This window comes from Ruminococcus flavefaciens ND2009 (assembly GCF_000621785.1).
Lineage (GTDB): Bacteria > Bacillota > Clostridia > Oscillospirales > Ruminococcaceae > Ruminococcus > Ruminococcus flavefaciens_C.
This window is the reverse complement of record NZ_KK211347.1, coordinates 288,358-461,900: the sequence shown is the minus strand read 5'-3', so window position 1 is coordinate 461,900 and position 173,543 is coordinate 288,358. Positions and strand designations below refer to the sequence as shown.

Annotated in this window: 137 protein-coding genes, 2 pseudogenes, 1 riboswitch and 2 other annotated features (1 of these 142 running past the window's edge); of the genes and pseudogenes, 74 read left to right on the top strand and 65 right to left on the bottom strand. The window is 48.8% G+C overall.

Annotation, left to right across the window (positions count from 1 at the left end):
• The coding region (locus T488_RS19890; RefSeq protein WP_028521070.1) for a dockerin type I domain-containing protein at nucleotides 1–456 on the top strand (456 nt) is incomplete at its 5' end.
• Between the two features lie 424 nt (nucleotides 457–880).
• Nucleotides 881–7,798 carry a lectin-like protein gene (locus T488_RS19885; RefSeq protein ID WP_028521069.1) on the top strand — a complete coding sequence of 2,306 codons (6,918 nt, stop codon included), beginning with the start codon at nucleotides 881–883 and terminating at the stop codon, nucleotides 7,796–7,798.
• A gap of 188 nt (nucleotides 7,799–7,986) precedes the next feature.
• On the opposite strand, the gene T488_RS0112335 is transcribed toward T488_RS19885, so the two are convergent.
• Nucleotides 7,987–13,068, bottom strand: a complete 5,082-nt coding sequence (locus tag T488_RS0112335; protein ID WP_028521068.1) for a leucine-rich repeat protein — start codon at nucleotides 13,066–13,068, stop codon at nucleotides 7,987–7,989.
• A 761-nt stretch (nucleotides 13,069–13,829) separates the two neighbouring features.
• Here T488_RS0112335 and T488_RS0112330 point away from each other — a divergent pair.
• The 4 genes from T488_RS0112330 to T488_RS0112315 all read left to right on the top strand — a co-directional run bounded on the left by T488_RS0112330 (nucleotide 13,830) and on the right by T488_RS0112315 (nucleotide 19,018).
• The gene (locus T488_RS0112330) at nucleotides 13,830–16,187 is read left to right on the top strand and encodes an ABC transporter permease (protein WP_028521067.1); all 2,358 of its coding nucleotides are present in this window, start codon (nucleotides 13,830–13,832) and stop codon (nucleotides 16,185–16,187) included.
• Nucleotides 16,188–16,266: 79 nt separating this feature from the next.
• On the top strand, nucleotides 16,267–17,037 hold the full coding sequence (locus tag T488_RS0112325; RefSeq protein WP_028521066.1) for an ABC transporter ATP-binding protein: 771 nt from the start codon (nucleotides 16,267–16,269) through the stop codon (nucleotides 17,035–17,037).
• A 110-nt stretch (nucleotides 17,038–17,147) separates the two neighbouring features.
• Nucleotides 17,148–17,810 (top strand): response regulator transcription factor, encoded by a 663-nt coding sequence (locus T488_RS0112320; protein WP_028521065.1) that lies wholly within the window; start codon nucleotides 17,148–17,150, stop codon nucleotides 17,808–17,810.
• A complete protein-coding gene (locus T488_RS0112315) occupies nucleotides 17,807–19,018 on the top strand; it encodes a sensor histidine kinase (protein ID WP_028521064.1) in 1,212 nt (403 codons plus the stop codon). The genes T488_RS0112320 and T488_RS0112315 overlap by 4 nt, the downstream gene beginning before the upstream one ends.
• A gap of 77 nt (nucleotides 19,019–19,095) precedes the next feature.
• Here T488_RS0112315 and T488_RS0112310 read toward each other — a convergent pair whose 3' ends face one another.
• A complete protein-coding gene (locus tag T488_RS0112310; RefSeq protein WP_028521063.1) occupies nucleotides 19,096–20,586 on the bottom strand; it encodes a nucleotide sugar dehydrogenase in 1,491 nt (496 codons plus the stop codon).
• Nucleotides 20,587–20,976: 390 nt separating this feature from the next.
• Between T488_RS0112310 and T488_RS18935 the strand changes: the two genes are divergently transcribed.
• The 7 genes and pseudogenes from T488_RS18935 to T488_RS20355 form a co-directional block, all read left to right on the top strand.
• On the top strand, nucleotides 20,977–21,978 hold the full coding sequence (locus tag T488_RS18935; RefSeq protein WP_051536458.1) for a glycosyltransferase family 2 protein: 1,002 nt from the start codon (nucleotides 20,977–20,979) through the stop codon (nucleotides 21,976–21,978).
• A 99-nt stretch (nucleotides 21,979–22,077) separates the two neighbouring features.
• Nucleotides 22,078–23,640: a lipopolysaccharide biosynthesis protein gene (locus T488_RS0112300; RefSeq protein ID WP_051536457.1), complete on the top strand. Its 1,563-nt coding sequence runs from the start codon at nucleotides 22,078–22,080 to the stop codon at nucleotides 23,638–23,640.
• 54 nt (nucleotides 23,641–23,694) lie between these two features.
• Nucleotides 23,695–24,900, top strand: coding sequence for a CDP-glycerol glycerophosphotransferase family protein (locus tag T488_RS0112295; protein ID WP_028521061.1), 1,206 nt, complete (start codon nucleotides 23,695–23,697; stop codon nucleotides 24,898–24,900).
• Nucleotides 24,901–24,915: 15 nt separating this feature from the next.
• Entirely contained in the window at nucleotides 24,916–25,398 is a 483-nt protein-coding gene (locus T488_RS0112290; protein WP_028521060.1) for an adenylyltransferase/cytidyltransferase family protein, read from the top strand.
• Nucleotides 25,391–26,437, top strand: a complete 1,047-nt coding sequence (locus T488_RS0112285; protein WP_028521059.1) for an asparagine synthase-related protein — start codon at nucleotides 25,391–25,393, stop codon at nucleotides 26,435–26,437. The genes T488_RS0112290 and T488_RS0112285 overlap by 8 nt, the downstream gene beginning before the upstream one ends.
• A gap of 109 nt (nucleotides 26,438–26,546) precedes the next feature.
• A pseudogene (locus T488_RS20360) lies at nucleotides 26,547–27,700 on the top strand (glycosyltransferase WbsX family protein).
• A 279-nt stretch (nucleotides 27,701–27,979) separates the two neighbouring features.
• Nucleotides 27,980–28,261, top strand: a pseudogene (locus T488_RS20355) (transposase); the annotation flags it as partial.
• Nucleotides 28,262–28,433: 172 nt separating this feature from the next.
• Here T488_RS20355 and T488_RS17880 read toward each other — a convergent pair.
• The 3 genes from T488_RS17880 to T488_RS0112260 all read right to left on the bottom strand — a co-directional run bounded on the left by T488_RS17880 (nucleotide 28,434) and on the right by T488_RS0112260 (nucleotide 31,393).
• Complete coding sequence (locus T488_RS17880; RefSeq protein ID WP_051536454.1) at nucleotides 28,434–28,925, bottom strand: PglB; 492 nt, start codon at nucleotides 28,923–28,925, stop codon at nucleotides 28,434–28,436.
• A gap of 270 nt (nucleotides 28,926–29,195) precedes the next feature.
• The gene (locus tag T488_RS0112265) at nucleotides 29,196–29,873 is read right to left on the bottom strand and encodes a CpsB/CapC family capsule biosynthesis tyrosine phosphatase (RefSeq protein WP_028521057.1); all 678 of its coding nucleotides are present in this window, start codon (nucleotides 29,871–29,873) and stop codon (nucleotides 29,196–29,198) included.
• A complete protein-coding gene (locus T488_RS0112260) occupies nucleotides 29,873–31,393 on the bottom strand; it encodes a polysaccharide biosynthesis tyrosine autokinase (protein WP_242838340.1) in 1,521 nt (506 codons plus the stop codon). The genes T488_RS0112265 and T488_RS0112260 overlap by 1 nt, the downstream gene beginning before the upstream one ends.
• An 847-nt stretch (nucleotides 31,394–32,240) precedes the next feature.
• Here T488_RS0112260 and T488_RS0112255 point away from each other — a divergent pair.
• Together T488_RS0112255 and T488_RS0112250 are read left to right on the top strand one after the other, a co-directional pair.
• A complete protein-coding gene (locus T488_RS0112255) occupies nucleotides 32,241–32,429 on the top strand; it encodes a hypothetical protein (RefSeq protein ID WP_028521055.1) in 189 nt (62 codons plus the stop codon).
• 148 nt (nucleotides 32,430–32,577) lie between these two features.
• Nucleotides 32,578–34,767, top strand: a complete 2,190-nt coding sequence (locus T488_RS0112250; RefSeq protein WP_028521054.1) for a stage V sporulation T C-terminal domain-containing protein — start codon at nucleotides 32,578–32,580, stop codon at nucleotides 34,765–34,767.
• Nucleotides 34,768–34,822: 55 nt separating this feature from the next.
• On the opposite strand, the gene T488_RS0112245 is transcribed toward T488_RS0112250, so the two are convergent.
• Together T488_RS0112245 and uvrA are read right to left on the bottom strand one after the other, a co-directional pair.
• A complete protein-coding gene (locus T488_RS0112245) occupies nucleotides 34,823–35,803 on the bottom strand; it encodes a hypothetical protein (protein WP_155267214.1) in 981 nt (326 codons plus the stop codon).
• 47 nt (nucleotides 35,804–35,850) lie between these two features.
• Complete coding sequence (uvrA, locus tag T488_RS0112240; protein WP_028521052.1) at nucleotides 35,851–38,676, bottom strand: excinuclease ABC subunit UvrA; 2,826 nt, start codon at nucleotides 38,674–38,676, stop codon at nucleotides 35,851–35,853.
• Between the two features lie 291 nt (nucleotides 38,677–38,967).
• Here uvrA and T488_RS0112235 point away from each other — a divergent pair, with 291 nt between their 5' ends.
• On the top strand, nucleotides 38,968–39,123 hold the full coding sequence (locus T488_RS0112235; RefSeq protein ID WP_028521051.1) for a rubredoxin: 156 nt from the start codon (nucleotides 38,968–38,970) through the stop codon (nucleotides 39,121–39,123).
• Between the two features lie 218 nt (nucleotides 39,124–39,341).
• Here the strand turns inward: T488_RS0112235 and T488_RS0112225 are convergent, their stop codons facing one another.
• Complete coding sequence (locus T488_RS0112225; RefSeq protein WP_028521050.1) at nucleotides 39,342–40,007, bottom strand: CPBP family intramembrane glutamic endopeptidase; 666 nt, start codon at nucleotides 40,005–40,007, stop codon at nucleotides 39,342–39,344.
• 106 nt (nucleotides 40,008–40,113) lie between these two features.
• The gene (locus T488_RS0112220; protein WP_028521049.1) at nucleotides 40,114–41,583 is read right to left on the bottom strand and encodes a DUF1846 domain-containing protein; all 1,470 of its coding nucleotides are present in this window, start codon (nucleotides 41,581–41,583) and stop codon (nucleotides 40,114–40,116) included.
• Between the two features lie 227 nt (nucleotides 41,584–41,810).
• Here T488_RS0112220 and T488_RS0112215 point away from each other — a divergent pair, with 227 nt between their 5' ends.
• From T488_RS0112215 to T488_RS18920, 5 genes are all read left to right on the top strand, one after another.
• A complete protein-coding gene (locus T488_RS0112215) occupies nucleotides 41,811–42,938 on the top strand; it encodes a GGDEF domain-containing protein (protein WP_028521048.1) in 1,128 nt (375 codons plus the stop codon).
• Between the two features lie 51 nt (nucleotides 42,939–42,989).
• Nucleotides 42,990–43,199, top strand: a binding site (T-box leader).
• 45 nt (nucleotides 43,200–43,244) lie between these two features.
• Complete coding sequence (locus tag T488_RS0112210) at nucleotides 43,245–43,706, top strand: hypothetical protein (RefSeq protein ID WP_028521047.1); 462 nt, start codon at nucleotides 43,245–43,247, stop codon at nucleotides 43,704–43,706.
• A 26-nt stretch (nucleotides 43,707–43,732) separates the two neighbouring features.
• Nucleotides 43,733–44,635 carry a hypothetical protein gene (locus T488_RS0112205; protein ID WP_028521046.1) on the top strand — a complete coding sequence of 301 codons (903 nt, stop codon included), beginning with the start codon at nucleotides 43,733–43,735 and terminating at the stop codon, nucleotides 44,633–44,635.
• 121 nt (nucleotides 44,636–44,756) lie between these two features.
• The gene (gene tyrS / locus T488_RS0112200) at nucleotides 44,757–45,974 is read left to right on the top strand and encodes a tyrosine--tRNA ligase (protein ID WP_028521045.1); all 1,218 of its coding nucleotides are present in this window, start codon (nucleotides 44,757–44,759) and stop codon (nucleotides 45,972–45,974) included.
• Between the two features lie 144 nt (nucleotides 45,975–46,118).
• Nucleotides 46,119–46,679, top strand: coding sequence for a type II secretion system protein (locus T488_RS18920; protein ID WP_051536453.1), 561 nt, complete (start codon nucleotides 46,119–46,121; stop codon nucleotides 46,677–46,679).
• 93 nt (nucleotides 46,680–46,772) lie between these two features.
• On the opposite strand, the gene T488_RS0112190 is transcribed toward T488_RS18920, so the two are convergent.
• From T488_RS0112190 to T488_RS0112180, 3 genes are all read right to left on the bottom strand, one after another.
• Entirely contained in the window at nucleotides 46,773–47,309 is a 537-nt protein-coding gene (locus T488_RS0112190; RefSeq protein WP_028521044.1) for a hypothetical protein, read from the bottom strand.
• A gap of 60 nt (nucleotides 47,310–47,369) precedes the next feature.
• On the bottom strand, nucleotides 47,370–48,761 hold the full coding sequence (locus tag T488_RS0112185; RefSeq protein ID WP_028521043.1) for a GDSL-type esterase/lipase family protein: 1,392 nt from the start codon (nucleotides 48,759–48,761) through the stop codon (nucleotides 47,370–47,372).
• A 139-nt stretch (nucleotides 48,762–48,900) separates the two neighbouring features.
• Nucleotides 48,901–49,884, bottom strand: a complete 984-nt coding sequence (locus T488_RS0112180) for an RING finger protein (RefSeq protein ID WP_028521042.1) — start codon at nucleotides 49,882–49,884, stop codon at nucleotides 48,901–48,903.
• A 197-nt stretch (nucleotides 49,885–50,081) separates the two neighbouring features.
• On the opposite strand from T488_RS0112180, the gene yfmF reads away from it, so the two are divergent.
• The 8 genes from yfmF to T488_RS0112140 all read left to right on the top strand — a co-directional run bounded on the left by yfmF (nucleotide 50,082) and on the right by T488_RS0112140 (nucleotide 60,613).
• A complete protein-coding gene (gene yfmF / locus T488_RS0112175; RefSeq protein ID WP_028521041.1) occupies nucleotides 50,082–51,350 on the top strand; it encodes an EF-P 5-aminopentanol modification-associated protein YfmF in 1,269 nt (422 codons plus the stop codon).
• Entirely contained in the window at nucleotides 51,347–52,624 is a 1,278-nt protein-coding gene (gene yfmH / locus T488_RS0112170) for an EF-P 5-aminopentanol modification-associated protein YfmH (RefSeq protein WP_028521040.1), read from the top strand. Before yfmF ends, yfmH begins: the two co-directional genes overlap by 4 nt.
• Before the next feature lie 4 nt (nucleotides 52,625–52,628).
• The gene (gene lgt / locus T488_RS0112165; RefSeq protein ID WP_028521039.1) at nucleotides 52,629–53,846 is read left to right on the top strand and encodes a prolipoprotein diacylglyceryl transferase; all 1,218 of its coding nucleotides are present in this window, start codon (nucleotides 52,629–52,631) and stop codon (nucleotides 53,844–53,846) included.
• Nucleotides 53,847–54,704 (top strand): bifunctional methylenetetrahydrofolate dehydrogenase/methenyltetrahydrofolate cyclohydrolase FolD, encoded by an 858-nt coding sequence (folD, locus tag T488_RS0112160; protein WP_028521038.1) that lies wholly within the window; start codon nucleotides 53,847–53,849, stop codon nucleotides 54,702–54,704. It abuts the gene before it with no gap.
• A gap of 201 nt (nucleotides 54,705–54,905) precedes the next feature.
• Entirely contained in the window at nucleotides 54,906–56,309 is a 1,404-nt protein-coding gene (locus T488_RS0112155) for a sodium-dependent transporter (protein WP_028521037.1), read from the top strand.
• A 298-nt stretch (nucleotides 56,310–56,607) separates the two neighbouring features.
• Nucleotides 56,608–58,263, top strand: coding sequence for an MBOAT family O-acyltransferase (locus tag T488_RS0112150; RefSeq protein ID WP_242838339.1), 1,656 nt, complete (start codon nucleotides 56,608–56,610; stop codon nucleotides 58,261–58,263).
• Nucleotides 58,264–58,275: 12 nt separating this feature from the next.
• The gene (locus T488_RS18915; protein ID WP_051536452.1) at nucleotides 58,276–59,238 is read left to right on the top strand and encodes a GDSL-type esterase/lipase family protein; all 963 of its coding nucleotides are present in this window, start codon (nucleotides 58,276–58,278) and stop codon (nucleotides 59,236–59,238) included.
• 58 nt (nucleotides 59,239–59,296) lie between these two features.
• A complete protein-coding gene (locus T488_RS0112140; protein ID WP_028521035.1) occupies nucleotides 59,297–60,613 on the top strand; it encodes a protein kinase domain-containing protein in 1,317 nt (438 codons plus the stop codon).
• A 212-nt stretch (nucleotides 60,614–60,825) separates the two neighbouring features.
• On the opposite strand, the gene T488_RS0112135 is transcribed toward T488_RS0112140, so the two are convergent.
• On the bottom strand, nucleotides 60,826–62,100 hold the full coding sequence (locus T488_RS0112135) for a hemolysin family protein (RefSeq protein WP_028521034.1): 1,275 nt from the start codon (nucleotides 62,098–62,100) through the stop codon (nucleotides 60,826–60,828).
• Between the two features lie 266 nt (nucleotides 62,101–62,366).
• Between T488_RS0112135 and T488_RS0112130 the strand changes: the two genes are divergently transcribed.
• On the top strand, nucleotides 62,367–63,956 hold the full coding sequence (locus T488_RS0112130) for a S1C family serine protease (protein ID WP_028521033.1): 1,590 nt from the start codon (nucleotides 62,367–62,369) through the stop codon (nucleotides 63,954–63,956).
• Between the two features lie 93 nt (nucleotides 63,957–64,049).
• On the opposite strand, the gene T488_RS0112125 is transcribed toward T488_RS0112130, so the two are convergent.
• The gene (locus T488_RS0112125; protein WP_028521032.1) at nucleotides 64,050–66,671 is read right to left on the bottom strand and encodes a valine--tRNA ligase; all 2,622 of its coding nucleotides are present in this window, start codon (nucleotides 66,669–66,671) and stop codon (nucleotides 64,050–64,052) included.
• 186 nt (nucleotides 66,672–66,857) lie between these two features.
• Nucleotides 66,858–67,094 (bottom strand) — a binding site (T-box leader).
• 233 nt (nucleotides 67,095–67,327) lie between these two features.
• On the opposite strand from T488_RS0112125, the gene prfB reads away from it, so the two are divergent.
• Nucleotides 67,328–68,446, top strand: a complete 1,119-nt coding sequence (prfB, locus tag T488_RS0112115; protein WP_028521030.1) for a peptide chain release factor 2 — start codon at nucleotides 67,328–67,330, stop codon at nucleotides 68,444–68,446.
• Nucleotides 68,447–68,549: 103 nt separating this feature from the next.
• Here prfB and T488_RS0112110 read toward each other — a convergent pair whose 3' ends face one another.
• From T488_RS0112110 to gdhA, 4 genes are all read right to left on the bottom strand, one after another.
• A complete protein-coding gene (locus tag T488_RS0112110) occupies nucleotides 68,550–68,927 on the bottom strand; it encodes a DUF4363 family protein (RefSeq protein ID WP_028521029.1) in 378 nt (125 codons plus the stop codon).
• Nucleotides 68,914–69,633 carry a DUF421 domain-containing protein gene (locus T488_RS17865; protein WP_051536451.1) on the bottom strand — a complete coding sequence of 240 codons (720 nt, stop codon included), beginning with the start codon at nucleotides 69,631–69,633 and terminating at the stop codon, nucleotides 68,914–68,916. The genes T488_RS0112110 and T488_RS17865 overlap by 14 nt, the downstream gene beginning before the upstream one ends.
• Before the next feature lie 97 nt (nucleotides 69,634–69,730).
• Nucleotides 69,731–70,354, bottom strand: a complete 624-nt coding sequence (locus T488_RS0112100) for an AAA family ATPase (protein WP_028521028.1) — start codon at nucleotides 70,352–70,354, stop codon at nucleotides 69,731–69,733.
• 258 nt (nucleotides 70,355–70,612) lie between these two features.
• Entirely contained in the window at nucleotides 70,613–71,980 is a 1,368-nt protein-coding gene (gene gdhA, locus T488_RS0112095) for an NADP-specific glutamate dehydrogenase (protein WP_028521027.1), read from the bottom strand.
• A 350-nt stretch (nucleotides 71,981–72,330) separates the two neighbouring features.
• Between gdhA and T488_RS0112085 the strand changes: the two genes are divergently transcribed.
• The 3 genes from T488_RS0112085 to T488_RS0112075 are packed head-to-tail and all read left to right on the top strand — an operon-like array spanning nucleotide 72,331 to nucleotide 74,746.
• The gene (locus tag T488_RS0112085) at nucleotides 72,331–72,837 is read left to right on the top strand and encodes an HD domain-containing protein (RefSeq protein WP_051536450.1); all 507 of its coding nucleotides are present in this window, start codon (nucleotides 72,331–72,333) and stop codon (nucleotides 72,835–72,837) included.
• Between the two features lie 26 nt (nucleotides 72,838–72,863).
• Nucleotides 72,864–74,132 (top strand): O-acetylhomoserine aminocarboxypropyltransferase/cysteine synthase family protein, encoded by a 1,269-nt coding sequence (locus tag T488_RS0112080; RefSeq protein ID WP_028521025.1) that lies wholly within the window; start codon nucleotides 72,864–72,866, stop codon nucleotides 74,130–74,132.
• Between the two features lie 38 nt (nucleotides 74,133–74,170).
• On the top strand, nucleotides 74,171–74,746 hold the full coding sequence (locus T488_RS0112075) for a flavodoxin domain-containing protein (RefSeq protein ID WP_028521024.1): 576 nt from the start codon (nucleotides 74,171–74,173) through the stop codon (nucleotides 74,744–74,746).
• Between the two features lie 98 nt (nucleotides 74,747–74,844).
• Here T488_RS0112075 and T488_RS0112070 read toward each other — a convergent pair whose 3' ends face one another.
• Nucleotides 74,845–75,312: a hypothetical protein gene (locus tag T488_RS0112070; RefSeq protein ID WP_028521023.1), complete on the bottom strand. Its 468-nt coding sequence runs from the start codon at nucleotides 75,310–75,312 to the stop codon at nucleotides 74,845–74,847.
• Nucleotides 75,313–75,547: 235 nt separating this feature from the next.
• Between T488_RS0112070 and T488_RS0112065 the strand changes: the two genes are divergently transcribed.
• From T488_RS0112065 to panD, 13 genes are all read left to right on the top strand, one after another.
• Complete coding sequence (locus T488_RS0112065) at nucleotides 75,548–76,519, top strand: metal ABC transporter substrate-binding protein (RefSeq protein ID WP_037298010.1); 972 nt, start codon at nucleotides 75,548–75,550, stop codon at nucleotides 76,517–76,519.
• A 2-nt stretch (nucleotides 76,520–76,521) separates the two neighbouring features.
• Nucleotides 76,522–77,244 (top strand): metal ABC transporter ATP-binding protein, encoded by a 723-nt coding sequence (locus T488_RS0112060; protein WP_028521021.1) that lies wholly within the window; start codon nucleotides 76,522–76,524, stop codon nucleotides 77,242–77,244.
• Entirely contained in the window at nucleotides 77,237–78,109 is an 873-nt protein-coding gene (locus tag T488_RS0112055) for a metal ABC transporter permease (protein WP_028521020.1), read from the top strand. Before T488_RS0112060 ends, T488_RS0112055 begins: the two co-directional genes overlap by 8 nt.
• Nucleotides 78,106–78,585 (top strand): hypothetical protein, encoded by a 480-nt coding sequence (locus T488_RS17860; protein ID WP_051536449.1) that lies wholly within the window; start codon nucleotides 78,106–78,108, stop codon nucleotides 78,583–78,585. Before T488_RS0112055 ends, T488_RS17860 begins: the two co-directional genes overlap by 4 nt.
• A 597-nt stretch (nucleotides 78,586–79,182) precedes the next feature.
• The gene (locus tag T488_RS0112045) at nucleotides 79,183–79,728 is read left to right on the top strand and encodes a helix-turn-helix domain-containing protein (RefSeq protein WP_028521019.1); all 546 of its coding nucleotides are present in this window, start codon (nucleotides 79,183–79,185) and stop codon (nucleotides 79,726–79,728) included.
• 40 nt (nucleotides 79,729–79,768) lie between these two features.
• Complete coding sequence (locus tag T488_RS0112040) at nucleotides 79,769–81,445, top strand: AMP-binding protein (RefSeq protein ID WP_028521018.1); 1,677 nt, start codon at nucleotides 79,769–79,771, stop codon at nucleotides 81,443–81,445.
• A gap of 56 nt (nucleotides 81,446–81,501) precedes the next feature.
• Nucleotides 81,502–82,290, top strand: a complete 789-nt coding sequence (locus T488_RS0112035; RefSeq protein WP_028521017.1) for a hypothetical protein — start codon at nucleotides 81,502–81,504, stop codon at nucleotides 82,288–82,290.
• A 75-nt stretch (nucleotides 82,291–82,365) separates the two neighbouring features.
• Nucleotides 82,366–83,088, top strand: a complete 723-nt coding sequence (locus tag T488_RS0112030; protein WP_028521016.1) for a sigma-70 family RNA polymerase sigma factor — start codon at nucleotides 82,366–82,368, stop codon at nucleotides 83,086–83,088.
• A complete protein-coding gene (locus T488_RS18910) occupies nucleotides 83,085–84,176 on the top strand; it encodes an anti-sigma-I factor RsgI family protein (protein WP_028521015.1) in 1,092 nt (363 codons plus the stop codon). The genes T488_RS0112030 and T488_RS18910 overlap by 4 nt, the downstream gene beginning before the upstream one ends.
• Nucleotides 84,177–84,394: 218 nt before the next feature.
• Nucleotides 84,395–85,375, top strand: a complete 981-nt coding sequence (locus T488_RS0112020) for a hypothetical protein (protein WP_028521014.1) — start codon at nucleotides 84,395–84,397, stop codon at nucleotides 85,373–85,375.
• A gap of 356 nt (nucleotides 85,376–85,731) precedes the next feature.
• Nucleotides 85,732–86,571 (top strand): 3-methyl-2-oxobutanoate hydroxymethyltransferase, encoded by an 840-nt coding sequence (panB, locus tag T488_RS0112015; RefSeq protein WP_028521013.1) that lies wholly within the window; start codon nucleotides 85,732–85,734, stop codon nucleotides 86,569–86,571.
• 1 nt (nucleotide 86,572) lies between these two features.
• Nucleotides 86,573–87,421 (top strand): pantoate--beta-alanine ligase, encoded by an 849-nt coding sequence (gene panC / locus T488_RS0112010; RefSeq protein ID WP_028521012.1) that lies wholly within the window; start codon nucleotides 86,573–86,575, stop codon nucleotides 87,419–87,421.
• Nucleotides 87,422–87,431: 10 nt separating this feature from the next.
• Entirely contained in the window at nucleotides 87,432–87,815 is a 384-nt protein-coding gene (gene panD / locus T488_RS0112005; protein ID WP_028521011.1) for an aspartate 1-decarboxylase, read from the top strand.
• A gap of 57 nt (nucleotides 87,816–87,872) precedes the next feature.
• On the opposite strand, the gene T488_RS0112000 is transcribed toward panD, so the two are convergent.
• Nucleotides 87,873–88,718, bottom strand: a complete 846-nt coding sequence (locus T488_RS0112000) for a Rossmann-like and DUF2520 domain-containing protein (protein WP_028521010.1) — start codon at nucleotides 88,716–88,718, stop codon at nucleotides 87,873–87,875.
• Nucleotides 88,719–89,014: 296 nt separating this feature from the next.
• On the opposite strand from T488_RS0112000, the gene T488_RS0111995 reads away from it, so the two are divergent.
• Together T488_RS0111995 and T488_RS0111990 are read left to right on the top strand one after the other, a co-directional pair.
• Nucleotides 89,015–89,581: an RNA polymerase sigma factor gene (locus tag T488_RS0111995; protein ID WP_028521009.1), complete on the top strand. Its 567-nt coding sequence runs from the start codon at nucleotides 89,015–89,017 to the stop codon at nucleotides 89,579–89,581.
• A 4-nt stretch (nucleotides 89,582–89,585) separates the two neighbouring features.
• The gene (locus T488_RS0111990; protein ID WP_028521008.1) at nucleotides 89,586–91,799 is read left to right on the top strand and encodes a hypothetical protein; all 2,214 of its coding nucleotides are present in this window, start codon (nucleotides 89,586–89,588) and stop codon (nucleotides 91,797–91,799) included.
• Nucleotides 91,800–91,853: 54 nt separating this feature from the next.
• Here T488_RS0111990 and T488_RS0111985 read toward each other — a convergent pair whose 3' ends face one another.
• The 3 genes from T488_RS0111985 to T488_RS0111975 all read right to left on the bottom strand — a co-directional run bounded on the left by T488_RS0111985 (nucleotide 91,854) and on the right by T488_RS0111975 (nucleotide 93,776).
• Complete coding sequence (locus T488_RS0111985; RefSeq protein ID WP_028521007.1) at nucleotides 91,854–92,060, bottom strand: hypothetical protein; 207 nt, start codon at nucleotides 92,058–92,060, stop codon at nucleotides 91,854–91,856.
• A gap of 131 nt (nucleotides 92,061–92,191) precedes the next feature.
• The gene (locus T488_RS20010; protein ID WP_207640299.1) at nucleotides 92,192–92,797 is read right to left on the bottom strand and encodes a cyclophilin-like fold protein; all 606 of its coding nucleotides are present in this window, start codon (nucleotides 92,795–92,797) and stop codon (nucleotides 92,192–92,194) included.
• An 88-nt stretch (nucleotides 92,798–92,885) separates the two neighbouring features.
• On the bottom strand, nucleotides 92,886–93,776 hold the full coding sequence (locus T488_RS0111975; protein WP_028521005.1) for a LysR family transcriptional regulator: 891 nt from the start codon (nucleotides 93,774–93,776) through the stop codon (nucleotides 92,886–92,888).
• A gap of 136 nt (nucleotides 93,777–93,912) precedes the next feature.
• Between T488_RS0111975 and T488_RS0111970 the strand changes: the two genes are divergently transcribed.
• Nucleotides 93,913–94,155, top strand: coding sequence for a hypothetical protein (locus T488_RS0111970; protein ID WP_028521004.1), 243 nt, complete (start codon nucleotides 93,913–93,915; stop codon nucleotides 94,153–94,155).
• Nucleotides 94,152–95,135, top strand: coding sequence for an alpha/beta hydrolase (locus tag T488_RS0111965; protein ID WP_028521003.1), 984 nt, complete (start codon nucleotides 94,152–94,154; stop codon nucleotides 95,133–95,135). The genes T488_RS0111970 and T488_RS0111965 overlap by 4 nt, the downstream gene beginning before the upstream one ends.
• Before the next feature lie 80 nt (nucleotides 95,136–95,215).
• Here T488_RS0111965 and T488_RS0111960 read toward each other — a convergent pair whose 3' ends face one another.
• The 6 genes from T488_RS0111960 to T488_RS20155 form a co-directional block, all read right to left on the bottom strand.
• The gene (locus T488_RS0111960) at nucleotides 95,216–96,949 is read right to left on the bottom strand and encodes an ABC transporter ATP-binding protein (protein WP_028521002.1); all 1,734 of its coding nucleotides are present in this window, start codon (nucleotides 96,947–96,949) and stop codon (nucleotides 95,216–95,218) included.
• Nucleotides 96,942–98,702 (bottom strand): ABC transporter ATP-binding protein, encoded by a 1,761-nt coding sequence (locus tag T488_RS0111955; RefSeq protein ID WP_028521001.1) that lies wholly within the window; start codon nucleotides 98,700–98,702, stop codon nucleotides 96,942–96,944. The genes T488_RS0111960 and T488_RS0111955 overlap by 8 nt, the downstream gene beginning before the upstream one ends.
• Nucleotides 98,689–99,684: a helix-turn-helix domain-containing protein gene (locus T488_RS0111950; protein WP_051536448.1), complete on the bottom strand. Its 996-nt coding sequence runs from the start codon at nucleotides 99,682–99,684 to the stop codon at nucleotides 98,689–98,691. Before T488_RS0111950 ends, T488_RS0111955 begins: the two co-directional genes overlap by 14 nt.
• 1 nt (nucleotide 99,685) lies before the next feature.
• Complete coding sequence (locus tag T488_RS17850; protein ID WP_051536447.1) at nucleotides 99,686–100,051, bottom strand: hypothetical protein; 366 nt, start codon at nucleotides 100,049–100,051, stop codon at nucleotides 99,686–99,688.
• Nucleotides 100,045–100,614, bottom strand: coding sequence for an MptD family putative ECF transporter S component (locus tag T488_RS0111940; protein WP_028520999.1), 570 nt, complete (start codon nucleotides 100,612–100,614; stop codon nucleotides 100,045–100,047). The genes T488_RS17850 and T488_RS0111940 overlap by 7 nt, the downstream gene beginning before the upstream one ends.
• Nucleotides 100,615–100,805: 191 nt before the next feature.
• The gene (locus T488_RS20155) at nucleotides 100,806–101,924 is read right to left on the bottom strand and encodes a flavodoxin (RefSeq protein WP_051536446.1); all 1,119 of its coding nucleotides are present in this window, start codon (nucleotides 101,922–101,924) and stop codon (nucleotides 100,806–100,808) included.
• Between the two features lie 169 nt (nucleotides 101,925–102,093).
• Here T488_RS20155 and T488_RS0111930 point away from each other — a divergent pair, with 169 nt between their 5' ends.
• Nucleotides 102,094–102,756 carry a nitroreductase family protein gene (locus T488_RS0111930; protein ID WP_028520998.1) on the top strand — a complete coding sequence of 221 codons (663 nt, stop codon included), beginning with the start codon at nucleotides 102,094–102,096 and terminating at the stop codon, nucleotides 102,754–102,756.
• A 71-nt stretch (nucleotides 102,757–102,827) separates the two neighbouring features.
• Here the strand turns inward: T488_RS0111930 and T488_RS0111925 are convergent, their stop codons facing one another.
• Nucleotides 102,828–103,634: a hypothetical protein gene (locus T488_RS0111925; protein ID WP_028520997.1), complete on the bottom strand. Its 807-nt coding sequence runs from the start codon at nucleotides 103,632–103,634 to the stop codon at nucleotides 102,828–102,830.
• 89 nt (nucleotides 103,635–103,723) lie between these two features.
• Nucleotides 103,724–104,290, bottom strand: a complete 567-nt coding sequence (locus T488_RS0111920) for a haloacid dehalogenase-like hydrolase (RefSeq protein WP_028520996.1) — start codon at nucleotides 104,288–104,290, stop codon at nucleotides 103,724–103,726.
• A 214-nt stretch (nucleotides 104,291–104,504) separates the two neighbouring features.
• Between T488_RS0111920 and T488_RS0111915 the strand changes: the two genes are divergently transcribed.
• Entirely contained in the window at nucleotides 104,505–104,963 is a 459-nt protein-coding gene (locus T488_RS0111915; protein ID WP_028520995.1) for a low molecular weight protein-tyrosine-phosphatase, read from the top strand.
• 33 nt (nucleotides 104,964–104,996) lie between these two features.
• Here the strand turns inward: T488_RS0111915 and T488_RS0111910 are convergent, their stop codons facing one another.
• Nucleotides 104,997–107,639: a CotH kinase family protein gene (locus T488_RS0111910; RefSeq protein ID WP_028520994.1), complete on the bottom strand. Its 2,643-nt coding sequence runs from the start codon at nucleotides 107,637–107,639 to the stop codon at nucleotides 104,997–104,999.
• A 305-nt stretch (nucleotides 107,640–107,944) separates the two neighbouring features.
• Nucleotides 107,945–108,247, bottom strand: a complete 303-nt coding sequence (locus tag T488_RS0111905; protein WP_028520993.1) for a rhodanese-like domain-containing protein — start codon at nucleotides 108,245–108,247, stop codon at nucleotides 107,945–107,947.
• Between the two features lie 26 nt (nucleotides 108,248–108,273).
• On the opposite strand from T488_RS0111905, the gene T488_RS0111900 reads away from it, so the two are divergent.
• The 5 genes from T488_RS0111900 (at nucleotide 108,274) to T488_RS0111880 (ending at nucleotide 112,013) form a co-directional block, all read left to right on the top strand.
• Complete coding sequence (locus tag T488_RS0111900) at nucleotides 108,274–109,077, top strand: HesA/MoeB/ThiF family protein (protein WP_028520992.1); 804 nt, start codon at nucleotides 108,274–108,276, stop codon at nucleotides 109,075–109,077.
• A gap of 314 nt (nucleotides 109,078–109,391) precedes the next feature.
• A complete protein-coding gene (locus tag T488_RS0111895) occupies nucleotides 109,392–109,637 on the top strand; it encodes a hypothetical protein (RefSeq protein WP_028520991.1) in 246 nt (81 codons plus the stop codon).
• A gap of 10 nt (nucleotides 109,638–109,647) precedes the next feature.
• Nucleotides 109,648–110,808 carry a glutathione synthase gene (locus T488_RS17840; RefSeq protein ID WP_082320519.1) on the top strand — a complete coding sequence of 387 codons (1,161 nt, stop codon included), beginning with the start codon at nucleotides 109,648–109,650 and terminating at the stop codon, nucleotides 110,806–110,808.
• A 1-nt stretch (nucleotide 110,809) separates the two neighbouring features.
• Nucleotides 110,810–111,568 (top strand): class II glutamine amidotransferase, encoded by a 759-nt coding sequence (locus T488_RS0111885; protein ID WP_028520990.1) that lies wholly within the window; start codon nucleotides 110,810–110,812, stop codon nucleotides 111,566–111,568.
• 10 nt (nucleotides 111,569–111,578) lie between these two features.
• Complete coding sequence (locus T488_RS0111880; protein ID WP_028520989.1) at nucleotides 111,579–112,013, top strand: YunG family protein; 435 nt, start codon at nucleotides 111,579–111,581, stop codon at nucleotides 112,011–112,013.
• Between the two features lie 152 nt (nucleotides 112,014–112,165).
• Here the strand turns inward: T488_RS0111880 and T488_RS0111875 are convergent, their stop codons facing one another.
• From T488_RS0111875 to T488_RS0111860, 4 genes are all read right to left on the bottom strand, one after another.
• The gene (locus T488_RS0111875; RefSeq protein WP_028520988.1) at nucleotides 112,166–112,969 is read right to left on the bottom strand and encodes an ABC transporter permease; all 804 of its coding nucleotides are present in this window, start codon (nucleotides 112,967–112,969) and stop codon (nucleotides 112,166–112,168) included.
• A 4-nt stretch (nucleotides 112,970–112,973) separates the two neighbouring features.
• Nucleotides 112,974–113,777 carry an ABC transporter permease gene (locus T488_RS0111870; RefSeq protein WP_028520987.1) on the bottom strand — a complete coding sequence of 268 codons (804 nt, stop codon included), beginning with the start codon at nucleotides 113,775–113,777 and terminating at the stop codon, nucleotides 112,974–112,976.
• Entirely contained in the window at nucleotides 113,774–114,775 is a 1,002-nt protein-coding gene (locus T488_RS0111865; RefSeq protein ID WP_028520986.1) for an ABC transporter ATP-binding protein, read from the bottom strand. Before T488_RS0111865 ends, T488_RS0111870 begins: the two co-directional genes overlap by 4 nt.
• Nucleotides 114,776–114,942: 167 nt before the next feature.
• Complete coding sequence (locus tag T488_RS0111860) at nucleotides 114,943–115,860, bottom strand: magnesium transporter CorA family protein (protein ID WP_028520985.1); 918 nt, start codon at nucleotides 115,858–115,860, stop codon at nucleotides 114,943–114,945.
• A 202-nt stretch (nucleotides 115,861–116,062) separates the two neighbouring features.
• Here T488_RS0111860 and T488_RS0111855 point away from each other — a divergent pair, with 202 nt between their 5' ends.
• Nucleotides 116,063–116,632, top strand: a complete 570-nt coding sequence (locus tag T488_RS0111855) for a carbonic anhydrase (protein WP_037298002.1) — start codon at nucleotides 116,063–116,065, stop codon at nucleotides 116,630–116,632.
• Between the two features lie 79 nt (nucleotides 116,633–116,711).
• Here the strand turns inward: T488_RS0111855 and T488_RS19635 are convergent, their stop codons facing one another.
• Together T488_RS19635 and feoB are read right to left on the bottom strand one after the other, a co-directional pair.
• Entirely contained in the window at nucleotides 116,712–116,855 is a 144-nt protein-coding gene (locus T488_RS19635) for a FeoB-associated Cys-rich membrane protein (RefSeq protein ID WP_155267212.1), read from the bottom strand.
• Nucleotides 116,855–119,203, bottom strand: a complete 2,349-nt coding sequence (gene feoB, locus T488_RS0111845) for a ferrous iron transport protein B (RefSeq protein ID WP_028520983.1) — start codon at nucleotides 119,201–119,203, stop codon at nucleotides 116,855–116,857. The genes T488_RS19635 and feoB overlap by 1 nt, the downstream gene beginning before the upstream one ends.
• 570 nt (nucleotides 119,204–119,773) lie before the next feature.
• Here feoB and T488_RS0111840 point away from each other — a divergent pair.
• Entirely contained in the window at nucleotides 119,774–121,834 is a 2,061-nt protein-coding gene (locus T488_RS0111840) for a leucine-rich repeat protein (RefSeq protein WP_028520982.1), read from the top strand.
• A 396-nt stretch (nucleotides 121,835–122,230) separates the two neighbouring features.
• On the opposite strand, the gene T488_RS17835 is transcribed toward T488_RS0111840, so the two are convergent.
• From T488_RS17835 to T488_RS0111805, 7 genes are all read right to left on the bottom strand, one after another.
• The gene (locus T488_RS17835) at nucleotides 122,231–122,476 is read right to left on the bottom strand and encodes a CPCC family cysteine-rich protein (protein WP_051536445.1); all 246 of its coding nucleotides are present in this window, start codon (nucleotides 122,474–122,476) and stop codon (nucleotides 122,231–122,233) included.
• A 31-nt stretch (nucleotides 122,477–122,507) separates the two neighbouring features.
• Nucleotides 122,508–123,254, bottom strand: a complete 747-nt coding sequence (locus tag T488_RS0111830) for a hypothetical protein (RefSeq protein WP_028520981.1) — start codon at nucleotides 123,252–123,254, stop codon at nucleotides 122,508–122,510.
• Between the two features lie 210 nt (nucleotides 123,255–123,464).
• Entirely contained in the window at nucleotides 123,465–124,103 is a 639-nt protein-coding gene (locus T488_RS0111825; RefSeq protein WP_028520980.1) for a hypothetical protein, read from the bottom strand.
• On the bottom strand, nucleotides 124,103–124,513 hold the full coding sequence (locus T488_RS17830; protein ID WP_196243319.1) for a hypothetical protein: 411 nt from the start codon (nucleotides 124,511–124,513) through the stop codon (nucleotides 124,103–124,105). Before T488_RS17830 ends, T488_RS0111825 begins: the two co-directional genes overlap by 1 nt.
• A 158-nt stretch (nucleotides 124,514–124,671) precedes the next feature.
• Nucleotides 124,672–125,487 carry a hypothetical protein gene (locus tag T488_RS0111815; protein WP_028520979.1) on the bottom strand — a complete coding sequence of 272 codons (816 nt, stop codon included), beginning with the start codon at nucleotides 125,485–125,487 and terminating at the stop codon, nucleotides 124,672–124,674.
• 29 nt (nucleotides 125,488–125,516) lie between these two features.
• On the bottom strand, nucleotides 125,517–132,761 hold the full coding sequence (locus tag T488_RS0111810; protein WP_028520978.1) for a polymorphic toxin-type HINT domain-containing protein: 7,245 nt from the start codon (nucleotides 132,759–132,761) through the stop codon (nucleotides 125,517–125,519).
• Nucleotides 132,762–133,155: 394 nt separating this feature from the next.
• Nucleotides 133,156–134,802: a MutS-related protein gene (locus tag T488_RS0111805; protein WP_028520977.1), complete on the bottom strand. Its 1,647-nt coding sequence runs from the start codon at nucleotides 134,800–134,802 to the stop codon at nucleotides 133,156–133,158.
• A 344-nt stretch (nucleotides 134,803–135,146) separates the two neighbouring features.
• Between T488_RS0111805 and T488_RS0111800 the strand changes: the two genes are divergently transcribed.
• The 5 genes from T488_RS0111800 to T488_RS0111780 all read left to right on the top strand — a co-directional run bounded on the left by T488_RS0111800 (nucleotide 135,147) and on the right by T488_RS0111780 (nucleotide 141,179).
• Nucleotides 135,147–135,746, top strand: coding sequence for a response regulator transcription factor (locus T488_RS0111800; RefSeq protein WP_028520976.1), 600 nt, complete (start codon nucleotides 135,147–135,149; stop codon nucleotides 135,744–135,746).
• A complete protein-coding gene (locus tag T488_RS0111795) occupies nucleotides 135,731–136,936 on the top strand; it encodes a sensor histidine kinase (protein ID WP_028520975.1) in 1,206 nt (401 codons plus the stop codon). Before T488_RS0111800 ends, T488_RS0111795 begins: the two co-directional genes overlap by 16 nt.
• A gap of 87 nt (nucleotides 136,937–137,023) precedes the next feature.
• Entirely contained in the window at nucleotides 137,024–137,698 is a 675-nt protein-coding gene (locus T488_RS0111790; RefSeq protein ID WP_028520974.1) for an ABC transporter ATP-binding protein, read from the top strand.
• A gap of 12 nt (nucleotides 137,699–137,710) precedes the next feature.
• Nucleotides 137,711–140,449, top strand: a complete 2,739-nt coding sequence (locus T488_RS0111785; RefSeq protein ID WP_028520973.1) for an ABC transporter permease — start codon at nucleotides 137,711–137,713, stop codon at nucleotides 140,447–140,449.
• Nucleotides 140,450–140,609: 160 nt separating this feature from the next.
• Nucleotides 140,610–141,179 carry a flavin reductase family protein gene (locus T488_RS0111780; RefSeq protein ID WP_028520972.1) on the top strand — a complete coding sequence of 190 codons (570 nt, stop codon included), beginning with the start codon at nucleotides 140,610–140,612 and terminating at the stop codon, nucleotides 141,177–141,179.
• 140 nt (nucleotides 141,180–141,319) lie between these two features.
• On the opposite strand, the gene T488_RS0111775 is transcribed toward T488_RS0111780, so the two are convergent.
• From T488_RS0111775 to T488_RS0111740, 8 genes are all read right to left on the bottom strand, one after another.
• Entirely contained in the window at nucleotides 141,320–141,544 is a 225-nt protein-coding gene (locus T488_RS0111775) for a hypothetical protein (protein WP_028520971.1), read from the bottom strand.
• Between the two features lie 401 nt (nucleotides 141,545–141,945).
• On the bottom strand, nucleotides 141,946–143,649 hold the full coding sequence (locus T488_RS0111770) for a dockerin type I repeat-containing protein (protein ID WP_028520970.1): 1,704 nt from the start codon (nucleotides 143,647–143,649) through the stop codon (nucleotides 141,946–141,948).
• A gap of 278 nt (nucleotides 143,650–143,927) precedes the next feature.
• On the bottom strand, nucleotides 143,928–145,193 hold the full coding sequence (locus T488_RS19350; protein ID WP_082320517.1) for a glycoside hydrolase family 11 protein: 1,266 nt from the start codon (nucleotides 145,191–145,193) through the stop codon (nucleotides 143,928–143,930).
• Between the two features lie 130 nt (nucleotides 145,194–145,323).
• Nucleotides 145,324–145,656, bottom strand: coding sequence for a hypothetical protein (locus tag T488_RS0111760; protein WP_037297996.1), 333 nt, complete (start codon nucleotides 145,654–145,656; stop codon nucleotides 145,324–145,326).
• 85 nt (nucleotides 145,657–145,741) lie between these two features.
• Nucleotides 145,742–145,829, bottom strand: a riboswitch (SAM riboswitch).
• Between the two features lie 61 nt (nucleotides 145,830–145,890).
• A complete protein-coding gene (locus tag T488_RS0111755; RefSeq protein ID WP_028520968.1) occupies nucleotides 145,891–147,186 on the bottom strand; it encodes a hypothetical protein in 1,296 nt (431 codons plus the stop codon).
• Complete coding sequence (locus tag T488_RS0111750; protein ID WP_028520967.1) at nucleotides 147,183–147,755, bottom strand: RNA polymerase sigma factor; 573 nt, start codon at nucleotides 147,753–147,755, stop codon at nucleotides 147,183–147,185. Before T488_RS0111750 ends, T488_RS0111755 begins: the two co-directional genes overlap by 4 nt.
• 274 nt (nucleotides 147,756–148,029) lie before the next feature.
• On the bottom strand, nucleotides 148,030–152,706 hold the full coding sequence (locus T488_RS0111745; protein ID WP_028520966.1) for a leucine-rich repeat protein: 4,677 nt from the start codon (nucleotides 152,704–152,706) through the stop codon (nucleotides 148,030–148,032).
• 112 nt (nucleotides 152,707–152,818) lie between these two features.
• Complete coding sequence (locus T488_RS0111740; protein ID WP_028520965.1) at nucleotides 152,819–153,091, bottom strand: PHB depolymerase family esterase; 273 nt, start codon at nucleotides 153,089–153,091, stop codon at nucleotides 152,819–152,821.
• A gap of 471 nt (nucleotides 153,092–153,562) precedes the next feature.
• Between T488_RS0111740 and T488_RS0111735 the strand changes: the two genes are divergently transcribed.
• Entirely contained in the window at nucleotides 153,563–154,507 is a 945-nt protein-coding gene (locus T488_RS0111735) for a flavodoxin family protein (protein ID WP_028520964.1), read from the top strand.
• 44 nt (nucleotides 154,508–154,551) lie between these two features.
• Here the strand turns inward: T488_RS0111735 and T488_RS18900 are convergent, their stop codons facing one another.
• Genes T488_RS18900 through T488_RS0111720 form a run of 3 tightly spaced genes read right to left on the bottom strand, consistent with a single transcriptional unit; the run spans nucleotide 154,552 to nucleotide 157,979 of the window.
• Entirely contained in the window at nucleotides 154,552–156,651 is a 2,100-nt protein-coding gene (locus T488_RS18900; protein WP_051536443.1) for a glycosyl hydrolase family 18 protein, read from the bottom strand.
• Between the two features lie 36 nt (nucleotides 156,652–156,687).
• Nucleotides 156,688–157,422 carry a polyphenol oxidase family protein gene (locus T488_RS18895; RefSeq protein WP_051536442.1) on the bottom strand — a complete coding sequence of 245 codons (735 nt, stop codon included), beginning with the start codon at nucleotides 157,420–157,422 and terminating at the stop codon, nucleotides 156,688–156,690.
• On the bottom strand, nucleotides 157,419–157,979 hold the full coding sequence (locus tag T488_RS0111720; RefSeq protein ID WP_037297992.1) for a sugar O-acetyltransferase: 561 nt from the start codon (nucleotides 157,977–157,979) through the stop codon (nucleotides 157,419–157,421). Before T488_RS0111720 ends, T488_RS18895 begins: the two co-directional genes overlap by 4 nt.
• A gap of 133 nt (nucleotides 157,980–158,112) precedes the next feature.
• Here T488_RS0111720 and T488_RS17810 point away from each other — a divergent pair, with 133 nt between their 5' ends.
• Nucleotides 158,113–158,706, top strand: a complete 594-nt coding sequence (locus T488_RS17810) for a pseudouridine synthase (protein ID WP_051536441.1) — start codon at nucleotides 158,113–158,115, stop codon at nucleotides 158,704–158,706.
• Between the two features lie 215 nt (nucleotides 158,707–158,921).
• Here the strand turns inward: T488_RS17810 and T488_RS0111710 are convergent, their stop codons facing one another.
• Nucleotides 158,922–159,962 (bottom strand): SGNH/GDSL hydrolase family protein, encoded by a 1,041-nt coding sequence (locus T488_RS0111710; RefSeq protein ID WP_082320515.1) that lies wholly within the window; start codon nucleotides 159,960–159,962, stop codon nucleotides 158,922–158,924.
• 125 nt (nucleotides 159,963–160,087) lie between these two features.
• Between T488_RS0111710 and T488_RS18890 the strand changes: the two genes are divergently transcribed.
• A complete protein-coding gene (locus T488_RS18890; RefSeq protein ID WP_051536440.1) occupies nucleotides 160,088–160,627 on the top strand; it encodes a GNAT family N-acetyltransferase in 540 nt (179 codons plus the stop codon).
• A gap of 52 nt (nucleotides 160,628–160,679) precedes the next feature.
• Here the strand turns inward: T488_RS18890 and T488_RS0111700 are convergent, their stop codons facing one another.
• Nucleotides 160,680–161,117, bottom strand: coding sequence for a YaiI/YqxD family protein (locus T488_RS0111700; protein WP_028520961.1), 438 nt, complete (start codon nucleotides 161,115–161,117; stop codon nucleotides 160,680–160,682).
• A 135-nt stretch (nucleotides 161,118–161,252) separates the two neighbouring features.
• Between T488_RS0111700 and T488_RS0111695 the strand changes: the two genes are divergently transcribed.
• From T488_RS0111695 to T488_RS19880, 6 genes are all read left to right on the top strand, one after another.
• Complete coding sequence (locus tag T488_RS0111695) at nucleotides 161,253–161,939, top strand: response regulator transcription factor (protein WP_028520960.1); 687 nt, start codon at nucleotides 161,253–161,255, stop codon at nucleotides 161,937–161,939.
• Nucleotides 161,936–163,069, top strand: a complete 1,134-nt coding sequence (locus T488_RS0111690; RefSeq protein WP_028520959.1) for a sensor histidine kinase — start codon at nucleotides 161,936–161,938, stop codon at nucleotides 163,067–163,069. Before T488_RS0111695 ends, T488_RS0111690 begins: the two co-directional genes overlap by 4 nt.
• A gap of 60 nt (nucleotides 163,070–163,129) precedes the next feature.
• A complete protein-coding gene (locus T488_RS0111685) occupies nucleotides 163,130–163,891 on the top strand; it encodes an ABC transporter ATP-binding protein (RefSeq protein WP_028520958.1) in 762 nt (253 codons plus the stop codon).
• Nucleotides 163,892–163,900: 9 nt separating this feature from the next.
• The gene (locus T488_RS0111680; RefSeq protein ID WP_028520957.1) at nucleotides 163,901–166,252 is read left to right on the top strand and encodes an ABC transporter permease; all 2,352 of its coding nucleotides are present in this window, start codon (nucleotides 163,901–163,903) and stop codon (nucleotides 166,250–166,252) included.
• A 284-nt stretch (nucleotides 166,253–166,536) separates the two neighbouring features.
• Nucleotides 166,537–167,742, top strand: coding sequence for an RNA-splicing ligase RtcB (locus tag T488_RS0111675; RefSeq protein WP_028520956.1), 1,206 nt, complete (start codon nucleotides 166,537–166,539; stop codon nucleotides 167,740–167,742).
• On the top strand, nucleotides 167,742–167,909 hold the full coding sequence (locus T488_RS19880) for a hypothetical protein (protein ID WP_196243318.1): 168 nt from the start codon (nucleotides 167,742–167,744) through the stop codon (nucleotides 167,907–167,909). The genes T488_RS0111675 and T488_RS19880 overlap by 1 nt, the downstream gene beginning before the upstream one ends.
• A gap of 288 nt (nucleotides 167,910–168,197) precedes the next feature.
• Here T488_RS19880 and T488_RS0111665 read toward each other — a convergent pair whose 3' ends face one another.
• The 6 genes from T488_RS0111665 to T488_RS19345 all read right to left on the bottom strand — a co-directional run.
• Nucleotides 168,198–169,049 carry a CPBP family intramembrane glutamic endopeptidase gene (locus tag T488_RS0111665; protein ID WP_028520955.1) on the bottom strand — a complete coding sequence of 284 codons (852 nt, stop codon included), beginning with the start codon at nucleotides 169,047–169,049 and terminating at the stop codon, nucleotides 168,198–168,200.
• Nucleotides 169,039–169,749 (bottom strand): ABC-2 transporter permease, encoded by a 711-nt coding sequence (locus T488_RS0111660; protein WP_028520954.1) that lies wholly within the window; start codon nucleotides 169,747–169,749, stop codon nucleotides 169,039–169,041. Before T488_RS0111660 ends, T488_RS0111665 begins: the two co-directional genes overlap by 11 nt.
• A complete protein-coding gene (locus T488_RS0111655; RefSeq protein ID WP_028520953.1) occupies nucleotides 169,749–170,498 on the bottom strand; it encodes a hypothetical protein in 750 nt (249 codons plus the stop codon). Before T488_RS0111655 ends, T488_RS0111660 begins: the two co-directional genes overlap by 1 nt.
• Nucleotides 170,498–171,376 (bottom strand): ABC transporter ATP-binding protein, encoded by an 879-nt coding sequence (locus tag T488_RS0111650; RefSeq protein WP_028520952.1) that lies wholly within the window; start codon nucleotides 171,374–171,376, stop codon nucleotides 170,498–170,500. Before T488_RS0111650 ends, T488_RS0111655 begins: the two co-directional genes overlap by 1 nt.
• Nucleotide 171,377: 1 nt before the next feature.
• A complete protein-coding gene (locus tag T488_RS0111645; protein ID WP_028520951.1) occupies nucleotides 171,378–171,752 on the bottom strand; it encodes a GntR family transcriptional regulator in 375 nt (124 codons plus the stop codon).
• A 277-nt stretch (nucleotides 171,753–172,029) separates the two neighbouring features.
• Nucleotides 172,030–173,543 carry the 3' portion of a DUF5131 family protein gene (locus T488_RS19345; RefSeq protein WP_082320514.1) on the bottom strand. It continues 103 nt past the right edge of the window, so 1,514 of the gene's 1,617 nt are visible here — the last part of the coding sequence; its start codon lies off the right edge, out of view; the stop codon is at nucleotides 172,030–172,032.

The window sequence follows — 173,543 nt, the reverse complement described above, 5'->3', positions numbered from 1 at the left end:
ACTTCCAAGAAGTCCACGACAACTACCACAAGCACAACTACAACCACTTCAACTGAATCCACCACAACATCAACCGAAACAACTACCACAACTTCTGCGGAAACAACCACTACGACCTCTTCAGAAATAACTACAGTAACTTCTACGGAAGAGAACTCAGGAACTACAACAACCGTGCCCGAGCAGCCTGTCGACGAGCCAGATCTTGGCGATGTCAACGGCGATGGCAAGGTCAATGCAGTAGACGCTTCACAGGTTCTCGCAGAGTACGCATTACACTCCACAAATGCTCCCGAGACCTTCGATGAATCTCAGAAAAAGGCAGCAGATGTCAACGGCGACGGCAAGATCAACGCATTTGACGCATCAATGATCCTGGCTTACTACGCATACAAGGCTACAAATCATGACACTGCCGTCCCCATAAAAGAATTCATCGCAAAAGAACTGAATTAGCACCTTAATTTATCTTCCCTCAGAAACTGCGCTTTTGCGGAGGCTCTGAGGGGAGCTTTTTGTCTCAGACTTTTCAATCAGACTGTGTTATAATTTACATTGTTTGCAGTTCAAAACTAATAAGATGTATTTTTAGCTGCCGCTCCTCAGCTCTTCATCGATAATTACAGCGGAAACAAGCTTGACGGAACTGTTGTATACTAAAAATAAACCGATTTTTCGGCAAGTATATACTTTACAGAATAGTTGTGACATCTTTGGATTTTTATGTAGCTGCTGCACAGAAGAAATGTGCATTTCTCCGAAATAAATATACATATTGTTTAAATCGTTGATTTTTTAAGCGCCAGTAATTATAATTAAGATGGCAGGATGTGTTTTATAGCTCTTTATAAAAAAGAGCAGAAAAGGAGGTTTAATAACAATGCACAAACACAATAGCAAAAGTTTAGGCAAAAAGGCTCTGTCATTGCTTGCGGCTTCTGCTGTTGCATACACTCAGCTCATATCGGTCATACCGATAGAGACAATAGCAGCTGACAACGACACTGCTCCCGATGAGACCTACGCTGAGGCAATACTCGGCGATGTGAACGGTGACGGTAAAATGGACGCCGTTGACTCCAATATCATCAGGGACTACGTATGCACAGGCGATGACAGCGACATGAACAGTCTTGCTGCCGACGTTGACGTCGACGGTAAGGTAACACTTCGTGACGCAGAGATCATTTTACAGAATTACGCACTTCTCTCAGTTGGAAGTGACCCTATGGTGCTTCCCTTCAGCGGAGAACTCACATGGAAATACTATCCCGATCCTGCCAATTATGAGATAGTCAACAAGGGAATGACCTGGAATGAGGCAGAAGAATACTGCGAAAGCAAGGGCGCTCATCTTGCAGTCATCACTTCCGACTATGAACAGGCTCAGATCGAAGCTCTGATAAAAAAGCAGCCAACGATCAAAAACAACTACTGGATTGGTTTGAAGCGCACTGATAAGAACGGCTTTGAATGGGTCACCAATGAAAGCAGGACATTTAATAACTGGAACCCTGGTGCTCCAAATTCATCATCTCAGACAGCTGTTTCCCTCTTTGGCAATCCCTATGAACCATGGGGTGCTCAGGTGGGCAAATGGGACGATATGAGCAATGGCGGCGAAGATAATTCAGAATTCTGCGGTCTCGACAACTTCGGCTTCATTATGGAGAAGGACGGAAAGACTCCTGAGTACAAGATATGGACCGACGAGACAAGCCTTCCCACCGCAGGCTTCTACAGACTGGACTGCGATGTCAACTCAAAAAATATTTCCGTATCAGACAATCTTGACCTTGACCTCAACGGACATACAGTAAATATAGGCACTATAAAAAGTTACGGAACCGTTACTGTCAGAGACAGCCGCGGCGACGGCGTTATCAACTCGACAGGCTCAAACTCCCTGTTCGAGGTTTATGGAAAGCTCAACATCTACGGAGGCACCTTCAACGGTAACGATCATGGCTATGATTCGGGAACCATCGGTATCAACGGATCAGGCTGCTTTGATCTCTATGGCGGAACTGTTACTTCCTACACAAGTAATCCCCTTTCGCTGAGATCAAGCTCCGGTGTCACAAATCTCTACGGAGGTACTCTTAAAAATACCAGCAAGCACTCCACCTCTGACAGATCCGTAAGCAGTACAATATGGATGAACAGCGGCTATTCAGGTACTCTTAATATCACAGGTGCAACTATTACCTCTGATATAGGTCCTGCCATCTACGGCGGCTCAGGCGGTACTGTCAATATCTCAGGAGGCAGGCTCAGCAGCGATAACGACTATGGTATCTGGGTCAAAAAAGGCACTGCCGTCAACCTTCAGGGAAATATCTCCATAAAGGGTGACAAGGGCGGTATCTATATCCCCAAGGGACAGAAGATCAATATCACAGGAAAGGTCACAGGCGCTGATACTACCATCTACTCCGAGGCTACAGGCGTTATCACCAGCGGCCTTTCAGAGTATGTGGATACACGCTACATTTCCTCATACATCGCTAATGCAGGAGTAAACGGTCTGTTATCCGTCAGCGGTGACGGCGAGCTTTACTTCAACATCGATAACGATGTAAACCGCTTCCAGGTGTTCAACACAGGTATGACCTGGTCAGATGCCAGGGATTACTGCGAAAGCTTAGGCGGACACCTTGCAGTTATCACATCTGCCGATGAGCAGACCCTGATGAACAGCGTTATCTCCGCAAGCTCGCCCCAGAAGAGCTACCTCTGGATAGGCGGCTACTGCGAGGACGACCGCGTGTTCAAGTGGATAACCGACGAGCCTATGGATTACTCCAACTGGTCAAGCGGACAGCCCGACAATGACGGCAGCGAAAACCGTATTATGGCGTTCTCTTCAAACGGTACATGGAATGACAACAATAATAACGGCTGGAGAAGCAATATAGACAATATGGGCTTCGTATGCGAGTGGGAGCTTCCTGTCAGCACCACATATCCCGAGCCTGTTATTACAACTACTACGACCACTACAACGTCTAATCCGAAAAAAACAAACTATAACACCGAAGGTATCGATCCTTCAGCTGCAGCAGTCAAGCCCACACTGTCAGTTGACCGCATAGAAATAACTGCGAATGATATTGGAAATAATCTCAGACAGAAAGTAGAGCTCCGCGTTACAGGCGCTGAGGGCAAGTACGCAGCTACAGGTATGATGGTAACCTTTGATTCGAGACTTAAATTAGTTGACGAGAACAAAGGTGTATATGCCGTACCCGGAGATGCACTTTCAAAGCAGTCAACATATACTGCAAGAGATGGCGAATATTCTATTTACCTGGCATCAGCAGGCTCCGGCAACAACGGAAAGGACGGAGTGCTCTGGAGCTTTACTTTTGAGCTTCCCGCCGATTCCAGGGCAGGCGACAGGTTCCCAATAGAAGTGCATTACTGCGAACCCGGAGGCTGCTTCACAAATACGGAGAAAAACGCTGAGGGTAAGCTCATGGAGGCATGGGCATTTACCAAGGGTATCTCACAGGGCTATATATATATCAAGCCTGTCACAACAACTACTACCACAACTACCACCACAACAACTACCACATCTACAACTACAACAACTCTTGGTCCCCTTCCCGATGCTGCAAAGTATGAAGTAATAAAAACTTATATGAACTGGGAAGCTGCAGCTGCTTACTGCGAAAGCGTTAACGGACATCTGGCTACCATTACTTCTCCCGAAGAGCAGGCTCAGATCAACAATCTCATTGCAGCATCAGGTGCAGGCAAGTTATGGATCGGTGGCCGCCGCGATGAAAACGGTGAATTCCAATGGATAACAGGCGAGCCGATAATATACACCAACTGGGACAGAGGCGAGCCCAATAACCTTGGCGGTGAAGACTGTATCCATGTATATAATTCAGGTCTGTGGAACGATGAAGGACACAGCTTAACAAAATGGTTCATCTGTGAATGGGAAAATGTCTCTGACAAACCTGTTTCAACATCTACAACCACAACAACTACCACGACAACCACCACTACAACCACGACAACCACGACAACCACTACTTCAGTAAAGGTCATTGATACCGAATATCCCAGATATAAGGTCATCGAATCTCCTATGACCTGGAATGAAGCCAAGGCATACTGTGAAAGCCTGGGCGGTCACCTTGTGACTGTAAACTCACCTGAGGAGCAGACCCTTATCGTTTCACTTCTAAATTCCGTGGGAGCTTCCAAGAATGCTTACTGGCTGGGCGCTGAGCTTGGCAGCAACGGCTTCGCCTGGATCACAGGAGAGCCTATGAATTACACCAACTGGCGTGCCAATGAGCCTAATAACTACGGCGGAGATGAAAAGGCACTCATGCTCCATTACGTCAGCTATAACGGCTGCCCCATCGGTGTATGGAACGATATTCCCTACTCAGGCAACAGCAGTGCAAACCGTAATTATTACGCAACAGCAAACTACGGATTTATCTGCGAGTTTGAGTCAGAAGATCCTGTCATAACTACGACCACAACATCTACCACCACAACTACAACCACTACAACTTCTACCTCAACCACCACACTTACTTCTACCACAACTTCCACAACAACTACACTTCCGGCTCCTGTCAAGCCCCGTAAGCTGAAGGTAGACGGTAAAGTTACAGTCAAGGAAATGAACCTTGCCGAGATCATTCAGGCAGGCATTGATATTACCGATCCTGCTAATTACCACGTCTACAAGTATGAGGTCAAGCTCACTTTCGGTGCAGAACAGTACTTCATGCTCAACTACGTAGGAAGGGATGAAAACGGCAATGCTCAGGTCGTAAGGAAAAAGGTGATCTATAACGGTGTTGAAGCACCTATCATCGGTTACCAGAATACCGTTGACGAAGAGATGTACATGATAGTCACAGGCGAATGCAAGTGGCTGAAGGAATTCTATGAGATACAGCTCATCGTTGTAAATAATGATATTTTACCGCTTACCGACTGTAAGGCTTCCATCGATCTTCCCGACGGTCTTACTCTTGTAAACAGCGATCTTACACAGCAGATGGGCGATCTTGATCCCGGCGAATATATGAGCGCAATATGGTACGCAAGAGGCGATAAAGCCGGCGACTATGATGTTTCTGCCAAGTTCTCCGGAAATAATGACGGAAGATATGATGAGTATACTTTCAAGACAGAGAATCCCCTCCATGTCTATGCAGGAGACGCTCTGAAAATGACAGTCCACGCACCTATCTATTCATACTACGGAGAGCCGTATAAGCTTACAATTGAGCTTACAAACGTATCTCACAAGCCGATCTACGGACTCCAGCATACAATAAGCCGTATCGAGCAGTCCTATAAGGGTACACTCTATAAACAGGACAAAAACGGCAATATCACAGACACAAGGAATTTCGGCGGAGAACTTCAGAACATGCCAATGAATGACAGCGTAACACTGCCTGTTCTTAATCCCGGAGACACTCTCGTAACTACCATAACGATCATGGACGCATGGAGATCATTGCTTGAGCTTACCACTGAATACAACAAGCTCCTCTGTGATTTTGCGGTACTTATGACCAGTCTCATTCCCAACCCGCTCCTTGCAGGTCCGAATATGCTCGCGTCCATGATGTCAACATTCTATGCTAATCTGAAGACAGAGCATTATCTCAAGGATGTAACAGTAACTACACTTTCCGGCTCTACTACCGAGATCCCCTATGAGATCGTATACGAAGATATATCCGACGAAATGAAAATGAAGTACCAGAGCGGCAATATGCTCATCAGCGTAATGAACTCAGGTATTCAGAGCGCATTGTCTAATCTGCCCGGATACAGTGCAGGTTTTGCAGCCGGTCAGGCTCTTGCTCTGTCACAGGACAGAGATTCCTATACTGAAGATGAATACGAGTATCAGCAGGCACAGTATGTCGGCGATGTCACAAGCGGTATCATAGGTGATGTTTCAGGAGCTTTTGATAAGGATATTCCTCTGCCTATAAGTGAAATGATGGAGATCGGCAAGGATCTTGAATACTTCTACAGTCCTCCGACAAAAGGCGGATTAGTTGAATTCGGCATTATCCTCAACAACAGCACTCCTCAGCCCAAGGGCGCTCCCGGACAGCGAAATGTCAAGGCTGCTCCCGAAAGCGTTTACGACCTCTTTGATATTTCTATCGAGGACGGCGATTACATCGAAAAGGACGGCAAGATTTACCTTGACGGTCCCGCTCTCATAAAGATCACTCCCAAGAAGGCAGACCTATGCGCTACCATCAGTCTCAAGAGTGAAGACGGATCAATCGACATCGAAAGAACATTCGCAACTGTTCCCGAGCATGAATGCACAGGCAGACACGCTGTAATGTCACCTGCACATGACGGAAATACTGCTCTTGAAGCAACTTTCTGCTCAGTATGCGGTGCATTTATGGGCTGCGACTACCTCCCTGAGGGCGCTGTTGCAATGCTCAGCACAGGCGAGAACTTCGACAATTTAAGCGACGCTGTCAAGGCTGCAAATGCTTTCGATGAAGGCGTAAGGCTCTATATATTCGGCGAGGTCGATGTAACAGAGAGCCTCACAACAAATGAAAATGTAGAGGTATGGATAGTACCCGATACAGTATTCAATTACAGTGAAAACTGCGAGTTCGTTGCTAAAGGCGAATTAAATAACTACAGCAGCGACGAAAACAAGACAACAAAAATAATTCTCAACTACTGGGACGGCAGAAGCGAGGTAATGGAAGTCGAGAACGGTACACTTATCGACAGCCTCCCTGCTCTTGCTAACGATCAGTGCGGTTCTGACGGCTGGTTCAGAGACAGCGAACATACACAGCCTTTCGAGCCCTTCGTTGCAGGCGAGAACGGAAATTACTACGCATTCTACGCCGATACACACCACAGCTTCAACAACCGCGGCAGATGTACAAAGTGCGGAGAGCTTCAGAACGGCAAGGACGCATTCATCAGAGCAAGCGCTTCTGTAAGCGACAAGGTGACCGTCAATGTCACAGCTTCACTCAGTCCCGAGGCAGCAGCCGACAAGAACGCAGTGGCAGAGTTCAGATTCTCAGATGATATGATCTACACTAAGAAAATGTCCGAGGCTGTAAAGAACAGCGACTGCACATACACCTTCTCTTGCAGCATCTCACCTGTCTATATCGACGATGAATTCACTCTTCAGATCCGCTACTCAGACGGCACAACAGGTTCAGAGCTCAGCTACAGCGCAAGAAAGTATCTCAACACACTGAGAAGCCTGAATATCCTCGACAGCAATTCAGCACGCTTCATCGACACTCTGATAAACTACGCAGAGCGGCTCAAGGAGTACACCGGAAAAACTGTTGAAGCAGAAAACAACATCACACTCAGCGATAATGTTGCTCTTGGCAGCGAGTACAAGGCAGTTTCAAGAAGATCAGGCGATATTCTCAAGGCTTCATTTGCTTCAATGAGCATAAGCGAAGACCTGAGCCTTACAGTAAAGTTCAATCTGGAGGAAGGCAAGTTCATCAAGGACTACAGCTTCACCGTTGACGGCAAGCCCGTACTTGCAACTCAGGAAGGCAATATCGCTTCCATAACCCTTGACCATATCTCACCTGATATGTACGGAAAAATGCACACATTCAGAGCTGAGTCGGTCAGCGACACTTCTGTATACGCCGAGGTGGACTACAGTCCCTTCACTTATGCAAAGTCAGTTATTGAAAAGAGCAGCGACGAAAAACTGGTCCGCACTATAAAGGCACTGGTCCTCTATGGAATTGCTGCTGACATATTAAAATAAAGGAGAAAAGTGACATGGAAAAATATGTAACTCCTCAGCTTGAGGTAATAACCTTTGAGTCAGAGGACGTGATAACAGCTTCACCGCTGAAATTCCCAGATGTATCAATTGAGGAATAAGATGTAAAAATAACGCCCATTTCCGAAAATATCGGAAATGGGCGTTTCTTATTGTTTGATCATAAAATATCAGCTTCTCTTGCGTGAGATAACGCCTGATCTTCTTACGATGAACAGACCTGCAAACATAAGTGTTATAGCTGCCATTACCAAGAGCAGGTTAGTCATAGAGTTGTTTCCTGTCTTAGGAAGATCAACTGCTTCACCGTTTGAATCGGTACCGATACCTGTCCCGGGATCAAGGGTGTAGACATCAAGGATATTTCCTTCCTCGTCCCTGAGCTCGACGATGCACTTGTTATCGACTACCTTGCACTCAGCTTCTGCGGCAGTAATACCTGTCTTGCGTCTGTAGTCCTTGATAGAGCGCTGCTCCAGCTTTTCGGCTGTTGCTTCGTCAACGACTACCTTTTTCTCTACAGCAACAGTCAGGATAGCCTCCCTGCCTGTGGTGTCAACGACTGTTATCTTTGTTTCACCTGCGGAAACTGCGGTAACAAGTCCCTTCTCGTCAACAGAAGCGACCTCGTTATCCTCAGAGGTACAGGAAGCGATCTCCTTGTTTGCTGTGATCTGATAAGTATCCTCGGTAATGAGGCCGATGCTGTCCTTATCAAGGATAAGATCTGCATAGATATTGTCTATATCAGCTGAGTACTCGGCTACAGCAGCACCTGTGTAGTCGGCAGCCTTGCTGTTTACGGTAAGTTTCAGCTCTGTTGCCTTGCTGAAATCGCCGCTGATGATGAACTTATCGGTAAACCTGTCACCCTCAGCATATAACAGAGGCTCAACAGTGATACCGCCGCTGATACCGTCAACGGCAACGGAGTCCTTGTTTACGGTAGAGATGTCCATTACCTTTGTGAATTCAAGGGTTATCTCGTTCTCACCGAGAGTACTTCCCTTTACAGCAGGAGCGGCTCCATTCAGGAGGTTAAAGTCAAGATCGAACTTGGGAGGCGCTACTTTGAACTCCTCGCTCTTAATGAGGTCATAACCCTCCTTCTCGCAGGTAACGTAGTATCTTCCCTCGGGAACGTCCCAGGCATAGGCGCCTGCCGCATCGGTAATGAGAGGATTCTGCTGGTCGTAGTCCTCAGCGTTCCATATCTCCCAGGCACCTGTGTCCTCATTGAACACATAGCATGTAACAACAGCGCCGCTTACGGTCTTGGACTTAATTCCCTCGTATACGATACCTGAGGGATCAAGAACTGTTCTTACCTGACCGTCCTGTTCATATTCGGTTTCATAGGGATCATATTCTCCGTCTGATTCAATATAAGCATCTAAATCAGCATAACGCTTGTAGTAATTACGTATTCCGTCAAAGAGATCATCTATCATTTCTTTGAGTGCTCCGATCGTATCTCCATAGAAGGCACTTAGAAGGTCATCAGCCCCCAGCACGGTCTCTGTAAATGTAAGAAACATCTTTGCTCCTTTTTCAAGCTCCGCATTATTATCCTTGTAAGCGTTCCATTCTTCAGTTCCCCAGTCTTCTGACTTTACCTCTTCCTCCTCTGCGGTGGCGTCATCATAATCCTGTTTGATTTCGTATGCCTTATTCAGGTAATCTGCCGCCTGGTTTGTATAATTGTATGCTGCAGAAGCGTTGGGATGATCCTCCAGCGCATTATTTATAGTTTCATCTATCTTCTCGTCCAGATAGTTCTGAGCTGCTTCATCGGCTTTTTCAATAACATAGTCCGTAACTGATTGATCATCATTATCTTCGTCATCATCTGCAAATAGCTTTATACCGGGGAGTCTGTGGATAAGAGACTGTGTCAAATCTGATGAATAGAGCTGTTCAAGTTTGTGGTTATAAATAACGCTCATATCATCTTCTTCAAATATCTGAGCGTCTGCGGTAACATACATATATGCAGGCATGCTTCCGTCATCAGCCACCATTACCTGAGAGAACACAGTGTAATCCTCCAAGTCATAGCTGAGCTTGCCGCCCTTCTTATATGCTTCGTCTACCTGATTCAGCACAGCCTTGTCATATGCTGCAATGCTGCCTGAGTTGCCTGTGTTTTTCTTATTGTAATAAGAAGTTTTCAGATACATTGAGAATAACACACCGTCACGAAGCACCTTCTTATCAGCCTTCTTAAATCCATATGTTTCAGCAGCTTCTGCGATAGCAGCAGCTGTGATCTGCTTACCGTTAACATTGACCACTTCTGAGCCATAATAGTAACACTCTGAGCAAATACTGCCTTTTTCATCTTCAAGTCGGCAAATGCAGCTTGAATCGTCAATTATGTCATAACTTCTGATCAGATCTTCAATATTGATTTTCTTGATCAGTGCCTTAGCGTCCTCAGTGTCCACAATATCCTCAGTTTTATCAACAATGATAAAGTTAAGGGAACCTGGAACATAGTTGTGGTCTGATTCGTCAAAATACTGATCCTCGGGTGTTATCCATACCTTTTCTTTTTCATCGTATGATGCTACAAGATACTTTGATTCTGAGCCCTTCTGACTTCTTACCAGTATAAAGGAGATCCTGTCGGAGTTATTTGCCTCTATCCTGAAACGCATATTGCCCAGAGGATAGTACTGTATCACAGGGTGCTCGCCTCTTGTGAAAACTCCCGTGATGTCAAGAGTTTCCATGTAATCGTTAAGGCTTGAAGGAGCGTGAGTGCAGTACATGAGCTCGACCTTCTTTATAGATGGCTTTGCGTCGGAGTATATCACGCTTACCTCGTCTGTACTGTTCACTCCGCATACAGCGTAGATACTGTACTGTACAGAGTCCTTCTTCTCGGGAAGGGATACTGTGGCGGTATACTTTCCTGTGTACTCGTTGGAGGTCACAGTTGCTGCAAGAACGCCGTCTGCATAGATCTTCACTTTTTTGCCCGGCTCGGCTATTCCGTAGACCTCGCAGTCAAGGGAAGAAACAGTGCTCTGTGCAGAGAGTGTTATCTTCGGAACGGTCAGGGACATTCTGGGTATCCTCTGTGTCCAGTTGTAGCTGTGGGAGTTGAAGTGGATCAGCGGGTCTATAGTGTAGGCTTTCTCACTGTAAGCCTCTATCCTTGCGGAGAAGCGGAGTGTTCCCTCAGGCTTGGAAAGTGAGAAAAGATTGCCGTTATTGCCGATAAATACTGCCTTGTTGTCGGCTGAGTCCGTAATTACAGAGCTTGCGATAAGCTCAAGTCCCTGAGGAACAGGCACTTCAAATCTTATATCAGCGCTGCTGTCGGCAAGTCCCTCCTGTATCCATTCATTCAGATCATACCTGATGCTGAAGTTGGCGATACCGCCAATAATGCTTGCTGCCGAGCTCACATTGACAACGGGAGTATCACTTGTGAATACAGTAGCCCTTTCGTCATTGAGGGAGGTACAGCCCTTGAAGGTATCCACCGCAAACTTGAAGAAGCCCGCATTCTTACCCAGGTCGGTAAGGCTTGTGCAGTTTTCAAATGCGTAATTCCTTGCCTCATCGAACTTCACGGGAAGTATAACTGTTTTCAGAGCGGTGCAGCCGCTGAAGGTCTTGTCGGACAGTGTCACAACGCCCTCGGGAAGTGTCACTTCCCTGAGAGATACACAGCTCTCAAAAGCAGAGCCGCCTATGGCAGAAACTGTCTTTGGAAGCTCTGTCTTTTCCAGTGAAAGGCAGTTTTTGAATGTATATGCTCCGATCGTCCTTAGTGAAGCAGGAAGCTTTACTTCCTTGAGTTTTATGTCATTTGTGAAAAGTCCTGCCTCTCCGAAGACTGCAAGCTCTTCAATACCGTCGGGAAGAGCAGCCTTTTCAAGTAAAACACAGCCTGCAAAAGCGGCTCCGCCAAGAGAGGTCACAGACTCGGGAACAGCTATTTCCGAAAGGCTCTCACAGTTAAGGAAGCAGCACTCGCCTATAACTGCTGTGTTTGCAGGGATAGTCACATTGTCAAGAGCGTTGCAGCTCTCAAATGCGTTTTTACCTATGTACTCGATACCGTCATGAAGGTCTATGGAAGGCAGTGCAGTACAGCCTCTGAACATACCGTCCTCGATACGGGTAACAGACTCTGGTATCTGTGCATTTACAAGCATTTCGCAGTCTCTGAAAAGCTCTGTACCGACAGTTGTAACGGTCGCGGGGATCGCAATGCTCTCCAGCGAGGAGCAGCCTGCAAATGCCATATCTCCGATCTCTGTAAGCGCCTGTGGGAAGGTTACATTTTTAAGAGATGAGCAGCCCGAGAACATACCCTTGCCGTTGCCCGATCTCAGCTTTGTTATCTCCTTTGGAAGACTTATCTCCTCAAGAGCAGCGCAGTCTGCGAAAACCGCATAGCCCAGTGAGGTAACTGTATCAGGCACCTCAAGGCTCACAAGTCCGCTGCCCATAAATGCCATATTACCGATAGCTGTCACAGAATGGGGAATACTGAGTGAAGACATCGATGAGCAGCCTGCAAAAGCGCTCTTGCCGATATAATCGGTATTGTCATTGAGCTTTATTTCAGTCAGCGCCTTGCAGCCCGAGAAGGTGTTATCCTCGATACGGGATACTCCCTCGGGGACAGCTATCTCCTTCAGGCTCGCGCAGCCCGCAAAAGCACCGTCCTGTATACTTGTGATACCGTCGGGAAGCTCCACAGCCGCAAGAGCCGCACAGCCGTTGAAGGCGTCGTGGTTTATTCTCGTTATAGTCTCGGGGAGCTTTACGGAAACGATGTTCTTATTGCCCGAAAAAGCAGCATAGCCTATCTCCGTAACAGTTATCCCGCCCAGAGTATCAGGCACCTCCACTTCGGTCTCATCTCCGATATAACTGTCAATGACAGCATTTCCGCCGGTTATATAATATCTGTATCCGTTTTCCTCTGCCATTGAAGCCCTTACGGTCTTTACGGCAGCAGTTGTTGTTGTTGTCAGTGCAATGTCTGCATAAGTAGTCGATAATACGATGCTGTCGGCTGATACAATGTCTTCCGCAATGTAGGTGATACTGCCCTCGGTGGCAAATCCGTCCCCGGCAGTACCTGCGAGCTCAGATGTTATCACAACGTCAGTTTCTTCTTCTGCTGCACCGTGAGCAACTGTGGGCAGTACAGCGTTTGCAGAAGCGATCGCCACAGCAAGTGTTCCGCTGAGAACAGATCTGCATAGCTTATTGAATCTTCTCATTAAATTACTCCTTTGTTGGATTTTTAATGCTGAAACTAAAACTGAAAACGGTAAAAAAGCGTAGAACAAAAGATATTTAAACTCCTTCTGTATATAATGTGTTTTTCCTCATCTCCTTGCATTATCAGTACTTCGTTACCTTCTTCAGAACGAAATATATTTTCGTTAATAATTTAAGCATCACATTATAATTCTACTCAAAACGTTTAATAAAGTCAATGCATTTATTGCGAAAAATATCCCACCGTATGGAAGGATATTCTACTGATCATCGTTCAAAAACCGTCGGATTTAATTTGATAAGATATTTCTGTATGCACAGTGCGTCATTACTGGTAAGTCCAAAACCATGTTCATATACGTCTCCGTTTATCATTCCCTGCTCGGTGATATGATACGGGCTGCTGCCATGAAGAGCATATTTATCAGGTCGGAAAGATGCTGCATGATCAATATAGCATCAATTCAACATAACCACTGTCAGATTTTTGCAGTTTGTTCGTCTGAGAAAAAATGAGCTCTGTGCCCTCATCATTGCAGAAGCCAACAAATAGCGTCCCCCCCTCAACAGCCTGTTCAGGACTGTCGCCTGTTTCTGCACAGAAACTGACTCCCGAGAGGGATAGTGCTGATGCCGAAGTGCAACAAATTGCCATTTTGGAGCTTTTTGCTTTTCCTTCTCAAAAGTTAAAGACTTGTTAAGAATTTCCGTGATATAATCAGAGCATAGAGAAAACAACACACGAAAAGAGGTAACAGTCATGTTCTGGAGGATATTAAAAAAGGACCTTAAACGCAAACGAACCATGAACATCATACTCCTGATGTTCATAATACTGTGCTCCATGTTCGCATCGGCAAGCGTCAACAACATCGCAGCTGTCACAGGGGGCATCGAGCACTATTTCGACATCTCGGATATGCCCGATCTGACGGTGTCAATGGAAACAGACTCAGACGAGGATGAGATCGTGAAAAACATTCCCGGTATACGGGAGATAAAGATGCAGAACCCATTCTACATATACAGTTCAAAGTTTTTCAGGCTTCACGGAAAAAAGCTTGACAACTTCATAAACCCCGCAGTGCTTGTCTCTGATGATGAGATGGTGATAAAGTACTTTGACTCTGACAACAACGTGATCAAGGGCGTGGAGAAGGGCTGCTTCTACTGCACCAATACCTTCACTCAGGACATTGATGTCAATGAGGGGGACGAGTTTGAGATAAACGTTGACGGCTTCGTATACAAGCTGAAGTACAAGGGCCATTTCAAGGGAGCTGACATACAGAACGGCGCTTCCGCACTCCCCTATCTTCTTGTAAACAGTGAGGACTTCGCCGCTATCAAGAAGGACTTCAAAAATCCCGCTCCCAGCTTCAAGATGATGTATATAAACACCGATGATCCACAGGCGATCATTGATTACGCCAACAATACCGAAGGAGTCAATGTGACGGACCGAGAGACCACCAAAAGCATCTATCTCTTCGATATGATGGTGGCTTATATAATGATGGCAGTGAGCGTTATCATCATGCTGACCGCATTTTTTGTTCTTCGCTTCACCATCGGCTTCACCATACAGGAAGAATACCGCGAAATAGGAGTTATGAAGGCGCTGGGAATAGGCAACTCCTCCATACGCTGCCTTTACATCGTCAAGTACCTGGCTATTGCAGTCGTGGGAGCGGCTGTGGGCTTCATCGCTTCGCTCCCTCTGAGCAGCACAATGCTGAAAACAGTTTCCGAGAACATGGTACTGGGCAGCGAGAACGGTATCGTCCTCAGTATCATCAGCACTATCTGTATCATCGGTCTGATAATGCTGTTCTGTTACCTCTGCACGCGCAAGGTAAAGAAGCTCTCACCCATAGACGCAGTCAGGAGCGGTCAGACAGGCGAGCGCTTCCACAGAAGGAGCCTGCTCAGCCTCGGCCGCTCAAAGCTCCAGTCCACGGGCTTCCTGGCACTGAACGACGTGCTCAGCGCTCCCAAGCAGTTCCTCATAATAACACTGGTATTCACACTCTGTATGCTTATGATGACAGTTATGTCATCAGGAGCAGATACCCTCAAGAGCCCGCAGCTCATGCGGTTCTTCCATGCTCCCGACTCTGATATTACTATTATCGACTCTGCTTCCCTTACCGAGCTTATGACCCGTGAGGGCGGCTACAAGATCACCTGCGAGAAGGTCGAAGATCTGATGGACGACCTTGACATCGACGGTAAATACAGCCTTACACTGGGTACACAGAGCAACGTCACTCACGGCGATATTACACGCACCAATATATTCTTTACCTTTGTTATCGGCACAAACAAATATGAGCTGCAATGCGATGAGGGAAGCGCTCCGCAGAAAAAAGACGAGGTAGCAATGACAGGCTATGCTCTGAAGTCCCTCGGCGCTGAGATAGGCGACAGGATAACCGCAGAGATCGCAGGAGAAGAACACGAATTCATCATAACAGGCAAGTGCTCCTCCTTCTTCGGAGGCGGCTATGCAGCAATAACGAGTCCTGACTTTCCTGTGGGAGACGTTATAGCCAACGGTTCAACAGGCGTACAGATAAAGCTCAGCGGTGACCACACCGAAAAAGAGATAGATGACGTAATAAAGCAGATGTGCGACAAACTGGAGACCGACAAGGTATACTCCACATCGGATGCCGTAAAGTTTATCACCCAGGTCTCCGACTCACTGAACGCCATCAAGAAGCTTTCAATGATACTGACTGTGATACTAACTGTCCTTATCGTACTTCTCATGGAGCGCTCATTCATATCCAAGGAAAAGAGCGAGATAGCTCTCATGAAGGCTATGGGGATCAAAAACGGCAGTATTATTATGCAGCACGTTCTGAGATTTGTCATTGCGGCTGTTCTTGCCTGCATCATCGCATCAGCGGCGGTACTCCCCCTCAGTTCATTGCTGCTCAACTGGGTAAGCTCAATGATAGGCGATGTAAGCGGCATTGACGCAGACTTCTCGGCAGCTGAGATATTCGCAGCCGCACCTGCACTGCTCATCGGCGTGACCTTCTTCGGCTCACTGATAGCAGCGCTCCACACAAAGACAATCAAGGCAAGCGATACAGCTTCCATAGAATAAGGACTCCCGGGGCGAGGCAGGATAATAGCCGCACCCCGGCGGTATTCCGACACAGGATCATAGGAGGAAAGATACTGATATGAATACAGTTTTACAGACAAAGGGACTTTGCAAGACCTACATAGTAAACAAGAGGCAGAACAACGTTCTGAAAAACATAGACCTTACCATCAATGAGGGCGAAATGGTCGCCATTATGGGTCCCTCGGGCTCGGGAAAGAGCACTCTGCTCTACTGCGTTTCGGGCATGGACAGAGTAACCGCAGGGGAGGTCATTTTCAACGGCAAAAACACAGCAAAGCTTCCCGAAAAGGAACTTGCAAGGCTGAGACTTGACGAAATGGGCTTCATCTTCCAGCAGATGTACATGATGAAGAACCTGTCCGTACTGGACAACATAATCCTCCCTGCGGTCAAGTCAAAGAAGAACAGCGAGAGCCGCAAACAGACCGCCGAGCGCGGCAGAGCCCTCATGCACAGACTGGGTATCGACGACGTGGGCGGCAATGACATCAACGAGGTCTCGGGCGGACAGCTCCAGCGAGCCTGCATCGCCAGAAGCATGATAAATTCTCCCAAAATGATCTTCGCAGACGAGCCTACGGGAGCCCTCAACCGCTCCAGCTCCGACGAGGTCATGAATGAGCTCATCTCCCTGAACAATGACGGAACTACCATAATGTGCGTCACCCATGACCCCAAGGTAGCTGCCAAGTGCAGCAGGGTGCTGTACATAATGGACGGCGGTATCTGCGGCGAGAAGGAGATGGGACACTTCGGCGGCAGCGAACAGGAGCTCCGCAGCCGCGAAAGAGACCTGAACAACTGGCTCATGGAACAGGGCTGGTGATATAGGGGATATTTTACATAATGAAGCGCGGCGTCGGCTCATCAGAAGCTCACGCCGCGCCCTTGCTATTATTTCTTATTTGTGATAGAATAAATACAGGTGGTGATATTATGACCGATATTCTTATAGTTGAGGACGACAAAGAGCTTGCCGGACTGCTGACGGACTTTCTCCGCGATGAGGGCTACACGGTCACGGCGGTGGAAAGCGGCGAAAGAGCACTGGAGCTCTTTGAAAAGTACGGTGCAAGGCTTGTGGTCCTGGATATAAACCTCCCCGACGTGAACGGCTTTGCAGTGTGTTCAAAGCTCCGCGAAAATGCGGATACTCCCATACTCATAGTCAGCGCAAGAACAGACAAGGAGGACAAGCTCAACGGTCTTGACTTAGGGGCTGACGACTACATTGAAAAGCCCTATGATATAGATATTCTCATTGCCAAGATAAAAGGCATTTTCAAGCGCCGCTATCAGCAGGAGATACTCTCCGCGGACGGCGTTACTCTCAATCTTGCTGACCGTACTGCGACCATTGACGGCAAGGCAGTTGAGCTGCCTGCAAAGGAGTTCGATCTGCTGGCGCTTTTCCTCGAAAATCAGGGCAAGGCACTGAAAAAGGAGTACCTTTTCAGCACTGTCTGGGGCAGCGACAGCGACTCCGAGCTCCAGACCCTTCATGTACATATAAACAGGCTGCGCCAGAAGCTGGGCGACGACCCCAAGAACGCCAAGCGGCTGCTGACGGTCTGGGGTGTGGGGTATAAGTTCATATGAGTACATTCAGAAAGCTCAGCGCCGCAGCAATAGTCCTGTTTCTCATTCTGGCGGCGGCACTGGATATATTCCTGCTCCGCTCCGCCAGCCGCGACAGCGGTGCCTATCGGGTGGAAGCCAAGCGGCTCACTGACCGCATAGAGGAAACGGGCAGCACAGACATCTCGGACTTCCCTCATCTGACAGGAGTTTTCACAGGCGGCGACCTTTATCGCAGTGACGAGCATTACCTTATCATCGAAGCAGGCGGAGAGACCTACCGTGTGGAGTACACCGTGGGCAGCCGCAAAGGCATTCTTATAGCCGCAAATCTTGTCATGGGAGCTCTGTTCCTGCTGCTTATAGGGCTGCTTTACTTCATCAGGAAGCATATCGTAGTCCCCTTCGGCAGACTCAACAAGGTGCCGCAGGAACTGGCAAGGGGCAATCTTGCAGTTCCCATACCAGAGGAAAAGAGCCGTTTTTTCGGCAAATTCACCTGGGGCGTGAACCTGCTCCGTGAGAAGATAGAGGACGACCGCCAGAAGGAGCTGTCCATGCAGAGGGACAAGAAGCTCCTGCTGCTTTCCCTTTCCCATGATATAAAGACTCCCCTTTCCGCCATAAAGCTCAACGCAAAGGCTCTGGCAAAAGGACTTTACAAGGACGAAGAGAAGCGCCGCAGCACTGCCGAGAGCATAGACTCCCGCGCCGACGAGATAGAGCAGTTCGTCAGCGAGATAACCAAAGCTGCCAGCGAGGATTTCATGAACTTCGAGGTAACTGAGGGCGAGGTCTTTCTCAGCAGCGTTATCTCAAAGCTCAGCGAAAGGTATGCACCTCAGCTCTCGGTCTCGGGGACTGAGTTCAGAGTGGGCAGCTACGATGACTGTCTCCTTGCCTGTGACCCTGACCGTCTGGCGGAGTGCCTTCAGAATCTTGTGGAGAATGCCATAAAGTACAGCGACGGCAGAGAGATAGGTCTCAGCTTCGATAAAATGGACGGCTGCCAGCTGATCACCGTGTACAATACGGGGTGCAGCCTGGAGGAGAAGGAGCTTCCTCAGATATTCGAGAGCTTCCACCGCGGCACCAATGCAGATAAGGTCCAGGGAAACGGTCTGGGACTTTTCATCTGCAAAAGGCTAATGTCCCTTATGGGCGGAGAGGTCTTTGCGGAGATAAAGGAAGACAAATTCTGCATAACGCTGGTGGTCAGACTGGCATAAAAACACAATACCCGCTTGTATCTAAGTCAGAGTATCCTGACCGTGACACAAGCGGGTGTTTTCATTATAAATGGAACTCAGTCTCTGCTGAAAAGGTCTCTTGTATACACCTTCTCAGCAACATCGTCAAGGATCTTGTCATAGCGGTTTGCGACGATACAGCCGCACATCTTCTTGAACTTCTTCATGTCGTTTACCACTGTTGAGCCGAAGAAAGTGCTGCCGTTTTCAAGAGTGGGCTCATAGATGACAACAGTAGCGCCCTTGGCCTTGATACGCTTCATTACGCCCTGGATAGAGGACTGACGGAAGTTATCGCTGTTGGACTTCATAGTGAGCCTGTAGATCCCCACGACCACCTTTTTCTCCATATTGCTGTCAAACTGGTTGTTGTCTGCGTAATTGTAGTAGCCTGCCATTTCCAGCACGCGGTCGGCTATGAAGTCCTTACGTGTACGGTTTGACTCAACGATAGCGGACATCATATTCTGGGGAACATTCTGATAGTTAGCAAGGAGCTGCTTTGTGTCCTTGGGCAGGCAGTAGCCGCCGTAGCCGAAGGAGGGATTGTTGTAGTAGTCCCCTACTCTCGGGTCAAGGCATACGCCCTTGATGATGTTTGCGGTATTCAGCTCCTTCACCTCAGCGTAGGTGTCAAGCTCGTTGAAGTAGCTTACACGGAGGGCAAGGTAGGTATTCACAAAGAGCTTCGTAGCCTCTGCCTCTGTGGTAGCCATGAAAAGTACGGGAATGGCAGTCTTTATGGCACCGTTCTGAAGAAGTGCCGCAAAGGTCTCGGCAGCCGCCCTGTTCTTTTCGTCTGAGCCAACGATTATACGGCTGGGATAAAGATTATCGTAAAGCGCCTTGCTCTCGCGGAGAAACTCGGGACTGAAAATAATGTTGTCCATGCCCATTTTCTCGCGTACCTGAACTGTGTAGCCCACGGGAATAGTGGACTTGATGACCACGGTGGGCTTTTTCTTTCTCTTATCAGTTACTTTCTTGATGAGCGCAAGAACGGCTTCAACTGCCGAGCAGTCAAAGAAATTAGTCTTGGGATCATAGTTTGTAGGAGCTGCCACGATTATGAAGTCGGCGTCCTTATATGCAGCTTCACCGTCGGTAGTCGCCCTGAGCGAGAGCCCCCTCTCCTCATGCTCTGCAAGGTATTTCTCAATATAATCGTCCTGTATGGGGCTTGTCCAGTTGTTGAGCTTTTCCACCTTTTCGGGAACTATATCGACTGCGGTAACGTCATTATGCTGAGAGAGCAGCACCGCAAGAGACAGTCCCACATAGCCGGTACCTGCAACTGCTATTTTCTTTCGTGCAACGGCAGCGGCAGCGTTCTCCTCGTCCACAAAGACCTCGGCGGTGTCAAAGCCCAGGACCTCGGACAGCGCAAGAAGCTGATCCACAGAAGGGCTGTAATCCGCAGCCTCCAGACGAGAGAACATAGTACGGCTTATGCCTGTCTTCTCAGACAGCGCAGCCTGCGACATATTAAGAGCTTTTCTCCTGCCTGCAACAGTCTCCGCAAGCAGCTTCAGTGATAAATGCTTCATAACTACCTCCTGTATATCAGCTGTTTCGATGTCATTATCAGTGACATATAATCGTATATTCAATGCTGTACTTATTATAGCATCAGTCATTATAAATGTCAATGGATATGTTGTGAACAAACAATTTAATTCTCCGGTCATAAGCAATCTTTACTGTGATACAGCTATAGCAATGTGAATTATCCATATTAAACATACCATATTCCGGTCGTTAAGCAGCGAGAAGCAGTTATATTAACAAATGATTGCACAAATCGGCCAATGATATTTGTGCAAATTTATCAAAGTTGCGAATTGATTTGATGAGCTGTTATTGGTATAATTAATAGTAAGTATATGATAGAATTATACTTATAGACTAATCATTGAATCCGAAAGAAGGGAAACTATGTGGTATCCATAATCATTCCGGTATATAACGTCGAAAAGTATTTATGTGATTGTGTGGACAGCGTTATCAATCAGACCTATAAGGATCTGGAGATCATATTAGTCGATGATGGTTCCCCTGACAGATGCGGAGAAATATGCGATGAATATGCCAAAAGGGACAGCCGTATTATTGTGATACACAAAAAAAACGGAGGCTTATCTGATGCACGAAACGCTGGATTAATTGCATCACATGGTGAGTTTATTTATTTTTTAGACAGCGATGATTACATCAAATCTGATGCTATAGAAAAGGTGCTCAACGTAATCATACAAGAAAAAGCTGACATTGTGTATTTTGATGCTTTGACAATCTATGATGGATTTGATGATCCTTCATATAAAGAAAGTTTTATCAGAAAACATTGTTATTCCACTTGTAATGGTGCAAAAGTATTATTGACACTGATCAAAAACGGAGAATACTATCCATGTGTGCCTCTTTTGTTTATTAGAAAAACGCTATTATCCCAAAACGCTCTTAAGTTTAAACGTGGAATAATACATGAGGACGAATTATTTACAGCTATAGCTTATATTGATTCTGACAGAGCAGCACAGCTTAAGGAAAGTCTTTATATCAGAAGGCTCAGAGCGGGATCCATTATGTCAGAAAAAAACACAGCTAAGAGCGTTAATGGATTAATTAGCTGTATATGCGGTCTGGCAGATGAGTATGAAAAGTGGCCGTTTGAAAGTTTTAAAAGGAAAGCATTGGAAAGATGCATAAAGGATAAATTGGGTCTCATTTTAGAAAAGTATTATATTCTTGATAGATCAGAACGGTCAAGCCTGAGACCTGATATGCAAAAATTGAATAAAAGAATGAGAAATCTTCATTATTTAAACTCCAGAAAGCTCATGATAAAGCTCGGTTTCATGAGGATTTATTCATTGTATAAGCTTAATATGCGTCCGTTAATTGATTCTTTACAGAACAGAAACAGGGTTAATAAGTAAACTGACATCTGTACCAGCACATTAATATAGTTAACACGATACTTGCAGAACAACTTGTCATAAGCTTTGATTATTGTAATAAACAGAAAGTGTGGTTGAATGAAAGAAAGAGAAATGAGCAGAAATAAACAGCTATTTGTAAATCTGATAGCAAGTTTCATGTCTTATGTGATTACCTTCGGGATTAGTTTCTTTTTATCTCCTTACATTGTAAGAAAAGTCGGAGTAGAAGCTTATGGTTTTGTAAGTCTTGCTAATAATTTCGTCGGCTATGCTTCGCTAATCACAATAGCGCTTGATACTCTTGCCGGAAGGTTTATTACCATTCGGATATATGAAAAGGACTACGAAGGAGCTAATAAATATTTTTCATCTGTATTTATAGCAAATAGCTTTATCTCTGCATTTCTTTTGATCGTATCCGCATCTGTGTGGTTTTTCCTTGAGAGGCTTATTCAGATTCCGGATCAGATATTCTGGGATATCAAAATATTATTTGCTGCGCTATTCTTAAACTGCATTATTAGTACATTTGGTTCTGTATTTGCAGTTGCTACTTTTGCAAAAAATAAACTGTATCTTAATTCTCTTCGCACAGTTGAATCGAGTGTTGTCCGCGGCTTTGTGCTGGTAGTGCTGTTTTCGTTCTTCGCACCAAATGTTTGCTATTTAGGTATCACCAGTTTGCTGACAGGAATATATTGCTTTGCCTATAATGTCTATTATACTAAAAAACTACTTCCTTTTATTCATATTAAGAAGAAGTATTTTGATTTTTCATCAATCATTGAGTTGATTTCCTCAGGTGTATGGAATGTGCTGATTAGATTGGGACAATTGCTTAGCGATGGATTAGACTTACTGATCACAAACATTTTTATTGATGCTACTTCCATGGGTGTTCTATCGTTAGCCAAAACTATCCCAAGCTTAATTACGAGTATTGTCGGAACTTTAGTTGGTGTTTTTTCACCAAGTCTGACTATACTTTATGCTGAGAAGAAGATGGATGAATTGGTGCGGACCCTAAAACAATCAATGCGTATTATGGGAATCATTGTTAACTTACCGATCATTGTTCTCATTGTATGCGGTGAAAACTTCTTTCTTTTATGGCAACCTACGCAAGATGCAAGAGTGCTTCATATCCTGTCAGTTTTAACCTGTGCAGGTTACATAATTAGCGGAGGAATCAACTGTGTATATAATATATTTACAGTAGTAAACAAACTAAAGGTGAACTCGCTTTCTTTAATATCATGTGGATTTATTAATATTCTTATAGTATTTATCCTATTAAAAACAACAAATTTAGGAATCTATGCAGTAGCCGGGATCAGTACGATCATTAATACCCTAAAAAACCTGATCATAATTGTTCCATATTCTGCAAAGTGTCTTAATTTAAAGTGGTACGCTTTTTATCCAGATGTAATACGTCCTTTTATTTTCGTATTTATTAGTTGTTTATTAAACTATACGGTCCTTCATTTCTTTGATTGTAATTCGTGGTTAACCTTAATAGTGCATTCTTTTATCACTTTAAGTGTATCCACCCTGATTGGCTGTTTTATTATTCTGAGAAAACAAGACAGAAAGTATTTATCATATAACATAAAAAAAGGCTTAGACCAAATAGTTAATACTTCCAAGAATATATAGTAAGACTATTTTATTCTCAATTATTATCAATAGCTTTATTTAAGGGGCGAGGTTATGAATATTACCAAGGTAATTAATTCTTTGAGAGACGGTACATTTTTTCATAAAGCTGTCAGACATGTTTTATTATCCAAAACCGGTTATAAAGCATTTGTTCGTATTTTGAAGATGCAGAAAATACAAAAGAACAAAATTGTTTGTTCCAGTTATGGTGGGATGTTTCATGCAGATAATCCTGCTTTAATAGTAGATAAGATGCTTGAATCAAATTCTGAACTTGATATAGTATGGCTTGTAGAGAAAAAAAATACAAACCGTAAATATAAAGGCATCAGATGTGTGGATATAGATTCTGTTCAAGCGTTATATGAATTGTCAACTGCACATATTTGGATAGATAATATGAGAAAATTTATCTTTACTCCTAAAAAAAGAGGACAATTTTATCTGCAAACCTGGCACGGAAGTCTCCCCTTAAAAATGGTTGAAAATGATGCGAAAGATACACTTGAGTCTGAATACTTGAAAAATGCTAAAAAAGACGCTGCTTATACAGATTTAATGATCTCAGGAAGCAAATTTTTTACTGATTTGTGCAGGTCTTCTTTTTGGTATAATGGGAGAATAATGGCATATGGTATTCCAAGAGACGATGCTTTATTTCATGTCAGTGCAGAAAAGTCAGGAAAACTGAAAGCCAGATTAAAAATACCTTCTGATAACTGTGTTTTACTATATGCTCCTACATTTCGGCAGGATAAAACTGCTAATCCGTATTTGTCTGATTTTTCCGATATCATTAAAGCTCTTCAAAAAGCGACATCAAAAAATGTCACAGTACTTTTAAAGTTCCACCCCAATATGAGAAACTATTTCTCAACCCTAAACCTTGAAAACAATATTATCAATTTGACGGATTATCCCGATATTCAGGATCTGTATAACATATCAGACTATCTTATTACAGATTACTCCAGTACAATGTTTGAATTCGCAATGTTAAAAAAACCTGTTTTTTTATATATGAATGACTATGCAGAGTATTTGAAAGAAAGAAAACTGTATTTTTCCCCTGATGAACTACCATTTCCGGTTTCATATTCGATAGAGGAATTAATAAGATCCATTAATGAAAGCGATATAATTAATATCAATAATAAAGCAGAGGACTTTTTTCAAAAGATTGGACTTTGCGAAACAGGACATTCAACTGAAATAATAGCAAAATATCTGTTGAAAATCATTGAAAAAACAAATTGAAAGGAGCTAAATTAAATGATTATTGGCTATACTACAGGTGTATTTGACCTGTTCCATATTGGTCATTTGAACCTTTTGAAAAACGCAAAAGGATTATGCGATAAATTAATTGTCGGTGTTACGGTCGATGAAGTTGTCCCCTACAAAGGAAAACACGCTATGATACCATTTGAGGATCGAATTGAGATAGTGCGTTCTATCAAATACGTAGATGCCGCAGTTCCTCAATATGACATGGATAAGCTAAAAGCCTGTAAGCAATTAGGCGCCAGTATCCTATTTGTTGGTGATGATTGGTATGGTACAGAAAAGTGGCAAAAATACGAAGAGGAATTTAAAAAAGAAGGTATCAAGATTATTTATTTCCCATATACAAGAGGAATATCTTCAACGTTAATCACAAAAGCCCTCAAACAGGTACGTGGCTGGACGAGTGAATTAAGTGAAGAACTGGCAGATATTCATATAATGAATGATATGAGGGAAAAAAATGATTGATACTGCTTATTGCAACAGCTCGTTTCTTGCGCTGCGGTATATAGAAAAGCAAGGTGTGGATTTTTCCGAAAAGCTTACCTATCGTTATCCGGAGATGCCTTCCGATGACAACAGAATATTAGTATATACAGCAGAAGACATTCACGAAGCCTTAAAGGTCAATATCAAAACAGCAACAGCAAATTCTCACAAACCCGGTATTCTTTTGTCAGGCGGTATGGACTCAGGTATACTCGCCTCCTATCTCCAGGGGAGCGATGCATATACATTTCGTTTCATGGGTGGATATTATCAACAAGATGAACTGCATCGCGCTGAGCTATTTGCAAAGCGCAATAATATGATATTGCACTATGTGGATATTGACTGGGATACAGTGGTCGACAATCTAAAGAAATTGATGATTTCCAAAGGAGGACCGGTTCATTCAATAGAACCGCAGATCTGTCAAGGCGCATTGCAAGCCAAGAACGATGGTGTAGATCTGATGATCATCGGCGATGCAAGTGACTATATCTTCGGTGGAATGGACCAGCTCCTTTCAAAAGACTGGATGTTTGATGATTTTGTAAAACGTTATATTTATGTTGATCCGTTTGAAGTCCTGACCAACCCTTTAAACATAAAATATGTATTCGAGCGTTACCGCAAGGGTGACGGGATCGATTTTGTGGAAATACTTGAAAAACTTGCCGCACAGGAAAGCTATGGATCATACGATAACGCTTTTGTAACAGCAGAACTGCCATATTATGATCCGTATGAGAAATTAAAAATGGCAGAACCTATAGATCTAAAACGAGTCAGAAACGGTGAATCAAAGTATCTTATTCGTGAGTTGTTCAGAATAATATACCATGATATTCCGGTTCCGGAAAAACTCCCCATGCCCAGACCAGTTGATTCATATTTTGCTGATTGGAAAGGACCATCAAGAACTGAGTTCAGAAACGATATTGACATCAGCAGGTATACAGGAAATCAGAAATGGCTGTTATGGTGCCTTGAGCAATTTTTGAATATGCTCGATGAATTATAATCGATGAGCAAATAAAGCTACGCTCTCTTCGTTGTCCACTTAGGTGGCTTCATGAAACTTGTGTCTCATATGCACCCGGCAGTTATGTTTTTAGTAAAAAAGAAAGTAAGTGTTGATATGGATATCTGTAAGAACAAATCAAAAAAAAATCATTGCTCTTTACTTACCCCAGTTTCATACTATACCGGAAAATGATAAGTGGTGGGGAAAAGGCTTTACGGAATGGACAAATACCAAAAAAGCTGTTCCATTGTTTGAGGGGCATTTGCAACCAAACATTCCTTTAAATGAAAATTATTACGACCTTTCCGATGTAACGGTAATGGAAAAGCAGGCAGAGCTTGCCAAAAAATACGGGGTTTTCGGTTTTTGCTATTATCATTATTGGTTTAAAGGTGGAAAAAAGCTTCTTGAAAAGCCTGTTGAGCAGATGCTCAATGATAAAAAAGTTGATATACCGTTCTGCCTCTGTTGGGCTAACGAAAATTGGAGCCGCAATTGGGACGGTGGAAACAGAAAGATTATTATGCCTCAGGATTATGGCAACGAGAAAGATTGGGAAAAGCATTTTAAATATCTTTTATTATTTTTCAAAGATGAGCGTTACATAAAATACAATAATGCACCTATTCTACTCATTTATAAACCAGAGGAAATAAAAAATTCAATTCCATGATAAACACTTTTAAAAGATTTGCCATTAAGTCAGGATTTCGTGATCTTATTATTATCTCGCAATATCCAACAGTTATTTTTGATTCGTATTATAAAGATCTGAAGATCGATTATAAAGTTATCTTTCAGCCCATTGCATCGGAATTTGTTGAACATTATCATACTAATAAATCATCCTGTTTAAAAAGGGTAATCGAGTTGTCTACAAAAAAACTGCATATTTATGATGTTATTAAAGGAATAAAAAAGAAGATAATAACTGATGAACATCTTAAGGTGCTCAGAAAACTGGATTATGATAGAGCTTGGAATATAATACTCAATGAAATGCCTGTTTCGCCTAAAACGATCAATGGATGTTTTACCACTTGGGACAATACACCTCGAAGTAAAATAGGAACGGTCTACGTTGGTGCTGAACCGGCGAAATTTGAAAAATACATGCGTGAGATTATCAAAAAACCCAGTGCTTTAAATCTTATTTTTATAAACGCATGGAATGAATGGGCAGAGGGCGCCTATCTTGAGCCGGATGAAAGAAATGGCAACGCTTATCTGGAGGCATTGAAAAGAGCTATGGATCTTTGAACTGTGGAGCACTAAAAAACTGATACTGAGATGTATCTGGCGGATTCACTCTTGCCTTCCGAAGTAACAGTAATAATGCCATGAAAGGATAACATGGAAGAAGTTATGAGAAATGTTATTTTTGCACTGATAACCTAAGGCTTTAATACAGCAAGGCAACTGTTCACATATACTCGAAATATGAGTGTATTAAAATTTCAGAGTTTCAGCTGTACTGGATTTTCCTTTTTTCAGGCAGGATCATATCAATATGAAAATACCTATCATTTAAAGCTTTTCTCAAAGTCCTGGTACGAAAACAGGCCTAATCTCAACACATATTTCAAGTTCCCTCAGGAACTGAGAAAGCTGATCTATATTACCAATACCATAGAAGGCTTCAATCGCCAGCTGAAGAAGGCCACCAAAGCAAAGTCCGTATTTCCGACAGATGACAGCCTTTTCAAGATGCTGTATCAGGCTATGAAGGACATCACGAAAAAATGAACCGGCCGCCGTCAGAACTGGATCCGTATCTACGCGCAGCTGGTTATCTATTACGACGACAGGATTCCGGAATAACACTTTTATCTTGACAATCAAATAATCATGTACTAATATGCAGATAAGACCGACTGCTTTCACAATCGGTCTCATTTAACATTTTTCTATTGCACTATTTTGCGTTTACACTGAATTTTGGATTGACTCCTATTCTCAGCATACTGTTCCGCTTATATCTCCTGCATCTTCTCTACTTTATATCCTGTCCGTAGTCGGATCTGTACCGTTCAGGCACAACTGCGCTTGATTCAACGATAGTACCGCAATTAAGGTGACAGCCGTCGGAAACCACCGCATTATGATTGATTATGGTCCCTGCGGAAATAATACAGCCAACGCCGACCTTTACATCTGTATGGATAACTGCGAGGGGTTCGATAAAGGAACCGCCCTCTATAGCTGCACTGGGCGCTACGTAAGCCTTTTCATGGATAAGGACGGGCAGGTTGAAGCCTGCGCTCTTCAGCTTATCCAGAAAGCTGAGCCTCAGCTCTGCATTGCCTATCGCAACAACTGCGCTGTCATAATCCTCCCTGAACCGCTCAAACTCATTGAGTTTACCGATAGCATCGGGATTATTGTCATCGAGAAAATCGATACTGTCATAGGACTTCATCGTCATTGCGATCTCATTTGCGACCATTCCGTACTGTCCTGCACCAAGGATCAAAAGATTACTCATTGTTTTTCCCCCTGAAAAAAGATAAAGAAGAATGAGAAACTTTTCCGAACGCCTGTACAGACCAAATAATGCGTTCTATCACATTTATCTGTTTCTCATTCATATTGACCGGCTAATATTTCGCCTATGTTACCCGTTTATGAAAACGCTGGCTGAAAATGCACTGATCTCTCATATCGATTCTGCCCATAAAAGAACTTATATCATGCCCCTATCGGCACGATAAAGCCTGAAATGATCATTTTCGGAAATAAAGTGCGTTTTGCTGTATCAGACGAGATATTTCTCTATTGTTCCGTCTGAAGACTCTATATCTTCTTTGCTGCATTTCTTTATGAGGAGGTCCCAGTTAGGTCTCCTTGAGGTCGTATTATGGGCATCACTGCCGTATATGAGGGAATAGCCCTCTTTCATGAGCTTTTTCACAAAGCGTCTGCTGCGGAAGCTCCCGAAAGCCTCGTTGTTTATCTGATAAACCGACTCCCTGCTGAGGACTCCCTCAAGCTGTTCCTTTGTGTAATACTCTGTATATCTGTGTATATGGGCATAAACTATTGTCAGACCGAACTCCGCGGAAATATTGTATATCTCCTCGGACATCCATTCCTTGTACCCTCTGTAGGGGAACTCCATAAGAATGAGCTTAGTCCCCTGTATCGCCAGCTTTTCTATATCCTTCAGCTCGGAGATACCGTGCTCCACAGCCACCTCTGCCCCCAGCAGCATATCCTTTATGGGAGAGCTGTCCTTTATGGCTTCAAAAGCTTCTCTGCGTTTTTCAAGGAAGCTTTCCACCGACTTTTCCCTGTGGGCATAGAAGTGAGGAGTGAACACCACTCTCTCAACTCCCTGCTGCTTCATCATGTCAAGCATAGCAAGTGAAGTCTCAACGCTGTCAGAGCCGTCATCAATTGACGGGAGTACATGGCAATGATGGTCTGTAAGCATTATTTACCGCCTTTTTTCTTTTTGGCAGAGTCCTTGTCAGCGGACTTCTTTTCCACAGGCTTTTCCTCCTCATCATCGGAGTCCACGCTGTGACTGCTGCCGTAGCCGTAGTTCTTGTCGTATTTGTACTTTGAGTAGTACTTGCCGCCGCGTCCCACCTTGATGTCGTTGAGGATAAATCCCAGCATATTCATCTTGGCGAACTCTATCTTGCTCATTGCGTTATCAATGTCATCGGTTGTGGTCTTGCCGTAACGGGTGACCATTATGATACCCGAGACCTTATTTGCAAGCTCCATGGCATCTGTGACCACATTTACGGGAGGAGTATCAATGATAATAACGGAATACTTCTCGCTGAGGTCACTGAGGATAGCCTCCATATTGTCGGAAGCAAGGAGCTCCGATGGATTGGGAGGCGTAGGACCTGCGGGCATTACGTCCAGATTTTCCATAACATTTCTGGAGATGCACTCCTCAACGGAAGCCATCTTTCCGATAGCCGAGGAAAGTCCCTTCTTGTTCTTTATACCGAATATCTTGTGCTGGCAGCTCTTTCTCAGGTCGCCGTCCACAAGGAGGACCTTGTTTCCGCCCTGTGCAAGAGCGATAGCGATATTTGCGGAAGTAGTTGACTTGCCCTCCGCAGGATTTGCAGAAGAAACAGTGAATATCTTCTTTTCCGTAGTGGAAAGGGCGAAGGTGATATTTGTTCTGATAGACTTGTAGCTCTCAACGACCGAGAAGGGAACGTTCTTGTCGGTAAGCTTTGTATGGCTGTCCTCAGCGTTCTTCTTTCTCTTCTTCTCGTCCTCGAACTGCTGTATCTCGCCGATTATGGGCTTCTTGAACTTATCCCCCAGCCATACGGTATCCTTGACTGTGTTGTCGAAAAAGTCCACGGCGATGATAGCCAGAGCGGTCAGCATTGCAGCTGCCAGGAATCCCAGCATGGCGTTCTTCTTCACATTTGGAGCAACAGGCGAATTATAGACCTTTGCGGTATCAATGGTGTTTATCTGTCCCACGCCGACAGCTTCCTGAAGGTATTCGGGAGCCACCTTTGCGATGTCATTGCAGATAGCTGCGGATATCTCCGCATTTTTAGTGACCGCAGACAGTTTAAGTGCGCTGGTATCGGTCACGGAGGTGATAGTGATGCAGTCTCTCAGCGAAGAGGGGGTGATCCTGCCGTCAACTATGGAGAAGTTCTCCGCAAGGGTGGAATTATCGAAAGAGCCTCTCAGCTCCTCAGCCACCGCATTCATAACCGCATCATCCTTGAGGACTTCGATATATGTATTTACAAGCTGCTTGGAGTTGCTGATATTATTGGGATTATTGACATTCTCAGAGATCCCCGTATAGCTCTGCACATACATTGAAATATGAGATGAGTATTTCAGGGGCATAGCGAATTTAGAAAAACAAAACGCGGCAGCTCCCCCCAGGACCGCCATCAGGATTATCAGCCAGAGCTTACTGAGAAGCAGCGAGATAAGGGTGCGTAGATCGATCATATCTTTTCCATCGTTCTTCAATTTTCATATCCTCACTTTACTTATAGTCTATATGATGTATTATATCATTTATAATATACAATTTGTAATATATGCAAAAGTACATTATTATTATAATACATCTTTCCATTATCTGTCAAGGATAAATAAAATATTGTACTATTTTTGTTAATACTTGACAAATAGCAAAATCCTGACAGATACTTTCTGCAAACATCTATCAAAATAAAGATATCAGCAGAAAAAACACCATTTTCCCACGGCAGCAGCACAGTGTTCGGGATCACTGTGCCGACAGCAGCAAACGCCTATTTACCGTTTATTCATCAGTGCTGCCGATCAGCTTCCGGACTGATTTGATTACAAATAATAACTTGATAATATTTGAATTACAAACGCTGTAAAAAATCTATAACTATATACAAAGTGTAATATATTTAGTCAATATATATTCTTAATCCCTGAAGCAGAGATGTGGGTATCGACTGCGGATCACTCCCCGTTTTTTTCTGAATACAGGCAGCTAACTATCACTAATTGCCATCTGTTCTACTTTAAGGATAATGTTACTATGGTCAAACAATAATGCAAAGTCTCCGCGGAAGGCTGAGATATATGATTTTTATATTGCCGGCTGCCCTGCAATTTCCCCTTTGCCAGATGCTTATCCCCTCCTCTGACACCCGTTTCCATACAAAAACAATAAAACGCAGGGTCACGCCTGTCTGCACCGCAGGAAGGTAATAAACAGTCTCCCGGGAAACAACGGAGGTGAAGAAAGTGTATAACACAGACACGCCCTTCCAAAAATGAACGCAGGGAGTGATGCTATATAGAAGTTAAAATCATGGATAAGACAAAGGTCATCGAAATATGGCTGTCCAATACAGACCAGCAGCAGGGCTCAGAGGAGTTTATCAGACGGCTCTGCGCGGACTGGCGGGACAAGAAATACAGGATCGCTCTTTTCAGGTCGGGAAGCGGCGACCTGTTCAGCTCCGCAGAGGGACTGCTCCTCAACAATCTGGCTGTATAAGATGACGGCGTACACCAAGTACGCCGCTTATTGCCAATACTTACCGGTTTTTTATCAGTATCTTCCATTGCTTTCCCGGGCGCGGAATGATAGAATAGTAATGAGGCAACCCCCGGTATATCTTCAAAAACAGGAAGGATGTGGAAATATGAGCTCACATTACAATATCGCAGGCTACTGCCGTATCTCGGTAGACCTGGAGCTCGACCGCGATAACACGTCTATCGAAAACCAGAAGCTCATCATCTCGGACTATGTTCAGAGATACTTTCCCGACAGTGTGCCGGACTTCTACGAGGACCGCGACCGCTCGGGCTACACCTTTGAGCAGCGTGAGGGCTATCAGGAGCTCCGCCGCCGGATGATGGCTCACGAATATGACATACTCATCGTCAAGGACTTCTCACGATTTTCCCGACGCAACAGCAAGGGACTGGTGGAGCTGGAGGACCTCCGCGACGCCGGCATGAGGATAATCTCCATCGGTGACAACATAGACTACTCCGCAGAGAGCGACAACTGGCAGATGATCTCATTCCATTTTCTCATGAACGAGATGCCTGTCACAGACACCTCCCGCAAGGTCAAGGCGGTGGTGAAGCGGCGTCAGGAGCAGGGTCAGTGGCAGTGCGGAGCTCCCTACGGCTACATTTTCCTCCCCGGCAGGAGCATCGGCAACCGCTATGCTCCCGACGAGGAGGCAGCTGAAGTGGTGAAGGAGATCTTCGGACTGTATCTCAGGGGCTGGGGCTATCACCGTATCGCCGAGTACCTGACGAAGAAGTGTATCAGCACTCCCTCAGCCCGCCGTGACCAGCTCATAACCGCCTGCGGCAGGGAGAGCCATATCCGCTCCGCAGAAAAGTGGTCGGCAGGTACAGTGGGACAGATATTGCAGAATGATTTCTACATTGGCACTCTAAGGCAGGGCAAGTTCAGACGCCGCCGCATAAACGGTCCCGAGGAGAAGGTGGAGCTGAAGGAGCAGCTGGTCTTCGAGGACTTCCATGAGCCCCTCATCGACTACAAGGTATTCGCTCAGGTGCAGGAGCAGATAAAGCTCCGCGGCAGGTCGGGCTACAACGGCATAAGAAAGTACGAAAACGTGTACTCGGGCTTTATGTTCTGTGGAGACTGCGGTGCTCCTATGTTCTCACTGAGCCGCCCGAAGCTCAGCGCCTATCACTGCTCAGGCTATCACAAGCACGGGCTCAGGAGCTGTACCTCCCACTACATCAGAGCCGACGTTCTGGACGGCATACTGAAAAGCTACATTCTCCGCGTCCGCGAAAACTCCTCGGAAATGCTGGAACAGCTCCGCGAGAGCATACGGAAACAGAAGCGTGAGACCGGACAGAGCAGGACTCTTGTGGAAAACATCAACTCCGAGATAGAGGAGGCAAAGCTACAGATAAAGCTGCTGACCAGGCAGCAGGCAAGAGACATCGCACGAAATCCCGACCGCGCCGAGCTCACCGAGGAGGTCTACGCCGAGGAGATAGAGTCGCTGACAAAGCGGATAACAGGGCTGAAAAATCAGCTTGCGATGACAGCCGACAAGCACAATACCATGGTAAAGGTCAGCCGCATAGCCAATGACGTTCTTGACATCTTCGACAACATAGTGCAGAAGGAGGTGCTGGACAAGACCGACGTCGCCTTCATCGTGGACAGGATAACAGTCCACACCGACAGCGTTGAGATAAAGCTAAAGGCTGATATAGACAAGCTGCTCCGCTGCGGTACTCTTACAGAGAACGGACGTGATGAGGGAGAAAGCGTCCCCGATGAGCCTACAGTCTCCGAAAACACCGAAGCACAGCCCATAACCGTTCCCCTCACGAAGCAGAGGCGGGCTCCCGGCAGTATCAACACTGTCATAAACGGCGACCCCCTTGAGATATACACAAACAGCGAGGGTGAGGTCATCTTCAAGAAGTATTCCGCAGTCAGCGAAATGAGCGAAAACGCGGGATATGTGGCAGATATTATGCACAAGATAGCGGGCTGCCCCGTGGTAATATTCGACAAGGATCACGTTGTGGCATCGGCTGGCGTGCCGAGGAAGGAATTCGCCGAGCGCCGCGTCACAGGACAGCTTGAAGAGCTCATGGAAAGCCGCGGACAGTTCTTCTGCCCCGACGGCAGCACCAACAGCTTCTTCCCCGCGGAGGGCGTGGAGCGCACCGCCATAGCTGCTCTGCCAATCATCACAGCAGGCGATGTTTCGGGAGCCGTAGCGTTTATGACCAGCGAAAAATGCCGTGAGGTCACCGATCTGCAAAAGAGTCTCATCAACGCCTCTGCACAGTTTCTTGCGCGGCAGATCGAAGGGTAAAAATGAAGATGTACAAAAAAGAAGATGCCTGTTACAAGCATCTTCTCATACATATTCAGCTTTTGTTATTAAGCTTCCGCTCTACCATTTCAAGAAGCTTCACAGGACTGAAATCACCTTTATAGCCAAAATCCACAGGCTCCCGACACTTTACCCATTCCCAGTCAATATCCTCAACACTGTCATAGAACCTGATATATCGGCTGTCATAATATGGCAGTGCAGCAATAGCTCTGTTGTTCGTCAGCAGTTTCCTGTTATAGACTATTGCTTCATAGTAACGATAGGTCACCCCTGTCTGCCCCGACTGAGTCATGTCGAAAATACAGTTTGACTCCTGTGTCAGATCTATGATCTGATCATACCTCAGAACGTGCTTCAGCGATACTTCTTCGGGAAGCTCCGCCATTTCCTCAGGGCTGCAACCTGCCAGTCTCAGCAGAAGCTCTGCGTTATTTGCTTTTGCCGCTTTGAGGAGCTTCCTGATAAAATGAAAACGATCCTTGATATTTCCCATATAGCAGATGTCATACTTTATCACGCAGTCCTTTTTCTCAGCGATAACGGAATAGATCGAATTGCAGTACTCAAAGCCGTATTCGGCGCAGTCAGCGGGGTCAAATGACATTACAAGGTCAAAGCTCACCTTTTTCATCATCTCCCTTGCAGCCGAAGCCGTGTCGTACTCCGCAGCGATAGGGTCTATCAGCACTAACACCAGCTTAATGCCATTATCCTGAAGCTTTCTCAGATGCTCCTCCCTGAGGTAGCATAGCATCTCGTTTGTCATCAGAGCAGCAGTATCGCCGCTGCGGTCGGCTATTATCCTGTCGATCATTTTACCTATGCGTTTTTCCCTGTTTTTCGGGCGTCTGTTGTTGACAAAGAAGTATATCCTCTTAAGCAGCTGTATATCCTGAATAGCACTCAGATCATAGATATACCGCATAGAAACATCTTTTCTGTTCATGACATCCTGAAACAGATAATTGGATATTGAGCCGATAGTCCAGCTATTTAGAATGTTATATTTCATATACACATCACCCATTTTAATTTCAGATCATGAAGCTGAGGACGCTTTTACTGCTCCAAATAACTCCTGAGATACTGTCCCGTATAGGACTTCTCGCAGGCTGCCACCTCCTCGGGAGTGCCCTGTGCGACGATAGTTCCGCCGCCGTCGCCGCCCTCGGGGCCCAGGTCTATGATGTGATCGGCAACCTTGATGACATTGAGGTTGTGCTCGATTACAAGGACAGTATTTCCCTGATCTGTCAGTCTCTGGAGCACGTCTATGAGCTTGTGTACATCGGCGGTGTGAAGTCCCGTAGTAGGCTCGTCAAGGATATAAATGGTATTGCCCGTGGAGCGCTTGGAAAGCTCCGTTGACAGCTTTACACGCTGAGCCTCGCCGCCCGAGAGAGTAGTTGCAGGCTGACCTATCTTGATATAGCCCAGTCCTACCTCCTGTAAAGTTTTCAGCTTTCTTGCTATCTTGGGCAGGTGCTCGAAGAACTCCACGCCCTCGTCCACGGTCATTTCCAGAACATCGTAGATGGACTTGCCCTTATAGTGAACGTCCAGGGTCTCGCGGTTGTATCTCTTTCCCTTGCAGACCTCGCAGGGAACGTATATATCAGGCAGGAAGTGCATCTCTATCTTGATGATACCGTCACCTTCACAAGCCTCACATCGTCCGCCCTTGACGTTGAAGGAGAACCTTCCGCTGCCGTAGCCGTGAGCCTTGGCGTCGGGAGTCTTTGCAAAAAGGTCGCGTATATCGCTGAAAACGCCTGTATATGTGGCAGGGTTTGAACGGGGCGTCCTGCCTATGGGAGACTGGTCTATACAGATGACCTTGTCCAGATTTTCAATGCCCTCCATCTCCGCAAAGGCGCCGCTCCTTATCTTGGCGCGGTTCAGCTTTGCAGCAAGGTGCTTATAGATTATCTCATTGACGAGTGAGGACTTGCCCGAGCCCGAAACTCCCGTAACGCATATGAGCTCGCCAAGAGGTATCTTTACGTCGATATTCTGAAGATTATGCTCAGTGGCGCCCTTTACGGTCAGGAACTTTCCGCTGCCGCTCCTGCGCTTTTTGGGTATCTCTATTTTCTTTTTGCCGCTGAGGTACTGTCCCGTAATGGAGTTTTTACACTTCAGCAGCTTGTCCACTGTACCTGCGAAGACCACTTCTCCGCCGTGAATGCCAGCTCCCGGACCTATGTCCACGATATAGTCCGCCGCCAGCATGGTATCATCGTCATGCTCAACGACTATAAGCGTATTTCCAAGGTCGCGGAGCCTTTTCAGCGTGGCTATTAGCTTGTCGTTGTCACGCTGGTGCAGACCGATACTGGGCTCGTCCAGAATGTAGAGGACTCCCACCAATGAGGAGCCTATCTGCGTGGCAAGACGGATACGCTGGCTCTCGCCGCCCGAGAGTGTGCCCGATGAACGGGAAAGTGTCAGGTACTCCAGACCCACGCTTCCCAGGAAGCCCAGACGCTCCTTTATCTCCTTTATGATACGCTCGCCCACGAAAGCATCATGCTCGGAAAGCTTCAGCTCGTTGAAAAAGCGCAGCCCCTCCTTGACGGAGAAGTCCGTGAGCTCGCTGATGTTCTTATCCCCTACCTTGACAGCAAGGTACTCGTCACGAAGCCTTTTTCCCTTGCACACAGGGCAGTTCACCTCGCTCATGTACTCGTCTATCTCGTTTTTTGAGTACTCGCTGGATGTCTCTCTGTAGCGGCGCTCAAGGTTGTTCACAACGCCCTCAAAGGGGGAACGGTATGTGCCGCCGCCAAGGGAGGCAGGGCGTTTCAGCTCAAGAGTCTCCTCGCCTGTTCCGTAGAGGAAAAGGTCAAGCTGTTCCTTTTTCAGCTTCTTTACGGGAACGTCCAGCGGAACGCCATACTTCTTGGAAATAGCGCGGTAATACATAGTGGCGATAGAGGTCTCGTCAAGACTGTTCCAGCCCGAGGCGTTGATAGCTCCCTCCTCGATGGAGAGCTCCTTGTTGGGGATAATGAGGTCGGGGTCAATATGCCTGAAAACTCCCAGACCCGTACACTTTGGGCAGGCTCCCACGGGGTTGTTGAATGAGAACATAACGGGCTCCAGCTCGCCTATACTGATATTATGCTCGGGACAGGCGTAATTCTGGGAGAAGAGTATCTCCTCGCCGTCGATGACATCGGCTATGGCGAGACCGCCCGACAGGTTGAAAACAGTCTCAAGGCTGTCGGTGATACGGGACTCAATGCCCTCCTTGATAACGATACGGTCAACGATTATCTCGATATTGTGCTTTTTGTTCTTATCAAGCTTTATCTCCTCGGACAGCTCATACATAATGCCGTCCACACGGGCGCGGACAAAGCCCGATTTCCTTGCGCTTTCCAGCTCCTTTGTGTACTGTCCCTTACGGTTCCTTACGATAGGTGCCAGAAGCTGGAGTCTTGTGCCCTGGGGCAGCTCCATAAGGGTGTCCACCATCTGGTCAATGGTCTGCTGTGAGATGACCCTGCCGCAGACAGGACAGTGTGGCACGCCGATACGGGCGTAGAGAAGTCTCAGGTAGTCATATATCTCCGTAACGGTACCCACGGTTGAACGGGGGTTCTTGGAGGTAGTTTTCTGGTCTATGGAAATAGCGGGAGAAAGTCCCTCGATACTGTCAACGTCGGGCTTTTCCATCTGTCCCAGGAACATTCTGGCGTAGGAAGAAAGGCTCTCCACATAGCGGCGCTGACCGTCAGCGTAGATGGTATCGAAGGCAAGGGAGGACTTACCCGAGCCCGACAGTCCCGTCATTACGATGAGGCGGTCGCGTGGAAGCTCCAGGTCTATATTTTTCAGATTATTGGCTCTTGCGCCTTTAATGATTATTTTATCGGTCATGATTATCTCCTGAAGTTAGAAAACTTATAGCGAACAAAGTATATTATACCATAGAAGCGAGGCATTATGATATAATTGCCCGATATGCAGGGAGTTGATCTCCGATCAGCGTATCTGCGAGGGCTTTTAAATATGGTATAATGAATGCTATGCATTCATTATACCATATAATTTTACAAAAATAAATAGCCAGAACATATTTTCTTCTTTTAACATTAAAATTTTCACTTTTCTATTGACAGGCGCAGGCTTTTCATTTATAATAATGAAAAACCACAAGGAGGTGAATATATGAAATACGTTTGCGACGTTTGCGGATGGGAGTACGACGAGGAGCTTGGCGATCCCGAGCACGGCATTGCACCCGGCACAAAGTTTGAGGATCTTCCCGACGACTTTGAATGTCCTCTCTGCGGAGTTGGCAAGGATTCCTTCTCCGAGCAGTAAAACAGCAGCATACAGCCACAGTATCTTCGTGCACGCAGACGGAGATGCTGTGGCGTTTCTTTTTCAGATGTATCCGAAGCACGTCGGTAAAGAAAAACTGCAAGGAGAAGGAGATACTTCTCCGCTGGGTAAACGTAGTGGACTACGAATAAGACTGTAAAACTGTTTTCACCTTGGATATATAGTAAAGCCCTGAGAATTATCTCAGGGCTTTTTTATCAAATGAACATAAATGCCAGCAGATCCCAGTACATATGGAGCAGAACAGGAACAACTATGCTCCTGCTCTTTAAAAATGTTATACTGAAAATAACACTGAGCGCAGCAATAAACAAGAAACCAAATGATGTTATATTTGCGGTTAAAGTGCCCTCGACTATCCATATCGGGAAATGTATCAGCGTAAACAGCACTGCGTTAACAGCTATGGGCAGCCATTGCTTCTCTTTCTTCACCGTAGCGTTGAGGAGCCAGCCGCGGAAAACCATCTCCTCCGTAATGCCGACAAATAATACGATAACAATGCTTGCCGCGCCGAAATCCTTGTTTACTTCAAGCTTTCCCGCGGAAAGGTATTCACTTCCCAGCACATAGGCTGTAAACAGAATGAATACGGGCAGGTATCTCAGCCATTTGACTTTGGTACAGAACATCTCTTTCAGCTTTATGTACACATCGGAAGAAAAATGATGCACCAGCAGCATTGCGGGCAGAGTCCAGACAAGATTTTTTATGATACCCTCTTTTACTATCTGTTCCACCGCTGCATTTTTAATGCTATCGCCAACAGGTCCGTCTGCATAGAACGTATACAAAGTCCATACCGCATAGAAAAGAATTATGTAGATGATAAGTGCTATATTTTTTTTATTTTTATCTGTCATTTGTTGCCTCCGTATAATATTTACCGATTATTATAAACCATATCTTACGATTTTTCAATGATAAGAGTAAAAGCCGTAAAGCTTACAAAGCATTACGGCTTGATGATCACGCCTCGTATTTAGGTTCACAGGTGAGATTGATGCCCAGGCGCTTGAAGATACGCTCGTCAACTGCCGAGAGGATAACTGTTGAGTGTACCTCACAGCCGCGGAGCTTGGATATCTGCTCCATAGCCTTCTTGGCGTTCTCGTCTGTATTTGCACAGATGGACAGTGCAAGAAGTGTCTCATCGGTGTGCATTCTTGGGTTGTTGTTGCCCAGGTGGTTCACCTTCAGCTCCATGATGGGCTCGATAACGTGGGGCGACATAAGAAGTATATCGTCATCTATGTGAGCGAAATGCTTGAGTGCATTGAGGAGGAGTGCGGAAACTGCTCCCAGGAGGTTAGAGGTTCGTCCTGTGAGGATAGTACCGTCGGGAAGCTCCATAGCTGCTGCGGGGCCGCCTGTCTCCTTTTCCTTTTCAAGAGCGGGAGCAACTACCTTTCTGTCCTCGGGAGTAACGTTTGCCTGCTTCATGAGAAGCTCCAGCTTCATTACCTCCTCAAGGGAGATAGCGCCCTTTCTGTTGTCGCACATACCTGTGTAGTATCTGCGGACTATCTCCTGCTTTGCAGCCTCGCATACCACCTCGTCATCAACGATGCAGTTGCCTGCCATATTTACGCCCATATCCGTAGGAGACTTGTATGGAGACTCGCCCAGGATATTCTCGAACATAGCGTTGAGCACGGGGAATATCTCCACATCGCGGTTGTAGTTTACGGTAGTCTCGCCGTAAGCCTCAAGGTGGAAGGGGTCTATCATATTAACGTCGTTGAGGTCGGCGGTAGCTGCCTCATATGCGATATTCACGGGGTGACGGAGAGGAAGGTTCCATATCGGGAAGGTCTCGAACTTGGCGTAGCCTGCGTCAACTCCCCTCTTGTGCTCGTGGTAGAGCTGAGAGAGACAGGTAGCCATTTTGCCGCTTCCGGGACCGGGAGCTGTAATGACAACGAGCTTGCGGGAAGTTTCGATATAATCGTTCCTGCCGTAGCCCTCGTCGCTGATTATGTACTGGAGATTTGACGGATAACCCTTGATGCTGTAATGATGATATACCTTGATGCCGAGAGCCTCAAGACGCTTCTGGAAGGCGTCAGCAGTAGGCTGACCGTCGTATCTTGTGAGTACAACGCTGCTTACATAGAGCCCTATTTTGGTGAATACGTTGAAAAGGCGGATAACGTCGATGTCATAGGTAATGCCAAGGTCGCCTCTGACCTTGTTCTTCTCGATGTCGTCAGAGTTTATAACGATGACTATCTCAGCATCGTCCTTGAGCTGAAGGAGCATCTGGAGCTTACTGTCTGGCTTGAAGCCGGGCAGGACCCTTGAAGCGTGATAATCGTCAAAGAGCTTTCCTCCGAATTCAAGATAGAGCTTATCGCCGAACTGTGCGATACGCTGTCTGATGTGCTCAGACTGCAATTTCAGGTATTTTTCGTTGTCAAATCCGATTTTAGTACTCATTTTACACGTTCCTCCCGTAAAAAATATCATAAACTATTATATATCAAACCTCGTCAAATTTCAAGTACCCGTCAAAAAAAACTTTATTTCCGCTCCGAAAAGACACTAATGTTACAGCAATATAAATAATTGGGCATAATTTGTAAATTTTCGGTTAATCTCTTGAATGTTTATATGTAATATGTTATAATGGTATATGGACTTCTGATAGGGGGAAGGAGGACAACATGAATCTGCAATCCATCATAGTAACCAACTGTATCGGCATAGCTATGCTGGTGGTGCTTCAGATAAGCAGCTATCTTGTCAGACAGAGAAAGCTTCCGAGCGACAGGATATTCACTGCTATGATATTTCTCACCGCCGCAGCCTGTGCAACCGAAACCATATCGTTCATAGTTGACGGCAAAAGCTTCTTCGGAGCCCGCGCCGCCGCATACATCACCAATTCATTGTCATACACCATAAATGTCACAGTTTCCTACCTCTGGTGCATCTACGTTGACCTGAGACTTTACAAGCAGGAAAGCCGCCTGAAAAAGTACTATTCCTGGCTTTCCCTGCCCACTATCCTCCTCGTTCTTGCACTGATACCGAATTTAAAATGGGGATACTTCTTCAGTATCGACTCCGCCAATGTCTACCACCGACAGCCCCTGGGATATATCTATTACCTCTCGGTGTTCCTGTATCTGGGCTTCAGCGTCTGCGTGAGGTACAGATACTACAAGGGCTCCGCAAAGACCAGATTTTTCCCCATCTGGATGTTCCTGCTGCCCATTATAATCGGCACCACCGCCCAGATGATATTCTACGGTATCTCACTGGCATGGTGCTCAGTGGCACTGGGACTTGTGGGAACCCACATGAGCCTTCAGAACGAGCTGTCCTACATCGACCCGCTCACTAAGCTCTGCAACCGCAACTACCTTGACCATGTTCTGGCTGAGGTGAAGCGCAAGGGCACTAAAATAGGCGGCGTCATGATAGACATCGACTTCTTCAAGAGCATAAACGATATGTACGGTCATTCCGTGGGCGATGAGGCTCTTATCTCCGCCGCAGAGATAATCAACGCCGCAAAGCCTTCAAAAAGCCTGTCTGTCAGATTCGCAGGCGATGAATTCATTATCCTCGCCAGAGTTGACAGCGAATTCGACCTTATCAACATGGAGAACAGCCTGAGGAAACAGCTGGAAAAGTTCAACAGCTCCGACAGGACGCCCTATAAGCTTTCATTCTCCATCGGCACCGCACTTTTCAGCAGCAAAAAGACCATCGACAGCTTCCTCAATGAGATGGATGACAATATGTACTCGGAGAAAAAGCGGAAACATTGCCGCTCCACCGCATAAAAAGTGAGCATTCCTCTTGACAAGCCGTTAAAGTTATGATATGATATAAGGGCAAAAACAGTGAACGAATAAAACCTGTGCATAGCCCGATACAGAGAGTTCCCGTGTGGTGTGAGGGAATGACGGCGTACAGAGACCTACATTCGGGAGTTGCCGCGCTGAACCTTACAGTAGGTGCGGTCGGGTATGCCCGTTACAGCTTCTCGAGTTCCGCAAACGCGGAAAAATCGGGGTGGTACCGCGAGTAGCTTCGCCCCCGTGCAGTCATTGCTGCACGGGGGCTTTTGTATTTGAAGGAGGGATACTGTGAAAAGGACTATCGGCTATCTCAGCCTTTCGGCTCTGGCATTCTTTATGCCCCTGCTGTTCCTGTATACCGGCTTCATAAGCCCTGCAAAAACGGGAGCAGAGTCCCCTTTCATACGAATGACGGTGTGTACCGTCCTCGGCTTCACGCTCACTTCCCTGTTCACAAGGTTCATACACCCCTACTCGGGACTTGCGGGACTTGACAGCGCTAAGCTCAATCTCGGCTTCACCGTCGCACTGCTCCTTGCCGTATTTGTGGAGTTCGTCTCCTTCGGCGGCAGTACCCTTGAGCCTTATATGGAGGGACTCTCGCAGAAGAACTCAGGCGGCGCAGGCGAATACTTCTACGTCTATATTAAATATGTGTTCATGGGCTCTCAGCTCCTCATCGCACTGCGGACCTTCTTACATTCCGCTTTCCTCGGTCTGCTGAAAGCTATAATGAAACACGCTGACTGACGCATACCACCGAAAGGAGCTCCAATATGTTCAAGCCCGAGCTTCCGCCGCTGAAAACACGTATCATCAGCTATATCGCAGCAGTCCCCATAGCATTTTTCATCGGGCTGTTCTACGGGCTGTCTCCGTTGGTGAGCGCCGTTGTTGCTGCCGGCTTTGCAGTGTTATTTGCAGCCGCCCTGTTCTTTGAGCTGCGGTCAAAACGCAATGACGAGGAGCTCAGAAAAGCAGTACAGAGCGGCGAATATCAGCAGGACGATAAATGGCAGCAGAAATACAAGGAATATGTCCTGAAAAATGATTTCCGGCAGGTCATGGGCGACTCAATGAAGCGCGACCTCGACCGCAGATATATAAGCAAATTCGGCATTGCTATGCTCATCGCCGCGGCAGCACTCTTCATAGCTGCAATATTCTGGCAGACAGGCTTTGCGGAGATAAACTTCACTCTCGCCATAAGCGGTGTCATTTTCGGCGGCTGGAGCGCATACAAGCTGCTTAAAACTCCTGTAAGAGCCTTCATAAAGCAGTGCGGAGAAAGGCTCCCGCAGATAGAGCGCTCCTACCTCAACGGCAGGATGCTCACCTACCGCAGGAACGGCGAGGGCAGCTGCAACAACGGCATAAATATCGGCGGCAACTACACCGTCATATACTCCGCCGCCAGCATTACCGCCATTGACAATTCTGACATAGAGTCGGTAAAAAAGCACGTTACCAAGACCAAATATTACAATAATCACATATATTCCGGGGCGGTCTTCTCCCACAAGCTGTATATCGCGCTAAAAGCCCGTGAGGGCGAGCTTACCGGCAGACAGTACAGTGTCGAGCTCAACGAGTTTCAGGTACAGATGGCTTATGAAGCTCTTTCTGCATATAATACTCCCGTCACTGCCTCGGTAAAGGAACACACAGAGGTCGGCTGACAGCATACCACCGAAAGGTCGTGATAAACATGAAAACGCCCGACGTTTTCATTTCTTATAGCATTCTCAATGCTTTAATATAAGTTTGATCTTAACAATTAATATAAAGGAGAAATAAACTATGACTACTTTTGAAGAACTCAAGCGCAGAGGTCTCCTCGCGCAGCTCACAGACGAAAAGGAAATAGAGGAGCTTGTCAACGCAGGCAAGGCTACTTTCTACATCGGCTTTGACCCCACTGCCGACTCGCTCCACGTCGGACACTTCATGGCACTCTGCCTTATGAAGCGCCTCCAGATGGCAGGCAACAAGCCCATCGTGCTCATCGGCGGCGGTACAGCCATGATCGGTGACCCCTCGGGCAAGACCGACATGAGAAAGATGATGACTCCCGAGACTATCCAGCACAACGTTGACTGCTTCAAGAAGCAGATGAGCCGCTTCATCGACTTCTCAGAGGACAAGGCTATCATCGTCAACAACGCTGACTGGCTCATGAAGCTTAACTACATAGAGCTTCTCCGCGATGTCGGAGCTCATTTCAGCGTAAACCGTATGCTCTCTCACGAGTGCTACAAGCAGCGTATGGAGCGCGGACTCACTTTCCTGGAATTCAACTACATGATAATGCAGAGCTACGACTTCCTGGAGCTCTTCCAGAAGTACAGCTGCAATATGCAGTTCGGCGGCGATGACCAGTGGGCAAATATGCTGGGCGGCACAGAGCTTATCCGCCGCAAGCTGGGCAAGGACGCATACGCAATGACCATCACGCTCCTCCTCAACTCAGAGGGCAAGAAGATGGGCAAGACCGAGAAGGGCGCAGTATGGCTGGATCCCGAAAAGACAACTCCCTACGAGTTCTTCCAGTACTGGAGAAACGTAGATGACGCTGATGTTATCAAGTGCCTGAAGATGCTGACCTTCGTTCCCGTTGAGCAGATTGAGGAAATGGAGAAGACCATGGAGGGTGCTCAGTTCAACGCTGCCAAGGAGCTTCTCGCATACGAGCTCACAAAGCTGGTACACGGCGAGGAAGAAGCAGAAAAGGCTAAGGCAGCTGCAAAGGCTCTCTTCGGCGGAAGCGGTTCCAACGAGAATATGCCCGTAGCCGAGATAGACTCCGCTGATCTTACCGACGGCGCTATAGGACTTCTCACACTTCTGGTGAAGGCTGAGCTGGCTCCCTCTGTATCAGAGGCAAGAAGACTTGTACAGCAGGGCGGCATCACTGTAAATGACGAAAAGAAGACCGATCCCAGAGAAATGATAAAGCTTGAGGGCGAGATCATTGTCCGCAAGGGTAAGAAGGCATTCAAGAAGGTAGTGGTCAAGTGATTACTCAACGTAATATAGGGCTTTTCTTATACACCTATATGAAATTTTTTTGAATAAGCTATTGACAATGAATGTAAAAAATCGTATAATGAAGTAAACGAATATCCACACTTTTTTGCACTATAAAACTATGGGGGGATTTATATGGCAAAATCAACTAAAAGAGGTTTCACCCTGGTGGAACTCATCGTTGTCATCTCTATTATCGGTGTATTGGCAGCAATTCTCGTACCGTCAATGCTGGGGTATGTTAAACGTTCAAAGCGTACAGCCGATATTTCCAGCGCAAAAAGCATCCATGACAGTGTCATGGCTATCCTTGCTGATGATGACGAAGCAGCCGAAGCATTCAGCGCAAGCAGCATAGGTAAACATCATGCAAGCGGCAAAACTGGCGGAGAAACTGACAATTATGATTTCATCATCGTATGTTCAAAGGACGGAGCTTCCAACAACGGACCCAACCATTCCACATGGAGCGGCAACGCACAGACAAAACCCTTCACAGATCTGCTTAATGATTTCATGGGAAAGGGTAAGTCACCTGTCAAATTCCAGAGGTCAGCTTCCGGAAAAAAGTTGAACCGATGGTACATAGGCTACCGTGATCCCAATCCTATCGATGTTGAGATCTGGGTCGGCGACGGTACTACCGACACTCCGATGTACAGGCTCTGGCCTAACACTGAAGAAGATTACGTCTAAAAAGTCATCCCTGCGTACTTTAATGTATGCAGGGATAATTTATTGCCAAAAAGGCTCCGCAGTTATGCGGAGCCTTTACTGTTTACGAGCCTTTCAGCCCTTATAGTTATAGAAAGCCATGAAGCTGTCGGAGCTGTAGCCGCAGGAAGAAAAGCGCTTCTTCGCCGAATCCTCGGTAACTGCGCCGCGGACTTCCGCCGCCAGCTTTGAGTAGGCTCGCTTGTCCATATCGTTCATTCCGGCGGGCTGAACTCCAAGCTGTATCATGTTGAAATTCATCTTTACGTCAATGACGCCGTCAGCGATGATGTACTCTCCGAACTGGGACTTCATATAGTAATAGTCCACCTTGTCCTTGGTACATATCAGCATCAACTCCGACGGGATATAGGAATCGCAGCCCGTATAGGCTCCGCCGTCATAATCCCCTATCTTGTCCTTCTCCCTGAAGATCTTGACTCGGGTACTGTTCTCGGGATAGCCTGTCTGTTCGCAGTAGTTGATGAGGTATCTCTCCCCCAGCTTGTTGCTGAGCTGATATGTATATGTCGGATAGTCGCGGAGCCCGCAGCCCGTCAGCACAAGGCAAAGGACCGCCGCCGCCATAACGCAGAAGCTTCTGATCTTCATAGTTATCCCCCTTATTTGTACAGGATCCTGCCGCCATGCCCCCGCAGAGCAGGATCTTTTTTATTGCAGCTTATCGGGAAGCTCGTTTATGCGGTGGAGCAGATAGAGCTGAATGGTAAGAGCGTCGTTGGACGTCATACCGTCAAAGCTTCCGTCCACATCAGCATTGATGCGTCCCTGCTTTTCCATTTTGTAGTTATCGGGATTTGCCAGGGACTGCATGATGAAAACAGCGTCCGCAAGCTCAACGACTCCGTCGAGATTAGTGTCACCGGGAAGAGTCATCTTCTCACCTGCCGGCTCCGTAGTATCCTCAGGGACTGTGGTCACCTGTGGAGTTTCGGCGGAATATACCCTTTCGTACATGGTCTGAGCCCAGAGCTCCCTCATCATCTCATAGCCGTCGCCATCAGGGTGAACACCGTCTGCCAGGTGGTCGGTATGTTTGCTGAAGAACTCATAGAAGTCGGGACCCTTTACTATCTTGTCGCCGTACTCCTCATAGAGCTTCTCGATCTGGGCGTTGTACTTTACCAGATCCTTTGCAACGTCCGCATTTGTGGAAAAAGGTATAGTTGGCAGCACAGGCACCTTGCCCTTGGCGAGAACTGCGTCCACCATATACTTTGTATTTGCATAGTAGGTCTCCACGGGAGTATTGCTTCCCCAGGCGTCATTGGTACCATAGGCTATGCTTACGTATTTCGCGGGACATATCTCCAGCCAGCTGTCGATATTGTTCCTGCCGTCCTCGCTCCTGAGACCGCCTATGCCGCCGTTCTCCTGAACGGGGAAAAATCTTTCGTCCAGGCGGTTCACGAAGGTGGCAAATCCTGTTCCGTAGCAGTTATTCATGCCGCCTGCGGTAATTGAGTCGCCGTAGAATATCCAGCTGTCGGATATTCCGTCGGAGACGTTATGTATATCGAAATTCACCTGAGCATTGCTGCCGGTCTTGCCGTCGGCTTTTGTGATATTGAGCCTTATCCAGTTATAGCCCTTCATGTCAACAACGTGCTGGCGTGAGCCGTGGAGATTGTCTGTTACGGTCTCCACCACCTTCCAGCCCTCCTCTGGGTACTTTCCGCCCTCAGCGGCATTGACCTCAAGGGTGTAGTCGGTGGGCTCCATATTCTGGTTTGCATATGGACCTATCTTGTCGTAGGCGCTGGTGTTGTACCAGACTGCGATGACCTTTTCTCTCTGTTTTTCCGGGACTCCCGAAAGGTCATATGCAAGGTAGTCGGGAGCAGTACCCGTCCAGAAGGAGAAATAATGCTCGTCATTGGCGGCAGAAGCCGTCGCAGGATTGGCACCCGAATAGGCAGGGCAGCCCCTGCTTATGACGGGATTGGGAGTTACGTCGGCAAATGCAGCAAGGCTCCCCGAAGCCGAAAGGGCGAGAGCGCATGAAGCAAGAGCCGACACAGTGTTTTTCATCAGCCTTTTCATAATAAAAACTCCTTTTCACAGCAAACGCCGCAGCGTCAGCTGTCTGCCGATACGCACCTATACGCATGGCAGTAAAATTTTAATATCCCGATGATCCCTTGATCATATAAAGCTGAGTTAAGATGTCTGCCCGCGGCAGTTACATATTGTAGACCTCTTTAAAAGAAAAAACAAAAGCAAACAAGAAGTATACCGCCGAAACCAGCGTTAAAGCGACTCCGTATCTTATGAGTATTATCAGTACGGCGTTGAGAGGCTTTATGCCGCCTGAGTTCTTTATCTCCGAAAGAGGTCTGCGGCGTGTCTTTATCTTTTTTATTGAGCGCATGGAGAACCTGTAGTACAGCCAGTTGGCAAAAAGGCAGCACAGAGCCCTTCCCGCAAAGCTGAGCACCATTCCGATGTCTCCCAGCATATCCAGCTTTCCCGTATACTCCGACATGAAGCTGACGAACTCTGCGGGGAGCTGAGAGGCGTTCTCCTGCATATAGAGAGCCAGATCGGAGGGAAAGCTTAGTATGGTGCCTATGACAACGGTTATTATCGCCCACCCCCACATTCTCCTGTTTGCAAAGAGAAGGGACGGGAAGAAAAGTCCGAGGATATTGAAGGAAGGACGTACACCGTCCTCGTGCATACGCTTGAATTTAGGCAGATAGTAAATGTTGTTGGGACCCACGAAGTCGCTTGCCTCGCGCATGGTAGCGCCGCCTATATCCTCATCGGGGTCATAGCCCAGATAGTTGATAGGGTCGATAAGCTCTTCGGAGTCAACGGAACCGAAGGGGTCTCTCCACTGACTGCCGCCCTGCTCCGCATTTCTGCGGCTCTCCTCGGCAGTATCAGCACTTACGTCTCTCAGGTCTGTACCGCACCTCTGGCAGCTGGTGTCATTGCTTCCGTTGGGGAAGCGGCACACGGGACATATCCTGTACCGCGGCTTATCGTCCGCCTTTTTCTCCCATCTCCTGCCGATGAAATGGTACTCCTCATGAGCACATTTACCGTTGGCAGCATAGCAATCCCTGTGATGAGGCGTACCGCACTCGGGACAAACAACTATATCGTCATCAGGTGTGAATATCTTATTACATACGGGGCATTTCTCACCGATATAATCCATTTACCTGCCTCCCTTTCAAATGTTTACAATTATCTAATATACATTATACCACTTTCACGGGATAAAAATCAAGTATTTTGGCGCAATAACCATTGGCAGAAGGTAATTTTTTGAAAAAAATTCAAAATAGTATGGTAATTTATTTTCAAGTGTGTTATAATATGATGTATAGCTTTTTAGATAGGAGTGTTGACCTGATGATATACAAAAGGTCTGAACTGGGCGATAGTATCGGCTTCAATACTATGGTCGACAAGAAATTCAAGACCTGTTCCCTGGCGATATACTTCCTGACAGAGCTGAGCGACAAGACCGCCGCTGCAAACAATCTTGCAGCAAGCATACTCACCGTTTCCAGCAGCACCTACAAGACCTACGCTGCTCTCAGTGAAAAGCTCTCGGAGCTTTACGGTGCAGGGCTGGGCTCCTCCGCACGGAAGAAGGGCGATGCGCAGATACTTGGGCTGCGGGCATCCTGGCTGGACAACCGCTACGCCATCGACGGCGAGGACATAGGCGGCGAGATGCGGCGGCTTATCAGGGACTGCCTTTTCAATCCCAATGCCGAAAATGGCGCCTTCGATGAAAAGTCCTTCGCCATGGTCAAGAAAGACCTCATAGACCGTATCGACGGCGAGCTCAACCAGAAGCGCAGCTATGCCCTTGAACAGGCTGAAAAGCTGGCTTACAGAGGCGAGCCTGCGGAATGTACGGGCTACGGCAGCAGAGAGGCAGCTCTCTCCGCGGACCCCGAGGAGGTCTACCGAGCATACAGTGAGCTTCTGAAAACAGCTCAGATAGAGATATATTACGTCTCCCCCGAGGAGGACGACAGCTTCGCGGAGATGTTCCGCACAAGCTTCAGCAGCATCGACCGTCAGCCAAAGACCGTGTCCATGCGCAATCACAGTCCTCTTAAAGCCGAGGTGGAGACCCTTTCCGAGGAATTCGACGTTAATCAGTGCAAGGCAGTGCTTGCCTTCAAGACCGACTCAGACGACAGATACGCACTGAAAATGCTCAGCATAATCTACGGTGAGCTCCCCTTTTCAAAGCTCTTCCTCAATGTCCGCGAGAAGATGAGCCTCTGCTATTACTGCTCAAGCCGCTCTGTGTCGGTAAAGGGCTCATTCTTCGTTGACCTGGGCGTTGAGCGCAGCAATATCGAAAAGGCAAAGGCGGAGATAATGGCTCAGCTGGAGGAGATAAAGAAGGGCAATATCACCGACGACGAGATACAGGGCGCTCTCATGGCGCTGGACAATGCGGTGCTACAGGTGGGCGATACCCCGAGCTCCTACATCGGCTGGTATCTTGACTGCTTCTGTGACGGCGAGACCATAACTCCCGAGGAGCACTTCCGAAGATTTGAGGAGGTCACAAAGGAGCGAATGATAGAGGCTGCAAAGTCACTTGAATTAGACAGCATTTACCTCATGCTCAACAAGGAGGTGCAGGCTGAATGAAGAAGGAAATACTCACCAGTGCCCGTACAGGCGACAGCTGCATACACGTAAAGCACAGCAGCGGACTTGACATCTATATCAGCGAGATGAACGACTTCAGCAGCATAGAAGCCCTCATCGGCACAAAGTACGGCTCTGTGAACAATATATTCAGGAATGCCGCCGACAGTGACTACACCACTGTCCCCGAGGGCATAGCTCACTTCCTTGAGCACAAGCTCTTCGAGAACGAAGACTGCGGAGTTTTCGAGCTCTACGCAAGAACAGGCGCCTCATGCAACGCCTTTACCTCTTTCGACAAGACCTGCTATCTGTTCAGCTGCTCCAAGAACTATGAGGAGAACCTGGAAATACTCCTTGACTTCGTGCAGAAGCCCTACTTCACCAAGGAAAACGTGGACAAGGAAATGGGCATAATCGGTCAGGAGATAAAAATGACCAACGATAATCCCGAATGGCGGGTGTTCTTCAATATGCTCAGGGGTATGTACCACAACCACCCCATAAAGACAGACATCGCAGGCACCGAGGAAAGCATATCACATATAGACGCAGACCTGCTCTACAAGTGCTATGACACCTTCTATAACCTCAATAACATGGTGCTCTCCATCGCAGGCAACATCAGTGCCGACAAGGTCCTGGAGATATGCGACCGGTGCCTTAGACCCAGCGAGGACAAGGGTCTGGAGACAGTATTCCCCGACGAGCCCGATGAGATAGTCACCTCTGAGATCACCGAAAAGCAGCCTGTGGGAGCTTCCATTTTCCAGTTCGGCTACAAGTGTACTCCGAGCGACGGCGAACAGAGACTCAGGGACGTTGCTGCCGCATCTACTGCCGCGGCTCTCCTCACAGATCCCGCTCTCCCCATGTGTGAGAGACTTCTCAAGGAGGAGACGATCAACTCCACCTTTGACGGTGAGGTCTTCTACGGAAGCGGCTATTTCACCGTGTACTTCTCAGGAGAGTCGGACCGCCCGCGCGAGGTAAGAGATGCACTTTTCGAGGAGATAGACCGGCTCATAAATGAGGGTATCAGGGAGAAGGACTTCCAGAGGATAAAAAAGACCGCCTACGGTATGATGATACGCGGTCTCAATAATGTGGAAGCCGTTGCAAACCTTATGCTCAACGCTCATATGGACAGCGTTGGTCCCTATGATACTATCGAGGTCCTCTCGGACCTTACCTGTGACGATGTCATAGATTATATGCGCAGAGAACTGCGCCCCGACAGGTCTGTACTGTCGGTAATTACAAAGGAGGCATGACCCCATGAACGGAACAACATTCTTAGAACCACACGAAATACAATTTCCCGAGCTGGGCTGGAAATTCCACATCGACCCCACCGCCTTCTCCATATTCGGCTTTGATATACAGTGGTACGGTATCATCATCACTATCGGACTGATACTCGCCCTTATCTATGTACTGCCCAAGATGAAGCGCTTCGGTCTGGACTCTGACAGAGCCATTGATGTTATCATCGGCGGCGTTATCGGCGGAATAATCGGCGCAAGGATATACTATGTACTCATGCGCTGGGACGAATACAAATGGGACTGGAAAGCGATAATAAACACCCGAAACGGCGGACTTGCCATTTTCGGCGGAATAATCGGCGGAATACTGATAGGCTACATCATAGCCCGCATACGCAAGGTAAAAGCCCTGCCCATGCTTGACGTTGTCTCCCTGGGCTTCCTGATAGGTCAGGGCGTAGGACGCTGGGGCAACTTCTTCAATCAGGAGGCTTTCGGCACAAACACCGCCTCCTTCCTGGGTATGACAGGCGGCACTATCCAGCGCACTATTTCCGACGGCATGAGCGTTGGCGGAGATATGTACAAGAACGGTCTGGAAATGCTTTGGGAGAAGCCGGTTCACCCCTGCTTCTTATACGAGTCGATCTGGTGTCTGCTTGGATTTGTCATACTGTCATTCTGGTCAAAGAGAAGAAAGTACGACGGACAAATATTCCTCATGTACCTCACATGGTACGGCGCAGAGCGCTTCCTGGTGGAGGGGCTCCGCACAGACAGCCTTATGCTGGGTAATATCCGCGTATCACAGGCACTTGCAGCCGTAATATTCGTAGTTTCCGTTATACTCCAGATAATATTCTTCATCAGAAGAAAGCGCGATCCCGAGAGCTTTGTGCTCTATGCAAATACAGAGGAATCCCACCGTCTCATCGAGGAGACCCGCAGAAAGCGCATGGGTCTCTCCAAGGAGGACGCCAAGGCAGGCGGCGATGATGACGACGATGATCTTGACATCTTCAACGATGACGACGACGACTTCGACGAGGACGAGCTTGAAAGCTCTATTCTCGGTGACGATGATGACGATGACGAAGATGAAGATGATGATGACGACGAGCCCTTACTCATCAAAGACGATGACGACGATGATGATGAAGACGAGGACGACGAAGAAGACGATGATACAGAGGACCATGAGTCCGATGATGATAAGGAGGATAAATAAATGGCACAGATAATCGACGGAAAGGCAGTCTCAGCAGCAGTAAAGGCTGAGGTCGCAGAGGAAACAGCTAAGCTCAGGGACGAAAAGGGTCTCAAGGTAGGACTTGCAGTAGTTATCGTAGGCAATGATCCCGCTTCAAGAGTTTATGTAAACAACAAGAAGAAGGCTTGTGAGGCAGTAGGCTTCCAGTCCTATGAGTATGCACTGGACGAGTCTACAACTCAGGAGCAGCTCCTTGATCTGGTAAACGTTCTCAACCGCGATGACAGGGTAAACGGCATACTCGTTCAGCTTCCCCTGCCAAAGCACATCGACGAGAAGGCAGTTATCAACGCTATCTCACCCGACAAGGATGTTGATGCATTCCACCCCATCAACGTGGGAAAGATCATGATCGGCGAATACTCCTTCCTCCCCTGCACTCCCGCAGGCGTTATGCGCCTTATCGAGAGCACAGGCACAGACATAACAGGCAAGCAGTGCGTTGTTATCGGAAGAAGCAATATCGTTGGCAAGCCTCAGGCAATGCTCCTGCTCCAGAAGAACGGAACAGTTACAATCTGCCACTCAAAGACCAAGAACCTCAAGGAGATCTGTCTCGGCGCTGATATTCTCGTTGTAGCTATCGGACGCGCTAACTTCGTGACAGGCGACATGATAAAGGAAGGCGCAGTTGTCATCGACGTGGGCATGAACCGCCTTGACAACGGCAAGCTCTGCGGCGATGTTGAGTTTGAGTCCGCTGAGAAGAAGGCTTCCTTCATCACTCCTGTTCCCGGCGGCGTAGGTCCCATGACTATCGCAATGCTCATGAAGAACACCCTCACAGCTGCAAAGCAGCAGGCAGAGATCGAGTGATAAGTACACAGTGAATATTGACCCAAAAGGAACGGCGATCCGCCGTTCCTTTTTTTGCAGGAAACGCAGACCGCTGATCATGAAAAGTATGTATTTAAATGCTTTTTCAGCACAAAAATACATATTGATTATTTCTTCGCGCAGTGATATAATTATTTTGTATTGCATCACGAAAAGACACTTGAAAGGACTGTATTAACAATGGAAAAAGAAAAGACCGCCTCATCAAGAGGAGGCTTCGGCTCAAAAATAGGCTTTGTACTCGCTGCGGCAGGCTCAGCGGTAGGTCTTGGAAACATCTGGCGTTTCCCCTACCTTGCCGCTAAATACGGCGGAGGAGTGTTCCTGCTGGTATACCTTATATTCGCCATAACCTTCGGCTTTGCACTTATGCTCACCGAAATCGCCATCGGCAGAAGAACAGGCAAGAGCGTTATCGGTGCCTATAAAGCTGTGGACAAGCGCTTCTCGCCCCTGGGAATACTGGCGGCGGTGATACCTGCCCTGATACTCCCCTATTACTGCGTTATCGGCGGCTGGGTACTTAAATACATGACCGTCTTTATCACGGGCGGCGGCAAAGAGGCTTCCGTAGCTTCATATGCCACCTCAGCCCCCGACACAAACCTCACCTTCTTCGAGCACTTTATCGGACTTCTGGGTGAGCCAACCGTATTCTTTGTTATATATGTGCTCCTGACCGCTCTGGTAGTTTTCTTCGGAGTTGAAAAGGGCATCGAAAAGGTAAGCAAGTTCCTCATGCCTGTACTGCTGGTTCTCATAATCGGCATTGCAGTCTACACCCTCACCCTTGACGGTGCAGGAGACGGTCTTAAATATTACCTGCTCCCCGACCTGACAGGCTTTACCGTATCCAAGTTCCTGCGCACCATAGCCGCTGCCTGCGGACAGCTGTTCTACTCAATGTCGCTGGCAATGGGCATCATGGTAACCTACGGCTCATATATGCGCAAGGAGGACTCCCTTGAGAGCTCTGTCCGCCAGATAGAGGTTTTCGACACACTCGTTGCATTCCTTGCAGGCATGATAATCGTTCCTGCGGTATTTGCATTCTCCGGCGGAGATGAGTCCGCGCTGAACGCAGGTCCGGGACTCATGTTCATCACCCTTCCCAAGGTTTTCGCAGCTATGCCTGCGGGACAGGTCATCGGTACCGCATTTTTCATTCTGGTAGCCCTTGCTGCTCTGACCTCATCCATCTCTCTTATGGAGACCGTAGTTGCAGTAGTTATGGAAAAGTTCGGGCTCAGCAGGTCAAAGAGCTGTATCGCTGTCATCATCATGACACTTATCCTTGGTATGCTGTCCGTTCTCGGCTTCAGCGTGTGGTCTGAGTTCAAGCTCTTCGGTATGCAGATACTGGACCTCTTCGACTTCACCACCAACAACATCATGATGCCGATACTGGCATTCCTCACCTGCATACTCATCGGCTATGCCGTAAAGACAAAGTATGTAGAGGAAGAAGTAATGCTGGGCGAGAAGAAGTTCCGCTCAAAGCTCCTCTACAATGTTATGATAAAGTTCATCTGCCCTGTGTGCATGATAATGATACTCATAACACCATTTGTTACGGAAATATAAGAAACTGTCCCCCGAGCGTTCTGCACGGGGGACTTTTTTCTTGTGGAGCAAGCTGTTCCCTTTGTTGAAAAATGCAGAAAAGCCTCTTGAATATATGTGCTTTTGCAACAAATTGCTACATTATTCCAAAGCTATTGACAATTAAAAAACAAACGTGTAAAATAATAATGTATGAGTTTGAATAATGCTATTTTCCGCAGATTAGTCTAATTTATCAAATCACATATAAAAGCGCAAATGATATAACTAAAGGGTGATATATTTGGTTTTCAGCAGCTTGAAATTTATTTTCATTTTCTTGCCTGTTTTTCTGATATTCTATACGGCTTCCGAAAAAAAATACCGCAATCCTGTAGTGGTAGTATCCGCCATTATTGTCGGCATAGATATGTTCATGGTGATGCGGCTCTTCAGACCGCTCCCCATACTGATATACTTAGCCTCTGTGCTGTTACTGATATATGAATCAAACAACGCTCCCGAAAAGCGGTTCCGATGCGCGCTGATCATCGTAGGCGCTGCTGCCACAGCTTACTATCTGTTCAGTATGCCTACCTACAGGAACGTAAAGAGCATCTGTATCTTCATAGGCTGTGTGGCGATACTTCTGCTGCTCGCCTACTCCTCCAACCGCCTCCAGTACCAGAATCTTGTCATACTGGCAGGAAGCGTCATATTCTACGGCCTCGGCGTGGGAAAGCTGGTCTATATAGTTCTTTTCCTGCTGACCAACCTGGTCAACTTCATTGTTGGTCAGTTCATCGAAAACAGCAAGCACGCGAAAAAGCTCTGGCTCTTTTTCGGCGTCGCCTTCAACTTCTGGTGGCTCATATTCTTCAAGTACTGGACCTTCGGCACCGAGAACATCAATGCGATATTCCACCAGAGCCTTACAGTAAAGAATATTATCCTCCCCATCGGTATCAGCTTCTATACCTTCCAGAACGTCTCCTACATCGCTGACGTATACAAGGGCAAGGCAAAGGCTGAAAAGAATCTGATAAATTACGGTGCATACATCAGTATGTTCCCACAGCTCATCGCAGGTCCTATCGTTACCTATGACCATGTAGCAAAGGAACTCAAGAGCCGTAAACACACCTTAGCTAAGGTTGAGGACGGTCTCAAGACCTTCACAATCGGTCTGGGCTACAAGGTCCTCATCGCAAATCAGGTGGGCGGACTCTGGAGCGATATTTCCATGGTAGGCTTTGAGAGCATATCCTCTCCCCTGGCATGGATGGGCATTGTTGCTTATTCCTTCCAGCTCTATTTTGACTTCTGCGGCTATTCCCTCATGGCGATAGGTCTCGGAAAGATAATGGGCTTCGAGCTTCCGAGGAACTTCGACCACCCCTATATGTCAGTCACCATGACCGAGTTCTGGAGACGCTGGCACATGACCCTGGGCACATGGTTCAAGGACTATGTCTACATACCGCTGGGCGGCAACCGTAAGGGTCCCGGAAGACTGTTCTTCAATACCCTTGTAGTATGGCTGTTCACAGGTCTCTGGCACGGCGCAAGCTGGAACTTCGTACTCTGGGGACTGGTGCTCTTCGCTATCATAATGACTGAAAAATACTGGACAGGCAAGTTCTTCAACGAGCACAAGATCATCGGCCACGCATATATGATACTCATTATCCCTGTGACCTGGCTCCTCTTTGCAGTTACGGACTTCCACGAGCTGGGGATCTACTTCAAGAGACTTCTCCCGTTCCTGCCCCAGAAGACAGCCTTTATAATGGACAAGGACTACGTTCATTACTGGCACAAGTACTGGAAGTATTTCGCCGCAGGACTGATCTTCTCCACAAGGATACCCGAAGCAGTCTACAAGAAGATGAAGAACTCCATCGTGACTGTATTGGCGCTTCTGGCTGTATTTGGTTTTTCTGTCTACTGTATGTACAGAGGCATGGACGACCCGTTCATGTATTTCAGATTCTAAGGAGATACAAAAGTGAATAATTTAAAAAAAGGCTTATATACGATCATACTGCTGTTCACCTGCGTTGTCGCATCGCCGATCATGTTCAGAAAGATCTGGGAAAACAGCGATATAAAGCAGCAGAAGGCAGCTGCAAAGGCTCCCGTTATCAGCACTCAGCCTGCCGCTGAGGACAGCGAGGGCACTACCGAGGCTCCCAAGGAGACTCAGCCCACTTCCGAGGGCGAGACCGCTACCGCCACCGAGGCAGCTACTGCTGCTCCCGAGCCTGTAAAGGGCACCTTTGTACAGAGCGGTCCGGAATACTTTGATGACGCCCTGTTCATCGGTGACTCCCGTACAGTTGGTCTGAGGGACTACGGAACGCTGAAAAATGCGGATTATTTCTGCGACATCGGTCTTTCGGCTTACAAGATCAATGAGACCACAATTGATGGCAGCACCGTCTGGGGCGCTCTCAATGCAAAGCCCTACGGCAAGATATACGTTATGCTTGGCATAAACGAAGTAGGCAATGACATCGAACGAACAGTTTCCGCCTACAGACAGCTCATCGACGGTATCCGCGAGGTACAGCCCGACGCTATCATATACATCGAGGGCAACCTCCACGTCACACCTGCTGCCGAGACCACTCTCATCTCAAACGAGAGACTGAATATGCTCAACTCACGTATGAGCGAAATGGCAGACGGCGTACATACTTACTACATCGACATCAACAGCGTATTCGACGATGAAACAGGCGCACTTACCGCCGACTACACCAGTGACGGAATACACGTACTCGGTAAATACTATGCAACATGGTGCGAATGGCTCTGTGCAAATACAGTTTCTCAGGGACAGCCTGCGGCGGTTGCACCCGCCGAAAATGCTCAGGCAGAGGAAGCTGCAACATATGTATCGGAACCTGCGGAGACCGAGGCTGCAACTCAGGGACTTCCACAGAACGAAGAATTTTCAAATCAGTGACAGTATCAGGCGGACAACTCCGCCTGTGCTCATATAGGGACTATGAAAGGAGTCGACTATGGCAGAACTTAAAGTAGGCTACAAAGGCAGAACTATCTATAATTCCACCTTCACTATACTGGAGTTTCTCGGCGGAGGCGGACAGGGAAACGTCTACAGAGTCGAGTGCGGCGGAAAGGAAATGGCACTTAAATGGTACCATAAGTCCACCATCGACAAGATGAAGAATCCCCAGGAGTTCTACGAAAATCTCAAGGCAAACATAAAGAAGGGTGCTCCCACCAAGAATTTCCTCTGGCCCGAGGAGCTCTCCGACTGGATAGACGGCAGCTTCGGCTATATCATGCCACTCCGTCCCAAGGGCTTTGAGGAGCTGACACGCTTCCTCCTGTGGGACCCCAAGACACGCCGAATGAAGGCAAGCTTCGCCAATATCACCGCCCGCTGCAACGCCGCTATCAACATCATCGAGGGCTTCCGCGCACTCCACAATGACGGCTACAGCTATCAGGACCTGAATAACGGAAACTTCTTCATCGATCCGCAGAACGGCGATGTGCTCATCTGTGACAACGACAATGTTTCCGAGCGCGGTGTAAACTTCGGTATCGCAGGCAAACAGCGCTACATGGCGCCCGAGGTAGTTCTCGGCGGTGCTCCCGACAAGCGCTCAGACCGCTTCTCACTGGCTGTTATCCTGTTCCGTATGCTCTTTATCGAGCACCCTCTGGAGGGCAAGTACTCAACGCCTCCCTGCATGACTCCCGAGCTGGAGAAGAAGTTCTACGGCAGCGATCCGGTTTTCGTTCTCGACCCCGAGGACGACAGAAACGCCGCAAATAACCAGCTGAACACAAATACTCTCCGCTTCTGGAAGATATACCCAGACTATATCCGCGATCTGTTTATTCAGTCCTTCGGCAAGAGCTCCGTGAAGCCGCCCTATGACCGCGTTATCGAAATGACCTGGCTGGACGCCTTCGTGAAGCTGAGAAGCGAGACCGTTCCATGCCCTCACTGCGGCAAGGAGACATTTATCGCTCCCAAGTATTCCGTGAACTGTATGTACTGCGGCGGTCAGCTTACCTGCACAGAGAGTATAAAGTTCAAGCGCTTTGAGCTCCCTGCATTCGGCGGCGCAAAGCTCTATGACGGCATGGCAAGCGACACCGAGGGAGACTTCCACAAGATCATCGGCGAGGTGGTCCGCAACAAGAAGGATCCCAGCAAGCACGCTCTCCGCAACCTGACACAGAACACCTGGAGCGTTAAGCTTCCCGACAACACTGTGAAGACCGTTGACCCCAACGGCATAATGCCCATCAACAAGGGCTTCGTCCTCACTATCGGCAGAAGCGAGGGCACGGTAGAATAACAAGCTCCCGAAACTAAAAAATTGCCCCTGAGCGCTTTTGTAACGCTCAGGGGCATTATGTTTATTCGGTTAATATGATAAATCAGAATTTATATGTGTAGGGGACGCCGCCCTCGGCGTCCCGTTAGGCGTGTAATGCATTTCGTGGGACGTCGAGGACGCCGTCCCCTACATTTCCAATTTTTCGCGTATGCGCTAAATTTTGATTTATACTATTCATCATCGTCCTCGTCGTCTTCCTCATCTTCATCGGTGGGAAGTACCTCGATTATAACCTTTTCTACGGTCTGCTCGTTGACCTCGGCAGCTGTGATGCGGAAAATACCGCTCTCGGCAGTCTCTCCTGCCTCGGGGATATGCTCCATTACATCGGTGACCCAGCCGCCTACGGAAGTATAGTCAGTGGTTATCATGTCCTCGTCAAGATCCAGCATTTCAAGCATATCACTTATGCTCATGTCTCCTGCCACCTCGTATTTATCGGGAGCTATCATCATAATATTGGTCTCGATCTCATCGTCCTCGTCGTAGATCTCGCCTACAAGCTCCTCAATTATGTCCTCAAGAGTGACAATGCCCTTGGTGCCGCCGTACTGGTCGATGACTACCGCAAGGTGGACCTTTGAGCGCTGCATATCACGCATTGCTTCGCTGATTAGCTTGGTATCGGCTATGTGCGGCACCTCCTGTATGATGGAGGTTATGTCATTTCCGCCCTCCACCAGCATTTTGAAGAATGCCTTGTTGGTGATGATACCGCGGATATTGTCCAGGCTCTTTTCATAAACGGGAAGACGGGAGTACATCTCGGTGCTGAAAAGCTCCTTTATCTCGTCGATAGTTGAGCCCAGCTCCACTCCCACTACCTTTACACGGGGAATGAGTATCTCGTTGACGTTTATCTCGTCGAACTCCAGAGCGCTCTTCACCAGCTCGCTCTCCTGCTCCTCGATAACGCCCTGCTCCTCGATCTCGTCGATCATGTACTTCAGCTCGTCCTCGGTAACGCTGGGAGCCTCATCGCCCTTGGATATTGCCGATGATAGCTTGTTGAGCAGCCACACGAAGGGCTTGAACACAGTTACCAGTACGGAGAGAGGTCCCGCAAAGGCAAGCGCCAGCTTCTCCGCGTTCTTCTTGGCGTAGGACTTAGGCAGCACCTCGCAGAATACCAGCACCAGTACCGTGATAACGATAGTTGATACCGCAGCGCCCTTGCTGCCCATTATACTTATAAATAAGATAGTGCTTACAGATGATGTGGCGATGTTCACGATATTGTTTCCGATAAGCACCGCCGTCAGCACCTCGTCGAAGCGGTTAGCCAGCTTCAGCGCCTTTTTCGCCTTTTTGCTGCCCTGTGCCTCATAGTTCTTGAGGCGGAGCTTGTTGACGCTGGAATAGGCGGTCTCGGTACCCGAAAATACTGCGGAAAACACCATCATCGCTATGACCAGAACTATCTTCCATATGTCTGAACTGTCCATATAATTCCTTTCCTTAATATATAATGTTTTTATTATATCACACATTAAGGAAGAATGCAAGAGGGGGAATATCATTATTTCAAGGCATTTTCGGTGACTGTTTAACAAAGTTTTCACATAAGGGGCTCCAATGTGAAAAAAATTACACAAAAGCTTCCTTAAAACGATACAATTACCGCAAACTTATTTCACATAGCCCCAATATAATATAATCACAGGCTGAGGGAGAACCTCAGAGAGATAATCTGAAAGGAAAAGTGATCATCATGAATGAGTACAATTACACATACAATAACAATACAACCCCCGAGGGAAACGGAAACAACTATCAGGGCTTCAGCACTGACGGAGGCAACTCTCCCAAGAAACCTAAGAAGCATACAGGTCTCAAGGCAGCTGCTCTGGTAATGGCTATGGCAGTTGTATCCGCAGGCTCTATCGGTACATACCGCTACTTCGCAGGCGAGAACTTCAACCGTGCTGCTGTTACAGAAGAAGAGGAGAAGACAGTCCTCAAGAGCACAAAGGACACAGATTCCTCGATCATCGCTCAGAACATCAGCATCATCGAGCCCGTTGAATCAGACGGCAAGGCTCTTACAAATGAGGAGATCGTAAAGAAGGTGCTCCCCTCTGTTGTAGGTATCGAGTCTTCATTTGAGGTAACAATGCAGAGCCAGTCCGCTATCCCCGATGATTTCTTCAATTTTGGTTTCGGCGGTTTCGGAGGCTTCGGCGGATATGACTTCGGCGAATCTGCTCCTCAGACCAACATATACAAGGGCACAGGTACAGGCGTTGTGGTAACAGAAAACGGCTATATCGTTACAAACGCTCACGTTATCTATGACAGCGAATACGGCGCAGGTCTTGCAAAGGAAGTAAATGTTCTCCTTGGTGACGACGAGACCTACGAAGCTGAGGTCATAGGCTATGATGTAGACCTTGATCTGGCAGTCCTGAAAATAGACGAAACAGGTCTTACACCTGCTGAATTCGGCAACAGCGACGAGCTCCAGCTCGGTGAATCGGTCATCGCCATCGGCAACCCTCTCGGCTTTGAGCTCAGGAACACCGTTACAGGCGGTATGATCTCAGGTCTTGACCGTGACATCACTATCAACGACAAGGCTATGAACCTTATCCAGACCGACACCGCTATCAACTCAGGAAACTCCGGCGGTCCCCTTATCAACAAGTACGGTCAGGTAATCGGTATCAACTCCTCAAAGATGTCCTCATCCTACGGTTCATCGGAGGCTTCTATCGAGGGTCTCGGCTTTGCTATCCCCTCCAACGAGGCTGCTGCTATCATTGACGATATAATGAAGTACGGTCACGTTACAGGCAAGCCCCAGCTGGGCATCAGCTGTCAGGCTATATCCGAGGCTGCTGCTGAGATGTACAATCTCCCTGTTGGCGTAATGATCAAGCAGATCAACGAGGACAGTGCCGCTGACAAGGCAGGTCTTGAGGAAGGCGACATCATCGTTGAGGCTGACGGCGAGAAGGTAACTACAACAGCAGAGCTTGTTGCAAAGAAGAACAAGCACTCCGCAGGCGAAGAGTTCGAGCTGACTATCATCAGAAACGGCGATGAAAAGACTGTAAAGGTAACTCTCGACGAGCAGGAGTATGAGGACCCCGAGAACGAGGAAGAGCCCGAGGAAGAAACTACCGGGGCTAAGAAAAATAAGAACGCCAAGTCTGAGGAAGAGAACGAGCCCGAGGAAGCTGAGAAAGCTGACGAGGCTGAGGAGTCTGAAGAGGAGGCCACAGAAAAGTCTTCAAAGAAGAGCAAGTCAGGTAAGATAGATGTCCCCGATTTCCTTGCCCCCGATGAAGACGCAGAATAAGTTTTTCATTTTTCACTTCTTCATTTTAATATAAGATAAGCTCCCCGAAAAACGGGGAGCTTATTGTTTTTATATGCACTTGCGCGAAAGCGATCACTTCCTGAATGCAGCGATAGACTGCTCGATCTTTGCCATCTTCTCCTCTGCCTTTGCAAGCTTTGCCTTTTCAGCCTCAATGAGCTGTGCGGGAGCCTTAGCGATAAAGCCCTGATTATTAAGCTTTCCGCTGAGGAAATCGATGTCCTTCTGTACCTTTGCCTTCTCCTTTTCGAGACGGGCGATCTCCTTCTCCTTGTCAACGAGCTCGTCCATAGGAATGAAGATACGTGCGGTATCGGTTACTGCGTTGGCAGAATCGGGAATATCGAACTTGTCCCCTGTTTCTACTGCGGAAGCAGATGCCAGCTTCTCGAAGAACAGTGAGCATGAATCGAACAGTGCCTTGTCGGCAGTCTCGATGAAGAGCTTTGCCTTTACCGACGGAGGTACGTTCATTTCTGTGCGGACGTTGCGGACTGCCTTGATAGCAGAGATTATCTTCTCAAAGTCCTTCTCCTCTGCTGTGAAGTCTATAGCAGGATCGTAGGTAGGATAGGTCTCCAGGATTATCATGGACTTCTCGTTATTGAGCACCTGCCAGATCTCCTCAGTGATGAAAGGCATGAAGGGGTGAAGGAGCTTCAGCATTCCCTGCATTGCCCATACCAGAACTGCCTGTGCCTTTGCCATAGTCTCGCCGCCTGCCTGGATACGGGGCTTTGTCAGCTCGATATACCAGTCGCAGTAAACGTCCCAGATAAAGTCGTAGATCTTCTGTGAAGCAACGCCCAGCTCGTATCTGTCGAGATTCTCGCCCACTTCCTTAGCCAGCTGATTGAACTTGTTCACCAGCCACTTGTCCTCAAGCTCAAGCTCATCGGGAAGTCCCTTGAACTCGAAGTCCTCGGGAAGGTTCATCATGATGAAACGTGAAGCGTTCCAGAGCTTGTTTGCGAAGTTTCTTGCAGCCTTTACCTTGTCGTCGATATAACGCATATCGTTTCCGGGTGAGTTGCCTGTTGCCAGCATAAATCTCAGTGCGTCTGCACCATACTCGTTGATGACCTCAAGGGGATCGATACCGTTGCCCAGTGACTTGGACATCTTGCGTCCCTGTGAATCGCGGACAAGTCCGTGTATGAGAACTGTGTCAAAGGGAACCTTGCCCATGTTCTCAAGACCGCTGAACATCATTCTGATTACCCAGAAGAAAATGATGTCATAGCCTGTTACGAGAGTATTTGTGGGGTAGAAGTACTTCAGGTCCTCTGTGTTCTCGGGCCAGCCCAGTGTGGAGAAGGGCCAGAGCGCAGAGCTGAACCATGTATCAAGAGTATCGGGATCCTGTCTCATGGGCTTGCCGCACTTGGGACAAACTGCGCTGCTCTCCTTGGTAACAACCATCTCGCCGCACTCGTCGCAGTAGAATGCAGGTATCTGATGTCCCCACCAGATCTGACGGGAGATACACCAGTCCTTGATATTTTCAAGCCAGTGGAAATATATCTTGTCAAAACGCTCGGGAACGAACTTTGTATCGCCGTTCTTTACAGCCTTTATAGCAGGCTCTGCGAGGGGCTTCATCTTTACGAACCACTGTGTGGAGACCTTGGGCTCTACGGTAGTTCCGCAGCGATAGCAGGTTCCGACGTTATGGCTGTATTCCTCTATCTTAACGAGAGCGCCTTCCTTTTCCAGGTCCTCAACTATCTTCTTTCTTGCCTCATAGCGGTCCATACCTGCATATGCGGGATAGTCGTCAACGATGGTGGCGTCGTCGTTCATTACGTTGATAACGGGCAGGTTATGACGGAGACCTACCTCGAAGTCGTTGGGGTCGTGAGCAGGTGTGATCTTAACGACACCTGTACCGAAGTCCATCTCAACATAATCATCGGCAACAATGGGTATCTCACGGTGAACGATAGGCAGGATAACTGTCTTGCCGACCAGGTCTGTATAGCGCTCGTCCTTGGGATTTACAGCAACAGCTGTATCGCCCAGGAGAGTCTCGGGACGAGTGGTAGCAAGCTCCAGATAGCCGTCAGAGTCCTTGATCTTATATCGGAGATGCCAGAAATGGCCTGCCTGATCCTCGTAAGTAACCTCAGCGTCTGAAAGTGAGGTCTTACACTTGGGGCACCAGTTGATTATACGCTCGCCTCTGTAAATGAGCCCTTTTTCGTAGTACTTGATGAAGACTTCCTTAACTGCCTTTGAGCAGCCCTCGTCCATGGTGAAGCGCTCTCTTGACCAGTCGCATGATGAGCCAAGCTTCTTGAGCTGCTCAACGATACGGCCGCCGTACTGCTTCTTCCACTCCCATGCGCGCTTCATGAAGCCCTCGCGTCCCAGGTCCTCCTTGGTAACGCCTTCCTTGCGCATAGCCTCAACGATCTTAGCCTCGGTCGCGATAGCAGCGTGATCTGTACCGGGGAGCCACAGTGCGCTGTAGCCGCTCATTCTCTTCCAGCGGATAAGAATATCCTGGAGAGTCTCATCAAGAGCGTGTCCCATGTGGAGCTGTCCTGTGATGTTCGGAGGGGGGATAACTATTGTATAGGGTGTCTTCTTGGGGTCAGCCTCTGCGCGGAAGCAGCCCTTTTCATTCCATGCGGCATAAATTCGGTCCTCAAAGTCCTTGGGATCGTATGCCTTTGCAAGTTCCTTTGCCATTCTTGATCTTCCTTTCAGTCAATTCATAATGCATAATGCATAATTCATAATTGGCGGTATCGCCTTACGGCGATATATTTTAACAGTACAAAGCAGAATAATTCAGATTTGTCAGCGAAGCTGACACATTCAATTATGCATTAATAATTATGCATTATGAATTAAAAACGCCCTGAACCGTTATAGGTCCAGGGCGAACTAAAGTCCGTGTTACCACCTGAATTCGGGAATTCTCCCGCACTCTGCGAAGCCGCTTAGCTTCTTCCCCTGTAACGTGAGGATCACGCCGCATACTACTGAGCAAAGCCGTTGGCACGCGAAGCTCCGAAGCTACTTCCGCAAGCCCCTCATACTGCCTTTCACCCTGCGGCAGCTCTCTGAAAATCAGGTCTCCTGCGTACTCCTCTTCATCATCGCCTTTGAATACTATCCTATTATACACGATAAATTCCCGTTTGTCAAGGGAAAAGTGAGTAATATGGGCAGATAATATAAGTCTGCCGGTAACAATTCAATTATACCGTCCGTATCGTGGCGATGTTTATATCAGCGGACGCTGCCCTGCAAAAAGCTGCGAAAAATTCTCTTTTTCCCCTTGCACTCCGCGAAAAACTGTGTTATAATATATGTATCTATGTTTGAAAGGATTTGAAACTATGATCATACTTGACGAACTCAGAGTCGAAATGACAGGCTACCGCAAGGAAATGGCGGAGCTTGCTGACGTTCTGAATATAGAAGCTGCAAAAAAGCGCGTTGAGGAGCTTGGCGAGGAGACTGCCAAGGAGGGCTTCTGGGACGACCTCGAAAACTCCCAGAAGGTTCTCAAGGAGCAGAAGTCCCTTGAGAAGAAGATCGAGAAGTACAACCAGCTCAACGAGAACCTCGAAGATATAATCACTCTCATCGAGCTCTCTATCGAGGCTGACGATGAAAGCGACATCGAGGAGATAAAGAAGGAGTCGGAAGCCTTCAAGACCAAGCTTGAGGACGAAAAGCTGGCTACTCTCCTCACCGGCGAGTACGACAACGCCAACGCTATCCTCACTTTCCACGCAGGTGCAGGCGGTACAGAGGCTCAGGACTGGGCAGAAATGCTCTACCGTATGTACAACCGCTGGGCTGAGCGCCACGAGTTCAAGGTGGAGCTCCTTGACTATCTCGACGGCGACGAAGCAGGTATGAAGTCCGCTTCTATCCTCATTGAAGGCGAAAATGCCTACGGCTACATGAAGTCCGAGTCAGGCGTTCACAGACTTGTCCGTGTATCTCCCTTTGATGCGCAGGGACGCCGCCACACTTCATTTGCAGCTCTGGAAGTAATGCCCGAGCTTGATGATTCCATTGAAGTAGACATCCGTCCCGAGGACATTGAAATGGAGGTTTACCGTTCAAGCGGTGCAGGCGGCCAGAAGGTAAACAAGACCAGCTCTGCTGTACGTCTTATCCATAAGCCCACAGGTATCGTTGTTTCCTGCCAGACTCAGCGAAGCCAGTACCAGAATAAGGACTACGCCATGAAGATGCTCCGTTCAAAGCTTGTTGAGATCAAGGAGCGCGAGCACCTCGAAAAGATCGAGGACATCAAGGGCGTCCAGAACCAGATCGCATGGGGCTCACAGATACGCTCATATGTATTCATGCCCTACACCCTCGTAAAGGACACCCGTACAGGCTTTGAAAACGGCAATATACAGGCTGTTATGGACGGCGACATCGACGGCTTTATCAATGCTTACCTGAAGTCGCTTTCACACGGAACTCTTGAAAAGTAATAACAGTTGAGAGGTGAAAGTGGAAAGTTGAGAGTTATTTCTCAACATTAAACTCACAACAACGAATTTAAAAGCTCCCCGAACCTAAATTCGGGGAGTTCTTTTATAATACACTCGTCAGCTTCGGTGTTTCGCCGCTCTTCATCATATCCAGCATATCACGGAGCTCCGCAAGCTCGGATTGCAGCTCCTCGCTGTTGTTCTCCGCAAGGTGGACTATCCGTGAGAATATCCTGTCCACGTCCGTAAGCCTGTCATTTTTCAGCAGCACCGACGCCTTAGCGCGAAAGTCCTCCCACTCTGCGCTGAGCGCTCCTGCTCGGACAGCCGCCTCATCGGTTTCTCCCCTCTCCGCAAGCTCCGATATAACGCCGAGTTTTTCCAGCATATTGCCGCAGCGGCGGTTCACCCACAGGCTTGAATACACGCTCAGTCCAATGAGCAGCAGTATGATGACCGCGCTTATTTTAGTCCTTGTCACTGTTGTACCCTCCTACCGTAAAAATATGTGGCGGACTCCCCTTTTTATCCGCTATGAAGCACTTTCCTGCGGCGTCCGCTGTCATGATAAAGACCTCATCAACGGTCATTCCGCAGCTTTTCACCGCAGTCTCCACCATGCTCCTGCTGAGTCCCGACGCTGCAAGAGCCTTTTCCACAAAGTCCCCGTCGGAGATAATGAGCACGGGCGGATCATTTTCCTCCGCCTTTATACACATATCCGCCCTTGTAGGAGTGTCCGCCGAGGGCTTCTTCATAACAGACACGCTGCCCGTAGTCTCTACGATTGCAAACTGCACCTCATCAAGGTCGAATATGTCCTTGCCGCGGAGGGCCATGAGCAGATCGTCCACCGAAAACCGCAGCTCACGCAGTATATCCCTCTCGATACGGCCGCCCCTGACCACTATCCTGGGACTTCCCGAGATAAGCTTCCTCAGCCTCGGGAACTTCAGATCCAGCCAGGATACCAGCACCTCAAAACAGACCAGCGCCAGAATCGGAGTAACTCCCACTATTACGGGGATATTGACGTCCTCTATTGGCAGCGTCGCTATGTTTGAAACAAGTATGGTTATGACCAGCTCCGAGGGCTGGAGCTCTCCCAGCTGACGTTTTCCCATTAGTCTCACCGCGAAAATGACCAGAACATACAGCAGCAGTGACCTTATCAGAATAACACACATAAAAACAGCTCCTTCGGGAATATTGTCCCCCGAAAGAGCCTGTATATTCGTGATGACGCAGAAAGCCCCGAGGCGATATTACGCTTCGGGGCTGTTTTTATTCGGAAAAGCGCTTATTGTACTCGGTATAAGCCTTGACGATGATCTCCGCGCAGAGCTCATCGCCCAGCTCGGCACTGTTAAGGCAGAGGGAATACTGATCCTTGTCCTGCCATACTCTTCCCGTATTGACGTTATAGAAGGTCTCACGGCGCTTGTCTGCCTTTTTCATTATGGACTCAGCCTTTTTCTCCTCCGTATTATACTGCTCAATTGCGCGCTTCAATCTGGACTCACGGTCCGCATAGATGAACACGCTGAAGCAACCGCGGTCCTCCAGGATATAGCTTCCGCAGCGTCCTACCAGGACGAAGCTCTTCTCCTTGTCGGCGATCTCGTTGATTATACGGCTCTCCATAAGGAAGACCTTATCGGAAAGAGGAAGATTCTCCTCCATAGCTCTTGCAGGATTAGCGGACAGCAGCAGCGAATACAGGAAGCTGGTGGGGACGTTCTCCTCAGCGCTTTCCAGGTAATTCGGAGCGATACCGCACCTCTCGGCTGTCATTTCGAGTATCTGTCTGTTATAGCACTTTATGCCAAGCTTCTCGGCAGCAAGCTGACCGATAACGCTTCCGCCGCTTCCGTACTGTCGTTCTATAGTAATAATTGTCTTTTTCATCGGATAATACCCCCGCTAAATAGAATTTATTATTAGATATGATAAAATAACTACAAATATATTATACCACGTTTTGCACATATTTCAAGTTTATCAGGAAGAATAATTGTCTAAATAGTAAAATTCTATATTTTCAACAATTTCACTTCCCCCGAATTGTGCACTTTTCAACGCAAAAAACCTCCCGTTGAACAAAACAACGGGAGGTTATGGTTTACTTTACTGCTCTACTGATGAGTCACTATCAGTTTCTTTTAATCAAACGCAGCCCTGAGCCTTCATTGCCTCAGCAACCTTGAGGAAGCCTGCAATGTTAGCGCCAGCCATGTAGTTGCCAGCCATGCCGTACTCCTTAGCAGCATCGTCGCAAGCCTTGAAGATAGACTTCATGATGCCGTGGAGCTTCTCGTCAACCTCTTCAAATGTCCAGCTCAGTCTCTCGCTGTTCTGGCTCATCTCAAGACCTGATGTTGCAACGCCGCCTGCGTTAGCAGCCTTAGCAGGACCATAGAGGAGACCATTTGAAAGATATGTCTCGATAGCCTCGGGAGTTGAAGGCATATTTGCGCCCTCAGCGATAGCAAAACCGCCGTTTGCAACGATAGCCTTTGCGCCCTCGCCGTCGATCTCGTTCTGTGTAGCACAGGGAAGAGCGATGTCAAGCTTGATGCCGCCTGCATTGCACTTGAGTGTCCAAACGCTGCCCTCGTGGTACTCAGCGTTCTTGTGTGAAGTTCTTGAAGCGTACTCCTTGATACGTCCGCGCTCGACCTCCTTGATCTGCTTAACGAGATCAAGCTCGATTCCGTCGGGATCGTAGATATAACCGTTAGAGTCGGAAACTGTAACTACCTTAGCGCCGTACTGTGTAGCCTTCTCTGTAGCGTAGATAGCAACGTTGCCTGAACCGGAGATAACAACTGTCTTGCCCTCGAAGCTCTTGCCGTTAGCCTGGAGCATCTCGTTTGTGAAGTAGCAAAGGCCGTAACCTGTAGCCTGTGTTCTTGCAAGTGAACCGCCGTATGTAAGGCCCTTACCTGTGAGAACGCCAACGAACTCGTTGCGGATCCTCTTGTACTGACCGAACATGAAGCCAATCTCTCTTGCGCCTGTTCCGATGTCACCGGCAGGAACGTCGCAGTCAGCGCCGATGTGCTTGCAGAGCTCTGTCATGAAGCTCTGGCAGAAGCGCATGATCTCTCCGTCGCTCTTGCCCTTGGGGTCGAAGTCGGAACCGCCCTTGCCGCCGCCCATAGGCAGTGTTGTAAGGCTGTTCTTGAATACCTGCTCAAAACCGAGGAACTTGATGATTCCGAGGTATACTGAGGGGTGAAGTCTGATACCGCCCTTGTAAGGTCCGATAGCAGAGTTGAACTGTACTCTGAAGCCTCTGTTGACCTGTACCTTGCCGTTGTCGTCAACCCAGGGTACACGGAAGATGATCTGTCTCTCAGGCTCTACGATACGCTCAAAAACGCCTGCATCGATGAGATCCTGTCTCTTCTCTGCAACGGGCTGGAGTGTCTCGAGGACCTCTGTAACAGCCTGAATGAACTCAGGCTCGCCAGGATTTCTTTTTTCTACTCTTGCTAATAAATCGATGAGATACTGATTTTTTAACGCCATTGTTAAAAAACCTCCTTTACAAAATTCTGCGTTTCCGCAGTTCATTTAAAATTATATCACTCCCGTTTCTATTTTGCAATACTTTATTGTGGTAAATTTTCAATTTTGTTCGTTTTTGTGCCATATTCACAAAAACCTGACGCTGATTTGTGCAGACTGCTGCAACGATAAAAACATCTCCGGATCCGCTGTTACCGACAGTTTACGCTGTATGCAGGCTTTTATACTGCCGCTCATGACATTATCTCCTACTGTTCCACAAGATTTTTATTGATTTTGTATTGATTTTTCGGTCGGAATGATATATAATATATTTAATCGGTTAAACCGATGCCTCAGGAGGGGATCTAATGCTAAAGGCAATATGCTCCTCAAAGGAGCTTACAAATAACAGCTACTACGCCTGCATAAGCGATATAATCGGCTCAAAGCAGGTCCAGGAGCTGAAATCCATCACACATCATATCTCCACCACCCGCTTCCAGCACTGCGTGAATGTGTCCTATTACAGCTACATGGTATGCCGTGTGCTGAAGCTCAACGCACGTTCTGCCGCAAGGGCGGGACTTCTCCACGACCTCTTCTACTACGACAGGAAGGAATACAACTCGGACAGACTCAAGGGACAGGCTTCCCACAGCAAGCACCACCCCATGATCGCCTCGGAAAACGCCTCCGAGATAACCGAGATAACAAACCTCGAAAGAGATATGATCGAAAAGCATATGTGGCCCATGACACGCCCTATGCCAAAATACAAGGAAACTTACATAATCACCATCATCGACAAATACTGTGCGGTCCTGGAATTCTGTGTGCCAAAGGTACAGAGGATAGTCAGAAGGAAAGCGCGGTAACATATATAACAGGAGGTATCCCTACAATGAAGATCGAAACAAAATGCCTGCACGCAGGCTACACACCGAAGAATACGGAGCCCAGAGTCGTTCCTATCGTACAGAGTACGACCTATGTCTATGACTCTACCGACGATGTCGCAGCCGTATTCGATGACCCCACAAAGAGCCTTATCTACTCAAGATTTGAGAACCCCACAGTTATGGCTGTTGAGGATAAGATAGCAGCTCTCGAAGGCGGTATCGGCGCTATGTGTACCTCCAGCGGTCAGGCAGCTTCTCTCCTCTCACTTCTCAATATCCTGAAGGCAGGAGACAGCTTCATCTCAGCAGCTACAATCTACGGCGGTACTATCAACCTCTTCGCATACACGCTCAAGAAGCTGGGCATCGAGTGCATCTTTGTCGATGCAGACGCTTCCGAGGATGTCATAAGGGCTGCATTCAAGCCCAATACAAAGGCTGTTTTCGGCGAGACTCTCGCCAATCCCGCACTCTCTGTCTTTGACATTGAGAAATTCGCTAAGATAGCTCACGAGAACAAGGTCCCCCTCATCATCGACAACACCTTCCCAACTCCTATCCTTTGCAGACCCTTTGAGTACGGTGCGGATATAGTTATCCACTCCACTACAAAATACATGGATGGTCATGCAGTACAGGGCGGCGGCGTTATCGTCGACTCAGGCAACTTCGACTGGACAAACGGAAACTTCCCCGAGTTCACAGAGCCCGATGAGAGCTATCACGGCACTATATACACAAAGGCTTACGGCAAGGCTGCTTACATCATAAAGGCAAGAATGCAGCTCATGAGAGACTTCGGCTGCTATCCTTCAGCTCAGTCCGCATTCTACCTTAATCTGGGTCTTGAGACTCTCCACATCCGTATGAAGCAGTACTGCGAAAATGCAATGAAGGTGGCTGAGTATCTGGAAGCCAACGAGCACGTTGAGTCAGTAAACTACCCTGCTCTCGCAGGAAACAAGTACCATGAGCTGGCTAAGAAGTACATGCCCGACGGTACCAGCGGAGTTATCTCCTTCATCATCAAGGGCGGCAGAAGCACAGCTGTAAAGTTTATGGACTCTCTCAAGCTCGCCTCAAACGAGGTACACGTTGCGGATATTCGTACCTGCGTTCTTCACCCTGCAAGCGCTACTCACCGTCAGCTCACTGACGAACAGCTCGTTGCAGCAGGCATAAACGGCGGTCTTATCAGACTTTCCGTTGGTCTCGAGAACGTTGACGATATCATCGACGACCTCCGTCAGGCTTTTGCGGCTATCGACTGATACTCTTTGATTTGCCACCAGTATAAGAGGTAATCATCATGAAAACTATCATCGTATATTCATCTCAGACAGGTTTTACCAAGAAATATTCGGAATGGCTGGCAGAAAAACTGGGCGGAGAGACCATCTCCGTCAAAGAAGCTTCAAAAAAGGACGACAAATTCTTTGAAGACTTTGACGCCATTGTCTACGGCGGCTGGGTAGCCGTTGAAAAGATACACAAGCTGGACTGGTTCACAAGCAGGATGGACAAATGGCATGACAAAAAGCTGGCAGTATTCTGCACAGGCGCAAGTCCCGCCACATTCTCAGGCATCACCGCTCTCCTTGACAGAGCGCTCACCGCCGAACAAAAAAAATATGCAAAGGCTTTCTACTGTCCCGGCGGACTGGACTACAGCAAGATGTCCCTGGGCTCAAAAATGCTCATGAAGACCTTTGCCGCCATGCTCAAAGGCAAGAAAAACAAGACCGAAGACGAAAAGGCAATGGCTGAACACGTTTCGGCTTCCTGTGATATGACTGACAAAAAGTACCTTGAGCCCATCATAGAATACCTTTCCGACAAGGCTCCCGAATTATCTAAAACGACTGATATGCAGAAATGCTCGTAATTCCGCTGTAAAGCAATAAAAACGCTTCAGGTGATGATCTTCACCCGAAGCGTTTTTTCATTATAAAAGACCGCACCCGTGGGTGCGGTCTCTGTGGTTCAGTCTTTTCTGAAAAGCTCTCTGAGCACCATTCCTCCGCCTGCTGCGGTAAGTCCGAACATGACGATGAATGTGAATGCGTTGGACCTTCTCCAGTGGAGCTGTGTGGTCAGCATTACGCTCAGCAGCACTATTACTATGCCGATGGAAAGCACTATCCAGCCGTATATCTTCTTTTCCATCAGGAACAGCATTGCTATCCCTATGATTATCGGAAGCATTATGAGTCCGTTTGCAAGGTGGAAGCCGCCGAAGCTGAAGATATGTCCGCCATAGCCCCACGAGCTGGTGACCTCGATATTCTGGAATATCATGAACAAGCCGCCGCCCAGCAGAAGCAGTCCCACGAAGAAGCTGAGAAGCCTGTTGCCCTCGCTCTTTGAGGAGACCGAGCTCACGCTCTTGCGGGTCTCAAGAAGCTCCTTGTACATTTTATCCAGTTCTTTGTCTTTGTTTGTTTTTGGCATAATACCGCCCCCTATATCAATATTACAAGTATATTATACATGATACCCTGTCCGATGTCAAGTATATCGCGGAAAATTCATCTTTTTTTCATCATGACGGAAGCCATTTTGCTTCGCTGACAGGCACACAGGTGAAAGTTTTATGAAATTAACATCATGGTATTGACAAAGGCTTATAAATAAAGTATAATATGATTTGAAAATGATTATCAAATTCATAAAAGTGAGGGATAGTATGGCGTTTTTCAGGAGGTTTTTTTCCGCAGTTTCAGCGGCAGCAGCTGCCGCTCTCCTGCTGACGGGATGCAGCAGTCACTCAGGCAGCGGCGGCAGGCTCAGTATCGTCTGCACATCGTTTTCCGAGTATGACTGGACAAGGCAGATAGTGGGCGACAGCGACGGCGCGGAGATAACTTATCTCCTCAGCAGCGGTATCGACCTTCATAACTATCAGCCAAGCGCTAAGGACATCATGACTATCTCTGACTGCGATATATTCATTTATGTGGGCGGAGAGTCCGAGAGCTGGGCTAAAGACGCTCTCAAGGAAGTGAACTCCAAGGATACAAAGGTCATAAAGCTCATGGAGACCCTGGGCGAGAGAGTCAAGGAGGAAGAGCATAAGGAAGGCATGGAGCCCGAGGAGGAAGATGGACATCACGACGAGTCCGAATATGACGAGCACGTATGGCTCTCCGTTAAAAATGCTGAGATACTGTGCAGCGAGATATGCGAAGCTCTCTGCGGGAAGGACAGTGCCAATGCGGACACCTACCGTGCAAACCTCCGCAGCTACACCGAAAAGCTTGAGGCTCTGGACAAGGAATACACCGAAATGGCTGACAGCGCAAAAACAAGGACAGTCCTTTTCGGGGACAGGTTCCCCTTCCGCTATCTCTGCGACGACTATGACATAGATTACTACGCCGCCTTTCCGGGCTGCTCCGCAGAGACCGCCGCAAGCTTCGAGACCGTGGCTACACTGTCGAAGAAGCTGGACGAAAAGGGACTTGACACAGTTTTCATCATCGAAAACTCCGATGACTCCATCGCGCGGTCCATAATCAGCAACTCAAACCGCAGCGGAATCTCCATAGAAACACTAAACTCCATACAGTCGGTGACTCAGAAAGATATTGACAGCGGAGCCACCTACCTTTCGATCATGGATTCAAATCTGGAAACACTAAAGAAGGTGCTTGATTAAAAATGGGTACATTACTGAAATGCGAAAACGTCTCTCTCGGCTACGAGGGAGACGTTGTCACGAAAAACCTAAACTTCACCGTCAGCAGCGGCGATTACCTCTGCATAGTCGGTGAGAACGGCTCGGGAAAGAGCACGCTCATAAAGGCTCTCCTTGGACTTAAACCGCCGATAAGCGGCAGCATTTCCCTCTGCGGAGATGTGGGCAGGAACGAGATAGGCTATCTCCCTCAGCAGACAATGGTACAGAGGGACTTCCCTGCCTCGGTCCGTGAGATAGTTCTCTCGGGCTGCATGAACCGCTGCGGCTTCCGTCCTTTTTACAGCAAAGAGGAGAAAAAGCTGGCTCACGACATGATGAGAAGACTTGAGATAGAGCCTCTCACAAAGCGCTGCTACAGGGAGCTCTCGGGCGGTCAGCAGCAGAGAGTCCTCCTCGCAAGAGCCCTCTGCGCCGCAAGAAAGATGATACTCCTGGACGAGCCTGTTACAGGTCTCGACCCCAAGGCTACCAACGAGATGTACGAGCTTATCGACAGCCTCAACAAAAAGGACAAGATAACCGTTATCATGGTCTCACATGATATGAATGCCGCTGTAAGATATGCCTCCCATATACTCCATGTGGGAAGAAAGCAGCTTTTCTTCGGCACCAAGGAGGACTACCTGACCAGCAAGACCGGACAGGCATTCCTAGCTGTTATGGGAGGTGAGGAAGATGAGTGAGATGCTTTCCACGCTCCATGATTACTTCCAGCACCCCTTTATAAGATACGCTCTTATAGTAGGTCTGCTCATCGCCCTCTGCTCTTCGCTTCTGGGCGTAACACTGGTAATGAAGCGCTTTTCCTTCATCGGCGACGGTCTTTCGCACGTTGCCTTCGGCGCTATGGCAGTCGCCACAGTCACAGGTATCACCAACAATATGCTCATTATCATGCCCGTCACCATCATTTCCGCAGTCCTGCTGCTGAGGACGGGCAATAACACCAAGATAAAGGGCGACGCCGCAGTCGCCATGATATCCGTGGGAGCACTGGCACTGGGCTATATGCTCATGAATATCGCAGCACGAAGCGGCAGCGGAAGGACCACCAGCAACGTCTCCGCAGATGTGTGCTCCACACTTTTCGGCTCCACATCAATACTCACCCTGTCCCTTACGGACGTGTGGATATGTGTTGCCATGTCGGTCATCGTGGTAACGGTATTCCTGGTATTCTACAACAAGATTTTCGCGGTCACATTCGATGAGAGCTTCGCAAAGGCTACGGGAGTCCGCGCGGATATGTACAATCTCCTCATTGCCATAGTTATCGCAGTCATCATCGTCATCGCCATGAAGTTCGTGGGCTCGCTGCTCATATCGGCGCTGATAATCTTCCCTGCACTGTCCGCAATGAGAGTTTTCAAGAGCTTCAGAAGCGTTATAATCTGCTCTGTAGTCATCTCGCTTTTCTGCGCAGCAAGCGGAATAATCATCTCCATACTGGCAGGAACTCCTGTGGGCTCCACCATAGTTTCCGCCGATATATGTGTATTCTTCCTGTTCTGTCTTATCTCACTGGTGCTCAGGAGGGGTAAAAAATGAGAAAAGCCGCTGTTATAGCTGTGCTCTGCATACTCTGCGGAGGCATATTCGGCTGCGGAAAAAAGCCAGCGGTCTCACAGCCCGAGAGCAAGGCGGAAACAGTCACCGATGCCTCGGGCAAAGTCATAGACCTGGACCTGACAACTATGAGCAGCACCATGATCTACAGCACAGTTTCAAACATGATGATGTACCCCGATTCCTATATGGGGCAGCACATAAAGCTTGAGGGGCAGTTTTCCGTCTACCACGACAAGGGCGGCGACAAGTATATCTTCTCCGCCATAATCCCCGACGCCACAGCCTGCTGCTCACAGGGGATAGAGTTTGTCCTCGACGGCAGCTACAAATACCCCGACGATTATCCCGAGGAGGGAACTACCATTACCGTTACGGGTGATTTCAACGTCTATGACGAGTACGGATTCAAGTACTGCCAGCTCCTGAACGCGGCAATGTACGTCAGCGAAGAATAATACAGTCCCGCCATTACAGGCGCACCGATACATAGTTTTCAAGCCATGGTATTTCTGATGTCTGATCAGCAATATTATGGCTTTTTTATTGACGGTACTTGAACGTTATAAAGATGATTTAAGTTTAGAGTTGAGAGTTTAGAGTTGAAAGTTGTGGAGTCGCCTGCGGCGACAATATTTAAATATTGTGAGCGAAGCGAACACATTAACTCTCAACTCTCAACTTTCAACTATCAACTTAGCGCATACGCGAAAAATTGGAAATGTAGGGGACGGCGTCCTCGACGTCCCGTTGGGCGTGTAATATATCTCGCGGGACGCCGAGGGCGGCGTCCCCTACATTAGCTAACGGCTAAGGGCTCAAATCAAAATTTTGCTCCGCAAAATTTTGATTTAGCTGCTGCGCGCAGGATTTGCCCTGCCAATTTATTATTCCCTGTCTTGACAAGGTGCTATGAAATGTGGTACAATTAATTTATATATTTCACACAGTAGAACCCGTCTGTCTCAGACTTATCCCAATATCAAACCTTTTCACAGGGAGACTCCGAATTCCAACTGTAAAATATAAATCTTATCACTTAAGGAGGTCGCGCTATGGAGACTATTAATGAGATCGCAGCACGTATCCGTGAACTGCGCGAGGTCTGTGACTATTCACAGGAAAAGCTTGCAGAGGAGCTTGGTCTTACTACAGAGCAGTATGCAGGCTATGAAACAAATGGTGATTTTCCAATAAGCGTAATCTATGAGATCGCAAATAAATTCGGCGTCGATTTCAACGAGCTCGTCACAGGTGAGCCCAGCCGTATCGACACCTTCCAGGTCGTCCGCCGCGGCAAGGGCAGAAGCATAAGCCGTTACGAGGGCTACCGCTTCAAGGATCTGGCTTTCCGCTATGCGGATAAGGTCATGCAGCCCCTCCTGGTCACTCTTGAACCTTCCGATGAGCCTGCAAAGCTGGTAACTCATACAGGTCAGGAGTTCAACCTCGTCCTTAAAGGCACTGTTGCCGTGGTATTCGAGGATAAGGAGATAATCCTCAATGAGGGTGATTCTATCTACTTCAATCCCACCTATCCCCACGGACAGCGCTGCGTCGGTGACAGCAAGGCAAGATTTCTGACAGTTATAGCTGAATAATACCGCTTTTTCAAGCATTAGCAAAGGAGTTTTTACTGAAATGCTTTTAGACCGTTATCTTCCCCGTATAGATTTCGATTCATACGAGGATTTCAAGGAAAATTACAGGGTAAATGTTCCCGAGGACTTCAACTTCGGCTGGGACATCGTTGATGAATGGGCTAAGCAGGAGCCCGAAAAGAAGGCTCTTGTATGGCTCAGCCATGACAAAAAGGAACGCACTTTCACTTTTACCGATATATCAAAGCTCTCAAACCAGACCTGCCACTATTTCCGCAGTCTGGGTCTCAAAAAGGGCGACGTTGTGCTTCTTATACTCCGCCGCCGCTGGGAGTACTGGGTAATCGCCACTGCTCTCCACAAGCTGGGAGTAATTCTTATCCCCGGTAATCTTCTCTTTACCACACACGATATAGCTTACCGCGGCAATATGGCAGGTATCTCCGCCATAATCGCCTGCGATGACGAATACATAAGAGGACAGATCGACGGAGCTGCCCCCGAAATAAAGACTCTCAAAAAGAAGATCGCTGTTGCAGAGCCCCGTGAGGGCTGGGACTTCTTCGAGGACGAGATCGCCAAGTACCCGGATACCTTTGAGCGTCCCACAGACGATCAGGCTACCAAAGCTACCGATACCATGCTCATCTACTTCACTTCGGGCTCAACAGGTATGCCCAAAATGGTATGCCACAACTTCGCACACCCCCTGGGTCATATAGTTACCGCTAAATACTGGCATCAGGTCCAGGAGAACAAGCTCCATATGTCCATTTCCGACTCAGGCTGGGCAAAGTTCGGCTGGGGCAAGATCTACGGACAGTGGATCTGCGGTGCTATACAGTTCGCCTATGACTTCACGGGCAGATTCAACGCCAAGGATATTCTCGAGGTAATCAGTCACTACAAGCTGACTACATTCTGTGCACCTCCCACAATGTACCGCTTTATGCTCCAGGAGGACATGACACAGTACGATCTTTCATCAATACAGAACTTCTGCAATGCGGGCGAGCCCCTCAACCCCGAGGTATTCAACCGTATCTATGAGCTTACGGGCAAGAAGATGCGTGAGGGCTTTGGTCAGACCGAGGGAACCGTTCTCATCGCTAACTTCCCCTGGATAGACCCCAAGCCCGGCTCAACAGGAAAGCCTTCTCCCCTTTACAACATCCACCTGCTCCGCCCCGACGGTACAGAGTGCGAGGACGGTGAAGAGGGCAGCATCATGGTATGCGGCATCGACAAGGCTCGTCCCACAGGACTTTTCTGCGGCTACTACAAGAACCCCGAGCTGACTGAGGCTGTTCTCGGCGGCGAGAACTACGACACAGGCGACGTTGCATGGCGTGATTCCAAGGGCTATTACTGGTTCGTCGGAAGAAATGACGACGTTATCAAGTGCTCAGGCTACCGTATCGGCCCCTTTGAGGTTGAGAGCGCACTCCTCACACACCCTGCTGTTGTTGAGTCCGCAATCACAGGTGCTCCCGACCCCATCAGAGGTCAGGTAGTAAAGGCAACCGTCGTTCTGGCTGAGGGCTACACTCCCTCACCCGAGCTGACAAAGGAGCTTCAGGATCACGTTAAGCACGAGACTGCACCCTATAAGTATCCCCGTGTCATCGAGTATGTCAAGGAGCTTCCCAAAACTCTCGGCGGCAAGATAAAGCGTGCTCAGATACGCCATCAGGACGAGGAAAACTCAGCAAAATAATCACACACTATCGCCCGATCGTATATGGTCGGGCGTTTCTGCTATAAGGAGGGACTATGAGAAAGCTTATAATAGTTGAAGGACTTCCCTGCTCGGGGAAAAGCACGGTATCAAAGCATATCGCCGATGTTCTGGGTATGGAGTTCACCGACGAGGGCAGCGGAGATCACCCTGCGGACTATGAATTTCACGCATTTATAAGCGAAAATGAGCTTGCGGAGTTTCAGCCCGATGAGCAGGAGCTCATCATCACCGCTGCCGAAAAGCGCTGCGGCGGATATGTAGTCCCCATAGGCAGCTTCTGCGGAGACCTCTTTGACAGGCTCCTCACCCATAAAATATACGACTTTCTCCCATGGGAGACCGAAAAGCCCCTCATGCTGGACAAGTGGCGGAGCTTTGCCGAAAGCGCCGTGAACTCCTCAGGTCATGTTTTCAACTGTGTTTTTCTACAGAACCCCATGTGCGAGACCATGATGAGGTTCGGCTTTGACAGCTCCGTATCCGAGGGATACATAAGGGAGATATATGATATTATCCGTCCCCTGGAGCCCTTTGTGGTCTATCTGAAAACCGACAATATCGCCGCGGAGATAAAGAGAACTGTCCCCGAAAGAGGCGTGGAATGGCTAAGCGGCGTCATTGACTACCACTGCGGAGGTGAATACGGAAAAGCTCTCGGGCTCAGCGGCTTTGAGGGCTACGTATCCGCTCTTGAGGAGCGTCAGCGCCGTGAGGCGGCTATTCTCCGGCATCTCGGCATTGACAGCATTATCATCGAAAACTTTAAAACTGACAGCAAAAATGCTTACGATAAGATACTTGCGGCTCTCTCCGCAAAATAATCAAAAACCTGCGGGGAATACCCCGTTTTCTCAAAAGCACCTGCGTAATCTACAAGTAATATGGGGGTGGCAAATATGAATTCTGATGCGCATCAAATCATATCCCGTGTCTATGAGGCAAAAACAGACAGCCACGCGGCAGATCAGCTGATCTCGGATTATATGCCATTCATCAAGTCCGAAACAGCGAGGTTCATCAACCGTCCGCCCGATAAGAGCGATGATGAGCTGAGTATAGCTATGTTCGCCTTCTATGAGGCGATACAGAACTATTCCCGTCTGCGCGGTTCATTCCTGAAATTTGCGGCACTGCATATAAGGAACCGCCTCATCGACAACTACAGAAAAGAAAAGAAAAACAAAGGACAGATCTCACTTGACGTTTCCGAGGACGATAAGACCGACCTCAGGGAAACTATCCGCGACGAACATGACGCATACGAGGAAAACGAGCTCCGCGAAGCCACAAAGCAGGAAATAGCCGAGCTCTCAGCACAGATGCAGGACTTCGGTGTGTCCATGAGTGATGTAGCGGATAATTCTCCCCGACAGAGGAGAACCCTCGAAAGCTGTCAGAAGGCTGTCCGCTACGCAAGAAGCAACCCCGATATTCTTGAGGATTTCCTCAGGACTAAGCGTGTCCCGCTGGCAAAGCTGGCTGAGGGCGCAGATGTGGAGAGAAAGACCCTTGAAAGACACAGACGCTATCTGGTGGCTGTGCTCCTGATCTGCACCAATGGCTATGAGATAATGCGCGGACACATCATGCAGGTACTTAAAGGTGGTGAGAAAACATGAAATATATTGTTATGGAATGTAATGAGGGCTATGCTGTACTCATGGACGAGGAGTCCAGGTTCGTAAAGGCTGCCGATCTCAGCTATGAGGTGGGACAGACGGTCACGGATCCTGTTATCATGAACAGCGACGAAGACCGTGCGAAGAAGATAACCTTCCGCATAGGCAGAATTGCCGCAGTTGCCGCAAGCCTTGTGCTCATGGTCTCGGCAGGCTCCATATACTACTCCCGCAATCTTAAGCCTCACTCCACTGTACTAATTTCGTCTGACGCCAACATAAGGCTTGAGCTCAATAAAAAGGGCAAGGTGCTCCATATAAAATGCGATGACAATATAGGCAAGGAAATACTGAAGAACTACGACGGAAAGGGCAAGGATATGCTCACCGTCGCCAACGAGATCCTCGAACTTGAAAAGGAAAAAGGCGTTATATCCGAGGGAGATACTGTTGACTTCTATATAGAGTCGGATAACTCAAGGGACTATGACACATATAAAAAAGATGTTGAGAAGGGCATTTCCGATATCAATGTAAATGTCAAGGGTGTAAACGGCACCAAGCCCGCTGAAAAGGCTAAGCCAGATGATAAGGCAAAGCCTGAGCCTGCGGTGAAGCCCGATCCTGCAAAGGACGGCAAAACTCCCGAAGCTCCCAAGCCCCCTGCACAGGACGAGAAGCTCCCCGAGCCTCCCGCTCCGCCCGCAGTTGAGCCAGCTGCTCCTGCCGAGCCCCCCGCTCCTCCCAAGGGAGAGTCAAAGCCTGCAGAGGTAAAGGATCCTCCCGTACCGCCGGCTGAGACTCCCGAACCGCCCAAGGAGGCAGACAAGCCTGCCGAGGGTGAAAAGCCCGAGCCTCCCAAGCCCGACGAAGGCGCTGAACCGCCAAGACCCGAGGCTCATCCCGAAGCTGCTCCGCCCAAGGCTGTTGCTCCCGCAGCAGGTCCCATAGGTGAAGCTGTAATAGCTATGGACGAAATACATATAGCTCCCATGGCTGAAGAGCCTCTTAAAGATATTATAAAAGAAGATGAAGCGGAGCCTGCACCCGCAGCTCCTCCCGCTCCCATCCCCCCTGAGAAAACATGAAAATATAGATAGAAGCACAGGACGTCATCGTGAGACGTCCTGTGCTTTTTTGCCTGTATACAGTCAAATTTCACAGTCCGAAAAATTTTTTGAAAAAATTTTCATATTACCCCTCTTTTCAGTTTCAACCTCCGTATCCTGTTAATGTAACACAAAACAAGTGTACAGCTCCCCACCACAAAGGGAGTCAAATAAATCATGTAAAGGAGTAATCAATCATGAAAAGCAAAAAGCAAATTCTCGCTGCAATCGCTGCTATGTCTGTTCTCTCATCTGTAGCAGGACTTAACACATTTGCTGCAAACGAGAAAACAGAAGAGACAGCTGTAACAGTTGCAGCTGAGGAAGTAACAGAGGCTGAAGAGCCTGCTGCTCCCGAGGTAACAGAAGACGGCGAAAAGCCTGAGCCCCCTGCACCGCCCGTAGCTCCCGAGGCTGACGGCGAAGCTCCCGAGGCTCCCGCAGCTCCCGAAGAGGACGCTGAGAAGCCTGCTAAGCCCATCGTTATCGACGTAACTGATCTTCTCGATCAGATCCGTGACTTCATCGATGCTAACAAGATCGAGATCCTCACAGATGACATCATCGAGAACTGGGACAACATCAAGAAGGTTGATGTTCACTTCGATACAAACGAGAAGCCTGAGGCTGCTGAGGTCTCCGAGGACGGCGAAGAGGCTGAGAAGCCTGCTAAGCCCGCCGGTCCTACGATCCTCAACGTAACAGACCTCTTCAACAACTTCCGTGACATCATCGACATCAATGACCTTGACTTCGTTACAGACGAGCTCAAGGAGCAGATCAACAATGTCAAGGACGTTAACGTTCACGTTCACTTTGCTAAGGCTGAGGGCGAGAAGCCTGAGCCTCCCGTACCGCCCGTAGCTCCCGAGGACGGCGAAAAGCCCGAGCCTCCCGCTCCTCCTGTTGCACCTGAAGACGGCGAGAAGCCTGAGCCTCCTGCTCCTCCTGTAGCTCCTGCTGACGGTGAGAAGCCCGAGCCTCCTGCTCCTCCTGTAGCTCCTGCTGACGGTGAGAAGCCCGAGCCCCCCGCTCCTCCTGTAGCTCCCGAGGCTCCCAAGGGTCCCGCACACGAGCACCTTGGACCCAAGGAGAGAGAAGCTCTCAAGGCTGCACAGGCACAGGCTGAGACTGAGGCTGCAACAGAGGCTTCAGCAGAGACTGAGTCAGCTGAATAATTATCCTATCCATAAATAATTGCTCTTTCCCGTAACGGGATTCCCCATAGAGCAGTTGAATTTCCATCCAATCCCCTTTTACCCCTTTAACGCTGCACCCCCGTAACAGTGCAGCTTAAATGAAACAAAGGCGCCGCAGAAGCCCGTTCTTGCGGCGCTCTTTTTATATCCTCACGTAAAATATATATGAAATGATACAAAACTGCGCCTTCCTTTCGGGAGGCGTTTGTACTTCATTGATGATTTTTCGTGAAAGCACCGTATATTCACAGATCCGTCACAAATCACTGTTATAATATCCTTGTATCTTATCCGTGTACTCGGAAAGGTAACATCTTTTAAGGAGAAAATCGAATATGAAGAACACTGTTTCAACTCTGCTGAAGCAGAAGCAATCAGGTGACAAGATCACGATGCTTACTGCTTACGACTACACCACAGCCAAGATCATTGACGAGTGCGGCGTCAACGCCATCCTCATCGGTGACTCCCTGGGTATGGTAATGCTGGGCTATGAGAATACCCTGCCCGTTACCATGGAGGATATGATCCACCATACCGCCGCAGTTTCCAGAGGTGCCGAAAATGCCTTCGTTGTTGCCGATATGCCTTTCATGTCATATCAGGTAAGCGTTCAGGACGCTGTCATCAACGCAGGAAGGCTTATCAAGGAGGGCGGCGCAAACGCTGTAAAGCTTGAGGGCGGCGCAGAAGTCTGCGACCAGATAAGAGCTATCGTAAATGCGTCGATCCCCGTTGTTGCACACCTCGGACTCACTCCCCAGTCAGTCAATGCCTTCGGCGGCTTCAAGGTACAGGGCAAGAGCCTTGACAAGGCAAGGAAGCTCATCGCCGATGCCCTTGAGATACAGGAGGCAGGCGCCTGTGCAGTAGTCCTGGAGGGTATCCCCGCTAAGCTGGCGGATATTATCACAAAGAAACTGTTCATTCCCACTATCGGTATCGGTGCAGGCAGCGGCTGTGACGGTCAGGTGCTCGTATACCAGGATATGCTGGGACTCACTACAGGTCATACACCTAAGTTCGTAAAGCGCTTTGCGGAAGTTGGAGCGCTCATGCGTCAGGGTATCACGGACTACATCAGCGAGACAAAGGAAGGAAGCTTCCCTGCGCAGGAGCATACCTACGCCATTGACGATGATGTTATCAACGAGCTTATGAAGGAGTGTGACTGATATGAAAATTGTAAAGACTATAGCTGAAGTACGCGCACAGGTGAAGGAATGGAGAGCTCAGGGCCTCACAGTAGGTCTTGTGCCAACAATGGGCTATCTCCACGAGGGACACGCAAGCCTCATCGACGCCTCTCACAGGGATAATGACAGGACTGTAGTTTCGGATTTCGTTAATCCCATGCAGTTCGGCCCCACCGAGGATCTTGAAAGCTACCCCAGAGACATCGACCACGATGCGGCTCTGGTAGAAGCTCACGGCGGCGACCTTATCTTCCACCCCGAGCCAGAGGAGATGTACCACGACGGATTTTCCTCCTTTGTTGATATGACAGTGCTCACACAGGAGCTCTGCGGTCTCAGCCGTCCCGTACACTTCAGAGGTGTATGCACGGTAGTATCGAAGCTGTTCAATATAGTAAAGCCCGACAGAGCCTACTTCGGCAAGAAGGACGCTCAGCAGCTGGCTGTCATCCGCCATATGGTCGATGACCTCAACATGGATATAGAAATTATCGGCTGCCCCATAATCCGTGAGGCAGACGGTCTGGCAAAGAGCTCAAGGAACACCTACCTCAGCGAAGCTGAGAGAAAGGCAGCTCTGGTGCTCTCAAAGTCCATATTCCTGGGAATGGATATGGTGAAAAAGGGCGAGAGTAACTGCTCCGCCATAATCGGAAGCATGAAGAAGCTCATCGAAGCCGAGCCCCTTGCACGCATTGATTACGTCAAGATAGTGGACTGCGCCACAATGCAGCAGATAACCACACTTGACCGCCCTGCCCTCTGCGCTATAGCCGTTTATATCGGCAGCACACGCCTTATCGACAATTTCTTCACAGAAGACGTATAAGGAGGCGGACATGGAAATATCAATGCTCAAAAGCAAGATACACCGTGCCCTTATCACTCAGGCTGAACTCAACTACGTGGGAAGCGTGACTATCGACGAGGACCTTATGGACGCCGCAGGACTCTTTGAGTACGAGCACGTTCACATCGTCAATGTCAACAGCGGCAGCCGTATCGAGACCTACGTTATCGCAGGCGAGCGCGGAAGCGGCGTTATCTGCCTTAACGGAGCTGCTGCCCGTGCAGGACAGAAGGGCGATCCCGTCATCATCATGTCCTATGCGGCTATGACTCCCGAGGAGATAAAGGCTCACCGCCCGAAGGTGGTTTTCGTGGACGATAAAAACGCTGTCGTCAGGGTAGCCGACTACGAAAAGCACGGCGTACTTATGTAAAATAATACGGCACTTTCAAATGAAAGTGCCGTTTCGTTTATTCATTGCGGTCTGAAATTATTTCAAAAGGCGGCGCATTTCCGTGTAGTCGCTGTCGGGGTGCTTTTTCTGTGCAAGCTCCACAAGCTTCCGCGATACAGCTCTGTACATCTCACGGTCTGCTCCTGCTTCGATACACTCAAGGTGTCTGCGGACAGTCATGACATCATTGCGCTCAACGGGGCCCGTAAGGGCTTCAACGGGTCCAACAGCCAACACACGCCTGATGTTGCTGAGTATCAGAGGCTCAAGAGCGCTGAGGGCTTCCTTTTCTGAAAAGCCACACTTGCCCATAAGGGACAGGCTTTCAGCCGCAAGCGCACAGACAAGATTGCTTGAAACAGCACAGGCAGCATGATATTCGCTCTTTGCGCTGCCGCTGATGAGACGTGTATGATTGCCCATTTTGTCCAGTATCCCCTTCCACTCAGCCGCAGCCGCCTCGTCACCCTCTATGCAGAAGAAGGCGTTTTTCAGCTCCCTGTGGGAGTCATACTTGCTGCTGATAGGAAACAAGGGATGAACAGAACAGCCCTCTGCTCCGTACTTTCTGATGTCCGGAAATGCCTCCGCTGCGGAGAGAGCTCCGCTGCAGTGACAGATCTGCTTTCCGCCGATGCCCAGCTCTCTGATGGCATAATAGTTCTCCGTTATGGCTCCGTCGGGAACAACGATGAATATGACATCGCTGTCCTTCACAAGCTCAGCCACATTATCGTAGAACTTCGTTCCCGTGAACTTGGCTGCCTCTGCCGATGACTGTACATTGCGGCAGTAATAGCCCGAGACCTCCAGACCGTTCCCGACAAAATACCTGCCGAGGGAAAAGCCAACTTTTCCCGCTCCGATAAATCCGATCTTCATTTTAATATCCTCCTGTGTAACCCAAAATGTTACCCCATAACTGAATTATATCACATATTTTTCGGATTTACAAGGCTTTTTCCGCTATTTTTAGCAAAATTCTGATGTTTTATCACTTAACTTCATGTTTTTTCAAAAATTCTTCCGTCCCTGTGTCACGGAAGTCACAATTTCTGCGAGTATATTTGCAGAGCGTTACAAATGCGCATTGAATTGCTTCGGCAGCCCCGCTGTCAAAGGACATCTATAAAAAAACTCTTTTGGGAGGTGTCCATAATAAAACGAGGAGGGATCAGATGACAGACCAACAGCTCCGCCAGCTTCTCGGCAGCTCACCGGAAAAAGCCCACAGGCTCATTTTCGATGAGTACTACAACTATGTTTACACTATCGTATTCAACCGACTGAGAAGCCTCGGAACTCCCGAGGACATTGACGAATGCGTCAGTGACGTTTTTGCGGAGATATTCACCAAGTACAATACACAAAGCGGTCACAGCGGCAATATAAAGGGATTTGTTTCAGCCATAGCGCGGAACCGCTCCATAGATATGTTCAGGCGGATACGCTCGGGCGTGAAAGCCACGGTGTCCCTTGACGCCGATGAGGCTGTGCAGCTCTCCTCCGAGGAGAGGATAGACGAGCAGGCAGAAAGGACTGAGACCGCTCACGCTCTGCTTGACGCCGTGAAGTCCCTTGGTGAACCCGATTCGACCATTATCATGCAGAAATATTACTACGGCAGGAGCTCCGAGGACATAGGCGATATGATAGACATGAAGCCAAATACGGTCCGCAAAAGGCTCAGCCGCGCCCTGAGCAGACTCAGAGACATTCTCAGGGAAGATGATGAAGGAAGGTGAAGTCATGAAAGAGAAAAATGAATTTGATATTCTCGAAAATGCCGAGAGCAGCGTTACCGACAGGCTTGAAGCTGAATTTCCTCCCCGTGACAATAGAGAAAAGGAGAAAATATTCAGAATGAGCGAAAGAAAATTCAATAATACATCTGCACCTGACACAGAAAAAGAGCAGACAGTCAGCGGCGTTGAGGTCTACCGCCGTCCCAAGTGGCAGCGCGGACTCAGTATCGCAGCAGCCTGCGCTCTGGTAGTCGGAGGTGCAACAGGCGGAACTTACGCATTCAACCGTTTCAGAAACACTCCTGCCGCCGAAAGTCAGCTCGATACCCAGAAGAAGGTCGCTCCCTTCGGCGACTTTTCCGAGCTGGAGTATCAGCTCTGTGACTACAACAGAGATTCAATGAGAACCGTTACGATAGAGGACAGTCCTGAAGCATACGGATATTTTGAGCTTTTCAGCGGTCCGATAATATCACAGCAGAAGCGCGATAAGCTGGCGGATTTCTTCAATAATTATGATTATGAGGAGATCGCCGCAGATACCGATGAAGCCATAGGTGTTGTGAACGAGGCTGTCACCGAGGCAGAGACCATCGATATTTCCACAATAGAAGATGCGCCTGCTCCCATAAATGCGGACGAAAGTGACCCGTATTTCATCTACTGCCGCGACAACGAGATAAAAGCAGTAAAGATATACGATGTGGGTGAGTTCGGTGTCCTCAACTATACTCATTTCAACTTTGATGAGCAGGATGGTCAGTACTTCATGACCGACGATGAGATGTCCGTTGAGGGCTATAAGATAGACTACGACCTTTTCAAGTCCACTATCAATGAGATACTCAGCTCAGAGGACGAGGAGGAAACTCCCACAGAGCCCGAATATAAAGGCGTTGCTCCCTTCGGCAACTTCTCCGAACACGAGTACTTCATTCCCGGCGGCGAGGACGCAGAGAAGCAGATATTCGTCAAAGCTGACGAGGAAACACAGATAACCTTCGGCAGCGGCGAGGTCATCTCTGCTGAGCAGAGCAAACAGATCGAGGAGCTTTTCAACAGCCTTGAGTGGAATGAGTCTGTTGAGCCCAAGACAAAGCCCTTCTGGCTGGTTGGCATCGACAGAATGACATTTATCTCCATGGACGGCTCCGACTTCAATATGCTGTCCCTCAACGGCGACAACAATACCCTTACATGGGACAGCTTCAGATACGAGACAGAGTCCGAATACGAGGGCATGGCTACCTATAAGCGCACAGAAGGCTCCGCACGTCAGATAAAGACTTACGATATTGATTACATCAGCCTTGTAAACAAGCTCTCCGAGATAATGGGCAGAGACCTGGGATACAGCATACACAACGACTTCATCAACAGCGACTGGTTCACAGGAAGCGACCGCGAAATACTCTCAGAGGAACAGAAGAAGGCTATATATGAACTCCTCAGCAGCTGCGACTTTGAACAGATGTCTGCACCTGCGATCACGCCCCAGGCATATTTAGTTCTTTTCAGAGAAGAAAATGACGGTACACTCACTGCACTCAATATCGAGTCACATCCCGATTCAACATTATTCGGATGTGTGCATTACGAAGTCGACAAAAACGGTCAGTATAATGGAAGCAATGGTTCAGTTATGTGGGTTGGTTCCTGCCCCGACAATACCATTGAAGACAAAATATTGAAAATATTGGGCAGAAGCAAGCTCCCCGAAGTCATCACAGACCTTACTGCCAATGACTGGCGCTTCCGTGACTTAGATCTTAATTCAGAAAATCATCTTCATTATGACGTGGTTGACCTGAACACGAAGTACACTGATGGCTACGATAACTCCTATCTTCAGATGATTTACGGCACCGACAGTATCCCCGAGGATAAGCTGAAATTAATCTCCGATCTTCTCGACAGCACCGCCTGGTATGAGATCGATTATACAGAACAGCATGATCTCCTCTTCCCTGATGATAATTACGATGCTACACAGTGTATCGAACTCAGCATGATGGACGATGATCATATCTTTGTTATGCAGTTGATCGAAGGCGAGAATAATACCTCGCTCAGAATAGATGCACAGAGCTTTTTTGAAGAAAACGGAACAAAATACCTCGATGCCCCCGATGATATATGTCTTGAAGTGACAGACAAGATACTTATGTGTGACGATCCTGAACTTATTGATAATATAAAGAGGATAATTGCCGGATAACAATGAAACGGCACAGAAAAGCGCAGACCATATGGTCTGCGCTTGTTTTGTCATTCAGTTTCTGCCTGCACGCTCGCGCTGCATCATGCGGCGCTGACGCTCAGCCTCTTCCTTCTGTGTGCGGCGCTCCTGATCCCGTCTGAGCTGCTCGCTGTAGTAAGCATCATCCGCCAGAGACTTGTTTCTCCTCAGGAAAAATACGACTACTCCAAGCAATAATACGGCAACAACAGCAATGACAATGACAACAGGTAACGGCATTGTTTTTCCCTCCTTTGCGAAAATTGACTCTCCGTAATATGCTAATTAAATTTTACCACTTTATGAGCCGCGGTTCAACAGGAAAAAATGCCGAATTTAAGCCCTCCGCATTGTATATTTCGCACAAGTGACTATTTTGCAAGGGATATGTCAACGGTTATATCTCCCTCGCCGAAGATGTCCTCCAGCTCCTCCTGTGAGACACCTGTGATATGTCCGAGCCTTGTGTAGCTCCAGGATTTTGAGTTGTAGAAAATGGTCATCTGATTGCCCTGATACAGCATGATGTCCCCTGCCTCTGTTGTTACGCGCTCGTCCGATGCAGGGAGAGACTGAGGCAGCTTTCCCACCTTCTCAAAGCCGCCGTACTCATTGAGCTTCGCCGTGAAGCCCTCCTCTGCCAGCTCCGCCAGAGCCCTTGCGGCTTCGTTGTCAGCCAGCTCCGCAGTGAGAGTATGTCCGTTCACTTCTATGGTTATACGAGACTTTTCGTTCATGGTTTCCGCAGCCTCCTTCCGAATTATGCACAGGTCAAGAGAGGTCCACTCGCCGTCACCGTCGGCGTCAAGGTCGGGCCCCTCTGTGTTATCCGACTTGCCCAGGAGATGATCCTGCATTGAGGTGACGTCCTTTGGGGCGTATTTAGCCCGTTTTGCAGCCCCTGCGGCTGTTGCTCCCGTAAGCACCGCAGCTGCGGCGATAATTGATACAGCTGTTATCTTTACTGCCCTTTTCATAATGCAGATCAGCTCCTTTCCGTATTTTTATCATAACACAGAAAAGCTGATATTGCAAATACCTATTTTGTATTATATGATATTACATTCAGGCATATCTCTGCTGCAAGCGCTTCAGGAACAGCTCCGCCGCAGGAGTAAAGACCTGATACTTCTTCCAGATAACGTCCAGACCTGCGGTCATTCCCGGCTCAAGGGGACGGAAGCACAGCGGACTGTTCACATCGGTGTTGGTGATACCGTCGATACCTACGGCATAGCCTATTCCCGCCTCGACCATTATCGCCGCGTTGTACATGAGGTTGAAGGTGGTGACGATGTTAAGCTTGTCAAAATCGCTGCCGAACCAGTTGATGAACTCGTTGTCCTCCTTGCTGCCGCCTATTGCCTGCCGTGAAAGTATCAGGGGAAGCTCCAGCAGGTCCTGTCTTGTGACCGCGGACTTCTCCGCAAGGGGCGAATCCTTGCGCATGACTACTCCCCATGTGTCCTCCGCAGGCAGGTGCAGGCAGTCGTACTTGGTAAGGTCGGCAGGCTGGACAAGTATGCCGAAGTCGATGAGCCCCCTGTCAAGGCGCTCGGTGACGTCTGCCTCGTTGCCGCTGTGGAGGTGGTACTTTATATCGGGGTAATCCTGACGGAGCTCCCTGACAACCTCGGCGATGTAGCTTATGGCTCTGGTCTCACCGCCGCCGATGTAGATGTCTCCTGCCACGATGCTCTCCATAGAGCGGAACTCAGCCTCGGTCTTGTCCACCATTGAGACTATCTCCTCAGCGCGTTTGCGGAGGATAAAGCCCTCCTGTGTCAGCTTCATGCTGTGGCTTCCGCGAATAAAAAGCTTCTGCCCCACCTCGTCCTCAAGCTCCTTTATCTGTCTTGACAGTGTGGGCTGGGTAACATGAAGGTAATTGGCGGCATTTGTTATGCTCCCCTCTCTTGCGATGGCAAGAAAATAGCGTAATACCCGTATCTCCATAGACTGCACCTCCTATTTTTATAATGAAATTATATCATCTCAGTGATATGCCTGTCAAGCATAATATGGTTTAGATATAAAGTATTTGCATTTCTGGCAGATATGTGTTAGACTTTAGTTACAGGAGGTGAAGGACATGACAGACAACAGCACCGCTCTTGCAGCATTAAGGCAGAACCTCGCCGACGCAGGCATGGACAGCTCCACCATTGAAAAATGTGTGGTGCTCATTGACAAAAGGGACAGCGCAGCTCTCGGAAGGCTCATAGGCGAGTACCGGCAGCAGCTTCTGGACACCGTCCACAGCTATAACAGGCGCATAGACTGTCTCGATTACTTCACCTACACACTTGATAAAAACGGAGGTATACAGATATGAAAGACGAAATGCTCACTCTCACTCAGGAATGGGACAAGACCTTCCCCAAGTCAGACAAGACAGAACACAGTAAGGTGACCTTCCACAACCGCTATGGCATTACTCTTGCGGCTGATATGTATATACCAAAGAATGCTTCGGGAAAGCTGGCTGCCATAGCTGTATGCGGTCCCTTCGGCGCAGTCAAGGAGCAGTGCTCGGGACTCTATGCACAGACTCTTGCAGAGCGCGGATTTCTCACCATTGCCTTTGACCCCTCATTTACGGGAGAGAGCGGCGGTCAGCCCAGATATGTTGCCTCACCCGATATAAATACCGAGGACTTCTGCGCTGCTGTGGACTTCCTCTCCCTTCAGGGCAATGTTGACCCTGAGCGCATAGGCATACTTGGCATCTGCGGCTGGGGCGGTATGGCTATAAACGCTGCCGCTATAGATACACGCATAAAGGCGACCGTTTCCTCTACCATGTACGATATGACCCGCGTGAACGCAAAGGGCTATTTCGACGAGGCTGACAGCGCTGACGCACGCTTTGCCATGAAACAGGCTCTCAATCAGCAGAGAATCAAGGACTACGCCGCAGGTGAATACAAGCTGGGCGGCGGAGTAGTTGACCCCCTCCCCGAGGACGCCCCTTTCTTCGTAAAGGACTACCACTCCTACTACAAGACTGACAGAGGCTATCACCCCCGCTCGCTGAACTCCAACGGCGGCTGGAACAAGACCTCCTCGCTGTCGTTCATAAATATGCCCATACTTGCCTACTCCGACGAGATACGCTCGGCAGTTCTGGTGGTATGCGGCGAAAAGGCTCATTCACGCTATTTCAGCGAGGACGCCTTCAAGAAGCTCACAGGCGACAACAAGGAGCTCCTGGTAGTTGAGGGAGCAGTCCACACCGACCTCTATGACGGCGGCGGCAAGGACGCTATCCCCTTCGATAAGATAGAGTCCTTCTATAATCAGTACCTCGGATAATTATCTCCCCTAAAGGTAAGGTCTCCGTACTGCCCTTTGCAGTGCGGAGACCTTTTATTTATGCTATATCATGTTTTCTGTCAGAGCTTCCAGCTTACAGCCTTCTGGCGCCCCTGAATGAAGCCGCGGTAAATGCCATCCTGAGCCATGAGCTCATCGTGAGTGCCCCGCTGTACTATCCTGCCGCGGTCAACTACCAGTATCTGGTCGGCATTGCGGACCGTTTTAAGTCGGTGGGCTATCATGATGATGGTCTTCTCCTTTGTGAGAGCCTCAATAGCCTGCATGAGCTCCGCCTCATTCTCGGGGTCAACATTTGCAGTTGCCTCGTCCAGAACAATTATGGGAGAGTCCTTCATAATGGCTCTTGCTATGGAGATACGCTGCTTTTCACCGCCCGAAAGACTTGCTCCTCCCTCGCCGATGACAGTGTCATAGCCCTCGGGAAGCGCAGATATGAATTCGTGACAGCAAGCCTTCTTAGCCGCCTCTATAACTGCTTCCATAGGAGCGTCGGGCTGTCCGAAGCGTATATTGTTGGCGATGGTATCATGGAAAAGGTATACCCTCTGGAATACAAAGCTGTAATTCCGCATGAGAGCATCAATGCTGTATTCTCTTACGTCCCGTCCGCCGAGAGTAACACATCCCTCGTCCACATCCCAGAAGCGGGAGAGCAGATTCACAAGAGTAGTCTTGCCGCCGCCTGAGGGACCAACAATGGCTGTGGTGGTCTTTTCGGGGATATTCAGGGATATACCGTCGATGATTTTTCGCTCCTCATAGGCAAAGCCTATATTCTCAGCACTGATGTCACAGCTTGCAGGCACGGCATTCTCACCGTCAATGTCCATCTGAGGAGTCTCAAGAATATCCTGAGCCTGTCTTACGCACACATCGACTGTTCTGAGCAGAGCTGAATACTTGCCTGCTGCGTCCAGCTGAGCGTATATGATGAAGGAGCTGATTATCATTATGATACAGGTGAGGAGCTCCATATGTCCGCCGATATACAGCAGTAAAGAGAGCAGGGTGATAAGAGTTCCCACAGCCTTGAGTATGAAGCTCTGCACCGTCATGAATGGTATGAGTTTGAGCTCCATAGCGCTGTTGGCGTGTTCATTCTCGTCGATCGCCTTGTTGAGCTCACGGCTCTGCTTTCCTGTAAGGCGGTAGGCTCTTACCTCGGATATGCCCTGTATGTACTCTATTACTCTCGATACCAGAGCAGAATCCTTTTCCACCTTCTGCTTTGACATTGCCGCAGACGAATTCATCATGGAGCTGTTGACCGCAAAGAATATTACAAGTCCGACGCAGAGGAGCAGTCCTATGCGCCAGTCAAATGCTATTACCATGACAGTTATCACCGCCGTGGTGAGAAGTCCCGAGCACACTATCATGACTACTCTTGTAGCCACATTCTCAAGGCTCTGCATGGTGTTTGTGGTAACGGACATTATCCTGCCCAGGCTGTTGGCGTTGTAGTAGCCCATGGGCAGATAGCGGAGATGCTCGGCTATCTCCATACGCTTCATTGCGCAGGTGCCGTAGCCGCCCTCGGTCTGGAGCATGGTAGCCTTGGTCTTGATAAGTCCCGAGCATATAACGCTGACAAGCATTATGCCCAGACAGGTGAGGCAGGTCTTTCCCGTTACATTATTCTCGATAAGCGCCTTTACCATCACCCATATCGCAGGTATCTTCAGCGCCTCGAAAAGCGCCTGAAGGAAGGTGAGGACTATGGAAGCATAGAACTTCTTCCTGCACCTCTCACCGCAGAAATCGAAGAAGTTTTTCAGTATCTTAATCATTCCCGGCACCTCCGTCCTTTGAAGCTATATGAGCCTTCCACATTTTTTCGTATACGGAATGCCTGTCCAGGAGCTGCTGATGTGTGCCCTGCTCCGCAACGGCTCCGTCCTTTATCACATAGATGCAGTCCGCGTCCTTGATGGTGGAGAGTCGGTGAGCTATGACGATAAGAGTCTTGCCCTTTACCAGCTTCGCCACGGACTCCTGGATAACTGCCTCGTTTTCGGGGTCAGTGTAGGCAGTAGCCTCGTCCAGTATGATGACATCTGCGTTTTTAAGCATTGCTCTTGCAATGGCTATACGCTGTCTCTCGCCGCCAGAGAGATGTCCGCCAGAGTTGCCGACAATAGTGTCGTATCCCTTTTCCAGTCCCATTATGAAGTCGTGGCAGCCGCTCTGTCTTGCGGCATTCTCTACCTCCTCATCAGTGGCTCTGCCGTCGGTCCTGCCCATTCGGATATTGTCCCTTACGGACAGGTCGAAGAGGTAGTTGTCCTGAGATACAAATGCGATCCTGTCGGCGTGGTCATCAAGGGGTATCTTCCTTATATCTGTGCCCCCGAGGGTTATGCTTCCGGAGTCCACGTCCCAGAGACCTGCGATAAGCCTTGCGATAGTGGACTTTCCGCTTCCCGAGGGACCTGCCAGAGCGATGAATTCTCCGGTTTTTATGTTCATGGATACACCGTGGAGTATCTCCTTTTCACCGTAGCCGAAGTGGACATCGTCAAGAACTATATCGCTGTTCTGCGGCTTCTCCGTCAGAGTGTCGGGACGCTCCATAACGGGGGCGTCGATTATGGTCCTTACCTCACCCACTATGGTGCTCATCTGTGCTATATCGTCGGAATAGGACATGACATTGATGAGGGGCTCGATAAGTCCAACGGTCATGATGATGACGGTGATGAAATCAGCGGGAGTTATAGTGCCGTGGATAGCCATGATACCGCCGATAGGCAGCACCGAAAGCATGGTGGCAGGCATTATGCTCATGGCAAAGGTCATCTGGAAGCTGCACTTTCTCATCCAGTCCACGAAGCTGGCTGCCGACTCCTCCGCAGCATCAGCGAATTTAGCATAGCTGCTCTCGGATTTGCCGAATACCTTGATGACCTCGATACCGTTTATGTACTCCATGGATACGTCGTTCAGCTCCTTTGTAGCCTTGATGCAGCGCTTGTAGTTCTCCTCATAGCCGAACATCATGAGCATATAGCAGAGGGCTCCCAGAGGCAGTGTTATAAGCGCAGCAAGTCCCAGCTTCCAGCTTATGATGAAGACGTATATCATGACGATAACGGGAGCTCCGATACCTGTGGTAAACTCGGGGAGAATATGGGCAAGAGTGGTCTCGATGCTGTCTATGCGCTCCACGATGATGTTCTTCAGTGAGCCCGAGGGCTTTGAGATAACATCGCCAAGGGGCATTTTTGCAAGCTTGTCCAGCGCCTTCTTGCGTATCACCGCCAGCACATGGAAGGTGGCAAGGTGGGAGTTCGCAGTTGAGAGGGCGTGGAACAGTGCGTGTCCCAGCCATAGCAGCAGTATTATCAGGCAGTTGAGTATATAGCTACCCTTGTCGGTGCTGCCCTCAAGCAGCAGCTTCACTATCCTCGCCACAAAATAATATGGCACAATGCCGCAAATGGTGCTCAGCGCCGCAAGTATGACGCTGGCGGTGAATTTCTTCTTTCTGCTCCCCGACTGGCTCAGCAGCCAGCCGAAGGAGTTGTTTTTATCCTTTACCAAATCTGTCTCCTCCTTTTCGGTAATTCTGGGGAGTTACCCCCATAACTGCGCGGAATGCTGCCGAGAACTTTGAGGCATTGTCATAGCCCACGCTCTGGGCGATGTCCGCGATGAGCCTGCTCCTGTCAGAGAGAAGCAGGTCCGCAGCATACTGCATACGGTAATTTCTGATGAACTGGTAAACGGGACTTCCGTACATTCCCTTGAAACACTTTCTCATGGTTGCTGAGGGAAGTCCGCAGAGCTCAGCCAGTTCGCCGATAGTGTAATTCCTGTCCGGGTGGGCAGTTATAATGTCATGGACCGCCTTGACCCTCTCAGCCTGCACTGCGGAGAAATACTGTCTCTCCACTGCGAAGCTGTCCGGAGATATAACGTCCATGTGAAGCAGGAGCTCTATGACCTTTACCCTGAAAAAGTCGCCGCGCCGCTGCTCGGGGACGTTGTAGAGCTGCTGGAACACGTTGTTGAGCGTATCATCTGCCCGTATAAGACACTCCCTGTCGTCGGGACAGAATTTCTCCGACAGCCTGTGCAGGTCAATATCCAGCGAGGAAACTTCCCTGCGGAGAGAGTTCTCCGCCAGCTCCGTCTGGAAGACTATGGTTATGCCGTGATAATGCGAAAGGGGCATTCTCACAACTCCCTTGTGATGGACACGGCGGTCTATCCTGATGTCGCCTGGCTCCATGCAGTAGCGTATGCCGTGGCCTGCCTCATGCTCTATGCGTCCCTCGCGGCAGTGGTCTATGCAAAGCAGAGTGTCAGCCGCCTGATAGTCGGAGTCGCACTCCTGCATATGGAAGTCATTGTACATAAGGTATATCCCCTCGAACACCCGATAAAGAGTCATGAAGCCCTCTCCGCCCTTGCCGTTCATACGGAGCACACGGCAGTTCTCATCTGCTGCCACCTGGTAAACATTGGAGCATTTGTAAAAGCTGTTGAGATCGTCAAGCATTTCGTAAAGCGTATTATTCATTTCAGCTCTCCAGTCTGATTATATTTGTGCAGCAGGCTTCGATGAACTCGCTGACCCCGGTGCTGCTCATGACGTAATTCCCCATCATAAGGCTTGGCACGAACCTTGTGAGTATGCCGCTGCACATCAGCAGGACTATGGCTCCCCTGCCCTCTGTGAAGATATGCCCTGCTGCCAGCCCAAGTCCAAGGAGCACTGCACCGATGACCGCGGTCCTGAACTTTTTCACAGTGAGGAGCAGCAGGAAGGGCAGAACCATGAATACAGTCTTGAAGGGCTCTGCATTGCCTCCTCCGAGTTGTCCCAGAACTATCACTGCCTCAGCGAGGAGGAGCAGCAGCTTTGTCCTCGGGTCAAGCTTTACCATACTATCCCTGCCTTGACGAAGTGCTTCTTCATCAGCGCCTTGCCGAGAAGTCCGCCGATTATGCCGCATACAAAGGCAGTCACCAGAAGCACGGGACACATCCACATTGGCATGAGCTTTGTGAGGGCGTCGATGTAGTCCTGACCGAAATCCTTACGTGTGGACCAGTACTTATCCGCCGTGAAGAACAGGGGCAGGTAGTTTCCCCAGAGCCACATACTGAAAAAGCCGTGGGTCAGAACCGCCTTTGCGGCGCTCTTATACTGTCCGCTCCTGTAGATCAGCTCTGCACAGAGACCTGTGACTGCACTGACTATTACCGTGAAGAAGCCCATACCCGTCAGTATCATCATAATGCCCATGATAATGCTCATAATGAGTATCATTCCGAACTTCTTCACCTTTGTGAGAAAGAGCATGAATGGTATTCCGCCGACTATGGGCACCAGCACAGCCAGGAGCGGCATGAATACCGGGATAAATCCCAGCATCGCGAATACCATGACTACCACAAAGTAAATGGCAGAAAAAATACCAATGTTTATCAGATCCTTGCCTTTCATAAAAACCTCCGTCTGTTAGAAAAGTCTAACATCATAACATAATATCAGGCTGCCTCAGCAGCCGTAGTACAGTATATCACGGAGTGACTGTCTCTGCAACTCCATTCTGTCAAAAAAGCTCCGTTATGATAACAGATTTGCTGTAGGCTTCACATAAAAAGACCGCCGCTTACGTTTTCCGTAAACGGCGGTCATACATTTTTTATCCTGATATTTTTTTTCAGCTCGTCCGCAATGGTCTGTCTGGCTGTTGGAATGTCATCGCAGTAGATGCTCACCACCTCGGTGACCTCCGCTCCCTCTGCCATTCCGCATATATCCTCGGTGCTCTTTACGAAGCCGCTGCTGCCCTGTGTGGCAATGAGATATATGTGCTTTCCGCTGAGGTCTGTGCTCTCAAGGAATGTGGCAACGGGCATGGGGACCGTCCCCCACCATATGGGATAGACGAGAATGATACTGTCATAGCCCGAAACATTCACAGGCTCAATATCCGGACGGGCGTTGCTGCGGAGCTCCTTTCCTGCAACAGAGACCGTATCTCCATAGGAGGAGGGATACTTCTCGCCCGTGACGTTTATCGCCTTCATATCGCAGTCCAGAGCGTTGCATACCATTTCCGCAATGAGCCTGTTGCTGCCTGTGAGCTCCCCGTCGCAGAGCATGAGTGAAGCTCCCGATACTGCGTCAACGTCCTCCTCGAAGTCGGTGTTGCCCACTCTTGTGAAGTACACCACAAGGGGCTTGCTGCCGCTCCATTCTACCTTCTCACCCTCCACAGCCTGTGAGCGGTCAACGGTGACGGTCCTGAAATGCCTGTTCATATAGGGCACCAGCGCCAGTCCTATGGCTATGGAAGCTGCTGCGCCTGCGGCAATGAGAAGGGCTGCGGTCTTCTTTTTCTTCGTGCGGATAAAGCCGTGCATACCGCCGTGGACAACTGCCAGTGTAAGCACCGCCGTCGCCATATAGCGGTGGAAGTCACTGCTGCCCATAAACCTGAACCAGGGGAACAGCAGCCTTGAAACTCCCATACTGCTCAGCATGAGAACTATTATGCACAGGAAAAGCAGCACTGTGACTATGTCGGAGAATCGTCTTGCAGCAGACTTTTTTCCGCCCTTCCACATTCCTGCTATGACCTTCCGCTTCAGTATGATATGAACTATAAGGCACAGAAAAAAGCCAATTCCCAGCCATTCATGTATGATATTTCCCGTAAAGACGTACAGCATCTGCACCAGCAGTATCAGGTACATGAGCACGTCGGCAGCAATGCCGGCTTTTTGGGTAAAGCTCCTCTTGTCCATGGTCTCACTCCTTTTTATTCAATTATATCAGCGCAAAGAGGGACTGTCAAGGAAACTCCCGAAAAATCGCAGTGAATTTAACAAAAAAATATCATTATCATCTTGCATTATGAGCAAAAATGTGCTAAAATTAGAAAAAATGCAGTTTTTTGCAGAAAAGAGGGATCCTATGAACATCAAGGAAGCAATAAGCTCACGACACAGCGTAAGACAGTACCTCAGCAAGCCCATCTCTCAGGAGCACAGAGACCAGCTTGCGGAGATCATCAGCTCATGCTGTGAGGAGAGCGGGCTCAGGATACAGATAATCTACGACGAGCCTATGTGCTTCAATACTTTCCTGGCACACTACGGCAAATTCACCAACGCAAACAACTATATCGCATTAGTCGGCAAGAAGTCCCTTGAAAATCTGGACGAGCTCTGCGGCTATTACGGACAGAAGATAGTTCTCGCTGCACAGCAGATGGGTCTCAACACCTGCTGGGTGGCAGGTACCTACGGAAAACGCAAGCAGCAGGCAGAAGTAGCCTCAGATGAAAAGCTGGTCTGCGTTATCTCTATCGGCTACGGCGCCAACGAGGGCACCAAGCACCGTTCAAAGCCTGTAGAGAAGCTCTGCGACGTCCCCCGCGATGAAATGCCCCAGTGGTTCAGAACAGGTCTCATCGCTGCCATGATGGCTCCTACAGCCCTCAACGAGCAGAAGTTCTTCGTGACTCTCGACGGAGACGAGCCTGTCATCACCACCAAGAACGGCATGATGACAAAGATTGACCTGGGTATCGTAAAGTACAATTTTGAAGCTGCTTCGGGTCACAAATGCAAATGACAGTTCGGTTTTAAGTACAGAATAAAGCCCCTGAGCAATTAATCCGCTCAGGGGCTTGTGCTTTTATTATATTACTTTCTGCTCTCTGTTCCGAAGAATACCTTGTCAAAAAATTCCTTGGTCTTCTCCTCGCCCAGTGCCTTCTTGAACACATCTGTGGAAACTCCGCCCTTTGATATAAGGTTGTCGGAGTACTCCTGGGTCAGTGCCAGCTTCGCAGCCTGCTCCTCGGGAGTCAACTTTTCGAGGGAGTTCGCCTGATCCATATATATGGAGATAGCATCGCAGAACATCTCCTCTATCTTTTCGTCATCAGCGCGCTTGCCTGCTTTGTGGAGGGCTACGGTCATAAGATCGTCATACCAGGCAGGTTCCGTGGTGATGTCCTCAAGGCTGCTGTACTTGCTCTCAAACTCCTTCATGGCATCGATCACGCCTGCATATTCGGGAGCAGTCTTGTCGGGCACCAGGTCATAGAACTCCGCATAAGCCTTGCGCTTACCCATTATGTACATGAAGTCCATGGAGAGCAGGGGCATATTCTTCTCATATGGAGTTATAACGTATGAGACCATCTGCATAAAGCCCATATTCACGGTCATTACGGAAAGATTACCCAGGTCCTTGATGTCGTACTGTGACACGTTAAACTTCATAAGACCGTATATCTTTATCTGTGAGAAGTCCCCTGCGTCAACGTGAGTGACTGTTGCGTATCTTGAAATGGTCTCCATGCCCGAATCCAGGGTCCTGTTCATGACCTTCATATTCTTTGAGGCATTGAATGTGATGAAGCCTGCCAGAAGTGCGATGATGATGAGTATGACCAGCAGCACCTTCGGCCATCTTTTCTTTTTTGCAGTTTTTTCTTCCTTCATAAGATCTCTCCTTTATGTCTGAGTATTTGTCGGTATATAAGGCTTTTTCATTATATCATCACTGCCGCGGAATGTCAAGGAAGACGGAGCTATTTTATACGCTTTATCCTTCCGCTGCTCACCAGAAATACCTTATCCGATATGTCCATCATAGCCCTGTCATTGTAGGAGTCCGTATAGAAGCTGTCTATGGCAGTATCTCCGTAAAGCTCTCTGAACCGTTTCACTTTATTTTCGCCGAAGTTGAGACGGATCACCTTTTGGCTATCATAGTCTATCTCGGAGCACAGCAGATGTGAGGTGCCCAGCTTCTTTTTTATGGCTTTAAGCAGGAAATCGGGACCTGCGGAAATGATGATGTCATCGGGACTTATCCTGCTTATGACGTTCCTGTTCAGCTTGCGTGAATGAGTCCGCCAGAACTGCCGCGTCTGCTCAAAGAGCTCCTCCTTGTCACGGAGTATTACACCCAGGAACTCATTTATGGTCTGCTCCATGCTGTCCCTGTTCACAAGGCACAGCTTGTACTTCATCAGGTTCCAGAATATCCTGGGGAGCCACAGGATTATCCTCTTGTTCTGCTTAATCATAAAAAGCGCCAGGTCTACCGCGCTTTCTCCGTTATAAAGCGTGTTGTCGAAATCAAATACCTTCATTTTTATATTCCTTTTCTTTTTTGGAAAGCATATAAGTATTATACACTGCCCATGCCTGCAAAGTCAAGGCGGTAAGATCATTTTTTCAGTCCGTATCTGTTCCGTCTCCGCACTTGATGAATCGGAAGGATTATGGTATAATGAAAGTGCATTGGTGACGCTAATAAAGACTTGGCAGAGGAAAAATAAAATGGAATCAGAGAGGAAAAAACGTATGATAAGAGTTATGTTTGTCTGCCACGGCAATATCTGCCGCTCGCCTATGGCAGAATTTATAATGAAGAAGCTGGCGGCTGAAAGCGGTCTGGGCGATGAACTGTTCATCTCCTCATCCGCCACCAGCACAGAGGAGCTGGGCAATCCCGTGTATCCCCCTGCAAGAGCAGAACTGGCTGCCCACGGTATGAGCTGCCGTGGCAAAACAGCGGTACAGCTGAAAAAGTCGGACTATGACCGCTATGACCTTTTTGTGGGAATGGACTCCGCCAATATCCGCAATATGAACCGCATTTTCGGCAGCGACAAGGAGGAGAAGATATACAAGCTCCTCACCTTCGCAGGTCGGGGGAGCGACGTGTCTGACCCCTGGTACAGCGGCGACTTCGGTACCGCCTACCGCGACATTGAGGAGGGCTGCCGCGGACTTCTCAGCTTCATTAAAGAAAGACTATGAAAAACGGACTGCAATGCAGTCCGTTTTCGCTTTTTATACGCCGATGAGCTTTTTCCTCAGAGCTGAAACGTCCAGAGAATCAACGTCCTCGTCTCCGTTAAGGTCGGAGTTCTTCCAGCTCTGCTCCCTGTCATTTCCGGCAAGGTCAGAGGCTCTTATGATGTATTTCTGAAGCATTACCAGGTCGGAGACATTTACCGCTCCGTCCAGGTTCACATCGCCCTTTTCATAGTTCTTTTTTATGAATGTGCAGCTCAGCTCCGCAGCCTCATTGAGAGTAACGGTCACTGTCTTATCCGACGAGGTCACAGCACCTGTCCAGCCGCCGAACTCATAGCCGCTGTCGGGGACTGCGGTAAAGGTAAGCTTGTCTCCTCGTGAGAAGCTGCCAGACCATAATCCGTCCACCGCAGGCAGAGTATTTCCGCCGTATTCGACAGTACCGCCCTTTGAGGTCTTAACGGTGCAGAACAGGGTCTCGCTGCTGATGCCCAGGTACTCTCTCATGAACTTCATGGCGTATTCGGGACGGTATCTGAAAAAGTCCTTCATGGTGTTGAGCTCGCGGGAGTAATAAGCCGTCTGGTCAGCTGAATAGCCGCTGTAGTCCTTCTTGGGAGTTCCGCTGTTCCAGCGCCAGCCCATCATTATCATATAGGGCATATACTGCTGCTCCTGTTGGCTTATGAGCTGAACCATTTTGTCAGGCTCATATACGGTCGTTGCAAAGCCCGAGAACATAGCTGCAAAGCGGTTCTTGAAGTCATCATTTGCAAGCAGCGCCTTGAATATGGTTGTGGGCATCTCCTTCACGGACTTGTCCATCTTTCTGAAGGAATCGTGGGCATAGCCCTGTACTCCGCCGAAGCTCTCATAGGTTATGCCTGCGGAATAGTCAAGGTCGAAGGTACCGAAGCGCCATTTTCCATCGCTGTAGACATTGCCCTCAATGGGCTGTCCGCCGTTTTTCCACACAAGATAGTTATAGTTGGGCCAGTCCCAGGTACCCAGGTACAGTCCCGCACAGTAGTGCATCATTATACTGTCAAGGTCAACCTGAGAAGCCACATAGTTATAAGCCTCGCTGCTGCTCAGGTCATGGGTCTTGCAGTAGTCGCTGAGGGCTTTCAGCTCATTATAGGCAGAGTCGGTTCCCTCCTCAAGCTCGCCGTTCTTGATGATACAAACGTCCTCGGCAGGAACGCCGTAATTGGACTGTATATAATAGTCGGAGCACTTCTCCAGAAGGTCGTACATTCCCCAGAGCTCACCGTCGATGAACAGCATACATCTCCTGCTGTCATAGGTGGCAAGGTCGTCCAGCTTTTTCAGCGGGTCGGTGACAGCCAGCTCGCGCATACGGTCCACCCAGCCCACAGCCCTGAGACTGAAGGAATCGTACTTCTTTATCAGCTTGCTGTCGTCGCAGCTGAGGTTATCGGGGAGTATGGGGTACTCCAGCTTTGAGTCGCCGTACTCGCTCCTTGCGTAGATATTGAAGCTCTTGGACTGGCTGTTGCGTGTGGAGGCGCCCTTTATCCTTATGCCCATATCCTGGGTGAAGCAGAGTCCGCCCTCCTCAAACATGGTGATAGTGGCAGGTCTCTCCCACTCCTTGCCCTTGGAGAAGAAATTGGCGATATTAGAGGAGTTCCACTCGCTCTTGAAGGCTCCGGGCTGTGTCCTTCTCCATTCAAGGAACTGGTTTCCGCAGACATATATGCCCTTGTCGGGGTCAAAGAGATTGTCCGGGTCGGTGACCATTGATATGACAGGGATATTTGAATAATAGGCAAGCTTATCGTTGTCCATGACGAAGTAGGTGTTGGTGACTACTGAGCTGAATGTGCCGTCCGCGCTCTTTGCCGCAGCTCTCACAACAGTCGCCTTGTCGAAAAGTGAGGAGCTTGCCTTATAGTTGGTGGACAGGATTATGGACTGCGCCGTATTGTCATGCTCGTAGGCACTGTACACGTTTGGCTCGGAGCTCCTGTCATACATGGGGATAGCTCCCGAATAGACCTTCGCTGTGCCCGAAGTGGTAGGGTCGGAGCTGTCCAGTGTGTAGTATATGGTGTCGGATGAGCTCAGACTAAGGGACAGTCCCTGTTCAGCACTGTAGAAGCCCGACTCCATTGAGAAAACAGGCTCAGCCACTGCCGCCGCATTTGGGGCGTCGGGAGTAGGTCTCATCTTGCTCATGGTTCCGCTGACGGGCAGTCTGCCGTAGGTCTCGTCCTCTTTCAGAGCAGGCACCTCAAGTGTCTGTATACAGCTGCCGTCGGGAGAATAAAGGGCAAGGGTCTCCCCTGTCTTGCTGAGTGCAAAGCCCGTGTGGAGCTCATTCTCCGTGGAGGCGTCCTTTGAAGCCGCTATCACAAGGAGCTTTCCCGCGCCGAGAACTGTTCCCTCGGGAAATACGAAAACAGGTGCCGCAGACGGATCCTCCGACAAGCCGAAGCCGCCGATGTCAAGGTCGGAGCTGCCAGTATTTATCAGCTCTATCCAGTCTGAAGCCTTTCCGTAGCTGTCGGTATATGAGGCCTTGTTCTGGGTGCAGACCTCGTTTATGAGCAGCTCTCCGCCCTCTGCATGGGCGAAGGGCGCTGCGGTGATGAGTGAAGAAGCAGCTGCTGCTGCGGATATTGCGGCTGCCGCTCTGCGCAGAAGATCCATAGTAATACCCCTCTCTGTTATAGTATGGAAAATGTTTTTATTGTGTTCATTATATCACATTCTTGGCGTAAAATCAACGAAAAACGGGTATCAGGCAACACGAAATATCATGTCTGTTATTGTACATCATGAATAATCGGCAGAAGAAAAAAATGTCGCTGATGACAAATCAAATGAACTCGTGGTAAATAATGTAAATAAGATACTTTAATATAAAGCCCGCGGTATAGAGTAAAGCTATAACAAAGCGGCTTGAAAAAAGCCGCTCTCCGTGTTATACTTATTATGCAGATATGCAAAGTATATCAACCTTCACTCACAGCCCTGTACACCGTATAGGCGGCAAATCCGCCCTCCACGTTGTAGACGTCGTAGCCCCTGTCCTCAAGGATCTCGACTATCTCGCGGCTGATGTCCCCTGTCCTGCACATGACGTACACAGGCTTATGGTCAGGAACTTCCGACAGACAGGTCCATATTTCCGAAAAGGGCATATTTACGGAGCCCGCAATGGAGTTCTCCGCGAACTCGCTGGGCTCTCTCAGGTCTATCAGTGTGATGCTTTCCATATCTGCGGCGGCAAGCTCTGCCGCGGTTATCTTTTTCATAATTTTCCTTTCTTCAGGAGGTCAGAATGGCACTTTCAGACAGTCAGCTCGGACGTTATTCGAGACATATCATACTCAGGGAGGTGGGCGTCAGCGGACAGAAAAAACTCCTCGCCTCTAAAGTACTCATCATCGGCGCAGGCGGTCTGGGCTCCCCTGCGGCTATGTACCTCGCTGCGGCAGGCGTCGGCACTATCGGTATCGCCGACGGTGACTCAGTGGAGCTGTCCAATCTCCAGCGGCAGATAATCCACACCACTGCCGACCTTGGCAGATCCAAGGCGGAGTCCGCTGCGGAGACCATGGGAGCGCTTAACCCCGACATACAGATAAACACGTACTGTATGAGGCTCACTGCCGCAAATATCGCCGATATTATCAAGGATTACGACTTTATCATCGACGGCACAGACAATTTCCCCGCAAAATTCCTCATTAACGACGCCTGTGTCATGCTGGGCAAGCCCTTCTCCCACGCGGGTATCCTCAGATTTGAAGGGCAGCTCATGACCTACGTGCCGGACCGCGGTCCCTGTTACCGCTGCATTTTTGAAGCTCCGCCCCCGAAAGACGCGGTGCCCGGCTGCCGCGAAGCAGGAGTCATCGGCGCTATGGCAGGTATTATCGGTTCTATGCAGGCTCTTGAGGCAATAAAATATATCGTCGGTACAGGAGACCTGCTTACGGGAAGTATGCTCATTTTCGACGGGCTGAAAATGGAGTGGCGGAAGGTGAAGCTGCCGAAAAAGTCCCCTCACTGCCCCATCTGCGGAGACAGCCCCACTATAACGGAGCTGACCGACAGCGATGAGGAGCTGTGTCGGCTCTGAACTCCTTACAACGCCATAACCTACTGATTTGGTAGTTATACACTGATTATATATCAGCCAACAGAAAATGTCAATATCTTATTTACAGAAATCCTATTGACAAAGTAAGAATAATAATGTATAATCAATACATACTATTATACTATGTAAATGTGGGAGGTATCTGATATGTGCAGCTATATCTTCAAAAACAGAATCTCCATACCATGTCCTCCCTGCTTTTACAGGTATTGACGGTGTACCCGCATATATCACTGTAAACAGCGGAGGCAGGAATGTCTCCTTTTTTAAACTGTTATTTTGGAAGTGATAATATGAAGCATATAGAAGTTATATCCCTGGACAGAATAGGTCTAGTGGGTGAAATATCAAACGTCATCAGACGTCTGAACGGTAACATAATAACACATACAGCTGATGTTCTGACAGATAACAATGGAATACCTGTCTCCCATTTCCGTGCAGAGGTGGACTTCGGCAGCGGTCACGATACCGACGCTGCCGTTAAGCGGCTGAAAAGGCTGAAAAACGTCAGACAGGTGAAAATTACCGATATCTGAGGTCATATATATGGAAAGAAAGAACAGTATTTTTGACGGATACTTTGGTCTTGAGCGCGAGACCCTCCGCGTGGACGGAAGGGGCAGACTGGCTCAGACTCCCCACCCATTCGGCGACGATGAACACATGACAAGGGATTTCTGCGAGAACCAGACAGAGCTCATAACTCCCGTTTGCAGCAGTATCTCTCAGGCGCTGGACTCTCTGGGTGAGCTTGACCGCAAAGCCAGAGCTGTGCTCCAAGAAAGGGGCGAGAGTATCTGGCTGTACAGCAATCCGCCCTATTTTGAAAGCGAAGACGAGATACCCATTGCCGCATTCAGCGGTCCCCACTCCTCAAAGCGTGACTACCGTGAGGTGCTCCAGAGAAAATACGGCAAGAGCCTTATGCTGTTTTCGGGAATACACTTCAACTTCTCCTTTCCCGAGGAGCTGCTCCGTGAATGGAACACCGGAAACGAGGATATGCGCAGCTTCTGCGACGGGATCTATCTGAGGCTCTACAAGCAGCTCATAAGCCATAGCTGGCTGCTTGTGCTGCTCACCGCTGCAAGTCCCTACTACGATGAGTCACTTGACAGCCTTGGAAAAAAGGGTATAATTAAAAGTAAATACGCGTCCATGCGCAACAGTGACAGAGGCTACTGGAACCAGTTCCTGCCCGTCCTCGACCACAGCAGCATACAGGCTTTTACGGAGAGCATCAGCTTCTATGTCAGAAAGGGTATGCTGTTCTCAGCAAGCGAGCTTTACCTGCCCATAAGACTGAAGCCGAAAGGTCTCAACAGTCTTGAAAATCTCGCCGAAAACGGCGTTGACCATATCGAGCTGAGAATGTTTGACTTAGACCCATCCGCTCCCCTCGGCATAGACGAGAGGAGCCTCAGGTTCTCACATTTTCTCATGCTTTACCTGCTGTCACTGCCCGATACCGAGCTGACAGAAGAACAGCAGCAAAAGGCGGTCAGCGAACATCAGGCGGCGGCACTGGCAGCTCCTCCACAGGAGCTCATAAGCCGCGGCAAAGCCATTATCTCCGATATGGCTGCCTTCTTCGGGGACTATCCCGAAACTGCGGAAATACTTGACTTCGCAGCAAAAAAGCTTGAGAGCATAGGCTCCCACAGCAGCTACAACATTGACATGATACTAAGACAGGCGGTGATATGATATGTGCGAGCTCCTCGGTTTTTCTTCGGCAGTACCGACAGATATTTCGGAGCATCTCGGCACCTTCTTTTCTCACAGCGTAAAACACCCCCACGGCTGGGGACTTATGCGTGAAAACGGTGGCAGAGAGGTGTTCAGAGAGCCTGTGAGAGCCTGCGACAGCAGCCTCCTCACGGCAGTAATGGAGGATATGATGCCTCAGAAGACCGCCCTTGCACATATCCGCTTCGCTACCGTGGGCTCCATTGACGAGAATAACTGCCACCCCTTTACGGGCTCCGATAATTCGGGCAGGGAGTGGACTCTCATACACAACGGGACCATCTTCAACGGCAAGCATAATCACCGGTATGCCGCTGTCCAGACAGGCGATACAGACTCGGAGCGCTTCTTCCTGTCAATGCTCGATGCCGTGAACGGTCAGCTGGAAAGAGGCATACCCACGGAGCGCGCAAGATTTGAGCTCATCAGCAGCTTCATCGCCGATAACGCTCCCAGGAACAAGCTTAACCTGATGATATACGACGGAGACCTGCTCTATGTCCACAAGAACCTGAAAAATACCCTCAGCTTCAAGCGGCTGGAAAACGGCATACTCTTTTCCACCACGCCCCTTGACAACGGTATCTGGGTGCCGTTTCCAATGGCGCAGGTCATAGCCTATAAAAACGGACGGGAGGTCTACCGCGGTGACCGCCACAACGGCACATTCGTCCCCACCCTCGAATATATCACTGCTATGGACGCAATGTATATTTAGGAGGACTTCTATGAGCTATAATTTCTACGGCTGGGAGAGCGCTGTTGTTCCCCCTGTGAATGACGAATTCCGCGCCATCGCTTCTCCACAGGCGCTCTATGACGCGCTGTCGGAGATATGGTGCGAATATACCTGCGCACCCAGGCTCCGCGAAAAATGGAGCAAGGACAATATCACCCTGGGGCAGTGCTCCATAACCGCTTTCCTTGCACAGGATATTTTCGGCGGCAAGGTATACGGCGTACTGCGCCCCGGCGGGAATTACCACTGCTATAACGTGGTGGGAGATGCGGTGTTCGACCTTACCAGCGAGCAGTTCGGTGACGAAAAGCTATGCTATGAGGTCAACCCTGAGCAATCCCGCGAAGTACACTTCGCAAAGCAGGAAAAGCTTGAGCGCTATCAGTATCTTAAAGCGGAGCTGAAAAAGCTCATTAGTGACTGAATATAAAAATGCCCCGAGGCGCCTATTTTAAACGCTTCGGGGCATTTTATCCTTATTTGATCTGAACCGTCAGACTTCAGCCCATTGCAGAGGCGGATAGTATCCGCACGTTGGGACTATAAGGGGCTAATGGCTAAGGGCTAATGGCTTTTTTATGAGCCTGTGCCGTTGTACTTCATTGCTCCGTGCATCCAGAACTTGTAGCTGAGCCAGAAGAACCCCACTGCTATAAGGGGCGAAAGCCATGAAAGCAGCGGTACACTATCGGGACGCAGCACCACAAGACTGGGATAGTATGCGATAAATGCAATGGGCATCAGGAATGTGAATATAAAGCGGAATACGGGACTGAATATGGTTATGGGATACTTCGCGTAGTCCTTGAAACGGGTGACAAGGTCAAGGATATAGAAGGAATTCTGTATCCAGAAGCAGGTAGCCGCTGCGGCGTTCTGCATCGCCACCATGACCAGTGAAGCTGTGATGAGAAAGACTATCATTTTCAGCAGTATCAGCGGTGTGAAGCCAAGTCCTATCTTTGTCCAGGAGTAAATGAGTGTTCCCAGACCGAAGGCAAGCTGTCCCAGTCCCTTGATGTCAAATACCTCCGACTGATAGTAGAAAAACAGGTTTATGGGTCGGAAGCAGTATTTGATGAAGTCGCCCGAGTAGACGTTCATTCTCAGGCTCCAGTTGTTGTCGAAAAGGCACTGCACGGGCGTCAGCGCCACAAGTGAGAAGCCGTAGAGGAACAGCATCTCGTAATAGCCCCAGCCGTTTATGCCGGGAAAGCTGCGGAAGAGTATCCAGAAGCTTATAAATCCGGATATATTGGTGAATATCATTCCTATGGTGGAGATGATGAAGTCCGCACGATAGCTCATTTTGCTCTTGATGTCCTGCGCCAGTATCTTTCCGTAGATGCGCAGGTAGAAGCCTAATCCTTTTCTTTTCATGTCATCAGCCTCCGTTCACTGTTATCCTGCGCAGTGATACCTTCCAGAACAGCTTGCTTATTACCGTCATCACCACGCACCAGAGAAGCTGTATGCCAAGTGTCACGGCAAGCTTTTTCGGCTCGGGGTGGGCGTCAAGGAGTATGGAAAGGGGCGCATTGTATATGGACTGGAAGGGCAGGCACTCCACTGCCTTGCGGAAGCCCTCGGGGAAGAATGCAAGGGGTATGGTGGCTCCCGAAAGCAGAAGGACTATCACCTGCTTCATGATGTTTATTCCCCATATGGACTCGGTGTAGAGACAGACCGTGCCCACTATGAAGTCTATGCTGTAGTTTATGATTATCGCCATGACTACCGACACCACAAACCAGAGCAGGTTCAGCCCCGGGTGTACTGCACCGTGAGTGACTGCGGCAACTACTATGAATGTGGGCAGGAAGGTCATGAAGAAATTGGTCACGAATGAGCCCGAATAGGACCAGAACAGATACGTCCTATACTTCATGGGCTTCAGCAGGTCAAGAACTATCTTTCCCGACTGTATGGCGCGTCCTATCTCCCAGACCGCATACATCTCCATGAAGTTGAAAAGCGCCGTTGCAAGCACAAGATATATCAGGGTGTCGGAAAAGGTCATGCCGTTCACCACGTCAGTGCCTGCCGAGGCGTATATTGCCTTCCACAGGAAGTATACAACGATGAGGTAAAGCAGGTTTCCCACAACTATGACAAATGAGCCCAGGCGGAACTGCAGCGCCTCGATTATCCCCGCTCTTGTGAGGGCGAGGTACTTTTTCAGCTTCATGCCACACCCTCCTCGTATATCTTCTTTATTACCTCCTCGGTAGAGATCTCCTCAAGCTGCATATCCTTTATCCTGTAGGAGCTCTGGAGCTTTCCAAGGACGTCTATCACCTTTGCCTTCTCCTCGTCCACCAGCACCGAGATCCACTCATCATCAGCTGACACGGAAAACTCGGGAAGCTCCTTCTGTATGCTCTCCGCACTCGCCTTCATGTCCCCGTCTATGCGGAGCTTCAGTGTGCGGTATGAGCCGAAGAAGCCCTTGAGGTGTTCGATGTCGTTATCGTAGAGCATCTTGCCCTTGTCGATGATGACTATGCGCTGACAGAGAGCGTCAACGTCACCCATATCGTGGGTGGTGAGTATTACGGTGGTATTCTTCTCCTTGTTGAGAGCGCTGATAAGTGTTCTTATCTTTGCCTTCATGGAAACGTCAAGACCTATGGTAGGCTCGTCCAGAAAGACTATTTTCGGGTCGTGAAGGAAGGCTGCAAGAATATCGCTGAGGGTGCGCTGTCCCAGGGACATCTGGCGCACGGGCTTGTGAAGCAGGGGTTCTATGTCCACCAGTGAGCGGTAGAGCTCAAGCATACTGTCATACTGCTTGTCGTCTATCATGTAAATATCCTTCAGCAGACGGAAGGACTCTATCAGGGGCAGTGCCCACCAGAGCTGGCTGCGCTGACCGAATACTACGCCTATTTCCTGAGCATTGCGGGTGCGGTTGGTATATGGTATGTTTCCCCCGATGAGTATCTCGCCGGAGGTGGGCTCCAGAACGCCCGTCATCATCTTGATAGTAGTGGACTTTCCTGCACCGTTTGGTCCCAGATAGCCTACTATCTCGCCCTGCTGAATGCTCATGCTGATGTTGTCCACCGCTCTGACGGTCTTGTAATCGCGTGAGAAGAGGTCCTTGATGCTTCCCCTGAGTCCCTCGCGGCGGTTGAGCACCCTGAATTCCTTGGTGACATTTCTGATCTCGATTATCGCTGACATTTTTCTATCCTCTCTTTACGGTATATTTGCTGCAATACCATTCAACTCCGCCGTGAGATCGCTCATTGACGGTATTTCTGCCATAAAAACAAAAATCGGTACAGACACACATCTGTACCGCTGAAATTGCCCTGCGCGGATATGCGCAGAGCGCCGCTCTATTCAGTTCACAGCCACTTTTTCTTTCGGAAAAAGATAAGACTGATAATAACTATAAGCACACTTACAGCTATGACAATGGGGTATGACGCCCTGAACTCCAGCTCGGGCATATACCTGAAGTTCATGCCGTACCAGCCTGCAATGAGGGTAAGGGGCATGAAGATGGTCGTAACTATAGTGAGTATAGTCATTATCCTGTTCTGTTTTATATCCAGCTGTGACTGGTAAAGCTCGCGGATCTGGGCGGTATAGTCCCTTAATGCGGCTGTGGTGTCGTGAAGTCTTGCTATGCGCTGAGTGAAAAGGCGGAAATATCTGAGGTTCTCGTGCTTGAAGAAGTTGTTCTCGTTCTCCTCCAGCTCCTGACCCAGATCCTCCAGCTGCTCGTAATGGATCCTCATATCTCTCAGGTCGCTTCTTATCTCGCTGAGACGCTTTGGGTAGTTCTCCTCGTCGCCTGCCAGTATCTTGTCCTCCATCTCGTCCAGCTCGGCGTCGAACTTTGCAAGGACGTTCTGATCGTTGTAGATGATCTGCTCAAGGAAATCATAGATAAAGCGCTCAAGGGACGGGTCGGTCCAGCGCTTGGTCTTTACAATGCCGCTGATTATATCCTTAACGGCGCCGGTATCGTCAATGAAAACGATACCCTTCTCGTCGAGGGCAAATGCAAATCTGCTGACATTTCCTGAAATGTCATTTCTGTTTGGTATAGAGAATGTACCTGTAAGTGAATCATAGTTCACTTCAGCCTTGGTGCTGTCGATATGGGCTGTACCCACCTCAAGGTCGATGCCCATGTCGAACTTTGAGCTGTTGTTCTGCCACTCCTCTGTGGAAAGAATAGCTACATACTTTTCCTTTGAATCTCTTGGCTTGAGATTTTTTCTCTCTTCCAGTGTGCTTTTGATAAGATAGAACATAGGCGCCTCCTTTTTGCAAATTTGCTGATGATTTACTATTATAACATATATTCCCGGTAATAGCAACACCGTTGTGAAAATATTTCTGCACAGAACTCGCCCACATATATCCTCAAAAAACATACATTATGATCAGGTGCAGCGCCTTTCTGCCTTGCTTTATACCATAAAACGTGATAAAATGGGTGTGGAGGTGTTTGTCATGCAGTCATACAGAATAACCGCCGACGAGGCTAAAAGGCGTCTCATCAGCGGCAATGAAAAATATATACAGTCACGTACCCTTAGCTGTGATGTTTCTCCCGAGACCTTACAGCGGTTCAGCAAGAGCGGTCAGAAGCCCTACGCTATCATCATCACCTGCTCGGATTCGAGGGTGGTGCCCGAGATGATATTCTCCGCAGGAATAGGCGACCTCTTTGTAATAAGAGTAGCAGGCAATGTTATGGACTCACACCAGCTGGGCAGTATCGAATACGCCGCAGAGCACCTGGGAACGGGTCTTATCGTGGTTCTCGGCCATGACCACTGCGGAGCCGTTGATGCAGCCATGAACCATGAGCCCGAGGGCTATATCAAGTTCATCACCGACGAGATAATAAAGGCTATAGGCGATGAGAAAAACGAGTTCCGCGCCTGCTGTCTCAACGTAAAGCACAGCTGTGAGATAATCGAGCGCAGCCTTCAGATACAGCGTGATGAGAAGGAGTACGGCTTGCAGGTACTCGGCGCTATCTACCGCCTTGACAGCGGCAGGGTGGAGTTCCTGTAAATATGCACACAAAAATAAACAGCCCCTGAGCAGCAAGATGTCTGCCCGGGGGCTGTTTTTTCGTTTATTCTGATGGGGCTCACTGCTGATGTCTGCTGCATCCGCCGCAGCTTCCGCAGTCTCCGCAGCAGCCGCCATTCTTTGAGCTTTTCACTATGTACCTGACAGCAAGGGCAACTGCAAGCCCTATCACCGCCAGTATCACTATATCCGCAATATTCATCAGCCAACTCCTATCAGCAGCAGTACCGCACGTATAACAAGTGTGGCGAGCCATGCCACAGCGCACTGCCATACCACCTCTGCCAGAGCCCATTTTTTGCCCAGCTCACGCTTTACAGCGGCGATGGCTGCCACACAGGGAGTGTAGAGCAGAGAGAACACCAGCAGGCAGGCTGCGGTCAGGGAGGACATTGCCGAGGTGACGTCTCCCGAATAGAGTATCTTCAGTGTGGAGACCACGCTTTCCTTTGCCATGAAGCCGCTGATGAGAGCCACAAGTATGCGCCAGTCGCCCAGTCCCACAGGCTTCATTATGGGAGCGAAAATACCTGCTATCTTTGCGAGTATGCTGTCCCCTGCGTCCTCCACCATATTCAGCTTCAGGTCGAAGCTCTGGAGGAACCAGACTGCAATAGTAGCTATGAGGATAACGGAGAATGCTCTCTGGAGGAAGTCCTTTGCCTTCTCCCACAGGAGCTGAAGCACGTTGCCTGCCGAGGGCAGACGGTAGTTGGGGAGCTCCATTACAAAAGGCACTGCTTCACCGCGGAAAAGAGTTCCCTTGAAGATGTAGGCGGCGATTATGCCGGAAACTATGCCGAGAAGATAAAGTCCTATCATGATGAGTCCGCCCCGCTTGGGGAAGAATGCGTTCACGAAGAATGCGTAGATAGGCAGCTTCGCGGTACAGCTCATAAACGGAGTCAGAAGTATGGTCATTTTACGGTCTCTCTCACTGGGGAGGGTCCTTGTGGACATGACAGCAGGCACTGAGCAGCCGAAGCCGATGAGCAGCGGAACTATGCTTCGTCCCGAAAGTCCTACCTTACGGAGTATCTTGTCCATGAAAAAGGCAACTCGGGCGATGTAGCCGCTGTCCTCCAGCAGTGAAAGGAAGAAGAACAGGGTGACGATTATGGGCAGGAAACTGAGAACGCTTCCCACGCCTGTGAATATTCCGTCGATGACAAGGTCATGTATAACCGAGTTCACATGGGCATTGGTAAGCGCCTTGTCGGTGAGCTCTGTAAGCTTGTCTACGCCTGTCTCGAAAAGTCCCTGTAAAAAGGCGCCGATGACGTTGAAGGTCAGGAAGAATACCAGTCCCATAATGAGGATAAAGGCAGGGATAGCGGTGTATTTTCCCGTCAGGAACCTGTCTATGCGGCGGCTTCGGATATGCTCGCGGCTCTCCGCAGGCTTTTTCACCGTATCGTCGCAGAGCCTGTGAATGAAGCTGAATCTCATATCCGCAATGGCGGAGCTTCTGTCCAGTCCGCGCTCCTTCTCCATCTGAGACACGATATGCTCAACGGTCTCAAGCTCGTTCTGATCCAGCCCCAGCTTGTCGATGACCAGCTTGTCGTTCTCGATGACCTTGCTTGTCACGAACCTGATAGGCATATCCACGCTCTCGGCGTGATCCTCTATTAGGTGGGATATACCGTGAAGACAGCGGTGTACCGCTCCCCCGTTCTCGTTCTTGGCGCAGAAATCATAACGGAGGGGACGCTCCTGATAATAGGCGATATGTATTGCGTGCTCCACCAGTTCCTCGATGCCCTTGTTCTTGGCAGCGGAAATGGGAACAACGGGTACTCCCAGGCGTCTTTCCATCTGATTTATGTCGATAGTACCGCCGTTGGAGGTGAGCTCGTCCATCATATTCAGCGCAACTACCATGGGGATATTCATCTCCAGAAGCTGCATGGTCAGGTAGAGGTTTCTCTCGATATTGGTGACATCGACGATGTTGATGATAGCGTGAGGCTTCTCGTTGAGTACGAAATTACGAGAGACTATCTCCTCGCTGCTGTAGGGGGACATTGAGTAAATGCCCGGCAGATCGGTGATAAGGGTATCGGGGTATCCCTTTATGGCGCCGTCCTTGCGGTCAACGGTAACTCCCGGGAAGTTGCCGACGTGCTGCTTTGAACCCGTAAGCCTGTTGAAAAGAGTGGTCTTTCCGCTGTTCTGGTTGCCCACCAGAGCAAACCTCATGACGGTGCCCTTCTCCAGGGGAACTCCGTCATCCTTGGCGTGAAAGCGTCCTCCCTCTCCGAGACCGGGGTGCTCGGACTTTTTGTGTCTGTGCTCCTTTTTCGCTGCCTCTTTCTTAGAGGCGACGGGACAGACTCCGATCTGCTCGGCGTCCGCAAGTCTCAGGGTCAGCTCGTAGCCGTGGAGCCTCAGCTCCATAGGGTCTCCCATAGGCGCGTACTTCACAAGAGTGACCTCAGCTCCGGGAATGAGACCCATGTCGAGGAAATGCTGCCTGAGGGCGCCTTCACCGCCGACGCTTTCCACTCTGACAGTTTCCCCTATTTTGATATTTCTAAGCGTTTCCATGATATGCTCCTAAATGATTTTTTCAGCTCACCTATTATAGCACAAAATAACGCAAATATCAAGACGCGCTGAAAAAAAGCCAATATTGGAAAAAGCTGCCGTTAAAGAGGCAGAGGAGCGCTCCCTGCCCGGGGCGTAAAAACGCTGTGATGCCGCATTAATGCTCCATTCTGATGTATTAATATAAAAATCCGCAGATAAGTGTGACAGAATGGGCGGATGGCACGATAGTATCAGTAGAAACTGCTGACAGTCTGTACGGCTTTATATAGTTAAATAAAATTTATTTATAAAATGTGATTTAGCAAATTGTGATAATTATTCCCCGTCCGGTCAGATTATTATTATTTAATCAGCAGATTTGTATTAATTATTCGCTTAATAGACTTGATTTAATTTCATTTTGGTGTATAATATACGTGGATTGTACATTCCATTTGTTTATAGGCAACAAATTGTTAAAATGATAACTATCCTGCGAGCACCCTTCGTTCCGCAGCTTTTATCACCACACTGTATACAGTTAAAAAAATAACAATTAAAAACACTACAATGGAGGAAAAAAACACAATGAAAAAAAGCAACAGAACACTGGCCCTCATCACTGCTGCCGTTTCAGCTCTCTCAGCTGCAGCAGCCGCAGTCCCAGTTCAGAGCCTTGCTGCTGACTCTGCTTCCGCAAAATCATATAAGATAGACAAGAACATCATCAGGAGCACTTATTTCGACAGGGATTCCGACTCCTATGATTTCGGCGGCAGAAACACCTACACCAAGGATGGCGAGAAGGATTACTACGACTACCTTATCATGGAAGATGAGATAGTTGGTATGTACGCAAAGGCTGATTACCCTAACAGGAAGCTCTCCTGCTCCGAAGTAATGCTATCCGAGGGCGCTGAGGATGCAGGACTGACACCATCAGCTCTGGACATCAACCATGACGGCTTCCTCTCCCCCGAGGACTACGCCATCTATCTCAATGCCCTCACAAAGGACTACGATATTGAAAGCGCAGTTGGCGAAGCTTCATTCAATATCGTGAAATATAAAGTCAGAAGCGCCAAAGAAGTTGTTGTTCCCGCTTCTTTCTATGACGCAGATAACGGCATCATCAAGCCCGTTTTTACGATCAACAGCAACGCATTCAGCTCCTGCACAGATCTGGATACAGTTTACCTCAACGATTATCGTCAGCCCAACTGGATCGATCGCTACGGCAAGCCCATGAACCCCACAAACGTTGTCAAGGCAAGCGCTTGCCTGTACGTCGATAATAACGCATTCAACGGCTGCGATAAGCTGACATCGGTATACTTCCCTCAGAACCTCTCATTGGAGCCTGACGCCTTCAAAGGAACTGCCTTCGATACAAGCGCGAACCGATTTGACAACACAGGTGTAACCTACTATAAGGACAGCGATACAAAGTCGCCAAAAATCTTTGCGTTCAAGCCCAATCTTACCCAGACTCTCTTTAACGGCTCTCTGGCATTCGTTCCCGGAACTACCGGTGTAAACTACGGCTTTGCAGCCCGCGGCAGAGAAGGCTATCCCCTGCTCATAAAAGGTCTTATCCTCCCCGCCACCGTAAAGTTTATCGGCAAGGACGCCTTCGCAAACTGTGATAATCTTGAAACAGTAAACAGCAAGGAGTTTGCTCAGCTCGATACCTGCGACCAGGATCTTATCAGAAAGTATGTATGCGCATTCAACTGCACAAAGTTTATGGCTAAGGAAAATCAGGCTCAGCTTGACAGGGTCATGGAGGACATCGAAAGAAATTACAATGTTACCGTCAACTCCAATGACCGCGAAAAGCAGCTTGCAGCAGCAAAGGAGGTTGTAAGAAATATCACTTACACAGCTTACTGCGGCGACAGCGATTTTTCCATCTATCCCGATAAGCCATATCATACACTTGATTACAGCCGCAACAACATCTACTCCGAGCTTGCCGGTCTCACCACAGGCAGAACCACCTGCGGAGGAATTGCAGCTGTATACTCACTCCTTCTCGATATGCTGGGCGTAAAGAACTACCGTGTAGGCGCTGCAGAACACTCCTTCAACGTTGTATACATTGACGGTCAGTGGTCAATGAGCGATCTCACATCTTTCTGCAATGATTACAACGAAGAACTTGAAAAAGATAACAACATAAAATTCACAGAATCAAAGCTCAGCACTCTCAGCCGCATGACCTTTGAAAGCATCAACAGCGACAACGGCAGATATGATTCCAATATCTATTCCGAGCCTTCATTCAGGTTCTATGAGGCTTCAAAGAACAAGCAGTTCATTACCATGGGCGAGGATAACAGATACTACTTTGTTATGGATCCCACAGACCGTTCCAGGCTCTTTGTTTACAAGTACTTAGGCATTGACGGCAATACTGCCGAGCAGGAAGCCGTAGATGAAAGACTCGAAAAGCTTGGCGATGACACGGTTTCCTATATCAAGCTCTATCAGGGCTTGAATACCGTAGGCAACAGAGTTTACTTCCTCGACGACTGGAAAGAACAGATATTTGCTACTCTGCATCCTAAGGACAAATATCTGTCCTACGAAGATGCGTGCAAACAGGCTTATTTTGACGGATGGACAAGAAGCCATGAAATAAACTGATATACAGCACAAAAAGCCGACCTCATAAGGACGGTGCTTATATAGAAGTTTATAGGTAATTATCGGGGAAAGAACCTTTCTGAGGAAAGGTTCTCCTCTGACGGAGGCGCGCCCCTCTGTCACTGCGTGACATCTCCCCGCACTGCGGGGAGTCACCCCGAACCCCTTTTCCAAAGACTTTATAACTGAATTTAGCCCCAGAAGGGCGTTCCATATAAATGTAATAATCGGTAATATTACCAGGAGCGCCCTTCTGGGGCTAAATTTAATGCTAAAAGTTTTAGGAAGGGAGTTTGAGGGAGAACCATTTTTTCAAAAGGGTTTCCCTCAATATCACCCGTAAAACTTCTGTACGAGTGTCGCCTTTTGAGGCCGGCTTTTATTTATGGCAGTCTTTCAGTATATACTGCCCTTGCTTCTGAAGTTTTCCTGCGCCTTTCCAAGCGTCATGCCGTTGCAGTAGCTGAAATGGTCACTGTCAGGGCCGTCGTCCTCCCAGTCACAGGCCGGGCAGATAAAGTACTGTCCCCTCTCGGGCAGAGTCCTGTTTCCGCAGCAGGGACAGGGGCAAAGCTCCTCGTCTGATACGTTGTCGGCGTCCGGGAGCCTGAAGCAGCCTATATTTCCTGCTATCCTTCTCATCGTCCACCCTTCCTTAGCAGTGCTATGAATATCACACCGTCATAAGCAGTGCGGGTATCTCTATGACATCTATATGCACTTTGACTCCCGCTTTCTCAGCAAGCTTTATAAGCGCCGCTGATACGGTGTCTATAATAGTAGAGTACCCGACCATATTTTTTCTGTACTTTCTTATCCTGGACTCAAGCTCATGGGAAAAAGTCTCTGTATCCCTGTCAGTCAGCGCAATTACCGCATTTTTCAGAAAGCACATATCCCTGTAATATACCTCCCTGCCTTCGTCCGTTGGACAGGTGTATGCCGAGACCCTGTCTCTTGCTTCGTCAAGACAGCCATTATACAGCGCGTCTATGACAGTGCCCTTCATGAACCCCGAGACCGTCTCGTATTTTCCCGCGGCAACCGCCGTGAAAGCAAGTTCGTTAAGGAACTCCTCATGGGATAGGCTGTTTTTTACGGCATTGTTTTTTATCATTTCTCCCTGCTGATACAGAGAATATGCCTTAATGCCAAGCTCGATGTACTTTATAAGATAAGCCAGGCTTTTTCTGCTGTCATTATTCATCAGATACTCATAATCAGCAAGCTGACGGTACTCATTTCCCATAAGAAAAAGCAGTGTCGCTTCGTCCTCAACGGCGGGAAGTCTGCCTTTTTCTCTGTCATCATAGGCGTTTCCGAGCATCGTGATATTGTTCAGCGTTGATATTATCCCGTCGTAAGCCTGTGCAGCTTTAAGTTCTTTTTCCCATTTTTTAGTTGAATATGGCAGTTTCATTTTTTCTCCTGTTCGTGCAGTTTTTTCCACAGCAAAACTGAAAAACTATTTTTTAATCAACAGCTCCATGTGAAATAACACAGACCATCAGTCGGGATGATCATAATAATGTATCCTTTTGATTTACGGACGACGTTTTTACTACATTATTTTACCACATATCGTCGCAAATTGCAAAGAAAAAGGTCGGGCAGACGCCCGACCCTGATCTCAGATGATCATTTCTCTGTGAGGGAGCTTTGTAAGCTTTAATTTTTCTTCCTGCTCCCTGACTATGGCCCTCATTTTTTCACACTCGTCAATGCTCTTTGGCAGAGTCTCTATAAACTCTTTTCTTACGATCTCAGTACCAAACATTTCGGGACAATCATTAAGTTTATTTTCAACGAAATGTTTTACATCATCATATATTTCTTCTTTCCCGGACCATACAGCAAGATAAACCATTATTTGCAGTAAATTCGCCTTAAAGCATGTTATGTCAAAATATTTTTTCAGATTTTCCATAAGAGCTGTCAGACTAACATCACCATTGATCGGAATATATATATTTTCTTTAAATTTTCTGGATACTTCCAGATACTCATTTCTTGTATCATCAGCATAAATGTATAGAGCATCGATTGGTACATTTAATGATATCACCTCTGAATCCTTGCATAGGTTATGTATATGGAATACCGGCTCATAAACCGTCTTATCCGACTTTACAAGCAATGCTATTCCAACGGCCAATGGCCCACATATATTCAAAAGCCACATTGGTTTATACACTCCCAGACCCGGGAATTGTTCATTCCATTTTTGAGTGATCTGTTTTTTTAATGATGATGTCAGTGATTTTCTCATTATGGATTTATCTCCTTTACTGCTTTTAATCCAGCAGGTCCATGCTTCAATATCTTATCGATTTGGGACTGTTTCAATCCATTTCCAGGATTGATAGTAAATTTAAAATCATATGCGATATTATTAACGCTATCCCATACATCTATTCTTGTTGCACCCTTGACACGGCGCGTATTCTGAAGAATATGGTCTTTCCATGTACTTTCAAGCTTTAATCCCCTGTCGCCATAAACCTTCTGGTACTTCTTTATCAGTTTCTCAGCATATGTATGCTTTCGTGTACCTGCAATTCTACCCTTGCCACCGATCTTCTTTTCAGCAAGACTGGCAGCCTTTTGAACAATTTGCTCATTAGTCAAGCCCTTGCCCATTTTGGCAACATCACACACATTATGCGCCAGAATATCCACATCCGATACATAATATGTATGGAAGTCAGCTACTTCAAGGTTGTATACGAGAGTATACTGATCTGCGTGGAGTTCATGCCTATACTATTTTACCACATATCGTCGCAAATTGCAAAGAAAAAGGTCGGGCAGACGCCCGACCCGAGATCATTTTTATTTTATATGTCTGCTTCAAGTCCGAGTGCGATATAGTATGCACATTCAAGACTTTCAGCAAGATAGCTTTTATCACTTCCATAGCTCTTTTTATACAGTATATCAACTGCTCCGCAGCTGCTCAGATCTTCAAGGAAATCCGCCAGAGTAATATCCTTCTCTTTCAGCTTAAGACCGAAAACGGTTCTGCCGTTAGCTGTCCTTTTGCCGAATCCTATCATATCAAAAGGGTCAGCCATACCAAACATACTGAAAGAATAGTCATATATATCGGACAAAAACTTATCGTCATGAACTTTGCTGCCTGTTTTATTTGAATGTATTTCACTGAGAAGATATGAGATCAAAAGGCTATTGAACTGATTGATACGCCCGGTTCCGAACATAGCTTTCTGCTCGTCAGTCATGCCGAATATGTCTTCTGCCTTTACACTAAAGACCTCCAGCTCATAGACGATCGCATAAGTTACATCAAGGAAAGAGCTTACCTCAGCTTCTGTGTATCTTCCGAGCGCAGAACAGAGCTTTTTCCTGACAGAACTGTGATCTTCAAACCTACATGCAATATCATATATAAGATCATCCAGTTTCATTTTTTCTGTTCCCAGCATATACCATACAGTATCCTCGTCGCTATACTTTCTGACTCTGATATGTCTGAATCCAAGCTCTGAAAAAGCCCGATCCACATTCCCGGTGTCAAGTGTGCTCTCCCTTTTGTATTTCGGAGTAACGCGTTTTCCCTCTGGGATCACCCTGCAATTGCAAGCACTGTCATTGAAACGTATTATTTCATTTAAAAGCTCTGTCTTTTTCATATTATATCGCTATCTCCATTGTTCTCATTTTAGCGTTTTTTTGTTGCGTAACTCATTCCTGTGATCCTCTTGTTAAATTCTTCAAGCAGATCAGCTCCGATACCCATTGCTCCGGGTTCAGTTGATTTAAATATAACCCCTTTAGCTACGCTCTTTTCATCTCCGATCACATCAAATAAAACACCGTTATCTTTAAGCCATTGGGTCGTTCCTTTTTTCACCTTAATAGTAACTTTGCATTCGTGGCCCTTTTTGCCCCAACTTTTAGCAAGTTTTTTAGCATAATCACTATTACTGTCTGCAATCCACTTGGCACCTCTGCTTCCGTTCTTACCCGGAACCAGTTTTCCTTGAACTGCCTTCATAGCATCAACTTCTGCATTACTGCAATATCTTACAAGTTCTTCGCATGTATTATGCACCAGAATATCCATATCCGATACATAATATGTATGGAAGTCAGCTACTTCAAGGTTGTATACGAGAGTATACTGATCTGCGGGGAGCGGAACTATATCAACGCTCTCGATAACTACGGCATTTCCGTCTGCGTCGCGGAGCATATCTCCTGCTTCAAGGAACTTAGCCTTTGTCCAGCCCTGTCCCTCTACCCAGAATGGGTGCTCCTTGGTTGTTTCGATAGTCTCGCCGTTGACTGTTACATTTACAAGGGTATCCTTGACATAGATATATGTCTTAAGGACCTCCTTATATGCTGTCTCTCCTGTTTCGGGATCGGAAGCAAGTACCTTGTCTCCTGCCTGAATGGTCTCGATAGCCTTGCCGCCGTAGATAGTAGCTACGATAGTACCTGCAACGAAGCAGCCCTTGCCTGTAATAGCACACTTTGCCTTGCTCAGTGCCGCAGGAGCCTTTGCCATTGCAGCCTTACCGATAGCGCCTTCTGCTATGCCGACAGAAGCTCCGCCGAGGGCGTATGCCGCCTTATTCGCCAGGCTCTGCCAGTTTCCGTTATGTATATCCTTGATGATGCTGCAAGCGGAATTGTACTTCTCCACCGCCATGCTCTTGATACTGCCGACGGGGTCGTTTACGAAGGACTTGACTCCGCTTATGACCGATTTAGCTGTCTGAACAGGATGTCTTATAGCACTTATCTGTGAGCCGAGAGTATCTACGACGCCCTGACAATAGCTTGCGAATACCTGACCGGCAGGACCGCTGTCCTTGAGGACGCCCATACCTGTCTTCCAGTCATCGACTCTGTCCTTGCCCCACTGCTTGATAGCGCTTCCTGCCTTTGAGACAGTCTTTGATACCTTCTTTGCAGCAGACTTGAAGAAACTCTTGATAGAGTGTCCGCTGGGGTCGAAGTTAAGAACGGGGTTGTTATGGCAGTATGTGTAGAGATTAAGGCTGAGAGGATCGCCTGCGCTGCCGCTTACGCTGTCGCGGGTGATAAATCTTCCGTTATCGGGCGAATAGTATCTTGCTCTGAGGTAGATGGTATCCGACTCGGTATCGAAATACTCACCGCAGTATCTGAACGCATTTGTATCGCTCTCGTCGATGTTCTTCTCAACACCGAAAGCATCGTATCTGTAGGTCTTTACATTTGCAGCTGACTGGTCCGAGATGCTTACGACATCGCCGTGAGCATTCTTGCGGTAGTAGCTGTATTCTGTCCTGCTTCCGCCGACAAAGCTGTAGCTTGCGGTAATACCTGCTCCGAAGAAGTAGCACTTTGCGGAATAGGGGCCGCTTGCGCTGACATCGGCGATGATCTGCTGGTTGCCGTCCCATACGTGTTCGGTGGTCTCACCGTTTACAGTCTTTGTGGATCTGAGTCCGTCTGCGTTGTAGGTATAGCTTGCGGTGTCCTCGCCGTTGGTGTAGCCGATGAGCTGATCGAGCACGTCGTATGTGAAGTTCTCAGTCTTTTCGTTTGAGATCTTTGAGAGCTGATTACCGTTGTTATCGTAGGTATAGGCGGTAATAGCAGTCTCCTCGGTATCTGTCTCCTCGTTGACACCGGTCTTGGTCTCGCTCTGGAGAAGTGCGGTGTACTTGTTGTCGGCGTCCTTATAGTTATAAACTGTTGTGAAGCTCTCAGAGCCCGTTGCAGTCATTCTGATACGGTTGCCGAAATCATCATAGGTATAATTGTACTTGTCAGTCAGTGAGCCGTTCTCGATCTTCTCCTCTGTGATCTGACCGAAACCGTTATAGACATAGGAGGTCTTTTCTATTATACCATTTTCTGATACTGTTTTGCAAGAGTCTGAGCCGTCAAGATAATATTTATATGTTGACGAAGCGATCTCATTCTCGCCGTTGAAGCTACTGATGCTGGCAACAGCGTTTACGCAGTTATATGCGTAGTCTGTAGTTATGCCGTTTGCAAGGATCTCCCTGCTTCTGTTTCCGTTTGCGTCATACTCATAGGAAACGATATTGCTTCCTGATTCCGCAATGTCGGAAACTCTCATCTCATCGTCGTATGTATAATTTACATCCGAGTAGAGAAGGAGATTTCTCTGACCTGTTATGGCTCTTGAAACGTAATCAGAGATACCGATGTAGAAATAGCCCTTGAAGTTGCCATTTCCGTCTGTTTCGCTGACAACACGTCCAAGCTTGTCGTATTCATAGAATGTGACAGCGTCGCCCACCTGTGAGCGGACAGTTCTGCCCATTCTGTCGAATGAGTACTGAGTGATGACTGAGTCGGAAGCGTCTGTTCCGCTGACAGTCTCTGATCTTACAAGTCTGTCAAGATCATCGTAGGTATTGACAGTGATATTGCCGTTGGGGTCTGTAGATCTTACTACATTGCCGTTGATGTCATATTCTGTCAGACCTGAGTTGTAACCAGTGCTGTCTGTAGTTCTGAGAGGTCTCAGGTACTCATCGTACTCATACTCTGTAAGGAGATAATCGGTGTCGTTCTCGGAGGAGAGACCTGTGTATCTCTTTACGACATTACCTGCATCGTCATATTCGTATCTTGTGATGTTCTCGGTATTGCTCTGGGGATCTACGAGCTTTACCTCGATAAGGTCTCCTGCGCCGTTGTACTTGTTCTCTGTGATGCTGTACAGTGCTGTGTCGGAGTCCTGCTCATTCACGGGAGTGATAGTCTTTATGACATTGCCGTTCTTGTCGTATTTTACCTCGCTGACGGCATATCTGATATTGCCGTCCTCGTCCTTTGTGAAGGGAGTGTAGGTCTTGGTAAGTGCGCCAAGGAAGCCGTATTCATACCTGGTGGTATTTCCGAGAGCGTCTGTCTCTCTTGCAAGAGCACCGTCTGCATAGAAGCTGCTGGTCCTCTTTACCTTGCCGTTGACGGATTCTGAAACTGTGTTGCCTCTGAAGTCCTGTACAGTCTCCGAGATGACCTGCTTGTCTGCTGTAACGTAGGCATAGCTTGTCTCCTTGAGGCCCTTGTAGCGTCTTGTATAGCTCTCGTCAAGCGATGTGTAGATATGGAAGTCTGAATCCACATACTCATACTCATTCTTTGTGATGATCTGCTTAGGTGAGGAAGCTCCGTCACGGAAATAAGTTGCCTTCTCTCTCTGGAGAGCATCATACTCTGCTATGCTGATCGAACCGTCGGGGTTGATGGTCTCAACAGCATTGCCGTAAACGTCATATTCATATCGTGTTACGTTGCCGAGAGTATCTGTGATAGTGAGGGGAAGGTTTCCGCGGTTATAGGTATATGTTGAGCCCTTTGCCTTTGACTCGGCATACTTAGGAGTATACTCTGCTGTCTTTCTGCCCAGCTCATCGTACTCAAATACAGCGATAACAGGCTCTGTACCTGTGCCGTAGGTGAGTATCTTTGTGACGTTGTTGAGCTCGTCATACTCATAGGCTGTTCTTGTGTATACATCGTTCTCGATGTCGATGTATTCCCTTATCTCTGAGGGCTGAAGAGAATCGTTGTAGGTATAGGACATCTTGCTGAGGATATTTCCGCTGCTGTCCTTAGTAATAGTTGTGTCTGTCAGTCCATTGGAGTTGTAGGTATTCTCTGTGACATTGCCTTCGGGGTCTGTTACAGCTCTGATAAGACCTGCTACCGCAGCGCCCTGATCCTCGCTGTACTCATAGTAATCATAAGTGGTCACAGCATAGCCGCTGAGGTCTACTGTGCTCAGGTCGAAGCTGCTGTCGATCATGTCATAGGCATTTGCAACCGGCTGAAGGCTGCTGCTCTCCTTTATGACATTGATACCCTCGCTGTCATACTCATAGATAGTGACGTCCTTGACCTCGTCCACCTCTACAAGGGGATTGTTCTTATCGTTGTATCTTGTGAGGGTGTATGTGCCGTCGGGGTTGATGGTCTTGGTAACGTTGCCGTTGGAGTCATACTCATACTCGGTAACATTGCCTGCAACATCAGTAGACTTCTTCAGCTCGTCATACTTGTTCTTGCCCTCATCGTTCTTGTAGTACTCAGAGCGGTCGATGTACTCCTTGCCGTCAACGAAGGTATGGTTTGCGATGATAGCATAGTCCTCATCGTAATCATATGTTACCTTCTTGAGGAGAGTGCTTCCGTCATATTCCTCCATGCCTGTCTGGCAGTTTGCCCTGTCATATACATAGACCTGCTTGAGTCCGTGCTCGTTGACTGTATTGTCAACCCTGCCGTTGTCAACGTATGTAACTGTAAGAGTCACCTCATTGAAACAGTTCACGATCCTGTTGAGCTTTCCGTTCTCATCGTAGTAATAGGACTCCTTGGCGCCCTTTACGTTGGTGGCGGACTTCAGCTGGTTCTTGTCGTTGTACTCATAGACTACTTCCTTATGAGCGGAGGGATCCTCCAGCTTTGTGATCCTTCTGTGGTCGCTGCTGCCGTTGTACCAGATGTAGAACTCTCTGCCGATAGAGTCGGTGATAGTTCTCTTGTTGTTCTCGATAGCAGAGATAGTCATCTTGTTGCCGTTGGCATCGCGGATCTCGTCCAGTTCGCCCTCGGTATTGAAGTGGTATCTGCTCTGTGCTTCGTTGATGACAGTGTACTCAAACTTTGTGCCCACCTGTACTTCCTCAAGTCTGCTGTGTGCATTGAGGCACTTGAAGCTGTTTGCGCCCAGCTTCTCAAAGGTGGTGTTTGAGCCGTCGGGAAGAACTACCTGGAGATAGCTGCTGTAGGGAGTTGTCTCGATCCTGCTCACATCGAAGTTGAACTCCCAGCCTGTACCGAAGGAGCCTTCCTCGGGGTTAGTAGAGTTATAGGAACGCTGGAAATCAGCACCTACACCGGGATCGGTGAGACTGTAATCGTCAAAGCTCTTCTTGTAGTTGCCTGTAGCGGCATTTACACCGTCAGGACCTTCCCATGCCTTGCGGTATGCAGTGAGCTCGTCCTCGCTTGTTCTGAACCAGGGACGGAACCAGTACATATCGGGAGAATAGCCGTAGGGGAAGATAACTCCCAGGCTGTTGCCGTTCTCGTCCTTGTAGTCGAAGTTGAAGCGTCTGCCTGTTGAGGAGTTGCCTGCGTCGTCGGTGTAGGTCTCGGTATTGGCCCAGAGAATGGTCTGGAGACCGTTGGGATTGAGGAACTCGATGGAGTGTGTACCCGAGGAGTAGATGGACTTGTCGCCAGAAGCCTCGTTTACATTCCAGTGAGGACCGTAGAAATGTATCTTGCCTGCTGTCCACTTGCCCTCCATATCGGTATCTGTGATGTACATCCAGTTTCCGCATACAGTAAGCTCGTCGGCAGGATCGGTCATGAGGATAGTATCGCAGCAGTGAGCCTGTCCGAAGTCGAAATTCTCACCGATGAATACAGTACCTCCGTTAATATCCAGTGTCTGACCGGGCTTTGTGTCCCAGCCGTCGGGGGAAGCTGTTCTGAATACCAGATTGCGACCCACCACAAGGTCACCGCCATTGACATCAAGGCGTGCGCCCACACCGCCTGACCAGAACTCAGGCATATCGGTGTTGAAGGACATATACTCGGCTACAGCCAGAGTATGGCCGTTCATATCAAGGTCTGTATCGTGAAGATTGAGGCTGTAGGGGAAATAAGCTCCGCCGTCAACTCTCAGGTACTTCTTGAAAACGCCGTCCCAGCCCTTATCACCTGTATAAGCAGCCTCGAACCAAGCAAGGTCATCGGTGCCGATAGTACCGTCAGCGTTCTTGTCCATGTACTCGAAGTAATTATCCGAGCGCTTGGGAAGATTTGCATAGTATTCAAGGCCTTCCTGATCGTCCTCGTTTACCACGCCGTCATGGTTGAGGTCAAGATCGTACCAGTAAAGAAGCTCTGCACCTGCTTCACCGAAGATAAAGTTCCAGTAAGCATCGCAGTCATCAGAGTCGATGTTGTTGTCTCCGGTAAGATCTCTTGCACCCGGGAGATATGTGATAGCATTGTCCGCGAACTTGACAAGATCGTAATAGTCGTTATCGTTGATGATACCGTCGCCGTTGAGATCGTAGGAAGCTGCTGTGGGATCTACCGCCTGCTCCTCATCGTTCTCACCCATTTCTATGTAGATCTGCTGCCAGTAATCCAGCTCCTCCTGTGATACATCACCGTCATTGTCATTATCCAGTACAGGATCAAAGTCGGTGGCGCCCTTTATGGCACCCAGACAGCTCTCGACATACTCAGCGTCGTATTCGTTGAGCCAGTCATCTGTCCACTGGTTGCCGCAGTCGGGATTGTTTGTGGTATCACCGGGGACAAGAGTGAGGGTATCATGTGAACCGCCGGAGCCCAGTGTGAAGGTTCCCGTTCCGCAGTCCTTCATATAGAAGGGCAGATAGCCGTCGCACTCGAACTTAACGTGATAAACATCGGAATATCCCTCTTCAATGACGATCTCGTAGCTGTCGCCGTCATGATAGGTCTTGTGGCGTAGCTCCTCCCAGTTTCCGTTGAAAACACGGATATAGATGGGCGGATCATCAGCTCTGCCTACGCCCGGCACCTCGCCCAAGGCAATGTTGCCTCTGATGGTCAGGCTGTGCACGATGTCGTCCTCAGGGTTAGCCTCTGCGGCTCTTGTCTGAGCCTTCTTGGCAGACCTGAGCTTATTCTGAGGACCTGCTGCCTCAAAATACTCCACATTGCCAAGCTCTGAGGTCACCCTGCTGAACTCATCAGCCAGCTCCTTCTCGTTCTTCTTTGCCTTGACGGCATCTGCCGCAAAAGCAATGGAGTCGGGATGAAGGGGACCCATTGATCCGCCGTCGCCTGTGATCAGAGCCTGACCAACGAACACTGTTGAGAGTGCAGCAGCGATGACGCGATTGATGTTTTTACTCATTAGATCAAACCTTTCTGAATAAATTCTGTGGCTGTGCAGCGAATAATAGAAAAATCCAAGCTGTGACTGCGGACATTACAGGTGCCGACCCGATAGCACGATCCGTTATATGTCCGTTTGATATGTATAATGACCGATCACATACAGCATTGCTGTTTACATAATTTTTCCAGGGCTAAACAGTCACAAAGAACATTCTATCACAGCTGCCGCTCATTTTCAAATGTTTATTTTTTATCGGTATATATTGAAATAATATAGATCATACGCCTGCCTGTTTTTCGGAGAAAATGAGCAGCAGCACAAAAATGCTGTCTGTATTTTTTCATAAAAATGATAACCGTAAGCAACAAAAAAGTGCCTGCTCCGACCGGAACAGGCACAATATGTTATATTATTTTATTTCCGACATGGCGTCATCTATTATCTCATCGGGAAAGCCTATGACGCTCAGCAGCCTTATGGCATTGCTGGAGCGGCTTATGCCGTCATGGATAGTGTAATCGAAGACCACGTCCCCGTCCTCAAGGCTCTCGCAGAAGTGGTAGTTGCTGTAGACGCCGTCGAATGACTGAGCCAGCTCTATATCATGGGTCGCCACCATGAGCATACAGTTCCTGCTGTCAAAATACTTCAGCACAGCCTTGGAAGCGGCTATTCGCTCCACGGTGTTGGTGCCCTTGAGTATCTCATCGATGGCAAGGAAAATGAGCCTTCCGCTGTCAGCCAGCTCCACCATGCGCTTCAGATACTTTATCTCGCGGATATAGTAGCTCTCTCCTGTCAGAAGGTCGTCCCTGACCGCCATGGAGGTGATAACTCCGCAGCATGGCACCGTCGCGTGTTCAGCAGTACAGGTGAGAATGGACTGGGCAAGGATAAGGTTTATGGCTGCCGCCTTTATAAATGTGGACTTTCCCGAGGCGTTGGAGCCCGTGATAATGGCGTTGCGCTCAAATCTGAAATCGTTGGCAACGGGATCGTCCAGCATGGGGTGAAATACCTGTGTGAACTCAAAGCGTTTTTCCTCGCTGAGCTCGGGTACACAGCAATGGGGCAGGCTCCTTCGGAACGAGCCCACGGCAATTGAGCAGTCTATGCTGCCAAGATAGCGGTATACCTGCATATACTCCTCCTTCTTGTCAGCCAGCTCCGCAGCTCCCTTGTTGTAGAGTATGAAGCTTATCATCAGGGGACCCGTAATGTACGAACTCAGCTGGGAAAGCAGGTCGTCCGACATCATCATTGAGCGCTTCATGTTCAGCAGACTCAGTATCTTTGCCGTCTTTTTCAGCTTTTTCAGCGGAGCCTCCACCGACTTTGAGAACTGAGGCACCATTCCGCTTACCTTTGAAGCAGCATTTATAGTCATGCCTGCTGAAAAAAGGCTCTCAAGCCTGTTCTCGTAAGTTCCTCTGAGGAACAGATACGCCACGAAATTAACAAGGTAGCTGAAGATAAACAGCATGGTGAAAACCGGGCTCATGAACACAACCGCCAGTATGCCGAAGATCAGCAGCGTCCCCAGCATAACGGGATAGATAAATCTACAGGGCAGATAGCGTTTATCCGCCTCCTCAGCCAGTCCCACGGCGTAATAGGCGCTTATGGGCTTTCCAACGCTGTAGAGATATTTCCTGACCTCATTTCGCTTGTCCTCGTTCTCATCAAAAAAGCTGATGACCTCTCTGTTCAGACGGGGCTCTCTGTCCCTGCCGCCCAGGATATGCAGTGTGGAATACAGATACTGCTCTCCCGCGAAGCAGTCGGTGTGGTCGGCGCGGAAGAAGATATTGTCCATTTCCAGGTCGTTCCAGGTAATATCGTCCACCAGTTCGTCACTGCGCAGTTCCTTTTTCTCCTGCTCATAAAGCAGGGCTATACTGTCCATTCTGTCCCTGACGTCCGCCTTCACCCGGTTTTTGTCACCGTAGGAGCTGCGAATGCGGTATCTTATCGCCTGTTTGTTTCGTATGGTGCGAATGACCGCACCTATGATGAAGCAGACAACAAGTGCGGATATTATTAATAGGGGTCCCATGTTTCCTCCTGTAAAACTTTTTTATTTATTATATCATCTTTTACTGTAAAGGTCAACACGGTCCAGCGCTGCTTATTTCACGGTATAACAGTACCGACGGGAATTTTTTCCGTCTCCCTTGCTTTATCTCAGCTAATGTGCTAAAATATAAAGGCAACACCGCACAAAGCTTGTGCTGAAGATGCGCCGTCAGATTTTTCGTCAGATTGTATAGAAATTTCGCCGGCATACTGACGTATGTCAAGAAATTTCTGTGCAAGATGACGGGAAATATGCAAGCAGATTCAGTGCAAAGCCGTTAGGTGTGCTTTGTGCGGTGTTGCCTAAAACAAAGGAGGCTGAACATGAGTACTATTCTTCTTGCAGAGGATGACAACACCCTGCGCAAAAACATAACTATGGCACTGGAGACAGAGGGCTATACTGTCATTGCGGTCTCCACCACCGAAAAAGCCGAGGAGCTTGCTGCTCAGGCTGACCTGCTAATACTGGACGTTATGCTCCCCGACGGCAACGGCATAGAGCTGTGCAGACGTCTGCGCAGGACCATAAAGGCTCCTGTCATATTCCTCACCTCCTGCGACGACGAGGCGGACATAATCCGCGGACTTGACAGCGGCGGCGACGATTACATTACCAAGCCATTCAGGCTCCGCGAACTCTTCTCACGTATCAGAGCCAATCTCAGACGCATACCCGATGTACCTCAGCTGGATCTGACCGCCCTGGAGCAGAAGCTGCTGAACTACCTCATGCAGAACCGCGGACAGTTCCTGACCCGCGACCAGATCCTTGAGTACCTCTGGGACTCAAAGGGCACCTTCGTAAATGACAACACACTCTCCGTGAATATCAGCAGGCTCCGCGAAAAGCTCAACAATGCAGAGGGCTGCGGCACCATAGTTACAAAGCGAGGCATAGGCTATAAATGGACAGATTCATAAACAACCGTGCTCCGAGAAGGCTGGTGCTGATACTTGTACTGCTGCTGTGTGTCTCCGCAGCAGCCGCCTATTTCATCTCGGGAAAATGCGCTGAGAGGATAGTCTCGGAGCAGATACAGGCAGGACTGTCAGTTGCAGGGGGCGGAAAGCTCACACAGTCTCCCGACGAGGAGCATATCTCACAAGGCGAGGAGCTGCTCAGCGAATACGGCATTGACCGCAGCCTGCCGCCGCAGCTCATGTACAGCTACAAGGGCATTCGCAGGCGTATATTTGTCCCTGTGTTCGGACTAATGGCGGCGGTATCTCTTATCTGGTTCATTGCCGCTGTAATAGAGCTCATGGCGATATACCGCGACCTCGAGAAAATACGCAACGAGTGCATAGCCGCTGCGGACTCCCCCGAAAAGAGGATAACCCTGTACAGCCATGACCTGAGCTCAGTCCGCAGGGTAGCCGAGAGCGCAGATCTTCTGGTCAGCAGACTTGACCACACCCTGTTCACTCTCAGCAGCGGGCAGAAATACCTCCGCGGCTTCCTCACCGACCTTTCACACCAGATAAAGACCTCTCTTGCGGTGGTAAGGCTCAACACGGATATGCTGGCAGAGCTCCCAAACATCTCCGAGGAGCAGCGCACAAAGCTCTCCGACGAGATACAGCTCAATCTTGACGCCATGGAGAACATGGTCATAGAAGCAATAAAAATGGCTAAGCTCGACGCCGACGCCGTTGAATACGATATGCAGGACAACTCCCCTGCGGAGATCTGCAGTCTTGCGCTGAAACGCCTTGCACCAATGCTTCGCAAGAAAAATATCTCCGTCCGCACCGACCTTGACGAAAATGTCAGGCTCATGTGCGACAAGGGCTGGCTCTGTGAGGCTGTGGAGAACATCATCAAGAACTCCGCCGACCACTCGGAGTGTACGGAAATATCCGCCGAGGTCAGCGATGACCCCATCAAGGTCACCATAGCTCTCTCCGACAACGGAAAGGGCATACCCCAAAGCGAGATACCAAAGCTTTTCGAGCGCTTCGCCTCGGGTAACAGTGACCGCTCCATGTACAGCTCGGGACTTGGTATGTCCATCTCACAGGAGATAGTCCGCGGCAACGGCGGAGAGATACTCATCTACTCCGAGGAGGGCAAGGGCTCACGATTTGAATTCATATTCCTGAAAAACTGAGAGTTTTCTCAGTTTTTTGCTTTTTGTAACTTTCCTGTAAGGTTCATGCTTTACAATACAGTCAGAATAAGGAACGGAGGTCCTGTTATGGGAAACGATATAATACTTAAAACCGAAAAACTTACCAAGCAGTACGGCGAGGGCGAGAACGCATTCCTTGCCGTAAACGGCATAGACCTTGAGGTCCGCAAGGGCGAGTTCGTGGCTATCACAGGTGAGAGCGGCAGCGGCAAGACCACTCTGCTCAACTGTCTCGGCTCGCTTGACCGTCCCACCAGCGGCAGCATAATCTTCGACGGAAGGGACATCACAGGGCTCAGCGACAACGCCCTCTCCGCCTACCGCCGCAGGAGCATAGGCTTCATCTTCCAGAACTTCAACCTCATTCCCGTGCTGAATGTTGAGGAGAATATAGTTCTTCCCCTCAATCTGGACAACACTCCCCCCGATATGGAGTATCTTGACGAGCTGCTGCGCCTTACGGGGCTTGACAGCAAGCGCCGGAACTTCCCCCATGAGCTCTCGGGCGGTCAGCAGCAGCGTGTGGCATTCGCAAGAGCTCTGGTACACAAGCCCCAGCTCATACTGGCTGACGAGCCCACGGGAAACCTTGACAGCAAGAACAGCCGCGAGATAATCTCCATACTGAAAAACTCCATCAAGAAGTATGACCAGACGCTCATACTCATAACCCATGACGGCAGCATCGCTGCGCAGGCAGACCGTATCTGCCGGATCACCGACGGCGTTCTCAGCGAATAAGGAGGCGGCAGAATGAAACATCTCATCTCTCTTTCTCTCAAATATATCCGCCGCCAGAAGGTCCGCACCTTCCTCACATTCATGTGCATAATGCTCTCCGCATTCATACTCGCCACGGTCTGTTCCTTCGGCAGCAGCCTCTACACCACACTCTACAACTACACCGAGCATGACGACGGCTTGTGGGAAGTGGACGTAACAAATTGGGTAAGACAAGCAGAGGATTATAGTAAGGCTCTAGATATAGTCAAGAACCACGCTGTTGTGGACGATTACCTCCAGTCTCATTCGGAATGGCTGAGCTACAAGGAGCATATCGGCTTTTTTGAGATAAGCGACGGAAAAAGCTCATCAAGGGCACAAATGATCATCAGTGACAGCTATTACGGAAATAAGAAGCTGTCAGCTGCCAATTCTCCCGATCCGAGTTTCAACCTCGACACCGATAATGCCGAAGGCGTGTTCCTCCCTTCCTGCTTCAAGAAAATGGGCTATTCAGAGGGAGATACCGTGACCTTCACCATCACGCCATTCAGCGCAAGGCTGGACGAGGACAGCGACATCATCAAGCAGCTCCGTGCCGAGCTGAAGGAGAAGAACGGCACAAGCCTCACACCCATGGATATAGGCTTTGAGCACCTTTCCGAGGAGCTTCAGCAGAAGGCTTCGGGAGCAAATCTGTTCATGAGTCTCCAGCTCAGGGGTATAGACATAGATGACTATCCACTCACGGATTTAGGCTACGGCGAGCCTGCGGAGTACACCGTGAAAATAGCGGGCTTCACCAACGGCATGAAAGGTATCGGCACCTCCTATTCATTCTTCGTCAACACCAAGAGTGAGAGCGTAGACCTTGAAAAAGTATACGAGAAGAACCACTTTCTCGAAAAAAGCTTAAGTGACGAAATGTTCATCCGCGTAAAGGATGACTGTGACTATGAGAAGGCGCTGGAGACACTGTTCACCGACCTCGGTCACGATTATAACACTGAGTTCTACAGAGATACCTTCCAACACCACGAAAACTCCACTCTGCTTGGACTGGAATGGAAAAGCGCCGACGCTATATACAGCATACTTCCCCTGTTCGTGCTGCCCCTTCTTGCAGTCCTGCTCATAGCATGGTTCATCGCAAGATTTATCATCGACAATGCCTTTGAAATGGCTGTTCAGGAGAGAAGCACTCACTTTGCCGCCCTCCGTATCATGGGAGCCTCAAAGGGACAGGTAGCGGCGATAGTCCTCATAGAAGCGGTATTCTACTGCCTAACAGCCGTACCCCTGGGAATACTCACAGCTGTATTCATCTGCCGCAGCGCCTTCAACTCCTTCCACAGGATAGGCTTCCCACTGTTTGAATTCTCAGTAAAGGGAGTATTCCTCGCCATCGCCGCTGGACTCTGTATACTGGCGATACTGGTATCCGCCTTCACATCGGCGATGTGGGCTTCAAGAAAGCTCTCCCCTGCCGAGGCGCTGAATTTCGGCAAGCCCAAGAGCAAAAAGCGCAGACTGCGCAGATACAAGTCAAAGCTGAACCTGAGCTCAAAGAGGTTCCTGAGAAGATACACCAGAAAGAACATTGGCGCTTCAAAGAGCCGTTTCGTGATCTCTACCATAACTATGGGACTGGGAGTCCTCATGTTCACCTTCACAGCCCTTATCGGCACCTTCGTAAAGGACGTCTCGGGAATACTCAACAGGGAGATCGACTGTGATTACTACGTTCAGACCCTGTATGCAGACGGCAGCTTCACAGAAAACGCAGATAAATACTTCGCAGGGAATGACGCCTTCTCAGAGTTCCGTATCAACTCATATTTTACAACGGGGATTACCTCCGTCTCTGATACCTCCGAGGTCTCGGACAAGAGACTGTCAAACATTTTAGAAAAAGGTATGTCTATGGTCTTTGCAGTAGACAAGGGCGAATACAACAGGGACTATTTCGACGAGATAACAGGCATGAGCTATGAAGAGTTCAGAGACAGCGGCACTGCATTCTTCAATATAAGCAACACCATCTATGACCCGGATGCAGGCAAGACCACAGAGGTCAGCGAGCGCAGGTACGAGAAATTCAGCAAGCCCATTTCCGTTGAGGGCTCACAGGGTTTCAAGACAGATGTCTCAGGCGTCGTCTACAGCCCGAAGGCTATCGGATACGCCCTCATAGTCCCCATTGAAATGGCAGACGGCTACACCACGGAATATGATATGTACCTCACCGTCAACGGCATGAAAAACTACGAAAAAGCCAACAGTACCATGGAGAAATATATAAACAATACCACCCTCATCCAATTTGAAGATTTCTTCATGGCGAAAACGGGACTGAAAGAGTTCGTAAAGGCTATCGTCAAGATAATCCTCATCTTCCTCATATCCATATGGCTGGTGGGAATACTCTCCATGATAAACTGCGTCAATACCAGCGTTCTAAACAGAAGCCGCGAGCTGATGATGCTCAGGAGCGTTGGCATGACAAGGAAACAGCTCCGCAAGAGCGTTATCCTTGAGACTATCATGTTCTCCGCAACGGCTGCAGTGATCGGTACACTGCTGGGACTGGGCTTATTCCTCATATTCGTATACCTGCTCATACGGGAGCCAAATATGCTCCATATCGGCAAGGTAGCGGCAGTCCTCATCGCTTCACTGACGCTCAACATAATCATATCACTGCTTTCGGCTATACCTGCCATAAGAAATCTGGGCAAGGTAGAAGCCATCGCACAGGCAGTTGCATAAACATACAAAGCTCCTTGACAGTTTTTACCGCTAAGGAGCTTTTTGCTGCCCTTTCGGAGCGTTGACAAAACGGGCAGGATATGTTATATTCATATTAGTCCCTGCTGCGGACTTTTCACGTATATATGCGGTATCCCGCTGAATTTAAGGAGGTATTTTTATGAGAAAGAATTTAGGTGTACAGCCTGCGCTGTTTCCCATGCCGGTAGTCATCGTTGCTGCATACGCTGCTGACGGAAGCATCTGTGCAATGAACGCTGCCTGGGCTCAGATCTGTGACATGGACAAGATAGCCCTCTTCATCGACGCAGACCACAAGACCACCAAGAACATCATGGAAACAAAGGCTTTCACAGTCAGCATTGCCGACGTCCCCAATATGGCTCCTGCGGATTTCTTCGGTATCGCCACGGGAAACAAGATGCCCGATAAGTTTGAGCGCTCAGGCTGCCACGCTGTAAAGAGCGAATTCGTAAATGCTCCTATAATCACAGAGTTCCCCGTTGCTATCGAGTGTGAGCTTGCTGAGGAGATAGATACTCCCAATATGCACGCCATCGTAGGAAAGATAGTAAACGTCAGCGCAGATGAACAGGTCATCGGCGACAAGGACAAGATACTCCCCGAGAAGGTAAACGCCCTCATCTTTGACCAGTACCGCAGCGGCTATTTCGCTGTTGGCGAAAAGGTAGGTCAGGCATGGAATGCAGGCAAGGACCTGATGAAGTAAATACAAGACAAAAGCCGCTGCGGAATGCAGCGGCTTTTTGCCCTCATGGATAGTTTATCTATATAAACAGGAAATGTGGATAGCTTTTCATGCTCCGCCATTTTGGCATTCCTGTTTCCTGAAGATATTATAGACAGCGATCAGAGAACGGCAATGTTGTCCTTCTTTGCCCTGCTCTCCTTTTCGGCAATGAGCACCATAACAAATGACATCAGTCCGCCTACAAAGAAGTCGTTTGCCGAAAGGCTGCTGTATGTTCCTGTCTTGTCGAATACTGCCCTGAAGTAAACAAATATCATAGCAGCGATAGTGATAACGTAGATAACCTTGTAAATTGCGAATAATACCTTTTCTGACTTTTTCATAATGATCATTTCCTTTCGTTTTTCCTGTTTATCCTCGGGGCTTTTCCCCGTTTCCATGATCTTATTATACACCCTCTGCAAGGCTTTGTCCTTCGCTCAGTATTACTTAACATTACAATTCTGAAAGGTTGATCCTTCCGACTTTATGGGGCTGTGCCTGTAAAAACGCCGCCTGCTGCTCGGAAAAGTGCAAAAACGCGGCTGTTTCACGGCAAATATAGGCAATTTTGCCATTGTATTTTTCTGCGTAAAATGTTATAATATAGACATATTCAGAGTATTACTGACTTAGAGATCCAGAACCACCTTTATAAAGCAAAGCCCTGCCGCACTATATGTGCCGCAGGGCTTTTGCTTGCAAAAAATATCCGCACAGCAGACACTGTGCGGATATTTTATTATTATCCTTCCTCAGCCAGTCTGAGTCTTTCTTCCTCTTTGAGTCGGGCTTCCTCCTCAAGGCGTTTCTCCTCTTCAACGAGCTCCTTTTCGTATTCGGTCATTGCCTTGTCCTTTTCGCCGACGTAAAGAGTGATGTCCTTTGTGATCTTGCCGTTCTTTACTGTGAATGATGCCATATCAGATTTGTATATTGCCTCGTCCTCGAATATATCAAGCTCTCTGGACATCTCTGCGCCAAGCTCTGTCCAGATCCATACGCCGCGGTAGGGATCATCGTCAGGATACCTGAAACCGCTTATCATATAGTCGCCGTCCTTGAGGGCGATCTTCTGACCCGGCTTCACATCTGTCATTATAGTGTCATTCCCCTGATAGATAGTGTATGTAGCATCACCTGTATAGGGCTGTTTATCGGGCCATGTGAGAACATTGAATGAGATCTCCTTCTCGCCGTCTATAGGCTCAAAGTAGAAATTAAAGTTGCTGGAATAGTTGTATGCATAACCGAAGCCTACATATTTCTCTTCATTGCTGGGCTTATATCCCTCGGGAACGCTGTCCACTCTTACCTTGTAGCTGTTGCCGCATGTGCAGTAAAGATCATTAAACACCTTTGTAGTTCCGTCGGAAGTGAACTTAGTCTCCTTCGCATAGGTCAAGGGAGCCTCTATAAGTGTGAGCTCAACGCCCTCAAGAGGCAGACCTGTCAGAGTATCATAGCAATTTACGGTTATGGTATTGCCATTTCCTTCAATGCCTCCGAAATTTATGAACAGATCTCTGTCAGCCTTGCCGTCAACTACAGAGAAGTCGATACCCTCTGACCAGTCCTCAAATGTAGCATCGGGATAGTATCCCTTGATCTTGGCAGCAATATCGCTGTCGGGATCTACCAGTGCCACGGGATAGTCGAAGGGATTGAAGTCTGCATGGTAATCGCCGTCGGGAAGTGCAAACTCCATATCATAGTCTCTCTGATAGTAGTAATTACCGTCCTTGTCAGTGATGGTAAGGTTGCCGTAGCCAAGGTACTCGATCCCCTGACCCCAGTCCATGCTGGTGATCTTTACATTGTTTTTGACATTGTCAGCAGCAACTCTGATAACAAGCTCCTTCTCGGCTGTACCTGCGGGCATATCAAATTCGACGACCTGATCCCAGTTCTTATAGGGCTCGTCGTAGCCCTCGGGAAGGTCTGTTACGTGGACGAAATACTGATAATCCTTATCATCGGGAAGTCCGTAGTAATTGAGATCCTCGCCGTTGGTAGAGACCTGTCCGCCGATAGTATAAAGATAATCATTATTGAGCTCGGAAAGCTCGACGCTCGCATTCTCCAGCGGCTCGCCTGTCATCATGTCTACAACCTTGATGGAGAGCTTTGTGCCCGCAGGCTTCTGCTCGCCTACAAGCTGTTTTCTCAGGTAGACCATGTCGAAAACGTCGATAACTCCGTCAGCAAGGAGATCAGCGTTCTTGATGTTGCCCAGTTCCCCGATATGTCCCAGCAGATAGCGGTTGAGCTGTACTGCATCCGAGATGCCAACGTCACCGTCGAAATTAACGTCGCCGAAAAGTGTGAGCACCTGCCCGTTCTCGACTACATAATCCTCTGCCGAAGCAGCGGGGATATTCATAGCCATAGGTGCCGCAGCCATAACAGCTGCTGTGATGAATGCCCTGATCCGATTCTTAGTGTTCATTGTCATATACCTCCTGTCAATATTAGGAGCCCCCTAAGCTCCCCCTTATAGAATAAGTGTAACATAATGAATAAAATTTGTCAATGTTCTTGATAAAAAATGTACTTTAGGTGCACCTGACGTGGATAATTTAAGGAGCGTTTTGTGCAGTATGACATATAATTTTCCGCTGAATACAGGCTTTTCTCCATCATTTTTGCCTTTGACGTACAAAAAAGCAGGACGCCGATGACGTCCTGCCCTTTTCTCATTTTATTCTCAGCCGTTAAGTCTGATTATCATTCGCCCTCAGCGCCCGATACCTCGTCCACATAGAAGTCTGTAAGGCTGTCGGGAGACTCAACGTAAAGCTGGAGATTTTCAGCTCCGTCGGGGATAACATAAGCGGGATTTTCAAGAGTTACCCACTCGCCGCTCTTTGCAGGCACAAGTGCCACCTCGTCGTACTTCTCGCCGTCGCAGTCATACTGCATAGTCAGCTTCATAGTAACTTCTTCGCCGCTGTTCTGCATTGCCTTTGCGCTGAACTTATAAGCCTGTCCCGGCTTGTAGGTATCGCTGCTGAGCATTATGGTAGCGCCGTTCCAGTTGTCTGTTCTTCCGCTTACGAACAGGGACTGTGAGCCGTCGGAAGCGTTCTCCTTGTCAACACTTACCATAGAACCGCCTCTGGGGATCCAGCCTTCCTTGCCGTTCTCAAAGCTTATGTCGAAGAAGCCCACTGCCTCGGGAGTTCCCGAGTCTGCCTCAGCCTCTGCAAGCTGTGCGATAGCGTCATTGTCAACAGTAACGGTTATATCCGCAGCCTCGGCATAGGTGCCGCCTGTCTTGAGCTCGTTCTTGTAGACCTTTGCCTTGCCCATGGACTGATAGCCCTCGATGGTCAGAGCAACCTCGTACATATTGCCCAGCTCAAGTCCGCACTTAGCCCATGCGTCAAAATGCTTGGAAACGGAGATAGTACCCTCGATCTTTGTGCCGTCGCCCTCGGGCTTGGACTGCCTTACGCTCCAGTACTGGTCGAATGTCTGAGTGCCGTCGATAGAAGGCTGCTCATATCTTGTGGTCTTGTATATATCGTATGTGCCGCCGTCAACAGTGACCGTACCCAGTGCCATAGGAGCTCCGGGTGGTCTCCAGCTGCCCCATGATTCCACGATGTAGAACTCTATGAGGGGATCTCTTGTCCAGCCGTAAACGCACATATAAGAATTGCCGATGGGGTCATAGTCAACACCGTAGTCCACGGTGATGTTGCCCAGATCCTTGTAGGTCTTGGTGCAGTCGTACTTCTTTCCGCGGCGGAAAAGAGCGTTGTTGATATTGCTCCATTCGCAGGAGAAAGTGCCGCCGCCCGGCTCTACGTTGAAGGTCGTGTCGCCCTCGTCCTTCCAGAGCTCATAGTCATAGCCGTCGGCAGAGCCTGTTACATTCTCGGTAAACACCTCTGTCTTGGCGTTATTTGAGCTGCATCCTGCCAGCGCACCGATCATGCAAACAACTGCTGCGGCTGTTGAGAGTTTCTTTAAAATGCCATTCTTCATTCAGGTCATGACCTCGCTTTCCTTTTATCGCCCAAGCATTTCGGGCTCTCAATACTGATTGTAACACATGATACGAATTTTTCAAGTCATTTTTTGCGGCTGCTCGGTCGTATCTTGCGTTCAGGACTGCTCATGCTCCTGCTTTCCCTGTGAAGAACATCCGGCAGGCAAAGTGTGAGCTGCGGCATAAAAAGTCCTCATTTCCCGCGGTAAACCGCTTGTAATCCACCTTCATGGGGCAGTCTCCGCCGCGGAAGGACATGACCCATATAAAAAGCGGCAGGTGTCCCATGGTGCCGTCCCGATGAACAGCAATGACGTGACCTGTTTTCCACTTGTCACGGCTGAGCTCGCCGAAGCGGAAGCCCTCCTCACTGCGGAAGAACTCCTCACAGAGCTCATGGCTGTCAAAATAGACCCATACCGTTTCCTCGCTTTTCAGCAGTTCCTTGATCTTTCTCATAAATATGCACTCCTCGAAAAATATTCCACAAAAGTGCGAAAAAGCGGCTCCATCGTCACGACAGAGCCGCTCTGTAAGCCTTTTTACTCCATCATTCAAGCTTTAGCACCTTACCTGTCGGGCAGGTTGCTGTGCGGTCACAGGGCTTGTCCCTCACGCACTCTCTATGGTATTTATATTATAGCACGCCAAAAAGTTTTTTTCAACCCTTTTTTCAAAAAAGCCTCGGATCTTTCAATATTCCTCGCCGAAGACAACTCCGTAACCGTCGGTATATATGACTCTCCTGACTCCGTCGCCGTTGTAAGGGTCAAGGACGAACCTTATCCACCTGTTGTTGTTCCTGAAATTATCGGTGATGTGATAATAGCTTTCGGGAAGCTCAGTCATCATGCTCCAGTGCATATCATAATTGAGAGAGCTGTCATTGTACTGATACTCCAGATAGTTATTTACATTATCGATTGCCGAGCTCATATCTATGTCTTCATCTGTCATAAAACTGGGACCTTCATTCACAAGGGGATATTCCGATCCGGTGTAGTCCCTGTTCTCATCATATTCAGTGCCGCCGATGGAGCCCGTGATGACCTTCCATTTACCGTCATCGTCCTTCTCGAACTCCACTGTGAGAGCCTGCGCCTCAATGAAGCCGTCTTCAAGCTGATTCTTAACTATACGTTCCCATGAAAATCTTCCGCTGCTTGCAAAGAAAGATCTGTCAGAGAGTATATCGTCCTTCCATTCATTCTCGGAATAAGCGTGCTTTGCAACATATCTTGCATAGAGCTCTCCGTTATATTCAAGGAAATAACATTCGTCTATAAGTTCACCGGGCTGACGGTCACTTACGTCTCCTGCGAAGCTGAATGCGGTCTCGGGCGAGATAATATATTCATCGTAATAATCACACATACCGGCAAATGTACTGAACCTTGGATCGTTCATTTTATAAAAGGTAGCATCGAACTCCTCGCCTAAGGATTCATACCTGAAGGTCAGGCTATCCTGCCCGGTATCGATATGATCCAGAGTATTGAGGCTCCATGATTCAAAAAACACAGGAAGCAAATCCTCGAACAGTTTTTTCTTCTCCGCCTCGGTCAGGGCTCTCTCCGTGAGAGGCTCGGTAGCGGGCTCAGTGAACACTTCTGTGGTCACCTCATAGGAAGCGGGCTCAGATACCTGTGAAAACTTGCTGCTCCTGTTGAGTGCAAAGCCCGTACCCACTCCTCCTGCTATAAGCAGGAAGGCAGCCGCAGCACAGAGGGGTCTGTGCCATGCAGGTCTGCGGTAGGCCTCCACGCCCTCTACTATGGTTTCCTCCGGCTCCTCTCTGACGATATTCTCCTCGTTCTCTTTCTTTTCTTCTCCGGGATCATCAGAATGTCTGATAAGCTCGTTATATTTCTTTTCGCTCATAGAAAACAGCCTTTTCATAACCGCTTCTTCGTCGGCTGAAAAGGGGACCAGCTCCTCAACAATGTCATCTTCGGCATTTTCAAGGATACCAAGGTCTATGTCTTTCATATCATCCCCTCCTTTATACCTCTGTTCTCCAGAACCCTTCGCAGCTTGTCTGCCGCGCGTTTACACCTCATACGGACAGTTGACGGGTTCATTGACAGAAGTGTTCCGATCTGATGGGATCTTTTATTGTAATAATATTTCTGTATAAGAATAGTTGAGTCAGGCTCTCCGAGCTCCTTGATGCTGTCGATCAGTATACGTCTCAGTTCCGAATTTTCACTTTGCTTTTCCAGATCAATACCTGCGCTCAGAACGGGAGTGCCCTCATCGTCCATTGACAAGGTCTTACCCGAGCTTCTTACAAGCTTCCTGTAGTGATCTATGCTCATCCTTTTGGCAACAGTGCCTATAAAGCCCTTCATATCGCCGGTTGAGTACTTCTCTCCGAATGTGAAGAATACCTGCGCAAAAATATCGCTGATACACTCCTCAATATCCTCGGTAGTCCCCGTGCTCCTCAGGCGGTTGAAGGCGATGGTCCGTACATAGCTGTAGTACTCGCCGAACAGCTTCTCGTGCGCCTGTTTGGGTGATCTTTCAAGAAGAGCAAGATATTCGCCGCCCGTCATGGGTTTCCCTCCTTTTTAAATTGCTCCCGCCGACCGCGGCTTTTTCCCTCTCTGATATAATGCACGGTCGGTGGAGCTGAAAGCTCATGCAGGAGCCTTCATTGATTACTATCGTTGCGGAGCCTGACTGTGTCACACAAATCGTAATATTTTCAGGGCCAAAATTCATGCCTTTTTTCCACCATATTATAACACAGAATATAGGATAATTCAAGGTGAAGGCGCTCAGACAAAAAAACTGTGCCATGCTTTCACACGGCACAGTTCTGAGCTGTTACTTATTGAATTCTTCCTTCAGGTATTCTTCCAATCCAAGCTTTCCATTGGTTGCGTGGTAAGCATAGAATGAGAGCACCTGTGAAGCGTCCAGCGCATTCAGAGCGCCGTCGTGGTTCACATCTCCCAGAGCAAGCTGCTCCTCTGTGGGAGGTGTTCCGCCGTTGGTTGAGCTTATTGCGTAGATAGCAAGGATATTTGAAGCGTCAACAGCGTCGATCCTGCCGTCTCCGTTGATGTCGCCCAGAAGTCCCTCGGGCTGTGCGGGAGGTGTGGTGGTCGTGGTTGTAACAGGTTCAGATGAAGTAGTAGTGGTGGTTGTAGTCGGAGCCTTGGTTGTGGTTGATGTAGTTGCGGGTGTCTTTGTTGTAGTTGTAGTCACGGGTGTCTTGGTCGTTGTAGTTGTAGTCGCGGGTGTCTTGGTCGTTGTTGTAGTCGCGGGTGTCTTGGTCGTTGTAGTTGTAGTCGCGGGTGTCTTGGTTGTTGTGGTTGTAGTTGCGGGTGTCTTGGTTGTTGTGGTTGTAGTCGCGGGTGTCTTGGTCGTTGTAGTTGTAGTTGCGGGTGTCTTGGTCGTTGTGGTTGTAGTCGCGGGTGTCTTGGTCGTTGTAGTTGTAGTCGCGGGTGTCTTGGTCGTAGTTGTTGTAGTAGTGGTAGTTGTGGTGGTCGTCACATCTGTGGTGGTAGTTGTTATCTCATTTATGACTAAATCGGTCGTAACAGGCTTTACAGCAACATCAGCATAGCTCACGCAGCTGTCAGCCACGCTTATTTGTACTGTTCCCAGCTGTGAGAAGTCGCCCGAGATCATGAAGGTATCGGTGAACTTTGTCTCCTTGTTGTGGTATACAGGCTGTATCGTGATCTCTGTATCCGGATCAAAGGTGATGCTGTCGGTGTTGATGGTCTCCTCGTTCATGTACTTGCTGAACTTGACGTTTACATAGGTACCGTCGTATGTAACAGACTCCACCTCGGGAACATCATTGCTTACAAGTGCGAAGTCCAGACCCTTCTTTACAGGGGGTACCTCGAACCACTCGCTGGTAACAGGCTCAAATCCCTCTGCCTTGCATACTACCTGCCACTCGCCCGATGGAACGTCCCAGGCATATTCGCCGTTTTCACCTGAGAGTATTGGATTCTGCTGATCGTAGTCGGTGCCGTCCCAGAGAACTGCCTCGCCGTCCTCGCCCATATAGTAAATACTCATCTCTGCGCCCTTTACGGGATTTGAGGGATTGCACTCATAAACGCTTCCCGAAGGATCAACGATAAATCTGATATTGCCCGAATGTGAGAAGAAGTTGTTTTTCAGGTCAACAGCGCCGCCATTCTCCTGGAGCTCCTTGTACTCGTCCTTGGTGACTACAACGATGTTCAGTTCGCCCGGAGTATAGCTGTTCTTGCCGAACTTGCCCTTTGCTGTCCACTTGTCCTCGGCGGGATCGTAGAGAGCCTCCATGGAGCTGAGCTGACCATTTACTACGCTGGTCACATATACCTTCTCAACATCGCTGCTGTTAGATACCTTCACCTCAAACGTCATCTGCCGGCTGGGGAAAAGCACCATAACGGGAGAAACGAACTCGGTGAATACATTTGTTATATCAGTGTCGGGAGCCTTGTTGTTTATGCCAAGCTTGACACCCTGTACAGCCGGCTTGGGCTTTGCATATTCCATCTGATACTCAGCGGTCTCGGCATCGCCAGATACTGCCGAAACAGTAAATACAGTGCCGTCCTTGCTGTCTGGGAGCTCCACGGGTATGCTGAACCTGCCGTTCACCTTATTGGCAACAGCACTTCCCACGGTCTTGCCGTTCACTTTGAGCTCTACCTTCATTCCTCTGGGACCTGAACCAGCTATCTCGGTCTTGAGAGCATTCACAGTGTGAGGAACGCATAACTCGAATATATCCGAGCTCAGTGCCTCTGAGTCGATAGGCTCTGTTCTTGTGGTCTTGCCCTCTGCGTATTCAAGGTCGGCTTCAACTCTGAAATCCCCTGACTTGAGGGACTTCACGCTGAACTTGAACTGTCCCGACGCAGGACTTACGGGTATCCTGTAAACAGTTACGCCGCTGTAGGTGTTCTTGTTGGTATTTGTTATCTCGGCATCAGTTATGAGCGAGAGACCGTTTGAGACCTTCAGTACAAGTACAGCACTGCTCTCATCCGAGCAGCGTCCGCTGAGAGGAGCATAGTTAATTGTAACGTCTGCTGTACCGTCAACGGCGATATTGCCTGCGGATACGGTAATATCAGAATCGGGGCGCTCAAGAAGCACAAATCTGGTATCCTTGAGAGCATAACAATCATCGAAGGAATGGATATTCTTTGAAATGGATTCGTTGGGATAATTAATCTCAGCCAGCCTGCGGCAGCCCTTGAAGGTGTTGTTGCCGATACTCTCTGTCTTGCCGGAGATAACTGCCTTTTCAAGTGATACACAGCCGCTGAAGACGCTGTCTTTGAGTTTGATGATACCTGAGCCTATATTGGCTTCCTTGAGTGACTTACAGTCAGCAAATGCAGAGGTGTCCATATTAGTCACGCTGTCGGGAATGTCTATGCTTCTGAGACCTGATTCACGGAAGCAGTATGAAGCTATGCTGCCGAGCTTCTCGGGAAGCTCGATCCCTCTCAGCTTTGTGCATCTTGAGAAAGCATAGCTGCCGAGAGACTGTACGCTGTCGGGAAGAACGACCTCATTGAGGTTCTGGCTGCCTGCGAAGCTGTTGGTAGGAACACCTTTGCTTCCCTCCTCAAATACTGCCTTGCGGAGACTGCTGCCGGCAAAGGCATTGTCCAGCTTGGTGACAGAAGCGGGAATGGTTATCTCCTCAAGTCCGGAATCGGAGAATGCGCGGTAGCCCACGGTCTTGAGGGTATCGGGCAGCTTTATGGTCTTCATAGCCTTACAGCCTGTGAAGCTGTCCGTGCCTATGCTCTCAAGGCTCTTGGGAAGCTCCAGCTCAGCAAGGGCGCTGCAATAGCCAAATCCGTAGTCGCCGATAGCCTTGATGGAATCGGCAAGTGTAACATCTGTGAGAATCCTGCACTGACTGAATGTATTTGAGGGAACTTTTTCTGCGCCCTCTGCAATGGAAGCCTTAACAATGGGTGCACCTGCAAAACCGTTGTCACAGGACTTGATGGTGGAGGGAAGAGCTGCCTCGGCAAGACCTGAATCAGAGAAAGCGTGGTATCCGATATTCTCAAGTCCCTCATGGAAGGTGAATGATGTCAGTGACTTGCAGTATCTGAACGCAAAATTGCCTATCTTTGTAACTGTCTTGGGGATAGTAACATCTGTCAGCTGCTTACAGTCGCTGAGCACACTTGCGGGAACTGTCTCCATGCCCTCTGCAAACGCTGCCTTTGTTACTGCGGAGCCTGCAAAGCCGTTATCGCATGATGTAAGGCTGGAGGGCAGTTTTACCTCCTTGAAGGTTGTATTTGAGAATGCGTGATAGCGTATTGTCTCAATACCCTCGGGAAATTCAAATGAGGACAGTGATGAGCAGCCGTCAAAGGCATAGCTGCCGATGGTCTTTAAATTCTCGGGAAGCGTGACTGAGGTCAGTGACTTGACGCCCGAGAACAGATAATTGGGTATCTCCTCTCTGCTGCCTGCAAATGATACCTTTTCCAGACCGCTGTTTGTGAAGGGATGGTCTGAACTTGTCAGCGATGCAGGGATAACGACCTCCTTGACCGCAGCGTTCGTGAATACATGATAGCCCAGCTTCTCAAGTCCCTCGGGGAGCTCGATGGAAGTGAGTGAGGAGCAGCCTTCAAAAGCGTAGCTGCCGATAACCTTCAGTGTCTCGGGGAAGGTAACGGAATCAAGTGCTCCGCTGCCCGAGAAAACAGTATTCGGAATAGTCTCGGTGCCGTCGGCAAATACTGCCTTTTCCACCTTGCAGTTTGCGAATGGATGATCCGCAGCTGTGACCGATGCGGGAATTGTGACCTCTGTGACAGAGCTGCCTGTGAACGCATGATAGCCCAGCTTCTCGATGCCTTCGTGGAGCTCTATGGAAGCAAGTGAGGAGCAGTTCTCAAAAGCATAATTGCCGACAACGGTAACGGTCTTTGGAAGAGTTACCGAGCTGAGCTTGCTGCAGCCCGAGAACAGTGTATTGGCAACGGTAACAGTGCCGTCTGCCAGAGAAGCCTTTTCAAGATCGGAGCCTGTGAAAGCGTGATCGCACTGTGTCAGAGACGCAGGTACAACGATCTCCTTGACGCCCGAATTTGTAAAGGCGTGATAGCCTAAATTGGTGAGACCTTCACTGAGCTTTACAGTTGTAAGATTTTTACAGCCGTAGAATGCCAGATTATTTATTGCTGTGACTGATGCGGGGATAGTTACTGAAGTAATAGTTAAGTTATCCCTGAAAGCGTTCTTTTCGATGACAGCTACCTTGCTGCCGTTGATCTCGGCAGGTATCAGCACCTCAGCGCCGTCACCTGTATACTTGGTGATAGTCACCAGTTCGTTGTCAAGGGTATACTGAAAGTCGCCTGATGTAAGCGTTGAAGCAGCATCTGCTGTCAGAGCTGTCCGGTCAAGCCTGATACCGTTCACAGACAGCGGTGCGCAGCATACTGCGCCCATTGCTGCCGCCGCAGTAAGGGAAGCCAATAATCTTTTTGCTTTCTTTTTCATTTAACGATTCTCCCATCTCGTCATATTCACGGTCAATACCGCTATATATAATTATATATCACTGCAAAGAAAAGATATGGACAAATTGTAAATTTTTGCATAAAATAAAGTTTTACTTCTGAGTCTCAAGAAAGTCCAGTATGAGCCCTGTGGTGTCTATATCACTGAGGCTGTTGCTGTTCCAGTCCCAGGAGTTCCAGCCCGTGGAGGAAAAAGAGTCATCAGGAGCGCAGGCTCCCGTAATATAGGCAACTGCAAAGCCCTCCTCATTGGCTTTTTCGTGAAAAGCCGTATCCGTGCGGAAGCTCTCAGCCGATCCGCCGTAGCCGTGAAGCATTACCACCAGCGGAGCATTCTCACTTATTTCGGGAAGATCAACTATCATATCATGCTTCACCCCGTCAAAGGTACAGGTGATACTGCTGCCGTCCCCGGATATATCCTCAAGTGAAATGCCAGCTCTCTTATCCGGTGAACAGCCGGAAACGCAAAGTGCGATAATAACTGCAAGTGATACTGTAACAGGCTTTTCACGGCATTCCCTCCTCTCAGATATTTTTATGAGGACATTATAACACAGCCGCGGATAAAGTACAAGATAAACTATGGCTCCATTCAGTCATAAAGTATAAATAATAATTTTATCACATTCCACATTATTTTTCAACCGACAATACTTACAATTTTTCGCTTTTAATATTGTGAGTTTTAATACTGCACCAGAGGTTGATTTTCTGACGGTAATGGCGTATAATTGAGATAAGACATAATAGCTGCTTTTTACAGCTATAAAAGGACAAAAGGCGCATCAGAACGGACTCACCTCTCAATATCAATAAGTAAAGGAGTTTTTATTATGGGATTTAAAGTAATGGGCGTTACAGCAGGCAGAAAAGACAGCAACTGCGAGATACTTCTGAAGGAAGCTCTCCTCGTCTGTCAGGAAATGGGCGCGGAGATCACAATGATAAACCTCAAGGACTATAAGCTCCTTGACTGTACAGGCTGTACAGCCTGCACCATGGGTATGTCCATGGGCAAGAACACAGGCTGCTCACTGAAGGACAAGGATGACAAGCACAAGATAATGGAGGTCATGCTCAATCAGGACGCGGTGATCTTCTCCGCTCCTACATATGCTCTCATGCCCTCATCGCTGTTCCTCAAGTTCATGCACAGGAACCTGGCTTACGAGTCGGCTTTCCTCACCAAGATAGGCGCCATCGAGCCCCGTGACCGTGTGGGCGCTCTTATCGCTGTGGGCGGCTCTACCCGTTCATGGCAGTCACTGGCTCTTGAATGTATGCAGATAACCACAGTCACCAACAGCTTCAAGGTAGTCGATATGTATATGGCTACACAGGTGCCTGCTCCCGCACAGGTGCTCCTGTATGAGGAGAAGCTTGCCCGTGCAAGGGAGATAGGTGAGAACGTCATGAAGGCGCTGAACACTCCTGCTGCAGAGCGCAAATGGCTGGGAGACCCCGATGCAGGCTGGTGTCCCAACTGTCACAGCAACTGCCTATGTCTCGGAGAGGAGCAGTGGGGCGGTCTGAAGTACCCCATAGAATGTGCAGTCTGCGGTGCAGGCGGCGACCTTGTAAAGACCGATGACGGCAAGTGGAAGTTCGTTATCGCCGAAAACGGTCTTGAGCGTGACCGTACCACCGAGGAGGGGCGCGGCGTACACTGCGACGAGATAGCAGATGTACAGGGCGGATTTTTCATGGACCCCGTTGCCCGTGAGACCGTTGCCAAGAAAGTTGAAAAGTACAAGAAGATAACCTTCAAGGGTATCTGACAATATGACCGCAAAAGGAAAAGCCGCCCGTTGGGCGGCTTTTTTCAGTCCAGATATGTAACGTGGGCGGAATTGTAGTACTCCCGGCTGTTGGCGGGAACAAGTCCGTTTCCGTAGTCCACTCTGTTGTTCTTCACGGAGTAGTCGCTGAACCAGCCGTCAACTACATACATCCTGCGGGAGGTATCCTCCGCGCCGTAGGGCTGGTCCATATAGACCGTGTTGTTCTCGAAGGTCTGGTGAAGTCCCCAGCCTTCGACCTGCTCGTGTATCTCAAAGGCGGCAACTATCTTGGGATTGCCATTCCTGTAGCCCACATTGTCGTGAACATAGCAGTCATTGCCCTTGAGGTCTATGAAGCTGCCTGCATAGTTTGCTCCCGTCATTCCGTCTCCGTAGAAGGTGCAGCCGCTTATCTCCGTATCCGTGGTGTACTCCTTGACGTCGATATGCTCGGCAGCTACGTTTTTGAAGGTACAGCCGATTATCTTATTATGGTCGCACTTGTAGTCAAAGCCCGTTGTAGACTTGGCACTTCCAACGTACACGCCCTCGCCGTAGCCGGGAGAAACAAGTCCCGTATCGTGGATATAGCTGTCCTTTACGGTGCAGTATGAGCTTCCGTCGCGGATAGCCACTGCCTCGGCTCCCAGGGTGTGAAGCTCGCAGTTCTGTATAACAGTGTGATTGGAGTGGTCAAGGACTATGCCCTTCTGGCAGTTTGTGCAGACAAGTCCGTCCAGCACCCAGTAGTCACCCATGATGTGGAGAACATAGCCGTGCTCCGTGTTCTGTCCCGTAAGCACAGGCGGCTCATCGGGGTCAAGGGCGCAGAGAGTTATGGGAGCGTCGGCAGTGCCGTCCGCCTCGGAAGCCATAGTCTCAGACGTGCAGTCATAATTTCCCGGCGCAGCCTTTATCACGTCCCCGGGCGCTGCATTGCGCATCGCCTCATAAAGCTCCTCTGTGTTGGTGACAGTTACAATATGCTTCTTCGGAGCAGCCACAATGAGAGCCTGCTTCATCAGCATAAGGTCGAAAACATCGAGAACGCCGTCCTTTTCAAAGTCGCCTGCACTCCAGTCCGCAAGGGCAGTCTCCTTTTTCAGCAGCCAGCCCTGCAAAGCAGCCGCGTCCGCGACTGTGAACTCACCGTCACCGTTCACGTCCCCAATAGCAGCCGAAGGAGCACCATAAAGAGTGCGGTCGATAACTTTAAGCAGGGAGCTGTCGCCCCTGACGTCCTGTGTGAGCTCCCATATCATGATACCGCCGTAGTTTTTAGCCAGCTCTGCCTTTTTCGCCATTGTCTCCGCGCCGTTGTAGGCATAGCCGTTGAAGCTGTCACGGGAATAGTTGTCGGCGTTGTCCTTTACAAGGTCTGCAAAGGAGCGGTAGGAATTCCAGTCCAGCTCCCCCTCCGCTGTATAGCCCCTGCCGTAGAAGGGAACTCCCAGCACCAGCTTTTCAGAGGGTATCTTCTTCACCGCGGAGAAATAGTCCAGACATTTGACGGAATAATCATAGGAGGCGTGGGAGCTGCTGTCCTCGTCGTTGTCATAAGCCATAACATTGACAAAATCAAAGAGGGCAAAGGTCTCGGGTGTTACCTTTTCCGCTACCCATCGGGCTGTCGCCGTGGACATCTCCATGTCCCTGTCGTCGCAGAGCTCCCTGAGCTGAAGGCACCAGTCACCGTAGTAGTCCCATATCCTGTCCTGTGAACCCAGCTCTATATCAAGGTCTATGCCGTCAAGGCCGTACTTCTCGCAGTAGGTCATGATGTCGGAGCTGAACTGCGCCATTCTGTCGGGCTCCTCAATGAACCTCAGATAGTTGTCACAGCCCCCTCCTCCGCCGAGAGCCGCAAAGACCTCCGTCCCCTTCTCGTGGGCGGACTTCACTATGCTTTCAAGCTCGCTGTCGGGGATATTGCAGCAGAGCCTGCCGTTTTCATCGGGGTTGCAGAAGGCAATGTTTATGTGGGTAAGGTCGGCGGGGTCAAGGTCACTGTAAGCCTGATAGCTCCAGTCGGGGAGGTAGCCCACCACGCGGCAGTGCTTTTCCTCCTGTGCAGCGTTTGCACCCATGGGAAGAGCAAAAGCCGCTGCGGTAAATACTGCTGTTATCTTTCCTGCTCTCATATTATCAGCTCCTTATTGCTGCGGTTCAGCCGCTTTTTATTTCATCATCAGATATGCAAGGTCCTGCTTTCCCCTGTCTCCCCGTCTGTAGGAGAAGAAGTCGGTGCAGTGGCAGGTACATTCTCCGCGGAGGGAGATATTCTCTCCGGGAATGCCCAGCTCCAGCGCCTTGAATATCAGCGCCTGTGAAAGGCTGAGGAAGTATCTGCCGTCTTTAACTGCAAATATTTCCATCAGCTGCCCTGGGGGAAAGCAGTCTGCAAACTCCCTGTAGACCTCCTCGCCCACCTCATAGCAGTCCCTGCAAATGTGATGACCTATTATCATGGCGATACGCTCAGCAGAAGCGCCCAGTGATACCATACAGTCCACGCCGTTGCGGAGCAGCTCCCCTGCCGCAGCCTGTCTGCCGCAGTGCATGAGCCCTATGACGCCTGCCTCCCTGTCCATGAGATATACGGGAGCGCAGTCCGCAGCGATGACCGTCAGGACAAGCCACCTGTGAGCAGTGACAAGTCCGTCCGTTTTAGTCAGCTCATTGTCCTTGATTATGCCGCTTCCGCCGTGACGGGGCTCCACAATGGCAGCCCTCTGACCATTTGCCTGATATGGACGGACCATTCTCTCAGGAGATGTTCCAAGAGCGGCGCAGAGCTCCAAATAGTCGGCTGTGGCTGGCATATCGGCGCTGTCTCTTGTCCATATCCCCTCCCTGCCCGAGGTAAATCCCCCCAGGGCGAAGCTGTCGTCCACGAATATGTCCCTTCTCATACTATGTCCCTTATGAACTTTGCAGGAACTCCGCCGACTATGCTGTTGGGAGCAACGTCCTTTGTTACGACAGCTCCTGCTGCTATGATAGCTCCGTCACCGATAGTAACTCCCTGGAGCACCGTTGAATTTGAGCCTATCCACACTCTGCTGCCGATCCTTATGGGACGGTATATGCACCGCCTGTCCGCAGGGTCAATGGCGTGATTCACCGTGGCAAGCACCACGTTGTGCCCGATGAGGGTATCGTCGCCTATGTAGATGCCGCCCTGATCCTGGAAATGACAGCCTGAATTGATGAAAACATTCCTGCCGATGTGGATATTCCTGCCGAAGTCTGCATAGAAGGGCAGGAACATACGGAAGCCCTCTCCCACTCTCTCGCCGATAATGTCTGACAGCAGTTCTGCCACCTGAGGAGTATCGTGGTAGGTGTAATTCAGCTCCGTGAGCTTTTTCTGAGTCTCCTGACATATCTCCCAGACAGCTGCGTTGAGCTCCTCCTCGTCGGCTGTGAGAACGCCCGTATTGAAGTATTCAAGTATTTTCCCGATCATCGTTATCCTCTCCTTGTACGTTATATATTAATTATAGCACAGCGTCGAAAGGATAGCAATAGATTTCGGCACTTGAAAGCCGTTCGGAGCCATGGTATAATATTCCTGTGAGATAACGATGAAAGGAGCATTTATGCTTTACTATATGTTCAATAAGCCCCGGGGCTGCGTCACCGCCTGCTCCGACGAGGTACACAGGACCGTCATGGACTATTTTCCCCATGAGCTGAGGGAAAAGCTCCACCCTGTGGGAAGGCTTGACAAGGATACCTGCGGACTGCTGATACTGACCGATGACGGCTTCCTCGACCAGAAAATAATGCAGCCCCGAAGCCATGTCAGCAAGACCTATTTTTTCTACGCCATCGGCTCAATGGACGACGAAAAGCAGTCCCGTCTCCGTGAGGGCATAGCCATGTCAGGCTTTATTACGGGAAGTGCCGTTTTCAGGCTCATAAAGGAATACCGCATAGCCGACCTTGAGGATTTTATGCCGGAGTACAGGCGTGAGCGCTACATGAAAAATCCCGAGGGTGCAGCATTTGCAGCCTCACTTACCATACACGAGGGCAAAAAGCACGAGGTAAAGCGGATGCTGGAGGCAGTGGGCTGCCGCATATTCTACCTCCGCAGGGAGAGTATAGGAGGACTGTCTCTTGACCCGTCCCTCCCTGAGGGCAGCTTCCGTCCGCTGACCGAGCAGGAGCTTGAACTGCTGACCGAATAAATAATTTCAGCCCCTGAACGTTACAAAACGCTCAGGGGCTTTTTTTGTCTGCAATGTTAAATTTTGAGTGAGTAGAGAGTAGTAAGTAGAGAGTAGTATTATTCAGTGTATCGGCTTCTACTCACTACTTTCTACTTACTACTTACTCAAATCATAATTTTGCTCCGCAAAATTATGATTTATATCAGCAGCAATTATAGTCAGGCAGCGCCTGATTATTCTGTGTCCTTCTTCTTTCTGCGGACAATTATGCAGACCGCTGCGGTAATGGCTATCAGCAGCGCAACGGCTCCTGCCGAGCTGCCGATAATGACACTTCTGCCCACATCGGTAAGCCGCTTCTCTCCGAGCTCAGTTGTTGTATATGTAAAGCCTGTTTCACGGAATGCCCTGTCAACAGCCTCGGCAATGACCTTATGTCCCTCGGCGTTGGGGTGTATATCAAGGTCGCTGATATTAGTCAGCTCTTCTGCTTTCCCACTGAACTTCGCAGCCACGTCTATTACCTTGTAGCCGCTGGCAGAATGGGACTTTATGATACTGTTGAGCCTGCCTATCTTCTCCCCTGAGAAGTCCGTTACCATGCTGAACTCGGTGTAGTATTCCAGCGGATCGTAGAGAGTCTGGAAATAGACCTGTCCCTCTGTCCTTGAAAGGATCTCTTGGGAAATTATATCCATGTTCTTGTCAAACTGCTCCAGAGCTGCGTCCACGTCCTTGTCCATGCTGAAAAACAGTGAAGCCGCACTGAAAAGGTCAAGCCCGTCAGAGTTGAAGCTGCCCTTGTCATCAACACCAAGGCTCTGGAAAAGTCCCAGCATAATGTCAAGAAGGTCATTTCCGCCTATGGAGACTATGACCGCGTCGCTGCCTGAAAGGTCTTCGTCAAGTCCACCGCTTCTGAGCTGGTCTATGAAGTCCTGAGATGTATAGCCCGACACAGCCTTGTTCACCATTGTGTGTCCGCACTGTCCTTCAAGCTCCTCGGTGTATCTGTCTTTGAGGATATTTGAATATGAAGGGCAGTGGTAATAATCGTCGGCAGAATAGCCGTCCAGACCATAGCCCGCGGCAATGGAGTCTCCCAGAAAAAGCATGGCTGGCGGCACCTCTTTCTCGTGTATCACTTCCCTTTCGGGTATCTCTGTCATCTGACAGGAGGAAAGGCAGACCGCTGTCAGCAGTGCTGCTGCAGCTGCGGCTATCCTCCCGAATATGTCTGAAGACCTGCGTCCTTTATTTCTGAAATATGGCATGATACTCACTCCTTTACTCCGATTATATCACATAATCCTGCTTATGGCAAGCTGTGCGGAAAAATTGACTTTATCTGCCGCAGATGATATAATAAACACATATATATAACGAAACAGGTGATAAAATGCAGCTCAGATACGTTGAAAAGACCTCTCCCGACAAAGAGATCATGGACAGGATAAACGAAGTCTCCTTCCCCGAATGTGAGAGGAATTCCCTTGATGATCTGTACGCCTCGGGAGCGGACGGAAATCTTGATATGCTTGGGATATACGATGATGACGGTATAAAAGGCTTTTTTACTGTGCGGAAATACCGTAATATACGATACCTTGCCTACTTTGCGATAGCTCCCGATGAGCGTTCCCGCGGTATCGGCAGCAGGGCGCTGAAGCTTCTTAGGGAATACTACCGCGGCTGTCAGATAGTAGTAGAGTATGAAGCCCCCGATGACAGCTGTGAAAATAACGATATTCGCCTGCGCCGCCAGAGCTTCTATCTGCGGAACGGCTTTCACAAAACAGGCTGGTACAGCTTCTATGACGATACCGAGTTTGTCATCGCCTGCACAGGCGATGACTTCGACAAGGAGGGCTTTGACCGATTTACCGCCTATCTCACCTCAATAGTCCCCGACCATATCCCGAAGCTGTATCAGAAATAATACATTTTGCCCCGAAGCGGCATGATAACGCTTCGGGGCATTTTCATCATATTCACCTGTTACCGTCAAGAAGCCGTGTGACAGCGGCTTCAAAATCCCTGTCCTGCTGAGGAGTGCGCTTTGCCTTGCCCTTGGTGCGTCCGCCGCTTCTGCGTATCTTCGCCGACACCGCCCTGAACTCCAGCAATCCCGAAATATTCTCCTCGGTATAGAGCCTGCCGTCCTGGTCAAGGACAATAGCGCGCCTGCTGAGGCACATTGCGGCAAGTCCGTAGTCCTGGGTAACGGCGATGTCGCCTGCTCCCACAAGGTTCACAAGGCGAAGGTCGGCGCTGTCCGCCCCTTTGTCCACTATTATGGTCTCTGCGCCCTCCCTGTTGATAGAGTGAGCTGTGTCGCATATTATGGTGCACTCCGCACCGTACTTCTTTGCCGCTCTTACAGTTATGTCCACCACGGGGCAGCCGTCCGCGTCTATGAAAATCTTCATCTGCCCTACCTCCTCTGCTCAGGCTAATTATACCATCTGTCCCTGCCAATGTCAACGTAGTCCCTCAGACTTGACCGCTTTACGGCTTTAGTATATAATTATATAGATACTATTTTCCCCTCAGAGGTGATACACATGGACAAAAAACGGATACTTATCGTCGATGACGACAGTGACCTTTCATTTATAATCTCCGAGATGCTGGAGGGCTGCGGCTATGAGACCGAATGTGCCGACAGTGCAGAGACAGCCTTCTCACTGCTCTCGGAAAGGAGCTTCCACCTCATACTCCTGGACATCAATCTTCCCGATTCCACGGGCTTTGAGATATGCAGGCAGCTCCGTGAGGTGTCGGACGTTCCCGTCATATTCGCCAGTGCGCGGACTGCCGAGAACGACCGCATAACAGGCTTTGATATAGGCGGCGACGACTTTCTCCCCAAGCCCTACTCCATGAAGGAGCTGCTCTCCCGTGTGAATGCACTCATCAGACGCGCCTACGGTCAGGGCAGCGGCAAGGTAATGCGCTTCGGCAGCGTTGAGGTGAATACTGCCAACAGGACCGTCACCAAGAACGGCAGCAACATAGACCTTGCACAGCGCGAATTCGACCTTCTGGCGTACCTGTGCAGGAACATGAACACCGCTGTCCCAAAGGAAAAGCTGCTCTCAGAGGTCTGGGGAGCCTTCTACGAGGTGGAGCCCTCCACCCTGACGGTGCATATCCGCTGGCTCAGGGAAAAGCTTGAGGACGACCCTGCCGCCCCCAGATACATAAAGACTATCTGGAGACTGGGCTATATGCTGGAGGGTGACAAATGAAAAAGCTTATCCATACAGTTATACTGTTTGCGGCAGTCATCATCGCCGTCAGCGGCTTTTCCTACATACAAAGCGCCGATAACACCGACAATACAGGCAGCTACGCCGTTGACCTGAACGAGATAGAGAACCTTTGCAGGCAAGGCGACACCGACTCCGCCGCCGCTAAGGCAAAGGAGCTCAGGCAGGAGATACGCTCAGAAAAGCGTGAGAAAAGCGGTCAGAACGCTATTCTCCTCATGGGCGGGATAAGTCTTGCCTTTCTTGCCGGCGTCAGTCTTTACTGCGGTATCGTCATGATAAGACCCTTCCGTAAGCTCTCAGACTTTGCGGAGAATGTGGCAAAGGGCGACCTTGACATTCCTCTTGAATATCAGCGCACCAACTATTTCGGCAAGTTCACCTGGGCTTTCGACAGTATGCGCAGCGAGATACGAAAAGCCCGCGCCTGCCAGAAGGAAGCTATCGAGAACCACAAGACCGTAATAGCTTCACTGTCCCACGATATAAAGACTCCCATAGCCTCTATCCGCGCCTATACCGAGGCGCTGGAGCTGGGAATAGGCAGCTCGCCCGAGAAGTGCGCAAAATACACTGAGGTCATAATAAGGAAATGCGACGAGGTATCGAAGCTTACCTCGGATATGCTTACCCACTCCCTGACAGAGCTGGGAAAGCTGAAAATGTCTCCACAGCACCTTGAACTGGGAGAGCTGCTGGAAAAGGCTGTGGCTGACATCTCGCCCGACGGGAAAGTGCACTTCCACAAGCCTTCATACCCCATAAATATTTATGCAGACCCCGAAAGGCTCCGTCAGGCGGCAGAAAACCTCATCAACAACGCCGCAAAGTACGCAGGCACAGAGCTGGATATTACCGCTGAGTGCTCCGACGGTCAGGCAGTCATACGCTTCCACGACTACGGAAAGGGTATCCCCGATGAGGATATGCCATTCATCTTCGGGAAGTTCTGCCGCGGCAGCAACACCGACGGCGAAAGCGGCGCAGGTCTCGGTCTTTTCATAGTGAAGTACATCGCAGAGCAGTCGGGAGGAAGCGTCCGCGCCGAAAACCTCCGTGGCGGCTTTCAGGTGACTCTGACACTTCCTGTTGACGAAGAAAAGTCTTAAGGATTTCTTAATGGTTTGCCTGTTAGAATAGATACAGACACCACAGAGAGGAGCTATACTATGAAAAAAACTATTCTTTCGGCAAAGGGGCTCTGCAAGAGCTTCGTACATAACGGTGAACAGGTACATATCCTGACGGGCATGGACGTGGATATTTATGAGGGAGACTTCACCGTCATCATGGGAGCCTCGGGCTCGGGAAAGTCCACCACCCTCTATGCCCTCAGCGGCATGGACAGAGCTACAGCCGGCTCAGTCATGTACAACGGCAGCGACATCGCAAAGCTCAGCGAAAAGAAGCTCTCTGCCCTCCGTCACGGAGACTTCGGCTTTATCTTCCAGCAGATGCACCTTGTGAGCAATCTGAGTCTCTTTGAGAATATCGCAGTCCCCGGGTATCTCAGCAAAAACAGGTCCGCTGCGGACACGGATAAGAAAGCGGAGGAGCTTCTGGAGAAAATGGGCATATCCCACATAAAGACTCATCTCCCCTCCCAGTGCTCGGGGGGTGAGCAGCAGCGCTGCGCTATTGCAAGAGCCATCATAAACGAGCCTGCGCTCCTCTTTGCGGACGAGCCTACAGGCGCCCTCAACAGGAAAAACACCACCGAGGTGCTGGACCTGCTGACAGAGCTCAATAAGGGCGGTCAGAGCATACTCATGGTCACCCACGATATGAGAGCCGCCTGCCGCGCCTCCCGTATCCTCTACATCGAAGACGGAAAGATAATCGGCGACCTTGAGCTTGAAAAATACGACCCCGCCCGCGAAAAAAGCCGCGAGACCCAAGTCGGCGCCTGGCTCAGCTCCATGGAATGGTGAGGTGGGCATATGAAAAGTATCATCAGGCTCACACTTGCAAACATAAAGCGCGGCAAGGGCGCTTTCAGCGGTATCATACTGCTCATGGCGCTCATTACCTTTACCTTTTCGGGCACGGTCAGCAACGATGACCAGCTCCGCAGCGCACTTTCCTCCTCACTTGACGAGGCAGGTGTGGGAGAGCTGACGGTCTTTATCTATGATGACCTGCTCACGGAGGATATGCTTGACAGTCTCGGAAAAAACAGGAAGGTGAAAAGCTTCACACAGAAATCCTCTATGATAGTCAATCAGAAGCCGGTCGTCGGCGGCAAGGAACAGGATATCGCCATACAGCTGAAGGGCTTTTATGACGGAATAAAGGTATTCAACAGCGACTTTGACAGCTTCACCGCGGACACCGACCTCGAAAGCGGCGGCATATATCTCCCCTACAAGCTGGAAGCCATGGAGGAGATGAAAAAGGGGGCTGAGATAAGCTTCACCACAAGCAGCGGCTCCGAGGAAACTTTCATCGTCAGGGGCTTCTATGAAGACCCCGTCCACGGTGCCACAACTATAGCGGATAATCAGTGTATCATCTCCGCAGAGGACTTTGAAAGGCTGTGCAGCCATGAGCTTGACCACCTTGACAGCGATGTGAAGCGCCTTATCCTCCAGGACGAGCTATATATTCACGGAGAAGAGGGCGTAAGCGCCGCGGAGCTCAAGCGCAGCCTCATAAACGAGAGCGGTATCATCAACTCCTCAAACTGGGCAGTAAGCCGCCAGCATATCATGGACCTCTTCGAGATGTACTCCAACACGGGCACAAGAGGTATGGCTGCCTTTACAATAATGCTGCTCCTGGTCATTCTCATAACCATGCACAACAGCATAAGCGCATCAATAGAAATGGACAGCACAGACCTGGGCATACTCAGGTCCCAGGGCTTCACCGTGGGCAGGATAAGGCTGGTCTACGTCTTCCAGTACACCATTGCCCTTATCATAGGCAGCATACTCGGCATTCTGATCTCCATACCCGCCTGCCGTATACTCATAAGAATGTGGATGAGGGTAACGGGTATCCTTACGGGAAACGGCGTATCCTTCGGGAAGTGCATAATTATGTGCCTTGCCATAATACTCATCTGTCTGGGCTTTATCGTGACTGCCACAAGAAAGGTGGACAGGATCTCACCTGTCAGGGCTATCTCAGGCGGCAGGACAGAGGTACACTTCGACAGCAGGCTCAATACTAAAATAAGACAGAAGCCCCTGTCACTTTCACTGGCGCTGAGGCAGCTCAACTCCAGGCGCAGAAGCTATATTGGCACATTCCTTATCGTGGTGCTTCTGGTCTTCTTCCTGGTAAGCATAATGCTGCTGGTGGAAAACCTTGACCCCGACAAGCTTTTCGGCACCTCCAAGGGACAGGTGCAGCTCATAAGCACAGGAGCCTTCACTATGGAGAGCTCCGACGAGATAGAGGCTGCCGCAAGAGAGACAGACCCAAAGGCGGAGCTCTATACCATGTCCTATCACAGAATGGTCATCGACGGGGAATTCACTCCCGTACACAGCTTCCGCCGCACCGAGGACTACTATGACATCATGGAGGGCAGGGCTCCGAAATACGACAATGAGATCATCATCACCAAAGGAGTTTCCGAGGATACAGGCAAGAAGATAGGCGATACCGTAACGGTCAGCTATCAGGACAGAAGCGAGGAATTCGTGGTCACAGGCTACTTCCAGTCGGTGTACGATTTCGGTCTCGTCACCATGATGACAGAGGAAGGTATGCAGAAAATGGGCTATAATGATATTCAGGAGGCTCAGATAAGTCTCAGCGATGACTCAAAGCTTGATGACATGATAAATATGCTCAACGACCGCTTCGGAGACAGGCTTTCTGCCAGCGAATATGTTGAGAACAACTCCCTCAGCACCTACAGGACCATAGTCTCCGTGCTCATGAACTCAGTGACCTACGCCATGTACGCCGTTATAACCATTTTCGCAGCCGTGGTAGTAGTCATGGTCAGCCGCCGTGCCTTTATAAAGGAGCGCACAGACATCGGCATATTCAAGGCAATGGGCTTCACCGCAGGCTCCCTGCGCAGACAGTTCGCCGTCAGATTTGCCGCAGTCGCTCTTGCAGGAACTGTAGTCGGAGAGATATTCAGCGCACTGTGGGCAAGAAAGATGATAAGCTTCATGATGAAGATAGTGGGACTTACCGACTTTAAAGCCTGCCTGACACCTGCGGTTCTGCTTATGCCTGCCGCAGTGATATGCCTCAGCTTCTTCGCCGTGGCATACCTTGCGTCCGGAAAGATAAAGCGCATAGAGGTCCGCGAGCTCATAACCGAGTGATGAGAACAGGCTTTTCAATTACATTTCAGTTACAATTTTATTTCCGCCCTTGACAAATGCGGTGCATACGGCTATAATAAAGCCATATTCTACGAAAGGATGGTGAACACCATGACAATATTCTCACAGATACGTTACTCACAACTCAATACCAACAACAAGAAGCATGGAGTTTGCCCGATGAGTTCAGCCATGTGCTGAACAGCTGCGCATTCAAGAGCATTATGCACTCCTGCGGGAGTGCTTTTTTTATGCGTTCGGGCAGACAAGAGAAAGGAAAAGATATGATCGAATTAAACGGAAAATTCAATTCAGCCAGGGTTTTTACCGATATTATCGAACAGGACGCGATCACACAGATCATCGCCTTTTGCAGCCAGCCCGTCAGCAAGGGCGAAAGGATCCGCATCATGCCCGATGTCCACGCAGGCTCAGGCTGCACCATCGGTACCACCATGACTATCACCGACAAGGTCATCCCCAATCTGGTGGGAGTCGACATCGGCTGCGGCATGGAGACCGTAAGGCTGAAGGAAACACACATCGAGCTTCAGAAGCTGGACAAGCTCATACACAATAATATCCCCTCGGGCTTTGCGATAAGAGAGAAGCCCCACCGCTACGCCGACAGGATAGACCTTGACGAGCTTTACTGCATTAAGCACATCGACCCTCTCCGCGCTGAGAAAAGCATCGGCACTCTCGGCGGCGGCAATCACTTCATCGAAGCCGACAAGGGCGATGACGGCAGCATCTACATCGTTATCCACTCGGGCTCCCGTCACCTGGGCGTCGAGACCGCTAAGTACTACCAGAACGAGGCGTACAGGCGGCTGAATAAAAGCTCCGACAAGGAGGCAGCTGAGCTCATCGCAAGGCTCAAGGCTGAGGGAAAGGAAAAGCAGATACAGTCCGAGCTGAAAAAGCTGGCTAACACCAAGACCACCGACGTGCCCAAGCACCTTGCTTACTGCGAGGGAGAGCTGTTTGAACAGTATATCCACGATATGAAGATCGTTCAGCAGTTCGCCATGCTCAACCGTCAGGCTATGATGGACGAGATCATCAAGGGTATGCACCTCCATGTGGCTGAGCAGTTCACCACTATCCACAACTACATCGACACAGAGACCATGATACTCCGCAAGGGAGCTGTCTCTGCTCAGAAGGGCGAAAAGCTGCTTATCCCCATCAATATGAGGGACGGCAGTCTTATCTGCACAGGCAGGGGCAATCCCGACTGGAACTTCTCTGCTCCCCACGGCGCAGGAAGACTTATGTCACGCTCGGAAGCCAAGCAGAGCTTCACTGTTTCCGAGTTCAAAAAGCAGATGGACGGCATCTACACCACATCTGTAAACGCCGCCACACTTGACGAGTGTCCCATGGCGTATAAGTCCATGGAGGATATAGTGAACAACATCGGCGATACCGTGGAGATAGACCAGGTCATCAAACCTATCTACAATTTCAAGGCAGGTGAAGAATAATGGATAAATTCGTTTCCTACGATAAGATGAGCAAAAAGGAGAAAAAGAAGATAGACTCCTCAAAGAGAGGCAGCTGGAACGGCGTTGACCCTGCCACCAAGGTAGTTGACACCGATAAAAAGCGCTATAAGCGCAAGCCCAAACACCCCGAAAACTTCGACGAATAAAAAAACGCCCTCAGTTTAAGGACGGTGCTTATATAGAAGTTTACGCGTAATTATGGGGGAAAAACCTTTCTGAGGAAAGGTTCTTTCCCCCATACCCCCTTTTCCAAAGACTTTTGGCTGGTTTTTATCAGGACAGGGCGCCTTAAATATAATAAAAAGGCATATATTATCAAGCGCCCTGTCCTGATAAAAACGAAACAGAGTCCTCAGAAAAAGAATAAAGGGAAGCACTTCTCTCAAAGAGCTTCCCTCAATATCACCCGTAAACCTTCTGTACGAGCGTCGCCCTTACACTGAGGGCGTTTTTGTTTTTTTCATTCGCAGCAGGAGGTACATGAATACAACTGCCACCAGAGCCATGGGTACATATCCGAAAACGTCCGCAAGTTTTCCCACATCTGCGTCCTCGGGTATATCGCTCTCCATAAACAGCGACATGAGTGCATTCTGGCTTTGGTTGAACATGAAATGCGCTACCACCGCAGGGAATACGCTGTCGGTCTTCTTTGTGAGCCACATAAGGAACACTCCGAAGCAGGTCAGCATTGCCAGCCTGCTGAAGGCGCTCTCCATTGAGTATGAAAGAGAACCGCCGCCTCCGAGGTAGTTTGATATATCAATGGGGAAATGCCACAGTCCCCACATGATACCGCCTGCGAGACAGGTCCCGAAGGTGCCGAAGAGAGGCTCCATGGTGCAGTTCATATAGCCGCGCCAGCCCAGCTCCTCGCCCAGCAGCCCTGCCGATACCACAGCGGACTGCCCCATGAGTATGAATATGACTGAGAGCATGTTTTTTGCCGTAAATCCGCTGAGCCTGCTGCCGTATCCGCTGATGATGACGGGAAGAAGCATTGATGCGGAAAAGCATACCAGCGGCAGCGCAAATGCCAGCAGATACCATCTGAAATTACCTCGGAAATTGAAGTGGAGCTTCAAGTCCCCGAAGCCCTCTTTAGTGACCGCCCTTGTGATAAGGCAGGCTATGGCAGGAGAGAAACTGAACAACTGAGTAATGATGAAGCTTACCCTCGCCGAAGTCTCCATGGGCTTTCTGAAAACTATGAGCAGAAGGCTCAGTGCAAAGGCGATAAGGAGATACAGTCCCAGACGCTTGATGTTTGCCTTTTTATTTGTCATACTTCTCCGCTCCTTTCAGATAGACCCTGCACGATATGCGGTAGGAAGCATAGTATGCAGCCAGAGCAGCAACAGCTCCCGCAGGAAGCAGGGGCGATCTTGTGTACTCTGTGAATGCCTTGCATACACTATTGTACACATCTTCAAAATTGTCAATGTTTATCAGCAGCACCGTAAAGAGAACCACGATAATCGCCAGCACAGAAATTAGCTTTATGGTATTGCCCTTTTTTGCACCGAAGCGATAGAAAAGCGGTATATCCACCGACCTGAGAAGGAACTGAATGAATACCAGCGGTACTGCAATTGCAGAAGTCGTACTCTCAACCATCATTCCCTTGTCGGCAGCAATGGCTGTAATAAGCTGCTCACACAGCGTAAAGCTCGTCAGGAACAGCAGTGACATTACGAATATCATCTCGTACTTAACGCGGAGAAAACCTCTGTAGCCGTCAGATGTTGAGGAGACGAAATACGCCCAGAGCCTGCGGTCATCGCCGTTGAGAACAGCCATCTCCATACCTCCTGCCAGCAGGAGTCCGCCTATCAAGCCTATCTCCAGCAGCTTCTGAAAGTCAGAGGCTGTCTCACCGCTGTCACGGAACATTATCAGCACTATCAGCGGAATAAAACCGCTGACAACGGTAAGGAGTATATATCTCAGGTTCTGCTTCAACTCCTTATAGACGAAGCCTGTCATTATGCTTCTCTCCTCTCGTATGATCTCCACATTACAATGTAATATAATGCGCAGATAAGAACAAATACAGCAGCGCTTATCAGTATAAAGTAACCCTTATTCATAGTGTCTATGATGTTAATCAGCCTGTCTGCAATACTGATCTTTTTTCCGGAACCGATCTTGATGGGGAAATGTGTGAGAATGAAGAACAGCGCCACACCTGCGGCAGAGGCAATGATGCTGAACTTTTTCAGGTCATTCCTGCTGTTTGCCATAAGCAGTATACCGCAGTAAATGGTATCGAAAACCAAAGCAATTGAAGAAACGATAAGATATGTGCTTATAGTGCTTCCTATTATTTTTCCGCCGATGATCGCCTTTGCAGCTGCGGCATAGCAGAAGATAAGAGCTGCATAGAATATCATCATGATAAGCTTCATCATAAGGTCCGAAGCAGCTCTCTGCTTTGCCGTGGGAGGAAGTGCATAGGAATATCTCTTCCAGCCGCTGGCTATATCAGCCTTGTGGACCCTGTTGTTCATTCCTGCGATAAATCCGCCTATAGCTGCAAGGAACAGCGCTACGACTGCGATGGACAGCTTGATCGTCTTTATATCCTCCGACGGAGCGTCAAGGACAGACTGCTTTTCCACAAGAACAGGAAGAATAAACACAGTCTCCGTCAGCAGGAAAAGTATAGTCATCAATATATAATGTCCGCGTGAGAGTCTCCATTCTCTGTAAACAAGGGATCTGTACATTTTCATTACGACCACTCCTTTGCTTCTCTGTGTACATAGTAGAGCATTATATCATCAAGGCTTGCGGGGTCGATCACCGTATCCCTGTACTTCATCTTTGCGCTTTCACGGTCGCTGACCATTATCTCGGCGCCGAAATTATTGGTTCGTACGCTTACGATGTCCTCGGGGTCAACATTCTGAATGTAGTCCTTTGCGCACCTGAGTATACCGTGGCTTTCGAGTATCTCGTCCTTGTAGCCTGTCAGCAGTATCCTGCCCTTGTCGATGAATGTTACCATATCGGCTATCTTCTCAAGGTCAGAGGTGATGTGTGAGGACATAAGAATGGAACGCTCGCCGTCTGAAAGGTACTCCATGAAGATGTGGAGTATCTCGTCGCGGACAACGGGGTCCAGTCCCGTGGTAGCCTCGTCCATTACCAGAAGCTCGGCATTGTGGGACAGGGCACAGGCTATCTGGAGCTTCATCTTCATGCCCTTTGAGAACTGTCCTATCTTCTTTTTCTTCGGAAGCTGGAAACGGTCGATATACTTCATATAGGTCTCGTCGTTCCAATCGGGATAAAGTCCGCGGAATATCTTTGCCATATCCTTTACGTTGAACATATCGTGGAATGGCAGCTCATCGAATACCACCGCGATACGCTTTTTCAGCTCCGCCTCGTCCTTTACATGGTCCATACCCAGCAGGCTTATCTCACCGCTGTCAATATTGGTGATATGGAGCAGACTGCGGATAGTGGTGGTCTTGCCTGCACCGTTCTGTCCGATAAATCCCATGATACAGCCCTTGGGCACATCAAAGCTTACATTGTCCAGCGTAAATCCGTCATAGCGCTTGGTTACGCCCTTTATGCTGATCGCATTCTCATATTCATTCATATTATTCCCCTCCGTTTACAAGGTCCAGCAGCTCGTGAAGCTCGTCCATAGTAACGCCTGCCTTGCGGGCAGTCTCTCCTGCCTCCATGAGCAGGCTTTCGATACGCTTGATCTGCTCCTCACGATAAAGCTCTAAATTCTGCGCCTTTACAAAGGAGCCCCTGCCCGTATAGCTTTCGATAAAGCCGTCGCGTTCAAGCTCCTCATAGGCACGTTTTGTGGTCATGAAGCTGATACGGAGCTCCGTTGCGAGAACGCGCATGGACGGCAGAGCTTCCCCCTCTGCCAGCTTGCCCTCCAGTATCAGCGTTTTTATCTGGTTGGCGATCTGTATGTAGATCGGCTCACCTGATGAGTTACTGATGTTGATATTCATAAGTGCACACTCCTTGTGGTTATAAAACTCTGTTATACCTTCCGGATTGTATAACGAAGTTCAAATTGTATAACTACTATGTATACAATTATATCAGCAGTGTTACACTTTGTCAAGGGGTTTTTAAAAAAAAAAATTTCCCCGACTTCGTTCACGAGTCAGGGGACCTTCGTAAATCGGCATGATACAGGCATTTGCGCCGCTCTGAAAAAAATAAAAAAGGCAGCCCTAAAGCTGCCTTTAATGTATAATGATCGTATATGTATAATATAATTTCTCATGAAGAAAGCGCAGGTATGCTCTCAAGGAAGATGATATCCTTGCGTCTTGAAGCTTCCTCGTCCGCGAGGACTGCAACCTTTGAGACAGGTGTTCCGCCAGCCTGCTCTACAAGAGCCGCCAGCAAGTTCAGTGACTTGCCGCTGCTGATAACATCGCCTGCAATAAGGACTTTTCTCCCCTTCATCGCCAGGTAGTCCTCTTTCTCAAGATAGAGCTTCTGCTCCTCTCCGTCGGGACAGACCGTAACCTCTATGGTATCAGCCATATATACCCTTGCTGACTGACATACCACAAGATAGCTCTTTCCGCTCTGACGCGCCATTTCGTAGGCCAGAGGGATACCCTTGGTCTCGGCGGTCAGTATCATATCAAACTCAGGAGCACCTGCCAGCAGACGTCTTGCGCTCTCAATGGTAAGCTCAACATCGCTGAACATAGTCAGTGCCGCGATGTCATACCTGTCATCGCCAGTGCAGTCCGCCAGACGTTTTTTCAGTTCAGCGACCTTCTGCTCATAGTACTCTGAGAATCCCTTATTCTTCGCTTCAAGATTTCTTTTGCGTATTTCCTTTGAAACACGGACAGGCTCAGGAGACTGCTCCATGAAATCATAGCCGTTCGCCTTTACCAGAGCTCTTATATCCGGCTCCATTTTAACAGGTATGCCCAGCTCGATACACTTGTCAACAATATCCTTGATCCACTCAAACCTGAGCGGAGTAGCATTTTTGCCTACCTCTCCTCCGATGATGACCCATGAGTTCTCAAGTCCGAAGGTCTCTGCGAACTCCTCAAGGTGAGCGGGCTCGATGTGCTCAAGAACGGGCTGATATATGACACAGCCTGTGATACGATGATTGCCCGCATTTCTGATAAGCTCGGTGATACGGTCGGTATACTGATTACGGTCAACAGTACAGGACATGATAACATTCCTGAGGTCGGTGCCATTGGGCACTGTCTCAAGTCTTATACCCTTCGGGCGCTTGGTGATGAGCTGGAAAGTATCAAGATACTTGCCCTTCCTGCGCTTGAGAGCGTTTGCCGCAATGATCTGCTGAAGGAGATTTTCCTGCCATTCGGGTCTCCAGCAGCCGTAATCTGACATATAGTTCAGGAACCAGTCGATGGGGTCATCGTTCTCGATGTTGAACAGCTCGGGAACGTCATAGCCCTCCTCGTCCTTGGTTATCTTGTAGGGACCGCGGAATACCTGTCTCCCGAAATCCTCGGTTATTTCAAAGTGCTCCACCACTTTCTTGGTAAAGCAGTAGGGACAGCCCACGGGACAGCCCACAACGGGCGAAAAGACCTTTGTGTTGAGGTGAGTGTCATAGTTTATGTCTCTGAGTATGCGCTTGAGTGCCAGCTGGTGTCCGTCATAGTAGGCATGGAGCTTGAATATCTGATCGAGGAATGCCTGATTGAGGTTTTTATACTCCTCAAGCTCCTCTCTGACCGGGTGGACATTCAGCTTCAGCTTCATAAAGTTAAATCCTCTGAAGTTAC

Coding starts and splice junctions, on each gene's coding strand:
- T488_RS17850 (WP_051536447.1), bottom strand. CDS start 100,051: ATGGTAAAGCTTGACCCGAGGACAAAGCTGCTGCTCCTCCTCGCTGAG.
- T488_RS0112320 (WP_028521065.1), top strand. CDS start 17,148: ATGACCGATATTCTTATAGTTGAGGACGACAAAGAGCTTGCCGGACTG.
- T488_RS0111975 (WP_028521005.1), bottom strand. CDS start 93,776: ATGGAGATACGGGTATTACGCTATTTTCTTGCCATCGCAAGAGAGGGG.
- T488_RS0112045 (WP_028521019.1), top strand. CDS start 79,183: ATGGAGACTATTAATGAGATCGCAGCACGTATCCGTGAACTGCGCGAG.
- tyrS (WP_028521045.1), top strand. CDS start 44,757: ATGACTACTTTTGAAGAACTCAAGCGCAGAGGTCTCCTCGCGCAGCTC.
- T488_RS0112185 (WP_028521043.1), bottom strand. CDS start 48,761: ATGAAAAGGCTGATGAAAAACACTGTGTCGGCTCTTGCTTCATGCGCT.
- T488_RS0111985 (WP_028521007.1), bottom strand. CDS start 92,060: ATGCCGTTACCTGTTGTCATTGTCATTGCTGTTGTTGCCGTATTATTG.
- T488_RS0111790 (WP_028520974.1), top strand. CDS start 137,024: ATGGGAAACGATATAATACTTAAAACCGAAAAACTTACCAAGCAGTAC.
- T488_RS0112225 (WP_028521050.1), bottom strand. CDS start 40,007: ATGACAGATAAAAATAAAAAAAATATAGCACTTATCATCTACATAATT.
- T488_RS0112065 (WP_037298010.1), top strand. CDS start 75,548: ATGGCGTTTTTCAGGAGGTTTTTTTCCGCAGTTTCAGCGGCAGCAGCT.
- T488_RS0111870 (WP_028520987.1), bottom strand. CDS start 113,777: ATGAAGCTGAAAAAGTACCTCGCCCTCACAAGAGCGGGGATAATCGAG.
- lgt (WP_028521039.1), top strand. CDS start 52,629: ATGAACGGAACAACATTCTTAGAACCACACGAAATACAATTTCCCGAG.
- T488_RS0112075 (WP_028521024.1), top strand. CDS start 74,171: ATGAAAACTATCATCGTATATTCATCTCAGACAGGTTTTACCAAGAAA.
- T488_RS0111880 (WP_028520989.1), top strand. CDS start 111,579: ATGAGCTATAATTTCTACGGCTGGGAGAGCGCTGTTGTTCCCCCTGTG.
- T488_RS0111800 (WP_028520976.1), top strand. CDS start 135,147: ATGAGTACTATTCTTCTTGCAGAGGATGACAACACCCTGCGCAAAAAC.
- T488_RS0111900 (WP_028520992.1), top strand. CDS start 108,274: ATGGCACTTTCAGACAGTCAGCTCGGACGTTATTCGAGACATATCATA.
- feoB (WP_028520983.1), bottom strand. CDS start 119,203: ATGGAAACGCTTAGAAATATCAAAATAGGGGAAACTGTCAGAGTGGAA.
- T488_RS0112245 (WP_155267214.1), bottom strand. CDS start 35,803: ATGAAATATAACATTCTAAATAGCTGGACTATCGGCTCAATATCCAAT.
- T488_RS18920 (WP_051536453.1), top strand. CDS start 46,119: ATGGCAAAATCAACTAAAAGAGGTTTCACCCTGGTGGAACTCATCGTT.
- T488_RS0111665 (WP_028520955.1), bottom strand. CDS start 169,049: ATGACAAATAAAAAGGCAAACATCAAGCGTCTGGGACTGTATCTCCTT.
- T488_RS0111960 (WP_028521002.1), bottom strand. CDS start 96,949: ATGATTAAGATACTGAAAAACTTCTTCGATTTCTGCGGTGAGAGGTGC.
- T488_RS0111685 (WP_028520958.1), top strand. CDS start 163,130: ATGAAAAAAACTATTCTTTCGGCAAAGGGGCTCTGCAAGAGCTTCGTA.
- T488_RS20155 (WP_051536446.1), bottom strand. CDS start 101,924: ATGGACAAGAGGAGCTTTACCCAAAAAGCCGGCATTGCTGCCGACGTG.
- T488_RS0111855 (WP_037298002.1), top strand. CDS start 116,063: ATGCAGTCATACAGAATAACCGCCGACGAGGCTAAAAGGCGTCTCATC.
- T488_RS0112030 (WP_028521016.1), top strand. CDS start 82,366: ATGAATTCTGATGCGCATCAAATCATATCCCGTGTCTATGAGGCAAAA.
- T488_RS0112070 (WP_028521023.1), bottom strand. CDS start 75,312: ATGCCAAAAACAAACAAAGACAAAGAACTGGATAAAATGTACAAGGAG.
- T488_RS0112020 (WP_028521014.1), top strand. CDS start 84,395: ATGAAAAGCAAAAAGCAAATTCTCGCTGCAATCGCTGCTATGTCTGTT.
- T488_RS17865 (WP_051536451.1), bottom strand. CDS start 69,633: ATGTGTGTTATTCTGATAAGGTCACTGCTGCTGTATGTTCTGGTCATT.
- T488_RS17810 (WP_051536441.1), top strand. CDS start 158,113: ATGCTTTACTATATGTTCAATAAGCCCCGGGGCTGCGTCACCGCCTGC.
- T488_RS0112285 (WP_028521059.1), top strand. CDS start 25,391: ATGATTGATACTGCTTATTGCAACAGCTCGTTTCTTGCGCTGCGGTAT.
- T488_RS0111965 (WP_028521003.1), top strand. CDS start 94,152: ATGAAAGACGAAATGCTCACTCTCACTCAGGAATGGGACAAGACCTTC.
- T488_RS0111740 (WP_028520965.1), bottom strand. CDS start 153,091: ATGATAGTTGATCTTCCCGAAATAAGTGAGAATGCTCCGCTGGTGGTA.
- T488_RS0112290 (WP_028521060.1), top strand. CDS start 24,916: ATGATTATTGGCTATACTACAGGTGTATTTGACCTGTTCCATATTGGT.
- yfmH (WP_028521040.1), top strand. CDS start 51,347: ATGAAGAAGGAAATACTCACCAGTGCCCGTACAGGCGACAGCTGCATA.
- T488_RS0111970 (WP_028521004.1), top strand. CDS start 93,913: ATGACAGACAACAGCACCGCTCTTGCAGCATTAAGGCAGAACCTCGCC.
- gdhA (WP_028521027.1), bottom strand. CDS start 71,980: ATGGCGTTAAAAAATCAGTATCTCATCGATTTATTAGCAAGAGTAGAA.
- T488_RS18910 (WP_028521015.1), top strand. CDS start 83,085: ATGAAATATATTGTTATGGAATGTAATGAGGGCTATGCTGTACTCATG.
- T488_RS0112130 (WP_028521033.1), top strand. CDS start 62,367: ATGAATGAGTACAATTACACATACAATAACAATACAACCCCCGAGGGA.
- T488_RS0111710 (WP_082320515.1), bottom strand. CDS start 159,962: ATGCCATATTTCAGAAATAAAGGACGCAGGTCTTCAGACATATTCGGG.
- T488_RS0112295 (WP_028521061.1), top strand. CDS start 23,695: ATGAATATTACCAAGGTAATTAATTCTTTGAGAGACGGTACATTTTTT.
- T488_RS0111695 (WP_028520960.1), top strand. CDS start 161,253: ATGGACAAAAAACGGATACTTATCGTCGATGACGACAGTGACCTTTCA.
- T488_RS0111770 (WP_028520970.1), bottom strand. CDS start 143,649: ATGAACACTAAGAATCGGATCAGGGCATTCATCACAGCAGCTGTTATG.
- T488_RS0111680 (WP_028520957.1), top strand. CDS start 163,901: ATGAAAAGTATCATCAGGCTCACACTTGCAAACATAAAGCGCGGCAAG.
- T488_RS19885 (WP_028521069.1), top strand. CDS start 881: ATGCACAAACACAATAGCAAAAGTTTAGGCAAAAAGGCTCTGTCATTG.
- T488_RS0111690 (WP_028520959.1), top strand. CDS start 161,936: ATGAAAAAGCTTATCCATACAGTTATACTGTTTGCGGCAGTCATCATC.
- T488_RS0111780 (WP_028520972.1), top strand. CDS start 140,610: ATGAGAAAGAATTTAGGTGTACAGCCTGCGCTGTTTCCCATGCCGGTA.
- prfB (WP_028521030.1), top strand. CDS start 67,328: ATGATCATACTTGACGAACTCAGAGTCGAAATGACAGGCTACCGCAAG.
- T488_RS0112155 (WP_028521037.1), top strand. CDS start 54,906: ATGGAAAAAGAAAAGACCGCCTCATCAAGAGGAGGCTTCGGCTCAAAA.
- T488_RS18890 (WP_051536440.1), top strand. CDS start 160,088: ATGCAGCTCAGATACGTTGAAAAGACCTCTCCCGACAAAGAGATCATG.
- T488_RS0112215 (WP_028521048.1), top strand. CDS start 41,811: ATGAATCTGCAATCCATCATAGTAACCAACTGTATCGGCATAGCTATG.
- T488_RS18895 (WP_051536442.1), bottom strand. CDS start 157,422: ATGAGAAGGGACATATTCGTGGACGACAGCTTCGCCCTGGGGGGATTT.
- panD (WP_028521011.1), top strand. CDS start 87,432: ATGGAAATATCAATGCTCAAAAGCAAGATACACCGTGCCCTTATCACT.
- T488_RS0112080 (WP_028521025.1), top strand. CDS start 72,864: ATGAAGATCGAAACAAAATGCCTGCACGCAGGCTACACACCGAAGAAT.
- T488_RS0112260 (WP_242838340.1), bottom strand. CDS start 31,393: ATGATCGATCTACGCACCCTTATCTCGCTGCTTCTCAGTAAGCTCTGG.
- T488_RS0111895 (WP_028520991.1), top strand. CDS start 109,392: ATGAAGCATATAGAAGTTATATCCCTGGACAGAATAGGTCTAGTGGGT.
- T488_RS0112330 (WP_028521067.1), top strand. CDS start 13,830: ATGTTCTGGAGGATATTAAAAAAGGACCTTAAACGCAAACGAACCATG.
- T488_RS0111925 (WP_028520997.1), bottom strand. CDS start 103,634: ATGAAGGAAGAAAAAACTGCAAAAAAGAAAAGATGGCCGAAGGTGCTG.
- T488_RS0112035 (WP_028521017.1), top strand. CDS start 81,502: ATGAGAAAGCTTATAATAGTTGAAGGACTTCCCTGCTCGGGGAAAAGC.
- T488_RS0111760 (WP_037297996.1), bottom strand. CDS start 145,656: ATGAGAAAGATCAAGGAACTGCTGAAAAGCGAGGAAACGGTATGGGTC.
- T488_RS19350 (WP_082320517.1), bottom strand. CDS start 145,193: ATGAAGAATGGCATTTTAAAGAAACTCTCAACAGCCGCAGCAGTTGTT.
- T488_RS0111655 (WP_028520953.1), bottom strand. CDS start 170,498: ATGAAAATGTACAGATCCCTTGTTTACAGAGAATGGAGACTCTCACGC.
- T488_RS0111720 (WP_037297992.1), bottom strand. CDS start 157,979: ATGATCGGGAAAATACTTGAATACTTCAATACGGGCGTTCTCACAGCC.
- T488_RS0111775 (WP_028520971.1), bottom strand. CDS start 141,544: ATGAAAAAGTCAGAAAAGGTATTATTCGCAATTTACAAGGTTATCTAC.
- T488_RS0111840 (WP_028520982.1), top strand. CDS start 119,774: ATGAAAAAAAGCAACAGAACACTGGCCCTCATCACTGCTGCCGTTTCA.
- T488_RS0112235 (WP_028521051.1), top strand. CDS start 38,968: ATGAAATACGTTTGCGACGTTTGCGGATGGGAGTACGACGAGGAGCTT.
- T488_RS0112300 (WP_051536457.1), top strand. CDS start 22,078: ATGAAAGAAAGAGAAATGAGCAGAAATAAACAGCTATTTGTAAATCTG.
- T488_RS0111905 (WP_028520993.1), bottom strand. CDS start 108,247: ATGAAAAAGATAACCGCGGCAGAGCTTGCCGCCGCAGATATGGAAAGC.
- T488_RS0111825 (WP_028520980.1), bottom strand. CDS start 124,103: ATGAGAAAATCACTGACATCATCATTAAAAAAACAGATCACTCAAAAA.
- T488_RS0112265 (WP_028521057.1), bottom strand. CDS start 29,873: ATGCTTACAGACCATCATTGCCATGTACTCCCGTCAATTGATGACGGC.
- T488_RS19880 (WP_196243318.1), top strand. CDS start 167,742: ATGGATAAATTCGTTTCCTACGATAAGATGAGCAAAAAGGAGAAAAAG.
- T488_RS0111940 (WP_028520999.1), bottom strand. CDS start 100,614: ATGAAAGGCAAGGATCTGATAAACATTGGTATTTTTTCTGCCATTTAC.
- T488_RS0111830 (WP_028520981.1), bottom strand. CDS start 123,254: ATGAAACTGCCATATTCAACTAAAAAATGGGAAAAAGAACTTAAAGCT.
- T488_RS0112040 (WP_028521018.1), top strand. CDS start 79,769: ATGCTTTTAGACCGTTATCTTCCCCGTATAGATTTCGATTCATACGAG.
- T488_RS0111700 (WP_028520961.1), bottom strand. CDS start 161,117: ATGAAGATTTTCATAGACGCGGACGGCTGCCCCGTGGTGGACATAACT.
- T488_RS0111750 (WP_028520967.1), bottom strand. CDS start 147,755: ATGACGGGCGGCGAATATCTTGCTCTTCTTGAAAGATCACCCAAACAG.
- T488_RS0112180 (WP_028521042.1), bottom strand. CDS start 49,884: ATGGATTATATCGGTGAGAAATGCCCCGTATGTAATAAGATATTCACA.
- T488_RS0111645 (WP_028520951.1), bottom strand. CDS start 171,752: ATGAATATCAACATCAGTAACTCATCAGGTGAGCCGATCTACATACAG.
- yfmF (WP_028521041.1), top strand. CDS start 50,082: ATGATATACAAAAGGTCTGAACTGGGCGATAGTATCGGCTTCAATACT.
- T488_RS0111755 (WP_028520968.1), bottom strand. CDS start 147,186: ATGAAAGACATAGACCTTGGTATCCTTGAAAATGCCGAAGATGACATT.
- T488_RS0112135 (WP_028521034.1), bottom strand. CDS start 62,100: ATGGACAGTTCAGACATATGGAAGATAGTTCTGGTCATAGCGATGATG.
- T488_RS0112055 (WP_028521020.1), top strand. CDS start 77,237: ATGAGTGAGATGCTTTCCACGCTCCATGATTACTTCCAGCACCCCTTT.
- T488_RS0112315 (WP_028521064.1), top strand. CDS start 17,807: ATGAGTACATTCAGAAAGCTCAGCGCCGCAGCAATAGTCCTGTTTCTC.
- T488_RS0112325 (WP_028521066.1), top strand. CDS start 16,267: ATGAATACAGTTTTACAGACAAAGGGACTTTGCAAGACCTACATAGTA.
- T488_RS0111950 (WP_051536448.1), bottom strand. CDS start 99,684: ATGAATAATACGCTTTACGAAATGCTTGACGATCTCAACAGCTTTTAC.
- T488_RS0111795 (WP_028520975.1), top strand. CDS start 135,731: ATGGACAGATTCATAAACAACCGTGCTCCGAGAAGGCTGGTGCTGATA.
- T488_RS0111920 (WP_028520996.1), bottom strand. CDS start 104,290: ATGAAGGTATTTGATTTCGACAACACGCTTTATAACGGAGAAAGCGCG.
- T488_RS0112335 (WP_028521068.1), bottom strand. CDS start 13,068: ATGAGAAGATTCAATAAGCTATGCAGATCTGTTCTCAGCGGAACACTT.
- T488_RS0111745 (WP_028520966.1), bottom strand. CDS start 152,706: ATGAAAAAGAAAGCAAAAAGATTATTGGCTTCCCTTACTGCGGCGGCA.
- panB (WP_028521013.1), top strand. CDS start 85,732: ATGAAGAACACTGTTTCAACTCTGCTGAAGCAGAAGCAATCAGGTGAC.
- T488_RS0112310 (WP_028521063.1), bottom strand. CDS start 20,586: ATGAAGCATTTATCACTGAAGCTGCTTGCGGAGACTGTTGCAGGCAGG.
- T488_RS17880 (WP_051536454.1), bottom strand. CDS start 28,925: ATGAGTAATCTTTTGATCCTTGGTGCAGGACAGTACGGAATGGTCGCA.
- T488_RS19635 (WP_155267212.1), bottom strand. CDS start 116,855: ATGAATATTGCGGATATAGTGATACTGGCGGTGATAGGGCTTGCAGTT.
- T488_RS0112140 (WP_028521035.1), top strand. CDS start 59,297: ATGGCAGAACTTAAAGTAGGCTACAAAGGCAGAACTATCTATAATTCC.
- uvrA (WP_028521052.1), bottom strand. CDS start 38,676: ATGACCGATAAAATAATCATTAAAGGCGCAAGAGCCAATAATCTGAAA.
- T488_RS0111885 (WP_028520990.1), top strand. CDS start 110,810: ATGTGCGAGCTCCTCGGTTTTTCTTCGGCAGTACCGACAGATATTTCG.
- T488_RS0112085 (WP_051536450.1), top strand. CDS start 72,331: ATGCTAAAGGCAATATGCTCCTCAAAGGAGCTTACAAATAACAGCTAC.
- T488_RS0111865 (WP_028520986.1), bottom strand. CDS start 114,775: ATGTCAGCGATAATCGAGATCAGAAATGTCACCAAGGAATTCAGGGTG.
- T488_RS0112000 (WP_028521010.1), bottom strand. CDS start 88,718: ATGAAGATCGGATTTATCGGAGCGGGAAAAGTTGGCTTTTCCCTCGGC.
- T488_RS0111785 (WP_028520973.1), top strand. CDS start 137,711: ATGAAACATCTCATCTCTCTTTCTCTCAAATATATCCGCCGCCAGAAG.
- T488_RS0112100 (WP_028521028.1), bottom strand. CDS start 70,354: ATGAAAAAGACAATTATTACTATAGAACGACAGTACGGAAGCGGCGGA.
- T488_RS0112255 (WP_028521055.1), top strand. CDS start 32,241: ATGGATAAGACAAAGGTCATCGAAATATGGCTGTCCAATACAGACCAG.
- T488_RS0112060 (WP_028521021.1), top strand. CDS start 76,522: ATGGGTACATTACTGAAATGCGAAAACGTCTCTCTCGGCTACGAGGGA.
- T488_RS17840 (WP_082320519.1), top strand. CDS start 109,648: ATGGAAAGAAAGAACAGTATTTTTGACGGATACTTTGGTCTTGAGCGC.
- T488_RS0112220 (WP_028521049.1), bottom strand. CDS start 41,583: ATGAGTACTAAAATCGGATTTGACAACGAAAAATACCTGAAATTGCAG.
- T488_RS0111805 (WP_028520977.1), bottom strand. CDS start 134,802: ATGGGACCCCTATTAATAATATCCGCACTTGTTGTCTGCTTCATCATA.
- T488_RS0112190 (WP_028521044.1), bottom strand. CDS start 47,309: ATGAAGATCAGAAGCTTCTGCGTTATGGCGGCGGCGGTCCTTTGCCTT.
- panC (WP_028521012.1), top strand. CDS start 86,573: ATGAAAATTGTAAAGACTATAGCTGAAGTACGCGCACAGGTGAAGGAA.
- T488_RS0111860 (WP_028520985.1), bottom strand. CDS start 115,860: ATGTTCTATCTTATCAAAAGCACACTGGAAGAGAGAAAAAATCTCAAG.
- T488_RS0112205 (WP_028521046.1), top strand. CDS start 43,733: ATGTTCAAGCCCGAGCTTCCGCCGCTGAAAACACGTATCATCAGCTAT.
- T488_RS0111675 (WP_028520956.1), top strand. CDS start 166,537: ATGATCGAATTAAACGGAAAATTCAATTCAGCCAGGGTTTTTACCGAT.
- T488_RS0111995 (WP_028521009.1), top strand. CDS start 89,015: ATGACAGACCAACAGCTCCGCCAGCTTCTCGGCAGCTCACCGGAAAAA.
- T488_RS0112125 (WP_028521032.1), bottom strand. CDS start 66,671: ATGGCAAAGGAACTTGCAAAGGCATACGATCCCAAGGACTTTGAGGAC.
- T488_RS20010 (WP_207640299.1), bottom strand. CDS start 92,797: ATGAAAAGGGCAGTAAAGATAACAGCTGTATCAATTATCGCCGCAGCT.
- T488_RS0111810 (WP_028520978.1), bottom strand. CDS start 132,761: ATGAGTAAAAACATCAATCGCGTCATCGCTGCTGCACTCTCAACAGTG.
- T488_RS18900 (WP_051536443.1), bottom strand. CDS start 156,651: ATGAGAGCAGGAAAGATAACAGCAGTATTTACCGCAGCGGCTTTTGCT.
- T488_RS0111815 (WP_028520979.1), bottom strand. CDS start 125,487: ATGAAAAAGACAGAGCTTTTAAATGAAATAATACGTTTCAATGACAGT.
- T488_RS0111915 (WP_028520995.1), top strand. CDS start 104,505: ATGATAAGAGTTATGTTTGTCTGCCACGGCAATATCTGCCGCTCGCCT.
- T488_RS0112250 (WP_028521054.1), top strand. CDS start 32,578: ATGAGCTCACATTACAATATCGCAGGCTACTGCCGTATCTCGGTAGAC.
- T488_RS0111990 (WP_028521008.1), top strand. CDS start 89,586: ATGAAAGAGAAAAATGAATTTGATATTCTCGAAAATGCCGAGAGCAGC.
- T488_RS0111660 (WP_028520954.1), bottom strand. CDS start 169,749: ATGACAGGCTTCGTCTATAAGGAGTTGAAGCAGAACCTGAGATATATA.
- T488_RS0111910 (WP_028520994.1), bottom strand. CDS start 107,639: ATGGATCTTCTGCGCAGAGCGGCAGCCGCAATATCCGCAGCAGCAGCT.
- T488_RS0111930 (WP_028520998.1), top strand. CDS start 102,094: ATGAACATCAAGGAAGCAATAAGCTCACGACACAGCGTAAGACAGTAC.
- T488_RS17860 (WP_051536449.1), top strand. CDS start 78,106: ATGAGAAAAGCCGCTGTTATAGCTGTGCTCTGCATACTCTGCGGAGGC.
- T488_RS0111650 (WP_028520952.1), bottom strand. CDS start 171,376: ATGAATGAATATGAGAATGCGATCAGCATAAAGGGCGTAACCAAGCGC.
- T488_RS0111735 (WP_028520964.1), top strand. CDS start 153,563: ATGGGATTTAAAGTAATGGGCGTTACAGCAGGCAGAAAAGACAGCAAC.
- T488_RS0111875 (WP_028520988.1), bottom strand. CDS start 112,969: ATGAAAAGAAAAGGATTAGGCTTCTACCTGCGCATCTACGGAAAGATA.
- T488_RS17835 (WP_051536445.1), bottom strand. CDS start 122,476: ATGAGAAGGATAGCAGGAAATATAGGCTGCTTCAGGCTCCCGGACGCC.
- folD (WP_028521038.1), top strand. CDS start 53,847: ATGGCACAGATAATCGACGGAAAGGCAGTCTCAGCAGCAGTAAAGGCT.